We start from the raw sequence: 215,046 nt of genomic DNA, 5'->3' as shown, positions 1-215,046 counted from the left end.
GGGAGTGGTAGTTCAGTTGGTTAGAATACCGGCCTGTCACGCCGGGGGTCGCGGGTTCGAGTCCCGTCCACTCCGCCACTCTTTTCGAATATGCGCATGGCAGTTGCTGCAAGTGTTCTTGCACCACCATGACCGTACGCGGGACGCCCGTCAAACTTTTGGTTTGCGGGCGTTTTTGCGTTTTGGTTCGCCCTTCCGCGGTATTCGCACCGAGAATCGGCCTCGTCGCTTTAGTCCGTCCGCCGCCGATGTCTCCTGAAATTCTCCTGCTTGCGCTCGGCGCCGCCGTTGCCGGTTTTGTCCAGGGCATTTCCGGCTTCGCGTTTGGCATGGTGGCGATGTCTTTCTGGGTCTGGGGCATTGCGCCGAACGTTGCCGCGGTGATGACGGTGTTCGGTGGCCTGACCGGGCAGTTGCTCTCGGCAGCCACCGCCCGCCGCGGCTTGAACCTGCCGCTGCTTGGTCCTTTCCTGGTTGGCGGTGCCATCGGTGTGCCGATCGGCGTGCTCATCCTGCCGCACCTGAACGCTGCCCATTTCAAGCTGGTGCTGGGCAGCCTGCTGCTGGTGTTCTGCCCGGCCATGCTGTTTGCGCCGCGTCTTCCCGCACTGCGCTGGGGCGGCCGGGCGGGGGACGGCCTGGTGGGCGTGCTCGGCGGCGTGATGGGCGGCATTGGCGGCTTCACCGGCGTTGCGCCGGCGCTGTGGTGCACGCTGCGCGGCTACGACAAGGAAGTCAGCCGCACGGTGCTGCAGAACTTCAATCTTGCAGCGTTGGCTGCGGCCTTCGTCGCCATGATGGCCTCCGGTGCGGTGCATCTGGACATGCTGCCGAAGTTCGCGGTCATCGCGCCCTCGATGGTCATCCCCACGCTGCTGGGCTCGCGAATCTACGTGGGCCTCAGCCCGCTGGCGTTCCGGCGCGTCGTGCTCAGCTTGTTGTCGTTGTCAGGGCTGACGATGCTGCTGGCCTCGCTGGGCGCGCTGGTCCGGGGCTGATGTGCCGTCAGGCTGAGTTTGCAGACTGCGCCTGCAGCCCGGTGACCCGCAGCGCAAAAGCCGCCGAATCCGCCAGGCTGGCGCGTGCTTCGGGCAGTGTGATGAAGGTCGGCCAGACATGCGGCATGCCGGTCTTGATGTGCAGCTCGCTGGCCACGCCGTGGGCCAGCGCACGGGCGTGCAGCCGCTCGCTGTCGGACAACAGGACTTCACTGCTGCTGGCGTGCAGCATCATCGGTGGCAGGCCGCGCAGGTCGCCAAACAGCGGCGAGGCCAGCGGGTCTTCGGGCGAGCGGCCGGCCAGGTAGAAGGCCGCGGCCTGCGGCAGCGCCTCGGGCGCGAACATGGTGTCCGAGTGCGCATTCAGCCGCATGCTTTCTCCTGCGCAACTCAGGTCGGCCCAGGGTGAAAACAGCAGCGAACCAGCGGGCAGCGCGAGGCCTTGCTGGCGCGCCGCGAGCAGGCTGGCCACCACCAGTCCACCCCCAGCCGAGTCGCCGGCGAAGACGGTCTCACCCGGCAGCGTGCCGCCGGCGAGCAACTGTTGCCACCAGGCCAGCGTGTCGTCGACCGCGGCCGGGCAGGCGTGCTCCGGCGCCATGCGGTAGTCCAGCGACAGCACCCGCATGCCGGTGCGCTTGGCCAGTTGCGCCGCAGTCGGGCGGTGGGTTACCAGGTCGCAGAAGAAATACCCGCCACCGTGGCAATACAGCAGCGTGCCGCGAGGCGAGGGTGGCAGCAGCCACTCGGCTGCGCAGAGGCCGCGAGCCGGGTCCGCGGCAACCGGCTCGCGGCGCACGCCGCGCGGCAGCGGCAGGTCGCGTGTGGTGCGGTTCACGCGGTCCCGAATGGCCAGCGCGTCCAGCGGCCCTCGGCTGTGGCGCTTGAAGGTGAAGCGCAGCACCAGGTTCAGCAGGGAGGCTTGCAGGCTCATGGTCGCCCTCATTGTGGGGCAGAGTCCTGTTCCGCAAGGGCAGGCGCTCTGCGCCTCCCTGCTGTCTCTTCAGCGTGCGCGGTTGGCGGCAGCCTTCTGGCGCTGCCGGGCCTCCGCAGCAGCGCGCTTTTGCTGCGCCTTCAACTGTGCGGGTGAGCGCACAGCCACCGGCAGGCTCCTCAGCGTGGCCGGCTTGACGGCCGTGACGCCCGGCTCCACGCGGATGTAGGTCGAGCCTGCCGGGCTGCCATCTGCGCGTTGGTACTGCACCTGACCGAAATAGTGCTGGCTCGCAGACAGGCCGCTCCAGCTGGCGGTCGCGGTGTAGGCCTTGCCCACCTTGGCCTTGTCGCTCGGCAGGCCGCTGACCTTGAAGTCGCCCAGCGCCGGGTTCGAGGGGTTCAGCACCGCGCGATAGGCGGTGTAGTCGGCATACCCGGTGCCGCTGGCCAGCGGCCACATGCAGAGCTGGTAGGTGCCGGGTGCGGGGTTCTGCATGTCCAGCACCAGGTCGTTGCCTTCGAAGTGCGTGAAGCCGTAGAAGCCGCCGCTGGCGTCGGTGTACCAGGTGTAGAACAGGCTGGTGTCGAGGTTGATGTCGGCCGCGGCGTACGAGGTCCGCACGTAGCTGGTGTTGGCTGGCACGGTGAACTCGCTCACGGTGCAGTCCAGGTCGCCATAGGCTGTGTGGCCCTGGATCGTGTCGCTGGCGGTCAGGCCCAGCGTGGCGGTGGAGGTTGCGCCGCCAAAGCCGTAGACCACGTCGAAGGCCAGGGCGCCGGAGGTCTCCGGGCTCAGCAGGATGGCGGGTGCCAGCAGTTCCTGCGCCGTCACCTGGATGGGGCTGCGCACGATGTGAACACCATCGGTCCAGGTCAGCGTGCCGGCCACAGGCGTGTTGAAGGGCGCCGTGCTGCGGCTGAACTTGACCGTGAACTCGCCGACTTCGCCCTTGCCCAGGCTCAGGCTGCTTGGCGAGACGATCACGTCAAAGCCAGGCAGCACTGCCGAGGCTGTGTAGGTGGCACTCGCACCGCCCACGTTGCGCACCTTGCGGTGCACCGTGCGCGAACCGGCGAAGGTCGCGGCGATGGACGGCAGGTTCGGGTCCGGCAGGCTGGTGACGTTCAGGCCGCTGCACTCGGCGCCGGTGCTGTCGTACCAGCCTTCCGAGCACAGGAAGCGCATGTAGTCGCCATGGAAGGCGGGGTAGACCAGGCCGGGATCGACCGCGCCATTCGGGTTGGCGTGGCCGGCACCGAAGCCTGCCACGCTGGTGTCCGGGCTGCCATCGGCCAGCTTCACGCCGGTGGTGGTGGTCATCAGCGCAGACTTGATGGCCGAGGGCGACCAGCTCGGGCGCGCCTGGCGCAGCAGCGCAGCCATGCCGGCCACATGCGGCGTGGCCATGGAGGTGCCGTCATAGGCCGCAGCCACGGGTGGCGGCACCATGCTGCCGTCTCGGATCGCGTAGTTCTCAGCCTGCGTCTTCTGCGTGTAGGCGACCGACGCGATGATGCTCACGCCGGGTGCCGTGAGGTCCGGCTTCATGACGTTGGTGGACGCAGCGTTCGGCCCCAGCGACGAGAAATACGTCATCACCGGTGCGACCACGCCCGGGACCTGGTAACGCGCGCCAATGCCGCCGGTCGCGCCACTGTTGGCCGCATAGGCGCGCACCGCGTCGCGGTCGGCCACGGCCAGGTGCACCGTGGGCACGGTGTGCCAGTCGGCATCCAGCTCTTCGTCATCGGCATTCAGCAGCACCATGCCGATGCCGCCAGCGCGCTTGACCTCGGCGCTCTTGTCCAGCCGCGTGACGATGCCGCCGCGGTCGCAGACGACAAGCTTGCCGGCGGCCTTGCCCGGGTCCAGGCTCTTGGGCGCGCACCAGTTGGCCTGGTCGGACGAGACGCCGGCCGCGGCCATGCCCTGGGCCAGCCGCAGCGGTGCGGCCGGCAGCGCTGCGGCATTGAATGAGGCGCCGCTGTAGACCGCGCCATTGCCCAGCGTGAGTTGCGCATACGGGTTGCGGTCGTGCGTGGATGCGCCCACCGTGGTCAGCCAGGGCGCGGGGTGGCCAATGGTGCCCGGCATGCCCGAATTGCCTGCCGCCGCGGCCACGAAGACGTTGGCGCTGGAGGCTTCGAGGAAGGCCAGCTCCACCGGGTCCAGCATGTCGCCGGGGTTGCCGCTGACGGAGAAGTTGATGACGTCCGCACCGTCTGCGACGGCCGCCTCGATCGCGGCCACGATGTCGCTGGTCATGCCCACGGCCTGCAGGCCATTGGTGGTGGAAGCGGTGAACAAGGCCTTGTAAGAGGCCAGCCGCGCGCGCGGCGCCACGCCGCTGGTGCTGCCGAGGAACAGCCCGGCGTTGTCGTAAGCGGGTGCCAGTGCATTGCCGCCGGCGGTGGACAGCGTGTGCGAGCCGTGGCCGTTTTCGTCGCGCGGCGAGTCGGAATAGGTGCCGAACCAGGGCAGGTTGCCGCTGGCCAGCCAGCCCGTGTTGAAGACCCGGGCGCCGACCAGCTTGTGGTTGCAGGCCGAGGCCGGGAAGGCCGGGGCCACGGTGCAGCCGCCCAGCCAGTGCGCCGGCGGCGCGCCATAGGCCAAGGTGCCGCCGGTCGCGACGGGCACGCCGTTGGCATCCACATGGTCGTAGAAGGCCGGGTTCTCGGGCTGCACGCCGGAGTCGATGGTGGCGATGACGATGTCTTCGCCCTGCAGCTGCACGCCCTTGCGCTGGTGCGACCAGAAGCCCGCCGCGCCGTCCAAGCCGAGGAAGGCCGGGGTGGAGACGGTGTCGGCCACGCGCACGCTGTCCAGCGTGACCTGGCGCACCTTGCCGCTGGCCTTCAGGCGCTGCACCTGGGCGAGGGTGAGTCGTGCGGCAAAACCGTTGAAGCTGATGCTGTAGCGCTGGCTGGGTTTCACGCGCGAACCCAGCGAGGCCAGCAGCTTGTCCTGCTCACGTGCCAGGTGGGCCCGGTAGGCCTGCACGGCGCTGGCGCGTACGTCCAGGTACTGGCCTTCGCCGACCTGGGTGGCCTGAAGGCCGGCGACGTTGCCGGTGTAGCTGGCCACTGGCGCGTCGCGCAGTTGAACGATGTAGGTTCGCGCGGCCGGCGCCGCTTTCTTCGGGGTCTTCTCGGGCGTGGCGCCAAGGCTGGCGGCGGACAGGCCGGCCAGCAGCATGGCTGCGCACAGGCGTTGGAGGATAGGGGTCATGGGGACTCCGTGGGATGCGTTGAATCTGGTGAGGGGGCGGGCCCGCCGAGGCAGCACCCGCCGGGCTTGATCAGCGAGCCTTCTGGGCTTGCTGTTGCAGCCGCTTCGCCCTTGCCGCGCTGGACGTGTCGATGGCCGCCTTGGCCTGCGAGGCGTTGCCGGGGCGCTGCAGCAGCTGCGGCGCACTGCGGCGCTGCACCGAGGCCGCGCCGGCTTCCACCCGCACCATGGTCGTGCCGAGCAGGCTGCCGTCTTGCCGCAGGTAGTCGACCGAGCCCAGGTAACGCTGGCTGGCGTTCAGGCCGTTCCAGCTGAAGCCGGCCGGGTAGACCTTGCCGGCCTTGGCCTTGCCGCTGGGCAGGTTGGCCACCTGCAGGCTGCCCCCCATGTCGGACGTGCCCAGGATCCACTGGTAGGCGGTGTAGTCGGTGTAGCCCAGCGCGGTGGAGAAGGCGAACACGCACAGGTTGTAGTTGCCCGCGGCCGGCAGGTGCATCTCGGTGATCATGTCGCTGCCTTCGGTGTGCTCCACGCCGGTGTTGAACAAGCCGCTTTCGTCCAGGTAAGCCAGGTACAGGCTGTCCACGCCCTTGCCTGTGGTGTCCGCCGGGTTCAGCGAGGCCCGTGCATGCAGGGTGTTGGCCGGGATGACGACCGGGTTGCAGGTGTAGGTGAATTCCGGCACGTGGCCGGTGACCTGCGCCGCTGGCTTCAGGCCGGCCACGCGGGTGCTGGTCTTGCCGCTGAAGCCGTAGACCACGTCGCTCTCGACCGCATCGCTCAGGTTCGGGCTCTGCAGCAGCGTGGGCGCCTGGAACTCGACCGCCTTGAGCTGGATCGGGCTGCGCACCAGGTGCACGCCATCGGTCCAGGTCAGCGCGCCGGTGGCCAGCGTGCCGAAGGTGGCGGAAGTGCGGGTGAACTTGACCGTGAACTCGCCGACCTCGCCCTTGGCCAGCGTCAGGCTGCTGGGCGAAACCAGCACGTCGAAGCCGGGCACTGCGGCGGTGGCCGCATAGGTCGCGGTGCTGTTGCCCACGTTGCGTACCTTGCGGTGCATGGTGCGCACGCCGGCCACCGAGCCGGCGATGGCCGGCAGGTTGGGGTCGGGGTTGCCGTTGACCTTCACGTCCGCACAGTCGGCGCTGCTGGCGTCGTACCAGCCGGCGTTGCACAGGAAGCGCACGTAGTCGCCCTGGAAGGCCTGGTAGACCAGGCCCGGGTCCAGCGCGCCGCTGGGGTTGGCATGGCCGGCGCCGTAGCCGGCCACATCCGGGTCGGCGCTGCCGTCGGCCAGCTTCACGCCGGTGGCCGTCGTCATCAGCGCGGACTTGATGGCCGAGGGCGACCAGCTCGGGCGGGCCTGGCGCAGCAGCGCGGCCAGGCCAGCCACGTGCGGCGTGGCCATCGAGGTGCCGTCCAGCGAGGCCACCACCGGCGGCGGCACCAGCGTGCCGGCGCGCTCGGCGTAGTTCTCGGCCTGCGACTTCTGCTGGTACGCGAACGACGCAATGATGCTGACGCCAGGTGCGGTGAGGTCGGGCTTCATCACTTCTTCCGCAGCCAGGTTCGGGCCACGCGAGGAGAAGTCCGCCATCACCGGGGCGACCAGGCCGGGCACCTGGTAACGCGCGCCGATGCCGGCACTGGGCGAGGCCTTGGTTGCGTAGCTGCGCACGGCGTCACGGTCGCTCACGGCCAGGTGCACCGTGGGCACGGTGTGCCAGTCGGCGTCCAGCTCAGCGGCCTGGGTGTTGAGCAGCACCATGCCCTTGCCACCTGCTCGCTTGACCTCGGCGCTCTTGTCCAGGCGAGCGGTGGCATCCCCCCGGTCGCAGACGACGATCTTGCCTGCGGCCTTGCTGCTGTCCAGGCTGTTGGGTGAGCACCAGTTGGCCTGGCTGCCCGACACGCCCGCGGCCGGAATGTCCTGCGCCAGGACCAGCGGGGCCGCCGGCAGGGCGGTGGCGTTGAACGAGGCGCCGCTGTAGGACGCGCCGTTGCCCAGCGTGAGCAGCGCGTAGGGGTTGCGGTCGTGCGTAGAGGCGGCCACGGTGGTGACCCACGGCCCCGGGTTCTGCACCGTGTTGTACGGGCCGTTGTTGCCGGCCGAGGCGGCCACGAAGATGTTGGCGTTCGAGGCGGCCAGGAAGGCCATCTCCACCGGGTCCAGCATGTTGTACGGGTCGCTGGTGACCGAGAAGTTGATCACGTCCACGCCGTCGGCCACTGCCGCGTCGATGGCGGCAATGATGTCGCTGGTCATGCCCACGCCTTGCGGCACGCCGGCCACCACCGCGGTGAACAGTGCCTTGTACGAGGCCAGCCGCGCACGCGGTGCCATGCCGCTGGTGCTGCCGAGGTAGACGCCTTTTGCGTCATAGGCCGGTGCCAGCGCATTGCCGCCAGCGGTCGACAAGGTGTGCGAGCCGTGGCCGTTTTCGTCGCGCGGCGAATCGGAGAAGGTACCGAACCACGGCTCGGTACCGCTGCTCAGCCAGCCGGTGTTGAAGAGCTTGGCGCCGATCAGCTTGTGGTTGCAGGCTGTCGCCGGGAAGGCCGGTGCCGTGATGCAGCCGCCTTTCCAGTGCGAAGGCGCAGGCCCGTAGGCCACGGTGCCGCCGCTGGCAACGGGCACACCATTGGCATCCACCTGGTCATAGAAGGCCGGGTTCTCGGGCTGCACGCCAGTGTCGATGGTGGCGATGATCACGTCTTCGCCTTGCACCGCCAGGCCCTTGCGCTGCTGCGACCACACGCCCTTCGCGCCGTCCAGGCCCAGGAAGCTGGGCGTGGAGACGGTGTCGGCCAGGCGCGGTGTGTCCGGCGCGACCAGGCGCACCTTGCCGGTGGCCTTCAGGCGCTGCACCTGGTCCAGCGTGAGGCGGGCGGCAAAGCCGTTGAAGCTGACGCTGTAGCGATGCGTGGCTTTCACGCGCGAGCCGAGCGAGGCAAGCAACTGGTCCTGCTCGCGTGCCAGGTGGCTGCGGTAGGCCTGGACGTGCGAGGCGCGCACGTCCAGGTGCTGGCCTTCGCCGACCAGGGTGGCGGCCAGGCCGGGCAGGTCGCCGGTGTAGCTGGCGGCGGGCGGCGCGTTCAGCTGAACGATGTAGCGCTGCGCGGGTGGCGCTGTCTTCTTGGCGGGGGCGGCGCCGTGGCTGGCGGCCGAAAGGCCTGCCAGCAGCAGCGCGCCACACAGGCGGTGGAGAGAGTGGGTCATGCGGACTCCGGGGAACCTGAAGGAGGAGAGCGGAAAGGGGTAGCAATAGAGGGCGGCACTCACGCGGGACCGGGGGCTCAGCTTGTGGCTGGCGCCGGTGGCGGTGGTGGTGCAGTCCGGTGTCCGACGGTAGATGCAAGGCCGGGGCCGCGACATCAGGGCGAGGCCCCGTCGCGCGGGGTCGATGGGCGCTTGGTGGCAAGCGACCTGCGATTTTTAGAAACTATCGTGCGGCTGGCTCGGCGGCGGCGCCTTCCCAGGCCCTGTCCACCGCCGCTTGCGCACCGAGTCAGGCCGATCGAGGTGCCTTTTTCAAAGGGAGGCGGCCGCCGGCGAGACTGGCGTGGTCTGCAGGCTGCGCCATTGCGAGGGCAACATGCCCATCTGCTCGCGGAATTCGCTCGCAAACAGGGCGGCCGAGCGGTAGCCCATGGACGCGGCGATGTCGCGGATGGGGCGGTCGGTGTGCAGCACCAGGTTGGCAGCGAACTCCAGCTTCTTGCGCTTCAGGTAGGCCGAGAGCGTGGTGGCGCGAGCCGACTTGAAGGCGTCGTCCAGCGTGCGGCGGCTGACACCGCAGGCGGCGACCACCTCGGCCACGCTCGGGTTTTCGGCCACCCGCAGCTCGATCAGGCGCAGCGCTCGCTTCAGGCAGGTGGGCTCCAGCGCCCGCAAACGGTGCAGGGGCTCGGCCACCGCGTCGCCTGGCAGTTGCGGCTCCACATCGGCCGGCACGCGCTGGTCGGCGTGTTCGGCCGAGCCGGCCGCGTTCATGATCAGCGCGTAGTGGCGCTTGTAGGCGGCCAGCGCGGCGGGGAAGTCACCGGCAGCCTCGAAGCACAGCGACTGGTAGAACAGCACGTCGCGCACGGCCACCGTCAGCCGGGCCGACTCGGCCACGCGCAGGGCCTGCGGCAGCACGGCCAGCGCGCCGGCCACATCGCCGCCGTCGTGCAGCACCATCGCGGCGCAGAGGCAGGCCCAGGCGGCCAGTGGCGGGTCAGTGTCGGTGACTTCCCTGGCCAGCGCGCTCAGTGCCTGCCCGGCCGCAGCCACCGCCGCTGGCCTGCGCGTGAGTCCCAGCGCGTAGTGGTGCGTGATCTCGATCTCGGCCCAGCGCGTGCCTTCGGGCAGGGCCGCTCGGGCCTGGTCCAGCAGTTCCAGCACGTGCGAGAGCGTGGCCGGCTCGCGCCGGAGTTTGGGCAGGTGGGCGAAGGCGGGCAGTGGCACTTCGGGGTTGCCTGCGCTGTGCATCAGGCGGGCGATCAGCCATGCCTTCAGGCTGGTGGCGTGGGCCAGCAGGTAGCCGTCGCCGCAGGCCTGGGCAATCGGCATGGCCTGGTCGACCAGGCATTCGTAGGCGGCCTCGATCTGCCCCATGCGACCCAGCGCCAGGAAACGCAGCAGGTAGGCCTTGGCGCGCTGAGGCGCGGGCAGCATGGGGGCTTGCAGCGCGGCCTGCACCAGCACGTCGGCCTGGCGTTCCTGGCCCAGGTCGTACAGGGCACGGGCCATGGCCACCTGGCAAGCGGCGGCCTGCGCCGGCAGGCCGTTGGCGCGGAAGATGCGCTCGGCCCGCTGCAAGGCTGACCAGGCGCCCAGCGGGTCGATCAGTTGGCTGGGCCAGCTCGCGCCGGCCAGCACAGCCTCTGCTTCCAGCACCAGGTCACCGGCGTCGACGGCCCAGGCCTGTGCCTGTGCGGCGTCTGTTCGCCTTGCGACCTGATCCAGCGGCGGCCGCCGGGCCAGGTCCTCCAGCAGTGCGCGGGCGCGCTGGCGCAAGGTGGTGTGGCTGTGGTTGGAAGCGCGGGGTTGAGGGACTGTGGGAGCGGGCATGGGCCGGTGCAGGGGGCGGTAGCCCTGAGCCTACACGCAACGCGGCGCCATGCATTCAGCCGCGGGCGATATCGCCCGCGGCTGGCCGCTCATTTCCCCAGCACGGAGGACTTGGGAATCACGAAAGCCTGGGCCGTGCCCGAGGTCGCGTCGATGCCATAGCCCACGATGTCCCCATGCGACATGCCAAATGGCATCGTCATCGAGAACCCGTCCAGCTTGAAGGAAGTGACCTTGGCAGTGCTGCGCTTGTAGAAGCAACCCATGGTATTGAAGTCCTGGTCATAGCAGGGGCCGACAAAATCGCCATTCTTGTTGAGCCCGGCGACCCCCGCCATGTTGTTGAATTCGTTGACGGGATCCAGGATGGAGACGGTGCCATCCGCCTTCCAGATGAAATCATGGCTCGCACCACTGGTCTCAATATACGAGCCCGCCACGTCCCCGTTATCATTGATTGCGTAAATCTGGGTGAACTGGGCATCGGGAATTTTGTAGTATTTGAACGTCCCATTGGTCCATGTGAAGCCCACGCCGCGCCCGGTCGAATCCGTATAGAAATAGGCAGCACCCGCCACCACGTTCTGATTGTTCAAACCCCAGACATCTGTGGCCTGGGCGTGTGGCACCTCAATCGCAGTGAAGGCCTTGCTCGCTGCGTCGTAGAACCAGCCGTAAGCGCCATTCACACCCGCAATTTGCCCGTCGCCCGCAACATTGCCCGCGTTGTTGATGGCTTGCGCGAAGGTCGAGGTTGGTGTTTTGGGATAGACAATATCGGTATAACCGCCGTCTGCAGTGCGCAGGAAACCCAAGGCATTGTAGTTGGCGTTGTAGTAATACCCCACCACCGTGCCGTGCTTCTCCATGCCAAAGGCGAAAGTGGGGAATTTCGGGTTGTCATAGGCCTGGAATCTGAGCGGCTGCTCTACCGCTGCGCCCGGATTGGCAGCAACTGCAGAGGCGCAAGCAAATGACGATGCAAGCCCTGTGGCCGCAAGAATGGAGGCGAAGAGACGCGAGACACGAAGATTCATGATGATTTCACCTATTACTGAGATTTGAAGGGTTGGATATGGCATGCATGTCCCCAGGTTTCCCTGGACTTCACCGAGGCGTGGTGAACATTCATTGCCGGCCCAAAGAAAAACAATCTTGGTCAGACTTGAGGCCGCCATGCGTTGACTCCGATGGACCTGATGAGGGTGGGCGGCCGACATGCAGGCCGTGGTCCAACGGTAAACGCAAGCCCGGGGCCGCGGGCCTGTCGCGTGAGCCCTCACGGGGCCACGGATGAGCGCATTACCGCAAGCAACCCGCGAATTCTGGAAACTATCGCGTGCCGGCGGCTACGTTCAGGAGGGATCGGCGGCTGGCGCGACCGGTGCGGCCTGCAGGCTGCGCCATTGCGAGGGCAACATGCCCATCCTGTCGCGGAATTCGCTCGCAAACAGTGCGGCCGAGCGGTAGCCCATGGACGCGGCAATGTCGCGGATGGGGCGCTGGGTGTGCAGCAGCAGGTTGGCCGCGAACTCCAGCTTCTTGCGCTTCAGGTAGGCCAACAGTGTGGTGCCGCGAGCCGACTTGAATGCCTCGTCCAGCGTGCGGCGGCTCACGCCGCAGGCCGCGACAACCTCGGTCACGCTCAGGTTCTCCGCCACGCGCAGCTCGATCAGCCGCAGCGCGCGCTTCAGGCAGGCAGGCTCCAGCGCCCGCAGGCGGTGCAGCGGCTCGGCTGCCGCGTCGCTCGGCAATTGCGGTTCGAGGTCGGCCGGCACGCGCTGGTCGTGGGGGTCTGCCGATTCGCTTGGGTTCATGATCAGCGCGTAGTGCCGCTTGTAGGCGGCCAGTGCAGCCCCCAGGTCGCCGGCAGCTTCGAAGCACAGCGACTGGTAGAACAGCACGTCACGCTCCATCACCGTGAGGCGGGCCGACTCGGCCACGCGCAGCGCCTGCGGCAGCACGGCCAGCGCGCCTGCCACGTCGCCGCCCACGTGCAGCACCATTGCCGCGCAGAGGTAGGCCCAGGCGGCCAGGGGCGGGTCGGTGGCGGTGACTTCCTCGGCCAGCGCGCTCAGCGCCTGCCCGGCAGCGGCCACCGCCGCCGGCCGGCGCGAGAGCCCCAGCGCGTAGTGGTGCGTGATCTCGATCTCGGCCCAGCGCATGCCGGCCGGCAGAGCGGCGCGGGCCTCGTCGAGCAGGCTCAGCACGTGCGCCAGCGTGGCCGGTTCGCGTTTGAGCTTGGTCACGTGTGCGAAGGCCGGCAGCGGCAGCTCGGGGTTGCCTGCGCTGTGCATCACCCGGGCGATCAGCCAGGCTTTCCGGCCGATGGCGCGGGCCAGCTGGTAGCCGTCGCCGCAGGCCCGGGCCATCGGCATGGCCTGGTCGACCAGGCATTCGTAGGCGGCTTCGATCTGCCCCATGCGGCCCAGCGTCAGAAATCTCAGCATGTAGGCCCTGGCCCGTTGTGGCGCGGGCAGCGAAGGCTCCTGCAAGGCCGCCTGCACGACCACGTTGGCCTGGCGCTCCTGGCCGAGGTCGTAAAGCGCACGCGCCATGGCCACCTGGCAAGCGGCGACCCGGTCCGGAATGCCATTGGCCCGGAAGATGCGCTCTGCCTTTTGAAGCGCCGACCAGGCGCCCAGCGGGTCGATCAGCTGGCCTGGCCAGCTGGCCCCGGCCAGCAAGGCCTCGGCCTGCAGCACCAGATCGCCCACTTCGACCGCGAGCGCAAGGGCCTGCGCCGCGCCTTTGCGCTGCGCGACCTGGTCAAACGGCGGCTGCCTGGCGAGGTGGTCCAGCAGGGCCTGCGCGCGCTGGCGGTTCTGGGTGCCCGCAGACCTGCCGCTGCGCGTCGGGCCCCCCGAGGGGGCCGAGAAAACTTGCGGCGGCCCGGCGTTTTCTTGAGAGGACGGGGTGCTTTGCGGCGAAGCGGTTTTGGCGGGCATGGACCTGCGTCATCTCCCAGACATTGGCATCTTCAACTTCAACAGCCCGGTGACCAGCCCGGTGCCGACCAGGATCACCGCGCAGCCGGCCAGCATCGCGCCGGTGAGCTGTTCGGAGAGGAACAGCGCGCCCCAGAGCACCGCGAAGGCCGGAATCAGGAAGGTCACGGTCATCGCGTTGGATGCGCCCATGTTGGCGATCAGCCGGAAGTACAGCACATAGGCCAGGCCGGTGCAGACGACTGCAAGCAACAACGCGGCCATCCATTCGCGGGCACCGGGGTTGACCTGAGGCCAATGCGTGAGCATCAGCGGCACCAGCAGCAGGCTGGCGGCGATCTGGCTGCCGGCGGCCAGCGCCATGGACGGCACGCCGGTCAGGTAGCGGCGGGTGAAGTTGGCCGAGAAGCCGTACAGCAGCGTGGCGGCCATGCAGGCCAGCACCGCCAGTGCGGGGCTCACGCCGTGGTCGCCGGGGCGGAAGCTGGCCTTGTCCCAGGCCAGCCACAAGACGCCTGCAAAACCGATGGCCAGGCCCAGCGACTTGGCGCGAGTGGGCTTGTCGCCCAGCCACAGCCAGGCCAGCAGCGCACCCCACAGCGGCGTGGTGGCGTTGAAGATGGCCGAGAGGCCGCCGTTGATCGCCAGCGCGGCCACGCCGAAGCAGACAAACGGCAGGGCGGAGTTGGTGATGCCCACCAGCAGGATGGGCTTCCAGTGTTTCAGCAGCGCACCCTGCTCGCCACGCCAGACCAGCAGCGGCAGCAGGCACAGCGTGGCGCCCACGGTGCGCATGCCAGCCAGCGCCAGCGGGCCGAAGGCCGCGGCGCCCATGCGGATGAACAGGAAGGAAGCGCCCCAGATGGCGGCGAGCAGGAGCAATTCGGCGAGGTGGCGAGGTTTCATTCAGCGTGTTCAAAAAGCGGCAGCGGGCTGTCGGCTTCGCTGCAGCGGGTTGGCGCGAGGGCGGTCAGCGCACCTTCGCGTGCCAGCAAGGCCTGCTTGCGGTCCAGCCCGCCAGCGTAATCGGTCAGGCCCCCATCGGCGCCCACCACGCGGTGACAGGGCACGAGGATGGACAGCGGATTGCGGCCCACCGCGGCGCCCACCGCGCGCGAAGCGCTGGGCCGGCCCAGTTCACTGGCGATGCGGCCGTAGCTGCTGAGCGTGCCCGTGGGAATGGCCAGCAGCGCGCGCCAGACCTCGCGCTGGAACGGCGTGCCGTCGGCGTCCAGCGGCACCTGAAAGACACTGCGGCGCGCGTCGCGCCAGTAGAGCGCCAGTTCGTCGGTCGCCTGGCGCAGCCAGCGCTGGGACGGGTTGTCCGGTGCATTCAACGCGCCGGGATGGTGGCGCTGGCCTTCGAACCAGGCGCCGGCCAGGCCGGCTTCGGTGGCGGCCAGGCGCAGCGGACCCAGCGGCGTGTCCACGACAGTTTGTGCGACCCAGGGGCGATGAAGAGCGAGTGTCATGGCGACCTCCTACGAGAGATTGGGGGCGGATGGCGAGAGCGACTGCCAGAGCTGCAGCACCGCATAAGAACGCCACGGCCGCCAGGCTTCGGCCAGCAGCAGCGAGGCGGGGGCACGCGCGCCTTGCAGCGCCTTGACCACGCCGGCATCGGTGGCCGGAAATGCGTCCGGCCAGGCCAGCACGCGCAGCGCGACCAGCTCGCAGGTCCAGTCGCCCACGCCGGGTAGCGCACGCAATTTGGCCAGCGTGTCGGCCATCGGTGCGGCCGGGTGCAGCGCCAGCTCGCCGCTGGCGACCTCGCGGGCCAGCGCCTGCAGCGCAGCCACCCGGGTGCGCACGATGCCCAGCGTGCCGATGGCTTCGGGCGTGGCTTCGGCCAGGGCTTGCGCGGTGGGGAACAGGTGCGTGAGGCCGGGCACCGGCGTGGCCAGCGGCTGGCCGAAGCGCTGCACCAGCCGGCCAGCCAGCGTGCAGGCCGCGGCCACGGTGACCTGCTGGCCGAGGATGATGCGCACCGTGGTTTCGAAACCGTCGATGCAGCCGGGCACGCGCAGGCCCGGCCGGTAGGGCTGCGGCATGCCGGCCAGCACAGCGGCGAGCGCGCCGTCCACCGCACTCGGATCGGCGTCCAGGTCCAGCAGGTGGCGCACCCGGGCCACCACCGCGCCAAGCGCTGGCGCGAGGCCGGGTGACAGCGTGAGCCGCACCTGCGCCTTCTCGGGCTCGAAGGCCAGGGCCAGCCAGCCTTCGCAGTGCTGGCCGCGGTGGGTCAACGCGAGCGTGCGATGCCAGCGGCCCTCATGCAGGGCCTCCACGCCCGGCAGTGGCCGCGCGGCCAGGAAGCCCTGCATCGCGGCCACGTCATACGGCGGGCGCCAGGCCAGCTTGACGGTGGCCGGCTCGCTGGGCAGCGTGGCGGTGCCGTCGGCCGACTGCCGCCGCAGCGCGCTTGGCGCCAGCCGGTAGCGCTCGGCAAAGGCCGCGTTGAAGCGCCGCACGCTGCCAAAGCCGCTGGCGCCGGCAATTTCGGTGACGGGCAGCTGGGTGTCGGTCAGCAGTTGCTTGGCCAGCAGCAGCCGGCGCGTGGCCAGCCAGTCCACCGGGCTCACGCCGTGCATGGCCTGGAAGATGCGGCGGAAGTGGCGGTCCGTCACACCCAGGCGGCGCGCCACGTCCGGCAGCGCGAGGTCCTCGCCCTGCGCGACGGCGTGTTCGATCCACTTCGCGCCGGCACGCGCCAGCGCCTGCGAAGAGTCGGCATGCGAGAGCCCCGGCGCCAGCTCTGGCCGGCAGCGCAGGCAGGGCCGGAAACCCGCCTGTTCGGCGCCTGCGGCGTTGGCGAAGAAGCGGCAGTTCGCGGCCTTGGGCAGCTTCACGCGGCAGATGGGCCTGCAGTAGATGCGGGTGGACGTGACGCCGACGAAGAACCGGCCGTCGAAGCGTGCGTCGCGGGTTTGCAGCGCGAGGTAGGCGGCACTGTCGGACAGCGCAAGCGCCGGCGCGGCAGCAGCGGTTTCGGGCGCTGCATCGGCCGGCGCGGCCAGGGCGACCAGTGCGTCAGGCGAAGGGGTGTTTCTCAGCGACATGGCGGCATGATAGGCCGCTGGTTGGCGCCGACTGGCCGTTTTCGGACCTGTGCATCGGAGCGCCCGAACGCCCGGTCACATGGCCTTGAACAGGTGGACGTAGGCGCGGCTGACCGGCAGTTCGGCGGCATGGCCCTGGAGCTTCAGCCACAGCCGGCTGGCCTCGTCGCGCCGGGTGCTGGCCAGGTGGTTCAGGTTCACCAGCGTGGCGCGGTGCACCTGCCAGAACTGCTGCGGGTCCAGCCGCGCCGCCAGATCGGCGACGGCGGTGCGGATCAGGTGCTGCCGGCCGCTGGTGGTGTGCACGCAGGTGTACTTGTCGTCGGCCTGGAAGAACAGCACCTCGTCGACCGGGATCTGGTGCGTGGTGTCGCCGGCGCTGGCGCGGATCCAGCGCAGCGGCGGCTCGGCCACGGCGGCGGGCGCCTGCAGCTGCTGCAGCGTGCGCGCCAGCAGGCTGTCGTCCGATGGCAGCGGCTGCTGCAGGCGAGCCAGCGTGCGCTGCAGCCTGGCCTCGCTGACGGGCTTGAGCAGGTAGTCCACCGCGGCGGCCTCGAAGGCCTGCACCGCGAACTCGTCGAAGGCGGTGACGAAGACCACGCGCGTCGGGCCCTCGATGCCCTGCGCCACCTCCAGCCCGGTCAGGCCCGGCATGCGGATGTCCAGGAAGGCCACGTCGGGCTGCAGCGCATCGATCTGCTGCGCCGCTTCCACGCCGTTGCGCGCAACGGCGACGATTTCCAGCGCAGGCCACAAGGCTTTGAGTTGCTCGCCGAGAAAGCGGGCGAGGTGAGGTTCGTCGTCGGCGATCAGCGCAGTGGTCATGGGTGATTCGGGGCAGTGGCAGTGGACAAGGGCCGCGTCGCGGCGGCGGAGGCGACCGGCAGCACCAGCAGCGCCGACACGCCGCCTTCCGGGCGCTGCGTCAGCGTCAGCGAGGCGTCGTCGCCATGGGCGTGGGCCAGGCGCGCGCGGATGTTGGCCAGCGCGCTGCCGGTGCCTGCGCGAGGTGAACGCGCGGGCGGCGGCTCGCCGGGCTCGGGCCAGCCCAGGCCGTTGTCGCGCACTTCCAGCCGCAACTGGCGGCCGACGCGTTCGGCGCGCACCAGCACCTCGCCGCCTTCGATCTTTGGCTCCAGCCCGTGGTGGATGGCGTTTTCGACCAGCGGCTGCAGCAGCAGTGCCGGCAGCGGCAGCTCGCGCAAGTCGGCCGGCACCTCGATGCGCCAGCGCAAGCGGTCGGCCATGCGCACGCCCAGCACCTGCAGGTAGGCCTCGACGAGCGCCAGCTCCTGGCCCAGGCTGTGCTGCGCGTCGCGCAGGCCGGCGAACGACGCGCGCAGGTAGTCCACGAAGGCTTCCAGCATCCAGCGCGCGCGCTGCGGGTCGGCTTCCACCAGGCTGACCACGTTGGCCAGCGTGTTGAACAGGAAGTGCGGTTCGATCTGACCCTGCAGCAACCTCAGCCTGGCCTCGGCCTCGCGCTTCTCGGCCGCTTCGGCGCGGGCCTTGCCGTTGAAGTACAGCGAGACCAGCGCCGAGAACATCAGCACGAAGGCCAGCATGCCCAGCACCAGGTTGACCGAGTTTGGCCCGTCGGACTCGATGCGCGTGAACCGGCCGGCCAGCGAGGTGGCCAGCGGCCAGCCGATGGCCACGCCCACCAGCGGCGTCACATTGAACACCACCCGCCTGCGCCCGGGTGGCCAGGCGGCAATGCGGGCCCGGCCAAGCAGGCGCACCACCAGCTCACACAACAGGTGGATGAAAAATGCGATGAACAGGCTGATGAACAGGTTCACACCCAGCCAGTGGCGCCAGTTGGGCCAGCTCGTCCAGTCCTCGCCGCGGGCGTGGAAGATGAAGCCCAGCAAGGTGAAGAACACGCCGATGGCGGTGCCGAACAGTGCGGTCCACAGCCATTGCAGCCAGCCCGGCCCAGCCGGTCGTTCCTGGTGGACGCCGGCCGACCAGGTGCGCAGCGAACGCTTGAGCAGGGTGACGGAAGACTTCATGCGGCCGCAGTGTATGCAGGCACTGCCGGTGGCGGCAGCGGGCTGCGATGGATGGCGAGCCGACGCGACGGTTGGCCAGCGGCTGTCGGGAACGGTACAGACCTGGCAGGCGCATTCCTTGCACGCCCGCCGGCTTAGCAGACTGCGGCTTGCGCTGACAAGCGCGACACGGTGGCTGCCTACAATCGGCGCCAGTCTCACATTGACCCAGACCCCTCAGGGAAACAACACAGGATCCGCCCGCCATGCAAGTGAACGCATCGATCTTCAAGGCCTATGACATCCGCGGCATCGTCGGCAAGACGCTGGACGAAAGCGTCGCCGAGCACCTGGGCCGGGCCTTCGGCACCGAGGCGCTGAAGGCCGGCGAAAAAGCCGTGGTCGTCGGCCGCGACGGTCGCCTCTCGGGCCCCGGCCTGGTCGATGCGCTCAAGCGGGGCCTGGCCTCCACCGGGCTGGACGTGGTGGACATCGGCGCGGTCACCACGCCCATGGTCTATTACGTGGCCGCGACCCGCGCCAAGCAGGGCTGCACCAGCGGCATCCAGGTCACCGGCAGCCACAACCCCAAGGACTACAACGGCTTCAAGATGGTGCTGGCCGGCCGTGCGATCTACGGCGAGGAGATCCAGGGCCTGCGCAAGCGCATCGAGGCCGAGGACTACACGGTGGGCAAGGGTCGCATTGGTGCGATGGACATCGTGCCCGAGTACAGCCACCGCATTGTCAGCGACTGCAAGCTGTCGCGCCCGATGAAGATCGTCGTCGACTCCGGCAATGGCATTCCCGGTGCCACCGGCCCGGCCATCCTGAAGGCCCTGGGCTGCGAGGTGATCGACCTGTATTCCAAGGTCGACGGCGACTTCCCCAATCACCATCCGGACCCGTCCAAGCCCGAGAACCTGGCCGACCTGATCAAGGTCGTGCATGCCACCGGTGCCGAGCTGGGCCTGGCCTTCGACGGCGACGGCGACCGCCTGGGCGTGGTCACCAAGGGCGGCGACATCATCTACCCGGACCGCCAGCTGATCCTGTTCGCGCGCGACATCCTCAAGCGCGTCAAGGGCGGCACCATCATCTATGACGTGAAGTGCACGCAGCGCCTGGCGCCGGAAGTGGAAGCCGCTGGCGGCAAGCCGCTGATGTGGAAAACCGGCCACTCGCTGGTCAAGGCCAAGCTGAAGGAAACCGGCGCACCCATCGCCGGCGAAATGAGCGGCCACATCTTCTTCTCGGAACGTTGGTACGGCTTCGATGATGCGATGTACACGGCCGGCCGGCTGCTGGAAATCCTCTCGCGCAGCGACGACCCCAGCGCCGTGCTGAACGCACTGCCCACCGCCTTCAACACGCCTGAGCTGAACGTGCCTTGCGCCGAAGGCGAGCCGGCGCAGGTCATTGCCAAGCTGCTCGAAACCGCCAAGTTCCCGGGCGCCGAGATCATCACCATCGACGGCCTGCGCGCCGAGTACCCGGACGGCTTTGGCCTGGTACGGGCCTCCAACACCACGCCGGTGCTGGTGATGCGTTTCGAAGGCCACACGCCCGAAGCCATGCACCGCATCGAAACCGACTTCATGACTGCACTGCGCACCGTGAAGCCGGACGCTGAGTTTGCCGCTGCTGCGCATTGAGCTGGCACTGGTAGCGGAGCGCGCCGTCGTGTCCCAGGGGCTGGCGCGCGCCGCCTATTCCACGCTGTTCCGGCTGCTGATCCCGGCCTACCTGCTGCGGCTGTGGCTGCGCGGGCGGGCCGAGCCGGGCTACCGCGTGGCGCTGCCGCAGCGGCTGGGTTTTGGCGAGCCGGCCATCGCGCCCGGTGCGCTGTGGCTACACGCGGTGTCGCTCGGCGAGACCAAGGCTGCTGCGGCGCTGGTCGATGCGCTGCGTGTGCAGCGGCCGGGTCTGCGCTTGTTGTTGACCCACGGCACTGCGACGGGTCGCGAAGCCGGCCAGGCCTTGTTGCGCGAAGGCGATGTCCAGGCCTGGCTGCCGGTGGACACGCCGGGCGCCGTGCGGCGCTTCCTGCGCGCCACGCGGCCGGCGGCCGGCGTGCTGATGGAAACCGAGATCTGGCCCAACCTGCTGCACGAAGCCCGCCAGTTTGGCCTGCCGATGGTGCTGGCCAACGCACGCCTGAGCGAGCGCAGCGCACGCAAGGGCGAGCGGCTGCGCGCGCTGATGGCGCCTGCGGTGCAGGCGCTGTCGCTGGCGCTGGCGCAAAGCGAGGCCGATGCGCAGCGTTTGCGCAGCGCTGGCGTGCCAGACGTGCAGGTGGCCGGCAACCTGAAGTACGACCTGCAGCCGCCTCCAGCGCAGCAGGCTGTTGGCGAAGCCTGGCGCGCGGCGCTGGCGCGGCCTGTGGTCGCGCTGGCGAACTCGCGGGATGGCGAAGAGGCGCTGCTTTTGCGCGAATGGGGTCAGGCGTTTGCAGGGCGACGTGAGCGGCCCTTGCTGCTCATCGTGCCGCGGCACCCGCAGCGTTTCGACGAAGTGGCGCGGCTGGTGCAGCAGGCCGGCTTGTCGCTGGCCAGGCGCAGCCAATGGTCGGATGGTGAGCCGCCGGCAGATGCGGAGCTGGCCGACGTTTGGCTGGGCGATTCGCTGGGCGAGATGGCGCTGTACTACAGCCTGGCCGACGTGGCGCTGCTGGGCGGCAGCTTCCTGCCGCTGGGCGGGCACAACCTGATCGAAGCGGCGGCCAACGGTTGCCCCATCGTGCTGGGGCCCTCGACCTTCAATTTCGCGGAGGCTGCCGAACTGGCATTGGCGGCCGGTGCGGCCCAGCCAGCCGGGGACATGGCCGAGGCGCTGGTGCTCGCGAAGGACTGGCTGGCGGATTCACTCGCGCTCAGCGCAGCTGTGGCGAAAGCTCAGGCCTTTGCGGCCCGGCATCGCGGCGCCGCAGCGCGCATGGCAAGCGCCATCCTCGCGCGCTGCTGAGCTTCGGTCACTTGGCGAGCAGCGCGTTCGCCGCGGCGATGTCGCTCGGGTTCAGTTCACCCGAAGCCTGGCGCAGCTTGAGCTTGCCGAGGATCACGTCGTAGCGGGCCTTGGCCAGGTCGCGCTGCGTGGTGTAGAGCTTGGTCTGGGCGTTCAGCACGTCCAGGTTCACGCGCACGCCCACTTCGTAGCCCAGCTTGGTGGCATCCAGCGCCAGCTTGCTGGAGACCTCGGCGGCTTCCAGCGCCTTGATCTGCGCCATGCCGGACTGCACGCCGAAAAACGCGGTGCGCGTGCCCTGGGCCACGCCTCGGCGGGCGGCTTCCAGGTTGTTGACCGACTGATCTTCCAGCGACAGGGTTTCCTTGATGCGGTTCTGCGTCGCGAAGCCGGCGAACAGCGGCACCGTGACCGTCAGGCCGATGGCCGAGCTGCCGTTGTTACCCTTGAGCGAGCCAGACGAGGTGTCGGTGTCCAGATGGCCCTTGGTGTAGCTGCCGGTCAACGCCACTGTGGGCAGGTGGCCGGCGCGGGCCTTGGAGGTTTCCAGCTTGGCCACGTCCAGCCCCAGGCGGGCTTGCTCGATGGTCGGGTTGTTGGCGTCTGCCGTGATGACCCATGGGTCTACCGACGCTGGCGCCAGCAGCGGCAGCACCACCGGCACGGCCAGCGGTCGCGGCTGCAGGTTGTCGCGACCGACCAGTTGCTCCAGCGCCACGCGCTTGACGCGCAGGTCGTTGTCGGCGGCCAGTTCCTGGGCCAGCGCCAGGTCGTAGGCGGCCTGGGCTTCGCGGGTGTCGGTGATGGTGGCGGTGCCGACTTCGAAGTTGCGCTGCGCCGAGGCCAGCTGCTCCTTGATCGCGGCCTTATTGGCGCGCACCGTGTCGAGCGCATCGCTGGAGGCCAGCACGTCGAAGTAGGCCTGGGCCAGGCGCACGATCAGGTCCTGCTCGGCGGCACGCAGCTGCGACTGGGCGATGACCACGGCCTTGTCGGCCTGGTCGATGGTGATGTCGTTGGCCCGGTTGAAGACGTTCTGCGAAGCCGACAGCGTGGCCGAGTGGGCATTGGTCTCGCTGCTCTTGGGCGTGGTGTAGGGCGTGTCGCTGGTGCTGCGCGAAACGCCGGCCGTCAACTGCACGCCGGGCAGGCGCAGCGCCATCGTCTGGTCGGCGCGGTACTGGGCCGAATCGGTCGCTGCGCGCACTGCGAGGTAGGTCGCGTCGTACTGATGTGCTGCGTCGTACAGGTCCTGCAGGCTTTGCGCGTGGGCACTGCCGGCCAGGCACAGGGCGGCCAGGGCCAGCGGCGACAACGCGCCCAGGCGGGGGCTCAACAGACGAACGCTAGAAAACGGCATGGTGCTTTCCTCAGGATGCGCGAGAGACAAGAGACAAGGGTGCGGACAGGGCCGGTGGGGTGTTCGGGGCGGCACGGCGCGGGCGCTGCTCAGTAGCGCGCCACGCCGGGGTCGACCTGGGTGGACCAGGCCTCGGTACCGCCGGCGAGGTTGTACACGTGTTCGTGGCCTTGTCGCTGCAGGAATGCGACGACTTGCGCGCTGCGCATGCCGTGATGACAAAAACAGACGATGGGCTGCAGCCCGGCAAGTTCGGCCAGCCGTGTCGGCACCTGGTTCATCGGGATGTGCAGCGTGCGCGCGCCGGCCACGGCCAGCGGCGCCAGCGCCACCTCCCAGTCCTCCCGCACGTCCAGCAGCACAGGCTGCCCGGTGGCTTCGGCAGCCGCTTCGGCCACGAAGGCGGGCAGGTCCTGCGCGTTCAAGCTGTTCATTGGCGTGCGATGCGTCCGGGAAAGCGGGTTCAGAAGTGGAAGCGGCTCGGCTCGGCGAAGTCGTCCAGGCGAGGCACCACGGTGTCGAACAGGTCGACCTTGGTGATGGCCGAAGCGCTGGTGCGGGTGCGCAGCGTGGCGCGCATCACCGGCTCTTCGCCTTCGACCGCCACCAGCCGGCCGCCGACCTTCAGCTGGTCCAGCAGCACCTGCGGCACGGCGGCCACCGAGCCGGACAGCACGATCACGTCGAACGGGCCTTCGGCGGCCAGGCCCTGGCTGCCATCGCCCTCGCGCACCGTTACGTTGGACAGGCCGGCGCGACGCAGGTTGTCGGTTGCCATCTTGACCAGAGTGGGGCGGATCTCCATCGAGATCACGCGCTGCGCGCGGTGGCCCAGCAGCGCGGCCATGAAGCCCGAGCCGGCGCCGATTTCCAGCACCGTCTCGTGGCGCTGCACCTTGGCTTCCTGCAGCAGCCGGGCCTCGACGCGCGGCGCCAGCATCAGCTGGCCTTCAGGCAGCGGCACCTCGGTGTCGACAAAGGCCAGCGCGCGGTAGGCCGGCGGCACGAAGTCCTCGCGCTTGACGACGGCCAGCAGTTCCAGCACGGCGGTGTCCAGCACATCCCAGGGGCGGATCTGCTGTTCGATCATGTTGAAGCGGGCTTGTTCGATGTTCATGGCGTGTCCTGCAAAAGAGGCAAGGGCGAGCGAGCTGGACGCACTGCGCCGACTCGCTGGGTTGGCGGCACGGCCGCGCGGGTTAACCCTTCATTTTAGGCAGCTTCTCGGCCTGTATTTCAGCCGGCCGAGCCTCGGAAACCCGCGCTTGCGCAGCCGCTTGCAAATCGCCCTCCTGCGGCCTGCTCAGCCCCAGCAGCAGCAGTTCCAGGTGCTGGCGGATGAAGGCCCGCGGGTCCGACTGCGCCAGGTCCGCATAGCCGCAGGCGTCCAGCGTGTGCTTGTGCATGCACATCATGATCAAAGGCATGACGATGCTGTGAACCGCCACGTCGATGCTGACCGGCCGGAACTCGCCGCGCTCGATGCCCGACTGCACCAGCCGGGCGATCACCGCGCTGCCGGGCTGCACCACATGCTCGGCGTAGTACTGGGCCAGCTCCGGGAAGTTGCGCATCTCCGTCAGCACCAGCTTGAAGACGCCGGAAGCCGGGCTCTCGAAGATCCTGACCCACCATTCCGCCAGCACATCGACCAGCATCTCGGTACAACTGCCGGTGTGCGCCTGGCGCACGCGTTCGCCTTCGGCGATCTCGGCCGCCAGCGTCTGCTGGATCACGGCCTTCAGCAGGTCTTCCTTGCTCGGGAAGTAGAGGTAGAGCGTACCCTTGGACACGCCGGCCCGGTGCGCCACCTCGTCGGAGCGGGTGGCGGCAAAACCTTTTTCGACGAACAGCGACAGCGCCGCATCCAGCAATTCCTGGGGGCGGGCGTCTTTGCGGCGCTGGCGTTGGGACGGTTCGGACATGTTAATGACTGACTGGTCAGTAATCCTAGCAGGCTGGTTCCGCCCGTCAAGCAAAGGCTTGGCGCGAGCCGTGCTTAAGACGTGCGTCGACTCAGGGTTGTCCCGAGGCGGCGGGTATCATCCCGCCCGATTCGCGGGGTCCCCCCGCGCTAGCTCAAGGAGATGCACTTGGATTGGTTGCTGCTGCTGAAGGCCGCCGTGATGGGCGTGGTGGAAGGCCTGACGGAATTCCTGCCGGTGTCGTCCACGGGGCATCTGATCCTGGCCGGTTCGGTGCTGGGTTTTGAAGGCGGCAGCCTGACGTCAGAGAAGGTCAAGGCCTTCGAGATCTCGATCCAGACCGGTGCGATCCTGGCCATCGTGCTGGTGTATTGGCAACGCCTGAGCGCGGTGGTGCGTGGTTTGGGCACGGACCGCAATGCGCGCCGCTTCGCATTGAACGTGCTGATCGGCTTCCTGCCGGCGGTGGTGTTTGGCCTGCTGATCGGCAAGAAGGTGCAGGAACTGCTCTTCACGCCGCTGATCGTCGCGGCCACCTTCATCATCGGCGGCTTCATCATCCTGTGGGCCGAGCGGCGCAAGAACGTGGTCATCCGCGTGGCCGAGGTCGAAGACATGACGCCCTGGGACGCGCTGAAGATCGGCCTGGTGCAATGCCTGGCCTTTGTGCCGGGCACCAGCCGCTCGGGCTCGACCATCATCGGCGGCATGCTGTTTGGCCTGTCGCGCAAGGCGGCCACCGAGTTCACGTTTTTCCTCGCCATTCCCACGCTGATCGGCGCTGGCGCGTACAGCCTGCTGAAGGTGCGCCACAGCCTGGTTGCGGCGGATCTTCCGCTGTTTGCGGTCGGCTTCGTGTTCTCGTTCATCGCCGCATGGGCCTGCGTGCGCTGGCTGCTGCGCTACGTCTCGACGCACAACTTCAACGCCTTTGCGTGGTACCGCATTGGCTTCGGGCTGCTGATCCTGATTACGGCTTACACAGGCGTGGTCAGTTGGACGGACAGTTAAGGTTCAGCGTCTGGTGAAAACGAGGTCCCAAACCCCGTGGCCGAGTCTGAGGCCGCGGGCCTCGAACTTGGTCAGCGGGCGGTAGTCGGGCTTGGGTGCGTAACCCTGCGCGGTGTTCGTCAGCGCCGGTTCGGCTGACAGCACTTCCAGCATCTGTTCGGCATAGGGCTGCCAGTCAGTCGCGCAATGCAGCGTGCCGCCCAGCGCCAGGCGGCTGGCCAGCAGTTGCACCAGCGGCGGCTGGATCAGCCGGCGCTTGTTGTGCTTCTTCTTGTGCCACGGGTCCGGGAAGAAGATGTGCACGCCCGCCAGCGTGGCCGGGGCGATCATCTGCTCCAGCACCTGCACGGCATCGTGCTGCACGATGCGCAGGTTGCCCAGGCCCTGCTCGCCAATGCGCTTGAGCAGTGCGCCCACGCCAGGCGTGTGAACCTCAACCCCGATGAAGTCGGTGTCCGGCCGGCCAGCAGCGATCTCCGCCGTGGCCGCGCCCATGCCAAAGCCAATCTCCAGCACCAGCGGCGCCTGCCTGCCGAACACGGCCGCGGCGTCCAGTGGCTGGTCCTGGAACGGCAGCACGAAACGTGGCCCCAGCTCTTCCAGCGCACGCTGCTGGCCAGTGCCCATGCGGCCGGCGCGCAGCACGAAGCTGCGGATGCCGCGGCGCGGCGCGGCCGATTCGTCGGCGGGCGAGGTGTCGTCGTCCGAAGGCGTGTTGGCGGGGGATTCGGGCAGGTCGTTCATCAGGTGGGCGAAAGGCGGCGCGCGAGAGGCGCGTCGCGAGGAAGGGGAGCGCATTTTGCCAGGGCCTGCCTGCGGGCAAGGCTTGGGCGATGATGACTGCATGGCTGACGACCTGCACCAACTGAGCTTGAACGACCTGAAGCTGCTGAGCCTGCTGCTGCAGGAGCGCAGCGTGACCCGCGTGGCCAAGGCCAGCGGCCAGGCCCAGCCGGCAGTCAGCCGCAAGCTGCAGCGGCTGCGAGAGGTGCTGGCCGACCCATTGCTGGTGCGCAGCGGCGCGCGCCTGGTGTTGACCGAGCGGGCGCTGGGCCTGCGCGAGCCGCTGCGGGAAATCATGGCCCAGGCCGCGCGGCTGGAAGGTGCCACGGTGTTCGACCCGAGCCTGGCCGAGCGCAGCTTCCACATCGTCTGCTCCGACTGCCTGCCACCGGACTTCCTGCCCGGCGTGGTCAAGCGCCTGACTGCAGCCGGCCCGCGCATCGGCGCCCATGTGCGCCCAGCAGACCCTGCCTTCGACCTCGCGCAGGCGCTGGACGAAGGCGGCGTTGACCTGGTCATCAACAACGACCCCAAGCCGCGCGAGGACCTGCGCCTGGGCGCGCTGTTCACCGACGACGTGGTCTGCCTGATGCGCCGCGACCATCCGCTGGCGCAGGAGCGTCGGCTGCCGCTGGCGCGTTACCTGCGCATGCGCCACCTCGCGCCCTACACCGGCTCGCAGCCGCGCAGTGGACCGATTGACGGCGAACTGGCCAAGACAGGCTACCAGCGCCAGATCGTCGCCACCGTGCCCGAGTTCAATCTCGCGCCGTTTGCCTTGCTGGACAGCGAGCTGGTCTTCACCACCGCACGCCGCTTTGCCGAGCACTACGCGGCACAACTGCCGCTGGTGGTGGTGCCCGCACCCGCCGAGCTGCCGCCGATGCGCTTCTACCAGCTCTGGCACGAGCGCAACCATGCGAGTGCGGCCAGTCGATGGCTGCGCGAGCAGGTCAAAGCCCAAGTCAAAGGACAGGTGGGTCCATAACACTTGGGCCATGGCCTGTATGGCCTGGCTCGGCCTGTTGCCATGAGGGGTGGCTCCCTAGACTTTGATCCATCTCAAGGAGCCCGCCCATGCAACGCCGCCACTTCCTGCACCTGAGCACCGCCGCTGGCCTGGCCGGCTTGGCCGCGGTGCCCGCCGCCCGCGCCGAGCGCGAACTGACGCCGCTGAAGTTCACGCTGGACTTCCGCATCAGCGGCCAGGTCGCCCCGTTTTTCGTCGCGCTGGCCAAGGGTTACTACAAGGACGAAGGCCTGGCGCCCAGCTTCGACGTGGGCTCGGGCTCGGTGGCCGCCATCACCCGCGTGGCCAGCGGCGCCTACGACATGGGCTTTGGCGACCTGAGCGCGCTGATGGAGTTCCAGTCCACGCAGGGCGCCGCGGCCAGGGTGCAGGCGGTCTACCAGTATTACAACCGCGCGCCGTTCGCGATCATCGGCCGCAAGGACCGCGGCATTGGCCCGGACTTCAAGAGCCTGGCCGGCAAGCGCATTGCCGCAGCCGCCGTCGAGTCCACCCGTCGCGCCTGGCCCATGGTCGCGCAACACGCCGGCATGAAGGCAGATGCCTTCGAGTGGGTCACCACCGACTTCTCGCAGCGCGACAACGTCATCGTGCGCGGCGACGTGGACGGCGCGACCTACTTCCACGACTCGGCGCTGTCGCTGTTCCAGCGCATGGCCCCGGCACAGCTTTCGGTGCTGGTGTTTGCCGACGCGGGCCTGAGCCTCTACGGCAACGCCATCCTGGCGTCGACCGAACTCATCAGCAGGAAGCCTGAGCTGGTCAAGGCCTTCCTGCGCGCGACCAACCGCGGCCTGCAGGAGACGCTGGCCGACCCCGTTGCTGCGATGGCTCACGTGAAGCAACGCGAGCCGATGCTGGACAAGAAGGTCGAGGTGCAGCGCTTTGGGATCACCGCGAAATACGTGGTGACGGCCGACACCCGCCAACATGGCCTGGGCGCCGTGCGGCCCGAACTGCTGAAGGCCCAGCTCGACGAAGTGACCCGCACTTTCGCGCTGAAGAACCCGCCCAGGCCGGAAGCCGTGTTCAACCCCGCGTTCCTGCCGGCCGCTGCAGAGCGCATCGTCAAGGCCTGAGGTGAGCATGCAGCAAGACCTGCTCAGCGACGCCGACGGTACTTACCTGCGCCGCGCGATCGCCTTGTCCGCCGAGGCCGCCGCGCAGGGCAACCGGCCGTTTGGCGCGGTGATCGTCTCGGCCGATGGCCAGGTGCTGGCCGAGGCCATCAACAACAACGCTGCGACCGGCGACTGCACCGCGCATGCGGAAGTCAACGCACTGCGCCTGGCCTCGCCGCGCCACCCGCGTGCGCTGCTGGCGGGCGCCACCATGTACGCCTCCGGCGAGCCCTGCGTGATGTGCGCAGGCGCGATCTTCTGGGCCGGCATCCGGCGCGTGGTGTTCGGCATTGACGCCGTCAGCCTGCGGGGCTTTCGCGTGCTGCAGGCCGGCGCCGGCGACCTGGAAATGTCATGCCGCGAAGTGCTGGCGCGCAGCCCGGAGCCGTGTGTCGTCATCGGCCCGGCGCTGCAGCAGGAGGCCGCGCTGCCGCACGAGGCGTACTGGCGGGTGAGCGCTGCCGCCAAGACCGAAACACTGGAGAACACACGATGAACCCCATGCTCGACGAACTGAAGAGGGAAGCCCGCATGGGCGCAGTGGGCACCGAACGGCCACGCGAGGTGCGGGTGATCGACCTGGCCAACTTCGAACAGCGCCAGGCCGAGATTGCCGACCAGCTGTGGGACGCCGCGGTCGACGTGGGCTTTTTCCAGCTGGCCAACCACGGCATTGACCTCGCCGCCACGCGTGAGGCCTTCGAGATGACCGAGCGCTTCTTCGCGCTGCCGGCCGAGACCAAGGCCCGCCATCCGCTGAAGAAAGGCCTGAACGCCGGTTGGGAAAGCCGCGCCCAGGTGCGGCCGTCCACCGGCACGCCGGACCAGAAGGAGTCCTACCAGATCACCCGGCCGCACATGGCTGGCCTGTGGCCGAGCGAGGCCGAGCTGCCGCAGTTCCAGGCCACGATGCTGGCCTTCGAGGCCAAGGCCTGGACCGTGGCAATGCAGGTGCTGTCCTGTTTCGCGTTGAAGCTGGGCTTCGCGGCGGACTTCTTCAAGCGCGCCCATGACCCGGCCCGGCCCGGCTACCAGAGCACCTTGCGCATGCTGCACTACTTCGCGGTCGACCCGGCGCAGCGCGCGAACATGGGCCTGTGGCGCGCCGGTGCCCACACCGACTTCGACTGCCTGACGCTGCTGTTCCAGCGCGCAGGGCAGGGAGGGCTGCAACTGCTGCCCGGCAAGGACATGGACTCGCAGGCCTGGACCTCGATCACGCCGGCCGACGAGCTGATCACCTGCAACATCGGCGACATGCTGATGCGCTGGAGCGACGACCAGCTGCCGTCCAACTTCCACCGTGTGCGCAACCCCACGCCAGACGAATACCAGGGCCCGCGCTACAGCCTGGCCTTTTTCGCCCAGGCCAACCGCGACGTGATGATCGAAAGCCCCGCCGGCAAGTACGCACCCATTTCCGCCGAGGACTACCTGCAGCAGCGCGTCAACGCCAACTTTGCGAAGTACTGAGCCTGACGCACATCAAGCCCGAGGCGCCTGCGGGATCGCGTAAACTCACGGCCTTCGCGGGCGTAGTTCAATGGTAGAACTTCTGCTTCCCAAGCAGATAGCGTGGGTTCGATTCCCATCGCCCGCTCCAGACGACCCCACACAAAAGCCAAGGCCTCACCGCCTTGGCTTTTTTGTTGCCGCTGCCGTGTTGCGCCCAGGCCTCGCAGCCAGGCCTGAAACCCGACCCTGCAGGCCATTTGCTTGGCCGCTTGAGCCAAGGCAAGGTGAGCGGCCTGCCGCTAGTGGTTTGTCCGACTGGGGTCGACTTTGAGCGCGCGCGTACAGTCACAGGCAACAAAAACGAACGGTCGTTCGTTTTGATCTCGAGTGTTTTAGGAGCTCCCGGATGCGTTTCCAGCGCCCCCTGTTTTTGCTGCCCGTGGTCGCTGCCGTGTTGGCCGGCTGCGGTGGCAGTACCGACGCGCCCCCCCCGCGCGCCACGATTGTTCTGGCGCAGCTGGCCGGCCAGGCCACCACGGCCCAGATCGACGCAGGCACCACGGCCACCGGCCTGATCGGCCTGACGGGCGCCGCGGTCTGCAATGTGGACATCCGCTATGTGGTCTACCAGACCCGCGACCCGGCTGGCCAGCCTGCCACGGCCAGCACCGCGGCCTTTGTTCCTTCGGGCACCGATGCCAGCTGCACCGGCTCGCGTCCGGTGGTGTTGTACGCGCACGGTACGACGATCGAGAAGGCCTACAACATGGCCGACATCACCCACAACTCCGAAGGCAGCCTGGTCGCAGCGCTGCTGGCAGCGCATGGCTACATCGTGGTCGCGCCGAACTACCTGGGCTATGACGAGTCCGGCCTGGACTACCACCCCTACCTGAACGCCGAGAACAGCGCCATCGACATGGTCGACGGCCTGCGCGCCGCCAAGGCCTACCTGAACGAAGCCAGCGCGGTGAAGCCTTCGGCCCAGCTGTTCGTGACCGGCTACTCGCAAGGCGGCCACGTGGCGATGGCCACGCACAAGATCATCGAACGCGACTACGCAAGCGAGTTCACCGTCACAGCCTCGGCGCCGATGTCCGGCCCGCACAACCTGGCCAAGTTCATCGCCCAGATCAACAGCGGCCCGGACGTTTGCCCCACGCTGGGCTCGTCCGACCTGAACTGCACGGTGAACGCCGGTGCCACGCTGTTCACGCCGCTGCTGCTGACCAGCTGGCAACGCTCCTACGGTGACGTCTACAGCGACGCCGCCAGCGTCTACCAGTTGCCCTATGGCGCGGCCACGGCCACGCTGCTGCCGACCAACAGCACGGCGGAAGAATTGTTGACGACCGGCAAGCTGCCCGCCGACACGACCTTCCGCAAGCTGTTTGGCACCGGAGGCTTGATCCAGGAAAGCTACCGCTCGTCCTACTTTGCCTCCGGCAGCGGCTTCGCGAAGGCCGCCGCGGCCAACACGCTGCTGGGCTGGACACCCAAGGCGCCGATGGCCATGTGCTACAGCGCGGCCGATCCGACCGTCTATGCCTACAACACGACCGACATGCAGGCCGACCTCGCATCGCGCGGCGTGCTGGTGCCAGCACTTGATGTGCGTGGCGACCCGGCGACCATTGCTGGCACGCTTGGTAATTCTGCTGCACAGCTGGCCGGCGCTTTCCAGGTCAACAACCCTGCGGCAGGCACGGCAGTCGGCACGCCTGGCACGGAGAACGACCACGCAGCTGCGGCGCCTTATTGCGCCACTTTCGTGCGCGGCTTCTTCGCCAACTTCGTCCAGTGAATGCCGAGCGCCAAGGATTCAAACCGATGACTTCCCGATTCCAATTCCCTTCGCTTTCGACCAGCCTGCGCGCAGCCGCGCTGGCCGCGCTGGCAGTGGCTGGCCAGGCCCACGCAGCCGATGCCGGCACCGGTTCCGGCAGCATGCTGGACGGCTGGACCTTCTACCTGGGTGGCGCCTACATCGACGTGCACGCCAAGTCCAGCCCGCTGAGCGGCACCAGCACCACGTTCCCAGATGGCAGCACCCACGCCGCGCGCTTCCGCATTGACGATGCCAGCACCGTCGGCTTTGGTCTGGTCTACCGCTTCAACAAGACCTGGAGCGGCGAACTGGCCCTGGGCCTGCCGGCCGAGCACAGCATCCACGGCGAGGACTTGCTCGAGTCCTTCGACCAGATCACGCTGGTCAAGCAGGCGCCACCGGCTGCCTTCCTCAACTACCATTTCCCCGAGGTGGCAGAAGGCGTGTCCTTCTTCGTCGGCCCGGGTGTCAATTACACGCGCTTTCTGCGCGCCCGCAACACCGCTTCGGGCAATGCGGCGGCCGGTGGCGAGACCAAGGTCAAGCTGGATTCGTCCTGGGGCCTGGCGGGCCACGTCGGCGGCACCTGGCAGATCGACCGCAACTGGTCCTTCGTCGGCACGGTGGCCTACGCGCACGTCACCAGCACGCAGACCTCGACCACCCAGACCAACCTGGGCAACGGGCCGGTCACGGTCACGCACACCGCGAACATCAACTTTCGCCCGGTTGTTTATTCGCTGTCGCTGGGCTATACGTTCTGAGCTTTGCGCGCCGGCATGTCCGGCGCCTGCCCTGATGGTTCAACGCCGCGCATTGCCGCGGCGTTTTCCATGGGGGATCCGATGCGCTGAACAGCCGGGCCCACTCCGTGTTTTCCGTGTTCGCGGGGCCCTGGCTTCGGGCATCATGCACAGCGAACACAGGGATCTCTCATGTCCGCCACGCCTTTCCAGGTCTTTTGCCTCAGCCCCAAACTGCCCGATCTGATCACTTCGGGTTTCGGCCCCTTCGTGCTGCGCAGCTGCGCCACGCTGGACGCCTTGTCCGAACAGCTCAACACCCAGGTCACAGACGGCAGCGAGATCGGCCCGGCCTTGTTGATCCACCTGCCTACCGCGGGCGGGCTGGACAAGCTGCTGCAATGGCCCGGGCTGGCGCGCGCGGTGATGGCCGCGGCCGTGCTGGTGGTGGCGCCCGAGCCGGCGCCTGTCACCTGCCTGAAGCTGCTGCAGGCGGGTGTGCGCGAGATCCTGTCCGAGCGCGAGGTCAATGACGAGATGATGGGCCGCTCGCTGCGCATTGCGCTGGAGCGCAAGCGCCAGGACGATGCCGCCCGCCGCGCCTACAGCATCGACTTGACGACCGGCCTGCCCAACCACCACCAACTGCTGGAGCACATGACGCACCTGCTGGCGCTGCGCGAACGTGAGCCAGCTTCGATGGCGCTGATCGTGCTGCACCTGGACGGCTTCCGCGCGGCTGAGGCCAGCCTGGGCACCGAGTCGGCCAACGTGCTGCGCCGCAAGGCGGCGGTGCGGCTGCGCGCCTCGCTGCGCGCGAGCGACGTGGTGGCCTCGCTCGGCGGCGACATGTTCGCGGTGCTGCTGGCCTGGATCGATGCGGACGACGATGCCGAGCGCGTCGCCCGCAAGCTGCTGTCCTCGGTCACGCAGCCCTTCCAGGTGACGGGGCACAGCGTGCCGCTGGGCGCGCGGGTCGGCGTGGGCCAGTACCCCGCGCATGGCAAGGACGCGCAGGCGCTGCTGTCGCGCGCCGTGGCCCAGGCCTCGGGCGAGGCCATGAGCCGGCTGCGCAGCGTGGGCGCGGCGGCGGCGAACGACGACGAGTGAGCCTCGGATCGCTCAGGGAGCGGTCGAGCTTGTCTTGTTGCGTGACACAGCACACCGTTCAGGCTGAGCTTGTCGAAGCCCAGGGCCCCTCGACAAGCTCAGGGTGAACGGATCGAAGGTCACTGCAAGATGCGGAAGACCTCGACGGGCTTCACTTCAGGATGTCGCCCAGGCACAGGTACTTGGTCTCGACATAGTCCTCGATGCCCTGGCGGCCGCCTTCGCGGCCCAGGCCCGATTGCTTGACGCCGCCAAACGGCACCTCGGCGGTCGAGATCAGCCCGGTGTTGATGCCCACCATGCCGTACTCCAGCGCCTCGCCCACGCGGAAGACGCGGCCCACGTCGCGGCTGTAGAAGTAGCTGGCCAGGCCGAACTCGGTCGCGTTCGCCAGCTCGATGGCTTCGGCCTCGGTCTGGAAGCGGAACACCGGTGCCACCGGGCCGAAGGTCTCCTCGCGCGAGCAGCGCATCTCGGCGGTGGCGTCTGCCAGCACGGTCGGCTGGTAGAAGCGGCCTTCGATCAGCTCGCCGCCGGTCACCAGGCGTGCGCCCTTGGCCACGGCGTCCGCCACGTGTTCCTGTACCTTGGCAATCGCCGCGTCGTCGATCAGCGGGCCCAGCACCACGCCGGCCTCGAAGCCGTTGCCCACCTTCATTGCCGCGGCCTTCTCGGCCAGCTTTTCGACGAAGCGGTCGTAGATGCCGTCCTGCGCGTAGAAGCGGTTCGCGCAGACGCAGGTCTGGCCGGCATTGCGGTACTTGCTGGCCATCGCGCCTTCGACCGCGCTGTCCAGGTCCGCGTCGTCGAAGACGATGAATGGTGCGTTGCCGCCGAGTTCCAGCGACAGCGCCTTGACCGTCGGCGCGCACTGCGCGGCCAGGATGCGGCCGACCTCGGTCGAGCCGGTGAAGGACAGATGGCGCACCACGTCGCTGCTGCATAGCACCTTGCCCACTTCGATGGACTGCTCTGCATCCGCCGTCAGCACGTTCAGCACGCCCGCCGGCATGCCCGCGCGCTGCGCCAGTTCGGCCACTGCCAGGGCCGACAGCGGCGTGGCCTCGGCCGGCTTGATGACCACGGTGCAGCCAGCGGCCAGCGCAGGCGCGACCTTGCGGGTGATCATCGCGATCGGGAAGTTCCACGGCGTGATGGCCGCGCACACGCCTACCGGTTGCTTGATCACCAGGTAGCGCTTGTTGCCGTCGGTGGTCTGCACGGTTTCGCCGTAGACCCGCTTGGACTCCTCGGCAAACCACTCGATGAAGCTGGCACCGTAGGTGACCTCGCCCTTGGCCTCGGCCAGCGGTTTGCCCTGCTCGGCGGTCATGATGCGGGCCAGGTCGTCTGCGTTGGCATGCAACAGCTGGAACCACTTCATCATGATGGCCGCACGTTCCTTGGCCGTCTTGCCTTTCCAGGCCGGCCATGCGCGGTTGGCCGCGACGATGGCGTGGTGCGCCGATTCGGCGCCATGGTTGGCCACCTCGGCGAGCAAGGCGCCGGTGGCCGGATCGTTGACCGCAAAACGGCCAGGCGCGGGCGCCCATTCGCCATTGATCAGCGCGTCGCTCTTCAGCAGGCTGGGGTCGCGCAAGGTGTTCAGCGGGGAATTGCTCGTGGGGCTCATGTCCATGGAAATCTCCGGAATCGGCCGGGCGCTGCCGGCAGGGTAGGACGCGGACTCTACAGCGCGCGTGCCAGTGCTTTCGTGTCTGCGTGTTGCTTGAGGCTCGCGGCGCGGCTCACCGCCGTGGCACGCCCGGCAGCACGCACAGCATCTCGTAGAGCAGGTTGGCACCCAGCAGCGAGGTGTTGCCGCTGGTGTCATAAGGCGGTGAAACCTCCACCAGGTCGCAGCCCACCAGGTTCAGGCCGAAGCAGCCGCGGATGATCTCCAGCGCCTGCGGCACGTTGAGCCCGCCGATCTCGGGTGTGCCGGTGCCGCCGGCGTAGGCCGGGTCGATGCCGTCGATGTCGAAGCTGAGGTAGCAGGGCGCGTTGCCAATGGCTTCGCGAATGCGCGCCATCAGCGGCGTGAGCGACTGCCACCACACCTCGTGCGCCGGCACGATGGTGAAGCCCTGGCGGCGCGGCCAGTCGAAGTCGTCTGCCGCGTAGCCCGAGCCGCGCAGGCCGATCTGCCAGACCTTGTGGTTCTGCAGCAGGCCTTCATCGACCGCGCGGCGGAACGGCGTGCCGTGTGCAATGCGCTCGCCGAACATGTCGTCGTTGACGTCGGCGTGCGCGTCCACATGGATCAGCGCCACCGGGCCGTGTTTCTCCGCCACGGCGCGCAGGATGGGCAGCGCAATCGTGTGGTCGCCGCCCAGCGTCAGCGGAATGCAGCCGGCCGCCAGCACCGGCCGGTAGAACTCGGTGATGATGGGCACCGACTTCTCCAGCGAGTAGGTGTTGATCGCCACGTCGCCCAGGTCGGCCACCTGCAGTGCGTCGAACGGCGCAGCGCCGGTGGCCATGTTGTAGGGCCGGATCAGCGACGACTCCGCGCGGATCTGCCGCGGGCCGAAACGCGCGCCGGCGCGGTTCGAGGTGCCGATGTCCAGCGGCACGCCGATGAAGGCGGCGTCCAGGCCGACCGGCGAGGTGGCGACGGGCAGCCGCATCATGCTGGCCAGGCCGCCGAAGCGCGGCATGTCGTTGCCGCCCAGCGGCATGTTCAGTTCACGGCTCATGGTCCTGCTTTCAGGCTCGACGGCCACGCATCCATTCCAAGGCACCCATCAGCGCGGTGGTGAACAGGATCAGCAGCGTGGCGACGGCGGCAATCGTCGGGTTGATGTTCTCGCGGATGCCGGTGAACATCTGCCGCGGCAGCGTGACCTGGTCCGGCCCGGCGATGAACAGCGTGACCACCACTTCGTCGAACGAGGTGGCAAACGCGAACAGCGCGCCCGAGATCACGCCCGGCGCGATAACCGGCAGCGTCACGCGGAAGAAGGTCTGCAGCGGCCCGGCGCCCAGGCTCAGCGATGCGCGCACCAGGTTGTGGTTGAAGTTCTGCAGCGTGGCCAGCACGGTGGTGACGACAAACGGCGCGCCGAGTGCGGCGTGCACGATGATCAGCCCGGCATAGGTGTCCGACAGGCCGATGCGCGCGAAGAACAAGTAGCAGGCCACGCCGACGACGACGATGGGCACGACCATCGGCGCGATCAGCACGCTCATCAACAGGCCCTTGCCGGGGAAGTTGGCCCGCGCCAGGCCCACCGCGGTGAGCGTGCCCAGCGTGGTGGCAATGACCGTGGCGGCCGGCGCGACGATGAAGGAATTCTTCGCCGCCCGCGCCCATTCGTCGGACGTGAAGAGGTTGTGATACCACTGCAGCGACCAGCCCGGCATCGGGTAGGCCAGGAACGAAGACGCCGAGAACGACAGCGGCATGATGGCCAGGATGGGCAGCAGCAAATACAGCAGCACGCCCAGGCTGAACAGCCGCAGCGCCCACCAGCCTGCCTTGTCCAGCAGCGTGAAGTAGGCCGGGAATTGCGGTCGAAGAAATGAGAAAAAACTCATGCCGTTACCCCAGGCTCAGTTCAGACTTGACCACGCGGCGGTACAGCGCATAGAGCACCAGCGTGGCCGTCAGCAGGATGGCGCCCAGCGCGCAGGCCATGCCCCAGTTGATGTCGACGTTGGTGTACTGGGCGATGTAGTAGCTCAGCATCTGGTCGTCTGCGCCGCCCAGCAGCGCCGGCGTCACGTAGTAGCCAATGGCCAGGATGAAGACCAGCAGGCCGCCCGCGCCAACGCCCGGCAGCGTCTGCGGCACGTAGACGCGGAAGAAGGCCGCCAGCGGCGGGCTGCCCAGGGAGACTGCCGCGCGCAGGTAGGTCGGCGAGACCGACTTCATCACGCTGTACAGCGGCAGGATCATGAAGGGCAGCAGGATGTGCGTCATCGAGATGATCACGCCGGTGCGGTTGAAGAGCAGCGACAGAGGTTCCTGAATCACGCCAACACCCATCAGCGCGCTGTTGACCAGGCCCTCGCGCTGCAGCAGCACGATCCACGCGGCCACGCGCACGAGGATGCTGGTCCAGAACGGCACCAGCACCAGGATCATCAGCACATTGGCCTGGCGTGCGTTCAGCGTGGAGAGCCAGTAGGCCAGCGGGTAGCCCAGCAGCAGGCAGCACAGCATCACCACCGCGCTGATCTGGAAGGTGCGCAGTAGGATGGACGAGAACACGCGCTGGTCCGGCGCGACCCGCTCCAGCCCGCCCTCGGCCTTGCGCTTCAGGTCCACCGAGGTCAGCAGGTAGTCGGGCGTCCAGCGGCTGGCGTTCTTGGCAATCGCCTGCCAGTACGGCAGCTCGCCCCAGCGCGGGTCCAGCGCCAGCATTTGCTCGCGCAGCGCGTCGGGCGTGGATGTGGTGCCTGCGGGTTGCAGCTGCGGCAGCGCGCGGTAGGTGCTCATCACCAGCGAGCGCGAGCCGGGCTGCTCGGTGTTCAGGCGCCTTGCCAGCGCGCCGGCCTGCGCCGGCTCTGGCAGGGCCGCCAGGTCGGCCACCACGGCCGCGTAGGCGGCAGGAGCGGGGGCCTGGTGGCGGTCCCACTTCGAGAGCGCCTGCGCGGTGCGGGGCAGGGCGTTGGCCACTTCCGGGTTCTCCACGGCACGCACCAGCAGGGCGGCAATGGGCACCAGGAAGGTGGCCAGCAGGAACAAGAGCAGCGGCAGCGTGAGCGAGATCGCCGCCAGGTGCCGGCGGCGCTGGGCCCGGGCCAGCGAGCGGGCCAGCGCGTTGCCTTCGGGGGTAGGCGCCGGTGCGGCGGCGAGTGTCGTCACGGTGCTGCTGCTCATTGCGTCAGGCCATCACTGTGCGGCCCAGGAAGCAAAGCGCTTTTCCAGCGCCTCGCCCTGGTCGGCCCAGAAGCCGATGTTGAACTGCAGCGCATCCTTGCTGTTGGCCGGCGAGGTCGGCAGCAGGGCCAGCACCTTGGGGTCCAGCTTGGCCAGGGCCTTGTTGTTGGTCGGGCCGTAGGAAATGTTCTGCGCGTATTCGGCCTGGGCGGCCGGCGAGGCGGCGGCGGCGATGTACTTCATCGCCAGGTCCTTGTTCGGCGAGCCCTTGGGGATGACCCAGTAGTCCAGGTCGTAGATGCCGCCGGTCCAGCTGATCTTCAGGTTCTTGCCTTCGCGCTGCGCCGCGTCGATGCGGCCGTTGTAGGCCGTGGCCATCACCACGTCACCGGCCACCAGGAACTGCGGCGGCTGCGCGCCGGCTTCCCACCACTGGATGCTGGGCTTGAGTTCGCTGAGCTTCTTGAACGCGCGGTCCGCGCCGGCCGGCGTGGCCAGCACCTTGTAGACGTCCGCGCTCTTGACGCCATCGGCCATCAGCGCGAATTCCAGGTTGTAGCGCGCGCCCTTGCGCATGCCGCGCTTGCCGGCGAACTTCTTGGTGTCCCAGAAATCGGCCCAGGTCTTGGGGCCGTCCTTGAGCTTGTCGCCGTTGTAGGCCATCACGGTGGACCACACGAACGCGCCCACGCCGCATTCGGTCACGGCAGCCGGCTGGAAGTCGGCCTTGTTGCCGACCTTGCTCCAGTCCATCTTCTCGAACAGGCCTTCATCGCAGCCGCGCGCCACGTCCGGGCTTTCGACCTCCACCACGTCCCAGCTGATCTTGCCGGTCTCGACCATGGCCTTGATCTTGGCCTGCTCGCCGTTGTATTCCACGATCACCAGCTTGGCGCCGCTGCTCTTCTCGAACGGCTCCACATACGCCTTCTTCTGTGCCGCGCCATTGGCGCCGCCGAAGTTCACCACCGTCAACTGGCTCTGGGCCAGCGCTGGCAGCGCGGCCAGCATCGCCGCGGCCGCAAAGGCCATGGACGTCTTCTTCATCGCAATAACTCCTGAAAGGGCTTGAGGGAGGGACGTGTCGTGCAGCGAGAGAAGTCACGGGCCACCGTCAGCTTGCGCTGCAGGGCCTCTTGATGTGCGGGCCTCGGTCGGGCCTTTGGATCCGGGTTCAGTGATAGATGCGCAGGTAGGGCTGCGGAATGTGCAGCCACACCGCCTGGCCCACGACCGGCTGCAGTCCGCCTGCGAGCGGCAGCTTGACGGTGGCCGGCGCCTGGCCGTTGACGGCGCAGCGCAGGCGCAGGTGGTCGCCGAAATAGATGATGTCGGTCACGGCGGCCTGCACCGCGTTGCCCAGCGCCTCGGGTTTGACCAGGCAGGGCTCGATGCGCTCGGGCCGCACCGAGGCCAGCACCTGGGTGCCGGGCAGCGCGCGGTTGATGTTCAGGCCCGTGAGCCGCTCGCCGGTGGGCAGCACCAGCTCGCAGCTGTCGCCGTCGGCCTGGCCCACGGTGCCGGTCAGCAGCGTGCTGTCGCCCACGAAGCCGGCCACGAAGCGGTTCACCGGGGTTTCGTAGAGCTGCTCGACCGGGGCGATCTGCTGGATCAGCCCGTCGTTAAAAACGGCCACGCGGTCGCTCATGGTCAGCGCTTCGCCCTGGTCGTGCGTCACGTAGACGAAGGTCACGCCGAGCTTGCGGTGCAGTTCCTTCAGCTCGATCTGCATGTGCTCGCGCAGCTGCTTGTCCAGCGCGCCCAGCGGCTCGTCCATCAGCACCAGCTGCGGCTCGAAGACGAGGGCGCGGGCCAGCGCCACTCGCTGCTGCTGGCCGCCGGAGAGCTGGCCGGGCAGGCGCTCGCCCTTGCCGACCAGCTGCACCATGTCCAGCGCCTTGGCCACGCGGGTGGCGATGTCGCCCTTGGGCACTTTGCGCACCGTCAGCGGGTAGGCCACGTTGTCCGCCACCGAGAGGTGAGGGAACAGCGCGTAGTTCTGGAACACCATGCCGAAGTTGCGCTTGTGCGGCGGCGTGCGCGTGATCGGCGAGCCGTCCAGCAGGATCTCGCCTGCGGTGGGCGACTCGAAGCCCGCCAGCATCATCAGCGTGGTCGTCTTGCCGGAACCGGACGGGCCCAGCAGCGACAGGAACTCGCCGCGCTGGATGTCCAGGTCCAGCGAACGCACGACCAGGCTGAGCCCGTCGTAGGTCTTCTGCACGCCTGCAAACCGAACAAGTGGGCCCCCAGACCTGTCGCTGCGCGTCAGGCCCCCCGAGGGGGATGAGTCAACTTGGGAGCGGCCCTGCGTTGCCTCATGCGGCATGGTGTTCATCGGTCTCAGCCTTGCTGGACGGCAGCGCTGAACGCCTCGCCCAGGACGGCCAGGCCTTCATCCAGCAACGCATCGCTCGCGGTCAGCGGCACCAGCACGCGGATCACGTTGGCATACACGCCGCAGGACAGCAGCACCAGCCCGCGCTTGATGGCTTCGGCGCAGACGCGCTTGGTGAGATCCGCGTCAGGCTTTTCGATGTCGCCGTCCTTGAACAGCTCGACCGCCACCATCGCGCCCAGGCCGCGCACGTCCTGGATCTGCTTGTGCTTGGTGGCCAGCGCCTTCAGGCCGGCGGTGAGCTTTTCGCCCACGGCGACAGAGCGGGCCAGCAGCTGTTCTTCCTCGAACACGTCCAGCACCGCCAGTGCCGCGGCGCAGGCCAGCGGGTTGCCGGCGTAGGTGCCGCCCAGGCCACCGGGCAGCGGCTTGTCCATCAGGTCCGCGCGGCCGATCACGGCCGAGAGCGGGAAGCCGCCGGCCATGGACTTGGCCATGGTCACGATGTCGGCCGCCACGCCCCATTGCTCGCTGGCCAGCCAGGTGCCGGTGCGGCCGGCGCCGGTCTGCACCTCGTCGGCGATCAGCACGATGCCGTGCTGGTCGCACAGCTTGCGCAGCGCCTGCACGAAGTCCTTGGGCGCGACGTAGAAGCCGCCTTCGCCCTGCACCGGCTCGATGATGATGGCCGCGACGCGGGCCGCTTCCACGTCGTACTTGAAGATGTGCTCGACCGAGCGCAGCGCCTCGGCGGTGCTGATGCCGTGCAGCGGGTTCGGGTACTCGGCGTGGTAGATCTCGGCCGGGAAGGGGCCGAAGCCGGCCTTGTACGGCGCGACCTTGCCGGTGAGTGCCATGCCCAGCAGCGTGCGGCCGTGGAAGCCGCCGCCAAAGGCGATCACGGCCTGGCGGCCGGTCGCGGCGCGGGCGATCTTCACGGCGTTTTCGACCGCCTCGGCGCCGGTCGACAGGAAGTAGGCCTTCTTGGCGAAGTCGCCCGGGGTCTTCTCGATCAGGCGCTCGGCCAGCTCGACGTAGGGCTCGTAGGCCAGCACCTGGAAGCAGGTGTGGTGCACCTTGTCCAGCTGCGCCTTCACGGCGGCGACGATCTTCGGGTGGTTGTGGCCGGTGTTCAGCACCGCGATGCCACCGCCGAAGTCGATGTATCGCTTGCCTTCCACGTCCCAGACTTCGGCGTTCAGCGCGCGCTCGGCAAAGACCTCGTAGGTCTGGCCCAGCCCGGTTGGCAGCGCAGCGCGGCGGCGCGCCATCAGCATCGCATTGTTCGGAGCTTCGTGTTTCATGGTCTTTGCCTTCCTGTCCTGGTTTGCAGGTGAGGCGCCGACTTTAGGCCTCATGACACGGGCGTTACCATGTACAGCGCGAGGTCTTGTGCGGTGCACTGTGCAGGCCGCAAGACCTGTACAGCGCGCCGCGGCGGCCTTCCTCCATGCTCCAGCTTCAGCCCCAGTCCAGCATTTCTCTGGTGGCCCAGATCGTCGATGGCCTGCGCTCGCAGATCGAGCAGGGGCGCTTGCCTGCCGGCACCAAGGTGCCGTCCATCCGCCAGTTCGCGCATGCGCACCAAGTCAGCGTGTTCACCGTGGTCGAGGCCTACGACCGGCTGGTGGCGCAGGGCTGGCTGGTCTCGCGCCCGCACTCGGGCTTCTTCGTGCGGCGGCGGGCGCAGGCGGATGGCCGCGAAGGCGGCCCGGCCCAGGCCCAGGTGGCAGCGGGCCAGGGCTTCGATGCCATGTGGTACATGCGCAAGATCTTCGAGCACCGCCACCTGTCCATCAAGGCCGGCTGCGGCTGGCTGCCGGGCGACTGGCTGGCCGAAGACGGCCTGCGCCGCGCACTGCGCAGCCTGGCCAGCGAAGACGCGGACCTGGGTGGCTACGGCGACCCCAAAGGCTACCCGCCGCTGCGCCAGTTCATTGCCGAGGCCTTCGCCGAGCAGGAGGTGCAGGTGCACCCCAGCCAGGTGCTGCTCACGCAAGGCTCCAGCCAGGCGCTGGACCTGGCGGTGCGCCGCCTGGTGCGGGCGGGCGACACGGTGCTGGTTGACGACCCCGGCTATGCCAACCTGCTGTTCAGTTTGCGCTTCCAGGGCGCGACGCTGGTGGGCGTGCCGCGCACGCCGCAGGGCTACGACCTGCCTGCGCTGGAGCGCTTGATCGTGGCGCACCAGCCCAAGGTGTTCTTCACCCAGCCGCGGCTGCAGAGCCCCACCGGCTCGGTGGCCCAGCTGGCCCACCTGCACCGCGTGCTGCAGCTGGCCGAGAAGCACGACCTGACCATCGTCGAGAACGACATCTACGTCGACCTGGACCCGAACCCACGGCCATCGCTGGCCAGCCTCGATCAACTCAGCCGCGTCATCACGGTGGGCAGCTACTCCAAGACCATCTCGCCCAACATCCGCGTGGGCTACCTGGTGGCGCACCCGGACATGGTGGAAGACCTGGCGCAGCTGAAGATGATCGCCGGGCTGACCAGCGCCGAATTCGGCGAACGGCTGGCGCTGGGCGTGCTGATCGAAGGCCGCTGGCGCAAGCATCTCAAGGGCCTGCGCGAGCGGCTGGCCGATGCTCACCAGCAGGTCGGCCAGCGGCTCTCCGGCCTGGGCTTCGAGCTGTTTGCCGAGCCCAAGGCGGGCATGTTCCTGTGGGCTCGGCACCCTTTGGGCAGCGACCCGGTGGCGCTGTCCAACAAGGCGGCAGAGCACGACATCATGCTCGGCCCCGGCCACCTGTTCTCGGCCGACCTCGGCCCCACGCCGTGGATGCGCTTCAACGTGGCGTTTTCGCTGGACACCAGGCTGGCCGAGTTCTTCCAGGCGCAAGGCCTGGGCTGAGCGTCCTCAGCGCGCAAAGAATGGCCGGTCGTTGTCGCAGGCCGGGTCCGGGCCGTAGGCGGTGTCGATGACCTTGTCGTCAAAGCCCATGCCGACCATGAAGCGCTGGCAGAACGGGGAGTCGTAGCGGTAGGCCCAGACGATTTCCTTCGGGTAGTGCACGCCGAAGGTGGTGCCGGGCCGGCCGATCGCGAGGCGCACTTCGTCGGCCGTCATGCCGGCCCTGATGGCGTTGAAGTTGCGCTCGGTCAGCACCTGCTCGCCGCTCACGAGCTTGTCGTCGCCATCGAAGCGCACGAGGTAGGTGAAGCGGCCGAAGGGCCCGCTGGCGAATTCCAGCGTGTGGCCGCCGCCCGGTTGCGGGTAGTCGCCGGTGGGCTGGCCGAGCTGCTGCGTCACGGCGGCGGGGCTGGCGCCGGGTTCGAACTTCGGCGGAGAGAAGATCGCACAGGCACCGAGACTGGCCACCGCGGCGGCGGCAAGGCCACGCCAGGCCTTGGAAAAGAAGGGCGAGCTCATCATCCCGATGAGCTTACGCGCGATGCAAATCCCTGCCGGCGTTGGCGGGTTGCTTGCCGAAGACGTGCATCGGCGCACGCCAGCGTGAAGTTCAACGCAGCCGCGTGCCGATCTTCATCGCAGTGCGCTGGTAAGCGCGGAAGCGATGGCCCAGGCACAGGTGCAGCGGCATCGGCCACTCCTGCCGTGCCAGTGCCTGCACTGCCAGGCCGCCCTGGTTGCGCAGCCGCACCCACCAGCCCAGCTGCAGCACGATGACGTAGGCCTCGCAGGCCGGGTCGGCCGGGATCTCGCGGCGCAGCAGCCATGCCTGGCGCACGCCCTTGCCATGCTGGGCCACCAGCTTGCCCATCGCCACGCGCGTGTCCGCCGCCAGCTCGGCTGGCAGCAGCTTGCCCTTCGGGTCCAGCCGGTCCAGTTGCTGCTGGCGCAGCGCTTCCAGCTCGGCGCGGGCTTGCCAGCGTTCTGCCCAGGGCTTGGCGGCCGCCGGGTTCCGCTCGATCAGCCAGGCATGCGCTCGTTCGCAGGCGCCGCGCGTGGCCTCCACGTCCAGGCGCATGGCGGCCTCCAACTGTTCCAGCCCGCCGGCATCGTCCCGCGCCAGCCGGGCCGAGCCTTCGAGGAACAGGCCCAGCGCATGGTCCGGGTGCTCGCGGTTGAACTCGGCAAACGCCTCACGCAGGTCCAGCTCGGGCTGCAGGCCCATGCTCAGGCGCAGCAGCTCCAGGCGCTGGTCGCTGTCGCGCTCGGCCATGGCTTCGAGCTCGGCCAGGCGCTGGCGCCGGGCCTGCCACTGGGCGTGCTGTTCGCCCCAGCCTTCGGCGGCGTTTTCGGCCCAGCTGCGCTGGAACTCGCTGCGCAGCGTGTCGGCCACCGGGCCCAGCAGCACCTGGGCCGCCGAAGGGCCGGCCAACGGGGCGGGCGCGGCCTGCGCTTCGGCGCCGTCCGCGCCCAGCGCCTGCAGGCGCTGGCGCAGCGTCGGGTGGGTGTCCATTGCGCCGGGCGAGCGGTCCAGTGCGCGGTCCAGCCATGGGCCGGTGCGGGCGGCAGGCAACTGGGTGGCGACCGCCGCCCAGCGCAGCGCCAGGTCTGGCGGCGGCGTGGCCTGGTCGCGCGTGGTTTCCAGCAGTTGGTCGAAGAAGCCCGAGCGGTGGGCCGAGGCCAGGTTGGTGCGCTTGAGCGCTGCCACTGCGGCGGCGCTGCCCACGAGCTGGGCCGAAGTTGCGTCGGCCTGGTATTCCTGGGCCCGGGCCAGCACGAAGGTGTAGGCGTTGAAGTAGGGCGCGTAGGCACCCACGGCGCGCTGCATCAGCCGACCGGCCCAGCCGCGCCAGGTGGCGGCGTGGCCCTGGATCGTGGCCCAGCTGAAGCGCAGCCGGTAGATGAAGGCGCTGAAGCGGCCGTGTGCGCCGCACAGGTGGCCGTATTCATGGGCGACCACGGCCATCGCTTCGTCGGGCGACAGGCTTTCCAGCAGCGGCAGACCCAGCAGCAGGTGGTTGCGCGGAAAGCCGATCAGCCCGAACAGCGGCCGTTGCACGATGGCCGCGTTGATGCCGTCCACCACCAGCACCTGGTGCACCGCCGGGCCGCGCAGGCGGCGGCGCATGTCGTCCAGCGCGGCGAACAGCGCCGGTGCGTCGCTGCGCTGCAGCTTGCGGCCCTGCGGCGCTGGCAGGCGCACGAACAGTGCACGCATCGTATTGCGCAGCAGCAGCCAGACCGGAATGGCCACGAGCAGCAGCAGCTTGCCCAGCTTCAGCAACAGCAGCCAGGCCGCCGCCCCACCCACCCACAGGGCCGCAGCCACCGCACCGGCCAGCAGCACCAGCCCCAGGCCGAGGCCCAGGCCGATCAGCCCCAGCAGCCCGAAGCCGGCCAGTGCCAGCAGCGCCACCTTGAGCTGGTAGCGCCGGGGCGCGGCCGCGCTCTCGGCCTCCAGCCGCGCGACCATGCGCTCGAACCGTTCGATTTCCATCTTTCCTCCCTCATGCCAAGCTTCTTGGACCCTCGTTGAACTTGCGGTTTTCCGCTTTGGCTGCATTTTGTGACGAGGCCTGCCTGCCGCACAACCTGGGCAGCCCGCGCCCGAGGGCCACGGGCTTGCCCAGGCCGCAAGGCCGGCCCTCGCCACCTATAATCGAAAGCTTCGCCAGACTCGGCGTGACCCTCGAGAAAAGACCCGGATGAAAGCCGCAGAGATCCGCCAGACCTTCCTGAAGTTCTTCGAGTCCAAGGGCCACACCATCGTGGCCTCGTCGCCCGTGGTGCCCGGAGACGACCCGACGCTGTTGTTCACCAACGCGGGCATGAACCAGTTCAAGGACGTGTTCCTGGGCTTCGACAAGCGCGCCTACACCCGTGCCACGACCAGCCAGAAATGCATCCGCGCCGGCGGCAAGCACAACGACCTGGACAACGTCGGCTACACCGCGCGCCACCACACCTTCTTCGAGATGCTGGGCAACTTCAGCTTCGGGGACTACTTCAAGCATGACGCGATCAGCTACGCCTGGGAGCTGCTGACGACCAAGTTCATGCTGCCGGCCGAGAAGCTGTGGGTCACCGTCTACGCAGAAGACGACGAGGCCTACGACATCTGGCACAAGGTGGTGGGCGTGCCGGCCGAACGCATCATCCGCATCGGCGACAACAAGGGCGGCCGCTACGCCTCCGACAACTTCTGGATGATGGGCGACACGGGCCCCTGCGGCCCCTGCACCGAGATCTTCTACGACCACGGCCCGGAGATCGCCGGCGGCCCCCCGGGCAGCCCGGACGAAGACGGCGACCGCTACATCGAGATCTGGAACAACGTCTTCATGCAGTTCAACCGCACCGAAGACGGTGTGATGCACAAGCTGCCCAAGCCCTCGGTGGACACCGGCATGGGCCTGGAGCGCCTGGCTGCGGTGCTGCAGCACGTGCACTCGAACTACGAGATCGACACCTTCGTCGCGCTGCTGGCCGCCGCCAAGGCTGCCGTTGACGGCGCCGGTGCGGGCGACTGCGACAAGGACAGCGCCTCGCTGAAGGTCATTGCCGACCACATCCGCGCCTGCTCGTTCACCATCGTGGACGGCGTGATCCCCGGCAACGAAGGCCGCGGCTACGTGTTGCGCCGCATTGCCCGCCGCGCCATTCGCCACGGCTACAAGCTGGGCGCGCGCACCCCGTTCTTCCACAAGATCCTGCCCGAGCTGGTCAACCAGATGGGCGACGCCTACCCCGAGCTGCGCCAGGGCGAAGCCCGGGTCACGGCCGTGCTGAAGCAGGAAGAAGAGCGCTTCTTCCAGACCATCGAGCGCGGCATGGAGATCCTGGAGGCCGCTTTGGCCACGGGCACCAAGGTCATCGACGGCGAAACCGCCTTCAAGCTGCACGACACCTTCGGCTTCCCGGTCGACCTGACGGCCGACGTCTGCCGCGAGCGTGGCGTGACGGTGGACCAGGCCGGCTTCGACGCCGCGATGGCGCGCCAGCGCGAGCAGGCCCGCGCGGCCGGCAAGTTCAAGATGGCCGCCGGCCTGGCCTACACCGGCTCGCCCACCACCTTCCACGGCTACGACGAACTGCTGCGCGAAGCCTCGCGCGTGGTGCAGGTCTATGTGGACGGCAGCCCGGTGGACGTGGCCCGCGCCGGTGACGACGCGGTCATCGTGCTGGACCACACGCCGTTCTACGCCGAGTCCGGCGGCCAGGTGGGCGACACCGGCGAGCTGCGCAATGCCAGCACCCGCGTGGTGGTGGAAGACACCATGAAGATCCAGGCCGATGTGTTCGGCCACCACGGCCGCGTGCTCGAAGGCGAAGTCAAGGTGGGCGACACCTTCACCGCCCGCGTCAACGCCGAGCACCGCGCCCGCACCGTGCGCAATCACAGCGCCACTCACCTGATGCACAAGGCCTTGCGCGAAGTGCTGGGCCCGCACGTGCAGCAGAAGGGCTCGCTGGTCAATGCCGAACGCACCCGCTTCGACTTCGCCCACACCGCGCCGATGACCGAAGCGCAGATCAAGGAAGTCGAAGCCAAGGTCAACGCCGAAATCCTGGCCAACGCCGCGGCGCAAGCCGAAGTGATGGCGCTGGACGACGCGCAGAAGAGCGGCGCGATGATGCTGTTCGGCGAGAAGTACGGCGACACCGTGCGCGTGCTCAGCATCGGCAGCTCCAAGGAGCTGTGCGGCGGCACCCACGTGCAGCGCACCGGCGACATCGGCCTGTTCAAGATCGTCGGTGAAAGCGGCGTGGCAGCCGGCATCCGCCGCGTCGAAGCCGTCACCGGCGCCAACGCGCTGGCCTACCTGCAAAGCCTGGAGCACACGGTCAACGAAGTGGCCGCCTCGCTGAAGGCAGCACCGGCTGAGCTGAGCAGCCGCATCGGCAGCCTGCAGGACCATCTGCGCGCCCTGGAAAAGGAAGTCGCCTCCCTGAAGGGCAAGCTCGCCTCCAGCCAGGGCGACGAACTCGTCGCCCAAGCCGTGGACATCAAGGGCATCAAGGTCCTCGCCGCCACCCTGCGAGGCGCAGACGCCGCCACGCTGCGCGCCACCATGGACCAGCTCAAGAACAAGCTGAAAACCGCAGCCATCGTGCTGGCTGCAGTTGACGGCGGCAAGGTCCAGATCGCCGCAGGCGTCACCGCAGACACCATCTCCAAGCTCAAGGCCGGCGAACTGGTGAACTTTGTGGCCCAGCAAGTGGGCGGCAAGGGCGGCGGCAAGCCGGACATGGCGATGGCTGGCGGCACGGATGCTGCGGCCTTGCCGGCTGCGCTGGCGGGCGTTCAAGCGTGGGTGGCTGAGCGCCTCTGAACCTGTGCCGCAAACCTCATTCAAAAACCCGCTTCGGCGGGTTTTTGTTTGTGCGCCCAGCATGGGCGCACTCTTGCGGGTGCAAGTCCCGCCGTAAGTTGATCACGACGAACGAAGTGAAGCGCAACTGCACGAGGGTGACCGAGTGTGGGGAGGAAGCGTGGAGCGAAGCTGCGAGCCGATGGACAAGAACCGGATAGAAGGCGGAGCCGACCAGGGCGAGCGGGCAAGCAACCGCGAAGCTCTCGTGATCAAGGGTCAGGCGGCGTAAATCCGGCGGTTGTGCAGCGAAGGAGTGCGTTCTTACCTGGGGAGATCTCGCCTTGCGCCTGAAAGGGCGACGGCTGTGCCGGAGCGAGAAGTCAGCAGAGGCCGTAGTAGTCCGAGTCGGGGGCCGATGAGGCGGGACCAAAAGGGCGAAGGGCCGAACGAGAGTGAGTGACCGAGGACATGGGGATGTCAAAGGCTAAGCGTCAGATGCTGGGGAAACCCGGGCGGGTGGGCGTAGCGCGCGGTGAAGCTACGCGGGAACCTGCCAGCGACGAAGCCTGCGGCCCGCCCCGTGAACACCAGGGCACAGGGTTGGCAAAGGCGAAGGCAGGCCCGGGAGGCTTGCTGGAAGCGGCGCTGACGAGGGAGAACCTGCAGGCAGCGTGGAAGCGCGTGAAGGCCAATAAGGGAGCGGCCGGCGTGGACGGGCTCGACATCGAGCAGACGGCCGACCTGCTGCGAGCGAGTTGGCTGCAGACACGCCAGGCGCTGCTGGCAGGGACGTACCGGCCACTGCCGGTGCGCAAGGTGATGATCCCCAAACCCGACGGGAGCCAGCGCGAGCTGGGCATCCCCACGGTGCTGGACAGGCTGATCCAGCAGGCGCTGTTGCAGGTGCTCCAGCCGCTGATCGATCCGACCTTCAGCGACCACAGCCACGGGTTCAGGCCTGGGCGACGGGCGCACGACGCGGTCAAGGCCGCGCGGGCGTACGTGCAAACGGGCAAGAGCGTGGTGGTGGACGTGGACCTGGCCAAGTTCTTCGACCGGGTCAACCACGACATCCTGATGGACCGGCTACGCAGGCACGTCGACGATGCCGGAATCCTCCGGCTGGTGCGGGCGTACCTGGACGCCGGGATCATGGGGGGTGGGGTGGTGGTCGAACGCCACCTGGGCACGCCGCAAGGCGGGCCGCTGTCGCCGCTGCTGGCCAACGTGCTGTTGGACGAGGTAGACAAGGCGCTGGAGGCGCGGGGCTACAGCTTCGCGCGCTACGCGGATGACTGCAACGTCTACGTGGGCAGCCTGAAGGCCGGCCAACGGGTGATGGTCTACCTCAGGAAGCTGTACGCCGGGCTCAAGCTTCAGATCAACGAAGCCAAGAGCGCGGTGGGCAACGCCTTCGGGCGAAAGTTCCTGGGCTACGAGCTGTGGCTGGCCAAGGGGCACGAAGTCAAATGTGCTGTGGCCGGCAAGGCCATGGACAACTTCAAGGCCCGCATCAGGCAACTCACACGTCGTTCAGGCGGCAGCAGCATGGCGCAAGTGGTGCAGCGGCTGAGGCCGTACCTGCTGGGCTGGAAAGCCTACTTCGGGCTGGCGCAAACGCCCAAAGTCTGGCGCAGGCTGGACGAGTGGCTGCGTCACCGCCTGCGGGCGATCCAGCTCAAGCACTGGAAGCGGCCGACGACCATGTACCGTGAACTCAAGGCGCTGGGTGCGGGGGAAACGGTTGCAAGGCGGGTGGCGGCCAACAGCCGCCGCTGGTGGCGCAACAGCGACCGCCTGCTCAAGATCGTGTTGCCCATCGCCCACTTCGACCGACTGGGCGTCCCCAGACTCCCCTGACCTCAAACTCTCGAACCGCCCGGTGCGGACCCGCATGCCGGGTGGTGTGGCAGGGGTGCCTCCTTGAGTGGAGGCCCCCTATGCCGATTTTTGGGGTGCGGGGACTCTCCGAGCCAAATGGCGAGTCGACGCTAACTCGATTTTTCCTCGTAAGGCGCGGCGTAGCGAAGGTGCAGCATCCGTCCGGGAGAGGTTGACGAAATGGCGCCGCCTGCATCCAATGGGACCGCATGAGGACTGCTTCTTTCGCCGGGAATTTAGCAATGAATGACACGGGCCCAGCCACTGAAAAAATCAATGCCGATGCGAACTTGCGTCCACCTGACGATCCGATTTTATGGAGACGGTGGCAGATGTTATGTAGTAAAACTGTCGCCCGATAAGAAGTTAGGCTTCTCGGAATCCCACGATGAATCGCACAACAGCATTCGGAACTTGGCGCTTTGCCAGCGAGTATCTGCGGGCCGCTGAAGCAGTAGAGGCCATCGCCAAAAGCGATATGGATATTCCTGCACCTAGGTATTACTTGCTCGGGCATGGCATTGAGCTGGGCCTGAAAGCATTTCTTCTTGCCAAAGGTGTCCCGCTTGAGGAGCTTCGCTCTATGAAGCTCATGGGCCACGACCTTAAGAAGGCTCTGGCCCGAGCGGAAAGCCTGGGCTTCTCTAATTTCGTGATTTTTCCTGATGAAGAGCGCGCCGCGATAGAGCTTCTCAACAAGACATACCAACCAAAAGAGCATGAGTACATCACTACTGGCTACGTCGTATGGCCACAAACGACTTTGCTGTTTTCTGTACTGAACAGGGTCTTGCCTGCAATCAAAGCGCTATGTCTTGAAGCGACATTGCAAGAGGAAAGCATTAGATGAGTATTTGGCTTGCGGCTGCCGAGTGTTCAACCCTGGCCTCTACTGCTCGCCAGCCTAATTGTTTGGTCAAGCCGACACCCACAAGCTTCGCTGTGGGTTCCCTGCGCGCTTCGCGCTCCGGTGCGGCTTACTTTGGGCGTTAGGTTTCATAGGCAACTGTCCTCAATCATCTTCATGACAAAACGCAAACATATAACTGAGATCGCACTTGCCTTTTGCTCAGGTGGGGTGATGCTTGTGCATCCAAAGGACATCCGGAACATTGATCAACAATCACCGCAGCACACCCAACTTGCTGAAGATTGCCACATCTACCTCATCGTGAAGCGTCCACGAGTTTCATATGCCCCAGACTCTATCGTGATTGCGGATGGCAAGACAGTCGGCAAGATGAGGTACTCCGTCAACGGCGTGCCTCACGACTTCTCATTTCACCTTCAAGGCGAGCCCAATGCGGAGCGCGTGGAGATTAGCGAATATCCTCATACGAGGCTTTCGCTCATTCGCGATGGCAAAGTTGCGACATCGATACCGGCACACCTCATGTGCATGATCTGCGATCAGGTAGATGATCAGGCAGTGCGAGATCTGGAAGTCCAGTACGTGGGAATGTCTTATGCCGGGGGGCGACGCTCTGCGAAGGATCGACTACAAAGCCATTCCACACTTCAACAAGTCTTGGCAGATTTGAGCGGTGACTCGCCTGAGTCAGAAATTTTGCTGCTACTTGCGCAATACGAATCGCCGCAAGCGTTGATCACTTTTGACGGTCGAGACAAATCGCTGCGTCTTGAAGACGATAGGGATTTGATGGGGGCGTTGCGCAGGCAGAAAAATGAAATCACGGAGGATTTGCAAATTGCTCTTATAGAAGCGGCCCTCATTAAATATTTTCAACCGCTATACAACGAAAAATATAAAAATAGATTTCCTCATCCAGATCAGAAGATCCTCGATGAGGTTTACAGTATTGATTTCGGAGCACTAACTGTTGAGTTAAACACGGAAGACTTAAATGCTCGCCTACTTTCTACTGAGCGGAAGCCAGGCCACCACCATATTGCCAACTTTGACCTTCATGACCCGACTGAGCGTCGAAGTTTTTTCAACATAATGAACCTGTCTTCCGGCTCTGACGCCCCAGACCTTTCTGGCCCGGCGTTCTAGGCAAGTGTGCCAGTCAACAAGTACAAGGCAGTGAAAATTCATAGGCTAGCAATCCAATTCACGGCACGGGCAAGCGGTCTCATGGCGGAAAATGGGGTCACCCATTAGCCGCCTCCGTCAATAGGGACGCGCAGGCTTCTGCGGCCGTCCCCGCGTTTTTTCAGCCAAAGCCTGCATTCCCAGCCGTTGAGGTCACTGCACACTTGGTTCTCGAAGATTGGTTGCGCCGCATCAGGATCAAGGCTCAGGCGCTTTGCGGCACTGGCCCCTGGCTGCGTTCGCAGCCCCAGAAAACCCTCTGTTCCCCACCGCGTCCAATTCAAGCAGCCGGTCGAGCCGGCCGCACAGGTCTGTGGCTTCGCACGAGTGCGATCCAACCCCTTGTGGCTCACGGTACGGGCGCAACCACCTCGCAAATCAACCTTTGCCGGCTCAGGTACCGCCAGATCACGAAACCGCAGGGGGCTGGCCTCGTAGACCACATGCAGGCAGCCATCGACCCGCGCTGACCAGCCCGCGCAGCGCCTTGTCCAATGCGGTCAGGTCGGCACCAACGCGCCAGCTGGGCTGGAATGGCTCAAAATCCAGCCAAGCAACTCTTCTCAAATTGAAATGTCTTTCAACGAAGTCGATCTCAAGCGCATCGAAAAAGCCGCGGCGACATTCATGGCCGAACATCGCCCGCCAGCGCACGTTCGCTCACAACTTGACTACGAGTACCAGATTGAGGGGCAGTCGTTAGAGTTACTCGAAGTGCGTCCGCAATGGGATCGTCCATCTGAAATCACGAGGCGGCCTTTTGCAAAGGCCACATATGTCCGTAGTCGCAACTTGTGGAAGGTCTATTGGATGCGTGGAAATTTAACATGGCACCCATATGAAACCAGCGAGGCCAAGTCCATTGATCAGTTCTTTTCCATCGTCGGAGCAGACGAGTTCGGGTGCTTCTTTGGCTAAGCCAACGAGCCATGAAAAATGGGATCAGATCTCGCATTCCCACATCGCGATTTCTCTTCGCACGCGAGGGCGTGCGTTATGGGATGGTGACCAAATGCCTTCGACCTCCCCTTCGCGCTCGCGCCGTGCGGGCAATATTGGACTGCAAGACCTGATCCTCACACTGCAATAGACCTCATGATTTCAGTCGATCTCCAAGGTCAGCGATTCCAGGTTCGTGCCGCCGCGATCGTCCTTCATTCCGGGTACGTGCTGCTTCATCGAGCGCCAGGCGACGAATACTGGGCTCTCCCGGGTGGCCGAGTCGAAGTGGGCGAGGAGGCATCAGCTACGATCGTCAGAGAGATGAAGGAAGAGCTCGGAGAGGAAGTTGAATGCGGCCAACTTCTACACATAGCAGAGAACTTCTTTGATCTCGCGGGCCGCCGCAACCATGAGATTGGTTTTTACTTCCTCGTATCACTTGCCGAGACCTCAGTTCACCTCGACAAGGCTCGAAACTACTGCGGCTTGGAGAGCCACCTGAATCTGGAATTTCGCTGGTTCGCGCTTGAAGATCTGGCTGCGATCAATCTAAGACCAACCTTTCTCCAGGTCTCTCTCACAGCCAATCCGCTCGTCTTCTCACATGCCGTTCAGCGAGAGTATTGATGAGTTCCAAAAATTCCTTTAAGTTCAGGATGCCCAGGCTCACCTACGCCATGCACGGCAAAAACGTTCTTGGCAAGACCAATGCCCACGGTCAGAATCGGCGTGGACTTCCCCTGTGCCGGTCAAGTTGACGAAATGGTGCAGCCTGCATCTAATGGCACCGGTTGAGGATTGCTCCTTTCGCTTGGAGATCTGGCAATGGATGAAGCCATCATAGGAAAGGCTGTGTGTCACTTCCAAAGCTCCAAAGCGACGGGCCATCGCGCGGTGTCCTTGCTCGCGGGCGTGCTCGCGATGCTGGGCTCCGCCAGCGTCAAGTCAGATGATTCGTCATCGTGGCAGGTGGTCGGCGTGCAGGGCCTGGTTCAAGTCGTGATCGTTCCCAAAGAGCAGGCGAGAGATTTCTCGGCCTACAAGCTTCAGTTGGCCAGGTTGTGTCCGCCTGAGCGCACCTGCTTCGTCAACTTCTACGAAAACACATCGGGGGTCAAAGCTGAGTTGCCGCTCCCTGACGCCATCGCCAATCAGCCCGCAGCCAGGTTCCGCCGTTCCATGAAGAATGGCGCTGAGTTGTTCCAGTGGAGTTGCCGTGTGGCCGAGAACCCCAATGATGCTCAGTGCTTCTAGCTCGGCCACATCGGCTGATCACCCTCCGTCAAGGGAATTCGCCTTCGGCAGATCGGCCCCGACCATGCGCATCCGATCCTCATACTTCAAAGTCAAGGACATGCAAGCAGAAGTTGAATTCTGGCGAGTGCTCCTTGAACAGGAACCCACCAAGTCGAGTTCGCATTGGTCTGAGTTCCTGATCGCGGGCCAGAGGCTAGGGTTTCTGTTGAATGATTTTGGCGAAGAGCTTGTGGGCTGCAGCAGCGTTCCAGTTCTGGAAGTCGACGAAGGTGCCATGAAGGCCACCATTGATCGAGCAAAGGGCGCGGGTGCGGTCGTGATCCTCGACGGGCTGAGCAATCCCAAGATGAACAGCATTGTTCTGGCATCACCCGGTGGTCACGAATTCGAACTCTGCAATTGCAAGTCGCACGAGTGAGGCCGGTCAAATCTGGGCGTTGGGCGCTCGGTGTCAGCTCATGAACGACATCATCTTCCGCGTCGTAGACAGGTTCCCCGAGCCGGCGTTCGCCAAGCTGGCGGGAGATGCGTTCGCGGACTATGAGGCGTCTGAATTGCTCACTGAGGTCCTGAACGCGGAAGCGGCTGCACGGTCGGCAACGCCAGCATTCATTGAAGAAGGTGCCCTCCGAATTGGTGCTTTCCGTGGTGACTCCCTCGTCGGTTGGACATTTGCCCGTTCCGAAGGCGCGAATCACTTTCACATGATCAATTCAGGGGTTGCTCCCGTGGAGCGGCGCCACGGAATTTACTCAGAGCTCACGCGATTGGTCATTGAGCATGCAAGGTCGCATGGTCATGTCGCCATTCTGTCGCGGCATGCGGCGAACAACAACGCGGTGATCATCGCAAAACTCAAGCTGGGCTTCTTTGTGTCCGGCTTCGAATATTCGGAAGTCTATGGTCCATTGGTTCGTCTTACCTTCTTGCTCGGGGAGCTTCGACGTAGCTTGTACCGAAGCCGCTCAGCGCCGATTCGTCGTGCAATGGTGGAATGACGCGTAGCCGTTTGACCTCGAACGTCGAGGCGTCGCAGCATGCGTGGCCAACGCATCCGCGCCTTGTAAGGCATGGAGAACCCGCTCCAATGAACACCGAGCACAACAAAGCCGTGGCGCACGAGTTCCTTGCGCGGTCCACCGCCAGCCTAAGACGTGTGGATCGCGCCGCCGACCGAACAGGAGCTTCAAGGCGCGGGTTCGACGACCTCGCCAAAGCGCGGCGCCTGATCCTTGCGCTGGCATCAGCAGGCCCCGGGGCCGGCTTCGCATCGGCTGGCCCGCGTTGGGCCGTGGCGGTTCGCATCGCTGCCTGAATCGGCAACTGTCGCCGGATGCGCCTGAGGGAACGCTGCGCCGGTCGGCGCACCCCCGTCCTGAGACTTCCGGACGCCGGAAGCAAGTCGCGCGTGAGGGCATGGGCCGGCTTCGCCTACCATCGCGGGTTCCCATTCCTGTCTTCACGTCCTCCGCATGATCCAAAGCCGTACCCTGGCTGGCGCTGTTCGCCTGGCCTGGTCGCTGAGCCTGCCGCTGGCAGCCACCATTGTTCACGCTGCGCTGGACGAGGCGCCGCCCGCGCCCGTCGCGAAGGTGCGTGCGGTCACAGACACCTATTTCGGCGAAACGGTCCTGGACCGTTACCGCTGGATGGAAGACGACCAGGACCCCGACTGGCTGCCTTTCCTCAGGGGGCAGAACACGCACACCCGCGCGGTGCTGAGCGAGCTGCCCGGCCGCGCTGCGCTGCTGGCCCGCATCCAGCAGGTCTCGGGCGATTCGGTGGCCACCGGCCAGGTGCATCGCAACGGCGGCAAGCTGTTCTACCTGCAGCGCCCGGCAGGGGCCAACAACTTCTCGCTTTTCGTGCGCGACGGCAAGGGCCAGCCCCGCGTGCTGGTGGACCCGACCCAGCTGGACCGCGCCGGCCACCACACCTCGCTGGACTGGTGGGAAGCTTCGCCGGATGGCCGGCACGTGGCCTACGGCCTGTCGCAGGACGGCAGCGAGGACTCCACGCTGCATGTGCTGGACCTGGCCACCGGCCGTGACCTGCCCGAGCGCATCACCGACACCCAGAACGCCAGCCCCAGCTGGCTGCCGGACGGCAGCGGCTTCTTCTACAACCAGCTGACCGGCAAGGTGGACACGCCGGAGCGCTTCCTGGATTCACGCGCCCGCTTTCACCGCCTGGGCACCAACCCGGCAAACGACCCGGTGCTGGTGGCCCGCGGCCGCGCCGGCTCGCCGGCCTTCGAGCGCATCCAGTCGCCCACGCTGCTCAGCTCGGCGCACGGCCCTTATGTGCTGCTGATGCTCAGCGACGTGCGGCCCGAGGTGGCGCTGTTCATTGCAACGCGGCAGGAGCTGCTGGCCGGCAAGCCACGCTGGCAACCGGTGGCCGGCTTTGAAGACGAGGTCACCGGCTTCAACCTGCAGGGCGACAAGCTCTACCTGCTGGCCAACCACGGCCACCCGCGTGGCCGCGTGCTGCAGACCTCGGCGCGCGCGCCGGACCTGGCCACTGCCAGGGAAGTGGTGGCCGAGAGCAGCCTGGTGCTGCAGCAGATGGCCAGGGCCAAGGACGGCCTGTACCTCAAGGGCATGGACGGCGGCCTGGGCCGGCTGCAGCGCCTGGGCGCCGACGGCAAGCTCACACAGGTCGCGCTGCCTTTTGACGGCACACTGGGCGGCCTGTCGGCCAATGCCGATGAAGACGGCCTGCTGTGTGGCCTGTCCGGCTGGCTGCAGCCTGCCGGCGTGTGGGCGGTGAGCGCCCGCGGCCAGGTGACCGACACCGGGCTGACCCCGCGTCCGGCCATCGACACCAGCCCCTACACCTCGGAGCGCCGCTTCGCGACCGCGAAAGACGGCACCCGCATTCCCTACGACGTGGTCTACAAGAAGGGCCTGCCACGGGACGGCAGCGCGCCGACCTTCCTGCAGGCCTATGGCAGCTACGGCATTCCGGGCTACACGCCGTCCTTTGTCGGCCGCGCACTGGCGCTGCTGGACCAGGGCGCGGTGATGGGCTATGCGCATGTGCGTGGCGGCGGCGAATATGGGCGTGACTGGCACCGCGCCGGCCAGCTGGAGAACAAGCCCAACACCTGGCGCGACCTGATCGCCATCAGCGAAGACCTGGTCGCCCAGCGCTACACCTCGCCGCAGCACCTGGCCATTGGCGGCCGTTCCGCCGGCGGCATTGCCATGGGCATGGCGCTGACCGAACGGCCGGACCTGTTCGCAGCGGTGGTTTCGGGCGTGGGCTGGCACAACCCGCTGCGCTACGTGGCCGAGCAGAACGGCTACGGCGAAGAGCCCGAGTGGGGCAGCCTGGCCGACCCGGCCGGCTACCGCGCGCTCAAGGGCATCGACAGCTACCAGGCCGTGAAAGACGGCGTGCGCTACCCCGCGGTGCTGCTGACCACCGGCGTCACCGACCCGCGCGTCGCCCCGTTCCACCCGGCCAAGATGGCCGCGCGCCTGCAGGCCGCCAGCACCAGCGGCAAGCCGGTGCTGCTGCGGGTGGATTTCGACGCTGGCCACGGCATGGGCTCCACCCGCGCCCAGCAGGACGCCGAAGCGGCCGACACCGATGCCTTCATCCTCTGGCAGACGGGGGCTGCGGCGCACCAGCCGAAGCCCTGAAAACTTCGCTGCGGCTCAGCTGGCGCGCCAGGCGCGCAGCTGGTCCACCGTGGCGGTGGCGCCGCCGCAGACGATGACCATCACGTTTTGGAAGTCGGCCAGCGCCGGTGCATTGGCATAGGCCAGCGCCAGGCTGGCGCCGCAGGCGGGCTCAACCAGGATGCGGTGGTCGTCCAGGAAGCGTTCGCAGGCGGCCAGTGCGGCTTGGTCGGTCACGGTGACGCAGCGCACCGGGTGGCTTTGCAGCAGCGAGAAGGCTTGTTCGCAAACCTGCTTGGCGCCCAGCGAGGTGGCAATGCTGGTGATGGCGTCCAGCGCAATGCGCTCGCCGGCCTGCGCGGCCTGGTTCAAGGAGTCGGCGCCGATGGTTTCGACGGCGATCACCGGTACGTCGCCCCAGCCATTGCGGCGCAGGCCTTCGACCACGCCAGCCATCAGCCCGCCACCGCCCACCGACAGCAGCACCGCGTCGGGCCTGTCGCCTTGGCGTGCCGCCTCGTCGATCATCGTGGCGTGGCCGGTCCACAGCAGCGGGTCGTCGAAGGGGTGCAGGAAAGCGTCGTGCTCGGTCAGCAGGCTCATGGCCAGCGCATTGGCTTCGTGCCAGGCCTTGCCGTGCACGATCAGCTCGGCATCCTGCTGACGGATCAGTTCGCGGGCATGCGCGGTGCTCGTCTCCGGCACGACCACGGTGACCGCAATGCCCAGCTCGCGGCCGGCATAGGCCGCGGCGATGCCGGCATTGCCGCCAGACGACGAAATGAAGCGCCGCTTGCCGCGGCTGGCGTGCCACTCGCAAGCCGCGCCCATGCCGCGGATCTTGAACGAGCCCGGCGGCTGCAGGGCTTCGAGCTTCAGCCTGACCTGGCGGCCGGCGGCCAGGCTCAAGGGGCGGGAGGTGACCAGCGGGGTTTCGATGTGAAGGGGCATGGCCCGATTATCGAAGCGCCGGCGGTCGGCGTGGCTCAGGGCATCAATGCGTTGCCGGTCTTGAAGGCCTGCGTGAAGTCGTCCACGCCGTGGTGGCCGCCGTTGACCAGCCGGCGCGCCTCGGCATAGTCCTGCCGCAGCAAGGCCTGCTTGATCTGGCGCTCCTTGCTGCCGAGGAACAGCGTCAGCAGGTCGGCCGCGACCTGGGCTGCGTTGGCCAGCTCGGGGTGGGCTTCCAGATCCAGCGCGGGCTTGAGCTTGGGGCCGAATTCCTGGTAGTTGCTGCGGCCGGTCAGCTGGATGAAGCCGCGGCCCTTGAAGCGCTCGCCGTCGCCCTTGCCGTGGTTGCCCAGGTCGCTGCGGAAGTCGTAGAGGTCGAACGGCTGGCCGGAAGGCGAGGTGTTGAAGCGCGACTGGCCCTCGCTGATCGGCAGGAAGCCGGCGGTCTCGACCCGGATGGTGGCGATGGCCATCAGCACCATTGGCCTGTCGTGCAGTTGGCCGTCGGCCAGCGACTGCAGCACCACCGGCAGGTGGGTCTTGATGTTGGCCAGCGGTGCGCCCGGGCACATCTGCGCGGCGATCTGCACCGACATGCCGGTGGTCGCATCAGGCAGCGTGCTGTCCGCCGCCAGCTCCAGTGCTTCTTGCGTGCGCGGGCCGGCCACGCCATCGGCCAGCAGGTTGCGGCTTTTCTGGAAGCCGATGAGGGCCTGCTCGGTGGCCACGCCGAAGTCGCCGTCCGGCTCGCCAGGGTTGAAGCCTTTGCCTTTCAGTGCCAGCTGCAGCTGCTTCACGTCGGGGCCGCGGTCGCCCATGCGCAGGGTGGTGCTCATCTTGCTGTCTCCCAAGGCCGGTGTCGGATGAGCCTGCGCTGTCGCCGGCCATCGGCGACGCAGGCTGGAATGACCAGGCGGGTTCTCAGCGGAACATCTGTGCCGCGACGTTGAGCCCGGCAATCAGCAGCACGCCGGTCCAGCTGGGCTGCTTGCCGGCCGGCAGGCTGCCCAGCTTCACGAAGGTTGGCGGGTCCGGCAGCTGGCCGGGCGGCAGCACCTTGAAGCTCGCGTGGTTGGTGGCGATGCCGGCGTCCACGCTGACGCGGTTGTCGACAAATTCCGACGCGCCGGCCTCTTCGTTGGCCACGCGGTTGGTGTAGCCGGCCAGGTCATCGCGGATGATCTCGACCAGGTAGATGTCGTCGTTCATTGGCGTCTCCTGAAGATGGGCTCACGGCGTCAGGCCGGCGTTGCGGAAGATGGCGGCCAGGGCGTCGATCTGCACCTGGGTGCGGGCCTCGCGCACGTACTTTTGAAGCAGGGCGACGGCCGCATCCTTGGCGGCGGGCAGTTGATCGCTTGGCACGCTGAGCGCGGTCAGTGCGGCCGTCACCGCTTCCAGCGTGGCGGTGGGGGCGCCCAGCGCCAGCGTCAGGCTGCGCTTGCTGGCCAAGGTCGTGCTGCTGAGGTTCTCCATCGTGTTGGCCACCATCAGCGTCTGGCTCAGGTTCCTGCTGGCGGCCTCGTCGCGCTTGTTGGCTTCGGCCTGGATGGTCAGGAAGGCACCGTCCATGGTGCCGGCAAGGTAGTAGTCGTTCAGGTCGTTGCGCGCGGCCACCAAGGGGTAGGCCTCCGCGCTGCCGGGCAGGGCGACCAGGATGCGAGCCAGCACCTCCTTGCGCTTGGCCACCATGGTCGAGGCAATCGCGTCCAGCCCGCGGTTGTCGAAGAAGTTCTTGTCGACGACAGCCTTCAGGCCGGTGATGGTGGCGACCAGCGCGGCCAGGTTTTCCTTGGCCTGGGTCGCGTTCATCAAGGTGCCCAGCACGCTCAGGCCCAGCACGGTGCCTTCGCTGGCGGCGTCCAGCGTGTGCTTGTCGGTGGTCAGCGTGCGCAGGTAGTTCAGGAAGGCCACGTCCATCAGCACCAGGCGGTTGGCGATGTAGGCGTTGCGCAGCTCGCGGCGCTTGGTCGCATCGGCATTGGCGTCGCCCATGGCCTGGCTGACGTCGAAGTCGTCGGTGGCGGTGAGCAGCTTGTTGCGCTGCAGCTCGCTCAGGCCGATGGGCGCCGGGCCGCCGACCTGCTGCAGGCTGCTGCAGCCGGCCAGCGGTGTGAGCAGGACAAGACCTAGACCAAGACCCGAAAGGGCGCCGCGCGCTTGTCGCAGGGTTCGCATGTGTCTGCCTTCCTGGCCGGAGCCAGGGCTGAACTGCGTGGGGTGTCCCGCGTGGGCGGGTTGGCGGCGCTTGTGGGTGGTGTTCGTGCGCGCTGCCGCAGTTTGCAGCGATTGGCGTGGCCGCGCGTCCCCATTAAGTGGGGAGCGGGCCCTGTCCCGGTCGGCGTGCCGGCTCGTCAGTGCAGCTTCAGCCGCCCCGAAACGCGCCGTTGCAGCAGCCGCGCCAGCGCCAGCACCACGGTGTTGCCCAGGCCGACGATGGCGCGGTGGTGCATCAGGTGCAGCGAGATGTACATCCACTTGGCCAGCAGGCCTTCAACAAAGAAGTTGCGGCCCGACAGCCCGCCCATCAGGTTGCCCACGCCCTTGTTGTCGCCCAGCGAGACGAGGGAGCCGAAGTCCTTGTAGACAAAGCTGGCGGCCAGCGGACGCTCGCGCAGCAGACCGTGGAAGACCTTCAGCAGGTAGCTGGCCTGCTGGTGGGCGGCCTGGGCGCGGGCCGGCACCAGCTTGCCGTCCTGCCAGGGACAGGCGGCGCAGTCGCCCATCGCGTAGATGCCGGGCACCGAGGTTTCCAGGTGCTCGTTGACGATGAACTGGTTGGCCTTGTTCACCGCCAGGCCGAGTGTGGTGTTGGCGTCTGCGCCCTTGATGCCTGCGGCCCAGACGATCAGGTCGGCCGGCACTTCGCCCTGCGAGGTCTGCAGCGCACCGGGCTTGATCTCCAGCACGCGGGTGCCGGTCATGACCTTGATCTGCTTGCGCTCCAGCGCGGTGGTGGCCTGGCCCGAGATCTTTTCTGGCAGGCCGCCCAGCAGCCGTGGGCCGGCCTCGACGATGCTAATGTCCAGCCGGAAGCGCTGGCCCTTGCCCAGGCCGTCCAGCAGCTCGTTGTGGGCCTCGATCAACTCGGCCGACAGCTCCACGCCCGTGGCGCCGCCGCCAACGATGGCCACGCCCAGCGAGCGCTGCGGCGAAAACGAAGCCCGCGCAAAGGCAGCCAGCAGGTGGCGGCGGAAGCGCTCGGCGTCCTGCGCCTGTTCCAGCACGTAGGCATGCTCGGCGCCTGGCGTGCCGAAGAAGTTCGAGCCGCTGCCGACGGCCAGCACCGCCCAGCGAAAGCTGATCTGGCGCTCGGGGGCGATCGCGCGGCCCTCTTCGTCCAGCAGCGGCGCCAGCGTGATCTGGCGCTTCACGGGGTCCAGCGCGCGCATCTCGCCGAGTGCGAAACCGAAGTGGTTGCGCCGCGCGAGGATGGTGTAGGACAGGCCTTCCTGGTGCGCATCCAGCGTACCGGCGGCCACCTCGTGCAGCGTGGGCTTCCAGATGTGGAAGACCGAGCGGTCGACCAGCAGGACCTTGTCGCGGCCTTCGCGGCGGCCCAGCTGCCGCCCCAATTGCGCGGCCAGCTCCAGCCCGCCGGCGCCTCCGCCCAGGATGACGATGTCGTAGTGCATGGGCGCGTTGTAACAGAGGCGGGCGCCCATTGGAACGACAGATGCATGGCCGCATCGCCCAGTCGCTTCACTGTTGTTTGGCTGGTGCTTCGCGTTTGCCAGAGGCCGGCCAATGGCGTACGCAAACGCCGCGATGACCGGCCGCCACCACGGGTGATCGGCCAACGCCGGCAGCAGAAAGCGCGCATGCTTATGATCGCGGCCACTCAAGCGCAGGCCACTTCAGAAGCTGGCCCGGCCAGTCAACCCACACCAGGAGACTCCCATGTCCATTACCCTGTCTTCCGCCAGCCTGCCCGTCTTCAAGAGCGTGCTGCGCAACCTCGATCACTGCCTGGACAAGGCGATTGCCAATGCGCAAGCACGCAAGTTCGATGCGAATGTCTTCGTCGGCATGCGCCTGGCGCCCGACATGCTGCCGCTGTCCTCGCAGGTGCGCATTGCCTGCGATGCCAGCAAGCTGGGCATTGCCCGCGTCTCCGGCCTGGAAGCGCCGAAGTTCGACGACAACGAGACGACCATGCCCGAGCTGAAGCAGCGCATCCACCGCACGCTGGCCTGGCTGGACACGGTGCCCGGCAGTGCCATTGACGGCAAGGAAGAGACCGACGTGACCTTCCCGGTCGGCAAGGACCGCACCCGCACGATGAAGGCCGAGGCCTACCTGAAGCACTGGGCCATGCCGAACGCGTTTTTCCACGTCACCACCGCCTATGCCATCCTGCGCCACAACGGCGTGGACCTGGGCAAGCAGGACTACCTGGTTGGCGCCAGTGCTGCTGCCTGAGGATGCCGCCCAAGCCCGCAGAACTCGACGCAAGGGCCACCGCGATTGGCGCCGGCCCGCTGCTGCAGGTGTCGGGCCTGGGCAAGCGATACGGCGCACTGCCCGTCTTCAGTGGCGTGTCTTTGCAGATCGCCGCGGGCGAGTTCGTGGCGCTGCGCGGCGAGTCCGGCGTGGGCAAGTCCACGCTGCTCAACTGCATCGCCGGCCTGGACCGCGCCGATGAAGGCAGCGTCAGCCTGGCGGGTCGGCCGGTGCACCAGCTGCCGGAGCCCGAACAGGCCCGGCTGCGGCGCGAGCTGCTGGGCTTTGTGTTCCAGGCCTTCCACGTGCTGCCCCACCTCAGCGTGGCCGACAACATCGGCCTGCCCTTGATGCTGCTGGGCCGGCCCGACCCGGCGCGGGTGCAGCAGATGCTGGACGACGTGGGCATGGCCGCTTTGGGTGGGCGCATGCCTTCGCAACTGTCAGGCGGGCAACTGCAGCGCGTGGCGATTGCGCGCGCGCTGGTGCACCGGCCGCCGCTGATCCTGGCCGACGAGCCCACCGGCAACCTGGACCCGGACACGGCCGCCCGCATCCTGGACCTGCTGCAGCAGCAGGTGCAGCGCGAAGGTGCGGCCTGCCTGCTGGTGACGCACTCGCACAGCGCCGCGGCGCGGGCCGACCGGGTGCTGCAGTTGCACGCCACCGGCATGCGCGATGCCGCCTGAGCGCGCGGCCGGCGGCGCTCGCCTGTGGCGCCTGAGCCTGGCGGAGTGGCGCAGCCACCCGTGGCGGCAGCTCTCGGCCCTGCTCAGCGTGGCGCTGGGCGTGGCGCTGGCCTTGTCGGTGCACCTGATCAATGAATCGGCGCTGGCGGAGTTTTCGTCGGCCGTGCATTCGGCCAATGGCGAGCCGGACCTGAGCCTGGTCGCCGGCCCCGGCGGCATGGACGAGGCCTGGCTGGACCGGCTGGCCGATCAACCCGGCGTGCGCCTGGCGCACCCGCGCGTGGAGCTCAGCACCGAGGCGCTGGGGCTGAACGGCCAGGTGCACACGGTGCGGGTGGTGGGGCTGGATGCGCTGCAGGTCTACACCGTGGCGCCGGAGCTGATGCCGCGGCCGGACGACAGTGCCGGCCGGCTGGCCGTGCTGGACCCGGCGCTCGGCTTTGCCAACGCCGCGCTGGTGCAGGCGCTGGCCCCCGGCGCGCGCGAGATTGCCTTGCTCGCCCAAGGCAGGCCAATGCGCTGGCGTCTGGCCGGCCGGGTGGCGGCAGGCGGTGCGCCGCTGCTGGTCATGGACGTGGCTTCGGCGCAGCAGGCCTTTGGCTGGGGAGGGCGACTCTCGCGCATCGACCTGCGCCTGGCGCCGGGCACGGCGCCGCAGGCCCTGCGCAAGGCACTGGACGGCCAGTTGCCGCCCGGCAGCCACTGGGGCGAGGCGGACGACGACCGCCAGCGCGTGGCCAACCTGTCCCGCGCCTACCGGGTCAACCTGACGGTACTGGCCCTGGTGGCGCTGGTGGTGGGCGGTTTCCTGGTGTTTTCGGTGGTGTCCCTGGCCGTGGCGCAGCGCACGCCTGCGCTGGCGCTGCTGGGCGTGCTGGGCCTGGATGCCGCGGGCCGGCGCCGGCTGGTGCTGCAGGAATGCGCGGCGACGGGCTTGCTGGCCGGCCTGCTGGGCGTGGGCCTGGGCACCGGCATGGCGGCACTGGCGCTGCGCTGGCTGGCAGGGGACCTGGGCGGCGGCTATTTTTCCGGCGGGGCGCCGCAGCTGCAGTTTTCCTGGCCCGCCGCCGCGGTGTGTGCCGGCCTCGGCCTGGCGGCGGCGCTGGTGGGCGGCGCATGGCCGGCGACGCGCGCGGCCCGGCTGGCGCCTGCCCAGGCGCTCAAGGGCCTGGGCGGGCAGTACGGCGAGGCGCCGCCCGTCTGGCCCGGCTTGCTGCTGTTGCTGGCCGGGGCGGGCCTGGCGCTGCTGCCGCCGCTGGGCGACCTGCCGCTGGCCGCCTATGCCGCAGTGGCCGCCTGGCTGGTCGGCGGCATTGCGCTGGTGCCTGCGGTCGTGCGGGCGCTGCTGGGCGAGCGCAGCGCCCGGCCGGCACGCCATCCGCTGTTGCTGCTGGCCCTGCAGCGGGCACGCCACCAGCGGGCCACTGCCACTGCCGCCGTGGCCGGCGTGGTGGCCAGCCTGGCACTCAGCGTGGCGCTGACGGTGATGGTGGCCAGCTTCCGTGATGCCGTCACCGAATGGCTGGAGACGGTGCTGCCGGCCGATCTCTATGTGCGCGCCAGCAGTGGCGGCAGCACCGGCTCGGCCAGCTTCCCGGACGGCCTGGTGGCCCGGGTGCAGGCCCTGCCCGGTGTGCAGCGGGTGGCGGCCGGCCGTGGCCTGCCGCTGTCGCTCAGCGCGCAGCAGCCCGAGGTCTGGCTGCAGGCCCGCACGCTGGGCGAGGACCCTGCCCGCAGCCTGCCGCTGGTGGGCCTGGCGCTGCCCGCGCCGGCAGGCCAGGTGGGTGTGTTCGTCAGCGAAGCGGTGCCCACGCTGTACGGCGTGCAGCCTGGGCAATTGCTGGCGCTGCCGCTGCTGGATCGCGACGGCCGCACGGTGAAGGTCTTCGTGCGCGGCGTGTTGCGTGACTACGCCCGCCAGTTCGGCAGCCTGGTGATGGCGCTGGAGGACTACCAGCGGCTGACCGGCGACACCCGGCTCAATGACCTGGCCCTGTGGCTGGCGCCTGCCCAGGCGCAGCAAGCCGTGCGCGACCAGGTGTCGGCCTTGGTGGCCGAGTTGGGCGGCGCGCCGCAGGCCCTGGGCTTTGCGAGCACGGTGCAGCTCAAGGCGGTGTCGCTGCAGATCTTCGACCGCAGCTTCGCGGTGACGCGCTACCTGCAGGCGGTGGCCATCGCCATCGGCCTGGCGGGCGTGGCGGCCAGCCTGTCGGCCCAGGTGCTGGCGCGGCGGCGCGAGTTCGGCCTGCTGGCGCACCTGGGGCTGACGCGTTCGCAGGTGCTGCGCCTGGTCTTGATGGAGACGCTGGGCTGGCTGGGCGCGGGCCTGGTGGTAGGCGTGGCGCTGGGGCTGGCGATCAGCGCGGTGCTGGTGTTCGTGGTGAACCCGCAGAGCTTCCACTGGACCATGCCCCTTCGGGTGCCGCTGGCCCAGGTGGGCGGCCTGGCGGCAGCGGTGCTGGTGGCCGGCCTGGCCACCAGCGCCTGGGCGGCCCGGCATGCGCTCAGCGCCGATGCGGTGCGCGCGGTGAAGGAGGACTGGTGATGCAAGCCACTCGCTTGTGGAATCGGCGGCAAGGCTTGTTGGCGTTGCTGGCGCCGGCCTGGGCGGGCGCGGCCGCGGCTGCTTCGCCGGATGCCGCTGTTGACGAGGTGCGCCCTGACCGTGTGTTGCGCTTTCCGTCGGACCATGGCAGCCATCCGGGTGCGCGCACCGAGTGGTGGTACCTCACAGGCCATCTTGAAGCAGCAGGCACATTGCCCGCTCAGGGCAAGGCAGCGGCGCCGCGCTGGGGTTTCCAGATCACCTTCTTCCGCTCCCGCACCGGCCTGGCGGAACAGTTGCCCGGGCGACTCGCGCCGCGCCAGGTCCTGTTTGCCCACGCGGCACTGACTGATCTGGGGGACCTGGGCCAGCCAGGCCAGCCGGCGCGCCACCTGCACGACCAGCGCATGGTGCGCTGGAACGGCGAAGACGCCGGCTCGCGCGCCCGTGCGGATCGGGGCGAGGCCCGGCTGCGCACGGCCGACTGGCAGCTGCAGCGCGACCCGGCGAGCGAGCGCTGGCAGGCGCACCTGCCGGCCGAGGGCTTTGGCCTGGACCTGCAGCTGGCACCCACCCAGCCGGTGATGCTGCAGGGCGAGGCTGGCTACTCGCGCAAGGGCCCGCTGCCTGGCGAGGCCAGCCACTACTACAGCCTGCCGCAACTGGTGGTGCAGGGCAAGCTGCGCGTGGGGGCGGGGCTGCATCCGGTGCAGGGCAGGGCCTGGATGGACCATGAATGGAGCAACGCCTACCTCGCGCCCGAGGCGGTCGGCTGGGACTGGGTGGGCTTCAACCTGGACGACGGCAGTGCGCTGATGCTGTTTCGCATGCGGCAGCAAGACGAACAGGCGTCGCCGGTGTGGGCCGGCGGCAGTTGGCGCGACCCCCAAGGTCGCCAGCGCACTTTCCAGCCCGGCGAATTGCGCTTCGAGCCCGGCCGTCGCTGGCGCAGCCCGGACTCCGGGGCCAGCTACCCGGTGCAATGGACGCTGCACACGCCCGTCGGCCGTTTCCAGGTCGAGGCCTTGCTGGACGCCCAGGAACTGGACAGCCGTGCCAGCACCGGCACCGTCTACTGGGAGGGGCTGTCCGTGCTGCGCGACGAGCAAGGCCGCCGGCTGGGCCTGGGCTACCTTGAGATGACGGGCCGTGCCGGCCGGCTGGCACTGTGAGCGTCAAGCCTTGGCGGCAGGCAGGTCGCTGCGGCGTTCGATGATGCGCGAGACCAGGCCATAGGTCTGCGCCTCTTCGGCCGACATCCAGCGGTCGCGCTCGATGTCGAGCATCACCGTGTCCAGCGGCTGGCCGGTTTCGCGGGCGATCATGCGGGCGATGCGCTCGCGGGCCCGCACGATCTCCTTGGCCTGGATCGCGATGTCGGTCGCCTGGCCGCCGGCGCCGCCGCTGGGCTGGTGGATCAGGAAGCGCGTCTGCGGCAGGCAGAAGCGGCGCTCGCGCGGCACGGCCAGGTACAGGTGCGTGGCCGCGCTGCCCACCCAGCCGGTGCCGATCATGTTCACCGGCGCCGAGATGAAACGCACGATGTCGTGGATCGCATCACCCGACTCCAGGTGGCCGCCGGGCGACGAAACCAGCATGTCGATGGGCGCGTTGGATTCCGCGTCCAGCGCGATCAAACGCCGCACCGTGTCGGCCGCGCTGCTGTCGTTGATCTGGCCGAAGACCAGCACGGTGCGCGAGCGAAAGGCCTTTTCCTCCATGAAGGTGCTGCGTGGGTCGCCGGCCGCCGAGGCGGGCGTGGCGTTAGGATCGCTTTCCATGTGTTCCATCTGAACTCCTGTGTCGGACATGTCGGTGAAACGGATCAGCCGTCCGCCATGTGACACCCACGCCATGCAAAGCCTGTTGCCGCCCCATCCGTTGGCCTGCGATCCCGCGCTGCGCCGCCGCCTGACCTCGCTGGCCCGGCTCTGGCTGGGCAACCATGCGGATGCGGAGGACGTGGTGCAGGACGCCTACCTGCGCTCGCCGGTGCTGCCGCAGGGCGCGCAGGCCCAGCAGGCCTGGCTGTTGACGGTGGTGCGCAACCTGTGCACCGACCTGCAGCGCCATCACGGCATGGTGCGGCGCAAGCATGCAGAGGCGGGTCCCGCGTTGGCCGTGGCCGAGTCCGCTGAAGCCGAGGCATTGCTGGCAGACGAAGTGCGCGCTGCGCTGCGCCACGTGGCGCAGCACCTGGCCCCTGAAGACGCCGCCGCGGTGCTGCTGCACGAGGTGTTCGACTTCGAGCACGCAGAGATCGCCCGGCTGGCCGGCCGCGCCGAGGCGGCTTCGCGCCAGCGCCTGCACCGGGCGCTGCGCAAGCTGCGCGCTGCCGCGCCTGCCCACCCGCGTGACGATGCGGACTCGCCGCTGTTTGCGCTGTGCTGGCATGCGCTGCAGCAGCACAGCCCGGCCGCGTTGATCGCCTTGCTGCGTCCGCCGGCCTTGTCCTGCACCGCCGCCGGCGCCGCGCCGCAGGCGGGCGGTGGCAGCGGCATCCAGCCCTCTGTGCTGCAGCTGCATGGCCGGCTGATGCTGGCGGTGCGGCTGGGCGGCGCGGCCGGCGGCCCACTGCTGTGCCTGCTGCCGCTGGGGCCGTTGCAGGACTTGCACAACGAGCTGCGCGCCTGCGCTTGACCGTTTGGCGGCTCTGCCCGCAAACTGAGCCCATGCCCAACCCGGTTTCGACCTTCGTCGCCACGTTCGCCATCGCCCGCCTGCCGCGCGCGATGCAGTCGTTCGCGCAGGCGGTCGTCGTCGTGTTCATGGCGCAGCTGCATGCCGTCATGCACCTGCTGCTGCCACCACACCCCCGGGCCCTGCGAAACCACTGAACCCCGCTGAATTTCGCTCAACAGGCCCGCCACCCGCGGGCCTGTTGCTTTTTGGAAGCTCCCACCGGAGACCTGCATGAGCTTCGCTGCACCGACCTTGCCAGACGCCACGCCCACCGCCAACGCCACAGCGGCCTGCACGCTGCGCCGGGCCCACCCGGACGATGCGCCCGCCTTTGTTCGCATGATGGAAGCGCCCGAGGTCTTCGCGAATGTGCTGCAGGTGCCGTATCCGGACCAAGCTTTCTGGCGCAAGCGCCTGGAGGACCAGCAGCTCAAGCCAGGCAGCACCGACATCCATCTGGTCGCCCTGGTGGACGGTGAGATGGTGGGCAGTGCAGGCCTGCACGCCGCGTCCTGGGCGGTGCGGCGGCGGCATGCGATGAGCCTGGGCATCACCGTGGCGCGGCAGTGGCATGGACGGGGCATTGGCAGCGCGCTGATGGCCGCGCTGTGCCGGCACGCCGACGACTGGGCCGGCGTGCTGCGCCTGGAGCTGACAGTGTTTGCCGACAACGCGGCTGCGATCGGGCTCTACCGCAAGTTCGGTTTCGAGACCGAAGGCCTGCTGCGCGCCTATGCCTTGCGCGATGGCCAGTACGTGGACACCCTGAGCATGGCGCGGCTGCATCCCAGCCCGCCCCACTGGCCACGTCTGGCATGAGACACTGCCGGCCCCGATTCCGTTGACGAGAGAGGTCCCGCCTTGGCTGCGCCCCGCATGAGTACCGAACAAGAGATCGAAGCGCTGGATGCGCTGTGCCAGCGCATGGCGGGCTTCGAGGACAGCATCTCGCTGGAGTGGCTGGACGGCTACATGAGCGCGCTGGCGGCAGGCCCGCGGCGGCTGACGCTGCTGGACTGGCTGCCGGTGTTCGGCGAAGGCGTTTTCACCCGCACCTTTGCCGACCCGGCCGACGTGGAGGCCGCCCAGGAGGTCATCCAGGCCCGCTGGGACGTGCTGGCCAACCAGCTGGACCCGGAGCAGATCCTCGAAGACCCGGACGTGCTGCGCCTGGCGCCGCTGATGATCGAGCTCAGCGACGAGGACAAGGCCCAGCTGGTGGCCGACGGCCACGTCAAGGAAGACGAGCTGCACCTGCTGGAGCAGACCGGCGAGGTCTGGGCCATCGGCTTCATCGACGCGACACGCGACTTCCCGCAGGACTGGCCCGAGGCCGACCTGGAGACCGAGGAAGGCCAGCTGTTCGACGAATGCATGCTGCGCGTGGTTTCGCTGACGCTGGACCCGGAAGAGCTGAAGGAAGTCTTCGAGGAGCTCTACGAAGGCGAGGAGCTGACGCGCGACGAGCTGATCCACGAGGCGCTGTACGCCGCGCAGGACATGCGTCTGTACTGGCTGGACCACGCGCCCAAGCCGCCGCAGCGCCGCGTGGGCGAACTGCCGGGCCGCAACGACCCGTGCCCTTGCGGCAGCGGCAAGAAGTTCAAGAAGTGCCACGGCGCGCAGGTTCAATGAGCCCCCAAGACGCCTGCGGCGTCGCCCCCCCGAGGGGGAGCGCCCGGCTTGGGGCGGCCCGGCGCCGGGCCCTCGCTCCGCTGCGGAGGACGGTTGGATGAGCGAACGTTTCGATCTGGCCGGCAAGCACATCGTGCTCGGCCTTTCGGGCGGCGTGGCTTGCTACAAGGCTGCCGAGCTGACCCGTTCGCTGGTCAAGGCCGGTGCCACGGTGCAGGTGGTGATGACCGAGGCGGCTGAGGCCTTCATCACCGCAGTGACGATGCAGGCGCTGTCGAACCGGCCGGTCTACACCTCGCAGTGGGACGCGCGGCCAGGCAACAACATGGCGCACATCAATTTGACGCGAGAGGCCGATGCCGTGCTGATCGCGCCGGCCAGCGCGGACTTCATCGCCAAGCTGGTGCAGGGCAGGGCGGACGACCTCTTGTCGCTGCTGTGCCTGGCGCGGCCGGCCGAGCGCGTGCCGCTGCTGGTGGCGCCGGCGATGAACCGCGAGATGTGGGCCCATCCGGCCACGCAGCGCAACGTGGCCCAGCTGCGGGCCGATGGCGCGTTGGTGCTGGGCCCGGCCGCCGGCGACCAGGCGTGCGGCGAGATCGGCGACGGGCGCATGCTGGAAGCGGACGAACTGCGCGATGAACTGATCGCTTCGTTCCAGCCCAAGCTGCTGGCCGGCAAAAAGCTGCTGGTCACCGCGGGCCCGACCTTCGAGGCCATCGACCCGGTGCGCGGCATCACCAACCACTCCAGCGGCAAGATGGGCTTTGCGATCGCGCGAGCAGCACAGGAAGCTGGCGCGGAGGTCACCTTGATCGCCGGGCCGGTGCACCTGCCGACGCCGCCGCACGTGCGCCGCATCGACGTGCAAAGCGCGCAGCAGATGTTTGATGCGGTGCTGCCGCAGGCGTCGCTGCACGACGTGTTCGTCGCCACCGCGGCGGTGGCCGACTGGCGCCCGGCGGTGATGAACGAGCACAAGATCAAGAAGGACGGCAAGAAGCTCGCGCCCAGCTTCGAGCTGACCGAGAACCCCGACATCCTGGCCGCCGTCGCCAGCCTGCCGGACAAGCCCTGGTGCGTCGGTTTTGCAGCGGAAAGCCAGGACCTGCTGACGCATGCCCGCGAGAAGCTGCTGCGCAAGAACGTGCCGCTGATCGTCGGCAACCTCGGCCCGGCGACCTTTGGGCGCGACGACAACACGCTGGTGCTGGTGGACGCCGCGGGCCATCGCGAACTGCCCTCCGGCGACAAGCTGGCGCTGGCGCGCGAACTGGTGGCCGAGATCGCCCGCCGCACGGCCGGCGTGTGACCCAATTCAGTGATCTCTTTGCAGTGAACATGACCCCCATCGAACTGAAGGTGCTGGACCCGCGTGCCGGTGAACAGCTGCCCGCCTACGCGACGCCCGGCAGTGCCGGCCTGGACCTGCGCGCCTGCCTGGACGCAGCCGTGACGCTGGCGCCCGGCGAAACCACGCTGATCCCCACCGGCCTGGCGATCCACATTGCTGACGCGGGACTCGCCGCGCTGATCCTGCCGCGCTCGGGCCTGGGCCACAAGCACGGCATCGTGCTGGGCAATCTGGTCGGCCTGATCGACTCGGACTACCAGGGCCAGCTGATGGTCAGCTGCTGGAACCGCGGCCAGGCCGCGTTCACGATCCAGCCGATGGAGCGCATTGCGCAACTGGTCATCGTGCCGGTGGTGCAGGCGAGCTTTCGCGTCGTCGATTCATTCGACGCCAGCGACCGGGGCGCCGGCGGGTTCGGTTCGACCGGCGTGGCCTGAGAAGCCGATTCAGTGCAGTGAGGCGCCGGGCGGCGGGCCGCCCATGACGACCACCGGCGGCTCGACGCTGCCGGCTTCAGTTTCGGCGGCGGTCGCTTCGCGCACGTCGACCACCTTCAGTTCCAGGCGAAGCGCCATGCCGGCCAGCGGATGGTTGGCGTCCAGCACCACATGTTCCGGGTAGACCTCGGTCACGATGTAGGTCAGGTCCTGAGGCATGTCCGGCGTGGCAGCGCCTTCGGGTAGGCCGTCGAACTGCATGCCGGGTTCAACCCCCTCCGGGAAAAGCTGGCGTGCTTCGTAGCACAGCAGATCGGCGTTGTATTCGCCAAAGGCGTTTTCAGGTTCCAGGTGCAGGTGGGCTTCGAAGCCCGTTGTCTGGCCTTCCAGTGCTTCTTCCACCTTGGGCAGCAAATCATCGCCGCCATAGAAAAATTCGACCGGGTCGCTGAGCTCGTCGATGAGCTGACCTTGGGCATCCGACAGGATCCAGGTCAGCGTCACCACGCAAGGTGAAGTGATGTCCATCGCGGAATGATCGCACAAGGCGAAGGGTCAAGCAGCGGACAATGCCGCCCCATGACCGTGGACCCCAATCTCTCCTTGCCGCTGCTGGGCGGCCTCTCGCCGGCGCAATTCATGCGCCGCCATTGGCAGAAAAAGCCTTACCTGATCCGCCAGGCCGTGCCCGGTGTGCAGCCGCCGCTGGCGCGTGCCGAGCTGTTCGATCTGGCCGGGCGCGACGATGTCGAATCCCGCCTGATCCGCCAGACCACCGCGGCAAAAAAAGCCGGCCCTGGCTGGCGCCTGCAGCACGGCCCGCTGACGCGGCGCCAACTGCCGAGCCCCAAGCAGGCCGGCTGGACGCTGCTGGTCCAGGGCCTGGACCTGCATGTGCCAGCTGCGCGCGATCTGCTGAGCCAGTTCCGCTTCGTGCCCGAGGCGCGGCTGGACGATTTGATGATCAGCTATGCCAGCGATGGCGGCGGTGTCGGCCCGCATGTCGACTCCTACGACGTGTTCCTGCTGCAGGTCAGCGGCAGCCGGCGCTGGCGCATCGGGCCGGTCAAGGACGACAGCCTGGTGCCGGGTGTACCGGTCAAGCTGCTGGCGAATTTCGAGCCCCAGCAGGAATGGCTGCTGGAAGCTGGCGACATGCTGTACCTGCCGCCGCAATGGGCGCATGACGGCGTGGCCGAAGGCGCCGATTGCATGACCTGCTCGATCGGCTTTCGAACGCCCACGCCCACCGAGATGGCGCGCGACGTGCTGCAGCGCATGCTGGACGCGCTGGATGCGCCCGAGCGCGAACCGCGATACCGCGACCCCAAGCAGGAGGCCACCGCAACGCCTGGCCGCATTCCCGAGGCTTTGCAAAGCTTTGCGCAGCACGCGGTGATCGCCGCGCTGAACGATGCCTACAGCCTCAACAGCGCGCTGGGCGAGTCGCTCACCGAGCCGAAGGCGACCGTGTGGTTTGACGGTGGCGAGGCGCTGCAGCCGGGTGATGGTCTGGTGCTGGATGCACGTTCCCGCATGATGTACGACGATCGCCAGGTGTTCCTGAACGGCGAATCCTTTCGCGCGGGTGGGCGCGATGCCAAGCTGATGCACCAGCTTGCAGATCAGCGCGCGCTGTCACCGCGCGAGGTGGCCAGGCTCAGCGAAGAGGCACTGACGCTGGTGCAGGATTGGGCCGAAAGCGGCTGGGTGCGTGCGGCGCCACGCCAAATCGGTGTGCGTGCCCCGAAATGATGCGTGACGGCAACGTTTCGCGCCCGCGCGTCGGCAGCCCAAGGTTTTTCTTGATAGGGAAGGCCCCTAGTGGCGGGTGTTGCACCGGTATAATCAAGAGCTAGGTACAGGAACGTGTCCACAGGAGCAGGGCGTACGCATGTAGATGCATGACGTGTACTCTCCCAGCGTTTTTGGCCTTTCGCGAGGAGGAGGCGCGCGTGAACAAGCGGGCTTCCAGAATTACCGGTAATTTTGTTCGACCCCTTTTGTTTTCGAGGACATTCATGAACAAGTCGCTCCTGCTGGCTTCCCTGATCGCCGTTGCCGCCCTGGCTGCTTGCAGCAAGAAGGAAGAAGCTCCTGTTGCTCCGGCTCCCGCTGTCGAAGCTTCGGCTCCGGCTGCTGCCCCGGTGGCGCCCGCTTCGGAAGCTGCTTCGGACGCCATGGCGCCCGCATCGGCTGCTTCGAACTGAGCTGCCGAGTCGCCTTTCTGGCGATTCGAAAAAAGCCACCCTCGGGTGGCTTTTTTCATGCCTGAACCAGTTTAGTGCCACGCTGCTGAATCCCGTCCCGCGGCTGCTGGCGGTATCCTGTGAAACCGACATGAAACTCTTGAGCCGCCAGGCCAGCGCGGCCGAAGAATAGGCACGCGGTTTGCCCGCTGACTTTTCGGCACCTGTTGCCTAACTGTCGCTGCAGGCATGGAAAAGGGCCCCGCAGGGCCCTCGATATTCAACAGCCGTTACCCGGCGTGCGGCATCAATACTTCAGCTCTTCGACCAGCAAGGTGACGATGCGCTGCGCATTCGCACCGTTGTCCGGCTCGCCGGCAGGAGTCAGCACGTTGACGCGGGTGGCGTTGGCGCCATCGGCCTTGACCATGATGCGATAGCGGCCCAGCGCCTTTTCGGCCGGGTCTTTTGCACCGAACCAGCGCATCAGGAAGTTCGGGCCGTCCTTGGAGGCTTCGTTCGGGTCCACGTAACGCACGGCGTACGAGCCCAGCGTGCGGTCACGTTCCTCGACCGTGAAGCCGCTGCGGTCCAGCGCCAGGCCGACACGGCGCCAGGCGCGTTCCAGTCCATCGTCCAGTTGCATGGTGGCAGAGGGTTCGCCGCTGATCACCCGGGCCTTGGTGGGCCGGCTGCTGGCACTGCCGCCGGCGGCGGGCGTGGTGCCGGCCTTGCCGGCATCCGCGGTGGTGGTTGCGGCCTTGCCACCCATGGACAGCATCATGCGCGACAGCATCTCGGCCTCGAGGTCGTGGTCGGTGGGGCGGTTGGTCCAGATCGTGCCGCTGTCGCGGTCACGGCCGCTGTAGACCTCTTCCAGGCCGCGGTGGCTCAGGTAGACCTCACTGCCGCCGCTTGCGGTGCGCTCGATGCGGATGCGGAACTTGTCCCGCTCGCCGGTCGAGTAGAGGCTCTCGAAGACCTTGCCGAGGCTTTCCCGGATGATGTCCTGCGGCAGCTTGGCGCGGTTCTCGTTCCACTCGGTCTCCATCACGCCCGCTGCAGCGTCCTCCTTGGACAACTGCAGCCCGCTGTTGAGCAGGAACTCGCGCACCTGCGGCCAGACCTGTTCCGGGCTGCGGCTGGTGACCAGCCAACGCTGCTCGCCGGCACGCTCGATGCGCATGTCGCCGGCCTGGCTCAGCGCCACCGTGGGTGCGCCCGAAGCCGCAGCGGCAGCCGGCTTTGCGCCGCCTGCCAGCTCAGAGGCCGAGATGCTGCCGTTTTGCGGCGTGTAGCGGCCGTCGCGTGCCAGCGGCGTGAGGTCCGGCGGCACCTCCAGCGGCGTCGTTTTGCGAGCCTGGCTGCGGTAGTCGATCTTGTCGTCGGGCAACACGCTGCTGAGCATGCCGCAACCGGCCAGACTGGCGGCGATCAGGGCAAAAACGGCGCCACGGACGGCCGTGATCGCGAAGGCTTTATTCACTTGGGACATCTCCGGTCGGCGGTCAGAAACAAGACCGCCGCTTGGCTGGAACGAGGGCCGGCCGCCAAAAGCGGCTGCAGCCAGATCGGCCGCGATTCTGGCTCAAACTTGAAAGGTGCTCAGATCAGCCCGCATTCGCGCAGCGCGGCACCGACCTGGGCCTGGCCGGCAGCGGTCAATTCGACCAGCGGCAGGCGCAGGAAATTCTGGCAGCGGCCCATCTGTGACAGCGCCCACTTGGCCGGCGCGGGGCTGGCTTCGCAGAACAGCTGGCGGTGCAGCGACAGCAGGCTGAAATGGATTTCGCGGGCGGTGGCCGCGTCACCTGCCATCGCGGCTTTGCACAGCTGCTGCATGCGGCGCGGTGCAACATTGGCGGTGACGCTGACGTTGCCATGGCCGCCCAGCAGCATCAGCGCGACCGCGGTGCCGTCGTCGCCCGAATAGATCGAAAAACCCTTGGGCGCGTGCTTGATCAGCCAGGCCGCGCGCTCGATGTTGCCGGTGGCTTCCTTGATGCCGAAGATGCCGGGCACCTCGGCCAGCCGCAGCACGGTGTCGTGCTGCATGTCTGCCACGGTGCGGCCGGGCACGTTGTACAGCATCACCGGCAGGTCGACCGACTCGGCGATCGCCTTGAAGTGCCGGTAGATGCCTTCCTGCGAAGGCTTGTTGTAGTAGGGCACGACCTGCAGCGTGCAGTCGGCACCCACCTCTTTCGCATAGCGCGTGAGGTTGATGGCCTCGGCGGTGCTGTTGGCACCGGCACCGGCCATGATGGGCACGCGGCCTTTGGCGTGTTCGACCGCCACGCGGATGATCTCGCAGTGCTCGTCCACGGTCACGGTGGCGGATTCACCGGTGGTGCCGACGACGGCAATGCAGTCCGTGCCTTCGGCAATGTGCCAGTCGATCAGCGCGCGCAGCGCCGGGTAGTCGACGCTGCCATCTTCGTGCATCGGCGTCACCAGGGCGACGATGCTGCCAACAATCGGTGTCATCAGGATTCCTTGCAGAGCGGCTGATTTTAGCCTTGTGACAGCGGCCATTCCGGCAGCGAATTGCGCTGCGCGTCATGACGGTCCGCCGCCGCGGCGGGCCGGCGCGCCGCGATGCGCTGCACGAATCGCGCGGGCGCTGCCAACAGGCCTTGCTCGAAGCCCAGCACCTGCCAGCCGGCGCAGCGCTGCAGCAGTTCGCCGGGCTGCAGCAGGAATTCCGCGCGGGCAGGGCGACCGATGGTCTCCTGGCCGGCGGTAAAAGTTTCGTAAAGCAGCAGGCCGCCGGGCGCCACCGTGTCCAGCAACGCGTCAAAACGAGGCCGCCAAAGGTAGTTCGTGACGACGACCAGATCGAAGCAGCGACCTGCCAGCGGCCAGGTCTGTTCTTCCAGCTCGGCCTGCACCACTTCGATGCCGGCCACGCCCGCCAGCGAGTGCAGCGCCTGGGCATCCCGGTCCACCGCGGTGACCGCATGACCGCGCGCCGCCCACCAGCGCGCGTGCCGGCCGCGACCGCAGGCCAGGTCCAGCACGCTGGCACCTGCCGGCACGCAGGGCGCCCAGCGCGTGACCCAGCTCGAAGGCGCGCCTGCGCCATGCATCAACACCGGCTCAGACACAGTTCCAGACCTGGGTGGCCAGGTCGAGCATCAGGGCGGGGTTGCGGTATGCGGCAAACGTCAGCAGCAGGACCAGCAGCGCTGCGGTCCAGCCGAGCAGGCGCCGGGTGTTGCGGATCATGGCGCGACCGCTTGCGGCCTCTGCACCCGCAGGATGGGGCCCTCGCGCACCGGCAGGTTGGCCAGCGCCGCCATCACGCCCAGCGCCACGGCCAGCCACCACACGACGTCGTAGCTGCCGGTCTGGTCATACAGCCTGCCGCCCAGCCACACGCCCAGGAAGGAGCCGATCTGGTGGCTGAAGAACACCAGCCCGCCCAGCATCGACATGTACTGCACGCCGAAGATCTGGGCCACGACCGCGTTGGTCGGCGGCACGGTGGACAGCCACAGGAAGCCGATCACGCTGGCGAAGACATACACGCTCATCGGCGACACCGGCACCAGCAGGAAGATGACGATGGTGATCGAGCGCAGGAAATAGATGGCCGCCAGGATGTGGCGCTTGGCCAGGCGCTGGCCCAGCACGCCGGCGGTGTAGGTGCCAAAGACATTGAACAGGCCGATCAAGGCCAGCGCGGTGGTGGCGACCTGCGGGTCCAGGCCTTTGTCGCGCAGGTAGCTGGGCATGTGCACGCCGATGAACACGACCTGGAAGCCGCAGACGAAATACCCGGCCATCAACCACCGGAAGCTCGGATAGGCCATGGCCTCGCGCAGCGCGGCGCCGATGCTTTGCTGGTGGCCGGTGGGCGCGGCCGCCTTCGGTTCCTTCAGTCCCCACGCCAGCGGCGCGATGGCGAGCGCTGCGCAGCCCAGCATGAACAGCGCGTTCTGCCAGCCCCAGTGGCCAATCAGCCAGCTCTCGACCGGCACCATCAGGAACTGGCCGAACGAGCCGGCGGCCGCCGCCACGCCCATCGCCCACGAGCGCTTCTCGGGTGCGATGTTGCGGCCGATCACGCCGTAGACCACCGCGTAGGTGGTGCCGGACTGGGCCATGCCCAGCAGGAGCCCGGCGCTGCCGGTGAAGGCCAGTCCAGAGGTGGACAAAGCCATCAGCACCAGGCCCAGCGCGTACAGCCCGGCGCCGACGATCAGCACCCGGTACGCGCCGAAGCGGTCTGCCAGCATGCCGGCAAACGGGCCGGCCACGCCCCAGGCGATGTTCTGGATTGCCAGCGCAAAGGCGAAAGTCTCGCGGGTCCAGCCGCGCTCCATCGTGATCGGCGCCAGCCACAGGCCAAAGCCGTGGCGGATGCCCATCGACAGCGTGACGATGGCCGCGCCGCAAACCAGGACCTGGGTCATGGTCAAGGCAGGCGAGGGCGGGTTGGCAGTGGACGCGGCAGACATCCGGGCACTTTAGCGGAGGGTGGCCGTCCGCGCCTCGGGTATGGTGCCGGCATGTCTGCCGCTTCTCCCCCCGCAACGACCCCTACGGCCATCGCTGCCAGCCTCGCAATCCGGTTGCACCACGTCGCGCTGATCGCCTCCGACTACGCGCGTTCCAAGGACTTCTACACCCGTGTGCTGGGCTTGCGCGTGGTGCACGAGTTCTGGCGCGCCGAGCGACAGAGTTGGAAGCTGGACCTGGCGCTGCCGGACGGCAGCCAGCTGGAGCTGTTTTCCTTCCCCGGCTCGCCGCCGCGGCCCTCGCGGCCCGAGGCCTGCGGGCTGCGCCACCTGGCGCTGGTAGTAGACGACATCGACGCGGCGCGTGAACGCCTGCTGGCCGAGGGTGTCGATTCGCTGGAGCCGGTTCGCATCGACGAATTCACCGCCTCCCGTTTCTGCTTTTTTGCCGACCCGGACGGCCTGCCGATCGAACTGGTCGAGCCCGCGCCAGCACCGGCCGGCTGAGTCCGACCAGCCCTTCCTACAATCTCTCGCATGGCAACCCGTTCTTCTTCCACCCCGCCGACTGCAGAAGCCTACGGCGAGGCGTCCATCCGCGTGCTCAAGGGCCTGGAGCCCGTCAAGCAGCGGCCGGGCATGTACACCCGCACCGACAACCCGCTGCACATCGTGCAGGAGGTCATCGACAACGCTGCCGACGAGGCGCTGGCCGGCTTTGGCAAGCACATTGCCGTCACGCTGCATGCCGACGGTTCGATCAGCATTGACGACGATGGCCGCGGCATTCCCTATGGCCTGCACCCGGAGGAGCAGGTGCCGGTGATCGAGATCGTCTACACCCGGCTGCACGCCGGCGGCAAGTTCGACAAAGGCGCCGGCGGCGCCTACAGCTTCTCTGGCGGCCTGCACGGCGTGGGCGTCAGCGTCACCAATGCCCTGGCCAAGCGGCTACAGGTCAATGTCTGGCGCGAAGGCCATGCCGCCGGCCTGGTGTTTTCGGGCGGCGACGTGATCGAGCCGCTGCAGGTGCGCAAGACGACTGCGGGCGAGCGCAAGCACGGCACCTCGGTGCGCGTGTGGCCCGACGCCAAGTACTTCGAAAGCGCAGAACTGCCGCGCAACGAACTGATGCACCTGCTGCGCAGCAAGGCGGTGCTGATGCCCGGCGTCACCGTCACCCTGACGACCGAGAAGGCCAGCGGCCCGGAGGTCCAGACCTGGCTCTACAAGGGTGGCCTGCGCGACTACCTGGCGCAGGCCCTGCCGGCCGAGCCGATGGTGCCGCTGTTCGAGAGCGAGCACTATGCCAGCGCGGCCGAGACCGAGAACTTCGCTGAAGGCGAGGGCGCGGCCTGGTGCGTGGCCTTCACCGAGGAGGGTGGTCTGCTGCGCGAAAGCTATGTGAACCTGATCCCTACCGTGGCCGGCGGCACCCACGAAGCCGGGCTGAAGGACGGCCTGTTCGGCGCCATCAAGGGCTTCATCGAACTGCATTCGCTGCTGCCCAAGGGCGTGAAGCTGATGCCCGAAGACGTGTTCTCGCGCGCTTCCTTCGTGCTGTCGGCCAAGGTGCTGGACCCTCAGTTCCAGGGCCAGACCAAGGAGCGGCTGAACAGCCGCGACGCATTGAGACTGGTCGCCTCCTATGTGAAACCTGCGCTGGAGCTGTGGCTCTCGCAGCATGTGGACGTGGGCCGCAAGCTGGCCGAGCTGGTCATCAAGCAGGCGCAGACGCGCCAGCGTGCCAGCCAGAAGGTCGAGAAGCGCAAGGGCTCGGGCGTGGCGGTGCTGCCGGGCAAGCTGACCGACTGCGAGAGCCGCGACCTGGGCATGAACGAGCTGTTTCTGGTCGAGGGCGACTCGGCCGGTGGCTCGGCCAAGATGGGGCGCAACAAGGAAACCCAGGCGGTGCTGCCACTGCGCGGCAAGGTGCTGAATGCCTGGGAGGTCGAGCGCGACCTGCTGTTCAAGAACAACGAGATCCACGACATCTCGGTCGCCATCGGCGTGGACCCGCACGGCCCGAACGACTCGCCGGACCTTTCCGGCCTGCGCTACGGCAAGGTCTGCATCCTGTCGGACGCGGACGTGGACGGCTCGCACATCCAGGTGCTGCTGCTGACGCTGTTCTTCCGCCACTTCCCCAAGCTGATCGAGACCGGCCATGTGTACGTGGCCAAGCCGCCGCTGTTCCGGGTGGACGCCGCGGCGCGTGGCAAGAAGCCCGCGGCCAAGATTTATGCACTGGACGAAGGCGAGCTGGAGGCCACGCTGGACAAGCTGCGCAAGGAAGGCGCGCGCGACAGCAGCTGGTCCATCAGCCGCTTCAAGGGCCTGGGCGAAATGAGCGCCGAGCAGCTGTGGGACACCACGCTGAACCCGGACACCCGCCGCCTGCTGCGCGTGGACTACGGTGCGGTGGATTTCACCGGGACCGTCAGCGCCATGACCCGCCTGATGGGCAAGGGCGAGGCCCAGGGCCGGCGCGAGCTGATGGAACTGCACGGCGACGACGTGGAAGTGGACGTCTGAAGACGCTGACACAACGCGGCACTGGCCGCGACGACGCTTGATGCCACGCACCGCTTCGGCGCAGTGCCGGGCGTGTGGTCCTTGTGAGGCAGCGGTTTGACCAGGCTTGGCCGGCTTGTTCCGGCCCTTTGGGTCGCCGCAGCCTTCCTAGAATCCGTGTGCTTGCTTCTTGCAAGCAACAGCCACGGGTCGCTGCCGGTGTGACACTTTTTGTCACCGGGCTTGCGACCCCTGTGTCCCGCCTGCCGGTGCTTGAGCCGCAGACGAGTGTCGGGACGTTTCGCGCCTCAGGAGCCGTTTTGATCGTCCGTCCCGTTGCTCATCGTTGTCTCGCCCTTGTCCGAAACCTGCCTCGCGCTTCCCGCCCCTTGCTGGCTGCGGCGGCGCTGGGCTTGTGCGCCGTCAGCGGCACGGCGCGCGCCGAGCTGTGGGGTTATGTGGACGGTGCCGGCGTTGCCCACTTTGCCGACAAGCCCATGGATTCGCGCTACTCGCAGGTGCTGCGCCAGCGCGACAGCGACACCTTCCGTGTGCCCGGCAAGACGACGGCCAGTGCCAGCTTGCTGACCTGGCTGGAATTCGCCCCCGAAGTGAAGGCCATTCAGCCGGTGCTGCGCGAGGCTGAGCGAGTCACCGGCGTGGACGCCGAGCTGCTCAAGGCCATCATCACGGTCGAATCCGGCTATCGGGGCGACCTGGTGTCGCCGCGCGGTGCGGTCGGCCTGATGCAGGTCACGCCGGTCACGGGCGACCGCTATGCCACCAAGGCCGAGGCCCAGGCCAGGCCGGTGGAGCAGCGCCTGCGCGACCCCAAGCACAACATCATGATCGGCGCGCGCATGCTGGCCGACCTGAGCCGGCGCTTCGGCGGCGTGGACGTGGCGCTGGCCGCCTGGAATGCAGGCGAGGGCAATGTGCGGCGCGCCGGCGGCAAGATCCCGGATTTCGATGAAACCCGGGCCCATGTGCACATGGTGCTGGAGCTGTACTGGGCGTTGTTGCAGCAGCGCCAGCAAGGCCTGGCCAACCAGATGAAGATGGTGCGCACGGACGGCTGAGCCGTCAGGTGCTGCTGCGGGCATGGCAAGTTGCCATGGCCCGCGCTGCCAAGCCTCAGGGCTTGATGATGTAGACCTGACCGTTGGCCTTCTTGCCACCGTACTTGGTGGTGCCCAGCAACTCGCCTGCCTTGGTGGTCGTCAGGCCCGAATACGCGCCGCTGCCGCCGGTGATGCCCCACAGCACGCTGCTGGCATAGCTGCCATCGGCCTGTGGGGTCAAGGTCACGACGCTGCCGCCGCCGGTGCTGCCGCCGCCCGAGGTGGCGGCATACAGCACGCCGGTCTTCTTGTTGACCAGCACGCTGCAGTACGGGAAAAAGCCCTCGTCGTTGGTGAAGTCGTGCACCGCGGCCAGCTTGTAGCCGCTCTTGCCTGGCGTGGCCTTGAACACCGTGCCGTTGGCGAACGCGCCGCCCATCAGCCCGGTGCCGTACAGGTTGCCGTCCTTGGCCAGCGTCACGCCGCCGGTGGGCAGCGTGCCGACCGTGCTGCCGAAGCTGTCGTTGACCTTGAAGCTCCAGCCGTTCGTGCCTTCGGTCAGGCTCCACAAGGTGCCGCTGAAGTTCATGCCGCCCGCAGTGGTGATGCCGTAGACCACGCCGTTGGCGTCCATGGCCAGCTTGCCGCGCGGGCCGGCGCCATCAATCGTGGTCTCGTGGAAGTGGTGGATGACCTGGTAGGTCCAGCTGCCGTCGCTCGCCGGGGTGAGCGTGAAGGCCACGCCGTCGCCGAAGTTGCCGCCTTCGAAGGCGGTGCCGATCAGCCGGCCCTTGGCGTCCAGCAGCAGGTCGCCATAAGGGTGGTAGCCCTCGGCACCACCCGTGAAGTGGTGCAGCACGCTGGGCGTCCAGCTGCCGTCTGCATTCGGGCTGAGGCGCAACACCGTGCCCGCGCCGACATTGCCGCCGATGTAGGCGGTGCCATAGAGGTTGCCGGCAGCGTCGGCAATCAGGCCGGCCTGCGGCATGGCGCCGTTGTCCAGGCCGCCAAACGAGAACACCGTCTTGGCGCCCCAGCTGCCGTCGTCTTTCTGCTTGAGCTGGTAGATCGCGCCCAGGCTGGCGCTGCCGCCACTGGCCGTCACGCCGTAGAACTTGCCACCGTGGGCCAGCAGGTCGCTGGCGGGGCTGGCGCCGTTGGGTGTGCCGGCAAAGCTGTAGGCGGTCTTGCCTTTTGCGGCCCAGCTGGGAGTGGCGCTGGCCAGCAGCGCGGCGGCGAAGAAGGCCGCAGAGCCCAGGGCGCGCAAGCGTGCGCCGGCCTTGCGGGCCGTGGAGGATGAAGCGTACATGGGGACTGTCTCTCTTGGATGAAGAACGACGGGGAGGGCGGGGCCTGGCTCGTGACCAGGCCCCGCCAATGCAAGCCGCTTACTTCTTGCGGTTCACTTCGAAGACGCCACCGTTCCAGCTGTCGTTGGCGTAGCTCATCGTGCCGAACAGTTCGGACTTGATGCGGGCCAGGCCGGCGTAGCTGCCATTGCCGGCAATGCCCATGTCATAGATCACGCTGTACTTGTAGCTGCCGTCATCGCTGGGCGCGAGCTGGTAGACCACGCCGGCGTTGGCGCTGCCGCCAGCCGCGGTGGTGCCGTAGAAGATGCCGTTGTCGGTCGGCATCACGGCGCCGTAGGGCTGCCAGCCCTGGCCGCTGCCGGCAAAGGCATGCAGCAGCGAGTAGGTGAAGCTGCCGTCGCCAGCCGGGGCCAGCTTGAACAGCGTGCCGCCGCCGTTCGGGCCGGCGGCAGTGGAGGTGCCGTACAGCGCGCCGCTGGTGTCGGTGGCCAGGCCGCCGACCGGGTTGAAGCCGTTGTCGCCGCGGAAGGTCAGCACGATGCTTTCGGCGTAGACGTTCTTTTCGCCCGGGGTCAGCTTGTAGACCACGCCGAAGTTGTAGGTGCCGCCGGCCACCGTGGTGCCGTACACCGCACCGGCCGAATCCACCACCAACTGGCCCGAAGGCGACTTGCCGTCGCCGTCGGTGCCGGTGAAGCCGTGCAGCAGCGCAAACTTCCAGCCGTTCTTCTTGGCGATCAGCTTGAAGGCCGTGCCCTGGCCGTGTTCACCGTTGAGCGAGGCGGTGCCGTACAGGTTGCCTTCAGCGTCGAACACCAGTTCGCTGACCGGCTGGCTGCCATCGGTCGAGCCCTGGAAGCTGTACAGCACCGAGTGCGTGAAGCTGCCATCGGCGTTCAGTGCCAGCTTGTAGACCGTGCCCTTGCCCCAGGTGCCGCCCTGCGCGGTCACGCCGTACAGGTTGCCCTTCTTGTCCTTGATCAGGCCGGCGGACGGCTGCTTGCCGTCGGCAGTGGTCTCGAATGCATAGATCAGCTTGCGCGCCCAGTGCACGCCGTCCGGCTGGAACAGTTCGTAGACGGCGCCCAGGCCGTAAGGGCCATCGTCGCTGGCCACGCCGTACAGCGTGTTGGTCTTGCTGACCAGCAGGCGGCCCAGCGGGGCGGTGCCGAAGGTGGTGGCGGTGAAGTCGGAGATCACGCTGGCTTCATTGGCCCAGGCCGCAACGCCGGGCATCAGCAGCCCCAAGGCAACGGTCGAGGCCAGGGTCAGTGCGCGCAGATGAGTGCCCAGACGCGCGTTGTTGCGCGGGTTGACCGAGGGCGCCTTGGATGCTGTATGAAACATGAATGTCTCGTTAAAAAGTGGGTTGGAACCACCATCTTAGGAAAGCGCCACCTCGACAGGGGCTGTCTGCCGAGCTGTATGTAAGTAAATGAAACATGCTCAGAATTTACCTGAGCATGATGTTGCGCATCATTGAGGCGTTTCCGCACGGTTACGGCGAACGCTTGTCTGGACTCGGTGCAGGCTGGAGCGATCCCGGGCAGTCGACGCCCCATTCGGGAGGTTTTGGGTCCCAAAACGGGGCAGCTCATCCCCCTAGAATCGAAACGGCCCGAAATGGTCCGAATCGGCGGTTTGCAAGGTCGGTGTGTTGCGGTTCATGTGAATTCGCGGCGATCGAGACCTGCGCTGCCAGTTCGGGCGGCCGCATGGCCGGCGGGCACAATGTGCTGCCCGGCGCATGCAGGCCTGAGCAGGCACCTGCGCCGTTGGCAAGATCCCCGGACCTTTGATGAAACCCGTGCCCATGTGCGGGCTGGCAACACATGGAACAGACTCCCCTGACTTTTGCCGGTGACGGCGACGGTGGCAACCCTGACAGCCTGACGCTGGCGCATTACGCCGAGCGGGCTTACCTCGAATACGCGCTTTCAGTCGTCAAGGGCCGGGCGCTGCCGGATGTGTGCGACGGCGCCAAGCCGGTGCAGCGCCGCATCCTCTACGCCATGCACCGCATGGGCCTGTCGTTCACCAACGCCGCACCCGGCGGCCCGAAGCCGCGCAAGAGTGCGAAGGTGGTGGGCGACGTGCTGGGCAACTACCACCCGCACGGCGACACGGCCGCCTACGACGCGCTGGTGCGCATGGCGCAGGACTTTTCGCTGCGCTACCCACTGATCGATGGCCAGGGCAACTTCGGCAGCCGCGACGGCGACGGCGCTGCCGCCATGCGCTACACCGAAGCGCGCCTGAACCCGATCGCCCGCCTGCTGCTCGACGAGATCGACGAAGGCACGGTCGATTTCATGGCCAACTACGACGGCACGCTGGAAGAGCCGCGCCTGCTGCCGGCCCGGCTGCCCTTTGTGCTGCTGAACGGCGCCAGCGGCATTGCCGTCGGCCTGGCCACCGAGATCCCCAGCCACAACCTGCGCGAAGTGGCCGCCGCGGCGGTCGCGCTGATCCGCAACGACAAGCTGGGCGACGACGAGCTGGCGCAACTGCTGCCCGGCCCGGATTACCCGGGCGGTGGCCAGATCATCTCCAGCGCGGCCGACATCCGCGCCGCCTATGCCGGCGGCCGCGGCAGCCTGAAGGTGCGCGCGACCTGGAAGATCGAGGAACTGGCGCGTGGGCAGTGGAACCTGGTGGTCACCGAGCTGCCGCCGGGCACCAGTTCGCAGAAGATCCTGGAAGAGATCGAGGAGCTGACCAACCCCAAGGTCAAGGCCGGCAAGAAGGCGCTCGCGGCCGAGCAGGTGCAGCTGAAGACGACGGTGCTGTCGGTGCTGGACGCCGTGCGCGACGAGTCCAGCAAGGACGCCGCGGTGCGGCTGGTGTTCGAGCCCAAGAGCCGGGCCATCAGCCAGCAGGAGCTGATCAACGTGCTGCTGGCGCACACCAACCTCGAAACCAACGTCTCGATGAACCTGACCATGGTCGGGCGGGACGGCCGGCCAACGCAGAAGGGCCTGCGCCAGATCCTGGCCGAGTGGGTGGACTTCCGCCAGGCCACGGTGCAGCGCCGCACCCGGTTCCGGCTGGACAAGGTGCTGGACCGCATCCACATCCTCGAAGGCCGGCAGCTGGTGCTGCTGAACATCGACGAGGTCATCCACATCATCCGCAATTCGGATGAGCCCAAGCCCGCGCTGATCGAGCGCTTCAAGCTGAGTGATCGCCAGGCCGAGGACATTCTCGAACTGCGGCTGCGCCAGTTGGCCCGGCTGGAAGCCATCAAGATCGAGCAGGACCTTGAAAAGCTGCGCGAGGACCAGCAGAAGCTCGAAGACATCCTGGCCAACCCGGGCTCGCTCAAGCGCACGCTGATCCGCGAGATCGAGGCCGATGCCAAGCAGCATGGTGACGAGCGCCGCACGCTGATCCAGGAGGAAAAGCGCGCGGTCGCCGAGGTCAAGATCGTCGACGAACCGGTCACCGTGGTCCTCAGCCTGAAGGGCTGGGCGAGGGCGCTGAAGGGCCATGAGGTCGACCCGAACACGCTGGCCTTCAAGGCAGGCGATGCGCTGCACGGCGTGTTCCCTTGCCGCAGCGTGGACACGCTCTACGTCTTCGGCTCCAGCGGCCGGGTCTACAGCGTGGCCGTGGCCACGCTGCCGGGCGGCCGTGGCGATGGTGTGCCGATGACCAGCCTGATCGACCTCGAAGCCGGCAGCCAGATTGCGCACTATTTCGCCGGCGTGGCCGAGCAGATCGTGCTGCTGGCCAACACCGGCGGCTTTGGCCTGCTGGCCCGCCTGGCCGACCTGAACAGCCGCCAGAAAGCCGGCAAGAGCTTCCTGACGCTGGAGGCCAGCGACCGCTTGCTGCCGCCGACTGCCGTCGCGCCGGCCCAGGTCAACGTGGCCTGCCTGGCGATGAGCGGCCGGCTGCTGACCTTCCCCCTGGCTGAGCTGAAGCTGCAGTCCAATGGCGGCAAGGGCTTGACGCTGATGGACGTGGACGCGAAGGATCCGCTGGTTTCGGTGGCCGTGTTTGCCGATCAGCTGCGTGTGATCGGCGCCGGTCGCGGCGGCAAGCCCAAGGATGAAATCATCAAGGGCGCAGCGTTGGCCAGCCACCAGGGCAAGCGTGCGCGCAAGGGCAGCAAGGTCGAGGCGGTATTGAAGCCAACCCAGGTGCTGGCGGGCTGATCGGCTGCTGGCTCAGGCGGGTGTTGCGCCGGTGAGTTGGCGCGTCACGGCGCGTCTCACCGGCGGCAGCACCTGGGCCAGCCACAGCACGGCCTTGCGCGCCGCGCGGGCGGCGGGCCGGTCGTCTGTGAACAGCTGTGCCACGCCATTGGTGCCGTGATAGACCGGCCAGGTGGTGCGCTGGTGTTCGGCCGCGTAGCGCTGCAGGGCCCGGGCATCGCCGACATCGCCGCAGGCCCGGAACGCAGCCGCCACTTCGCGTGTCAAGGTCTGCACGCCGTAGAGCCCGAAGTTGAAGCCGTGCGCGGTGACCGGGTGCATGCCGACCGCCGCGTCCCCGATCAGTGCGATGCGCGGGCCCACCAGCCGCAAGGCCTGCACGGCCACCAGCGGGTAGGCATGCCGCTGCCCGGCCAGGTGCAAGCCGCCCAGCGACGGTCCGAACTGCTCGGTGAGTCGTGCGGCGAAGGATTGGTCGTCCATGTCCAGCCAGCCAGCGGCCTCTGCCTGGCGCACGGTCAGCACCGCGGAGCTTTGCAGACCTGCCATGGGCAACATGGCCAGGGTCAGGCCGTAGCGAAAACATTCGTGGGCAATGCCCTGGTGCGGCAAGGTGTGGGCAACCCGGCAGACGATGGCGGTGCGGCCGAAATCCAGCGAGCGGGCCGGCAATCCCGCCATCCGGCGCAGCGCGGAAAAGCGGCTGTCCGCGGCCACCACCAGCGGCGCCTGCCAGCGGCGGCCGTCGGCAGTGTCCAGCACGGCCACTGCCGGCTGTGCCTCAAATCGAACGACGCAGGCCTGCGTTTCGACCTGGACGCCGGGCGTGTGTTGCGCCACGGCCCAGGCGGCTTCCCGCAGGCGGTGGTTCGGCACCAGCCAGCCCAGGGCCTCGTGCCCGTCGCTGCGTGCATCGAATTGCAGCGGCCACGGCATGCCGCCGTCGTGCACATGGGCCTGGCGCAGCGGCGCAATCTCGGCGGCGGGAAGACGCTGCCAAATGCCCAACTCCTCCAGGATTCGCCGCGAGCGGTGGGTGAGCGCGATGTCCCGTCCGTCTTCCGCCGGCTTGGCCAATGCGGCCCAGAGCGCCTGTTCCAGCACGGTGATGCGCAGGCCTTGGCGGGCCAGGGCAATGGCCAGTGCAAGTCCTGCGGGACCGGCGCCGGCGATCAGCACGTCAACAGATGCGGCGGAGGCGTGGGGCATGGGCAAGGCTTTCGGCGCGAGAGCTGCGCGTGAGGAACCACCGCACCTTAGCGGCACCTTCCAGCGTGGCGTTTGATCTGCCTCACGACCCATTCACGCATTGCCGCGGCCGGTTCGAAGAGGGCTTGCCTCCGCACGGGTGTCTACTTCCGCCCGTCTTTTCCGGTGATTGCCCTCACAGCCGACGTGGCATGCTGCCCTCGTGCTGAAGACCATACCTTCCCCTCAGTTGCAACTGGGCATGTTCCTCCACCAGCTCACCGGCTCGTGGATGGATCATCCGTTCTGGCGTTCCAAATTCCTGCTGCGTGACCAGCGGGACATTGCGCGCATCCTCGAAGCCGGCATTGCCGAAGTCGTCATCGACACCGAACGCGGCCTGGACGTGCCTCTGGCAGACGAGGCCAAAGACGCGGTGGCGGTCGTCGGCGCGGAGGCCTTGGCAACGCCGGCCGAAGAAGAGGACTCGCCTCTGCCCATGCCGCATCCGGCGCTGGACCCGGTGGGGCCCCGCTACACCGATGCACTGCAGGTCAGCCGGCAGGCCATGGGCAGCGTGATGGGCCTTTTCGACGCAGCCCGCCTGGGCCAGGCGGTGGACGCCAAGACCTGCCTGCCGGTGGTCGAGGGCATCGTCGATGCGATGTCCCGCAAGCCCGGGGCGCTGGCCAGCGTGGCCCGGCTGAAGACGGTGGACGACTACACCTACATGCACGCGGTGGCGGTGTGCGCGCTGATGGTCGGCCTGGCCCGCCAGATGGGGCTGCCTCCAGCCATGGTGCGCGAAGCCGGCCTGGCCGGGCTGGTGCTGGACATTGGCAAGGCGGCGCTGCCGACCGAGCTGTTGAACAAGCCCGGCCGGCTCAGCCCTGAAGAGCTGGCGCTGATGAAGACCCATGTGCGCCACAGCCACGACATGCTCAAGTCCGAAGGCGGCTACAGCCCGGCCGTGCTCAACGCCTGCCTGCATCACCACGAACGGGTGGACGGCAGCGGCTATCCGGACGCGCAGGCGGGAGAGCGCATTGGCGTGCTGGCCCGCATGGCCGCGGTCTGCGATGTGTACGATGCGGTGACCTCGCGCCGGCCTTACCGCACGCCCTGGGACCCGGGCGACGCGATGCGGCAAATGGCCCAGGCCAAGGGGCAGTTCGACAACGCCGTGTTCCAGCATTTCGTCAAGGCCGTGGGCATCTACCCGGTGGGTTCGCTGGTGCGGCTGCAGTCAGAGCACCTGGCCGTGGTGCTGGCGCTCAACAGCAGCGCGCTGTTGACGCCGCGTGTGCGTGTCTTCTACGACATTGGCGAGCGGCACCGCATCACGCCTTATGTGCTGGACCTGGCCGATGGCTCGGCCAAGAACCGCATCCTCGGCCCCGAGGTGCCTGACGCCTGGCGCTTTGCCGACCTCGAGCAGCTCTGGCTGCTGGACTGACGAGGCGAGCGAGCCGGCGCCACGCACCGGCCCGTTGGCTCATGAGAAAACGCCGGGCCGCCCCAAGTTTTCTCATCCCCCTCGGGGGGCCTGACGCGAAGCGGCAGGTCTGGGGGCCCTCTCAGACCCGGCGCAGCGTCTGCACCCAGATCAAGCCGCACAGCGCAAACAGCGCCAGGCTCCAGAACGCAAACGGCACGCCCAGCAGGTTGACGGCTGCATCGGCGCAGGACGCCATCGGCGCGAAGACCGAAGGCGCCAGCTCGAACAGGCCCAGCTTGTCGAGGATCTTGTCGGCCAGCGTCAGGTTGCAAGAGGCGCTGGCCGCAGCATAGAAGTGCTGCCACAGCGCGCTGGCCACACCTGCCAGGCTCAGCAGCAGGCCCAGGCCGGCCAGCGGCTTGCGCAGCCCGCGCACGGCCGCGGCCAGCAAGGCCAGCACGCCAATCACCAGGAAGATCAGCCGCTGCAGCGTGCACCAAGGGCAGGGCAGCATGTCCAGCCTGTACTGGGCAAACAGCGCGAAGCCGACCGCGCCGAAGCACAGCAGCGCCACCAGCACCAGCCACTGGCTGGCGGCTTGTCTGCCGCGGGCCATCAGGCTTGGATCTCGGCGATCAGTTCGATCTCGACGCAGGCGCCGCGCGGAATCTGCGCCACGCCAAACGCGCTGCGCGCATGCGCGCCGACCTCGGGGCCGAAGACCTCACCGAGCAGTTCGGAGCAGCCGTTGGTCACCAGGTGCTGCTCGGTGAAGGTGGGCGCGGAATTGACCAGGCTCATGACCTTGACGATGCGCTTGACGCGAGACAGGTCGCCACCGACCGCGGCGCTCAGCGTGCCCATCAGCTCGATGGCGATGGAGCGCGCCGCGGCCTGGCCTTCTTCTGTGGCCATGTTCACGCCGAGCTGGCCGACCCAGGGCTGGCCATCGGGCTTCTTGGCAATGTGGCCGGAGATGAAGACCAGCGAGCCGGTCTGCACGAAGGGCACATAGGCGGCAGCCGGAATGGCCACGGGCGGCAGCGCAATGCCCAGTTGTTGCAGGCGTTCGGCGACGGACATGATGACTTCTCTTTCTTCAAAAAACAGACGGTGCGGGAATCCTACACTGGGGCATGAGAAGACGAGGGGGAGGGGCGGATGACAGGCTGGGGCCGTAGCGTCCTGCTGTTGGTGCTGGGCTGGACTGCGGGCCTGGCTTTGCAGCTTCAGCAAGCGGCGCTGTGGCCGTTGCCGGCCTATGGTGGCTTGCTGGCGGCGGGTGCGGTCTGCTTTCTGGCTGCTGCCTGGCTGCAGCGCCGGGCCGTGCTGCTGCTGGCCCTGGGGCTGGGCCTGGCGGCCTTCGGCAGCACGGGCCTGCGTGCCGCCGCGAGGCTGGCGCAGGTCTTGAGCCCGGCGCTGGAAGGTGCAGAGCTCAGTGTGCAGGGCCGTGTCGTCGGCCTGCCGCAGGTGGACGCAAACGGTCTGCGCTTTGTGCTGCAGGTGAGCGGCGTGCAGGCGGCCGGTGGCCAGCCCATGCCGCTGGACAGTTTCCCTGCGCAGCTGTGGCTCTCATGGCCAGTGCCTGGCAGCCCGGACGAACTGGCTGGCGGTACCGCGGGTGCGCCTGCTGCCTTGCGGGCCGGCGAAGCCTGGCGCCTGCCGGTGAAGCTGAGGCGCCCGCATGGCGCGATGAACCCCGGTGGTTTCGATGCCGAGCTGTGGATGTTCGAGCAGGGCTTGGGCGCGGTCGGCGCGGTGCGCGCGCCCAGGCCTGGCATGGCCCAGCGGCTGGACGGCCCGCGCTGGTGGCAGCCAGTCGAAGTGCTGGACACGCTGCGCCAGCGCTGGCGTGACCGCATCCTGCTCGGCACGGCCGACCCGGCGGCCACCGGCTTGCTGGCGGCGCTGGCGGTGGGCGACCAGTCGGCCATCGACGGCAAGGGCTGGGCGCTGTACCGGCAGACAGGCGTGAGCCATTTGATCTCGATCAGCGGGCTGCACATCACCTTGTTCGCCGCCATGGCAGGGCTGCTGGTGGGCACCGGCTGGCGGCGCAGCGTGCGGCTGCGGCACTGGCTGCCGGCGCCGGTCGCCGCGCGCTGGGGCGGCCTGGTGTTTGCCACGCTGTATGCGCTGATGGCGGGCTGGGGTGTGCCGGCGCAGCGCACCGTCTGCATGCTGGCGCTGGCGGTTGTGCTGCGCAGCTTCGGTCCGCCCTGGCCAGCCTTGCTGCTGTGCGCGCTGACGGGCGCGCTGGTCACGCTGCTGGATCCGTGGGCCATGCTGCAGCCGGGCTTTTGGCTGTCCTTCGCCGCGGTGGCGCTGCTGATGATGGCCGACTCGGCCGAGCCCGCGACCTCTGCCGGGCCGGTGGGCTGGCGGGCTTGGCTGCTGCTGGCCCTGCGCCGCGCGGCGCGTGCCCAATGGGTCATCACCGTGGGCCTGGCGCCGTTGACGCTGGTGCTGTTCCAGCAGATCTCGCTGGTCGGCTTGCCGGCGAACTGGGTGGCCGTGCCGCTGGTGACCTTCGTGATCACGCCGCTGGCCTTGCTGGGCACGCTGTGGCCAGGCTTCTGGACCTTGGCGGGCTGGCTGCTGCAGCCACTGCTGGCCTGGCTGCAGTGGCTCGCCAGCTGGCCGGCAGCGAGCTGGGGCGTGCCGGAGTCCACCGCGCTGGTGATGGCCTTCGGGCTGCTGGGCGGCCTGCTGCTGGCTTTGCCATTGCCGTGGCGCCTGCGGCTGCTGGGTGTGCCGCTGGCGTTGCCGCTGCTGTGGCCTGCAGTGCCGCGGCCGCCGGTGGGCGAGTTCGAGCTGGTCGCGGCGGACGTGGGGCAGGGCAGCGCAGTGGTGATCCGCACCGCGCATCACACGCTGGTGCACGACACCGGCCCGCGCTTTTCAGTCGATAGCGACGCCGGCCAGCGTGTGCTGCTGCCGCTGCTGCAGGCGCTGGGCGACACCCAACTGGACACGCTGGTGCTGAGCCACCGCGACCTGGACCACGTCGGCGGCGCGCCGGCCTTGCTCGCCCGCTGGCCGCAGGTGCGCCTGCTCAGCAGCCTGGAAGCTGGGCACCCCTTGCTGGCGCAGGCGGTGCACCACGAGACCTGCGCCGCCGGCCAGCAGTGGGATTGGGACGGCGTGCATTTCCAGATGTTGTTTCCCGCACCTGGCGCCCAGCTTGTCGGCGTCAAACCCAACACCGTCAGCTGCGTGCTGAAGGTCAGCGACGCGGCGGGCCGCAGCGCGCTGCTGACCGGCGACCTCGAAGCGGCGCAGGAACACATGCTGGTGGCGCAGTCACCCGAACTGCTTGCCAGCACCGTGCTGCTGGTGCCACACCATGGCAGCCACACCTCGTCCAGCGAAGAATTCTTGCGTGCGGTGGGGCCGAAGGTGGCCGTGGTGCAGGTAGGCTATCGAAGCCGCTTTGGCCATCCGCATCCGCAGGTGCTGGCGCGCTACCAGGCGCTGCGCGTGCCGGTGGTGCGCAGCGACCACTGCGGTGCGTGGCGTTGGTCGGCAAATGGTGCAACATGCACGCGCGACGTGCAAAAGCGCCATTGGCACTGGCAGGGGCCGGCCGCCAGCGGGTCTGTTCTGCCCGCGGCTGGTGCGGTTGTTGCTACGGATTCCCCTGCAGGAGAGCATGAATGAGACCCAGCTTCGACGAGATGCATGCGAACAGCGCGACAGTGCGCGAGCACTACCGCACTTACGACCGCTGGCTTGCCCAGCAGCCGGGCGACATGATGAAGGCGCGCCGCGAGGAGGCCGAGGTCATCTTTCGCCGTGTCGGCATCACCTTCGCCGTGTATGGCGACAAGGATTCCGGCGAAGGCACCGAACGCCTGATCCCGTTTGACCTGATTCCGCGGGTCATCCCGGCGCACGAGTGGCGCGAGATGGAAAAAGGCCTGGCGCAGCGCGTCACCGCGCTGAACCGCTTCATCCACGACGTCTACCACGGCCAGGAGATCCTGAAGGCCGGCATCGTGCCCGCCGAGCAGATTACCCACAACGCGCAGTTCCGCCCAGAGATGATGGGCGTGGACGTGCCGCACGGGCTGTACTCGCACATTGCCGGTATCGACATCGTGCGTGCCGCCAACCCCGATGGCTCCGGCAGCTACTACGTGCTGGAAGACAACCTGCGCGTGCCCAGCGGTGTCAGCTACATGCTGGAAAACCGCAAGATGATGATGCGGCTGTTCCCGGATCTGTTCTCCGACCACCGCGTCGCCCCGGTGGCCCACTACCCCGACCTGTTGCTGGAAACGCTGCGCAGCGTCGCCCCCAGCGGCGTCAACGATCCGACCGTGGTGGTGCTCACGCCGGGCATGTACAACTCGGCCTACTTCGAGCACGCCTTCCTGGCCCAGCAGATGGGTGTGGAGCTGGTCGAAGGCCAGGACTTGTTCGTCAAGGACAAGTTCGTCTTCATGCGCACCACGCAAGGCCCGAAGCGGGTCGACGTGATCTACCGCCGGCTGGACGACGACTTCCTGGATCCGGACGTCTTCCGCCCGAACTCCACGCTGGGCTGCGCCGGCCTGATCGAGGCCTACAAGGCGGGCAATGTCACGCTGTCGAACGCGGTGGGCACGGGTGTGGCGGACGACAAGTCCATCTACCCCTACGTGCCCAAGATGGTCGAGTTCTACCTGGGTGAAAAGCCCATCCTGAACAACGTGCCCACGCACCTGTGCCGCGAGCCGGACGACCTGAAGTACGTGCTGGACCACCTGCCGGACCTGGTGGTCAAGGAAGTGCACGGCGCAGGCGGCTACGGCATGCTGGTCGGCCCGGCGGCCACCAAGGCCGAGATCGAGGACTTCCGGGCTCACCTGATCGCCAACCCGAGCAACTACATCGCCCAGCCCACGCTGAGCCTGTCGACCTGCCCGACCTTCGTCGAGTCGGGCATCGCGCCGCGCCACATCGACCTGCGGCCGTTTGTGCTGTCTGGCGCCAAGGAAGTGCAGATGGTGCCGGGCGGCCTGACGCGCGTGGCGCTCAAGGAAGGCTCTCTGGTCGTCAACTCTTCACAAGGCGGTGGTACCAAGGACACCTGGGTGCTGGAGGACTGATCCCTCGACATTGACAACGCTTTTGAAGCGACTCCCGGAACAAGGCTACAAACGGATCACACATGCTTTCTCGAACTGCCGACCATTTGTTCTGGATGGCGCGCTACATGGAGCGCGCCGAGAACACCGCCCGCATGCTGGACGTCAACTACCAGAGCTCGCTGCTGCCGCAGTCGGCCGCGGTGGCCGAGCAAGGCTGGCGCGGGCTGCTCAGCATCTCCGAGCTGACGCACGACTACAACAACCGCTACGGGGCGATCCACCCGCGGCAGGTCAAGGACTTCATGGTGCGCGACGAGCGCAACCCCTCGTCCATCCTCAGCTGCCTGCGGGCGGCGCGTGAAAACGCCCGCGCGGTGCGCGGCTCCCTGACCACCGAGGCCTGGGAGACGACCAACCAGACCTGGCTGGAGTTCAACCGCATGCTGGCCGATGGCGTGATGGCGCGCGACCCGTCCTCGGTGTTCGAGTGGGTCAAGTTCCGCTCGCACCTGTCGCGTGGCGTGACGGTGGGCACCATGCTGCAGGACGAGGCTTTCTACTTCATCCGCATCGGCTCCTTCCTGGAGCGGGCCGACAACACCGCCCGCCTGCTGGACGTGAAGTTCCATGCGGTGGAGAGCGACTTCTACGGCGCGGCCGACGAACGCGACAGCGAGTACGACTTCTATCACTGGTCGGCCATCCTGCGCTCGGTCTCGGCCTTCGAGATCTACCGCAAGGTCTACCGCAACGTGATCCAGCCCGACAAGGTGGCCGAGCTGCTGATCCTGCGGCCGGACATGCCACGCTCGCTGGCCGCCTGCCTGAACGAGGTCGTCACCAACCTGAAGCTGGTGTCCAACGAACAATCGGGCGAGACGCTGCGCCGCGCCGGCCGGCTGCGCTGCGACCTTGAATTCGCCCGCATCGACGAGATCCTGTCCACCGGCCTGCATGCCTACCTGACCCAGTTCCTGGACCGCGTGGGCGACCTGGGCCTGGGCATCAGCCGCGACTTCCTGGTTTCGGCACATTGAACTTCGCGCGGGCCGGCTGGTGCCCACGGGGTGCCAGCCGGTTCGCGCGCGCCGCAGACATCGACAACCGTTCATCCTGTCGTTGACCGACGCAAAGGAAATCCCTTGTCCATCCACGTCGCGCTCAAGCACGTCACCCACTACCGGTATGACCGGCGGGTCAATCTTTCGCCGCAGGTCGTGCGCCTGCGACCGGCGCCGCATTGCCGCACGCCCATCCTGGCCTACTCGATGAAGGTCGAGCCGGCCAACCACTTCATCAACTGGCAGCAGGATCCGTTTGCCAACTACCTGGGCCGGCTGGTCTTCCCGGAGCCGACGACCGAGTTCAAGGTCACGGTGGACCTGGTGGCCGAGATGTCGGTCTACAACCCGTTCGACTTCTTCCTCGAACCCGACGCCCAGACCTTCCCGTTCACCTACTCGCTGGAGCTTGCGCGCGAGCTGGCGCCCTACCTGGTCGTGGAGCCGCCGACGCCGGCCTTCGCCAGGTTCCTCGCCAGCATCGACCGCACCGAAACCACCACCATCGACTTCCTGGTGGCGCTGAACCAGCGGCTGCAGCACGACATCTCCTACCTGATCCGCATGGAGCCCGGCGTGCAGACGCCGGAGGAAACGCTGGTCAACGGCTCCGGTTCCTGCCGCGACACCGGCTGGCTGCTGGTGCAGACCATGCGCCACCTGGGCCTGGCCGCGCGCTTCGTCTCCGGCTACCTGATCCAGCTGGCGCCGGACGTCAAGGCGCTGGACGGCCCCAGCGGCACCGAGGTCGACTTCACCGACCTGCACGCCTGGTGCGAGGTCTACCTGCCCGGCGCCGGCTGGATCGGCCTGGACCCGACCTCCGGCCTGCTGGCCGGCGAAGGCCACATTCCGCTGGCCTGCACACCGCAGCCCTCCAGCGCCGCGCCCATCAGCGGTGCGGTGGACGAGTGCGAGGTCGAGTTCGGCCACGAGATGGGCATCAGCCGCGTCTGGGAATCCCCGCGCGTCACCAAGCCCTACACCGAGGACCAGTGGGCCGAGGTGCTGCAGCTGGGCGAGCGCGTGGACCGCCAGCTCGAAGCCGGCGACGTGCGCCTGACCATGGGCGGCGAGCCGACCTTCGTCTCGGTCGACGATCGCGACGGCGCCGAATGGAACACCGACGCGCTGGGCCCGACCAAGCGCATGCTGGCGCAGGACCTGGTGCAGCGCCTGCGCGCCGAATACGGCAAGGGCGGCTTCCTGCACTTCGGCCAGGGCAAGTGGTACCCGGGCGAACAGTTGCCGCGCTGGGCGCTGTCCATCTACTGGCGTGCCGACGGCAAACCCTGCTGGCAAGACCCCTCGCTGTTTGCCGACGAGCGCGACGCGCACCGCTACACCAGCGCCGACGCGCGCCGCTTCATCGATGCGTTGACCACCCGCCTGGGCCTGGACACGCAGTTCGTGCAGACCGGCTACGAAGACACCTGGTACTACCTGTGGCGCGAGCGCCGCCTGCCGGTCAACGTGGATCCGTTCGAGTCCGAACTGGAAGACGAACTCGAGCGCCTGCGCCTGCGCCGCGTGTTCGACCAGGGCTTGGCCTACGAAGTGGGCTACGTGCTGCCGATCAAGCGAGCCGAAGGGCCGAGCCTGGACGGCATCCGCTGGCAGACGGGCCCTTGGTTCTTCCGCGACGAGCGCATGTACCTGTTCCCTGGCGACTCGCCGATGGGCTACCGGCTGCCGCTGGACTCGCTGCCCTGGGTCAGCGAATCTCAGTTCCCGTTCCAGTACCCGCAAGACCCGTTTGCCCCGCGCGACGCCTTGCCCGCCAGCGTGCCGTACCGCAGCCAGTCGGTGCTGGGCAACAAGGCCGAAGGCAGCGCCGCGGGTGCTCGAGGATGGCCGGTGATCGGTGGCGAGCCTGGTGGCCCGGCGCATTCGACAGGCCTGGGCATGGCGGACGGCGCTGCGCCCGAAGGTGACGAGCTGGCCGAGCGCGATGGCCTGATCGACAACCCCAAGGGCCCGCTGTCCGGCCGCGACGTGCCTGGCGGCGCCGATGCGTTGGCCGCACAGGCCTTGCCTGGCCGCCACGAGTCGGCCCACTGGCTGACGCGCACGGCGCTGTGCGTGGAAGTGCGCGACCCGCGCCGCGCCAACGGTCCGAAGGCCGAGAAGGTCGGCCAGGCCACTGGCGTGCTGTACGTGTTCATGCCGCCGCTGCAGCTGCTGGAGGACTACCTGGCGCTGGTGGCCGCGGTGGAAGCCACGGCGGCCGAGCTGGGCGTGAAGATCGTGATGGAAGGCTACCCGCCGCCGCGCGACCCGCGCCTGAAGCTGCTGCAGGTCACGCCGGACCCGGGCGTGATCGAGGTCAACATCCACCCGGCGCAGAGTTGGAAGGAACTGGTCGCGCACACCGAGTTCCTCTATGACGCGGCCTGGCAGTCGCGCCTGTCGTCCGAGAAGTTCATGGTCGACGGCCGGCACACCGGCACCGGCGGCGGCAACCACTTCGTGATGGGCGGCGCCACGCCGGCCGATTCGCCGTTCCTGCGCCGGCCCGAGCTGCTGGCTTCGCTGCTGGGCTACTGGCACAACCACCCCTCATTGAGCTACCTGTTCTCTGGCCTGTTCATCGGCCCGACCAGCCAGGCACCGCGCGTGGACGAAGCCCGCAACGACCAGCTGCGCGAGCTGGAGATTGCGCTCGGCGAAATCTTCCGCCTGACCGACGCGGCCCAGGCCGGCGGCCCGGCCGTGCCGCCCTGGACGGTGGACCGCGCGCTGCGCAACGTGCTGGTCGACGTGACCGGCAACACCCACCGCAGCGAGTTCTGCATCGACAAGCTCTATTCGCCCGATTCGGCCACCGGCCGGCTGGGCCTGCTGGAGCTGCGCGCCTTCGAAATGCCGCCGCATGCGCGCATGAGCGTGGTCCAGCAGCTGCTGCTGCGTGCGCTGGTGGCGCGATTCTGGCAGCAGCCCTACCGCGCGCCGCTGGTGCGCTGGGGCACCGAGCTGCACGACCGTTTCCTGCTGCCGACCTTCGTGCAGATGGACTTCGACGACGTGATGGAGGACATGCAGCAGGCCGGCTACGCCTTCGACGGCGGCTGGTTCGCACCGCACTTCGAGTTCCGCTTCCCCAAGGTCGGCGAGTTCGCTGCGCGTGGCCTGCACCTGACGCTGCGCAACGCGCTCGAGCCCTGGCATGTGATGGGCGAAGAGGGCAGCGCTGGCGGCACGGTGCGCTACGTCGACTCCTCGCTGGAGCGGCTGGAGCTGAAGGTCAGCGGCCTGATCGACACGCGCCACCGCATCACCGTCAATGGCGTGACGGTGCCGCTGCAGCCGACCGGCGTGGCCGGCGAGTTCGTGGCCGGCGTGCGCTACCGCGCCTGGCTGCCGCCTTCGGCGCTGCACCCCAGCATTGGCGTGCAGGCGCCGCTGACGGTGGACGTGGTCGACACCTGGATGAACCGTTCTCTTGGCGGCTGCCAGTATTTCGTCGCCCACCCGGGCGGCCGCAACTACGACACCTTCCCGGTGAACGCCTTCGAGGCCGAGAGCCGCCGCCTGGCGCGCTTCTCGCCGCTGGGTCACACCAGCGGCCCGGTGGAGGCGCCCGAAGCGCAACGCAGCCAGGAGTTCCCGTTCACCCTGGACTTGCGGCGTGCCTGGCGCTGAGCCGCGCAGCGAGGTGCGCGCGGCGCGGTGCCGTGAAATCCGCCCCGTGCGCGAGGGCCAGCACGTAGCTGGCCCCGGGCCGGGGCAGGGCATGATGTCGGGATGTCCGTGAGCTTGCTGTCTTCCTCTCCGCTCAACCCGGCCGGTTCGTCCGCGCAGCCGCAGCAATCGCTGCTGCCAGACGAACTGCCGGACGCGCTGGCCTTTGTGCAGGCCGCAGCGCAGCGCAGCGACGACGGCCATTTCGACGAGTTGCACGCGCAGCCTGCCGGCACGCCAGAAGCTGGCACGCCGCGGCCCGAGATCGCGCCGCTGTGGCAGCGTTTTTTCCGCGCCAACGGCTCGGCCGGATGGCTGGACCTGGCCAACCGCGCAGCGCGCGTGCAGCGCCGGGTGCGCGAGGACGGCGCGACCTACAACGTCTATGACGACGGCCCCAGCGTGCCACGCGCCTGGCCGCTGGAACTGCTGCCGATGCTGATCGGCCCGGAAGAGTGGGCCGGCATTGAGGCCGGTGTGCAGCAGCGCACCAAGCTGATGAACGCCGCGATGAGCGACGTCTACGGCGAGCGCCTGCTGCTGGAAGAAGGCCTGCTGCCGCCTTCGCTGGTGCTGGGCCACCCGCAATACCTGCGGCCGCTGCACGGCTGCGTGCCGCCGGGCGGCGTGCACCTGCACGTGGCCGCCTTCGACCTGGCGCGTGGGCCGGATGGCGGTTGGTGGGTGCTGGGCCAGCGCACGCAGGCGCCCTCCGGCCTGGGCTACCTGCTGGAAAACCGGCTCATCATTTCGCAGCAGTTCCCGGAAGCTTTCGGCGAGTTGAAGGTGCAGCGCCTGGCGGCCTCGTTCCAGGCCTTGCTGCATGGCGTGATGCGGCTCAGCAAGGCGGGCGAGCGTGCCCGCGTGGTGCTGCTGACACCCGGTCCGCACAACGAAACCTATTTCGAGCAGGTCTTCCTGGCGCGCTACCTGGGCATCACGCTGGTCGAAGGTGGTGACCTGACGGTGCGCGCCAACCGGCTGTACCTGAAGACGCTGCACGGTATGGAGCGGGTGCACGGCGTGCTGCGCCGGGTGGACGACGAATTCCTCGACCCGCTGGAGCTGCGCTCCGACTCGGCGCTGGGTGTGCCCGGCCTGCTGCAGGCACTGCGCGCCGGTGAAGTGGTGGTGGCCAACACGCCCGGTTCCGGCTGGCTGGAAAGCCCGGGCCTGGCAGCATTCTGGCCAGCGGTCTGCGAGCGCCTGTTGGGCGAAGACCTGCTGCTGCCGACGACGACCACCTGGTGGTGCGGCGAAGCCTCGGTCTGGCAGCGCCACCAGGCGCGTCTGGAAGAATTCGTCGTCGCACCCACCTTCCCGTCCAGCGAGACGACCACCGGATTCACACCGGTGCTGATGGCCACGCAGGCGCCCAGCGCGCGCGCCGCGCTGGCCGGCCGCATCGAAGCCGACCCGCCGGCGCACACGCTGCTGTCGCGCGCCCGGCCGTCGCAGCTACCGGTCTGGCGCGAGGGCGCGCTGGAGCCGCGCACCGCCGTGCTGCGGGTGTTCGCGATTGCGGACGGTGCTGGCGGTTGGCGCGTGATGCCCGGCGGGCTGACCCGCGTGGCCCACCGCCGCGATGGCATTCACGATCCGTGGCTGTCGATGCAGCGCGGCAGTGCCAGCGTCGACACCTGGGTGCTGACCGATGGCGCAGTCGACCCGACCACGCTGCTGCCGCCGCCGCTCAGCGTGGACGACCTGGCTGGCTGGCACCGCACGGTGACCAGCCGCTCGGCCGAGAACCTGTTCTGGCTGGGCCGCTACACCGAGCGTGCCGAGAACCTGCTGCGCCTGGCGCGGCTGACACTGGAGGCCTTGTCCGGCTCGATGCTGCACGGTGCTTCGCCAGCTGTGCTGCAGGTGCTGGACGTGCTGGCGCGCCGGCATGGCCTGGTCAGTGCCGGCGTGCCGTCGCCGGCCCAGTCGCTGCGGGTGTTCGAACGTTCGCTGGTGCATTCGCTGGGCGAGACCCGCGGCGTGACCAGCGTGGCCTTCAACCTGCAAGCCTTGCAGGGCTGCGCCCAGGCCTTGCGCGAGCGGCTTTCGCAGGAGCACTGGAAGTTGATCAACGAGGTTGGCGAAAACTTTCAGCAGCACCTGGCCTCGGTCTTTGAGTCCGGCTCGGCCGAGCCGCTGTCGGACGTGCTGGGCGTGCTGAACCGCGCCGCCACCCACCTGGCCGCGATCACCGGCGCGCAGACCGACCGCATGACGCGCGACGACGGCTGGCGCCTGCTCAGCGTGGGCCGGCAGATCGAGCGGCTGGACTTCCTGTCGCACGCGCTGGCCACCGGCTTCGAGCATGGCCTGCCCGAGCGCGACGACGGTTTTGCGCTGCTGCTGGGCCTGTTCGACTCCACCATCACTTACCGGGCCCAGTTCCAGGCCCGGCGCGAAGTGCCGCCGCTGCTGCACCTGCTGGTGCGCGACCTGGACAACCCGCGCTCGCTGGGCTGGGTGGCGCAGACGCTGCGTGGCCGCTTCCTGAAGCTGGCCCGGCACGAGGCTGCCTGGGCTGCAGAGGTGGCCGCGCCGCTGCCCACGCCCGAGGCCTGGCCGCTGGCCAAGCTGGCCGCACGCGACGAGGACGGCAGCCACACCGCGCTGATCACCGCCTTGCGCGACTGCAGCGAGCAGGCGCTGGCGCTGTCGGACGCGGTGGGCCGCAAGATGTTCTCGCACGTCGGTGCTGTGGATCACCTGGTCTGGCAATGAGCGGCGAGATGAGCGGCGAGACGGGGGAAGACATGCGCTGGCTGAGCGTGCAGCACGACACCGTGTACGCCTACGACGCGCCGGTGGAGCTGGCGCATCACGTGGCCTACCTGAGCCCGCGTGTCACCGACACCCAGCTGGTGCGCGACTGGTCGCTGTCCATCGACCCGGCGCCCGATGAGTGGGAAGAGCTGGCCAGCGACACCGGCCCGGCGCCAGCCACCCAGATGAGCTTCGATTGCTGGGGCAACGGCCGGCTGGCCTTCAGCCATTCGCGGGTGCATGAGCGCCTGTGCGTCAGCTCGCGCTTCGAGGTGGGGCTCACGCCTGCAGCTGCTCCTGACCCGGAAAACAGCCCCGCGTGGGAAGACGTGGCCGAAACGCTGCGCTACCACGCTGGTGTGGCGCATGCCGAGGCGGTCGAGTTCACCTTGCCCTCGCATTTCGCCCCGCGCTCACCGCAGCTGGCCGCTTTTGGCCGGCTGGCCTTCACGCCGGGCCGCTCGGTGATGGGCGGCGCGCTGGCCTTGATGCAGCTGGTCAACGAGCGCATGGCCTACCAGCCGCAAAGCACCTCGGTGAACACCCGTGCCACCGAGGCGCTGGCGCTGTCGCGCGGCGTTTGCCAGGACTTTGCCCACGTGATGATTGGTGCTTGCCGCTCGCTGGGCCTGGCGGCCCGTTACGTCAGCGGCTACCTGTTGACGAACCCGCCAGAAGGCCAGCCGCGGCTGATCGGCGCCGATGCCTCGCATGCCTGGATGGCCATCTGGTGCCCTGAGCAGGGCTGGGTGGCGCTGGACCCGACCAACGATGTGCCGGCTGGCATGGACCACGTGACGCTGGCCTGGGGCCGCGACTATGGCGATGTGGCGCCGCTGCGCGGCGTGATCCGCGGCGGTGGCCGCGCGTTGCCACGGGTGGCCGTGACGGTGCAACCGTTGGACAATGCGCTTCCGCCGGAAGAGGTTGGCTGTGGCGATGCCACGCCACCCGCACGGCCTGTTCCTGCCGATGCCCCATGATGCTGTTTCGCCGCCTGTTTCCCCTTTCCTCCTGCCTGTTGCCGCTGGCGATGGCGGTTTCCGCCTGTGGCGGCGGTGGTGGAGGCAGCGCTGGCAGCAGCTCGACGCCAGCCGGTTCCGGCGGCTCGGGAAGCTCCGGAAACAGCGGCGGCTTGACGGTCGCGCAGCAATGGGATTTCAGCAGCGCCGACGGCTGGCAGCTGACTGCCGAGCCGGCCAGCGCCGCCAGCACCACGCTGGGCAATGGCCTGCTGAAGATGGCCGCAGCGCTCTACATCACCGATCCGGTCACCGGCAGCGTGGCCTGCCCGAAAGCGGCGGCCGAGGTGGCGTTGACCGAGTCCCACCTCAGCGCCGGCAGTTACGAGCGCCTGGCGATTGACCTGAAAGTCAGCCGCTGGGACCTGGGCCTGGGCCAGTTCGACACCGACGTGCCGCGGCTGGAACTGGTCTACCGTGGCCAGCGCTACACCTGGAACGTGGTCGGCTTCAACGCGATGCCAGGCACCTTGCACCTGGAAGGCGGCCCCAGCCTGGCCTGGACGGCGAGCTACAACGGCGTGGCCGCGCTCTCCGGCGTGCCCACGGTCAGCGCAGATACCAGCGCACCGCTGCTGCGAGTGTGGCTGGACGGCTGCTCGCAAGGCATGTCGCAATCGGTCGAACTCACCAGCCTGGCCATCTCCGGCGCCTGAGCGACCTTCGGGCGCGCGGATTGCCTGAAAACCGTGAGCTTTGGCCCCGGGTTGAGCGGGGCTTTGTCACCAATGGATACGGCTGGTGCTGGGGTTGACCCGCAGTGGGTCAGCGCAGATGGCCGCCTGAACGTTAGTCCCCGCATGCAATCCTTTTTGTCTTCGAAGCGCCCGGCTGGCCGGGTGACGGGAACCCGGGGCAGCGCATGGCGCCGAGGTGCCGGTGCCGCCCTGGCGGTGTTGGCCCTCTGGGTGGCTGCGGCGCCGGCAGCGCAGGCGGAAGACGATCCGCCAGGCCGTGTCGGCCGCGTGGCCCAGGTGCGTGGCCAGGCCTGGATGCAGGAGCAAGGCCAGCGTGAATGGTTCGACCTGCAGCGCAATCGCCCCTTCACCACCGGTGACCGCCTGACCACCGACCGCGAATCTCGGCTGGAACTGCAGATCGGTTCGACCACCGTGCGGCTGGACGAACGTACCGACCTGGCGATCGAGCGCCTGGACGATGACCGCGTGGACCTGCGGCTCTACAGCGGCAGTGCCATTGTTCGGGTGCGCGAGCCGGAGTTGATCCGGGAGGTGTCGCTGAACACCCGTGAGGGCAGTTATCTGCCGCGCAGTACCGGCTTGTTCCGGGTGGATGTGTCCGACGATCAAGAACAGGCCAGCGTGCTGACTGGCGAGTTGCAGTTCAACAGCGACAGCCGCAGCGTGGCGCTGCGAACCGGCCAGCGCGCCATCCTGAGCAACGAAGGCCGCGGCCCGCTGGCGCTGAGTTGGGGGGCCCCGGCAGACGACGATTTCGAGCGTTGGGCGCTGTATGAAGACGGCCGCGAGCCGCCACGCGCCGATCAGCAGCGTTACCCGGTTTCGCCCGAGATGACCGGTGCAGAAGACCTGGCTGGCCAGGGCAACTGGGACACACACCCGGAGTACGGTGCGGTGTGGACGCCGACGGTGGTGCAGACAGACTGGGCGCCGTACCGCTACGGCCGCTGGATCTGGGTCAGCCCATGGGGCTGGACCTGGCAGGACGATGCCGCCTGGGGCTTCGCACCATTCCACTACGGCCGCTGGGTCAGCTGGCGTGGCCGCTGGTGCTGGGCACCAGGCCAGTACGTGCGCCGCCCGGTGTATGCGCCGGCCATGGTTGCCTGGGTGGGCGGTTCCGGCCCGGGCTGGAACGTGTCGGTCTCGGTTGGCAGCGGGCCTGTCGTCGGCTGGGTGCCGCTGGCGCCGCGCGAAGTGTTTGTGCCGTACTACCGCTACTCGCCGCGCTACGTGCAGAGCATCAACTACACCCATGTGCGCCTGCCGCCGAACTACCAGCCGCCGCGCCAGTCGCCCGGTGCGCCTGTGATGTACACCAACCGTGGCGTGCCCGGCGGCATCACGGCCGTGCCTTCGGCGGTGATGTTCAACCGTCAGCCCGTGGGCGGCAGCGCTCAGCGCGTGCCGGACGCCGTGGTCGGCCGCGTGGTGCGCGAGCCTGGTCACGCCGTTGCCCTTGCAGCACCGCCGCAGGCACCGGCCCAGGCCATGCAGCCGCCGCCTTCGGCCCGCCAGCCGAACCGGCCGGTCGTCACGCCGTTGCCTGGTGTGACACCGGGCCGGCCCGGGGGTCAGTTTGGTGGGCAGCCCGTGGCACAGCAACCGCAGCCTGGCGCGAGGCCGGACGGCGAGCGGCCGAACAATGGTCAACGCCCCAGCGTGCAGCCGCTGCCCGCCACGCCGCAAGGCGTGCAGGCTGCGCAGCAACCGGGCCGCCGTCCGCAGGCACAGGACGAGGACGACAACCGCGTTGGCCACCGTCCGGACGTGCCGCACAACCCGAACGCTGCCTTCAACGGCAACCCGCGCAACGGCCAGCTCAACAGTGGCCAGCCGCAGCAGCGGGATGATGGTGACGACAACAACGGCATGTGGCACCGCGGCGCGCAGGTGGTGAGGCCGCAGGCTCCGGCTGTGCAGCAGCCGGAGCGGGTGCAGCCGCAACAGGTGGAGAGGCCACAGGTCCAGCGCCTGCCCCAGGCAGTGGAAAGGCCGCAGCCTGTGGAACGCCCTCAGCCGGCGGAGCGGCCGCAGGCCCAGCAACCGCAACCGCAGGCTCGCCCGCAGGTCCAGCCCGTGCCGCAACCACAGCAGCAGCCACGTGCCGAACCCGCCGAACGGCAGGACAAGGGCCAGCAGCGTGGCCGCCCGGGGGATCCGCGCCGCGACCCGAACTGAACCGCTTCAGGCCCGATGAAAAACACCCGCTTCGGCGGGTGTTTTGTTGAGTGGTTTCAACGCAGCAGCGGCTTGAGCACCGGCCAGACGTTGTCCAGCATGCGCGGATGCGCTTCGGCCTTGGGATGGATGCGGTCGGGCTGGAAGAGCTGCTCTGCATCCGGCCGGTCGGCAATGCCGGCCAGCAGAAAGGGCACCAGCGCGGCTTTTTGTGCCTGGGCGGTGCTGCTGAACACGTCGGCGAAGTCGCGCGTGTATTGCGCGCCGTAGTTGGGCGGCACCTGCATGCCGATCAACAGCAGCTTCGCGCCAGCGGCCTTGCCCGCCAGTGCCATTGCGGCCAGGTTGTCCCGCGTGCTGGCCAGCGGCAGGCCGCGCAAGGCATCGTTGCCGCCCAGCTCGATCACCAGCACCTTGGGCTGGTACTGCTTGAGCAGGGCCGGCAGCCGGCTGCGGCCGCCAGCGGTGGTGTCGCCGCTGATGCTGGCATTCACCACTTCGAACGGCAGCTTCTCGGCCGCCATCCGCTGGCCCAGCAAGGCCACCCAGCCACTGCCACGTGCCAGGCCGTATTCGGCCGACAGGCTGTCGCCCACGACCAGCACCCTGGATTGAGTGGCAGCCGGCGCGGTAGATGCCGCAGGCGTGGCCGCGAGGGCCATGCCGCCACTGGCCGACAGCGCGGCCAGCAGCACGCTACAGTGCAAGATCCGGCGTCGCAGCCCCTGCAGGCGCGGTGCGGTTTCCATCTTCTTCGCCTTCATGTCAGAACCCATCATTGCCGTTGAACAGGTCACCAAACGGGTGAGCGATGCCACCGGCACGCTGACCATTCTCCACGACATCTCTTTTGTGCTGCAGGCCAGGGAATCGGTCGCCATCGTCGGCGCCTCGGGTTCTGGCAAGAGCACCTTGCTGGCGCTGCTGGCCGGGCTGGACACGCCCAGCGAAGGCCGGGTCATGCTGGACGGGCAGGACCTGTTCGCGCTGGACGAGGACGCACGCGCTGCGCTGCGCGCACAGAAGCTCGGCTTCGTGTTCCAGAGCTTCCAGTTGCTGGCCAACCGCACCGCGCTGGAAAACGTGATGCTGCCGCTGGAGCTGGCCGGACGGCGCGATGCGCGCAGCCAGGCGCAGGAGATGCTGCAACGCGTGGGCCTGGGCGAGCGCCTGGCGCACTACCCGCGGCTGATGTCAGGCGGTGAGCAGCAACGCGTGGCGCTGGCCCGGGCCTTTGTCGTGCAGCCCAAGGTGCTGCTGGCCGATGAGCCCACCGGCAGCCTGGATCACGCCACCGGCGAGCGGGTGATGCAGCTGATGTTCGACCTGAACCGCGAACTGGGCACGACGCTGGTGATGGTCACGCACGACCGCGCCATTGCCGCACGCTGCGCCCGCCAGCTGCGCATCGAAGCCGGCAGGCTGATGCCGGAAACTTTGGCCGACCTCCCCGCCTGAAACAGGGATGCTCAGGCCTTGCCGCGCAGTTTCTGCACCAGGCTGACCCCTGCCAGCACCAGCGCACCGGCCACCAGGCCCACGCCGAGGTCGGCCACCATGCCGCCAATGGCGTGCAGCCAGCCGGGCAGGGCGGCTGTGATGGTCTCGATGCCGTGGTGCAGTGGCGGCGCGCCGTGCACCAGGATGCTGCCACCGACCAGGAACATGGCCACCGTGCCGGCCAGTGCCAGGAACTTCATCAACCACGGCGCGGCGCCCAGCAACAGGCGGCCAAACGCGCGCAGCGCGGGCCGCAGGCCGCCGCCACCTTCGATGCGGCTCAGTGCCAGGCCGGCGTCGTCCATCTTGACGATGGCGGCCACCAGGCCGTAGACGCCGATGGTCAGCACCACGGCCACCGTCACCAGCACGCCCAGCTGCGTGACCAGCGGCTGGCCGGCCACGCTGCCCAGCGTGATCGCGATGATCTCGGCCGAGAGGATGAAGTCGGTGCGGATCGCACCGCGGATCTTGTCGCGCTCCATCGCCACCAGGTCGATCGCGGGATTCTCCACCGCGGCCAGCAGGCTGGCGTGGTGCGCTTCGTCTTCCGCCGCATGCGCACTGTGGGTGATGCGGTGCCACAGCTTCTCGAAGCCCTCGAAGCACAGGTAGGCGCCGCCCACCATCAGCAGCGGCGTGATCAGCGCCGGCACCCAGGCGCTGATGGCCATTGCCGCCGGCACCAAAATGGCCTTGTTCAGCAGCGAGCCCTTGGCGACGGCCCAGACCACCGGCAACTCGCGGTCGGCCTTCACGCCCGACACCTGCTCGGCGTTCAGCGCCAGGTCGTCGCCCAGCACGCCTGCGGTCTTCTTGGCCGCGACCTTGGTCATCAGCGCGACATCGTCGAGCAGGGTGGCAATGTCGTCGATCAGCGCGAGCAGGTTGGCAGCAGCCATGGATCGTGGGTTCCTTTGTGGTGGTGGTCAGGCGTGCCACCGCGCGCCATGGTAGCCGGCCGCTGCGGTGCGAATGCCGTCAGGGCTTGGCGCCCAGGACCTTCAATTGGGCCACCGCGTGTTCGTTTTTCGGGTTCAGCACCAGTGACTGGCGGTACGCTGCAATGGCCTGCGCCTTGGCGCCGTCGTTCGCATACGCCTCACCCAGGCTGTCGAAGGCGTTCCAGCTGTCCTTGTTCAGCTCGGCCGCGAGGCGGAGCAGGGCGACCGCAGCCTTGCGGTCGCCCATGCCCATCAGCTGGTAGCCCCAGGCATTGAGTTCGTCTTCGGGCAGCGAGAAGTCGGGCTCCTGTGCCTTGAAGGACTGGTAGATCTCGGACGCATGGTCCGCACCGCGGCGGGCCAGTTCGGCGGCAAAGCTGGCGCGGGTTGGCGGCGTACCTTGGCTGTGGGAGGCGTTGACCTTCAGCAGGTGCGCCGGCGCACCGCTGCTGGCGGCCGGCAGGTCCAGGAAGGCCCGGCTGGCGGTGTCGCCCTTCAGGTAGGCGTCCAGGAAGCGGCGCACATAGGTTTCCAGCCAGGCGTAGGCGGTCGACAGTTCGGCCTTGTCGTAGTCCTGGTATTGCTCGTCGGGCCGCAGGCGCTGGTCGAACATCACCGAGAAGTTGGGATGCGTCATCGGATAGAGCGTGACCCGGTAGACGTCGGCGTACTTCAATCGATTGAGGTAGCTGGTGGCCTTGTTGCGGCCTTCCGAGAGTTCTTCGATCTCCATCGGCCGCGCGGCAAGGTAGAGCAAGGGCGCGGTGTTGCGCGCCGGTGTCGCGTAGCCGGCCTGCTTGACCAGGTCGGGCCAGTAGCGCACCGAACCGTCCAGGCTGACCACGGCACCGATGCGGCTGTCCTTGGCGGCGGCCAGCACATTGGCCAGCCCGCCCCAGCTGTAGCCGATCACTGCGACGCGGCTGCTGTCCGCCTGCGGTAGGCCGTGGGCGAAACCGATCAGGAAACGGATGTCGGCCACCTGGGCTTCGACGCCCTCCAGGTCGCTGGTCATTTCGCGCGAGGCCTGGCCAATGCTGGGGCTGGCGATGACCAGGTAGCCCTGGCTGGCGAGGTATTCGCACAGGTCGGCGTTCTCGAACGACCATGCGCCGAAGCTGGGGGCGTAGATCACCACGGGCCATTGGCCGGCCGAGGTGGCGGCGTCCTTGACCGCGAGCATCGGCGCGGCCAGTTCGGCCTGGGCACGCGCCGGCGGCAGTGCGTCCACACGGCCTTGCACGAACCGGGCGGCCTGGGCGGCGCGTTCGGCGGGCGGGGGCGAGAAGTCGTCGTCACCGGCGCCCAGGCGCAGGTAGTCCACCACCTTCATCGCCGGGGCTGCGCCGGTCTTGGCCGGGTACCAGATCAGGGTCTGGACGGGCCGGGCGCGCTCGCCAGTCACCGGCTTGCCGGTGACCGTGTCGGTGGGCCCGCGGTAGCCACGCGAGAAGTCGTATTGCTCGACCACCCGCAGGCCCACGGCATGGGGGCCCGGCGGGTTGAGCCGGGTGAAGTTGGATTCGGCGCGGGCTGCGCAGGGCAGGCCCAGCAACAAGGCCAGTGACAGCAGGAGAGAGCGCATGGGACTCCGATTGAAGCTTGCCTTTCGGCGGACGAAAAAAAGGCGCCTGTTGGCGCCTTGGTTCGCTGGGTGATCAGCGCTCACTGGCTGAACTTGTAGTCGGTCTTCGCCGCGGCGCGCAGGTCTTCCTGGTATTTCTGCAGCTTGGCTTGCGACAGGCGCTGCATCAGCTGGGCCTTCACGTCGTCGAAGGCCGGGAACTGGGCTTCGCGGGAGTCTTCCAGCTTGATGATGTGGTAGCCGAACTGGGTCTTGACCGGCTCCTGCGTCATCTCGCCCTTCTTCAGCGCGGCCATGGCCTGGCCGAATTCCGGCACGTAGGCGTCAGGCTTGGCGAAGTCCAGGTCGCCGCCGTTTTCGGCCGAGCCCGGGTCCTTGGAGTTCTTCTTGGCCAGGTCTTCGAACTTGGCGCCGGCCTTGATCTCGGCGATCAGGCGCTTGGCGTCTTCTTCCTTCTCGACCAGGATGTGGCGGGCGCGGTATTCGGTGCCGCTGGAAGAAGCCTTCACCTTGTCGTATTCGGCCTTGGCTTCGGCGTCGGTGACAGGGTTCTTCTTTTGATAGTCGGCAAACAGCTCGCGGATCAGCACGGTCTGGCGCAGCAGTTCGAGCTGGGCCTTGTAGTCTGCCGTCGCGGGAATGCCTTTCTTCTCGGCTTCCTGGGCGAAGATCTCGCGCAGCACGACTTCGTCTTTCGCGCGGGCTTCCATTTCAGGGGCGACCGGCTGGCCGTTGCGGCTGGCTTGTTGCATCAGCATGCTCACACGCGCCTTCGGAACAGGCTTGCCATTCACGATGGCAATGTTCTGGGCGTATGCGCCCATCGGCAGGATCACGGCCATGGCCGCCAGCAAGACAGTGGACTTTAAGTTCATGCGTGTCGCCTTTCGGGGGACTCGATTTTGTCGATGAGATGAAAAAGGAAGGCGCGAGGCAGGTATACCCACGCAGCCGCGATCACAGGAGATATTGGATTCAGGCCAGATTCGGCGGTGAAGACAAGACCTTCATTTGAAGGACCTGATTTGACGCGGATGGGTGATGGGTGGATTCGCTGTTCGCGGTCAGACTTCGCCCGGAGCGCGTGCATCCAGTGCCAGGGCATGGATGCCCCGGCTCATCAAGGGGCCCAAAGCATCATACACGAGGCGATGCCGTGCAATTCGTGACAGTCCGGTGAAGCTTTCGCTGACCACACGGACCGAAAAATGGCTGCCTTCGCGGGCGCCGGCATGGCCGGCATGCGAGGCGCTGTCGTCCTGCACGACGAGCGCGCTGGGCTGCAGCGCGGCCTGCAACACCGCTTCGAGTGCCGCGGCTGTGGCATGGGTGGGCAGAGCGTTTGTCATGGGAGTTTCTCAGCCTTCAAAGGCCGCTGCCAGGGCCTGGTGCCGGCGCGGAAGCTTCACCTTCTTCGGGCATGTATTTGCTGACGTAAAGGCCTTGGCCCAGGATGAACAGCAGCATCAATCCGGTGCCGCCGAACAGTTTGAAACTGACCCAGGTTTCTGTCGTGAAGCTGTACGCGACCCATAGATTCAGCAAACCCATCATGCCGAAGAAGCCGACCCAGGCGAAATTCAGGCGCTGCCAGATGGCGTCCGGCAAAACCAGTTGATCGCCCATGGTGCTGCGCAGCAGGTTCTTGCGAAACAGCGCCTGGCTGATCCACAGCGTCAACCCGAAAGCCCAGTACAGGCCGCTGGGCTTCCACTTGATGAAGGTTTCGTTGTGCAGCCACACGGTCAGCCCACCCAGCACGGTGACCAGCGTCAGGCTGATCCACAGCATCAGGTCGACCTTGCGGCCGCGCAGCTTCAGGTAGATGACCTGGCACAGCGTGGCCACGATGGTGACCAAGGTGGCCAGCATCACCGGCCCTTCGCTGGCCGCGACCACGCCGCCCGAGACCAGTGCGCCGAAATGCTGGGTGGCGAATTCGCCGGCCCATTCCTTGTGCGATTCGGTGGCGCGGAAGGTCAGGAAAAAGAGGATGACGGGCAGCAGGTCGAACAGCAGTTTCATGTCGAGGCGTTTTACGGTTTCGGCGCGAAGTCTATCGCTGCCGAATTGATGCAGAAACGCTCGCCGGTCGGCTCGGGGCCATCTTCGAACACATGACCCAGGTGGGAGCCGCATTTGGCGCAGCGCACCTCGACCCGCGTCATGCCGTGCGTGGTGTCGACCACGCGCTCGATCTTGCCGTCGTCAATCGCCTGCCAGTAGCTGGGCCAGCCGCAGCCGGCGTCGAACTTGCTGTCCGAGCTGAACAGCGGCTCGCCGCAGCCAATGCAGCGGTAGGTGCCGCCTGCGAAGTGGTCCCAATATTTGCCGGTGAAGGCGCGTTCGGTGGCGGCGTGGCGGGCAATCGCGTACTCGGTCGGGTCCAGCTCTTCGCGCCATTGCGCATCGGTCTTGCGCACGGGGTAGCGCGGGTCGTCGTGATCGTGGCTCATGAGGAACAGGAAACTTCCAGGTGATGGGCCCAGTCGGGCGGGAAGCCGGCGTCGGCATCGTGTTCAGGCTGTTCGTCGAACGGGCGCGACAAAACTTTCAACAGGCGCTGCACTTCGCTGAAGTCGCCACCTTCGGCCTGCCGGATGGCCTGTTCGGCCAAATGGTTGCGCAGCACGTACTTGGGGTTGGCCTGGCGCATGCGCAAGGCCCGCGCAGTGTCGTCGCTCATTTCCTGGCGCAGGCGCTGGGTGTAGTCTGCCGCCCAGGCGTCGAAAGCCTCGCGGTCGACGAAAAGGTCGCGCACCGCGTCGTTGCGGGCCTCGAGTGCCGTGCTGAAGTCGCACAACCGGCGCCAGGCGATGGTGTGGTCGGCGCGCTGTGCGGCCATCAGGCGGAGTAGGCCGTCGGCCAGCGCGCCGTCACCAGCCTGGGTGTCCTGCAGGCCCAACTTGGCCAGCATCAGCGAGGTCATGGCCTCGCTGAACGCGGGGCCATAAGGTTCCAGTTCGGCGCGCAGCAGTTCAGCATCGGCCTCCTCGCCCTTGCCACTGCCCACCAGCGGCAGCAGCGCCTGGGCCAGCGCATGCAGGTTCCACCAGGCCACCTGCGGCTGGCGCGCGAAGGCGTAGCGGCCACTGTCGTCCGAGTGGTTGCAGATGTGGTTCGGGTCGAAGGCGTCGAGGAAGCCAAACGGGCCGTAGTCGATCGTCAGGCCCAGGATGGACATGTTGTCGGTGTTCATCACGCCATGCGCAAAGCCGACCGACTGCCACTGCGCGAGCAGACGCGCGGTGCGCCGCGTGACCTCGCCGAGCAAGGCCAGCACCGGCTGCGGCGCCTCGGCGCACGCGGGGTAGTGATGGGCGATGACGAAGTCCACCAGCTGGCGCAGCCGCTCGGGTTGGCCATGGTGCGCGAAGTGTTCGAAGTGGCCGAAGCGGATGAAGCTGGGTGCCACGCGCGTGACGACTGCCGCCGTCTCCACGCGCTCGCGCCGCACCGGCAGCGCCGAGCCGGTCAGGCACAGCGCGCGGGTGGTCGGAATGCCCAGGTGGTGCATGGCCTCGGAGCAGAGGAATTCGCGGATCGACGAGCGCAGCACCGCGCGGCCATCGCCCATGCGCGAGTAGGGCGTGAGTCCGGCGCCCTTGAGCTGCAACTCCATCGGACCGGCAGGCGTGTCCAGCTCGCCCAGCAGCAGCGCGCGGCCGTCGCCCAGCTGGCCGGCCCAGACGCCGAACTGATGCCCGCTGTAGACGCTGGCCAGCGGCGCCATGCCGGGCCAACTGCCATTGCCGCTGAGCACGGCCAGCGCGCCTTCACTTTGCTGCCAGTTTTCGGGCCAGCCCAGCAGTCGTGCGCAATCCTCGCTGGCGGCAATCCAGTGCGGGTCTGGCAGGCCCTGCGCGGGCAGGCGGGTGGCAAAGCCTGCACCCAGCGCCGCAAAGCGGTTGAGCCAGGCGGCGGGCGGTGGCGGCAGGGCGGCTTGCGGGGCAACTTGTACGGCAGACATGTCGGCAGTGTAGGCAGGCGCGACTGTCGCCTTGGCGACGAGGGGCATTCGGGTTTCATCTGAGGCCGCGCAAGGCCTCTGGCGCTGCTGCGTGCCTATCATCGAGCGAGCTTGTTTTGCCACCTTGCAGGAGACACCCGATGAGCGCCTTGATGGGCCAGATGATGACCACGCCGCTGATGATTGGTTCCGTGTTGCGCCATGCAGCGCGGCATGCGGGTGAAGTGGAGGTGGTGTCCAAGCGGGTCGAGGGCGATGTGCACCGCACCAACTGGGCCGGCATCGAACTTCGCGCGCGCAAGCTGGCGCAGGCCTTCGCGCGGCTGGGCTGCGAGCCGGGTGACCGCGTCGGCACGCTGGCCTGGAACGGCTACCGGCACCTGGAGATCTACTACGGCAGCTCCGGCTCGCAGCTGGTCTGCCACACCATCAACCCGCGCCTTTTCCCGGAGCAGATTGCCTGGATCGCCAATGACGCGGCCGACCGCGTGCTGTGTTTCGACCTGAACTTCCTGCCGCTGGTCGAGAAGCTGGCGCCGGAGATGAAGTCGGTGCAGCACTTCGTGTTGATGACGGACCGCGCGCACATGCCGGCTGCCAGCAGCATTGCCGGCTTGCTGTGCTACGAAGAGATCGTCGACGCAGAAGACGGCGCCTACAGCTGGCCCGACTTCGACGAGAACACCGCGTCCAGCATCTGCTACACCTCGGGCACCACCGGCCACCCGAAAGGCGCCGTCTACAGCCACCGCTCGACGCTGTTGCATGCCTACGCCGCGGCCATGCCGGACGCGATGAACTGCTCCACCCGCGACGTGATCCTGCCGGTGGTGCCGATGTTCCACGTCAACGCCTGGGGCATTCCCTATACCGCGGCCATGGTCGGCGCCAAGCTGGTGATGCCTGGCCCGCACCTGGACGGCAAGTCGCTCTACGAACTCTTCGAAAACGAAAGGGTCACTTTTTCCGCCGGCGTGCCCACCGTGTGGCTGGGCCTGCTGACCTACATGAAAGCCAATCAGCTGAAGTTCAGCAGCTTCAAGCGCACGGTGATCGGCGGCTCGGCCTGCCCGCCGGCGATGATGAAGACGCTGCAGGACGACTTTCATGTCGAGGTCATCCACGCCTGGGGCATGACCGAGATGTCGCCGCTGGGCACGCTGTCCAAGCTGATGTCCAAGCACGACGACTTGCCGGCCGAGGCCAAGCAGAAGCTGCTGGAGACGCAGGGGCGGGTGATCTATGGCGTGGACATGGCCATCATCGACGACGATGGCCGCAGCCTGCCGTGGGACGGCGTGGCCGCCGGCAACCTGGTGGTGCGCGGCAACTGGGTCATCGCCAGTTACTTCGGCCAGAAGGACGCGCCTTCGCCGCTGGTCAGCGTGGACGGCGAGCCCGGCTGGTTCCCGACCGGCGACGTGGCCGCGATCCACCCTGACGGCTACATGCAGATCACCGACCGCAGCAAGGACGTGATCAAGTCCGGCGGCGAGTGGATCAGCTCCATCGAACTGGAGAACATCGCAATGGCGCATCCCGCCGTGCACGAGGCCGCAGTCATCGCCTGCAAGCACCCGAAATGGGATGAGCGGCCGCTGCTGGTGGTCGTGCCCAAACCTGGCATGTCGCCCACGCGCGAGGACCTGCTGGGCTTCTTCGAAGGCCGCATCGCCAAGTGGCAGATCCCGGACGACGTGGCCATCGTTGCCGAGCTGCCGCACACGGCCACCGGCAAGCTGCAGAAGCTCAAGCTGCGCGAGCAGTTCAAGCAGCACCGGCTGCCTGGCGCCTAAAGCCTCAGGGGCGGCGCAGCAGCCGATCCGGCGAAGTCGCGTCGTCACCCAGCTCGGCCTTCACCCGGCGTTCGATCTCCAGCATCAGCTTGAGCAGGTCCGCGCGCGGGTTGAGCTGGAAGGCCTTGGCACCGGCCTGCTCGGGGAAGAGCTGGGCCAGCACGGGCTGCAGTTCGCGCGCGGTCGAGTCGATGCGCAACTGGAGCACAAAGGGTGCCGGGACCGGCGCGGCGCCATTTGCAGTGGCGGACACCGCGGCTTCGGCCGGGTCGGCCAGGGTGGGCATGGCGCCAGAGGTCGATGGCTCGGACGGCGGATGTTGCGCTCCATCGGCGGGGGCGTCGAACACCAGTTCGCGGCTGCTGAAGCTGCGTGGCGCGCTGCCGGCACAGGCGGCCAGGTCGGGCACCGTCCAGGGCTGGAGCGGCGAGCCATCCAGCCCGAGGGCCAGGTCCCGGCCCGTGATGAACTCGTTGTGCGGCCAGCCGCTGTCGCCGCGCCACCAACGGTTTCTCACGCGCGCAAAGGCCTGCCGCGTGACCGCGATCGGCTGGGCCCCGTAGCGCTCCGGCAGGGCCTTGAGTTCCTCGTCCACTGCGGTGGCGTAGGCCACGCCTGCCCGGGCCACCGCGCGCGCGCCGATCTCGATGCCGACAACGTGCGAAAGCGTGTCCTCATAGGTGAAGGCCGAGATCTTCTCGGGGGCCAGGAAGGTGCTGCGGTAGTCGAACCAGGTCAGCACTTCGTGCCAGGTCATCATCAGGAACGCCATGCGGCGTGCGAGCGTGTCCAGTTCGGGCCAGGGCGGGGGCGATCCCTGCGCCAGCGCAGGGCGCTGCAAGGTGACGCGCACTTGCATGCCGCGGTCCCCGGCAGGCACGGTGAACTTGAGCGTCTGGTCCTGGCGGGCCCAGGCCGCGCCCAGCCGGCCGTGCAGGTAGGCCACCCAATCGGCGGACTGGCGCAGGTGGTCCACGTCCAGGAAGCCGGCTGCGCAGGTGTAGACCAGCCCCCCTCTCTCGCCGCGATGGTCGCGATAGCCGTGCTGGCCGACGAAGTGGACGTCGAAGAACATGTTGTCCACGCCGCGCAGCGTATGCAGCGCCGGGATGGTGCCCAGGCGCACCCCGGGGGCGAAGCCGGCCTCCTGCGCATCGAGCGCCGCGGCCCTGCCATTGCCCGCGCACATGGCCAGGCCAAGAACTGCCGCGGCAAGCTTCGGTCGCGCTGCGCAACGGTGTCTGATGCGATGGGAATTCCACACGATGCCGCCTCCCTCTCCACATTGGGCCGAACCGGCCCGCATGCTAGGCCTGGCCCGCGATCCGCTTGTGGGCGACGGGCACAAGCAATCGTCGGAAGAGGGGTCTTGCATCGCTCGCTGCACGGCCGGCCCGCTTGCATGGCGTTTTCCCGCGGCTTTGTCCCGGGCGCGACAAGCTTTAGTGGTAGTCCCTGAAGCCCTGCACAGGGGCTTCCGTTACCGTTGACTGGCTTCAGTGCAGCGCATCAAACACAACAGGAGACGGCCCGATGAAGATCAGCTACAAATGGCTTGGCATGGTGGTCACGGCATCGCTGGCGATGACCACCGGCCTGGCCCACGCCCAGAAGGGCGAAACGGTCAAGGTCGCGTGGATCGACCCCTTGAGCGGGCTGATGGCCCCGGTCGGCCAGAACCAGGTCAAGAGCTTCCAGTTCATTGCCGAGCAGTTCAACAAGGGCAATGCGGCCGGCGTGAAGTTTGAAGTCGTCCCGATTGACAACAAGCTCAGTCCCGCCGAGTCGCTGAATGCGTTGAAGTCGGCCATTGACCAGGGTGTGCGCTATGTGACCCAGGGCAATGGCTCCAGCGTCGCACTGGCGCTGATCGATGCGATCAACAAGCACAACGAGCGCAACCCGGGCAAGGAAGTCGTCTACCTCAATCATTCTGCGGTAGACCCCGACCTGACCAACAGCAAGTGCAGCTACTGGCACTTCCGGCTGGACGCCGACACCTCGATGAAGATGGAGGCCTTGACCACCTTCATGAAGGATCAGAAAGACATCCAGAAGGTCTACCTGATCAACCAGAACTATTCGCATGGCCAGCAGGTGGCCAAATACTTCAAGGACGCGTTGGCGCGCAAGCGTCCGGACGTGCAGGTGGCGGGCGAAGATCTGCATCCCCTGGCCCAGGTGCGCGACTTCGCGCCGTATGTCGCGAAGATCAAGGCCTCCGGCGCCGACACCGTGGTGACCGGCAACTGGGGATCCGACCTCACCCTGCTGGTGAAGGCGGCCAACGACGCCGGCCTGAACGTCAAGTTCTACACCTACTACGCCGGCGTGACAGGCACGCCCACCGCCCTCGGCGCCGCGGCAGCCGGCCGGGTGTTCCAGGTGGCCTACGCAACCTCGAACATGGGTGGCATGACCGCCAAGCTGATGGCCGACTTCAAGGCCAAGTTCAACGACGACTGGTACACCGGTTCCAGCTACCACCTGTTCGCGCTGCTGAGCGACGCGATGGCCAAGGCCAAGTCCACCGACCCGGTGAAGGTCGCCGCGGCGATGGAAGGCCTGAAGTTCAAGAGCTTCAACGGCGAGGTCGAGATGCGCAAGACCGACCACCAACTGCAGCAGCCGCTGTTCATCTCGGTCTGGCAGAAGACCGACGCGAAGAACAACTACAGCGTCGAGAACACCGGCTACACCTTCGCCGAGGTCAAGGCCTACGACGCGTATGTTTCCAGCACGCCCACCTCGTGCCAGATGAAGCGGCCCTGAGCAGGGTGAGCGCGCCGCTGCGCGCTTGAACCGGGCCCGCCGGACGCCGCTCCGCCGGGCCCTTTTTGTCGACCTTTCTACGTCACTGGAATCACCTGCCGTGGACCAGATCCTGATCAACCTGCTGAACGGCTTCAGCTCCGGGCTGTTGCTGTTCATGCTCAGCTCCGGGCTGACGCTGATCTTCAGCATGATGGGCGTGCTGAACTTCGCCCATGCCAGCTTCTACATGCTGGGCGCCTACGTGGCCTATTCGCTGAGCAACTGGCTGGGCTTCACCGCTGCGCTGGTGCTGGCCCCGCTGATCGTCGGCGGCCTGGGCGCCTTGTTCGAGCGCACGGCACTGCGCCGCGCGCACAAGTTCGGCCATGTGCCCGAACTGCTGATCACCTTCGGCCTGTCCTACGTGGTGCTGGAAGTGGTGCAGCTGATCTGGGGCCGCACGCCGGTGCCGGCGGTGCCGCCGGCCTGGCTGCAAAGCGCTGCCTTCACGGTGGTGCAGTCGGCGCAGCACGGGCTGTCCATCGTCGCTGGCGTGGCGCCGCCGGAGATGTGCCAGCCCACAGGCGAGGCGGCGGCCAGCTGCTCGCGTTTCCCGATGACCCGCGCCTTCATGATGCTGGTCTCGCTGGGCATGCTGCTTGCGCTGTGGCTGCTGCTCACGCGCACCCGCATCGGCCTGGTCATCCAGGCGGCGCTGACCCACCCGGAAATGGCCGAGGCGCTGGGCCACAACGTGCCGCGTGTGCTGATGCTGGTTTTCGGCTCCGGCTGCGCGCTGGCCGCACTCGCGGGTGTGATTGGCGGCGTCACCTTCGTCACCGAACCGGCGATGGCCGCGGTGGTCGGCTCCATCATCTTCGTGGTGGTGGTGGTCGGCGGCATGGGCTCGCTGGCCGGGGCCTTTGTCGGCTCCATCGTCATCGGCCTTTTGCAGACGCTGCCGCTGACGGTGGACGCGTCGCTGGCCGACCTGTTCAACCGCTTCGGCGCTTCGGTGCACGAGGGCTCGCGGGGCTGGCCGCTGCTGCGCATCACGCTGGCACAGGCGGCACCCATCCTGCCGTACCTGCTGCTGGTGTTGATCCTGATCTTCCGGCCCAAGGGCTTGATGGGCACACGGGAGGAATGACGCAATGAGCATGGCTGCACAACCTGACATGGCGGCTTCGCCCGCCGCCCTCCGTCCTGTCGCGCCGGTGCTGGCCGCGGTGCCCGGCGGCCCGCCGCCAGTGGCCACCGCGCACCGGCAGCCCACGCCGCGCAGCTACCACTTCAAGCCGTGGAATGTGGGCCGCGCGCTGATCTGGAGCCTGTTCGCCGTGACCTTGCTGGTCGTGCCGCTGCTGTGGACCACCAGCTTCGCGCAGACCATGCTGTGCCAGATGGGCATCGGCATCATCGCCTGCCTTGCCTACAACATCCTGCTCGGCCAGGGCGGCATGCTGAGCTTTGGGCATGCGGTCTACAGCGGTCTCGGTGGCTTTGTTGCGATCCATGCGCTGAACGCCGTCAGCGCCGGCAGCCTGCACCTGCCGGTCAGCCTGGTGCCGATCGCGGGCGGGCTGGGCGGCCTGTTCTTCGCCGCGCTGCTGGGCTATGTGACGACCAAGAAGAGCGGCACCACCTTCGCGATGATCACGCTGGGCCTGGGCGAGCTGGTCTGGTCCATGTCGCTGATGCTGCCGGAGTTCTTCGGTGGCGAGGGCGGCGTCTCCGGCAACCGCGTGGTGGGCGAGAAGGTCTTCGGCATCAGCTTCGGGCCGCAGATCCAGCTGTACTACCTGATCGCCGTCTACTGCTTCGTCTGCACCGGCCTGATGTTCGCGCTGACGCGCACGCCGCTGGGCCGCATGCTGAACGCCGTGCGCGACAACCCCGAGCGCGTCGAGTTCATCGGCTACTCGACCCAGCGCGTGCGCTACCTGGCCTTCATGATCTCCGGTTTCTTCGCCGGCATTGCGGGCGGCTTGAGCGCGCTGAACACCGAGATCGTCAATGCCGAAGTGGTCGGCGCCGCGCGTTCGGGCTCGTACCTGCTGTTCGTGTTCCTGGGCGGCGCCACCTTCTTCTTCGGCCCCATCATCGGCGCGGTGCTGATGGTGGTGGCGCTGGTGCTGCTGTCGGAGCTCACGCAGGCTTGGCTGCTGTACCTGGGCCTGGTCTTCATGTTCATGGTGATGTTTGCGCCCGGTGGTGTGGCCGGACTGGTCATGATGAACCTGCGCGTTGCGGCACACGGCAAGCTGGGCCGGCTGTGGACCGGCTACCTGGCGCTGGCTGGCACGGCAGGCACGGTGCTGCTGGCCGCGGCGGTCTGCATCGAGATGGTCTACCACCTGCGGCTCAACGAGGCGCTGGGCCCGCAGATGAACTTCCTCGGCGTGACGCTGGATGCCAAAGGCCTGGATGCCTGGTGCGGCGCAGCGCTGCTGCTGCTGACCGGTGCCGGGTTGTTCGAAGTTTCGAGGCGGCACTTTGCCCAGCAATGGGGCGAGGCGCAGGAAGAGATCGAGCGCGAGATGAAGCGCAGGGAGGCTTTGTGATGAGCAGTTCGGTTGCCGTGTCTTCCAAAGGGTCCAGCCCGTACGCCTTGGAATTGTTGGGGGCGCACAAGCGGTTTGGGCTGACGGAAATCATCCGCGGCGCGCAGCTGCAGGTGAAGCCGGGCGAGCGCGTGGCCATCATCGGGCCCAACGGCGCGGGCAAGTCCACGCTGTTCAACCTGATCTCCGGCCGCTTCGGCCTCAGCAGCGGCGAGATCCGCCTGCACGGCGAGCGCATCGACGGGCTCAAGCCGTACGAAATCAACCGCCGCGGACTGTCGCGTAGCTTCCAGGTCAGCAACCTGTTCACCCGCCTCTCGGTGTTCGAGAACCTGCGCTGTGCGGTGCTGTGGTCCATGGGCCAGCGCTACGCGTTCTGGCGCTTCCTGTCCAACCAGCACGAGGCCAACGCGCGTGCCGAGGAGGTCATGCAGATGATCAAGCTCGACAAGCGGCGCGACCAGCTGGCAATGAACCTCACCTATGCCGAGCAGCGTGCGCTGGAGATCGGCATCACCATTGCCGGAGGCTCCAGCGTGATCCTGCTGGACGAGCCCACCGCCGGCATGAGCAAGAGCGAAACCAAGCGCTTCATCCAGTTGATCCGCGAGGTCACCGAAGGCAAGACACTGCTGACGGTGGAGCACGACATGGGCGTGGTCTTCGGCCTGGCCGACCGCATCGCCGTGCTGGTCTACGGCGAGGTGATCGCCTTCGACACACCCGACGCCGTGCGCGCCAACCCGCGCGTGCAGGAGGCCTACCTCGGCTCGGTGCTGGCTGATCACCAGGCGGCCGAAGCTGTGGCGCAGCCGATGGGGTGCGCTGCATGACAAAAGAACTGCTGCAGCTGTCCAATGTGCATGCCTACTATGGCAAGAGCCATGTGCTGCACGGCGTGTCGCTGAACATTGGCGAAGGCGAGATCGTCAGCCTGCTGGGTCGCAACGGCGCGGGCCGCTCCACCACCGTCAAGGCCATCATGGGCCTGGTGGACGCGCAGGGCTCGGTCAAGTGGCGGGGCCGCGAACTGGTCGGCCGCAAGGCCTTCGAGATTGCCCATGAAGGCGTGGGCTACGTGCCCGAGAACCGCGACATCTTCCCGCGCCTCACCGTGGGCCAGAACCTGCTGCTGGGCGTGAAGAGCGGCAAGAAAAAAGGCCGCTGGAGCCTGGACGACATGTTCAAGCTGTTCCCGCGCCTGAAGGAGCGTGAACACACCGCCGCCGGCGTGTTGTCCGGCGGCGAGCAGCAGATGCTCACGCTGTGCCGCACGCTGATGGGCGACCCGGACCTGATCATGATCGACGAGCCGACCGAAGGCCTGGCACCCAAGATCGTCGAACTCGTCGCCGACTACCTGCGCGAACTCAAGCGCCGCGGCATCTCGGTGCTGCTGGTCGAGCAGAAGCTCACCATCGCCCTAGAAGTCTCCGAACGCTGCCTGGTGATGGGCCACGGCCGCATCGTGTTCGAGGGCTCGCCGGCAGAACTGAAGGCCAACAGCAACGTCCGCAAGGAGTGGCTGGAGGTTTGAACGGGGCGACTTCGGCAGGCATGCGTGCCCGGAGGGGCCCGTACGGCGCGCGGCGTTGTCCTGCCCGCTGCCAAGGTCTTCTTGGTGTTTTCCCTGGTCCTTGCTGTCGCAGCAGGGACATCATCTGAAACGTCCCCGTTCTTAGAATCGAACGATCGTGCTAATTCCGGTTGAGGGCCTTGGCTCCACCGGTTGGCATGTCGCCTCCCGGCGTCTTTCCTCTCCTTTCCCAAAGGGATACAGACATGAGCGCAAGCTATGAAGTCCGCGGCAATGTGGCCGTCATCACGCTGAACAATCCTCCCGTCAACGGCTTGGGGGCAGCGACCCGCCTGGCGATTGCCGATGGGCTGGAGAAAGCGCAGGCCGATGCGGCCGTCAGCGCCATCGTGATCACCGGCGCCGGCAAGGCGTTTTCGGGGGGCGCGGACATCAAGGAATTCGGCACCCCGCGGGCACTGGCCGAGCCCAACCTGCTGTCGCTGATCAAGCTGGAAGAGGCCTGCAGCAAGCCCATCGTCGCGGCCATTCATTCGGTGTGCATGGGCGGCGGGCTGGAGCTGGCGCTGGGCGCGCATTACCGCGTCGCCGCGCCGGGCACCAACGTGGCCTTGCCGGAAGTGAAGCTGGGCCTGGTGCCGGGCGCTGGTGGCACGCAGCGCCTGCCGCGTGTGCTGGGGCTGGAAACCGCACTGAACATCATCGTCAGCGGCGAGCCGGTGAAGAGCGAGCTGCTGGCCATGCAGCCGGGCCAGAAGCTGTTCGACAGCATCATTGACGGCGACCTGATGGAAGGCGCGATCGCCTTTGCCAAGGAAGTGGCCGACGTGCGGCCGCTGCCGCTGGTGCGCGACCTGAAGGTCAAGCATCCGGAAGCGCAGGCCTTCCTGCAGTTCTCGCGCAACACCGTGGGCGCGATGTCCAAGAACTTCCCGGCGCCGCTGCAGTGCGTGGAAGCCGTGGCGGCCTCGCTGGGCAAGGACTTCGAGGCCGGCATGAAGAAGGAGCGCGAGGCTTTCACTGCGCTGATGTTCACGCCCGAAAGCAAGGCCCTGCGCCACGCCTTCTTCGCCGAACGCGCCGCCAGCAAGATCTCCGACGTGCCGGACGACACGCCGGTGCGCCCCGTCAACAAGCTGGCCGTGATCGGTGCCGGCACGATGGGCGGCGGCATCGCGATGAACTTCCTGAATGCCGGCATCCCCGTCGTGATGCTGGAGATGAAGCAGGAAGCGCTGGACCGTGGCGTGGCCACGATGCGCAAGAACTATGAAGGCCAGGTCAAGAAGGGCAAGCTGAAGCAGGAGAAGTACGACGAGCGCATGGCGCTGCTGTCGACCACGCTGAGCTACGACGCACTGGGCGACGCTGACATGGTGATTGAGGCCGTGTTCGAGGACATCGACGTGAAGAAGGCCGTGTTCCAGGAGCTGGACCGTGTGATGAAGCCCGGCGCCATCCTGGCCAGCAACACCTCCACGCTGGATGTCAACAGAATAGCCAACTTCACCAAGCGCCCGCAGGACGTCATTGGCACCCACTTCTTCAGCCCCGCCAATGTGATGAAGCTGCTGGAAGTGGTGCGCGGCGCGGCCACCGCCAAGGACGTGCTGGCCACCGTGATGCAGCTGGGCAAGAAGATCAAGAAGACCTGCGTGGTCTCGGGCGTGTGCGACGGCTTCATCGGCAACCGCATGATCGAGCAGTACAGCCGCCAGGCCGGCTTCCTGCTGGAAGAGGGTGCCACGCCGGCGCAGGTGGACAAGGCGGCCGAGAAGTTCGGCTTCGCGATGGGCCCGTTCCGCATGGGCGATCTGGCCGGCAACGACGTGGGCTGGTACATCCGCAAGCGCCGCTACCTGGAAAAGCCGGACCTGCGCTACTCCAAGACGGCCGACCTGCTGTGCGAGATGGGCCGCTTCGGCCAGAAGACCGGCGCCGGCTGGTACGACTATGTGCCGGGCAAGCGCGACGCAATCCGGTCGCCGCTGGTCGAGCAGATGATTGCCGACTACCGCAAGGAACTGGGCATCACGCCGCGCAACATCAGCGACGACGAAATCGTGCACCGCCTGGTCTTCGCACTGGTGAACGAGGCCGCGCGTCTGCTGGAGGAGGGCATTGCCCAGCGCGCGTCGGACGTGGACATGGTCTACCTGACTGGCTACGGCTTCCCGCTGCACCGCGGCGGCCCGATGTGCTATGCCGACACGGTCGGCCTCTACAACGTGGTGCAGGCGATGAAGCGCTTCGCGCAGAACCCGCATGACGACGCGACCTTCTGGCAGCCCGCGCCGCTGCTCGCGCAGCTCGCCGCCGAAGGCAAGTCCTTCAGCTGATCGCGCCCCACCACACATACAGAACACGCAGGAATTGCCATGACCGATGCCGTCATTGTTTCCACCGCACGCACGCCGCTCGCCAAGAGCTGGAAGGGCGCTTTCAACATGACCCATGGCGCGACGCTGGGCGGCCATGCCGTCAAGGCCGCCGTCGAGCGGGCCGGCATCGAGCCGGGCGCGATTGAAGACGTGCTGATGGGCTGCGCCAACCCCGAGGGCGCGACGGGCGCCAACATCGCGCGGCAGATCGCGCTGCGCGCCGGCCTGCCGATCACGGTCAGCGGCGTCACCGTGAACCGTTTCTGCTCCAGCGGCCTGCAAACCATTGCGATGGCCGCGCAGCGCATCATCGCCGGCGAGGGCGATGCCTATGTTGCCGGTGGCGTGGAAAGCATCTCCTGCGTGCAGCAGGAAATGAACCACCACATGCTGCAGGAAAGCTGGCTGATGAAAAACAAGCCGGAGATCTACTGGAGCATGCTGCAGACCGCCGAGAACGTGGCGCAGCGCTACAAGATTCCCAAGGAGCGCATGGACGAATACGGCGCGGCCAGCCAGCAGAAAGCTTGCGCCGCGCAGGAGGCCGGCCTGTTCAACGCGGAGATCGCGCCCATCACCGTGACGGCCGGCGTGGTCGACAAGACCCTGGGCCTGCGCAGCAAGGAAGTGACCTGCAGCGCCGACGAGGGCCTGCGCCCGGGCACCACGCTGGAAGCGGTGCGCAGCATCCGCACGGCGCTGCCGGGCGGCGTGATTACTGCCGGCAATGCCAGCCAGTTCAGCGACGGCGGCGGCGCCTGCGTGCTCGTCAGCGACAAGTACGCGCAGCAGAAGGGCCTGACCCCGCTGGGCCGTTTCCTTGGTTTCGCCGTGGCCGGTTGCGAGCCCGACGAGATGGGCATCGGCCCGGTTTTCGCAGTGCCCAAGGTCTTGAAACGCCTGGGCCTGACGGTGGCCGACATCGACCTGTGGGAGCTGAACGAAGCCTTCGCCGTGCAGGTGCTGTACTGCGCCGACACGCTGGGCATTCCGATGGACAAGCTGAACGTCAACGGCGGCGCGATCGCAGTCGGCCACCCGTACGGCGTCTCGGGCCAGCGGCTGACCGGCCACGCGCTGATCGAAGGCAAGCGCCGCGGCGCGAAGAAGGTCTGCGTGACCATGTGCATTGGCGGCGGCATGGGCGCCGCTGGTGTGTTCGAAGTCCTGTAAGCCCTGGCTTGCGGCCCGCGCACGCCAGTGCATGGGCCGCTGCTGTATGGGCGACCCAGACTGCCCGTCATTGCGAAGGAGGGGCCATGCGCGCCCTGGTCGATTTCCTGTTGAACGACTGGCTGCATGTCACGCAGCTGACCGAGCGGCCGCGCTTCGCGGACCACAGCGCCGAAACCTTCGCCCAGGTGCTGGACACCTGCGAGCGCATCGCGCGCGAAAAGTACGCGCCATTCAACCGGCTGGTGGACACCGAGGAGCCGAGGTTCGACGGCGAGAAGGTGATCCTGCCGCAGGCCACGCACGACGCCGTGAAGGCCTACGCGGCCTCCGGCATGCTCAGCGCCGCGCAAGACTACGAACACGGCGGCATGCAGCTGCCGTACACCGTCGAGGCTGCGGCCAACGCCTTCTTTGCCAAGGCTTCGGTCAGCATCGGCACTGGCATGCTGACCACCGGCAATGCCAACCTGCTGATGAAGCACGGCACCGAGTTGCAGAAGACGGTGTTCGCCCTCAACGAGTTCAGCGGCCGTTGGTCCGGCACCATGTGCCTGTCGGAGCCGCAGGCCGGCTCCAGCCTGTCTGACGTGGCGACCAAGGCTGTGCCCGATGGCGACGACTTCGAGGCCGAGCCCTTCGGCGCGCGCTACCGGCTGACCGGCAACAAGATGTGGATCTCTGCCGGCGAGCACGAACTGAACGAAAACATCATCCACCTGGTGCTGGCCAAGATTCCCGGGCCGGACGGCAGGCTGGTGCCCGGCACGCGCGGCATCTCGCTGTTCATCGTGCCGAAGAAGCTGGTGGACGCGCAAGGCCGGTTGACCGGCGAGCGCAACGACGTGGCGCTGGCCGGCCTGAACCACAAGTGCGGCTGGCGCGGCACCACCAACACGCTGCTGAACTTCGGCGAAGGCAGGTTCCCGGTGCGCGGTGGCCCAGGCGCCATCGGCTACCTGGTTGGCCGGGCCGGCGAAGGCCTGCGCTGCATGTTCCACATGATGAACGAGGCGCGCATTGGCGTGGGCATGGCGGCCACGATGCTGGGCATGGCGGGCTACGAGGCCTCGCTGGCCTATGCGCGGCAGCGGCCGCAAGGCCGGCCCATCACCGAAGGCGGGAAAGACGCTGCGAAGCCGCAGGTCCCCATCATCGAACACGCGGACGTGAAGCGCATGCTGCTGGCGCAAAAGGCGTATTGCGAAGGTGCGCTGGCGCTGGAGCTGTATTGCGCGCGGCTGGTGGACGAGTCGCACACCGGCACGCCGGAAGCGGCGGCTGAAGCCAGCCTGCTGCTGGAGGTGCTCACGCCGATTGCCAAGAGCTGGCCCAGCGAGTGGTGCCTGGAGGCCAACAGCCTGGCGATCCAGGTCCACGGCGGCTACGGCTACACGCGGGACTTCCCCGTCGAGCAGTACTGGCGCGACAACCGCCTGAACATGATTCACGAAGGCACGCACGGCATCCAGGCGCTGGACCTGCTGGGCCGCAAGGTGGTGATGCAGGGCGGTGCCGGCCTGAAGCTGCTGGCCACGCGCGTGGGCGAGACCATCCAGCGCGCAGGTCAGGTCCAAGGTCTGGCCGAACCGGCCAACGGCCTGGCAGCGGCGCTGCAGCAACTCGGCGCGGCCACCAAGTCCGCTTGGGCGACGGGCGTGCCGGAAGAGGCGCTGGCCAATGCTACGCCTTACCTGCAGGCTTTCGGCCATGTGGTGCTCGCGTGGATCTGGCTGGAGCTGGGACTGGCGGCAAAGCAGGCTGCACCTGCGACCGATGAGCAAGCCGCGCGCAACGCCGGCTTGCTGGCCGCGATGCGCTACTTCCACGCCTACGAGCTGCCCAAGATCGGCGCTTGGCTGGCGGTCGTCAGCCAACGCGAAGCGGTCTGCCGCGAGATGCAAGACGCCTGGTTCTGATCAAACGCACACACAAGGAGACACAGACATGAGCACCCCGATTGCCAAGTTGATGGACCTCAGCGGCCAGACGGCTCTGGTCACCGGCGGCTCGCGCGGCCTGGGCCTGCAGATCGCCGAGAGCCTGGGCGAAGCCGGCGCGAAGATCGTGCTGAGCTCGCGCAAGGCCGGCGACCTGGAAGAGGCCGCGGCCATCCTGAAGGCCAAGGGCATTGACGCCAGCTGGATCGCGGCCGATGCCAGCCAGCCCGAAGACGGCAAGCGCGTCGTGGCCGAGGCCATGCAGCGCCTGGGCCGGATCGACATCCTCGTCAACAACGCCGGCGCCACCTGGGGCGCACCGGCCGAGGACCATCCGCTGGAGGCCTGGGACAAGGTGATGAACCTGAACATCCGCAGCCTGTTTGTCTTCAGCCAGCTGGTGGCGCAGGCCAGCATGATCCCGCGCCGCCACGGCCGCATCATCAACGTGGCCAGCATCGCCGGCCTGGCCGGCAACACCCACGAGATGAAGACCATTGCCTACAACACCAGCAAGGGCGCGGTGGTGAACTTCACCCGCGCGCTGGCCGGCGAGTGGGGCGAATACGGCATCACCGTGAACGCCATTGCCCCGGGCTTCTTCCCCAGCCGCATGACCAAGGGCCTGCTGGCCGCGGTGGGGGAGGAGAACATGGCCGCCAAGGCGCCGCTGCGCCGCCTGGGCGACGACGACGACCTGAAGGGTGCCGCGCTGCTGTTCGCCTCCGCCGCGGGCAAGCACATCACCGGCCAGATCCTGGCGGTGGACGGCGGCGTCAGCGCCATCCATGGGGGATGATCAGGGCCATGCCGCCGGGCTGATTTCCGGCAGCCCAGCCTCCTGAGGATTCCATGTCGTCCACGCCCCAAGCCTTCCCGATCCCGATCCCGTTCGCCCACCACCTGGGCCTGCAGTTCTACGGCTGCACCGAAGACACCGCCGAAGTGCGGGTCTGGCTGCAGCCCCCGCACCTGAACGGCTGGGACGTGGCCCACGGCGGCCTGCTGATGACCATGCTGGACATTTCGATGGCGCTGGCCGCGCGCAGTGGCCAGATGGAAGGCCCCGGCGTGGCCACCATTGAGCTGAAGACCAGCTTCCTGCGGCCCGCCGAAGGTGAGTTGCGGGCCATCGGCCATGTGCTGCAGCGCACTGTGACCATGGCCTTCTGCGAGGGCCGCATCCTCAACAGCGCGGGCGACTTGTGCGCCCACGCCACGGCCACCTTCAAGTTCCTCCGCGCGATGCCGGTCAATCCGCACCGCGTGAACCCTGCGCAACGCACCACGCCCTCATCGGGCGACGCGTAAACGCGCTTCATCCCTACAAGGACCTTCAACATGTCGCTCATCAATCGCCAGATCCTGCTCGACAACCGCCCCACGGGCGAGCCCAGCGTGGCCAACTTCAAGCTGGTCGAGACGCCAGTCGCGGCGCTGGCCGACGGCGAGGTGCTGGTGCGCAACCATTACCTCAGCCTGGACCCCTACATGCGCGGCCGCATGAACGACAGCAAGAGCTACGCGCAGCCGCAGCCGCTGGGCGAGGTGATGATCGGCGGCACCGTGGGCGAGGTCGTCGAATCGCGCAACAGCCATTTCAAGGCGGGTGACAAGGTGGTCGGCATGGGCGGCTGGCAGGAGTACCAGCGCGTGGACGCCAACCAGCGTGGCGTGCTGCAGAAGGTCGACACGACGCACATCCCGCTGTCGGCCTACCTCGGCGCGGTCGGCATGCCGGGCGTGACCGGCTGGTATGGCCTGGTCAAGATCATCAACCCCAAGGCCGGCGAGACGGTGGTGGTGAGTGCGGCCAGCGGCGCGGTGGGGGGCGCAGTGGGCCAGCTGGCCAAGGCACGTGGCTGCCGCGTGGTGGGCATTGCCGGCGGGCCGGACAAGTGCGGCCAGGTGGTCAGCGAACTGGGCTTCGACGCCTGCATCGACTACAAGGCCCACCCGGACCTGAAGTCGCTTTCCAGGGCGCTGAAGGAAGCCTGCCCGGATGGCATCGACGGCTACTTCGAGAACGTCGGCGGCGTGATCCTGGACGCGGTGATGCTGCGCTGCAATGCCTTCAGCCGCATCGCGTTCTGCGGGATGATCTCGGGCTACAACGGCGACCCGATCCCGATGACCAATCCGTCGCTGATCCTGGTCAACCGCATGAAGCTGGAAGGCTTCATCGTCAGCGAGCACATGGGCGTGTGGCCCGAGGCGCTCAAGGAGCTGGGCGCGCTGGTGGCCACCGGCCAGCTGAAGTACCGCGAGACCGTGGCCGAAGGCATTGCCAGCGCGCCGGAGGCTTTCCTCGGCCTGCTCAAGGGCAAGAACTTCGGCAAGCAGTTGGTGAAGCTCGTCTGATGGCGGCGCTGGCGATCACCTGGCAATGGTCGCGCTTTGGCGACCTGTCGGCCCGCGACGTGTACGACGCGCTGCGGCTGCGCGCCGAGGTCTTCGTGCTGGAGCAGGCCTGCGCCTACCTGGACGTGGACGGCGTGGACCTGGACAGCTGGCACCTGCTGGGCCGGCTGGCGCAGCCCATTGGCGAGCTGCCTGCAGGCCAACTCGTGGCCTACCTGCGCATGGTGGACCCGGGCGTGAAATACCCCGAGCCTTCGATGGGCCGCGTGGTCAACGACCCGCGGTTGCGCGGGCAGGGCGTGGGCCGGCTGCTGGTGGGCGAGGCACTGCGCCGGGCCGACCAGGTGTGGCCCGGGCAGGGCAACCGCATCAGCGCGCAGGCCCACCTGGCGAAGCTGTACGGCGAGTTTGGCTACACGCTGGTGGGCGAGCCTTACCTGGAGGACAACATTCCCCACCACGAAATGTGGAGGCCGGCCCCATGAGCCAAGCCACCACGCCGGAGTGTCTCAGCCTGGTGCTGCACCACTACGAGGGCTCGCCGTTCTCGGAAAAGATCCGCCTGATCCTGGGCTACAAGGGCCTGGACTGGTACAGCGTGCACATCCCCGAGATCATGCCCAAGCCGGACGTGGTGGCGCTCACCGGCGGCTACCGCAAGACGCCGGTGCTGCAGGTCGGCGCCGACGTCTACTGCGACACGCGGCGCATCGTGGACCTGCTCGAGCAGCGCTGCCCCACGCCCAGCCTGTTCCCGGCGGGTGAAGCGGGCACGGCCAGCATGCTCTCGCAATGGGCCGACACCACGCTGTTCTGGGCGGCGATTCCGTACACGCTGCAGCCAGCCGGCATCGCCTACGCGCTGAAGGGCCTGCCGCCCGAGACCATGAAGGCCTTTGCGGTGGACCGGGCCAGCTTCACCGCCGGCATGCTGCGCCCGTCGCTGGGCGACCTGGCGGCGCAGCTGAAGAGCTACCTGAATTGGCTGGAAGCGCACCTGGCTGGCAGTGGCTACTTCATGGCCGGCGGCCAGCCCAGCGTGGCGGACTTCTCGGTCGCCCAGTCGATCTGGTTCATCCGCCGTGTGCCGCCGGTGGCGGGCGCGCTGGACGGCCACCCGAAGCTGCTGGCCTGGTACGAACGTGTGGCGGCCTTCGGCCATGGCCGCATGCAGCCGCTGGGCTCAGGCGCGGCGGTGGCACTGGCGCTGTCCAGCGGCGGCCGCTATGCCGAGACGTCGGTGGCACCCGGCCAGGGACTGGAAGCTGGCACGCAGGTCACCGTCACGCCGACCGACTACGGCCGCGACCCGGTGCCGGGCATGCTGGTCGGCCTGAACGACAGCGAGGTCGTGCTGGCCCGGGAGGACGCGCGTGCGGGCCGTGTGCACGTGCACTTCCCGCGCATCGGTTTTGCCCTCAAACCCGTGGCTTGAAGCACAAAAACACCGACAGGAGACAAGCATGAAGACATTCCAGGGCCGCACCGCGGTGATCACCGGCGCCGGTTCCGGCTTCGGGCTGGAGGCCTCGCGCATTGCCGCTCGCGAGGGCATGCGCATCGTGATGGCCGATGTGCAGCAGGACGCGCTGGACAAGGCCGTGGCCGAGATCCGCGGCCTGGGCGCCGAGGTGCTGCCGTTCCAGCTGGACGTGGCCAAGGCCGAGCGCGTGGAGGCGCTGGGTGCCGCCACGCTGGAGACCTTCGGCGCGCCGCACTTCGTGTTCAACAACGCCGGCGTGGGCGCGGGCGGCCTGATCTGGGAGCACACGCTGAAGGATTGGGAGTGGGTGGTCGGCGTGAACCTGATGGGCGTGGCCCACGGCGTGCGCGTCTTCACGCCGATGATGCTGGCAGCGGCGAAGGCCGACCCGTCCTACGAAGGCCACATCGTCAACACCGCCTCGATGGCCGGCATGCTGAACGCGCCCAACATGGGCGTCTACAACGTGACCAAGCATGCAGTGGTGGCGATGAGCGAAACGCTCTACCAGGACCTGGCGCTGGTGACCGACCAGATCGGCGCCAGTGTGCTGTGCCCGTACTTCGTGCCCACCGGCATCAGCCACAGCGAGCGCAACCGGCCGGCGGACTTCAACGACGGTGACCACAAGCCCACCAAGAGCCAGCTGATCGCCCAGGCCATGTCCGACAAGGCGGTGAGCAGCGGCAAGCTGACGGCCGAGCAGGTCATGCAGTGGGTGTTCGAGGCGGTGCGCAAGCGCCAGTTCTACGTCTTCAGCCACCCGCACGCGCTGGGCGGCGTGCAGATGCGCATGGAAGACATCCTGCAGCTGCGCAACCCGACCGACCCGTTCAAGGAGCGGCCGGAGGTGGGCGCGAACCTGCGGGCGCAACTCCGCAGCTGAGCTGCCATTCCCGTTCGGGCTGAGCCACCATCCCCGTTCGGGCTGAGCCGGATCCCCGTTCGGGCTGAGCCTGTCGAAGCCTTCCCCTTGCGGTTCAGCCGGCTCAGGCCTTGAAGGTCGGGATGCGCTTGCGGGCCACCTTGACCTGCACGGCAGGCGTCGCCTCGTTGGCATGCGGCCCCGGCCGCACCGAGTCACGCCACACGACCTCGGGCGGGAACTCGCGCTGCACCGGCAGCGTGAGGCCGTAGCAGAGGTTCAGCAGGAAGCGGCAGCCGTTGGCGGCCATGTCCACGCTGGGCACGCGCACGGTGCTCAGCGCGGGCGTGGTGTAGCGGGCCAGCACGCTGTCGTCGAAGCCCAGCACCGAGAGCTGGTCTGGCACTTTGACGCCCGCCTTGCCTAAGCAGGCAATGGCGGCCATGGCCATCGTGTCGTTCGCGCAGAAGAGGGCGCTGAAGTCCAGCCCCTGCGCCAGCAGCGCCTGCGCGGCGGCGTGCCCGCCGTCGAAGCTGAACTGGCCTTCACGCTGATGCGAGGGCGGAATGATCACGCCATGCTGGGCGAGTTCGGCATGGAAACCGGCCATGCGCAGCGCGTTGTCTGGCGCGGTGTGAAGGCCGCTGATGCAGGCCAGCTCGCGGTGGCCTTGCTGCAGCAGCGCATGCGCGGCCAGCCGGCCGGCGAGTTCGTGATCGGTCGAGAAGCAGTGCTCGGGCTTGGAAGGGCTGGTCTGGTTCAGCACCACCAGCGGCGCCTTCTCGCTCCACAGCATGTCCAGGTCTTCGGAGCTGAGGGCGTTGCTGACGACGAGCACGCCATCGCATTCCCTTTCGATCAGGAAGCGGATGCCGTCCAGCGCCCGCTGGCGGGCGTCACCATCGTCCGGCCCGGCACCCACGCCCAGGCCGCAGCCGTTGGCCGCGACCATGTGCCGGTTGGCACCGCGCAACTCGCCGTCCACCGCCTGCAGGATGGGACCGAAGAAGTCGCCGGCGAAGTCGTGCACGTAGATGCCCACCATGCCGGTGCGCTTGGTGGACAGCGCTCGCGCCGCGTTCGACGGGCGGAAGTTCAGCGCCGCCACCGCCTCCCGCACACGGGCCAGCGTCTCGGGCGAGACCGCGCCGTTGCCCGAGATGGCGCGCGAGGCCGTGCCCTTACCCACCCCTGCGAGGCGGGCGACGTCGGCGATGGTGGGCGTGCGGGTCATCAGGGCAGGATTGTCCTGGAAACGCTCACAGCCGGGCCTGCGTGCCGGGATCGAACAACGAAATGTGCGCGGCGTCCAGCGTGAAACCGACGTGGCCGTCGACCACCTGCGTCATTTCGGCCTGCAGGTCTGCTGCCAGTGACAGGCCTTGCGCGTCCAGCCAGATGATCTGGTGCGAACCCATCGGCTCCACCATCGAGACCTGCGCGCGGCCTGCCGTGCCGGTGGCTTCAGCCGAGGTCAGCGTCACGTGCTGGGGCCGCACGCCCAGCACCACCGGTTGGCCGACTGCGGGGGCCTGGGCAAACGGGTAGGCCGAGACGTCGACCTGCAGCGTGGGCGAGACAAAGCGCAGGGCTTCACCATTGCGCTGCAACTGGCCGGTGACGAAGTTCATGCTCGGCGCGCCGAGGAAACCGGCGACGAACATGTTGGCCGGCTTGGCGTAGATGGTGGCTGGCGTGTCGATCTGCTGGATCACGCCGGACTTCATCACCGCGATGCGGCTGGCCAGCGTCATGGCTTCAACCTGGTCGTGGGTGACGTAAATCATCGTCGCGCCCAGTTCCTGGTGCAGCGCTTTCAGCTCCCGGCGCAGCTCGCCGCGCAGCTTGGCGTCCAGATTGGACAGCGGTTCGTCGAACAGGAAAACCGAGGCCTCGCGGACCAGCGCGCGGCCGATGGCCACCCGCTGGCGCTGGCCGCCGGAAAGCTGGGCCGGCTTGCGGTGCAGCAGCTCGGTGAGTTGCAGCATGCTGGCCGCGCGCTTGACGCGCTTGGCGATCTCGGCTTTGGGCACGCCGGCAATGCGCGGGCCGAAGGACAGGTTCTTCTCGACCGACATCGTCGGGTACAGCGCATAGGACTGGAACACCATGCCGATGCCGCGGTCCTTGGGGTCGGCCCAGGTCACGTCGCGCCCGCCGATGGCCATGCGGCCGTCGTGCACGTCGATCAGGCCGGCAATGCTGTGCAGCAAGGTGGACTTGCCGCAGCCCGAAGGGCCGAGCAGCACGAGGAACTCGCCGGTGCCGACCTCCAGGTTCAGCTGGCGGATGATGTCGACGCCCGAGAGGCGGATGTCGAGGTCTTCGATGGTGACGGATGACATGTTCGGAAATCCTTTAGCCGATGCGGGACTGCCGCCGGGCCGCCCCAAGGCTGGCCCGCGCCCCCTCGGGGGGCTGTGAACGCAGTGAACTGGGGGTCAACCTTTGACCGCACCGGCAGCGATGCCGCGCACGAACCAGCGGCCGGAGACCAGGTAGACCACCAGCGGGACCAGCGAGGTCAGCAGCGTGGCGGCCATGTTGACGTTGTAGAGGCGCTCGCCGGTGGTGGTGTTGATCACGTTGTTCAGCTGCACCGTCATCGGCAGGTTCTCGCGGCCGGCGAAGACCAGGCCCAGCAGGAAGTCGTTCCAGATGTTGGTCAGCTGCATGATGACGGCCACCGCGATGATGGGCAGCGACATCGGCAGCATCAGCTGGAAGAAGATGCGCCAGAAGCCGCCGCCGTCGATGCGCGCGGCCTTGAACAGCTCGCCGGGCACGCTGGCGTAGTAGTTGCGGAACAGCAGCGTCATCACCGGCATGCCGAAGATGGTGTGGACCAGCACGATACAGGGCAGGGTGCCGAACATGCCGGCCGCCGAGAAGATGCGCACCAGCGGGTACAGCGTGACCTGGTAGGGCACGAAGGCACCGAACATCAGCACGCCGAAGATCACGCCGGCCCAGCGCACGCGCCAGAAGGACAGCGCGTAGCCATTGAGCGCGCCGAAGAACATCGACAGCACGGTGCTGGGCAGCACGATCTTCACCGAGTTCCAGAAGCCGACCTGGATGCCGTTGCAGTCCAGCCCGGTGCAGGCGCTGGACCAGGCATCGATCCAGGCGGCGGCGGTGGCATGCGTGGGCAGTGCGAACAGGTTGCCCAGCCGGATCTCGACCATCGGCTTCAGCGAGGTCGTGATCATCACGTACAGCGGCACCAGGAAGAAGGCCGCGGCGCTGATCAGCAGTGCATACAGGCCGATGCGCGCCGGGCTGAAGAACGCCCGCTTTGGCCGCGCGGTGTGGCGCGACCGAGGCGTGGCAGGCGGGGCGATGGTGGGCATGGGCGTGGTGGCGGTGTTCATGCGTGGCGTGCCTTTTTCGCTTGCACTGCACGGGCATACCACCAGGGCGTGAGCAGGGCCAGCACGGTCAGCAGCATCACGGTGGAAGCGGCGGAGGCCAGGCCCACGTTGGCGCGGCCGAACAGGTTGTCCATGATGAACTTGGCCGGCACTTCGCTGGCGTTGCCCGGGCCGCCCTGCGTCATGGCCACGACCACGTCGAAGACCTTGACCACGCCAACCGCCAGCAGCACGAATGAGGTGCCCAGTGCCGGGCCGAGCTGCGGCAGCACGATGCTGAGGTAGTAGCGCCAGCGCGGCACGCCGTCCACCCGCGCCGCATGCCACAGCGATTCGTCCACCCCGCGAAGGCCCGCCAGCAGCACCGCCATCACCACGCCGGAGGCCTGCCAGACGGCGGCAATGACGATGGTGTAGATGACCTGGTCCTGCTGCACGATCCAGTCGAACTTGAAGTCCGGAAAGCCCAGCGCCCGCACGGTGGACTGGATGCCAAGCTCGGGGTTCAGCATCCACTGCCAGACCAGGCCGGTGGCGACGAATGAAACCGCATAGGGGTACAGGAAGACGGTGCGCAGCACACCTTCGCCGCGCACATGCTGGTCCAGCAGCACCGCCAGCAGCAGCCCCAGCACCAGGCAGGCCGCGATGAACAGCACGCCGAAGACGGCGAGGTTCTGCACGGACACATGCCAGCGCTCGGTTTCGAAAAGCCGCTGGTATTGCGACAGGCCGACGAAGTCGTCCCGCGGGAAGATGCGCGAGCTGCTGACCGAGATGCGCATCGACCACAGCACGGTGCCGATGTAGACGCCCAGCGCGGTCAGCGCCATCGGCAGCAGCGCGATCTGCGCGGTGAGGGCCCGCCATGGCCGTGCCCGGCCCGGCCTGTGTCCGGAAGAAGAAATGGCCATGGCGGTTTCCTGTTTCAGCGCTTGACGGCGCTCAACCTTTGATGGCGCCTTGGAGCGCCTTGACCACGTCGTCGACCGACTGGTTGCTGTTCCAGAACTTGGTGATCACGTCCTGCACCGCGCCGACCATGTCAGGCGTCATCAGCATGTCGGGGTTGGCAATCTGCCGCGAGGCGTCCTTCATCGCCGCAACGCCCGCCTGGGCGCAGACGTCCATCTTGCCGGTGTCGACGTCGGTACGGATCGGGATCGAACCCTTCTTGTTGTTGAACGCCACCTGCGTGGCCGGCGAGGTGAAGACGGTGGCCAGCTTGTGCTGGGCTTCGATTTGCGCCTTGTTGGTCGTCTTCGGGAAGACGAAGACGTCGCCCGCCACCATGTAGGGTGCACTGGGCCCGAAGCCAGCGAAGCAGCCGAATTCCTTGCCTGCTGTCTGGCCTGCGGCGCCGAACTCGCCCTTGGCCCAGTCGCCCATGATCTGGAAGCCGGCCTTGCCGCTGATGACCATCGCGGTGGCGTCGTTCCAGTTGCGGCCCGGCGAGCCGGCGTCCACATAGCCGTGCAGCTTCCTCAGCGCCGTCATGGCCTTGCGGAAGGGCTCGGAGTTGACGCTGGCCACGTCATGGTCGCGGAAGAACTTCAGGTAGGCGTCCCGGCCGCCCACGTGCAGCACGAAGCTGTAGAAGGTGATCCATTCCTGCCAGCTCTGGCCACCCAGGGCCAGCGGCACCAGGCCAGCGGCCTTCAGCTTGTCCAGCGCGGCGAAGAACTCGTCCACCGTCTTGGGCTCACTCGCCACGCCGGCCTTGGCCAGCGCGGACTTGGAGTACCAGAACCAGGTCGGGTTGTGGATGTTGACCGGGACCGCGTAGTAGTGGCCCTTGATCTTGATGCTGTCGATGATGGGCTTGGGCAGGATCTTGTCCCAGCCTTCCTTGGCCGCCACCGGGTCGATGTCGTTCAGCAGGCCCTCGTCGATCACGTCGTGGTACTGCTTGGAGGTGTTGAACTGGGCGGCGGTCGGCGGGTTGCCGCCGGCGATGCGGTTGATGGCAGCGGCGCGGGCGTTGTCCGCACCGGCCACGGCCGCGTCGACCCATGTGCCGCCAGCCTGGTTGTAGGCGTCGGCCAGGGTCTTCACCGCGGCCGATTCACCGCCGGAAGTCCACCAGTGGATCACCTCGGCCTTCTGGGCGTGGGCGGCGTTGGCCGCGAGCGCGACGAAGGCGGCAGCGGCAAGGGTCTTGAACTTCATTGGGGCCATGGCTTTGTCTCCAGTATCTGTCTTTGAAATGACCGGGGGAAAGGGCCGCTTGGCGGCCTGTAGGGAAGCGAGCAGCGCGAAAAAGGGTTCAGCCCTGCTTGCGGGCGGCGAGGAAGGCCTGGAAGGCCAGCGCGCTGTCTTTCAGCGTGCGCTGCTGGGTCTGGTAGTCCACATGCACCAGGCCGAAACGGCGCTCGTAGCCGAAGGCCCATTCGAAGTTGTCCATCAGCGACCAGACGAAATAGCCGCGCACGTCCACGCCGGCTTCGATGGCCCGCGCCACCGCGGCGAAGTGGCGGTTCAGGAAGCTGATGCGCTGCGCGTCGTGCACCTGGCCGGCTTCGACCTGGTCGTCCGAGGCCATGCCGTTTTCGGTGATGAAGACCGGCGGCAGCTTGGGGTAGCGGGACTTGAAGTCCCGCAGCAGGTCTTCCAGGCCCTGCGGGTAGACCTCCCAGCCCATCTGCGTGCGCTCGACGTTGGGCACGTCGGTCTCGATGTAGCCGTGGCCGCCATCGCTCTTCAGCTGGGTGCGGAAGTAGTAGTTGGCGCCGAGGAAGTCCAGTGGCTGCGCGATGGTGGCCATGTCGCCTTCGAGCACCAGCGGCGCGCTGCCTGGCCACAGGCTGTCCAGGTCGGCAGGGTAGGCGCCCTTGAGCAAGGGGCCCAGCACCCAGTCGTTGTGCTGCAGCTCGAACAGCTGGGCGGCGCGCACGTCGGCCGGGCTGCTGGTCTCGGGCGTGCCGCGGCCGAAGTTGGCGACGATGCCGCGCTGCGCGCCTGAGTCGTTGGCCTTCAGCGCCTGCAGCGCCAGGCCGTGACCCAGCAACAGGTGGTGCATGGCCTGGCGGGCGTAGCGCACGCTGCTGCGGCCGGGTGCGTGGTGGCCGTTGCCGTAGCCCAGGAAGGCCGAGCACCAGGGTTCGTTCAGCGAGGCCCAGGAGGTCACGCGGCCTTGCAGCTCGCGGCTCATCAGGTCGGCGTATTCGGCGAAGCGGTAGGCGGTGTCCCGGTTCAGCCAGCCGCCGCGGTCTTCCAGGTGCTGCGGCAGGTCCCAGTGGTAGAGGGTGACGAAGCGCTGCAGGCCCTTGGCTTCGAGGCGATCCAGCAGGTGCTTGTAGAAGTCGATGCCTTTCTGGTTCGGGCGGCCCTTTTCGTCCATGACCCGAGGCCAGGCCAGCGAGAGGCGGTAGGCGTCCACACCCAGCGCCGCGATCATGTCCACGTCGGCTTCCCAGCGATTGAAATGGTCACAGGCATTCGCGCCGGTGTCGCCGTTCAGCACCTTGCCGGGCGTGTCGCAGAAGGTGTCCCAGATCGAGGCCAGGCGGCCGTTCGCGTGGGTGGCGCCTTCGATCTGGAACGAGGCGGTCGCCACGCCCCAAGTGAAGCCGGGCAGCGCCATGGGCGACTGCGGCGGCGGGGCGAGCGGCGGCAGGGGCGAAGGCGATGAGCTGGACATTGAGAGGTTCCTTGTTGGGAGCTGGCGGCCATGGGCGGGCCGGTTGTGGGCGCGTTGGGTGGAACGGATATGGAACCGGTTCCAATGGCTGGCATTGCACCAACGATGGCCGGCGTCGTCATTAGGGAGAACCCGAGCTTCTGCCGTTCCGAACCCGTGCCGGCTGTCACGGCGGCGGCGTCCGGGCTGCCAGGCTTCTGGCAAACTGCCGCGCTCTCCCGGTCACCGAAGACACGAGTTTTGGAAAAGATCCTGTTGCAAATTGCCGCCGAGCTGAAGGCTCGACCGGCCCAGGTCCAGGCGGCCGTCTCCTTGCTGGACGGCGGCGCCACGGTTCCCTTCATTGCCCGCTACCGTAAGGAAGCCACCGACGGGCTGGACGACATCCAGCTGCGCGAGCTGGAAGCCCGGCTGGGCTACCTGCGCGAGCTGGAAGACCGGCGCGAGGCGGTGCTGAAAAGCATTGCCGAGCAAGGCAAGCTGACGCCGCAGCTGCAGGCCGCCATCGAGGCTGCGCCGACCAAGCAGGAGCTGGAAGACCTCTACCTGCCCTACAAGCAGAAGCGCCGCACCAAGGGCATGATCGCCCGCGAGGCCGGGCTGGAGCCACTCGCGGACAAGCTGTTTGCCGACCCCACGCTGGACCCGATGACCGAGGCTGCGGCCTTCATCAATGCAGACGCCGGTTTTGCCGATGCGTTTGCCGTGGTGGACGGCGTGCGCGACCTGCTCAGCGAGCGCTGGGCCGAAGACGCCGCGCTGGTCGGCAAGCTGCGCGAGTGGCTGTGGGCCGAAGGGCTGCTGCGTTCCAAGCTGGTCGAAGGCAAGGACCCGAACAACGCGGACCATGCCAAGTTCCGCGACTATTTCGAGTACGACGAGCCGATCCGCACCGTGCCTTCGCACCGCGCGCTGGCCGTGTTCCGCGGCCGCACCCAGGAGATCCTGGACGCGAAGCTGGTGCTGGACGAGGAGGTGGTGCCGGGTCAACCCACCTTGGCTGAAGGCCGCATTGCCGGCCACCTGGGCTGGCGCCATGCCAAGCGCGTGGGCGACGAGCTGATCCGCAAGACGATTGCCTGGACCTGGAAGGTCAAGCTGTCGATGAGCCTGGAGCGCGACCTGTTCGGCCGGCTGCGGGAAGAGGCCGAGAAGGTGGCGATCAAGGTGTTTGCCGAGAACCTGCGCGACCTGCTGCTGGCCGCACCGGCCGGCAAGCGCGTGGTGATGGGCCTGGACCCAGGCATCCGCACCGGCGTGAAGGTGGCCGTGGTCAGCGACACCGGCAAGGTGCTGGACACCCACACCGTCTACCCGCACGAGCCGCGCAAGGACTGGGAAGGTTCGATCCACACGCTGGGCCGGCTGTGCGCCACGCACGGCGTGAACCTGATCGCGATTGGCAACGGCACCGCCAGCCGCGAGACGGACAAGCTGGCCGGTGACCTGATCAAGCGCATCCAGCAGTTGGCCCCGGGCACGCTGATCGAGAAGGTGGTGGTCAGCGAAGCCGGCGCGTCGGTGTACTCGGCTTCCGAGTTCGCTTCGAAAGAGTTGCCTGACCTGGACGTGAGCCTGCGCGGTGCGGTCTCCATTGCCCGCCGCCTGCAGGATCCGCTGGCCGAGCTGGTGAAGATTGATCCGAAAAGCATTGGCGTCGGCCAGTACCAGCACGACGTGAACCAGAGCGAGCTGGCGCGCACGCTGGACACGGTGATCGAGGACTGCGTGAACTCGGTCGGCGTGGACCTGAACACAGCCTCGGCGCCGCTGCTGGCGCAGGTCTCAGGCTTGTCGAACGCAGTTGCGGCCAGCATCGTGCGCTGGCGCGACGCCAACGGCGCGTTCCGCAACCGCCAGCAGCTGATGGAAGTGGCCGGGCTGGGTGCCAAGACCTTCGAGCTGGCGGCCGGCTTCCTGCGCATTCGCGGTGGAGACAACCCGCTGGACTTCTCCGGCGTGCACCCGGAAACCTACCCGCTGGTGCAGCGCATGGCCGAGAAGCTGGGCCGCCCCGCTGGCGAGCTGATGGGCAAGAGCGACGTGATCCGCACGCTCAAGCCCGAAGCCTTTGCCGACGAGAAGTTCGGCGCCATCACGGTCAAGGACATCCTGGCCGAGCTGGAAAAGCCCGGCCGTGATCCGCGCCCGGACTTCAAGGTGGCGCGCTTCAACGACGGCGTTGAAGACATCAAGGACCTGCAGCCCGGCATGACGCTGGAAGGCACGGTCAGCAATGTCGCGCAGTTCGGCGCGTTTGTGGACCTCGGCGTGCACCAGGACGGCCTGATCCACGTCAGCCAGCTGTCGAACAAGTTCGTCACCGACGCGCGCGAGGTCGTCAAGACCGGCGACATCGTCAAGGTCAAGGTGCTGGAGGTCGACCTGTCGCGCCAGCGCATTTCGCTGACGATGAAGCTGGACGCGCCCACCGGCGCGAAGGCCCAGGCCGCCCGCGGTGACAACAACTACCGCCCGGCCGCGCGCGGCGAACGCCCGCAAGGCGGCGGCCAGCGCCAGGCCGACACGCCCAGCGCGATGGCGGCTGCCTTTGCCAAACTGAAGCGTTGAGCCAGCCGGTGCGGGCGCTGCGCATCCTCGCCGGCCCGCGTGCGCGCCAGCAGTTGCGCGAGCGCGGGCTGGCGCCGGCGGATGTGCGGGTCATTCCCGCGGCGGCCGGCGGTCCGAAAGGCCTGGCGCTGAATCCGCTGGACCAGTTCCTGTTCGGCGACTGGCTGCCGCAGTCTTCGCAAACGGTGCACTTGCTGGGCGCCTCCATCGGCGCCTGGCGCATGGCCTCTGCGTGCATGAGCGATCCGAAGGCGGCGCTGGCCCGGCTGGCGGAGGACTACATCGTGCAGGACTATCCGCATGCGCCGGGCAAGGCGCCGAGTGCGAGGGTGGTCAGCCAGATCTTCGGCGAGCAACTGGGCCATCACTTCGGTGGGCGCGAGGCGGAGGTGCTGCAGCACCCGCGCTACCGCCTGCATGTGTTCACCAGCCGCGGCCGGCATGTGCTGGGCCGGGAAGGTCGGCTGCGCACGCCGCTGGGCTACGGCGGCGCGTTTTTCACCAACCTGGTGGCGCGCAAGGCGCTGGGCCACTGGCTGGAGCGAGTGGTGTTCTCGGACGCACGCGATGCGCTGCCCATGCCGCTGGACGACTACCGCAGCCGCCAGGTGCCACTGGATGCCGCGAATCTGGCGCCAGCCATCCTGGCCAGTTGTTCCATCCCTTTCTGGTTGCAGGCGGTGCATGACATTCCCGGCGGCCCGCGTGGTGCCTACTGGGACGGTGGCATCACCGACTACCACCTGCACCTGCGCTACGCCCGGATGAGCGACGGCCTGGTGCTGTATCCGCACTTCCAGCCCAGCGTGGTGCCGGGCTGGCTGGACAAGGCGCTGGCGCACCGCCACAAGCCCAGCGCCTCGCTGGACAACTTGGTGCTGCTGGCACCGCGAGAAGAATGGATTGCCACGCTGCCGAATGCCAAGCTGCCGGACCGCAATGACTTCAAGGCTTTTGGTGATGACCTGAAGGGGCGCATGTCCGCTTGGCGGCGGGCCGTGGCTGAGAGCCAGCGGCTGGCGGACGAGTTCGCTGAGCAGGTGGCAAGCGGCCGCGCTGTGGAAGCTGAGCCGCTGTAGCCCGGCTTTTCTGGCGACCAGTGCGCGCGCTACCGCTACAATTTGCAGATCCACCACAAGAACGGGAAAGGCAGCACGGGTTATGACACCGCGAACTACGACCTTCGTCACTGAGGATTAGTCGGCCGCGGCAGGTTTACACACGTCACTGTTTTTGTTCCTGCACCCAATTGCGCGGCCTTGATGCCGCGCTTTTGTTTTTCTGGGGCCCTGAAATGCGCCCCGCTCCTGGAGTCTCCTGATGATCACGATCACGCTGCCTGATGGCGCGAAACGCGAATATCCCGCCCCGCTGACGGTGGCCGAAGTGGCCGCGTCCATCGGCACCGGCCTGGCCAAGGCCGCGCTCGGCGGCCGCGTGGGCACTGGCGATGCCAGCAAGCTGGTGGACACCAGCTACCTGATCGAGGCCGACTCGCCGCTGGCCATCGTCACCGACAAGGATGCCGACGGCCTGGAGATGATCCGCCACTCCACGGCGCACTTGCTGGCCTATGCGGTGAAGGAACTGTTCCCCGAAGCCCAGGTCACGATCGGCCCGGTGATCGAAAACGGCTTCTTCTACGACTTCTCGTACAAGCGCCCGTTCACGCCCGAGGACCTGGTGGCCATCGAGGCCAAGATGACCGAGCTGGCGAAGAAGGACGAGAAGGTGCAGCGCCGCGTGTTGCCGCGCGACGAGGCGGTAGCCTACTTCAAGGGCCTGGGTGAAAACTACAAGGCCGAGATCATTGCCAGCATCCCGGAAGGCCAGGACGTTTCGCTGTATCGCGAAGGCGCTTTCGAGGACCTGTGCCGCGGCCCGCACGTGCCCAGCACCGGCAAGCTGAAGTTTTTCAAGCTGATGAAAGTGGCCGGTGCCTACTGGCGTGGCGACCACCGCAACGAGATGCTGCAGCGCATCTACGGCACGGCCTGGGCCAGCAAGGAAGCGTTGCAGCAGTACCTGACGATGCTGGAAGAAGCCGAGAAGCGCGACCATCGCCGCCTCGGCAAGGACCTGGACCTGTTCCACATCGACGAGCACTCGCCCGGCACGGTCTTCTGGCACCCCAAGGGCTGGACGATCTGGCAGGAGGTGGAGCAGTACATGCGCCGCGTCTACCGCGAGAACGGCTACCAGGAGGTCAAGGGCCCGCAGATCCTCGACCAGGGACTGTGGGAGAAGACGGGCCACTGGGACAAGTACCGCGAGAACATGTTCGTCACGGAATCGGAAAAGCGCGACTACGCGCTCAAGCCGATGAATTGCCCAGGCCACATCCTGATCTTCAAGCAAGGCATCAAGAGCTACCGCGACCTGCCGCTGCGCTATGGCGAGTTCGGCCAGTGCCACCGCAACGAGCCCACGGGTGGCCTGCACGGCATCATGCGCGTGCGCGGCTTCACGCAGGACGATGGTCACATCTTCTGCACCGAAGACCAGATCGAGGCCGAAGTGGTGGCCTTCACGAAGCTGCTGCAGAAGGTCTACGCCGATTTCGGCTTCAGCGACATCATCTACAAGCTCTCGACGCGGCCTGAAAAGCGCATTGGCACCGAGGAGAGCTGGGACCGTGCCGAAGCCGCACTGGCCAAGGGCCTGCAGGCTTCGAACTGCGATTTCGAGTACCTGCCGGGCGAAGGCGCTTTCTACGGCCCGAAGATTGAATACACGCTGAAGGACGCGCTGGGCCGGCCGTGGCAGTGCGGCACGATCCAGATCGACCCGAACCTGCCAGAGCGCCTGGACGCGGACTTTGTCGGCGAAGATGGCCAGCGCCACCGGCCGCTGATGCTGCACCGCGCCATCGTCGGCAGCCTGGAACGTTTCATCGGCATCCTGATCGAGCAGCACGCCGGCGCGATGCCGGTTTGGCTGGCGCCAACGCAGGTCGTGGTCGCCTCCATCACCGACGCACAGGCCGACTATGTGCACGAAGTGGTGAAAGCCTTGCAAAAACAAGGAGTTAGGGTGAGCGCGGATTTGCGCAACGAGAAAATCACGTATAAAATACGCGAGCATTCGTTGCAAAAGGTCCCGTTTATCCTGGTCGTAGGTGACAAGGAAAAGGCAAGCGGGGCCGTCGCGGTGCGCGCCCGAGGCCAGCAGGACCTGGGTGTGATGTCCCTCGCAGACTTTCAGTTGAAGCTCGCAGGTGACATCGCAGCCAGGACCTGAGCAGTCGCTTTGGTGCCGCGCGCCGATTTTATTTTTTTGGGCCCCTCTCTTGCCTGGGCGCCTGTTTGAGGGGTTTGCACCATCGCTACCTTTGCCGACCGTCGGATGCCTAACGTCGAGCGCAAGCATCGACTGAATCGCGAGATCACTGCCCTGAATGTGCGCCTGAACGGCATCGAGAACGAGCCTTTGGGCATCGTCAGCATTCAGGACGCCTTGCGCATGTCAGCCGAAGCCGACGTGGATCTGGTCGAAATTGCCGCCACCGCCGATCCGCCCGTTTGCCGGCTGATGGACTACGGCAAGTTCAAGTACCAGGAGCAGAAGCGCGCAGCTGAAGCCAAGTCCAAGCAGAAGGTCATCGAGGTCAAGGAAGTCAAGTTCCGTCCGGGCACGGACGAAGGCGACTACAACATCAAGATGCGCAACCTGCGCCGGTTCATCGCGGAAGATGGCGACAAGGGCAAGGTCACGCTGCGCTTCCGCGGCCGCGAGATCACCCACCAGGACATCGGCATGCGGTTGCTGGAACGCATTCGCGATGAGTTGTCTGACGTGGCCCTGGTCGAGCACATGCCCAAGCTCGAAGGCCGCCAGATGATCATGGTGCTGGCCCCGAAGAAGAAGTCCTGATCTGTTGGCGCGGTGTTTGCCACCGCGCCAGCAGTGAAGTTCAGACGAAGATCGAATCCAGAGATTCACGCCGCGGTTTCGCGACCGCGATGTTGAAGAGAAGCCACTGCAGGCCATCAAGTACGTTGCAAGCGCAACGTCGCCCAGCAGAGGTGTCAAAAAGGAGCATGCAATGCCCAAGATGAAGACCAAGAGCAGCGCCAAGAAGCGCTTTCGCGTTCGCCCGGGTGGCACCGTCAAGCGCGGTCAAGCCTTCAAGCGTCACATCCTGACCAAGAAGACCACCAAGAACAAGCGCCAGCTGCGCGGCGCAGTGAATGTGCATGAGACCAACATGGGTCACATGGCACAGATGCTGCCGTTCGCCGGCCTGTAATTCCACCAAGACTGAAGGAGAACTCACATGCCTCGCGTCAAACGTGGTGTTACCGCTCGTGCTCGTCACAAGAAGATCCTGGCCCTGGCCAAGGGCTATCGCGGCCGTCGCAAGAATGTCTTCCGCATCGCCAAACAGGCGGTGATGAAGGCTGGGCAATATGCCTACCGTGACCGCCGCGCCAAGAAGCGCGTCTTCCGTCAGCTGTGGATCGCGCGCATCAACGCCGGTGCCCGTAGCCTGGGCCTGACTTACAGCAAGTTCATGGCCGGCCTGAAGAAGGCCTCGATCGACATCGACCGCAAGGTCCTGTCGGACATGGCCATCCACGATCCGGCAGCTTTTGCCAGCATCGTCGACAAGGTGAAGGCCCAGCTCGCTTGATTCCCTAACAGGGCGCGGTCGTCTGTCTGCAGGCGGCCGGTTGCCCGATCAGGCTCTCGAAGGCCGTCACCTCGTGGTGCGGCCTTTTTTATTTTTCCGCAGACATTTCCCTCTTCATGAACGATCTCGATCAACTGGTGGAGAACGCGCGCGCCGAGTTCGCGGCGGCTGCCGCGCCTGCCGAGCTGGAGAATGCCAAGGCCCGTTACCTGGGCAAGTCCGGTCAGGTGACCGAACTGCTCAAGGGCATGGTGGCCTTGTCGCCCGAAGAAAAGAAGACCCGCGGCGCCGAGATCAACCAGACCAAGCAACGCATCGAAGCCCTGCTGACCGAGCGCCGCCAGGCCCTGGCCGACGCCGAGCTGGCCGTGCAGCTGAAGGCCGAGGCGCTGGACGTGACGCTGCCAGGCCGCCAGCGCGGCAGCAGCGGTGGCCTGCACCCGGTGACGCGCGCAATGGAGCGCATCGAGGCCATCTTCGGCTCGATGGGTTTTGACGTTGCCGACGGCCCTGAGATCGAGATCGACTGGTTCAACTTCACAGCGCTGAACACGCCGGCGGATCACCCCGCGCGTTCGATGCACGACACGTTTTATGTCGAGGATGGTCACGTCCTGCGCACTCACACCAGCCCGATGCAGATCCGATATGCGGTGCAGCACGTCAAGAAGCATCAGCACCTGATTGACGCTGGTCAGCCCATGCCCGAGATCCGCGTCATCGCGCCGGGCCGCACCTACCGCGTGGACAGCGACGCGACGCACTCGCCGATGTTCCACCAGGTCGAAGGCCTGTGGGTGGGCGAGAACATCAGCTTCAAGGACCTGAAGTCGGCCTACATCAACTTCATGCACGCGTTTTTCGAGACGACGGACATGGAGATCCGCTTCCGCCCCAGCTACTTCCCGTTCACCGAGCCCAGCGCCGAGATCGACATGATGTTCGGCTCCGGCCCCTTGAAGGGCCGCTGGCTGGAAGTGTCCGGCTCGGGCCAGGTGCATCCGCAAGTCATCCGCAACATGGGGCTGGACCCGGAGCGCTACATCGGTTTCGCCTTCGGCTCGGGCATCGACCGGCTGGCCATGCTGCGTTATGGCGTCAACGACCTGCGGCTGTTTTTCGACGGCGACCTGCGTTTCCTGACGCAGTTCAAGTGAGCCCCGCGCGGCTTTGAGCGCCGCGCCCGCTGCCTTCGAAAAACATTCATCCGGAACCTTTCATGCAATTCCCCGAATCCTGGTTGCGCGAGTTCTGCAACCCGCCTGTCAACACCGAAGAACTGGCCCGCCTGCTGACCATGGCCGGGCTGGAAGTGGAGGAGCTGCGGCCAGTGGCGCCGGCGTTCCACGGCATCGTCGTGGCTGAGATCGTCGAAGCCGAGCAGCACCCGAACGCCGACCGCCTGCGCGTCTGCCGCGTGGACGCCGGCCCGCACAGCAAGGACGGCCCGCTGCAGATCGTCTGCGGTGCGCCGAATGCGCGTGTCGGCATCAAGGTGCCGCTGGCCATCGTCGGCGCCGAGTTGCCGCCTGGCGAGCACGGCAAGCCCTTCAAGATCGGCACCGGCAAGCTGCGCGGCGTCCAGAGTTTCGGCATGCTGTGCTCGGCCCGCGAACTCAAGCTCAGCGAGGACCACGGCGGCCTGCTGGAGCTGGCGGCCGACGCGCCGCTGGGCCAGGACATCCGCGAGCACCTCAAGCTGGACGACACCCTGTTCACGCTCAAGCTCACGCCCAATCTGGCGCACTGCCTGTCGGTCTACGGCGTGGCCCGAGAGGTCTCGGCTCTGACAGGCTCGCCGCTGGTCGAGCCGGACCTGCAGGCCGTGGCACAGGCGCATGCCGACGTGTTGCCGGTCAGCGTGCAGGACAGCGACCTTTGCGGTCGTTTCTCCGGCCGCATCGTGCGCGGCGTGAACCCGAAGGCGCAAACGCCCGCGTGGATGGTCGAGCGCCTGGCGCGTTGCGGCCAGCGCAGCGTCTCGCCGCTGGTGGACATCTCGAACTACGTGATGTTCGAGCTGGGCCGCCCGTCGCACATCTTCGACCTGGACAAGATCCACGGCGGCCTCAGCGTGCGCTGGGCCAAGGAAGGCGAGAGCCTGAAGCTGCTGAACGGCAACACCGTGGCGCTGGACGGGCAGGTGGGGGTGATCGCCGACGATCAGGCCGTCGAGTCGCTGGCCGGCATCATGGGTGGCGACGCCACCGCCGTCTCCGACGACACGCGCAACATCTACATCGAAGCGGCGTTCTGGTGGCCCAAGGCGGTGATGGGCCGTTCGCGCCGCTACAACTTCTCGACCGACGCCGGCCACCGCTTCGAGCGCGGCGTGGACCCGCAGGGCACGGTGGAACACATCGAGCGCATCACGCGACTGGTGCAGGAAATCTGCGGCGGAGAAGCCGGTCCCATCGACGACCAGCAGCCGGCCATGCCGGTGCGCGAGCCGGTGACACTGCGCGTGGCGCGCGCCTGCAAGGTCATCGGCATGACAGTCACCCAGGCTGAATGTGCCAGCGTGTTCCAGCGCCTGGGTTTGCCCTTCGTTGAAGGCGACGGCACACTGACCGTCACGCCGCCGAGCTGGCGCTTCGACATCACGCTGGAAGAGGACCTGATCGAAGAGGTCGTGCGCATCCTCGGCTACGAGCGCCTGCCGGCCACGCCGCCGCTGGCGCCGGTGACCGCGCGCGTGCGCAGCGAGTCGCAGCGCGCGCCGTTTGCAGTGCGCCACGCGCTGGCCGGGCTGGATTACCAGGAAACCATCAACTTCAGCTTTGTCGAGGCACGCTGGGAGCTGGAACTGGCGGGCAATGCCGAACCGATCAAGGTGCTGAACCCCATCGCCGCGCCGCTGTCGGTGATGCGCACCAGCCTGCTCGGCAGCCTGATCCAGGCGCTGAAGTACAACCTGGCGCGCAAGGCGCCGCGCGTGCGCGTGTTCGAGCTGGGCCGCGTGTTCCTGCGCGACGCCAGCGTGCAGGACACCGACCACAGCGTGGCCGGCGTGCACCAGCCGCTGCGCGTGTCCGGCCTGGCCTACGGGCCGGCGGCAGCGCCGCAATGGGCGCAGGCCGACAAGGCGGTGGACTTCTTCGACGTCAAGGGCGACATCGAAGCCTTGCTGGCGCCGCGCAAGGCCACCTTCGTGGCGGCCGAGCATCCCGCCATGCACCCTGGCCGCTGCGCCGCGGTGCAGCTGGACGGCGCGACCATCGGCCACATCGGCGAGCTGCATCCGAAGTGGCGCCAGGGTTACGAGCTGCCGCAGGCACCGGTGTTGTTCGAGCTGGACCTGGCCGCGGTGCAGAAGCGCGAACTGCCGGCCGCCCAGGGCGTGCCGCGACAGCAGCTCATCCAGCGTGACCTGGCGCTGGTGGTGGCCGACAAGGTCACGCACGACGCGCTGATGGGCACGCTGCGCGACGATCCGCTGGTGCGCGCCGCCTGGCTGTTCGACGTCTACAAGCCGGCCCAGCCGACGGCCGACATTGCCGCGGGCGAACGCAGCCTGGCCGTGCGCTTGGAACTGCTGGACGACAGCAGCACGCTGACCGAAGAGCGCATCGACGCCGCAGTCGTCTCAGCAGTTGCCCGGGTGCAGGCCGCGCACGGCGCGCGCCTGCGGGCTTGAGGGAAGGGCGCCACACCATGACCAGCATGATGGGCAACGACGGCAACGATGATCCGTCCGAGGATGACCTGCAGCCGCCGGGACGGCTGCTGCTGACCTCGGTTGAAACACCGACCCTGACCAAGGCCGAACTGGCCGAGCTGCTTTTCGAGCGGCTGGGCCTGAACAAGCGCGAGTCCAAGGACATGGTCGAAGCGTTCTTCGACATCGTGAACCAGGCGCTGGTCAGCGGCGACGACGTGAAGCTGTCGGGTTTTGGCAACTTCGCGATCCGCCGCAAGGCGCCGCGCCCGGGCCGCAACCCACGCACCGGCGAGTCGATCCCGATCAAGGCCCGCAACGTCGTCACCTTCCACGCCAGCCACAAGCTCAAGGCTGTCGTGCAGGGGGATGTCCCGCCGGCCGAGGAGTTCGAGTAAAGTCACAGCGCCCTGCGAGAACCCGTTGATATCTCGGTGATTGGGGCCTCTTTCCGCCATGCACCATGAAGCCGCACCGCTGCTGCCGGCCATTCCGGCCAAACGCTACTTCACCATTGGCGAAGTGAGCGAGCTGTGCGGTGTCAAACCGTATGTGCTGCGCTATTGGGAGCAGGAATTCACCCAGCTGCGCCCGATGAAGCGCCGCGGCAACCGGCGCTACTACCAGCACCACGAAGTGCTGCTGATCCGCCGCATCCGCGAGTTGCTTTACGACCAGGGCTTCACCATCAGCGGTGCCCGCAACCGCCTGCAGGAAGCCGGTCACATCGAAGGTGGCGAGTTCTCCAGCAGCGACATCACGATCGATCCGCTGCACGATGAGCTCGACATCACGGCCCTCGTGGCGGCGTCGCGTGCCGACGCGGGCACGTCGTCCTCAGCCCCTTTCGCCATCGCCGCGCTGGACGCCAGTGGCCTGGCCGCAGAACTGCGCGTGCATCCCGTGCTGCCGCAAAACCCAAGTGCAGCGCAGGTGCGGGAAGAATTGCTGGCGATCCGCGACCTGCTTTCAATTCAGTGAATTTTCTGCCTATAATGGAAGTCTTGTCGGGGTGTAGCGCAGCCTGGTAGCGCACTTGCATGGGGTGCAAGGGGTCGCGAGTTCGAATCCCGCCACCCCGACCATAGAAAACAACGGGTTAGCTCTCAGAAGGAGCTAACCCGTTTTGTTTTGCCGAGCTGGTAAAACAGAATTGGCAACAGAATTTCTGCGGTGTTGAAAGCCCCGGATCTGTGGCACCGCTGGCCACTTCTAGGAATGCGATCGTTGCTATGTAGCGACACCAAGCTGGAGATCACCAGCAAATCCATCGGGAGATGTTGAGCCCGGACCTCGTGACGATCCGCCCAGCGGCCCCGCTACCTTGACATGGTGGGGTCGTTGGTTCGAATCCAATCGCGCCTACCAAATTCGGTAGGGAAATCAAGCACTTGGCGGCAACGCCAAGTGCTTTTTTTCTTGGGTGCGCCCGGCAGGGCGCACTTACTTGGAGGTGGAAGTCCTCTACTCGCCCGGCAAGGGGAAGAGTTAGCTGAACGGCAAGGGTGTCGCAGGTGACTGCGAATCTGAAGGAAGCCGAAGGCAAAGCGCTGGCCTGACGAACAGGAAGCGGATAGGAGGCGGCGTTGCGGGGTGAGGCGGCCCAGATCGTCGAAGCCCGGTACTTGCACGGGACGCAACGACGTAGATCCGACAGGCATAAGCGTGAAGGTGAGTGCGCAATACCCGGGGAGATCTTGAATCCTGCCCGAGAGGGCTAGCGGTGTCGAGAGGCGGCGCGATGGGGTGCAAGAAGTCAGCAGAGGCCATAGTAGGTGCGCCGCGCACCGAAGGGCCGAACATGAGTGAACGCGAGTAGGACCGTTGATCTCGATGAACGACGACGACGCACAAGCACGCGACGGGGCAAGGGTTTCGGGCGTGGCCGGTGCTGGGCGAGGCGGGCGGAACCCGACCGGGCCTGGTAACGGTGCCCAGGCGTGCACGGCGACAACGGGGCGAACGAAAGCGGAAGTGGCCACGCAGCTCATGGAGCAGGTGGTCGAGCGCGGCAACATGTGGAAGGCCTATGAGCGAGTGCTGCGCAACAAGGGGGCCCCGGGTGCCGACGGCACGCCTTCGCGCGCTATGCGGATGACTGCAACGTGTACCTTGGCAGTCGCAAGGCCGCCGAGCACGCGCCACTTCCTCGGGTACGGCCTGATCGGGCGGGAAACGGCGCGACTCAAGGTCGCTGCGGCCAGCGTTGTACGACTGCGCCAGAAGGTGAAAGCCTTGCTGCGCGACAGGCGTGGGGTTGGGTTGGCAGCGATCACCGAAGCGCTGAACCCACTGCTGCGCGGCTGGACGAGCTACTTCAGGCATGCCCAGGTCAAGGACGTGTGGCAGGAACTGGACGGGTGGATGAGGCGCAAGCTGCGGTGCCGACTCTGGCGCTACGGTAAGCGCCCCTACGCGCGCGCCAAATCACTGATGCAGCAGGGGCTGACAAGGGAGCGCGCGCGGCGTTCGGCGACCAACGGGCGCGGTGCCTGATGGAACTCCGGAGCCAGCCACATGAACGCGGCCTTCCCGAAGTCCTTCTTCGACCGCATGGGGCTCGTGTCGCTGGTGCATACCCACCGGCGCTTGCAGCTTCAACCATGAACCGCCGTATGCGGAACCGCACGTACGGTGGTGTGGGAGGACGGCGGGGGTGGCTCCGCCTCCTACCCGATTGGTGGGGAAAAAGTGGGGAAAAGGCGCTTCGGAATCAAGCACCTTAAGCTGGTTCAGACATCCGAGTGGCGGACGGCGCAAGCCTTCTGTGAGTAGTCGGTGTCGACAGTGATTGATTCGCCGCCACCTACCTGCGCGGGCGCTCAGTCAACCTTCTGCACCTGAACTTCGAGTGCGAAGCCAAGGGCCTGTCGTGCTTTCATATTTCGTCTGCGTCGTTCCAAAAACCCCACAGGAAACCCCGCAGGCAAACCAAGCCGGGTTTCGCTGAGCATTCTTGTAGGCAGAGCATGCAGCCATAACACTGTAGCTTGTGTCGGCAGGGGCAGTCGTCACGCGTGGCCCCGGTTGTCATGGAGCCTTGGCGCTCGCGGCACCAGCCTGTTTTCCAGTGCCGGGCTGCTACTCGCCGAGCAAGCCTTGCCTTCTCCCTGACTGGGCCCGGCTGTCTGGGTGGTCTGGCCTGCTCGACATTGCTTCTTATTCCACCGGCAAGTGGAAGTCGCCAACGCCGAACCGACGAGAGCCGCGGCTGCGAACCTCCGTATTCTCTTGCTGTCGATCAAGGCATTGATCTCCTCATGGCCTAGATTCAAAGACTAGGAAAGTAGTCCGTCCGTCAGGACTTCCTCACGCCGAACCAGCATGCCCTGATGGGCGTTGCGAGCAGTTCGTGGCCCACTGTTGGTGTGGCGTGTCATGTCTGCTGCTCCGCTAAGCCGGCATCCGAGCTTGCGAATGGATGCCAGAGCCGCGGCAACCCTCGATCAACCCTCGATGCGCTGCGCGCCAGGATCCATGCCCCCCGAACAACTCGCCCGAGCGCGCGGCGCGCCGCACGTGACCGGTGTTGCCGAGCGCTGGGAACTGGTTGCCGCCGTGGCCGCCGCGTTGTTGGCGGCGACTTATGGCCTCGGGGCGCCACTGCTCGGCGCCCGCTGGGCGCCCACTGTGCCCGCACCTGAACTGCGCGGCGCGCTGGCTTTCGCCCTTGTGCTCACGGCCATCTCCGGGCTTGCCTGGCGCTCAAACTGGATGGCGGCCATCGCTCGCGCAGCCACGATCCTGGCACTGGTGTTCGTCTCTGGGCTCATCCTCAGAGATGTCATGAGCGGCACGTCTGCGGCCGCCAGTGGGCGCTTCGGGCCGTTGACCGGAATCGGGCTGGCAGTCGGGCTTGTCTGCCTCGCGCTAACCCTCTTGCCCCTGCACATGCCTCTGCGCGGTATTGAAGCCGTCGCGATGCAGTGCACGTTGGCACCACTGTGGATCATTTCCGGCGCCGCGTTGTGTGCGCTCCTGCCGGCTCGTCTGCTTCTCGACTGGTTGCCTCTCGATCCAGGGCTGTCGTGGCCGACCACGCTGGTGATGTCCTTGCTCGCGCTAGCGGCCACGTTGCGCGTCTACCGGCAGCCGGCCATCCGTGCCTTCTATGACGCCCGTGAGGATCGCCAAATCTTCGCGTCGTATCTGGCGATGCTGTTCGGTGGCATCGGCTTGGCAGCGATGCTCATCGCGGGGTTGGTGACGGCAAGCGCGGTCGAATCTGCCAAGCCAATGCTGCATCGCAGCGCTCTGGGTCAGGCACTCGCCCTCAACGAACTGATCATGCGAGTCAGCGCCGCGGCTGACCGTGGCGCGGCAGCCTTCCCGTTCTCCGAGGGCGCCGGCGCAGACGCGGCGGCGCGGGTGGAGTGGCTGCGCGAACTGCGCCAACAGCTGGACCCACTGGGCCAGGTGGGCATCCGGCTGGTGGTGCCGGGGTCCCCGGCGTTGACCGAGGGGACATTCCATGATGTGGCCGGGCCGCAGCTGCACCTTGTCGGACAACCCGGCATGTCCATCCTCGACCCCAATGGTCTCGTTCTGCAGATCGAGCGCTCGACCGCAGGACGCGCGGATGAGAAGCTGGCGATCCAGATCCGGCCCTTTCACGCCGAGGCGCAGATGCCGTCAGAGGAACTCTTCGGGACGAGCGCCGACGCGATGTTGTGCGCCGACGCAGGCGCAGCCGGTGCGCAGTGTCTGTCGCGAGGGCGACCGTCGGGACACGTGATGCCGCTTCCGCGGCGGAGCGACGATCAACCCTGGCCCATCCAGCGTGCTTGGAACGGTGGGGACGGGGTGCTGTTGCTGCGGGATCCGGCGTTGGCCGCAGCCGTGGTCGGCTATGCACCCGTTGGTGTGACCGGGCTCGGTGTGGCGCAGAAGATGCTGCTCGCTCCGCTGATCGGACGCCTGATGGGCAGCTTGCCTTTGGTGCTGCTGATGTTGCTGGCGCTGGGCGCCACCGGCGCGGGTTTGCTCTACCGGCGCGCGTTTCCGCAACTGCAGTCCTTGCGCTACGCGAAGGCACACATCCAGGCGACGCTCGAACATCTGCCTCGTGGTGTTGTCACGCTCGACGCGCACGGCCGGATCCGCACCAGCAATGCCGGAGTTCAGGTGTTGTCCGGTTTCAGCGGTGCGCAGCTGGAAGGGCAATCCGTCAACGGGCTGGTTGGCGCCGCCCGCGGTGAGGTGCCGTGGCAAGCCCTTCCCGGCACGAGCGAGGCGATCTTGCTGACCGCGTCCGGCGACGGCATTCCAGTGGAAGTACTTGTCGAAAGCTTCGATTTCGAGGGCGTGCGGTGCGCGGTCCTCATCATCCGAGACCTGCGGCGTGAGCAGGCGCAGCGTGCCGAGCTCGCTCGCTGGGAGCGCATCTTCTTCCATGCCAATTGGGGAGTCGCGGCCGTTTCCGACGACGGCCTGCGGCTGGAGTTGATGAACCCGGCATTCGCGAGCATGCATGGATACACCGTCGACGAGCTGAAGCAGCGGCCGGTGCTCGACGTGGTTGCCCCACAGTCGCGCGCAAACCTGCCGGCACACGACGAGCGAGCGCACGCTCAAGGGCATCACCGTTTCGAGTCGTGGCACATGCGGCGCGACGGCAGCATCTTTCCCGTCCTGATTGATGCCACAGACGTTGGCAGTGCTGATGGCCAGCGCTTTCACGTGGTCAACGTGCAGGACATGAGCGAGCAACGGCGAGCACGTGAGGCATTGCAGCGCAATGAGGCCTTGCTGCAGTTGGTCCTGAAGTCCTTGCCGGTTGGGGTCTGGATCGCTGATGCCGACGGCCGAGTGGTTGCCATGAACCCGGCCGTCGAGCGGCTGTGGCACGGGCCCGTCCCTCTGTGCGACGGCCGGCCGGTCGGCCACAGAGCGCGCCGCGTCGTGACTGGCCAGCTGGTTGCGCCGGACGACTATCCGATGATGCGGGCGATCCGCACCGGCGAGGCCACGATTGGTGAACTGATCGAGATCGAGACAGCCGACGGTTCGCGGCGGACGCTGATGAACGCCGCGGTGCCCCTGGTGAACGACGACGGCGTTATCCAGGGCGCGATTGCGGTCAACGAAGACCTCACCACGATGCTCCGCGCCGAGGCCGCGATCATTGCGGCGAAAAACTTCTTCGAGAGCCTGTTCGATTCCGCAGCACTGGGCATGGCCGTGTGGGATGCAGCCGGCCGATTCGAGCGAGTCAATCAGGCACTCTGCGAGCTGCTTGGTCGTGAGGAAGCGGCGCTGCTGGGCATGACGCTGGTCGACGTCGGCGAGCCCGGTCCGGTGGCGGAAGATCTGGCTTCTCTCGGCCGCATGCGTGCCGGCGAGATCGACAAGCACCATGTCGAGCGTCGTTGGCGTCGCGGTGACGGCCGCTCGGTCTGGGTGCTGGTGGTCGTTTCACGGTTGCGCTTTCCAGGGAACGAACAGCACCAGTTCGTGGTTCAGGTGCTGGACATCGACCGCAGCCACCGCTTCCAGCAGGCATTGCAAGCCAGCGAGGCGCGCCTGGTGAATGCACATCGCATTGCGCAGCTTGCTGACTGGGAATGGGACCCGGCGCATGATGAAGTGCTTCTGTCAGAGCAGGGTCGGAAGATGCTGGGGCTGCCGGCGAGTCCTTCGGGCCCCGTCGTCGGCGCCGACTGGTTGGCTCGCGTGCATCCCGAGGACCGCGACAGGGTTCACTCGGCGCTGAGCACGGCGCTGCTGGGGAGGGGCGCGCTGGCCATCGATTACCGGCTGGTGCTTGATGACGGTGGTGAGCGCTTCGTGCACCAGCAAGGCGAGCGCCGCACCGGCGAGGCACCCCGCTTGGTGGGCGTGCTTCAGGACATTACCGAGCGTAAGCGAGTCGAGAACGAACTTGTGCTCTCGCGTCAGCGTCTGCGGGCCCTGTCCGCCAACGAGGAGGAGTTGATCGAACAGGAGCGGCGCCATATCGCACGGGAGGTCCACGACGAGCTTGGTCAGGCCCTGACTGCGTTGAAGATGGAATTGTCGCTGCTCCGACGACGCTTCGCCGCCAATCTCGAGCTCGCCGCACAGGCCGAACGGATGAGTGTCATGGTCGACGGGACGCTCGACGTGGTGCGCCACGTCGCGAGCAACCTGCGACCTTCCGCCCTCGACTTCGGGCTGGTCGCCGCGATCGAGTGGCTGGCCGAGGATTTCGGCCTGCGATGGGAGATGCCCTGCGAAGTGCAGCTCGACGGCCGGGAAGTCGTCATCAGCGATGCACGTTCGACCGCGCTCTTCAGGGTCGTCCAGGAGTCCCTCACCAACGTGGCCCGGCATGCACACGCGCGACGCGTCGACATCCGAATCGCCACCGATGGTGACTCGCTGCACCTGACCGTGCGCGATGACGGCGTGGGCTTCGATCCGGCCATGGCGCAGGAGAGACGCGGCAGCTTCGGTCTGCTCGGCATGCGCGAGCGGGCCCTGAAGATCGGTGCTCGGCTGAGTCTGCGAAGTCGCCTTGGGAGCGGGACCACCATCGATGTCGAATTGCCTTTGAGTGAACTGCAGGAGCCCTAGATGGAACCGCACAACATCGTCATCGCCGATGACCACGGCCTCGTGCGCAGCGGCCTGCGCCAGTTGATTGAGAGCGTCAGCACCCTGAGGGTCAGCGGTGAGGCGGCCACGGGCGAGGAGTTGCAGGCACTGCTGCGCCGCGTCCCCGCGGATCTGGTCCTGATGGACATGGCGATGCCGGGTCTGAGTGGCATCGAACTGATTCAGCGCTTGCGTGTCCAGCGCAGCGACTTGCCCATCCTGGTGCTGTCCATGCACAACGAGGGTCAGATCGTCGCGCGTGCGCTGAAGTCCGGCGCCGCGGGCTACATCACGAAAGACTGCCATCCGGACACGCTCCTCTGCGCGCTGCGCAAAGTGCTCGGGGGCGGGCGTTTCATCGATCCGGCGCTCGTCGATTCCGTGGTGTTCAACGCCAATGTCGACGAAAGTGATCGCCGCCAGCAGCTCTCGCCACGTGAGCTTCAGATTCTCCAGATGATCAGCAGTGGGCTTCCTCTGGGCGAGATCGCCGACCGCCTGCACCTGAGCCCGAAGACCGTCAGCACGCACAAGATGCGTCTGATGCAGAAGCTGGATCTCAACAACAACGCTGAGCTGTTGAAGTACGCGCTTCGGCACGGGCTGACAACCGACTGACGCGAGTGACACTCAGGATTCGCTGACACTGCGTACAGCGTTTCCCGAGCAGGGCGACGTGGCGGCCGACACGAGGTTCGCCGAGGTCCCGACAGACGAAAAATCACCGGCGGGTGATGATCGGCGCATGCCCGGCCGAGTCGCCATGACGTCGCCATCGTGCGGGCGCGAATGGAGCAGACGGATGACGGTGACGGACGTGTCCTGGAGTGCGCATGATCGGCTGCCGTACCGGGTTCTCGCGGTCGACGACGATCCCCTGCAATGCCTGATGGTGGGTGAGATCCTCGAAGCGCCACGTTATATCGTCACGGTGGCTGGCAGTGGCGCCGCTGCGTTGGCAAGATTGCGCGAGCAAGACTTCGACATCGTGCTGCTCGACAAAAGCATGCCTGACATTGGCGGCGATGAGGTCTGTCGCCGCATTCGCCGCGACCTCGGACTGACGCTGCTGCCCGTACTGATCGTCACGGGCAGCGGTGGATCGGATGACCTGATGGCCAGCCTGCAGGCCGGTGCCAACGATTTCGTTCGCAAGCCATACCTGCCCGCCGAACTCCAGGCACGCGTCGACTCGGCGGCGCAACGAAAGCGCGCAACCGATCAGCTCGACAGCGCCGAGTCGTTGCTGTTCGCACTCGCCCGGTTGGTCGAGGCCAAAGACGAGAACACCGGCGACCATTGTTCTCGTCTGTCGCGTAACAGCGTGTTGCTGGGCCAGGCGATGGGACTGACGGCGCCTGAGCTGCTGGCATTGCGGCGTGGCGGCGTATTGCACGACATCGGCAAGCTCGGCATCCCGGACGCGATCCTCATGAAGGCGGGCGCATTGGACGATGACGAATGGAAGGTGATGCGACAGCACACGGTCATCGGTGCCAGCCTCGTTGACGGGCTCAAGAGCATGCGGCTGACGGTGCCGATCGTGCGTCACCATCACGAGCGATGGGATGGCAGCGGCTATCCGGACGGCCTGGCAGGTGAAGCGATCCCGCTGCTAGCGCGCGTTTTCCAGGTTGTCGACATCTATGACGCGCTGCGCTTTGCGCGCCCGTACAAGGAGCCGTTCCCTCCCGAGCGGGCGCTAGAGATCCTGGAGTCCGAGGCGGCACGCGGTTGGCGCGATCCACGCATCGTGGCCGCCTTCGTGGCGCTTGTTCGACGGCATCCGGAACAGCTTAACGTCGATGCTGATGCGAACGATGACCTCGGAGAGAGCCTGTTCCGACGCGTTGTCGATGGGCTGTCCGGCGTGAAGACCGCGTGATGCAGCGATCCCAGGGAGATTGAGCATGAATCGACTTCCCCCTTCCGCCCAGCGCCGCGCGGCTGATCGGCTGATCCCCGCGCCGCGGCGAAGCGTCAGCTTGCGCGTCCTGTTCGGCATCGCGGATGGCGCTTTCGGGCCGTCGCCGATGAGGGTCGGCGTGCCGATCCGAATTGAATCGGGTCCGCCGACCCGTGTGTGGGTCGTGGACGACGACCCGATCGTCGCCTTGTATCTTGGCGAACTGCTGCACGAACATGGATTCGCGGTCACCACTTTCGCCGATCCGCAGGCGGCGCTGCATGCCTATGAAGCCGACCCCCGACGCGTCGATGTCGTCGTTACCGACCAGCGCATGCCCAAGCTCAGCGGTGACGTGCTGGCAAGTGCGATGCTGAGGCTCAGGCCGCAGGTGCGCGTGATCCTTTGCACGGGTTACTGCGACGTGATCGACGAGCGGGGTGCGCTCGCCATCGGCGTGCAGCACTTCTTTCGCAAACCTTTCGATGCGCAGGCCCTGCTGCGCGCGGTGCGCGGCTGCGACGGGCATTGACGCAGTGACGGCAGCTTCACCCCGAACGCGCCGACCGCTCTCGCCGCTGGCGATGGCGGGCCTCGGTACCGCGGCGGCCGTGCTGCCACTGATCGGGGTGCTCGCGCTCCCGCGCGCCTCCTGGCTCATTCCTGCATTGCTGCAGCCGTATGTGACGGGGGCGACTGCCCTCGTAGCCGCTCTTGCGTTTTCGATACTGTGGGGCCAGGACAAGGCTCGACGGCCCGCGGGTTTGCTCTGGATGACCGACTTCCTGCTGGGGGCGGCACTGCTGCGTTTGCTCGACGCATCGCGCGGGGCTGCTTCGCTGCTGGTCGCTCTTGGCATCATCGCTGCGCTGACGGTGCCGTCGTCGAAACATCCAGCTCGCTATCAGCGCCTGCTCACATTTTTGACCGTCCTCTGCGTCGGCGGTGGTCTCTCCTTGTTGCGGGCGTGGCCGGGAGCGGAGCTGGCGCTCTCAGCGCTCGCGGCCGCCACGATGCTGGCTTGGCACCGGGAGGGTCGGCAGCCGTCGATGACGCGAGCCTACCTGCGCACCGCCGCGGGGCTGGCGCTCGTCGGTCAGCTGGCCGTGGCGGTCCAGGCCACAGGAGATGGTGTCCTCGCCCTCTGCGGAAGCCTCTACGAATTCGCTGCGGTCATCGTGCTCTATCGACTGGTGCTGCAACAGACGCTTCGCCAGCCGCTGCTGAGGCTTGGCGAACTCGCGAACGCGCTGCAGGCCGTCGCGAGCCCTATCTTGGTGTCAGGTGTGGACGGCCGAATCCGCTGGGTGAATGCAGCGATGTGCCGTGTCACCGGTTACCCTGCCGAGGAACTTCTGGGCCAGCCGACGCGCGTCCTGGAGGCGGTGGGCGCAAGGCCGAGTTACGACGCACTTGACCGCGCGATGCAGTCAGCGCAGCCCTGGCGCGGGCAGTTGCCGGTGCGACGCAACGACGGCGGTTGCTACATCGACGACAGAAGGTCGACCCCGGTGCACGACGATCAGGGGGCGCTGAAGGGACACGTCTGGGTGGGAGATGATCTGACCGAGCGCGCTCGGGCGGAAGAGCGGGGGCGTCACAGCGAAGAGTCCCTGCGTCGACTCGTCGACAGCGCACCGGACGCGATCATCGTGACGGACGAGATCGGACGCATCCTGCGCGCAAATCCGCGTGTGAACGAGTTGCTGGGTTACTCGCCGGACGAGCTAGAGGGCATGACGCTCGGCCAACTGATGCCGCCGGCCATGGCAAGCCTTCACGGGGGCTACATGCAGGGGTACGGACACGGACGGCGGGGAATGACCGCTGCCGGTCGGGAGGTCCAGGCGCTGCGCAAGGACGGGAGCCTGGTGTCCGTCCATGTCCGCGTCGGTGAAATGCCGGATCTCGGAGGACGCCGCTTCGTCGGCTTCTTGCGCGACATGACCGAGCACAAGCGCTCGGAGGCTGCGTTGCGTCACGGCGAAGAGAAGCTGCGCAAGCTGTACGACATGTCCCCGCTGGGCATCGCCCTGACCGACATCAACGGCAACTTCCTGGACTTCAACAACTCCTTCATGGAGCTTACCGGTTATGACGCCCAATCGCTGCACGCTCTCAGCTACTGGGACCTGACGCCATCCGAACATGAGAGCGACGAGCGGAGAAATCTCGAGCTCCTGCAGTCTGTCGGCCGCTACGGGCCCTACGAGAAAGAGTACAAGTGCCGCGATGGTGGACTGCGGCCGGTACGTCTCAACGGCGTTCGCATCGAATTCAACGGCCAGCCCTGCATCTGGTCGATCGTCGAGGACCTGACCGACCGGCGCAATGCCGAGCATGAGCAGGCGCGGCTCCAGCGCCAACTGATGCAGGCTCAGAAGATGGAGGCCCTTGGCCAGCTGACAGGTGGCATCGCCCACGATTTCAACAACATGCTGGCCGGCATTCTTGGACTGTCGACGCTGGCACTGGAGCGCCGTATCGATGATCCGTCGGGCAAGGTGATGACCTACCTGCGTGAAATTGCCCGCGTCAGCGAACGAGGGCGCGACCTGATCGAGCGTCTGATGCGGTTCTCGCGGCCCGCGCCGGCCCAAGCGCCGCAGTCGCGAACCCTGCGCCCGGTGGTCGAGGAGGTGCTTCGCATGCTCGCGTCGACCCTGCCGCCGACGGCGAAGATTTCGTTGCACGTTGAACCGACGCTGCCTGACGCGTACTTCACCGAGGTTGACCTGCATCAGGCGCTGACGAATCTGGTCATCAATGCGCGCGACGCCGTGGGCGGCGTCGGCGAAATCGACATCGAGCTCGCTCGAGTTGCGCTGGCGGACTTCGAGTGCACAAGCTGTGGTCAGCGTGTGCACGGCCCACATGTGGCGCTGCGGGTACGCGACAACGGTGCCGGTATTCCTCCGGCGTTGATGGCACGCGTCTTCGATCCGTTCTTCACCACCAAGGAAGTGGGGAAGGGCACCGGCCTGGGCTTGGCGATGGTCCACAGCTTGGTGCATCAGGCCGGCGGTCATGTCGGCGTGTCCAGTACGCCCGGAATTGGAACCTGCTTTTCGATGCTGCTGCGGCCGGCTGAGTCAGCGTTGCGACGTGCGGTCTCCGAAGAGGAAGCCGCTACGCCACCCATCGAGCCCTTCCCATCCCGTGGCGCTTCGAAACCGGGCTTGGCGGACGCTGTGGGCGGGACTGCTCCGTCAGCGCCTGCGCGCATGGCTGGTGATCGGACCGATGATGCGCCGTGTCCTTGACGGTCATGGATTCGCGTCGATGTGTCGCGACGCTGAACGATACGGGAGCGGGCGCGAAGTACCGCTCGGGTGGACACCACGGCGCAGCCTGCGATCAGGGCGCGGGAGAGGTCCCGCTGTGTCGCCTCATGCACATGGGCGGACGCCCTCTCCAATCGGCGCTGTCTGCGCGCCCATCGATGTCCTCGAACAGTTTCCTTGATCCGGAAAACACCAAGCCGAATGAAGCCAACACATGAATCTACTGTGCTCTACATCTGCGAGCCCGCGCAGCCCTTGCTTGACGACGCAATCCTGCTCCAGACGGGCCTTGACTTGCAAGTCGCGCGACTGGGCGCTCACGACGAGTTGTTGCAGCGTGCGTCTGCCGTGGCCCTCGTGGTCCTCGACTTCACGCCACAGTCGATGGGATTCGTGAAGGCCTTCGTCGCCGCGCGCAAGCCAAACGGCATGTGGACGCCGCTGATCGCGTGCTGCCGCACGAGCGCCGATATCGAGACAGCGTTGGCACTGGGCGCAGATGACTTCCTGCTCGTGTCGGATCCCGTGACGGTGCGATCAAGATTGCGGGTGCTGATCCAGCAGAAGCTGCGCAGCGACAAGTTGAACGGCATCCTGAACTGCACTTTCGACGGCATTGTCAGCATTGACGAAACTGGCGTGATACTGAGTTTCAACAAGGCCGCGCAGGACATGTTCGGCTACACCCCGATGGATGTCGTTGGCCGCAACGTGTCGGTGCTGATGGAGGGCGCGGATGCGAGTCAGCACGACGGCCATCTGCGGCGCTATCTCACGACGGGCACGGAGCACATCATCGGCCAGGGCCGGGAGCTTGTGGGGCGGGCCAAGGACGGTCGGCGTTTTCCGCTGTTCCTGCAGGTGGCCAGTCTGCGGAGTGGGGCGGACCGGCTGTTTGTCGGCATCCTGAAGAACCTCTCAGTGGATGCCCTGGCGAGCGCCCTGCGCCACGAAGTCCTTCACGATCCGATGACCGGCATCGCGAACCGGCGTCGTGTGCTGAGCGTGATGCCGGAGTGGATCGCCCGCCACTCGCCGACGCTGCCGACCCCCTTCGCTGTCGTGTTCATCGACCTCGATGGCTTCAAGGCCATCAATGACACCTATGGTCACGCCGCTGGCGATGCCATCCTGAAGGCGGTGGGACAACGGCTGACTCACGGCGTTGGCAGTTCGGACATCGCAGCGCGATTGGCAGGGGATGAATTCGTGGTGCTGCTGGAAGGCGTCTCCAGCCAAGGGGTGGCACGAAATGTCGCGGCCCGCCTGGTTCAAAAGATCGCGGAACCGGTCAGCTTCGGTGGAGTGAGCATCGGTGTGCGAGCCTCGGCTGGGGTGGCGCAGTTCCCCGACGATGGCGCGACAGCGGATGATCTGCTGCGCCGCGCGGACGCATTGATGTACGCCCAGAAGCAACGTCGCAAGCAGAGCGACCTCGTGCAGCGATCTTGATCATTGCTGCGTTCCGATGCGAATGGTCAATCGTTTCCGCCCCCGCAAGCGGATCATGAAGCGCTGCGCACTGGCATCTCATCGCGACTGGCCGACGGGCAAGGTGCGCAGATTCCGTGGTCCGCACGAACTCCAGCAGCAGCAGGAGTTGGCAATTCTCACGCAAGCGACTTGCAGATGACCCTTCCAATCCTCGTTCGTGAGCAGGCCGATCTGAGACCTTGCGTCCATCCGGCATACGTTCGCATGCTTTGTGCTGCCCTGAGGGCGGAAGGCAAGGACGTGGACGCTTTGCTGTCTGCCGCGGGCATCAGTGGGCCAGTGCTCGCGCGTGCGGAGGAGATGCTGCCGCTGCGCATCGTTCGCAGCATCATCGTCGGCGCCCAACGTGCAGCGGGGCGGCCGACATTTGCCCTTGAGACCGGTGCGCAGGTGCAGATGGCGTCGCACGGCGCGATCGGGTATGCCCTCTCGACGAGCGCAAATTTGCGTCAGACCCTCGACGTGCTGGTTCGCTTCATGCCGTTTCGTTCCGGTGCTGTGCAACTTGTGCAGCAAGTCACAGCGGACGGGACGTGGCTGGTCTTCGAGCCCAGCATTTCACTCGGCGACGTGCGGGCGTTTGTGCTCGACCATGTGGCCGCGTCGTTCAGCTCTGTGATGGCCGCTGTGTCCGGGCAGAGGCAACGGGAGGCCGTTCTCGAGGTCCCATGGGCTGCGCCGGCATGGCGGCGTGCCTACGACGCACTTGCAGGGAAGGTACGCTTTGGCACAGGACGCATGGCCTATTGGTTGCCCAACGCCTTGCTGGACGCCCCCTGTCCGACCGCGGCGCCTGCTGCGTTTGCATCCGCATGGCGCGAATGCGAAAAGCAGGAGCGAATTGAGATAGCGCGATATACCGCCGTGGCCCGCGTCGAGAACCTGTTGCAACTGCTGGGCGCCGATGCGTGGTCGCTGGCTGAAGTGGCCGCCTCCCTCGGCGTTTCGCCTCGTACGCTGAATCGACGTCTCAAGGACGAGGGCACCAGCTTCCAGGCATTGCTCGACCGCGTGCGCAGATGCCAGGCCCTTTGGCATGTGCGACACACCGATGCCACGCTGGAACAGATTGCCAGAGAGCTCGGCTATCACGACGGCAACAACTTGAGTCGGGCCTTTCGACGCTGGTTCGGTGCAGTACCGGCGGCCATGCGCGAAGGACGGGCGCCCTGGCCGACCGACCTGTCCTCGGTAGCGGAGATCCACCGGCAGTCGACGCCGCCTCGCAGGCTGCGCGCCTAGTCTTTTCGCGCCAGCGCGCCGATCGGGCGCTCGGATGAGGCGGCTAGTCGCCGACGCGTCATTTCGCGCCAGCTCTGAAGCCAAACCGCTTTGTCTGCGGCTGTGCTCCCTCATGCCAATCGGATTCCTGGTCGATAGCGGGTGAGACCACCGCACTTCAATCGGCATGGCTGCAAATCGACTCCACCGTGTTCTCTAGAACGCAGAGAGCGATCCCGGCTCACGCACGGCCCCACACACGGTGACCTGAACCGATCAAGCTCGTCCAGCCATCCTCCCACGCTGTTGTCATCAAATTTGTTGGAATCTGAACATGTCGAAACTCACCATCTCCAAGCGGCTCGGATTGTTGATCGGCAGTGCGTTGCTCGGCATTGCGTTGCTCGTCGCGACATTCCTCTTCACCGAGCGCAGCCTGATCATGGAGGAACGCCAACTCGGCGTGAAGCAAGCCGTGGAGACCGCCTACGGGCTGCTCGCGCACTATCGGGACCAGGCGGCCAAAGGCGCGATGAGCGAGGCCGAGGCGAAGCGCCGAGTTGCCGAAGACATCAAGAGCCTGCGCTACAGCGGCAATCAGTACTTCTTCATCCAGGACACCCAGCTCCGGATGGTGATGCACCCCACCAATCCCTCGCTCGATGGAACCGATGTTTCGGGGCTCAAGGATCCGAACGGCAAGCTGCTCACGGTGGAGATGAACAAGATCGCGAAGGAGAAGGCCGAGGGCTTCGTCAGCTACATGTGGCCAAAGCCCGGCAGTGATGCCCCGATGCCCAAGGTCACTTACATCAAGGCCTTCACCCCATGGAACTGGGTGATCGGATCCGGCGTTTACGTCGACAGCGTGGACTCGGTGGTCCAGCGGCGCATCGTTGGCGCACTGATGGGCGCGGCGTTGTTGGCGGCCGTGCTGATGGCGGTCAGCCTGGTCATCACCCGCAGCTTGCTGCGGCAGATGGGTGGCGAGCCGGACGATGCCGCCGGCGTCGCGCGGCGCATTGCGCAAGGTGACCTGACCGTCGACGTCAGCCTCAAGGCGGGCGATGGCGCCAGCCTCATGCACGCAATCAAGTCGATGCAGGACAGCCTGCGCAGCCTGGTTGGCAAGGTCCACGCGGGCTCCGAGGGCGTGGCCACCGCCAGTGCGGAGATTGCGCAGGGCAACCAAGATCTCTCCGCTCGTACCGAGCAGCAGGCGGCCGCACTGGAGGAGACTGCGGCGTCAATGGAGCAGCTCAGCGCCGCAGTGCAGCAGAACTCCGACAACGCGCGCCAGGCCAATCTGCTCGCACTGAATGCTTCCGAGACGGCCGCGCGCGGCGGCAGCGTCGTCGCGCAAGTGGTGGAGACGATGAATGGCATCAATGGAGCGAGCAAGCGCATCGTCGACATCATTGGTGTGATTGACTCCATCGCGTTCCAGACCAATATCCTGGCGCTGAACGCAGCGGTGGAGGCCGCGAGGGCGGGTGAGCAAGGTCGCGGATTTGCCGTCGTGGCTGCGGAGGTGCGCAGCCTTGCGGGCCGATCTGCCGAGGCCGCCCGCGAGATCAAGAGCCTGATCGGTGAGAGCGTCGGTCGCGTCGAGGAGGGCAACAAGCTCGTCGGCCAGGCGGGCAGCACCATGGCCGAACTCGTCACGAGCGTCCGGCGGGTCACGGACATCATGAGCGAGATCAGTGCCGCCAGTACGGAGCAGAGTGCGGGGGTCTTGCAGGTCAATCAAGCTGTGGTGCAAATGGATCTTGGTACCCAGCAGAACGCTGCGCTCGTAGAGGAGATGGCGGCAGCCGCGTGCAGCCTCAAAAGCCAGGCGGGACAACTTGTCGAAACAGTGGCGCAGTTCAAGCTGGAAATGACCGATCCTGCGTGAGGAGAACGGTGCCAGTGCTGAATGGGAATGCCAGGTGGCTGTCTCAGAGACAACTTGCCCGCAAACGAGACATCCGGCGGTGAGGCGAGAGCGGAGGTCAGGCCAAAGCGGCACCGTCGATTCAGAATAGTCCTTTCCGCCGGAAGGGAGTGAGCATCGTGCATCATTGCTGCAATGCAACATAGGGGCACCGTGATGCGCATCCTGACCCGGGCCGAGGGCGACCGCTGGTCGTATGAAGTGCACATCAGTGAGGGGGATCCCTTGCGCAATTTCTTGCTGGCCTATCTGCAGCAAGAGGGAATGAGTTTCCAGGTCCTAGGGCCAGCTGGCGGGCCATTGCAGGTGGGCCCCCTGCATCCCGAACAGGCTGTCACCTTCGAAAGCCGCTGGCGGTCCTTCGTCGTCGCAGCCGTTTGATACGGCACCCGGTCTTGCTTTTCAGCCGATTTGACTTCCTCGCCGCAATGCACCCAGACGTGCGAGCAGTGCTTCGGGAAAGGTGACCTCAACCTGCGACTTGCCGGCATAGAAGGTTCCGTCGTTTCCATCGAGGGTGAGCAGGTCTCCCTCGTGCAGAATCTGGTCGCCGACCTTCGCCGTGCGCGCGGTCTCGTCGATCTGCAGTTCGCTGCAGCCGACCAGGCACACCTTGCCCAGTTGCCGGGCGACCACGGCCGCATGCGATGTGCGGGCGCCTCGTTGCGTGAGCAGGCCGGTGGCTGATTCGAGCGCCGCGATGTCGGCGGTGTCCGCGTCACGGCGCACCAGCACGACAGGGATGCCTGTTTCCTGACGGGCCAGGGCCCGCGCCGCATCCAGCGCGATCTCGCCGACCGCCACACCGCTGCTGGCGCTGGCGGCGTGCCCCAAAGGCCGCAAGGGGGCGCCGTCGCATGCCACCACGTGCGTTTGCGCCAGCGCCTGGCGATCCAGCCCTGCCGTGCGGGCGAGCGCCACATCGGGCTCGATCAGCCCCGCGTCGAGCAAGTCGAGTGCAATGCGCGCTGCGGCTTGTGGCGTTCGCTTGCCGGCGCGCGTCTGGAGCATGAAGAGGCGGTTGTCCTGCACGGTGAACTCGAAGTCCTGCATGTCGCCAAAGGCATGCTCAAGCTGTTGTGCCGCATCGTTGAGTGCCTGCCAGACCTCCGGCAGGACGGTTGCCAGCTCGTCGTGTCCGTGTGCGCTGCGGCGCCCTGACACCACGTCCTCCCCCTGCGCGTCGAACAGGAAGTCCACCCACAGGTTTGGTGCGCCACTGCCAGGGTCGCGCGTGAAGCCGACGCCTGCGCCCGACCGGCCACCGGCGTTGCCAAACACCATGCATTGAACCGTCACCGCGGTGCCGATGGCATCGTCGAGGTGATTCAGGCGCCGGTACGCCTGCGCTTTGGCGGACTGCCAGGAGCCAAACACCGCCTCGATGGCGCCAGCGAGTTGCGCCGTCGGCTGTTGAGGGAAGGGGTGTCCGGCATGCTCGGCATAGACCTGCAGAAAGCGCTGGGTCAGCCAGCGCAGATCTGCAAAGTCAAGCAAGCGTTCGTCCCGCCCTTGCAGCAGCGCCGCGGCGACTTCCTCGAAGCACAGTGCCGGCAGCCCCGCCACCACCTCGCCGTAGCTGGCGACGAGGCGGCGGTAGGCATCCCAAACCAGGCGGGGGTTGCCGGTCTGGCGCAACAGGCCTTCGACGGTATGGTCGCAAAGCCCGATGTTCAGCAGCGTTTCCATCATCCCTGGCATCGAGACCGGCGCGCCGGAGCGCACCGAAAGCAGCAGCGGCCGGCGGGCATCTCCCAGGGTCAGGCCGGTCGCCTGTTCGAGCGCCTGCAGCCCCGCTCGCCACACATCGGGGTGGGCGCTCATGGCGCGTGCTGCGGGGTCCACGCAGTAGTGGGTGCCGAGCACGAAGGCTGGGGGCACGGGCAGGGACAGGCCGGCCATGCGCAACAGGTTCCAGGCCTTGAAGCCCATGCGCTGTGCCGACCCCTGAGCCGTATGGGTGGTGTCGTGGCCGCATCCGATCAGGTAGACCTCGGGTGGTAGCGCTGGCGACTGCTCTGGCGCAACCGTCGGCCTGCTTGAGGGCGCAACTTCCGGGCCCTTTGGGAAGGGATGGTCCAAGGCTTGGCGGTGCTTGCCGAGATGGACGGCTTGCGACTTCATTCGCGCACCCCGGCGGTGCCGAACACCAGGTCGCGCAGCGCGTAAGCGGCAACCAGCAATCGGTCGGATGCCAGTTCCAGCGTGCATGCCAGGTCGTTGGCCAGCATCAGCGAGGGTGCGTCCTGGATGGCCGCAAGCATCTCGCGCCGCGCGTCGCGCAGCAGCGCGTCACATGCCTGCTCGGCCTGCACGACCCGCCATGTCGCCCTGAGGAACGCGTCGTTGTCGGCCGCCTCGCTGCCGGCACCCAGCGTGCGTGCGATCGCGAGTGCCTTGACCTGATCTTGTGTGGCCTGCCGCACGCTGGTGGCCAGGCGCCCGAGCACCTTGCGAACCTCGTCGTTCCAGCCCTTGAGGTGGCCGTCGGCGATCAGGCTGATGAGGAAGGCCGCTTCTTCGAGTGCATCGGCCACGTCGTCGGACTGCGCCACCAGCAAGGCCACGGGCCGCCAGCGGGGCTGGCGTTCAGCCTTCTCTCGTGCCTGCATCACCAGCTCGTCTGCCCTGCGCTCCCATGTCTTGGCGCGTGCCGAGAGTTCGGCTGCCGCCTTGGCCGAACGCTCTGCGCCGTGCGCCAGCGCGTCGCCGATCGCTTGAGCCAGCGTTTCGCAGTAGGCGGCATGTTCGGCCAGCAGGTCGAATTCGCTGCTGCGCTGGCGCACATGCCGCGCCAGCAGCATGCGCGTCTCGTCGGCCACCAGCGCGACCGGTTGCCCACGGTGCAGCGCGTCGCACGCCAGCCGCATTACCGCGACCAGGAAGCTGTGCGCATCGGCTGCCCCAATGACTTCATCGAGCCGGTCGCCGATGCGGAATGCACCTTCGCCCACGGCCTGCATCGCGGCGAAAATCAGCCCTTCGCCACCCACCTGCAGCCAGGCGCGGTGGCCGACGTCGAGCCTGGCGGCGTCGGCCAGCACCGTGATCGCGGCTTGCTTGTCGACGAAGGCGCGCAGGCGCTTGCGCGCACGGTTCCAGTCGATCAGGAAGACGATGCGCGAGCCGATGCCCTCCAGCGCGGCCTCGACTGCCGCATCATCAGCGCAATCAAAGCTGGCCGTGCCCACGGTATAGGCCAGGCCCTGGTTCAGTTCGGCGTCGGTGCGAGACACCCGCTCCGACCATGCCGCACCCAGCGGCGCCAGCATCGACTGGAAAAATTCGAAGCGCGCCGGGTGCAGGTCGGAATAGGTCAGGGTGATCACGCAGCCGGTCACCTGCAGTACCAGCACGTGCGCATCATTGGTGCCGATGTCGTTCTGGATCAGCAGGCGTTCGCCGTCTCGGGTGGCCACCGTGTCCAACCCCGGGTGGTCGAACTTCAATTCCGACGTGCGATTCAGGCCCCGCATGAAGGCAGCCACTCGCGGGCGATCTCCGGGCTGCAGCTCCCACGCGTTGGCACCGGCGATGACCTCGCTGGCCAGCTCGGCCGACAGTTTGTTGATCTGCTTGTGCAAATCCATCACCAGCAGGTGCAGGCTGTCCTGTTCACCCCGCAGGCCGCGGGTGAGAGCGTCGACCTGCGCGTCGGCGAGCCGGTCTGCGGGCAGGTCCCGGAGCCAGGCCAGCCAGTGCTCGACACGGACATGTGTCTGCTCGCCAGCGGGGACGCTCTCCAGCACCGGTCGGGCCATGGTCGTGAGGTCGTCTTCAAGGCCCTTGATCAGCCTTGGCAACTCCGGAAGTGCCAGCGAATCGTCAACCCGCGTCGCGACCGCAATGACTCCCATCAACCAACCGGCTTCCAACGTGGTCGCGGCGATTTCCTTTGTCAGGTCGGGCAGGTCGCGATTGGGGTGAGATGCATGTGCTGCAGCAGTCTGCAGCACCGTGAGGTAGACCTTGAGGCGGTCATTGGCGGCCAGCGCCGCCTTGACCCATGCCGGCAGCATCAGCCGTTGCTGTCCGAGAGCGGTCAGCGCTTGAGTCTTTTGCATGGGTTCGATTCATGAAGCCTGGGGTGGGGCCAGTCTTGGCTTGATGAATGACGCTTGCATGACAGGGCGGCGCAGCCTGCGCACCGGAGTTGACGCAGCGCAATCGCGCGGCCCGCACCGCCGCCTTTGACATGTCGATAGTCGATGGCGCATTGCGACCACTCCCGATCTTGATGCCGGGCAACTCGCCGAATTTGCTTGCGGACTACATTGGGTCCGTTCATTGAGATGCCTGATTGATCTGTCAAGATCTTTGTGCCGTGCCGCACGATTGCCGCAGGGCCTTGTGTGCCACTTTCATGAACCAATGTCGAGTCAAGGAGTCGCCGTGCCCAACATGAATCTGCTGCAACCTGATCAGTCTCGGATCGTCGAGTCCTTGGCCTTGGAATGTCACATTTCGGTCACGGAGATGGCCAATCTCTACGAAGGGGCGCGAGCCGAACTTGCGCTGGGTGCTCGCATCACGAAGTACCTCCACATCTTCGCGATTCGCAACGTGCTGGAAACCTTTGATCGACGTCACCTGTTCGGGCCTGTCGGAGATTCCGAAAGACGGGCGGGGCTTGCTACTTGAGACCAATTCGAGTGCCGGGTTCAATGTCTCTGCGTTCATCTCCCCGACATGTTGTGCCGCCGATGCGCAGACACTTCTTGCTGGGTGCGTTGAGTTGTGGCGCGCTCTCGCCAGCGTTGGTCGCATGTTCAGACAGCGCGGGCGAGCAGGCTTACGCCCGCAGCTTGCGGCGACCGCTTGCCAGCAGCCCGGCTGACCATGCCTTCCTGATGCGCGAACTGGTGCGCTTCGCGTCGCTCGCACCATCCAGCCACAACACGCAATGCTGGAAATTCCGCGTGAACGAACGTTCCATCGTGATCGCGCCCGATCTGTCGCGACGTTGCCCGGCCGTCGACCCCGACGACCATCATCTCCACGTGTCTCTGGGCTGCGCTGTTGAAAACCTGACGCATGCAGCACTTGCCGCCGGGCTGCAGGCTGAGGTCCGCAAGGACCTGGCGAGTCCGGACGACATCGCCGTGAGCCTTGAAGCCACGAAGCCCTCCATCACGCCGCTGTTCCGGGCCATCACCGAGCGGCAATGCACCCGTGGCGATTACGACGGCAAACCGATTTCAAACGACGATCTCCGGCGCTTGGAACGGGCAGGGACGGGCAACGGGGTGCGGGTGATGCTGTTGACAGAACGCCTCGCCATGGAAAATGTTCTGGCCTACGTGATCGAGGCGAACAGCGCGCAGATGGCCGACGCCGCCTTCGTTGCCGAACTGAAGTCCTGGATCCGCTTCAGTGCTTCCGAGGCGCAACGATCGGGCGATGGTCTTTTCTCCGGCACAACGGGCTCCCCGGTCTTGCCGCGCTGGCTGGCCAGTCCTCTGATGGGATTGTTTTTCACGCCGGAGTCCGAGAACGAGCGCTATGCGAGGCAGCTCCGGAATTCTGCAGGCCTGGCCGTGTTTGTTTCCGAGGCGAACGACAGGGTGCACTGGATCGAGGCAGGGCGCTGCTACGAGCGTTTCGCGCTTCAGGCCACCACGCTCGGCATCCGAAACGCTTTCGTGAATCAGCCAGTCGAGGTCAGCGCGCTCCGCCCTCAATTCGCTGCAGCGCTCGGCCTGGGCAGCCAGAGGCCGGATCTGGTGGTGCGCTTTGGCCGGGGCCCGGTGATGCCGCTTTCGATGCGCAGGCCGGTCGACGCCATTCTCGGGTGAATGCTGCCGCACGACGACTGCCAAACCTGACAAGGTGGAAAGCCACGCCGCGCAGAACGCCTTGCCGGCCGCGGTGTGGGTGTCATAGGCGGCAAGCACTGGGTCGTGGGTGCTCGAGGTGGTTTGCGCGCCCATGTCATGTTCCTTCGTGAACAAGGTGGCGGAGGCCATGCCTGCGAGGATGGCGGCGCCGATGGCGCAGACCGTTGCGTGCGATCAATGGCGCGTGCGTGAGCCGCGCGGACGCACTGATCTGCATCAACGCGACAGCATTGGCGGCGTCGGCGGTTCGTACAGGAGGTCGTGGCCACGCCGGGATCGGAATGCCGACAGCGCTGGCTGCCAGTTCGACGCGACCGTGGCGAGGTCGGTGCTGGCTGTCAGTTCCTGCAGCGTCGCACTGGCACCGATGGTTGCCAGGGTGCTGTCGATGGCGAACTCGCGGGGCCACAGGCGGTGCAGCGTTCTCACCAGCAGTGCGCCGAGAAGGGGAGCATCAAGCGTGTCGCGATCGACCACACGGACCTCGACGCCGTGGCAGCGCTGCCCATCATAGGGGCCGGCATCGGGCGTGAAGTCGACGGACGTGAAGCGCAGGCCCGGCGGTGCGGCCTCGTTCAACGCATCGGCCAGCGTGCTGCCGACCACCCAGGGCGCCCCCAGCCACTCGAAGGGATGGCTCGTGCCGCGCCCGACGCTCAAGTTCGCGCCCTCGACCCAGGCGACACCCGGATAGAGCGCAGCTTGCGTGGGCGTCCTCAGGTTGGGTGAGGGCGGTACCCAGTCGAGCCCGGTCTGATCGAACCACATCGAGCGCTGGTATCCCTGCATGGTGATGACCTGCAGGTCGAGATCGAGCCCGCGGCGAGCACGAAGGTCGTCCCGGAACCACAGCGCCAGTTCGCCGACGGTCATGCCATGCTGCACGGGCAGTCCTTCCGGCCCGGTGAAAGATCCCCGGCCCGGGTCGAGCACCGGCCCTGCGACGCGATCAGCACGGATCGGATCGGGCCGATCGAGCACGACGAACCGGATGCCCTGCTCGGCGGCGGCTTCCATCGCCTGCGCCATCGTCGAGGCATAGGTGAAGAAGCGCGCGCCGACGTCCTGCGCATCGAACACCAGGGTGTTGATGTCTTGCAGACTCGCGACACCGGGGCGGGTGGCCGCGCCGTAGAGGCTGATCAGCGGCAGTCCGCTGAAGGGTTCGGTGCCCGATGGGACCGCGCCCTCGACGTCACCGTAGAGGCCATGCTCCGGGCTGAAGAGCTTGACCAGCGTCACACCGGGCGCCCAGCGCAGCCGATCCAAGGTGCGCCAGCCGAGCGCATCGATCGCGGCGAGGTGGGTGATCAGGCCAATGCGGCGCCCTGTCAGCGCTGCATAGCGCTGCAAGCGCAAGACATCGATGCCGGTGGCAACGCGCAGGGTGGGCAGCGGGCTCGTCCGCGCCGCCGCTTCCAGCGGAGGCGCAAGGCTGGACACCAGGGCCAGTACCTGCCGTCGCAGCGGTTGGGCGTTGCCTTGACCGTCCGGGTGGACCCGGTTGCTCAGCAGGACCATGAAGCGGCCCTGGACGAGATCGATCCACAGGGCCGTGCCGGTGTAGCCGGTGTGCCCGAGCAGGCCCTTGGGTTCGAGGTCATCGCGATTGGCCACCAGCGGCGCCTGCAACTGCCAGCCGATGCCCCGCACGCTGTCCGGATCGTTCGGATCCCCCTCGGCCTGCTGAAGGGCTTTGATGGAGGACCGGTCGAGGAGGCGTTTGCCGCGCAGCAGGGCCTGTGCGAAGCGCGCGAGATCGTCGGCCGTGCCGAACAGACCGGCGTGCCCGGACACGCCGCCCATGCGCCTGGCAGTCGGGTCGTGCACCGTGCCGCGCAGGAGTTCGCCGCCCATGCGTTCCGTCGGCGCGATGCGTGCACGCAAGGCCCTGTCCGGCAGGAGCCCCGTGTCGCGCATTCCGGCCGGACCCAGTACGTGGCGCTCCGCATAGACCTGCAGAGGCAGACCGGAGACGCGACGGACCAATTCGCCGAGTGCAATGAAGTTGATGTCGCTGTACACCGTGCGCTTGCCGAGTGCAGCGCCTGGAGATTCGCCCTCCACGCGCCGCATGGCGGCGGCGTAACCGTGCCAGTCTTCGCGCAAGTCCAGGTCGGGACGCAGCCCCGAGCGGTGCGTCAGCAACTGGCGCACCGTGATGGCTTGCTTGCCGTGTGAGGCAAAGGCAGGCCAGTAGCGGGCAGCCGGGACGTCGAGTTGCACCAGCCCGCGTTCGACCAGTTGCATCACCGCTGTGGTCGTGACGATCACCTTGGTCAGCGACGCGAGGTCGAAGACGGTGTCCGCAGTCATCGGTTCTCGCTGCGGATCGAGCGCACGCCAGCCCCAGGCGCGTCGCAGCCAGATGTGCTCGGCATCGCCGAACACCAGCACGGCACCGGGCAACTGGCGGGCGGCGATCTGTGCGCGCACTGCAGCGTCAATCGGCGTCCAGTCCTGCCGGGACAGGTCGCCAGCGGCTGTCAAAACAGGCAGCGCGAGAAGCGCAATCACCGCCGCCCACCAGCGCAGCCGGCGATGCTTCATGGTGACGAGCCTTGCGTGTCGGCCTCCAACCCACCCTCGCCGTAGCGGTTGTTGGGGTTCCACAGCATCCAGCCGTCGGTGCCCACGTCGTCGGCGCCGTCGATCTGCGAGCGGATCTCGCGCTCGCCAAAAGCGCGCCGGTCGAAGGCGTAGTCGCGGAATGCCTGCAGCCACGGACGAAAACGCAGGCCGGGTAAGCCGGTCCGCACAATGGCGCGGCGCAGGCTGTTCTCCACGATTTCGTGGGGCGCCGCGACCGGGTCGCGGTACCCCGGGATGCCGAAGGAGAAGCCTGAGGGGTAGAGCATCGGCGAGAGATAGTCGACGTGCTTGACGATGGCCTCGAGTTGCTGGCCGATGTGGGTGTCGTTGCTGTTCCAGGCGACGTAGCCGAAGATGTCGGCCGCGACGAACACGTTGTAGCGTGCCAGGCGGTGCTGCGCCGCGTCGAGGAATCCATTGATCGCAGCGACGCGGCGGTCTTCGGTGTCGGGCTCGGAGAACACCAGCCCGGTGGCATCGGGAAAGCGCAGGTAGTCGAACTGGATCTCGTCGAAGCCGAGGGCCGCCGCTTCCTCGGCCAGCGCCAGATTGCGCTCCCAGGCCTCGCGGCAGAACGGGTCGATCCATGGCAGGCCTTCGCGGTCTTTCCACACGTTTCCGTGGGCATCGTGCACTGCCCACGCCGGATGGGCGGTCGCATAGGGCTCGTCTTTGAAGCTGACGATGCGGGCGATCAGGTAGAGGCCGCGCTGGTGCAATGTCCGCAGCAGCGTCGGCATGTCCGTCACGGTGACCAGCGTCTGCGTCAGCCCTGAAGCCGCCAGCGCCGCGCTGCGGTAGGGCACGAAGCCGCGGTCGCCCTTGACGTCGATCACCAAAGCGTTGAGCTCGGTTTCGTCGATCAGCTTGAGCGCGTCGCCGCGCAGCGTCGCGCTGCCGATGCCGTACACCGAGAGGTAGAGCGCCTTGGGTCGCAGCGGCGTCAGCGCAATGACGAGCGGCGCGGACGAAGCGACGATGCCCTGGAATCTGGCATAGCCGATGGCACGCGCGGTGACGGACGCGCCGTCGGTGGCGCCATCGACCTCGAACCTGCCCAGGCTGTCGCTGGCATGGACTTCGCCGGCCACGACAACCGTCGCGAGCGCGACAGGTCGACCCGACACTGCGTCCCGGACCTCGCCTCCGAGTGCGCAAGCCTGCGCAGCCGCGACGCACATCGCGAGCCCGATCCAAGCGGGCGCCAGGCGCCTCACGATGCCATCCCGTTCGCGAATGCAGCTTCGAGGCGGGCCGCGAGCTGGCTTGCATCCACGCTGTCGACGATCAGATGGCGCGGCACCGCGTACAGTGGATCGGCGGGCCCGGCCGAACGGTTGCCAAGCGAGAACGCTGACCGGTAGCCGGCCTCGGCGGCCTGGGCCGCCAGACCTTCGTCACTCAGGCCGAAGGGCCAGGCCAGCAAGGTGACGGGGTGTGCCAGCTTCTGCTCCAACGTGTCGCGCGAGCGGGTCAACTGGTCGGCTACAAACCTGCGGAAGGCTTGGGGCGCCATGCGACCGCGCTCGCGAACCAGGTTCGGATGCCACAAGGTGTGCGATTGAACGGAGACGAGCGGGTCGGCAGCCAGCTCGCGGAGCTGCGGCCAGGTCATTGCATAGCTGGCATTCGAGATCGCGGAAGGGTAGACGAACAGCGTGACGGGCCAGCTGCGTTCCCGCAGGGCCGGCGCCATCGCCTCGAATTGCGATCGGTGCCCGTCGTCGGCAGTCAGCACGACGGCGCGCGCCGGCAACGGGGCCGCATCGCCGCTGGCCAGCGCGAGCCGCCAGGCGACCCAATCAGACAGCGGGATGACGTGGCAATTCCGGCTCTCCAGCATGCGCAGCTGCGACTCGAAGTTTGCGATCCGCATCGTCATGCTGTCGGCCATGGTCTCTGCGAAGCGGTGAAACACGAGGATCGGAACCCGCTGTGTCTTTGCGGGTGCGGCGGCCGCCGCTCGACCGACCAGCGGTGAACCGACGAGCGTGCACGTGAGCGCGCGACGTGTGCGGTCGATGGCACGGCCAGCCTTCGATGTGGCTTGGTTCTCAGGCGCTCGTGCTGGAGTGATCATGGGCGCAGCTTGCAGCCACCCAGGCCGTGCGACCTTGATCGCCCGCAATGCAGATCGCGAAGCCACGCCGGCTGAGCGGCAGCCTCGGCTGCGCGCTTGTGGGAACAGGTGCCGATGTTGGCCTGCTGGCTGGCGAACCAGAACGCAGCCCCCGGCGATCAGCCGCAAGGGCTTTCGATCAGCAGCTTGGCCGCGCGACCTTTGTACGCGCATGCCCGCCCTCGGGGGGGCGCGACTATGCTTGCACCATGAATAGTCGAATCGCCGAGATATTGGCCCAGATGGCGGGCCTCGAGGAAGAACTGCGCACGGCCGTGCACGAGCAGGAAAGTCGCATGTTCTTCCGGATCAACGGCAAGCGGGTGGAGTTCGAGAGTTCGGTGAAGGTGGCACACCGCAAGCTCAAGACCGGCTTTTTTCGCTGGCTGGTGACCAACCGCCCGCAGAACCTGATCACCGGCCCGATCATCTACGGCATGGCGATACCGCTGCTGATGCTGGATCTGTTCGTGAGCTTCTATCAGTGGGCGTGCTTCCCGATCTACGGCATCGCCAAGGTGCGGCGCAGCGACTACCTCGTGTACGACAGGCGCCACCTCGGCTACCTGAACTTCATCGAGAAGTTTCACTGCACTTACTGCGAGTATGCAAACGGGCTGGTTGCCTACCTGCGCGAGATCGTCGCCCGCACCGAGCAGTACTTCTGCCCCATCAAGCATGCGCACAAGATCCTGGGAACTCACGCGCGCTACAACCGCTTCCTCGCTTATGGAGAAGCGGAGCATTACGAAGCCAAGCTCGAGGAGTTCCGAGTCGCCCTCGGCAAGGTCAAGTAGCCGCTCGTGAATCCTTTCAGCAACAGGCCGTCCACGGCCACACTGGCAAACACTCCTTTGATCTTCGAATACACGACCAGGTCGGTGCCGGCTGCCGCCGGCGTTCCACCTTTCGTACCAAGCGCGACGGTGGCATCCACTCCCAGCTTGGCGCTGGTCTTGTAGACCGAGTTCAAGGCCTTTTCAGACTGCAGAACCGTTCTCGGTTCGGGACGCTGCGTCGGCGGCCCCCACGGTGGCGGCCAGCGAAGACTCAGGGCAACAGGACGGCAGCGCCTTGCAGCCGGCCGGCGCGCAGATCGGCAAGAGCTTCGTTGGCCTGCGCCAGAGGGTAGACGGTGGTTTGGACCTGGGGTGGATGCGCCGTAGCAAAACGAAGGTACTCATGGGCATCGGCGCGGGTCAGGTTGGCCACCGACACCAGCTGGCGCTCCTCCCAAAGCAGCCGATAGCGGAATGACGGGATGTCGCTCATGTGGATCCCGCCGCAGACCACCCGGCCGCCTTTGCGCACGGCCGCCAGCGCCTGCGGCACCAACTCGCCTGCCGGCGCGAAGATCAGCGCCGCGTCCAGTGGCGCCGGCGGGGGCTGGTCGGCCGGGCCAGCCCAGCTTGCGCCCAGCGACAACGCGAATCGCTGCGTCGCGGCATCCCCCGGCCGCGTGAATGCGAGCACTTCCTTGCCCTGCGCCAGCGCGGCCTGCGTGACCAGATGCGCCGCGGCACCGAAGCCATAGATGCCGATGCGAGCTGCATCGTCACCGGCCTTGCGCAACGTGCGCCAACCGATCAGGCCAGCGCACAGCAAGGGGGCCATTTGCGCTGGCGCCATCGGCAGGCTCAAGGGCAGGCAGAACGCAGCCTCGGCGAGCACATGGGTGGCGAAGCCGCCATCGCGGCCGTGGCCGGTGAATAGCGGTGCATCGCAAAGGTTCTCGCTGCCGCGGGCGCAATAGGCACAGCAGCCGCAAGCGTGGCCCAGCCAGGGCACGCCCACGCGTTGCTCAAGCAGCGACTGCGCTACCCCGCTGCCAACGCGCTCGACGATGCCGACGATCTCGTGGCCGGGAACGACAGGCCAATGCGGCACCGGCAACTCGCCGTCGACGATGTGCAAGTCTGTTCGGCAGACCGCGCAGGCCTCGACCCGCAGGCGCAACTCACCAGGGCCCGGTTCGGGATCGACCCTTTGCACCAGCCGCAGCGGCTGGCCAGGCCCGTGGAGCAACATGGCTTGCATGTGTGGCCCTAGCGGGTCAGGATTGCACCGGCTGCTTCGCCAGACGGTTGCAATGGCCCCAGCGGGTTGACCCGCAGTTCCGAGCGAGCCACGCGAGGCTCGCCGCCGAAGTTGGAGAACAGGACCACACCGCTCCGAATGACCAGCAGCGCACGCAAATGCCAGCCGCTCACTTCTGTCAGGCGCCTGAAGTTCAGGAAATCGCGCCAGAAATCGCCCACGCGCTGGCGCTGCTGCACACCGATCTCGAACTCGTAGGCGCGGCACGCCATCTGTGCCTGGATGCAGGCGCGGATGCCGGGATCGAGTTCATCGAGCGCGATGTTCGGATGAGGGGCCAGCCGCGCCACCAACTCGGGATACGGGATCACGTTCACATTCGCACTGTCCGCGATGTCGAAGCCGAGTGCTTTCAAGTCATTCACCGTGGTCTTGAACGGCACCACGGCTTGCAGCGCCTGACCCGCCGCCTCGTAACTTTCGAACGAAGTGGCGGTGCGCTGCGTCTCGCTGGGCAGGAGGTGGCCGCAGGCAGCCAGAAGAAGCGGCAGCGCGGACGCCAGCATGGCCCGCGCGGCGCTGCGAATCCCGACCGTCCCGTCCATTCAGAAGACCTTTCCATTGCAAACTGGAGCCACACGGCTTTGGCTGGCTCCCAGCATGGCGCGCGACGCACCAGGCGGTGTTGAGATCGCTCAAATGACGCTTGATGCGAAGCCGCCTGGCTTCTTCCGCCGGCCATTGCGGCACATCAACCGCGCAGGCCAAGGCACATGCATGATGGTCTGCCTCTCTTTTACGCCGAGCCTGCCATGAGCATTCGCCACCTGGACTCGATGTTCGCGCCTCGCTCGGTTGCCGTGTTTGGCGCCAGTGACCGGCCTGCCAGCGTGGGCGCCACGGTCTGGCGCAACCTGCGCCAGGGCGGATTCGGCGGCGCCCGCTGGGCGGTCAACCCCAAGCACGGCCAGATCGCTGGCGAAGAAGCCTATGCGGATGTGGCCAGCCTGCCTGAGGCCCCGGAACTCGCGGTGATCTGCACGCCCGCCGCGACGGTGGCCAGGCTGATCGAGGACCTGGGTGCGCGCGGCACGCGTGCCGCTGTCGTGCTCAGCGCGGGAATGGACGAAGCCATGCGCCGGGCCATGCTGGAGGCCGCCGGTCGACACATGCTGCGCATCATCGGCCCGAATGGCCTGGGCCTGCTGTCGCCGCATGCACATCTGAATGCCAGCCTCGCGCAAACCTGCGCCCAGCCCGGCGCCTTGGCCTTCGTCTCGCAATCCGGGTCCCTGATGTCCGCGGTGCTGGACTGGGCGAATGGCCGTGGCATCGGGTTTTCGCATTGCATCTCGCTGGGCGAGCATGTGGACGTGGACCTTGGCGACCTGCTCGACTGGCTGGCCAGCGACGCCAGGACGCGTGCGATCCTGCTGTATGTCGAATCCATCACTTCGGCCCGCAAGTTCATGTCCGCAGCACGTGCCGCGGCGCGCAACAAGCCGGTGCTGGTGGTGAAGGCCGGCCGTTCGCATGACCAGGCGGCGGCGTTGTCGCACACTGGGGCGCTCGCTGGCTCGGACCTGGTGTACGACGCGGCCATCCGGCGAGCCGGCATGCTGCGTGTCGACACCCTGGAGGAGTTTTTCACTGCCGTTGAAACACTTGCCCATTTTCACGGCCAGCCCATCGATCAGGCGGCACCCTGGCCGGCGCAATTGACGCTGCTGAGCAATGGCGCTGGCGCCGGCGTGCTGGCGGCCGACGCAGCTGCGCTGGCCGGCGTCGCGCTGGCTCCGTTGAGCGAAGCCACGCTGCGGGCGCTGAACGTGGCATTGCCCGGCAACTGGCGCCACGGCAATCCGGTCGACATCATGGGCGATGCGCCTGTGGCGCGCTATGTTCTGGCGCTGAAGGCCTTGCTTGGCGACCCTGCCAACGGCAGCGTGCTGCTGATGCATGCCCCGACCGCGATCGTGCCCAGTGGCGAGATCGCCGCGGCGCTGGCGCCGCTCGGCAAGCTTGCCCCGGGCCGCCTGCTCGGCTGCTGGCTAGGTGACGCGGCGGTGCAGGGCGCGCGGAACACCTTTCGCGCGGCCGGCATCCCCTGTTACGACCAGCCCGAGGAAGCGGTGCGGGCGTTTTCAATGCTGCAAACCTACCGCTACAACCAGCAGGAACTGCTTCAGACACCGGCAGTGCAAGCTGCCCGCCCCGCGCATGACTGGACACTGTCACGGGCCTTGATCGACGCGGTGCTGTCCCAGGGGCGGGAGATGCTGAGCGAGCCGGAGGCCGGGCAACTGCTGGCCGGCGCGGGCGTGCCAGTCGTCGAAACAAGGGTCGTGGCGCCCCAGGCCGATGCCGCGGTGGAGGCGGCACGCCTGATCGGCTACCCGGTGGTGCTGAAAGTGCTCTCGCCGCAGGTCTCGCACAAGCGTGACGTGGGCGGCGTTGCACTCGGGCTGGCCAGCGATGAAGCGGTGCGCGAAGCTGCCGGCGGCATGCTGCGCCGCGTGGCCGAGCTGTTGCCCATGGCCGGGGTCACGGGCTTCACGGTGCAGCCCATGGTTCAGAGGCCGCACGCGCTGGCGCTGGTCCTGGGCACCCGCGTGGACCCGGTGTTCGGTCCCGTCGTCCTGTTCGGGCAAGGGGGCTCCGCGGTGGAAGTGTTGGCCGACCGGGCCATTGCACTGCCACCGCTGAACGGGCCGCTGGCCCTGGCGCTGATTGGCCGCACCCGGGTGGCTCGCCTGCTGGCGGGCTGGCGCGACGTGCCTGCCGCCAAGCTCGACGCCGTGGTGGCGGCGCTGGAAGCCATCTCGGACCTGCTGGCCGCAGAGCCTCGCATTGCCGAGATCGACATCAACCCGCTGCTGGCCGACGCGCAGGGCGTGCTGGCGCTGGACGCGCGGGTCCGGGTCAGCGCGGCGGCGCCAGGTGGCACAGCGCACTTCGCGATCCTGCCTTACCCCAGCGAGCTGGTCGAAACCTTTGAATGGCAAGGCCGGCAACTCACCCTGCGGCCGGTGCGGCCAGAAGACGAGGCCCAGCATCGCGCGTTCCTGGAGCGGCTGGACCCGGAAGACGTGCGGCTGCGCGTCTTCTACAGCCGCCGCAGCATCGAGCACAGCGAACTCGCCCGCCTGACGCAGATCGACTATGGGCGGGAAATGGCCTTCATCGCGACCGGCCCGGCCGCGGCTGGCGGTGACGAGACGCTGGGTGTCGTCCGCGCGGTGTGCGACCCCGACAACCTGCAGGCCGAGTTCGGCATCATCGTGCGTTCGGACCTTCAGGGCAGTGGACTGGGCAGGCGGCTGATGCACAAGCTGATCAGCTACTTGCGCGCTCGCAGTGTCCAGCGCCTGGTGGCCACGGTGCTGGTCGACAACCAGCGCATGTTGCAGCTGGCCCGGGAGTTGGGGTTTTCCGTAGAAGCACCTGATGCGGGCGTTCGGCGCATTTCGCTCGAACTGAACTGACGCCGACAAGGGAGGCGGAAGAGGTCGCGCCTCACAGCATCACGACGCGGCGCAACTTGCCGCTGCCACGCTGCCTGAGGGGCGGCTGTTCGCCGTGAACAATGCGCTGATGCCTGATGCCCTGGCTTGCGAGGAAGGCTTTCAGCACACGGCTGCAGCGGTCGAATGAATTGCTGGGATCGTTGTCGCCGTTTTCGGCGGTCAGCCGCAATTCCACCGCGCCCTCCTGGTGGTACAGCAACTGGAACTGCGTGACGCCGGCCTCCTCCTCCATCACCGTTTCCAGCACCAGCGGCAGCAGGGTGACGGTGCCGCCTTGCCTGGCGGGCAGCACCAGCACATCGTCGGAGCGGCCCTGCACCTCGATCACCGGGAAGGCGCAGCCGCAGGGACGGGGTTCGGGCACAAACCGGATGCGGTCGGTCAGTTCGCAGTGCAGCAGCGGCTGCACCTGGTTGGCCAGGTTGGTCAGCAGCGTGCTGTGCGAAAACTCGCCGACGGGCGTCGCTCGCCCCTGGGCGTCGATCCCCTCCAGGATCACCCAGTCGTCGTTCAGGTGCAGACGGCCTTGGGCGCACGCGAGCCGGAGCTGGTCCACACCATGCAGCGCGCCAGCCAGGGGTCGGCACAGCCGTCTGCCGATGCGACTGCCGCCTCAGCTCCGCCGAGCGTGATGCGCCGGTCGGTGGCCCAGTTGTCGAAGTGCTGCATCAGCAGCTGCTTGCTGATCGGATCGACATCGGCGAGCGCCTTTGCGCCATGCGCACGCGCGGCATACAGCGGGGACTCGCGTGTCGCGAAGGCCAGCAGGTGGCGCAGCCGCTGATCGCGCATCTGGCGGCCAGCGCCCAGCGGGTCCAGGGTTGCCAGCCACGTCTGCTGGCAAGCCTGAAACCAGAGCCAGGGATCGAACGGCGGCAAGAGGGGGGCGGTCATCGGGTGCTCGGCGTGAACCGATCCTGTTTTCGCGATGTTGGCCCTGGCGATGTTGCTGGCGTTGAGGGGGATCAACGCACGCCTCGCCGAGTGGGCGAGGATGGGCTTTTCCTGATGACGTCCAAGGAGAACGACATGGCAAGGAGTGCAACGATGAGCGCCAACCGAAAGACCGGCGCTGAAGAGGCACCAAGCAGCGGTGAGCCGCACGCTGGCATCAGCGCAGCCCGCGTGATCCTCGGCAGCTCGATGGCCCTCGCGCAGAATCTTGTCGACTGCGCAGCACAACTGCAGCAGCAGCAGGCAAAGTCCATTGACGCCTTTTCCGTCGCGCTGGACTCGGCGCTGCGCGATGCGGAACACGCGGGTGACCTGCCGGCACTGATGGCGATTGCGGCCAAGCTGGTCAACGGGCAGCTGGCCCTGCTGATGCAGCAGATGGGTGAAGGCGTATCGGGCTGGATGGAAGGCGAAATGCAACTCGCCCGCCGCCTGAACAGCAATGCCTTTGCATTGGCGCAGCAACTGCGTTCGGAGCGGGCGGAACCGCCCGTGGCCAATGGCCTGGACACCTCCTCGCTGGCCCAGCTCGGGCGATTCCAGGACCAATGGCTGGCGACCACCCAGCGTTGGGCGGATGCGGCGGGTGCCACGATGCCACATTGAGCTTGGGGCAGCGCCTCAGCGCGTGTACATCGCGTCGATTTCCGCTTTGTAGCGGGCCACCAGGTTGTGGCGTTTGACCTTGAGGGTCGGCGTCAGCAGGGTGTTCTCTACCGTCCAGGGCGCCAGCGTCAACAGCACCGCGCGGGGCTGTGCGTAACGCGGAAAGGCGGAGGTACGGGCGGTGATTTTTTCGAGCGCGGCCCGGCGTGCGCCCGCATCCCGCAGGCTGGCAGGAGCGGATGGGTCCAGCCGCAGGCTGCCGGCCAGGCGCACCCAGGCATCGCGGTTCAGCACCACGACGCACGCAATGAAGGGCCGCTCATCACCCAGGGCGCAGGCCTGTTCGAACAAGGGGTCGGCCGTGATCGCCAATTCGAGGTCGACAGGGGCGATCTTCTCGCCGGTGGAGGTGACGATGATCTCCTTGACCCGGCCGAGGATGCGCAGGCGCCCGTGTTCGATGACCGCCTGGTCGCCGGTCCGAAGCCAGCCGTCCAGGAATGCGTTGTGCGTGTCCGTCTCGCGCTTCCAGTAGCCCCGCATCACGCTCGGGCCCCGCACCAGCAGCTCGCTGCGCTCTGCGATGCGCAATTCCACGCCCGGCAACGCGCGGCCGACGGTTGCCGGGTCGTTGTCGTCGGGGGCGTTGACGGCAACCACCGGCGAGGTCTCGGTCATGCCATAGCCCTGCAGGACTGGCAGCCCCAGTCCCAGGAAGCAGCGTGAGATCACCGGCGGCAGTGGTGCGCCGCCACTCACTGCGACCCGCAACCGCCCGCCGAACGCAGCGCGCACCGGGCGCGCCACGCGGGGCTCGAGCAGTTGCCACGCCAGCGAGTCCCACAGCGGCCAGCCGTGGCGCTCCTCCGGCAGCGCTTGCTCGCGGCGAAAGCGCCGCCAGCCCACCTCGATGGCCCACATGAACAGCCACAAGCGCCATTCCGAGCCGGCCAGCGCTTGGCGCAGCTTGGCGTAGACCCGCTCGTAGATTCGCGGCACCGAGATCAGGATGGTAGGGCTCACGATGAGCAGATCGTCCGCCAGCAGCGCAATGGACCTGGCATAGGCCACGCAGCAGCCGGCAGCGATCGGCAGGTAGTAGCCAGCGGTGCGTTCGAAGGTGTGGGACAGCGGCAGGAAGGAAAGGAAAACGTCGTCTGTCCGGGGCGCGACGCGCACCAGCGCCGCCTTGACATTCGAGACCACATTGGCATGCGTCAGCATCACGCCCTTGGGCTTTCCGGTGGTGCCCGAGGTGTAGACCAGGGCCGCCAGTTCGTCCTCCTCTGGCGCCAGTGGCGGGAGAGGTGGCGCAGTCTCCGCGCGGGCGGCCAGCCAGGCGGTCACCGAACAGATGCGTGGGCCGCCGGCTGGCGCGTCCACGGCGCTGTCCATCTCTTCGAGCACCACCACATTGCGCAGCATCGGCAGCGCTCGCTGCAAGGCAGCGATGGCTTGCCATTGGCCCAGCGATGCGACGACCAGCAGCGCCGCATCGCTGTCCGCGAGGATGTAGGCGATGCTCTCCGGGTTGTCCAGCGCATGCAGCGGCACCGGCACGCAGGCCAGTGCCAGCGCCGCCTGGTCGATGCAGACGGCCGCCAGTCCGTTGGGCAGCAGGATCGCGACGCGGCTTCCGCGTTCCAGCCCGGTTCTGGCCAGTGCGGCGCGCCAGCTGGCAATGCGCAGTGCCGCTTCGCGCCAGGAGAAGCTCGCCCACTGCCCGGTGCCTGCGTTGAACTCCCGGTAGGCTTCCAGCTCGGGCGTGCTGCCAACCCGCCAGTCCAAAAGCTGAGGCAGGGTTCGCACCTGCGCTGGCACGGCGTCACTGCGCGCGGCTTTGTGCGCAGTTTCGAACGTGGCCCCCACGGCGCGGGCCGCCGCGCCACCTGTCATGTCGTCCATTGCATTCACATTGCCTCAGCTGCCCAACCTGGATCTCGTGCATTGCCGTTTTGTGATCCATGGGCGCATGACCCTTGAGATCCGGCCGATCAGTACACACCGACTGGCCGACGGTCATCTTGCGCGCAATCAAGGTCAGGGCGTAGTCTGTCGCTGTGAAAGGGAGGGGCGCCTTGAGCGATGAATTGGGCCTGACGCAGCAAGCCGCCATGGTGGCCGCACTGCGGCGCCGGCTCGCAGCCGAGACGGGCTGCACGGTTGCGCAGTTCGAGACACACATCTCCCATGTGCTGGTCTGCGGCGAGCATGCGTTCAAGTTCAAGAAGGCGCTGAAAAATGCCTTCCTGGACCAGTCCACTCTCGCGCAGAGGCGGTGGGCATGCGAGGAGGAACTGCGCCTGAACCGGCGCCTGGCGCCAGATCTGTACCTTGCCGTGGTGCCGATCTGCGGCACGCCGGTGGCACCGGAAATCGCAGGGCAGGGCGTTGCGTTCGACGTGGCTGTGAAGATGCGGTCCTTCGCTCAGGACGGCCTGTGGGACGCCCTGGCGGCTCGGGCTGAATTGGGTCCGCAACACATCGATGCGCTGGTGCAACTGCTGGTGCCGTTCCATGCCGCGGCTGCCGGGGCGCACGGAGCGCTGGGCAGCCCCGCCGGGTTGCGCGCGGCGATGCTCGACAACCTGGCCGAACTGGCGCAATGGGATGCGTCGACCGATGGCCGCGCCCGCCTGCAGCGCCTGCGGGATTGGGAGGCTGCCACATTCGAGCGGCTTGAACCGCTGATGGCGCAGCGCCTGGCGCAGGGCAGGGTGCGCGAATGCCACGGTGACCTGCACCTGGGCAATGTGGCGACGGTGGACGGCCGCACCCTCGTCTTCGACTGCATCGAGTTCAACGACAGCTTCCGCTGGATCGATGTCATGAGCGAACTCGCCTTCATGGCGATGGACCTTCACGCGCATGGCCTGCCGAAACTGGCGCATCGCCTGGTCAGCGGCTACCTGGAGGCTGGCGGCGACTACGGCGGCGTCGAGTTGCTTGACTACTACCTGGTCCATCGCGCACTGGTGCGTGCCAAGGTGGGTATGCTGCGCGCGCAACAGTCGGCTGCCGCGAGCGGCGGCGCTACCGCCGGCGGACCGTCAACCGTTGGCCGCTACATCGATCTCGCCCTTGCCTTCAGCCGACGAGGCGACACGCGCGCCGTGCTGATGTTGACGCATGGTTTCTCCGGCAGCGGCAAGTCCTCCCTCACGCTGGACCTGCTGGGCGCCATCGGCGCCATTCGCATCCGTGCCGATGTGGAGCGCAAGCGCCTGGCAGGTCTTCAGCCGCTCGATCACGCCGGTGCGCCTGCCTCCCCCGGGCTGTATGCCCCGGAGATGACCGCCGCCACCTATGCGCGGCTGCTGGCACTCGCCGCGCCTGTGCTGAGAAGCGGTCGCCACGCCATCCTGGACGCCACCTTCTTGCAGCGTGCCCGGCGCGATGCGGCACGTCAGTTCGCAGCCCTCCAGGCCGTGCGCTGCATCGTGCTGGACTTCGAGGTTGAGATCGAAGTGCTGCGCCAACGTTTGCGCGAGCGCACGCTGCGCGGCGCGGATCCGTCCGATGCGGATGGCAATGTGCTCGCCGCGCAGCTTCTCGCGGCCGAGCCGCTGCAAGCGGATGAACTGGCGCAGGTCTTTCGGTGCCGGTGCGCGTCGAAGGTCGAGGCCAGCTGTCCCCAGGCGGATTGGGCGCCGCTGCTGGCATGGTTGGCCGGTGGCGGAATCGCCGTCGGGAAGTGATCAGCCGGGCGCCGTCAGGCGCCCCGGGGACGTGCGTGAATGGTGCTCGCCCAGCGGCCGGCCGTCAGCTCGCCGGTGGATGGGCCAGCGGCTCCGGCAGCGCGTCTTCCATGCCGAGCCCGTTTGCCACGCCGTAGCGGATCAGCGCGGCCAGGTTGGGCAGTTGAAGCCGATCAAGGATGCGGCTCTTGTGGGTGCTGACGGTCTTGACCGAGAGGTGCAACGCGTTGGCAATGTCGGTCGGGCGATGGCCGGCGACCAGCCGGCGCAATACTTCGATCTCCCGGTCGGACAGGCACTCGTGGCGCAGGGGTTCGCGCGCGCCGTTGAGCTGGGTGATGACCCGCTCGGCGAGGCTGGCGGTGACGTAGGTGCCGCCTTCAGCCACCTTGCGGACCGCTGCCGCAAGTTCACGTGTGGCGCTGTCCTTGGTGACGTAGCCGTTGGCGCCAGCCTTGAAGGCCCGCATGGCGTATTGCTCCTCGGCATGCATGCTGAGCATCAGCACGCGCAGACGCGGAAATTCGGCCCGCACGCGACGCAGCAGTTCCAGTCCGTTCATGCCAGGCATCGAGAGGTCCATGATGGCGATGTCGAACGCACCGGTACGCAGCAGTTCCAATGCTTCGAAGCCGCTATCGGCCTCGGCGACGCCCCAGGCCGTGTGGGTGCTTTCGAGAATGCGCTTGAGTCCCTCGCGCACGATGGCGTGATCGTCGACGATCAGGATGCTCAGCGGCGAGCGCGGCTCGGCAATCATGGCCTGGCGCCGCCGGGGCCGCGTGCTTGGCCCGGCGTCCTGCGATTGGCCGCTTCTCCGGCGAGCGGCATGCGCACGACCACGCAGGCGCCGCCATTGCCGGCATTGTTGAGTTCGAGCTGTCCGCCTAGCGCGTCCGCGCGTTCCTGGATGCCCAGCAGGCCGAACTGGCTTTCGCGCTGGGAAGGCGGATCGGGCAGACCCACGCCATCGTCACGCACGCTCAGCACAAGCTCGCCCGCTTCGACATGGAGCGCGACCTGGACCTTGCTCGCCTGCGAATGGCGGGCCACGTTCACCAGCGCCTCTTGCACCATGCGATAGATGGCAATCGACACCTTGTCCGATGGCGGCGGTTCGATGGCGTCCACCTGCAGATGCACGGGGATGCCCAGCCGCTTCGAGAAATCGTTGGCGAGCCATTCGATGGCATCGCCCAGTCCCAGGTCGTCGAGCATCAGTGGCCGCAGGTCAGCGGCAATCCGGCGGACGGACTGAACGATCTGGTCCAGACGTGCCAGCAGCATGGCCACATGGCCATTGGCTTCCTGCAACTCGCCCGAACGCGCGCAGTCCGCAATGTCCATCTTCAAGGCGCTGAGGCTCTGCCCGAGCTCGTCGTGCAGCTCCCGCGCGATCCGGCGCCGCTCCTCTTCGCGGGCTTCCACCACGTTGGCGGACAGCCGCCTGGACAACTGCCTGGAGCCTTCAGACTCTCGCAGTTCGCGGTTGCGTTGGGAGACGTCGGAAATCACCATCTGGACGGTGGTGCGTTCGTGGTCGGGCAGTGCAGTCAGTGCGATCTCGACTTCACGTTCCCTCCCCTGGTGGGACAGGCGCGCTTGCAGCCTGCCGAATTCGCCTTCATGCTGCAGCGCGTGCATCAGCTGTTCGCGAAGCTGGGCATGGCTTTCGGCTTTCACCAGGGTGTAGATCGACTGCCCGACCAGATCGGCGCCTGAGGCGGTGCCCATCAGCTTGCCTGCGGCGCGATTGGCAAAGGTCACCTGGTCACCTTCGGCGACCCAGATGGCGATCGGCGCGAGTTCCACCAGCGTGCGAAGGCGCTGCTCCACGCTGTGCGGTTCGGCCCGGCGCGCCGCTTCCTGGCTCGGGTCGCGCACGAACGGCGACGTCGCGGTTGGTGGTGCTGATGCCAGCCAGTCGGACCCTTCTGGCGAGCGCTGACTGACAGCGGTACCACTGCTCGGGTCCTTCGGGGTGTGGCGTTCAGCTTGCATCCATTTGATGATGCAGACTTTCTCTGCGCGGCTTTTGCGCAAGATCAAGCGGGCGACCCATCCCTTGGGACGCCCGCAGCTTGCTCAGGCAATGGCCAGGCGCTTTTGAGACATGGGTGCGCGCTTGGGCAAGGTCAGCTTGAGCACGCCGTTCTCGAAGCTGGCTTCGGAGCGGGTGTCGTCCACGGCGTCCGATAGCGCGAAGGTGCGGCTGGCGAACCCGTAAAGCCGCTCGCTGCGCAAGACGCGGCTGCCGGACTTCTCCTCCTTGTCCTGCTTGACCTCGGCGCTGATGGTGACCTGGTTGCCATCGATGCGAACGTCGATGTCCTGCTTGCGCACGCCCGGAATGTCGGCCTTGACGAGATAGCTGCCTTCGGATTCGCTGACATCCAGGCGTATCTGCGGCAGCTGGTCCGCGGCCTCGAAGCGCCAGGGCCGCATCATGCGAAGCGCCGATTCCATGGGGTCGAGGTCGAAGAGATCGTTGATGCGTAGGTCGTTCATTTTGATGCTCCTGAGAGGCAACCTGCGGCGCGGTGATGTTGGCGCGTCCTGGGGTTGCGGTTGCTGGGAATCTGGGCAGGTCAGCTGTGTGTCCCAACCGTCAGCTCGTTGACAACCAAGCTGATGCCGGGCGCGGCCCAAGCCGCCCCTTGCGCGGCGGCGCGTTCGGCCCATGAGTCGACCCGGCCGCGAAGCGTGACCTTGGCGCCGCTCACCATGACCTCGATGTTCTTTGCTTCACGTTCGGCATGCCGCGCCAGCGCGTCGCGAATGCGGTTGGTGATGTTGCTGGGCGCCACGCTGGGCTTGATCGTGACGCCGTCGCTGACGCCAACCACGCCGATCAGCGCACGCACAGCCCGCTCGGCGGCGCTGCGCTGGTATTGCCAGTCGACTTCGCCCGTCAGCGAGACCCAGCCCTTTTCCACCTTCACGCGGATGCGATCAGCGGGGATCATGACGTTCCACTTGAACGCCGACTCGACCGCCTCTGCGATCTCGGAGTCGCTGCGCTTGTGGCCGGGCGCCAGCTTGACGTCGAGCTCGACGGCCACCGCCTTGACGCCAGCCACGCGCTGCACCGCGCGTTCAATGGCGTGCTTCTCGGCAAAGGTCTCGAGGTGGCCGGTCAGCGTGACCACGCCGTCCTTGGCCGCCACGCCCACGTGGGCGGCGTTGATCACCGGATCCCACTGCAATTCAGTGGTGATGTCGGCCTTGAGTTGTGCATCGGTTTTCATGATGGTCCTTTCACAGTGCGAGGCAGGATGCCGGCGGCCTGTGCGTTGTCGACGCGACCGCCTGTCCTGTGACCATGGTGGGATCGGCTCGGCAGTCGCCGATTGAGCCTGCTCAGCGATTTGCCACGGCTGCCCTTGCTCCGGCCCAGCCAACCGGTTGCGTCTGATCAACCCGGGCGGCCACGGGCGCGCCGAACATTCAGGCCTGTGCATGTCAACGAAGAGAGGTCGCCATGTTTCAACGGATGCTCGTGCCCGTCGATGGCGGTGAGCCGGCCCAGGCCGGGCTGCAGGAAGCACTGGCGCTGGCAACAGCCCATGATTCAGTGCTGTGCCTGCTGCACGTCGTGGATGACGCGCCACTGCTCGATGATCTTTCGGCCCCGGACCTTGCGCCGCTTCACCACAAGACTCTCGCATCCGGCGAGGCGATCCTGGCGCAGGCACGTGCCGTGTGCGAGGCCAAGGACCGGCAGGTGGAGACAAGGCTGTGCGAGTCGCGACATGGACGCGCTTCGGACGCCATCCTGCAACAGGCAAGAGAACTGGCCTGCGACCTGATCGTGATCGGATCCCATGGCCGGCGGGGCGCGCTTCGGGCGCTCCTTGGCAGCGATGCCGAGGCCGTGATCCGGGCAAGCCCGGTGCCGGTGCTGCTGGTCCGCTCGGTCACGGAGACGGCCTCGGCCATCGCCGTCAATGCGCGGGTGCCGTACCGCAGCATCCTGGTGCCGATCGATGGCAGCGAAACCTCGGACCGCGGCCTGCAACAGGCCATCCAGCTGGGGCTCATGAATCACGGCCGCCTGCGGCTGATCCACGTCGTGGACGAGTTGTCCATGGTCGATGCCTTCGAGCCTGCCTTGACGCTGGACTGGGTGGGTCGCCTGCGCGAAGGGGGCCGTTGGATTCTCGATCAGGCTGCCAAGCGCGTTCGCGAGGCAGGCTTGAGCGTGGAAACGCTGCTGGTGGACGACTTCGGACGACGGGTGTGGACCGTCGTGGCCGAGGACGCCACGAACTGGCTGGCGGATGTCGTCGTCCTCGGCTCGCACGGCCGCCGCGGCTTTGACCGCTTGCTGCTGGGCAGCGACGCCGAGCAGATCCTGCGCCATTCACCGGTGCCCGTCCTGCTGGTGCGGCCCGATCAAGCGGCGCAGGGTCGATCACTGCAGCGCACGCCAGTGCAGGGACTCAAAGAGGAAACCCCCGCCGCATCGCCTGGGCCGAACTGATCGGCATCACCGGGCAGGCGGCCGGCCCGCGGTCGCGGGCGGCCGCAAATCACAGGAGATCAAGATGAAAGTGCTCATTGTTTACTTCTCGCGTACCGGCTACACCCGGCGCGTTGCCGAGCAACTTGCCACACGTCTCGGTGGCACTTTGTGCCCGATCACCGAAGCCAGTTCCCGCCTGGGCGCTTGGGGCTACCTGCGCAGCGTGTGCGAGGCGGCCTTCGGCCTGCAATCCGAAATTGGCAAGGTCTCGGTGGATCCTGCCCAGTTCGACCTGATGCTGATCGGCACGCCGGTCTGGGGTTGGCACTTGTCGTCGCCTGTGCGGGCGTTCGCGCGGGCGCACGCCGTTTCGGTGAACCGCTGTGCGTTCTTTTGCACCATGGGGGGGGCTGGCGCAGAGAAGGCGTTCGGTGCGCTGGAAGGCGAACTGCGCCGTGCTCCGCTGGCCACGCTGGCACTCACCGATCGCGAGATCGACAGCCAGATGGCCGGCGCCAAGATCAACGCTTTCGTGTCCTTGCTTGGCGCGGCAGAGTCGGCCTCTGCGCCGGGGCTGGTGCCAGACGGATCGCATCTCGTGGCACAGTGATTCGCGAGCCACCGGCTCCGCGGGCTGCCTGGGGTTGCCGGCGGTGCAGCGGTGCGGACGTCAAAGGCCTGCTTCGCGCAGTCGGGTCAGCAGCTGTTCCGACATCGGGACGATGGCCGGGGGCGATTCGGACAGCGTCGCTGGCGAAAGGAGCACCTGCGGCAGATCCTTCGGTGCCGGCCATTGCAACTGCAAAGCGGCGGCATTGGGAGGGCAAAGCCTGCGCACGCCACCCGGCGAGGGCAGGGGCTTGATCCGGAACCTGGCTGTTGGCTTGGACATCGCATGCGCCTCCGAGCGGACGTGCCTGGTCATGGCCAGGCGGGGTGCCTTCGGTGCTCAGCGCCTGGCGATCAGCACGCCGATCAACAGGCCCACACCTGCCAACAGGCCTGCTGTCGTGTAAGGATGGTCCTGGACTGCGCGGTCGGTGGCGCGAACCGCGCGGCGTGCCTTGCGCAAGGCACTGTCCTCCAGGTCGGCAAGCTCCGACCGTGCGCGCCGCACGCGGGCTTCGAGCTGGTCGCGTGCGGCAGCGAATTGCTCGCTGCCGCCATGCTGAGCCGTCTTCAAAAGTGCCTCTGCCTCGCTGACGACGCCGTGCAGCGTGTCGGCGAGGCGCTCTTGAACAGCAGTTGCCGATGCGTTGATCGCGTCCATTGACATGTCCTTTGATGAATGACGGAAGACAGATGGCAACCCTCGCTTGTTCAGGAGTTGGCATCGATGGCATGAAGCGTAAAGCGGGCCAGCGGGCGGGTGATTGAGAAACCTCAAGCTGCGCTTCTTGGCCTGAGGACAACCGGCTTGAGACTGCGCAAACCGGCCACGGCCAGTGAGGAGAGCAAGGTATGTTTTGCGCCAAGGCGGTCGAGAGGTGCACGCCGGTGTTGGACCCCACACCCGAATGCGGGCCGGCGTCGCGGGAAGGTTCACGATCAACAGGCGCCGATGTGCTGGCGGCACCTGGCCAGGCCAAGGCGGGAGCTCCCCGCGTTCCGGGCCTCGGCTCAAGCGACGGCGGCCGGGCGTGCCGCAGTCCCGGGCAACCAGCTCATGGTTGGCGCAGATGCCAGGCTGGGTCTCACCATCGAGCCAAGCGAGGGACGAACGGCATCGTCGAGCTGCTTGCGTGTGCTGAGGGCCCGCTGCCGCAAGCCGGCCAGGTCCAGGATCTCGACTTCCCGGTTGTCGACCGTGACATGGCCTGCGTCAGCCAGGGTCGTGAACGAGCGGCTGACGGTTTCGTGCGCGACCCCCAGCAGGCTGGCAATGTCGCGCCGGCTCAGGCGCAGCACCATCCGCAACGGTGAGCGGCCCAGTTCGGCCATGCGCGTGGACATCCACAGCAGGAAGCGCGCCAGGCGCACATCGGAAGCGACCGCGGCGATCATCTCCGCCGTGCTGGCCGCGCGAACCAGTTGCCGGCTGAGGGTCAGCTGCATGGCGTGGTCCAGTGCCGGGCATTGCTGGCGCAAGGCCCGCAAGCCGTTCAAGGGCAGCGCGTAGACGGTGACATCTTCCAATGCGACGACGCCCACGGGCTGGCGCCCGCTGTGCAGGGCTTCGAAACCCAGCAGGTCGCCTGGCAGGGCCACGGACAGGACCTGCTCATAACCATCTTCCTGGGTGTGAATGCACTTCAGGCTGCCTGATCGCAGGATGTACAGGGTCTGGGCCGGCCCGCCCTCGTGCAGCAGCGTCGCGTGCTCGCGCAGCCGCCACAAGGCGACTGGCACGGTCTCGTCGGCTGTTCGAACCGTGCTCGCGTGGCCGACCAAGGTCCCGATCAGGTCTCCCAACCGGCCCTTCTCCGCGATGGGCGCCAGGTCGTTTCCCAGGCTTCGCCAAGCGCCTGCAACTGCCGCTTGGATGTGAATCGAGTGGTTGACTGTCATGTCTGGGCCTCCGTGGTCAGGCCCGCTGGAACTTGAAGGGCCCTGCCTTCAGGGTCTCGCGAAACCTGGTTCGCGGCAATCGGCCGGGGCTGCAAGCACCCATCGGCGCCACGGCCAACAAGGCCGGGAAGGATTCCGAACAATGCTTAGGAGTCGGCCGAACCGACTCGCAGGCCCGCGCTTCAGGCGGCCGGCGTGCCAGGGGCGGCGTCGGTGATCATCGCCATCAGGCTTGCGCCGTGCTGCTTGAGCAGGCTGAGCGAAAGGGCGCGCGGCGGATGCCGTGGCCCTGCAGGCACCTCGAAACGCAGCGACTCGCAGATGACCCCGGAGGGCAGGGGCTGCCGGGTGGCCATCGAGCGCAGGCCTGGTACCGCGAGGTGCAGCACCTCGAAGAGGTTTTCCAGGCCGGCTTGCGGGGCCAGCGGCAGCAGCATCTGCGCGGCCATCGGGTTCAGCATCTCGATGTGACCGTCCGTGCCGGCTTTCAGCAGGCCCACGGGTGCACGGTACAGGAAGCTCAGCAGGCTGTCATAGGCATCCTCTTGGCCCGGTATGGCCGGAACATGGCCGGCACGCGACCGGTGATTGACAATCGGAATGGACGCTTCGATGGTCGTGCCCCGTTTGGAGCGGCCGGAGATTTCCAGGCCACCGCCCAGTTGCATCAGGCGCTCGCGCATGTCCAGCAGGCCGGAAGCACCGCTCGGGCGTTGATCGGCGCTGCGCATGCCGATTCCGTCATCGTGAACGCGAAGCGCCAGGCGGCCCCTGCGCCTTGCCAGACGCACCTCGACCCGGCCGGCTCTCGCATGTTCCGCGATGTTGGCCAGCGCCTCCTGCGCCACGCGGTACAGGCAGAGGCTGGCGGCCTGTTCGGTCGCACTCTCTGCAACCCCGACGCTGGGCCCCAGCAGCCTGCAGCGAAGTTGGGTGCGTTGGGCGAAGCGCGCCAGCAATGCTTCCAGCGCAGCCGACAGGCCCAGTTCGTCGAGCATGGGCGGATGCAGGTCGTCGATGATGCCGCGCGTCGTGTCGATGGCCGCAAGCGCCAGTTCGCTCAACCGCGCCAGCATCGGCGCGGCACTTTGCGCACTGGCGTGCGGGTCGATCGCCCCGGCTTCCATGCGCATTGCGGCCAGCGGCTGCAGCAGTTCGTCATGAAGCAGCCGCCCGATGCGCTGGCGGTCGAATTCCTGCGCCGCTTCGCGTGCCGCGGCAACCTGCCGCAGTTCCGCCTGCGACTTCAGCAGTTCAGACTGCGCCCAGCGCAGGTCGGTGACGTCATGCATGAAGATCAGCTGGACGGGTTCGCCGGACTCGACCCCAAAGGCCACGCTGGTCTGCACGCAGCGGGTGCTGCCGTCGGCGCGCAGGATGCTTTCCTCCATCGCCGGCATGACCGCCGCGTCAGCTTTTGACTTCGCAGTCGCCAGGCGTGTCCTTGCCAGCTCGATCGAGCCGGGGTGGAACAGTTCCAGCGGCGACCTTCCCAGCAGCGCCGAGGCTTCGCTGCCGAGCAGGCACAGTGCAGGCTCATTGGCAAACGCGATGCGCTGCTCCCGGATGAGCAGCAGCGGCCCCGGCAGTTGCTGGAGGACCGGGCGCAGCCCGCCCAGGTCGCATGGGGGAAACGAGGTGGCTGGGTTTGCGAGGTGCATGGCAGGTTGGTCCTGCAGAGAGGCTTGATCGCAAGTTACGTGTTCGGCCATGACGCCGCATTGAGGGTCGTCAATGGCGCCCTCCTCGGTGTCGCTTAACTTGGCGCTTGACGAGGCAGCCAGTCCTGCTGCTGCGCCGTGGTTTCTTCATCTGCCAACGACACGCCTTCACGATGCAAACGCTTGACTCGCAATTGAACCTTGATTGTGCTGACGCGCTGAGGCGCGTCGAATGGCTGGGCGACGAGGCGCTGGATCGCCTGCGCTTTGGTGTCATCGGCTTCGACGCCACGGGCGTGATCCGTCGCTACAACGCGTGCGAATCGAGCTTCAGCGGGCTGCGGCCGAAGAACGTCATTGGCCGAGCGTTGTTCACCGATGTCGCGCAGTGCATGAACAACTACCTGATTGCCCAGCGCTTCCAGGATGCCTGGGCCGATTGCATGGCGCTCGATGCCACCATCGACTATGTGCTGACCTGGCGCATGAGACCCACCAAGGTGCAAATGCGGCTGCTTTGCTCGCCTGATCGAGCGATGTCCTATCTGCTGCTGCGCCACCATTGAGCGACAAGGGGGAGGGCGTGCCACCCGGATCGGGCGGGCCCGTCCCGCGCCGGGGACAAGCGGGAGGGCCTGGCTTTGCTGTATCGCCAACGAATCGTCGCCATGCACCAGCGCCCACTGGCAACGGCAAGCGCTTGCGGCTGATCCAGGTTGCACGAGCGCCGAGGCCGGAGGATGGCGGCTCGTGACCACAACGATGAAGATCCCCCACCCAACCATGCCGCCTGGCCTTTGCCTCGTCGCCGACGGTGCTGGCTTCCTCGGCATCAACCTGGTCAGGCGCCTGCTCGCCAGAGGGGTGCCCACCCGGGTGTTGGACATCGCGCCGTTCGACGCATTCCGAGCGTAACCGGGTCGATGTGGTGCTGGGTGACATCCGCGATGTCGATGCGGTCGCCTGCATGCGCGACGCCCACAACCGGGCCCATGGCGCCGACAAGCACTGGCGCCATTGGCCGCAGTACCGGCCCGGCGTGTGCGCCACCTGAGGCCAGAAGACGCCTGGCTGCATTCAGGCAAGCGGCTTCTCCGGTTCAGGTCACGAAGCGGAGGTCGTCCACAGCGTGCAGCAGGCGGATGGTGCCGCCGCTGCCTTCGCGATGGCAATCGCTTCTTGCAGGCCGCGCCGGCTGGTCGGGCTTCCGTCAACGGGGACCAGGATTCGGTGGTACATGTGCGGTGGCCTCGACCCAGTGCCAGAGGCATCACGAGTCTCACCTTTCTCCCTGGCCCTTGTTTGACATTCGTCAATCTCGCCAGCTTGTCCTGCCTGTCGCCGGCTTTCCCCGCGCGCCGTTGAAACCGGCGCCAGCGTCGGCCCTTGGGCGCTCTGAGCATTGAGTTGCCGCAACGCCGCGCCAGCGGCCCGGCAGTAGGCTGAAGCCATCGAGCCGGGGGCGGCTCTGGTGGTGGAGCAATCTTGACACCTGTCGACAATCTGGATGCAACGCTGGTGGCGAATTCGCTGCGGATGGCGAAGTCGTCTGGCGTCGCCGTGGCGGGCTTGGGTGCCGTGGTGTTGGCGGGCTGGGTGCTGACGGTGCCGTGGCTCACGCGCATCCAGCCCGACTTTGCTTCGATGAAGCCGAACACGGCGGTGTGCTTCCTGTTCGCCGGCATTGCGCTGGCCACCTCCAGCACCTCCGCCACCACGCGCGCAGTGCGTGTGTTTCGCGCTTCGATGTTGGGTTGTGTGGTGCTGATCTGTCTGCTGACGCTGGCCGAATACCTGCTGCCAGCAGATCTCGGCATTGACCAGCTGTTGATCCGTGTCGAGGTGGATCCGCATGCCCACGCGCCCGCGGGCCGCATGGCCGAGGCCACGGCCGCCGGGCTGTTGTGTGCTGCGCTGGCGCTGCTGCTGCTGGATGCCAGCCCCTGGCGACCGGTGGCGCAGGGGGCCGCCACAGTCGGGGCGCTGATCGGCCTGCTGGCCTGCGTGGGCTACGCCTATGGCGTGGAGGCCTTGTACGGCGTGGGGGCCTACTCAACGCTGGCGCTGCACGCGGCGATCGGGCTCGTGGTGTTGTGCCTCGGCGCGCTGCTGGCCAGGCCCTCGGAGGGCCTGATGCGCCTGTTGGTCGACAAGGGGGCCGGTGGCATGGCCGCGCGGCGGCTGTTGCCCTATGTGCTGTGCGGCCCCTTCATTCTGGGCTGGCTGCTGCTGTTTGCCGAGCGCCGGGGGCAGGTGCAAGGCACTTTCGGCATTGCGCTCATCACGGTGGCCTACACCCTGTTGTTCGCGCTGCTGATCTGGCGAACCGCGAACGCATTGCACTTGAGCGAAGTGGGCCGAACGGCGATGCAGCGGCACTTGCGCCACCACGAGCTGCGCTTCGACCAGATCATTGGATCCGTCATGGACGCGGTGGTGGTGTTGGACGGTGAACAGCGGATCGTGCTGTTCAATCCCGCCGCAGAGGAAATGTTCACGCGCAGCAGCAGCGACATGCTCGGGCGCACGCTGGAGACGCTGTTGCCTCAGTCGGCTTGGGCCGAACACAGCAGTTTCGTCCGGGAGTTCGGTGCCCGTGGCTCTGCCAAGCGGCGCATGGGCGCAGAGCGCGCCGTGTTTGCCGTGCGTGCAGACGGCCAGCACCTCCCGGTGGAAGTGTCGATCTCCAAGCTGGACGTCGATGGCCAGCGTTACTACACGGCCGTGCTGCGCGACGTTACGGAGCTGCGCGAAAGGACCGAGCAGGCGCGCCTCGCAGCAGAGGCCGCCAATCGCATGAAGTCGGCGTTCCTGGCCAACATGAGCCATGAGATCCGCACGCCGCTGAACGCGATCATCGGCCTGACCAAGCTGCTGCAGCGAACCGGATCCACGCCCGAACAGACCGATCGCCTGGGCAAGATCGACGTCGCGGCTCGCCACCTGCTGTCGGTGGTCAACGACATCATGGACTTGTCCAAGATCGAAGCCGGTGGTTTCCAGCTGGACCTGACCGATCTTCATTTGACGGCGCTGTTCGACAACGTGCAGTCCATCATCTGCGAACAGGCTCGCGGCAAGGGCATCGATGTGCGGGTGGACCTCGATGCGGTGCCGCTTTGGCTGCATGGTGATCTGACGCGACTGGGGCAGGCGCTGCTCAACTACGCAAGCAACGCCGTGAAGTTCACCGACAAGGGATGCATCACGCTGAGGGCCGTGCTGGTCGAGGAGACTGTGGCGGGCTTGCTGGTGCGCTTCGAGGTGCAGGACACCGGCGCTGGCGTTGCTGCCCAGGCGCTGCCTCGCCTGTTCAATGCGTTCGAGCAGGCGGACACCACGGTCACGCGCTTGCATGGTGGCTCGGGACTGGGGCTGGCCATCACCAAGCACCTGGCCCAGCTGATGGGTGGCGAGGTCGGTGTCACCAGCATGCCTGGTCGAGGCTCGACCTTCTGGTTCACGGCCCGGCTGAGCCGCGGCCTGGGGCCGGTGCCTGCCGTGCCCTCAACCGTGCAGCTCAGGCCCGAGGAACAGTTGAGACGCAGGCACACCGGCGCCCGCATCCTGCTGGTGGAAGACAACGAGGTGAATCGGGAGGTGGCCACCGAACTGCTGAAGGCCGTGGGGCTGGAGGTCGACAGCGCAGTGAACGGCCAGGTGGCAGTTGAAAAGGCGCAGCTCCTGGCATACGACCTGGTCCTGATGGACATGCAGATGCCGGTGCTGGACGGCCTCTCGGCCACCCGCAGCATCCGTGCGCTGCCGGGCTGGTCCGGGCGACCCATCATCGGGCTGTCGGCCAACGCATTCAGCGAAGACCGCGAGATGTGCCTGCAAGCTGGCATGGACGACTTCGTGGCCAAGCCGGTTGAGCCCGATGTGCTCTTCAACGCCTTGCTCAGGTGGCTGCCGAGTAAGCCCGTCGAGGCCGGACCGCGCGGGCCGCCGCAACGTCGGCCTGCCGAGGCGGCAGCGATCATGCGGGAACTGCCGATGTGGCGGTTGACCGGCCTGGACGCGGCCTATGGGCTTCAAATGGTGAACGGCAGCGAGACGGTTTTTGCGGGGGTGCTGCGCTCATTCGTCGAGTCCTCAGTCCCGGACATCGAACTGATCCAGTCGGCGCTTGCAGCCCACCAGGCGAGCGAGGCCTTGCCCAGGATTCAATCCCTCAAGCGCGCCGCTGGATCGATCGGGGCTGCGTCTTTGCACGCCATGCTGGTCGAGTTGGAACTGGCCATCCGTCGTTCACGCTCGTTTGCCCTGGTCCAATCCTTGGGCAACGAGGTGGCGGCGCGGCATGCGGCACTCGTCACGGAGATTCGTGCTTTGGATCACCGTTGAGGGTGCGCGGTCGGCGGTCTGGCGAGAAGTCTGCAGCGATCGGCGTCAAGACAGGGCGCTGGTCCTGAAATGCCAGGCCGCGGCCGTGCCGCTGAAACCAGGAAGCACCACTAGATTTCGACACCTGCCTGATTCATGGAGGGCAAGGCCGTTGCGGACAGTGGATTGAGCCGACGCATGCGGCTTGCATCGCAGGTCAATCGAGCGTCAGCACGATGACCACCAACCGAAAGACGCCGAGGAGCACACAGAGCATGCACAGCCCCACCAGGATCAGCCAGATCATGGTCGCCTCCAGGCTTGCGCCGTCTCCCGACGCACACCGGCTGCCCGCCGGGTCAAGGTGGATGCGGCTTGCATGCGAGCCCCCTGTTTCGTGAGGTGTCATTGAACTGCCATTGGCCGGACGCACATTGCGCCAGATCAGCGCAGCGAGGCGGCGTGGCAGGCGGCTTGTGGAGGCATGGCTGGCAGCCGAAGCGGCGAGGCTTGAGCTGGCGCAAGCGATTGCGAAGTTGGGCGCCTAGCATCGCCTGGTGCAGCCATTCGCTGCGGTCATCTCTCAGGGATGTTCAACAGGAAATTGCCATGACCGCGTTGCCCGTGCCAACTGACTCTTCCTCGACATCTGGGCCTGACGCTGTGTGGACAGTGCTGGATGCACTGCATGGCCCGCGTCTTCTGCATGAGTGGAGCGACGCCTGGTTCCACCCGCTGGGCGGCAACCAACTCGCCATGAAGTGGCTCGATGGTTGGCTGATGCTCACTCGCGTGGCAGCCGGCCCTCAGGCCCTTGAGCACGCCCTCAGCTCGATGCAGGAGATCGCCAGCTTCCATCTCAACGCCGTCCAGCAGGCATGGGCCGATGCGTGGTGGCGCGCTGCCACAGGGCATCTGCCCGTCTCCGACACTGTCCGGGACGGCGGGTCCGCCGCCCTCGCCAGGCGGCCTGGCGCTGCGGCGCCGACAAGCGTGCTGGCCGGCCACTGGATGCAGCCCTGGCTCTCCCTCCTGCTTGCGTCCATGCCGCCTGCTCGGACCGACTGAGGTCAGGGCGTGTCCAAGCAAACGGGGCCGGCACCGCGCGATTTCTGGAGAGTGCCGACAGCCGAGCTGCTGACTTCGCTGCTGGCCGAGCGACAAGGACTTTCCTCCGCAGAAGCATCACGCCGGCTTGCGGCGCAAGGCGCCAACACGCTGGACCAACAGCCTCGGCGGCGGATGGCGTCGGCCTTCCTGGCGCACTTCAACAGCCCGCTGGTGCTGATGCTGCTGCTGGCGTGTGGGGCTTCCGCGGTGATGGGCGACGCGACCAGCGCCGCCGTCATCGCCTTCATCGTGGTGGGCAGCGTTGCGCTGGAGTTCGTGCAGGAGCACCGGGCCGGCGACGCAGCCGAGCGTCTGAAGCGTTCAGTGGCGCTGAACGCGAACGTGCTTCGGGATGGCACGGTGACGCGGGTGCCCGCAGCGGCGCTCGTGCCGGGCGACGTGGTGCAGCTGGCGGCTGGCGACATGGTGCCCGCAGACGGTCGGGTCATCGAGGCGCGCGACTTCTTCGTGCGCCAGGCCATGCTGACCGGCGAGGCCTACCCGGTGGAGAAAAAGCCGCAGGAGCTCGATGCAGGCGAGGGCGACATCGGCGCGGCGGTGAATGCGGCGTTCATGGGCGCATCGGTGTTGACAGGCAGCGCGACGCTGCTGGTCTGCCGCACCGGGCGATCGACCTTCCTCGGCGAGATGTCGCATGCCTTGGGAAAGCACGCTGCGCCCACGGCATTCGAGCGCGGCACACGCGGCTTCGGGCAGCTGCTGGTCAAGATGACCGCGGCGCTAGTGCTGTTCGTGACCTTCGCGCAGTTGCTGGCCCACCGACTCTCGGCTGAGACCTTCCTGTTTGCCGTGGCGCTGGCCGTGGGGCTGACGCCCGAGCTGCTGCCCATGGTTGTTTCGGTGACGCTGGCGCGTGGCGCGCTGCGCATGGCCGGGCGCAAGGTGGTCGTCAAGCATCTGCCGGCCATCCAGAACATGGGCAGCATGGACGTGCTGTGCACCGACAAGACCGGCACGCTGACCGTGGCCAGCATCCGGCTCGAGCGGGCGGTCGACGCCGAAGGCCGTCCCAGCGCGCGGGTGCTGGAACTGGCCTGGCTCAACAGCCACTTCGAGTCGGGCCTGCGCAGCCCGCTCGACGACGCCATCCTGGCACAGCCGGGCGTGGACCCGGCTGGCTGGCAGAAGCTCGACGAAGTGCCGTTTGGCTTCGAGCGGCGGCGCGTGTCGGTGCTGGTCGAGCGGGCCGGCGAGCGGCTGCTCATCGTCAAGGGCGCGCCGGAGGACCTGGTCGCGCTGTGCACGCAGGCGCAGGCCGAGCCGGTGGCCGGTGTGCCGCAACGCCGGCCGCTCGACGACCAGGGCCGCGCAAGCGTGCTCGCCAGTTTCAATGCGTTGAGCCGGGATGGCCTGCGGGTGCTCGCCGTGGCCTCGCGCCGCGTGCCACCCGCGCATGACCATGCGCAGCTGGACGATGAACGCGAGCTGGTGTTCTGCGGCTTCGCGGTTTTCCTGGACCCGCCCAAGGCTGGCGTGTCCGAAGCCCTGAGCCGGCTGCGCGCGCTGCATGTGCATGTGAAGGTGCTCACCGGCGACAACGAGGGCGTGACGCGCCACGTCTGTGCACAGGTCGGCCTGCCGGTTCACAACCTGCTGACCGGCGCACAGATCGAACAGCTCGACGACGCTGCGCTGGCCGCGCAGGCGCAGAAGACTTCTGTGTTCTGCCGTGTCTCGCCGGCCCAGAAAAGCCGCGTGCTGAATGCGCTGAAGAGCCGCGGCCATGTCGTCGGCTACATCGGCGACGGTGTCAACGACGCCCCGGCGCTGCACGATGCGGACGTCGGCATCTCGGTGGACACCGCAGTGGACGTGGCCAAGGACGCGGCCGACATGATCCTGCTCGAGCGCGACCTGAACGTGCTGCACGACGGCGTGGTCGAGGGGCGGCGAACCTTTTCCAACGTGATGAAGTACATCATGATGGCCACGAGCTCGAATTTCGGCAACATGCTGAGCATGGCCGCGGCCTCGGTGTTCCTGCCATTCCTGCCGATGCTGCCGGTGCAGGTGCTGCTCAACAACCTGCTCTACGATGCCTCCGAAGCGACGATTCCGTTCGACGGGGTGGACGCAGAAGAGCTGCTGCGCCCGCACGACTGGGACCCCGCCTTCATTCGCCGCTTCACGCTGGTCTTCGGGCCACTTAGCTCGCTGTTCGACTTCGCGACCTTCGCCATGCTGCGGCTCGGTTTTGGCGCCGATGCGGCGCTGTTCCGCACCGGCTGGTTCATCGAATCCATGGCCACGCAGGTGCTGGTGATCTTCGTGCTGCGCACCCGCGGCCGCCCATGGCGCAGCCGCGCCCACCCTGCGCTGGCCACGGCAGCGCTGGCCACCGTGGCGGTGGCCGTGCTGCTGCCGTTCACGCCGCTGGCCGGGCTGCTGGGCTTCGTGGCCCCACCGGCCGGCATGCTGCTGGCCATCGCCGGCGTCGCGGCGCTCTACCTGGTGTGCGTGGAGTTCGCAAAGCGCGGCTTTCATCGCCTTCAACGGCCGGCTTGACGAAGGTCAATGCCCATGGTGCACAGCTGCCCATGATGGCGGCGCGCGCTCCTTCATTCCCGGCCAAACGGAGGCATTCACCATGAAGCAGATCCTCGTCCACCTCGACGCTTCGGCCCGCTCAGCCGTTCGGCTCACCGTCGCGCAGGCGCTGGCGCGCGATCATCAGGCGGCGCTGACTGCGCTGTACGCTGTGGTCCCCACCTTGCTGGCCATGCCCTTTGCCGGCGCCGAAGGCGCGGCCTCGGCCTACACATTGCTCGAACGGCTGGACCGCGAGCAGCGCGGACGTGCGCGTGCACTGTTCGAACGCCAGCTGCCTTCGGGCAACATGACCTGGGCCGAAACCGGCAGCGAGCTTTTTGAGTCTGCCGTGCTCGAACATGCGCTGCTGTCCGACCTGCTGGTGCTGGGTCAGCTGGATGCGAAGGATGAACTGGCTGGCGCGTTGCCGCCCGGCTTCGTCGCCACGCTGCTCACCGACAGCGGCAAACCGGCGCTGATCCTGCCCAGCAGTGGCAGCTTCACGCAGATCGGCCGAGAAGTGCTGCTGGCCTGGAAGCCCACGCGAGAAGCCGCGAGTGCGGCCACCGCGGCGCTGCCGTGGCTGCGCCAGGCGGAACTCATCCACATCGCCTGCGACGCCAGGACGCGCGACGCCGACCGCGTGGGCTGTGTCGCGCTTCAGCGCTGGCTCCGGCTCAACGACGTGACGGCCCCGATGGCCATGCACAGCCTGCCCGAGCAGGACGTCGGCGATGCCTTGCTCTCGCTGGCAGCCGACGCATCGGCCGACCTGCTGGTCATGGGCGCCTATGGCCACAACCGGCTGCGCGAATGGGTGCTGGGCGGGGCGACGCGCACGGTGCTGGACTCGATGAACTTGCCGGTGCTGATGGCCCACTGAGCCCTCGCGCGCAGTTGGCATGCAACCGCTTGCGTTGGCGCAAGGCTCCGGTTCTGCCGCCCGCACAGAATCAGTCCAACACACCGAGGAGAGGGCGATGGCCGACGACACATGCATCCTCGAATGCACTGCATGAGTTGCTGCCTGTCCGCCGCAGCGAACAGCGGGAGGCCGTGCCTTGCAGACCGCCCGTGGCGCGTGATCGCCGCGCCAGCCACAGGCGTGTCAGCCCAGACCTTGCCATCCAGTCCCATGGCCGACGATAGCCCGGCGCTGGCGGCGCAGATCGCCTCGCCTGCGCTGCCTCGAGGCTGGTGGGCTGCATTGCTGCGCCGTCGCTGGCAATTCGCGGGCCTTGCCGCGGTGGCCTTGCTGCTGGCGCTGGCCGGCCTGAGGATGATCGAAGGCCCACGCGTGCCGGTCGAGACCGTCGTGCAACGGGACTTCGTGCAGTCGGTGGTCACCAGCGGCCATGTCCAGGCACCGCACCGCGTGAGCCTGGGCAGCCAGGTGGTAGGCACCGTCAAGCGGGTGCCGGTGGACGAAGGGCAGGTGGTCATCGCTGGCCAGGTCCTGATCGTGCTGGAGCACACCGAAGCCCAGGCAGCGCTGCTGCAGGCCGAGGTGGCGGTGCAGCAGGCGCAGGCGCGGCTTCGCCAGTTGCGCGAAGTGCAGGCACCGGTGGCCCAGGCGACGCTGCAGCAGGCCGAGGTCACGCAGGCCAATGCGCGCTTGCAATGGCAGCGCAGCAGGGATCTGTTCCGCCAGGGCTTCATCGGCCAGGCGGCGCTGGACGAGGCCCGCAAGGCCGTGGACCTGGCCGAGGCCCAGGTGCGCGCGGCACGCTCGCAGTTCGAGGCCGCGCAGCCCGACGGCAGCGACGCAGCGATTGCCAGCGCGGCACTGGCCCAGGCCAGCGCTAGCGCCGACGCCGCGCGCTCGCGGCTGGGTTACACCCAGGTCGCCGCGCCGGTGGCCGGCACGCTGATCGCCCGCGACGTGGAACCGGGCGACGTGGTGCAGCCCGGCAAGGCGCTGATGGTGCTGTCGCCCGCCGGGGCCACCGAGCTGGTGGTGCAGATCGACGAGAAAAACCTGCACCTGCTGGCTGTGGGCCAGCCCGCGCAGGCTTCGGCAGACGCCTATCCCGAGCAGCGCTTTGCCGCCACGGTGAGCTACATCAACCCTGGCGTGGACGCCCAGCGCGGTTCGGTCGAGGTCAAGCTTTCGGTGGCGCGGCCGCCTGCTTTCCTGCGGCAGGACATGACGGTCTCGGTCGACATTCGCACCGCCGAGCGGCCACAGGCGCTGCTGTTGCCACTGGCCGCGGTGCACGAACCCGATAGCTCGCAGCCCTGGGTCCTGCGGGTGGACGGCGGCAGGGCGAAACGCCAGGCTGTGCGCCTGGGCCTGCGCAGCGGCGGCCAGGCCGAGCTGCTCGCCGGTTTGCGGGCTGGCGACCAGGTGGTGCCGGCCTCGGTGGCCACGCTGCGCGAGGGCGACCGGCTGCGGCCGCTGATGTCGCCGGTGCCGCGCGTGGCACCTTGATCGGCCGGCCATGCCACGCTGGTTGCCCTTTGAAGCCATTGTTGCCTTGCGCTTCCTGCGCGAGGGCCGCATGCAGACCCTGTTCATCAGCGGTGGCGTGGCCATCGGTGTCGCGGTCATCGTCTTCATGTCCTCGCTTCTGGCCGGCATGCAGGCCAACTTCGTTCGCCGCGTGCTGAGCGCCCAGGCCCACATCCAGCTGCTGCCGCCCAAGGAAGTGGCGCGCGTGCTGGGCCCGGGAGCGTTGAACCCGCGCGCGGTGGAAGCCGCCATCGTGCAGGCGCCGCTGCAACGGCTGAAATCGATCGACCAGTGGCAGGCGGTGATGGCGCAGATCCAGGCCATGCCGGGCGTGCTGGTGGTCTCGCCTTCAGCCGGCGGCTCGGCACTGGCGGTGCGAGGCGACGCCAGCCGTGCGATCTCGGTGGTGGGCATCGAGCCGGCGCTGTACTTTCGCATCGTCCCGCTGCCCGAAAAGCTGGTGCGTGGCAGCGAGCGCCTGACCAGCAGTGATGTCATTGTCGGCACCGAGCTGGCCAGCGACCTGGGCGTGGGCGTTGGCGACAAGCTGCGCCTGTCGGCCGCCACGGGCGGTGAGAACACGCTCACCGTGACCGGCATCGTCGACCTCGGCAACAAGGGCGCGAACCAGCGCACCACCTTTGTTGCGCTGCACACCGCGCAAAGCCTGCTGGGGCTGACAGGCGGTGTCTCCAGCATCGACGTGACGGTGCAGGACGTCTACCAGGCCGAGGTGCTGGCGCGGCGCATCACCGCGGCCACCGGCGTCCAGGCTGACAGCTGGATTGCCACCAATGCCCAGTTCTTCTCCGCGGTGCAGGCGCAGACCACGGCCAACACCGCGATCCGATTCTTCGTCGGCCTGTCGGTGGCCTTTGGCATCGCCAGCGTGCTGGTGGTCTCGGTGGTGCAGAAATCGCGCGAGATCGGCATCCTGCGGGCCATGGGCATCTCACGCGGCCAGATCCTGCGCAGCTTCCTGCTGCAAGGCGGGCTGCTGGGCTGTGCGGGCGCCATGGGTGGCTCGTTGCTGGGCCTTGGCGCGGTATGGCTCTGGCAGCACTATGCGGTCAACCCGGACGGCACGCCGCTGTTCGCGCTCGCCATCGAACCCGGGCTGTTCGGCTGGACGGTGCTGCTGGCGGCGATGACCGGGCTGCTCGCTGCCTTTGCGCCAGCCTTGCGCGCCGCGCGGCTGGACCCGGCGGTGGCCATCCGTGGCTGAGTTGGTCCACACTGTGGTGGAACTGCGCGGGGTGCGCAAGGTCTTCAATGCTGGACGGCCCAACGAGTCCGAGGTGCTGCATGGCATCGACCTGGCCGTGCCCCAGGGCGCGTTCTGCGCCGTGATGGGACCGTCCGGCTCGGGCAAGAGCACGCTGCTGAACATTGTTGGGCTGCTGGACCGGCCCAGCAGCGGCACGCTGCGAATCTGCGGCCAGGAAACCACCACGCTGGACGAAGACTCGCTCACGCGCCTGCGCGGCCACAGCATCGGCTTCGTCTTCCAGTACCACCACCTGCTCACCGCCTTCACCGCGCTGGAAAACGTGATGATGCCCATGCTGGGTGCCAGTGGTTTTCCGAACGGTGCGATGGCCGCACGCGCTGCTGAGCTGCTGGAAAACGTGGGGCTTTCGAAGTGGCGCGACAGCCTGGCCGGCAACATGAGCGGCGGCCAGCAGCAGCGGGTGGCCGTGGCCCGCGCACTGGCGATGAACCCGGCGCTGCTGCTGGCCGACGAACCGACTGGCAACCTTGACACCAAGAGCGCCGAAAGCGTGTTCGAACTACTGCGCCGATTCAATGTCGAACACGGCACGACGGTGCTGTTCGTGACCCACAACCCGTCGCTCGCGGCCTGCTGCGACAAGACGCTTCAGGTCGTCGACGGTCGCATCGTCGAGTGAGCCTTCAAGGGCGGTAGCGGCCAAGGGGCCGGGCAGGGCCTTGACAGCCAGGGCCCCGGCGGGCAGCAGCGTGACGATCAACGCGGCAAGCAAAGCGGCAGCGGTGCCCAGCCTGGTCAACACGGTCTGCCTTCTCCGCAGAGCGCAGGCCAGCCCTGCGCTGCACCGCCTGTGGTGGTCGCCTGCGCCAGATCGGCCAGCACGTCTCCGAGCAGCTCGAGTACGTGTCGGCGCACCTAAAGGGCATCCGCCATGTGCGGCCCAAGCTGTCCTGCTTGCAGGAGCAGGCTCCAAACCACCTCAAGCTGCTGCGGTAGAGAGCCGTGGTAGTGGGCGTTGAGGCGAAAGGCGGGGCAGTGACCGCGTCAGGTGCGAACGAGGGAGACGAACGCAAATGGACCGTCGTTGTTGTGTCGAAACGTATTCAGATGGCGTCGAAACCGAGCTGGAGTGGTTAGCCCGGGATGAAGGTCGAGGGGAGCCGATTCGCGCCGCCGACATTGACATACTCCCTGGCGTCAAGTCCGACGAGGGGTCCTGAGACGCATGGCCGGCGGTTCGCAGCAAGATCATGTCGGCCGACATCGTCGTCATCGGCACCCGGATCAGGCTGGGCCAGCCCGCCAGCGTTGCAAGCGCGAGTTCGAGCGCATGGACGCCTCCATCAGCGAGGTGGACGAAATCAGGGGCCACATGCCGGCCTATGGCAAGGTGGCGGCCGTGGCTGTGGTGGGCAACGAAGACGGCGCACAACACGTCTGCGCCGAAGTCTTCCAGGCACTCGCCAGCGTCAGGTTCACGGTGCAGCCTGCTCAAGGCGTCACCCTAGCCTGCGATCAAGGGTGAAGAAGAAGGCTGATCGCTCTGCCTGGGCATGCCAGTTGCGCGGAAGCGCACCTCGCACGGCGCGGGCAATCGGCTGCAGTCGCCTGGCGGGTCGAGGGTCTTCGTCGCGAGGCGGCTCCCATCAAAGATCCAGCACCAGCATCTCCGAGCGAGACCTCGAACAACACGGCAGGAACTGGTCGTTCGCCGCCTGCTCGGCGGGCGAAAGGTAGAGATCCTTGTGGTCCGGCTCGCCGGCGAGCACTCGGGTCAGGCAGGTTCCGCACACACCCTGCTCACAGGAGGTGGGTATCTCCACACCCACCTGCGCGAGCGCGGCCACCACGCTGATCTCCTTCGGCACCCAGACGACTTGCCCGGAACTGGCGAGCTTGACCTGGAAGCCTGCATCGTCCGCCGATGGGGCGAGAGCGGCGCCGAAGAACTCGTGGTGCAACGCGGCCTCCGGCCAGCCGGCGGAACGGGCGGTCGTCAACACCGCGTCCATGAACCCTTTCGGGCCGCACACGTACAAGTGGGTGTTGCCGACGGGCGCCGCGAGCAGGTCGGTGAGCACAAGGCGAGACTCCGAGTCGCCGAAGTAGTGGTGCACACGGCCCGCAAACGACGACGCCGCGAGGTGTCGGATGAACGAGGTGCGTTCGCGAGAACGCGTGGCGTAGTGCAATTCGAATTCGGCGCCGATGCGGGCCAGGCGCTCCGCCATGCACAGCACTGGCGTGATGCCGATGCCGCCTGCCAGCAGCAGATGCCGCTGCGCGTCGTGAGCGAGAGCAAAGTGATTTTTCGGCAAGCTGATCGTCAGGCTGTCGCCCACCCGCACCTCGTCGTGCAACGCCTTCGAGCCTCCTCGCGACTGGGCGTCACGCAGCACGGCGATCCGGTAGCGGTGGCTCTCGGCGGGATCGTTGCAAAGCGAATATTGGCGTGTCAGGCCGTCGCGGATCAATACGTCCACATGCGAGCCGGCCGAGAATGGCGGCAGCGCTCCGCCGCCAGCGTCCACCAACTCGAAGCTGCAGATGTCGACCGCCTCCACGTTGCGTGCCGCCACCATCACGCGCAGCATGTCGGTGGTGTGGCCCATGCTAGGTCCTCCTCGGCTGGCGAGCGCCACAGGGCCGGGGGTGCCCGGCAGTTGGCAAGCGTTGTTCAGGAACATGACGGTGCCTCGCCGTTCAGGCCTTGTCCAGAGGCCGGAAGAAGTGCCCCGCCGGCACGCTGATCACCGGCTGTCCGGGATCGAAGCTCGTGCCGAGAGGATCACCGCCCTCGGCCACCACGGCGATCTGCTCCTTCAGCATGCGACGCATCATCACAATGCCTCGGTCGCTGGTGCCGAGATGTTCTTCGGAGTGCAAGCTCAGTACGCCGGCGCTCGCCTGCGCCTCGTAGTCGTTGGGCGAGTCCTGCAACTCCTCGCGTGTCATCTCGCCCCAGGCCTTGCCCTTCCACCGCATCGTGCCGAACACCCCCGCCGTTGCGGTGCGTGCCACCAGTA

At 67.2% G+C, this 215,046-nt stretch carries 181 protein-coding genes and 3 tRNA genes (1 of these 184 cut by a window edge); 106 read left to right on the top strand and 78 right to left on the bottom strand.

The features are described 5' to 3' along the window. The first annotated feature begins 1 nt into the window (after position 1). Both AC3WR5_RS01905 and AC3WR5_RS01900 read left to right on the top strand, forming a co-directional pair. Positions 2–78: transfer RNA gene (locus AC3WR5_RS01905), tRNA-Asp, on the top strand. Between the two features lie 170 nt (positions 79–248). Next, entirely contained in the window at positions 249–998 is a 750-nt protein-coding gene (locus AC3WR5_RS01900; RefSeq protein ID WP_492481430.1) for a sulfite exporter TauE/SafE family protein, read from the top strand. Positions 999–1,005: 7 nt separating this feature from the next. Here AC3WR5_RS01900 and AC3WR5_RS01895 read toward each other — a convergent pair whose 3' ends face one another. From AC3WR5_RS01895 to AC3WR5_RS01845, 11 genes are all read right to left on the bottom strand, one after another. Further along, positions 1,006–1,932 (bottom strand): alpha/beta hydrolase, encoded by a 927-nt coding sequence (locus AC3WR5_RS01895; protein ID WP_492481428.1) that lies wholly within the window; start codon positions 1,930–1,932, stop codon positions 1,006–1,008. 69 nt (positions 1,933–2,001) lie between these two features. Next, positions 2,002–5,163: a S8 family serine peptidase gene (locus AC3WR5_RS01890; protein ID WP_492481426.1), complete on the bottom strand. Its 3,162-nt coding sequence runs from the start codon at positions 5,161–5,163 to the stop codon at positions 2,002–2,004. 70 nt (positions 5,164–5,233) lie between these two features. After that, positions 5,234–8,383 (bottom strand): S8 family serine peptidase, encoded by a 3,150-nt coding sequence (locus AC3WR5_RS01885; RefSeq protein WP_492481424.1) that lies wholly within the window; start codon positions 8,381–8,383, stop codon positions 5,234–5,236. A 312-nt stretch (positions 8,384–8,695) separates the two neighbouring features. Further along, entirely contained in the window at positions 8,696–10,219 is a 1,524-nt protein-coding gene (locus AC3WR5_RS01880; protein WP_492481422.1) for a helix-turn-helix transcriptional regulator, read from the bottom strand. 89 nt (positions 10,220–10,308) lie between these two features. After that, the gene (locus AC3WR5_RS01875; protein WP_492481420.1) at positions 10,309–11,256 is read right to left on the bottom strand and encodes a hypothetical protein; all 948 of its coding nucleotides are present in this window, start codon (positions 11,254–11,256) and stop codon (positions 10,309–10,311) included. A 318-nt stretch (positions 11,257–11,574) separates the two neighbouring features. Continuing rightward, complete coding sequence (locus AC3WR5_RS01870) at positions 11,575–13,167, bottom strand: helix-turn-helix transcriptional regulator (RefSeq protein ID WP_492481418.1); 1,593 nt, start codon at positions 13,165–13,167, stop codon at positions 11,575–11,577. Between the two features lie 9 nt (positions 13,168–13,176). Beyond that, positions 13,177–14,073: a DMT family transporter gene (locus AC3WR5_RS01865; RefSeq protein WP_492481415.1), complete on the bottom strand. Its 897-nt coding sequence runs from the start codon at positions 14,071–14,073 to the stop codon at positions 13,177–13,179. Then, positions 14,070–14,639: a methylated-DNA--[protein]-cysteine S-methyltransferase gene (locus AC3WR5_RS01860; RefSeq protein WP_141291202.1), complete on the bottom strand. Its 570-nt coding sequence runs from the start codon at positions 14,637–14,639 to the stop codon at positions 14,070–14,072. The genes AC3WR5_RS01865 and AC3WR5_RS01860 overlap by 4 nt, the downstream gene beginning before the upstream one ends. 9 nt (positions 14,640–14,648) lie before the next feature. Further along, positions 14,649–16,226, bottom strand: coding sequence for an AlkA N-terminal domain-containing protein (locus AC3WR5_RS01855; RefSeq protein WP_492481413.1), 1,578 nt, complete (start codon positions 16,224–16,226; stop codon positions 14,649–14,651). Positions 16,227–16,301: 75 nt separating this feature from the next. Next, positions 16,302–17,051: a LytR/AlgR family response regulator transcription factor gene (locus tag AC3WR5_RS01850; RefSeq protein WP_492481411.1), complete on the bottom strand. Its 750-nt coding sequence runs from the start codon at positions 17,049–17,051 to the stop codon at positions 16,302–16,304. Further along, positions 17,048–18,241 carry a sensor histidine kinase gene (locus AC3WR5_RS01845; RefSeq protein ID WP_492481409.1) on the bottom strand — a complete coding sequence of 398 codons (1,194 nt, stop codon included), beginning with the start codon at positions 18,239–18,241 and terminating at the stop codon, positions 17,048–17,050. Before AC3WR5_RS01845 ends, AC3WR5_RS01850 begins: the two co-directional genes overlap by 4 nt. Positions 18,242–18,486: 245 nt before the next feature. Here AC3WR5_RS01845 and AC3WR5_RS01840 point away from each other — a divergent pair, with 245 nt between their 5' ends. Together AC3WR5_RS01840 and AC3WR5_RS01835 are read left to right on the top strand one after the other, a co-directional pair. Continuing rightward, positions 18,487–19,875: a phosphomannomutase/phosphoglucomutase gene (locus AC3WR5_RS01840; RefSeq protein WP_141290924.1), complete on the top strand. Its 1,389-nt coding sequence runs from the start codon at positions 18,487–18,489 to the stop codon at positions 19,873–19,875. Beyond that, on the top strand, positions 19,856–21,184 hold the full coding sequence (locus AC3WR5_RS01835; RefSeq protein WP_492481406.1) for a 3-deoxy-D-manno-octulosonic acid transferase: 1,329 nt from the start codon (positions 19,856–19,858) through the stop codon (positions 21,182–21,184). Before AC3WR5_RS01840 ends, AC3WR5_RS01835 begins: the two co-directional genes overlap by 20 nt. A gap of 7 nt (positions 21,185–21,191) precedes the next feature. Here AC3WR5_RS01835 and AC3WR5_RS01830 read toward each other — a convergent pair whose 3' ends face one another. The 4 genes from AC3WR5_RS01830 to AC3WR5_RS01815 form a co-directional block, all read right to left on the bottom strand. Further along, a complete protein-coding gene (locus AC3WR5_RS01830) occupies positions 21,192–22,544 on the bottom strand; it encodes a TolC family outer membrane protein (protein ID WP_492481404.1) in 1,353 nt (450 codons plus the stop codon). Between the two features lie 89 nt (positions 22,545–22,633). Further along, positions 22,634–22,978: a rhodanese-like domain-containing protein gene (locus tag AC3WR5_RS01825; protein WP_492481402.1), complete on the bottom strand. Its 345-nt coding sequence runs from the start codon at positions 22,976–22,978 to the stop codon at positions 22,634–22,636. 29 nt (positions 22,979–23,007) lie between these two features. Then, positions 23,008–23,661, bottom strand: coding sequence for a protein-L-isoaspartate O-methyltransferase family protein (locus tag AC3WR5_RS01820; RefSeq protein WP_492481400.1), 654 nt, complete (start codon positions 23,659–23,661; stop codon positions 23,008–23,010). 82 nt (positions 23,662–23,743) lie between these two features. Then, the gene (locus tag AC3WR5_RS01815) at positions 23,744–24,469 is read right to left on the bottom strand and encodes a TetR/AcrR family transcriptional regulator (RefSeq protein ID WP_141286958.1); all 726 of its coding nucleotides are present in this window, start codon (positions 24,467–24,469) and stop codon (positions 23,744–23,746) included. Between the two features lie 168 nt (positions 24,470–24,637). Here AC3WR5_RS01815 and AC3WR5_RS01810 point away from each other — a divergent pair, with 168 nt between their 5' ends. Next, positions 24,638–25,480 carry an undecaprenyl-diphosphate phosphatase gene (locus tag AC3WR5_RS01810; protein WP_492481398.1) on the top strand — a complete coding sequence of 281 codons (843 nt, stop codon included), beginning with the start codon at positions 24,638–24,640 and terminating at the stop codon, positions 25,478–25,480. Positions 25,481–25,483: 3 nt separating this feature from the next. On the opposite strand, the gene trmB is transcribed toward AC3WR5_RS01810, so the two are convergent. Beyond that, positions 25,484–26,227, bottom strand: a complete 744-nt coding sequence (gene trmB, locus AC3WR5_RS01805) for a tRNA (guanosine(46)-N7)-methyltransferase TrmB (protein WP_492482594.1) — start codon at positions 26,225–26,227, stop codon at positions 25,484–25,486. A gap of 97 nt (positions 26,228–26,324) precedes the next feature. On the opposite strand from trmB, the gene AC3WR5_RS01800 reads away from it, so the two are divergent. The 8 genes from AC3WR5_RS01800 (at position 26,325) to AC3WR5_RS01765 (ending at position 33,550) form a co-directional block, all read left to right on the top strand. Further along, positions 26,325–27,251, top strand: a complete 927-nt coding sequence (locus tag AC3WR5_RS01800) for a LysR family transcriptional regulator (RefSeq protein WP_492481396.1) — start codon at positions 26,325–26,327, stop codon at positions 27,249–27,251. Between the two features lie 89 nt (positions 27,252–27,340). Next, positions 27,341–28,372 (top strand): ABC transporter substrate-binding protein, encoded by a 1,032-nt coding sequence (locus tag AC3WR5_RS01795; RefSeq protein WP_492481394.1) that lies wholly within the window; start codon positions 27,341–27,343, stop codon positions 28,370–28,372. Positions 28,373–28,379: 7 nt separating this feature from the next. Beyond that, positions 28,380–28,910, top strand: coding sequence for a nucleoside deaminase (locus AC3WR5_RS01790; RefSeq protein WP_492481392.1), 531 nt, complete (start codon positions 28,380–28,382; stop codon positions 28,908–28,910). Beyond that, a complete protein-coding gene (locus AC3WR5_RS01785) occupies positions 28,907–29,887 on the top strand; it encodes an isopenicillin N synthase family dioxygenase (protein WP_492481390.1) in 981 nt (326 codons plus the stop codon). The genes AC3WR5_RS01790 and AC3WR5_RS01785 overlap by 4 nt, the downstream gene beginning before the upstream one ends. A 56-nt stretch (positions 29,888–29,943) precedes the next feature. Then, positions 29,944–30,017: transfer RNA gene (locus AC3WR5_RS01780), tRNA-Gly, on the top strand. Between the two features lie 258 nt (positions 30,018–30,275). Next, positions 30,276–31,673, top strand: a complete 1,398-nt coding sequence (locus tag AC3WR5_RS01775; RefSeq protein WP_492481388.1) for an alpha/beta hydrolase family protein — start codon at positions 30,276–30,278, stop codon at positions 31,671–31,673. 26 nt (positions 31,674–31,699) lie between these two features. Further along, on the top strand, positions 31,700–32,461 hold the full coding sequence (locus AC3WR5_RS01770; RefSeq protein WP_492481386.1) for an OmpW/AlkL family protein: 762 nt from the start codon (positions 31,700–31,702) through the stop codon (positions 32,459–32,461). Positions 32,462–32,632: 171 nt separating this feature from the next. After that, positions 32,633–33,550, top strand: a complete 918-nt coding sequence (locus AC3WR5_RS01765) for a GGDEF domain-containing protein (RefSeq protein ID WP_231012788.1) — start codon at positions 32,633–32,635, stop codon at positions 33,548–33,550. 151 nt (positions 33,551–33,701) lie between these two features. Here AC3WR5_RS01765 and AC3WR5_RS01760 read toward each other — a convergent pair whose 3' ends face one another. The 7 genes from AC3WR5_RS01760 to gabT form a co-directional block, all read right to left on the bottom strand. Further along, entirely contained in the window at positions 33,702–35,189 is a 1,488-nt protein-coding gene (locus AC3WR5_RS01760; RefSeq protein WP_492481383.1) for an NAD-dependent succinate-semialdehyde dehydrogenase, read from the bottom strand. Positions 35,190–35,298: 109 nt separating this feature from the next. Continuing rightward, positions 35,299–36,249 carry an agmatinase gene (speB, locus tag AC3WR5_RS01755; RefSeq protein ID WP_492481381.1) on the bottom strand — a complete coding sequence of 317 codons (951 nt, stop codon included), beginning with the start codon at positions 36,247–36,249 and terminating at the stop codon, positions 35,299–35,301. Positions 36,250–36,259: 10 nt separating this feature from the next. Beyond that, positions 36,260–37,090 (bottom strand): ABC transporter permease, encoded by an 831-nt coding sequence (locus tag AC3WR5_RS01750; RefSeq protein WP_141289939.1) that lies wholly within the window; start codon positions 37,088–37,090, stop codon positions 36,260–36,262. Positions 37,091–37,094: 4 nt separating this feature from the next. Continuing rightward, complete coding sequence (locus tag AC3WR5_RS01745) at positions 37,095–38,378, bottom strand: ABC transporter permease (protein WP_492481379.1); 1,284 nt, start codon at positions 38,376–38,378, stop codon at positions 37,095–37,097. Positions 38,379–38,390: 12 nt separating this feature from the next. Beyond that, entirely contained in the window at positions 38,391–39,425 is a 1,035-nt protein-coding gene (locus tag AC3WR5_RS01740; RefSeq protein WP_141289093.1) for an ABC transporter substrate-binding protein, read from the bottom strand. A gap of 127 nt (positions 39,426–39,552) precedes the next feature. Beyond that, the gene (locus AC3WR5_RS01735; RefSeq protein ID WP_231012790.1) at positions 39,553–40,602 is read right to left on the bottom strand and encodes an ABC transporter ATP-binding protein; all 1,050 of its coding nucleotides are present in this window, start codon (positions 40,600–40,602) and stop codon (positions 39,553–39,555) included. 119 nt (positions 40,603–40,721) lie between these two features. Then, entirely contained in the window at positions 40,722–42,020 is a 1,299-nt protein-coding gene (gene gabT / locus AC3WR5_RS01730) for a 4-aminobutyrate--2-oxoglutarate transaminase (RefSeq protein ID WP_492481376.1), read from the bottom strand. A 146-nt stretch (positions 42,021–42,166) separates the two neighbouring features. Here gabT and AC3WR5_RS01725 point away from each other — a divergent pair, with 146 nt between their 5' ends. Beyond that, on the top strand, positions 42,167–43,573 hold the full coding sequence (locus AC3WR5_RS01725) for an aminotransferase-like domain-containing protein (RefSeq protein ID WP_492481373.1): 1,407 nt from the start codon (positions 42,167–42,169) through the stop codon (positions 43,571–43,573). A gap of 6 nt (positions 43,574–43,579) precedes the next feature. Here the strand turns inward: AC3WR5_RS01725 and AC3WR5_RS01720 are convergent, their stop codons facing one another. Further along, the gene (locus AC3WR5_RS01720; RefSeq protein ID WP_492481371.1) at positions 43,580–44,092 is read right to left on the bottom strand and encodes a hypothetical protein; all 513 of its coding nucleotides are present in this window, start codon (positions 44,090–44,092) and stop codon (positions 43,580–43,582) included. Positions 44,093–44,183: 91 nt separating this feature from the next. Beyond that, positions 44,184–46,070 (bottom strand): M48 family metallopeptidase, encoded by a 1,887-nt coding sequence (locus AC3WR5_RS01715; RefSeq protein WP_492481369.1) that lies wholly within the window; start codon positions 46,068–46,070, stop codon positions 44,184–44,186. A gap of 208 nt (positions 46,071–46,278) precedes the next feature. Here AC3WR5_RS01715 and alaS point away from each other — a divergent pair, with 208 nt between their 5' ends. From alaS to AC3WR5_RS01665, 10 genes are all read left to right on the top strand, one after another. Beyond that, on the top strand, positions 46,279–48,906 hold the full coding sequence (alaS, locus tag AC3WR5_RS01710) for an alanine--tRNA ligase (protein ID WP_492481367.1): 2,628 nt from the start codon (positions 46,279–46,281) through the stop codon (positions 48,904–48,906). 450 nt (positions 48,907–49,356) lie between these two features. Then, positions 49,357–50,748, top strand: coding sequence for a group II intron reverse transcriptase/maturase (gene ltrA / locus AC3WR5_RS01705; protein ID WP_492481365.1), 1,392 nt, complete (start codon positions 49,357–49,359; stop codon positions 50,746–50,748). Positions 50,749–51,157: 409 nt separating this feature from the next. After that, positions 51,158–51,619, top strand: a complete 462-nt coding sequence (locus tag AC3WR5_RS01700) for a hypothetical protein (protein WP_492481363.1) — start codon at positions 51,158–51,160, stop codon at positions 51,617–51,619. Positions 51,620–51,793: 174 nt separating this feature from the next. Beyond that, positions 51,794–52,786 carry a hypothetical protein gene (locus AC3WR5_RS01695; RefSeq protein ID WP_492481361.1) on the top strand — a complete coding sequence of 331 codons (993 nt, stop codon included), beginning with the start codon at positions 51,794–51,796 and terminating at the stop codon, positions 52,784–52,786. Positions 52,787–53,398: 612 nt separating this feature from the next. Continuing rightward, positions 53,399–53,743: a DUF3024 domain-containing protein gene (locus tag AC3WR5_RS01690; protein WP_492481359.1), complete on the top strand. Its 345-nt coding sequence runs from the start codon at positions 53,399–53,401 to the stop codon at positions 53,741–53,743. Between the two features lie 177 nt (positions 53,744–53,920). Next, positions 53,921–54,394 carry an NUDIX hydrolase gene (locus tag AC3WR5_RS01685; RefSeq protein WP_492481357.1) on the top strand — a complete coding sequence of 158 codons (474 nt, stop codon included), beginning with the start codon at positions 53,921–53,923 and terminating at the stop codon, positions 54,392–54,394. A 198-nt stretch (positions 54,395–54,592) separates the two neighbouring features. Further along, positions 54,593–55,021, top strand: coding sequence for a hypothetical protein (locus AC3WR5_RS01680; protein ID WP_492481355.1), 429 nt, complete (start codon positions 54,593–54,595; stop codon positions 55,019–55,021). Next, a complete protein-coding gene (locus tag AC3WR5_RS01675; protein ID WP_492481353.1) occupies positions 54,954–55,442 on the top strand; it encodes a VOC family protein in 489 nt (162 codons plus the stop codon). Before AC3WR5_RS01680 ends, AC3WR5_RS01675 begins: the two co-directional genes overlap by 68 nt. 40 nt (positions 55,443–55,482) lie before the next feature. Beyond that, positions 55,483–56,022, top strand: a complete 540-nt coding sequence (locus AC3WR5_RS01670; protein WP_492481351.1) for a GNAT family N-acetyltransferase — start codon at positions 55,483–55,485, stop codon at positions 56,020–56,022. 474 nt (positions 56,023–56,496) lie between these two features. After that, entirely contained in the window at positions 56,497–58,674 is a 2,178-nt protein-coding gene (locus tag AC3WR5_RS01665) for a prolyl oligopeptidase family serine peptidase (RefSeq protein WP_492481349.1), read from the top strand. 15 nt (positions 58,675–58,689) lie between these two features. Here the strand turns inward: AC3WR5_RS01665 and AC3WR5_RS01660 are convergent, their stop codons facing one another. The 5 genes from AC3WR5_RS01660 to AC3WR5_RS01640 form a co-directional block, all read right to left on the bottom strand. Continuing rightward, positions 58,690–59,604, bottom strand: coding sequence for a pyridoxal-phosphate dependent enzyme (locus tag AC3WR5_RS01660; RefSeq protein WP_492481347.1), 915 nt, complete (start codon positions 59,602–59,604; stop codon positions 58,690–58,692). Between the two features lie 35 nt (positions 59,605–59,639). Next, a complete protein-coding gene (locus tag AC3WR5_RS01655; protein WP_492481345.1) occupies positions 59,640–60,440 on the bottom strand; it encodes a peptidoglycan-binding protein in 801 nt (266 codons plus the stop codon). 85 nt (positions 60,441–60,525) lie between these two features. Further along, positions 60,526–60,813: a hypothetical protein gene (locus AC3WR5_RS01650; RefSeq protein WP_492481343.1), complete on the bottom strand. Its 288-nt coding sequence runs from the start codon at positions 60,811–60,813 to the stop codon at positions 60,526–60,528. A gap of 21 nt (positions 60,814–60,834) precedes the next feature. After that, on the bottom strand, positions 60,835–61,782 hold the full coding sequence (locus tag AC3WR5_RS01645) for a hypothetical protein (RefSeq protein WP_492481341.1): 948 nt from the start codon (positions 61,780–61,782) through the stop codon (positions 60,835–60,837). A gap of 176 nt (positions 61,783–61,958) precedes the next feature. Then, positions 61,959–63,239, bottom strand: coding sequence for an NAD(P)/FAD-dependent oxidoreductase (locus AC3WR5_RS01640; protein ID WP_141287358.1), 1,281 nt, complete (start codon positions 63,237–63,239; stop codon positions 61,959–61,961). A gap of 265 nt (positions 63,240–63,504) precedes the next feature. Here AC3WR5_RS01640 and AC3WR5_RS01635 point away from each other — a divergent pair, with 265 nt between their 5' ends. The 4 genes from AC3WR5_RS01635 to AC3WR5_RS01620 are packed head-to-tail and all read left to right on the top strand — an operon-like array spanning position 63,505 to position 68,453. Further along, positions 63,505–64,026, top strand: coding sequence for a DUF1993 domain-containing protein (locus AC3WR5_RS01635; RefSeq protein ID WP_141287359.1), 522 nt, complete (start codon positions 63,505–63,507; stop codon positions 64,024–64,026). 2 nt (positions 64,027–64,028) lie between these two features. Continuing rightward, positions 64,029–64,736, top strand: a complete 708-nt coding sequence (locus AC3WR5_RS01630) for an ABC transporter ATP-binding protein (RefSeq protein WP_492481338.1) — start codon at positions 64,029–64,031, stop codon at positions 64,734–64,736. Further along, the gene (locus AC3WR5_RS01625) at positions 64,726–67,281 is read left to right on the top strand and encodes an FtsX-like permease family protein (RefSeq protein WP_492481336.1); all 2,556 of its coding nucleotides are present in this window, start codon (positions 64,726–64,728) and stop codon (positions 67,279–67,281) included. Before AC3WR5_RS01630 ends, AC3WR5_RS01625 begins: the two co-directional genes overlap by 11 nt. Further along, positions 67,281–68,453 (top strand): lipocalin-like domain-containing protein, encoded by a 1,173-nt coding sequence (locus tag AC3WR5_RS01620; protein ID WP_492481334.1) that lies wholly within the window; start codon positions 67,281–67,283, stop codon positions 68,451–68,453. Before AC3WR5_RS01625 ends, AC3WR5_RS01620 begins: the two co-directional genes overlap by 1 nt. A 3-nt stretch (positions 68,454–68,456) precedes the next feature. On the opposite strand, the gene AC3WR5_RS01615 is transcribed toward AC3WR5_RS01620, so the two are convergent. Continuing rightward, on the bottom strand, positions 68,457–69,062 hold the full coding sequence (locus tag AC3WR5_RS01615; RefSeq protein ID WP_492482592.1) for an ATP-dependent Clp protease proteolytic subunit: 606 nt from the start codon (positions 69,060–69,062) through the stop codon (positions 68,457–68,459). A gap of 73 nt (positions 69,063–69,135) precedes the next feature. Here AC3WR5_RS01615 and AC3WR5_RS01610 point away from each other — a divergent pair, with 73 nt between their 5' ends. The 6 genes from AC3WR5_RS01610 to dut all read left to right on the top strand — a co-directional run bounded on the left by AC3WR5_RS01610 (position 69,136) and on the right by dut (position 73,389). Further along, entirely contained in the window at positions 69,136–69,921 is a 786-nt protein-coding gene (locus AC3WR5_RS01610) for an RNA polymerase sigma factor (protein WP_492481332.1), read from the top strand. Positions 69,922–69,953: 32 nt separating this feature from the next. Beyond that, positions 69,954–70,118: a hypothetical protein gene (locus tag AC3WR5_RS01605; RefSeq protein ID WP_492481330.1), complete on the top strand. Its 165-nt coding sequence runs from the start codon at positions 69,954–69,956 to the stop codon at positions 70,116–70,118. A 76-nt stretch (positions 70,119–70,194) separates the two neighbouring features. Beyond that, the gene (locus tag AC3WR5_RS01600; RefSeq protein WP_492481328.1) at positions 70,195–70,782 is read left to right on the top strand and encodes a GNAT family N-acetyltransferase; all 588 of its coding nucleotides are present in this window, start codon (positions 70,195–70,197) and stop codon (positions 70,780–70,782) included. 57 nt (positions 70,783–70,839) lie between these two features. Next, complete coding sequence (locus AC3WR5_RS01595; RefSeq protein ID WP_141291336.1) at positions 70,840–71,598, top strand: UPF0149 family protein; 759 nt, start codon at positions 70,840–70,842, stop codon at positions 71,596–71,598. A 97-nt stretch (positions 71,599–71,695) separates the two neighbouring features. Beyond that, positions 71,696–72,910, top strand: coding sequence for a bifunctional phosphopantothenoylcysteine decarboxylase/phosphopantothenate--cysteine ligase CoaBC (coaBC, locus tag AC3WR5_RS01590; RefSeq protein WP_492481325.1), 1,215 nt, complete (start codon positions 71,696–71,698; stop codon positions 72,908–72,910). A 29-nt stretch (positions 72,911–72,939) separates the two neighbouring features. Then, positions 72,940–73,389 carry a dUTP diphosphatase gene (dut, locus tag AC3WR5_RS01585; protein ID WP_492481323.1) on the top strand — a complete coding sequence of 150 codons (450 nt, stop codon included), beginning with the start codon at positions 72,940–72,942 and terminating at the stop codon, positions 73,387–73,389. Positions 73,390–73,398: 9 nt separating this feature from the next. Here dut and AC3WR5_RS01580 read toward each other — a convergent pair whose 3' ends face one another. Further along, a complete protein-coding gene (locus tag AC3WR5_RS01580; protein WP_141288855.1) occupies positions 73,399–73,917 on the bottom strand; it encodes an FKBP-type peptidyl-prolyl cis-trans isomerase in 519 nt (172 codons plus the stop codon). A gap of 57 nt (positions 73,918–73,974) precedes the next feature. Here AC3WR5_RS01580 and AC3WR5_RS01575 point away from each other — a divergent pair, with 57 nt between their 5' ends. Next, on the top strand, positions 73,975–75,144 hold the full coding sequence (locus AC3WR5_RS01575) for a JmjC domain-containing protein (RefSeq protein WP_492482590.1): 1,170 nt from the start codon (positions 73,975–73,977) through the stop codon (positions 75,142–75,144). Between the two features lie 200 nt (positions 75,145–75,344). Continuing rightward, a complete protein-coding gene (locus tag AC3WR5_RS01570) occupies positions 75,345–75,599 on the top strand; it encodes a hypothetical protein (RefSeq protein WP_231012799.1) in 255 nt (84 codons plus the stop codon). Positions 75,600–75,885: 286 nt separating this feature from the next. On the opposite strand, the gene bamC is transcribed toward AC3WR5_RS01570, so the two are convergent. The 5 genes from bamC to AC3WR5_RS01545 form a co-directional block, all read right to left on the bottom strand. Next, positions 75,886–77,073, bottom strand: a complete 1,188-nt coding sequence (bamC, locus tag AC3WR5_RS01565; RefSeq protein WP_492481320.1) for an NlpB/DapX family lipoprotein — start codon at positions 77,071–77,073, stop codon at positions 75,886–75,888. Positions 77,074–77,183: 110 nt separating this feature from the next. After that, positions 77,184–78,065 carry a 4-hydroxy-tetrahydrodipicolinate synthase gene (gene dapA, locus AC3WR5_RS01560; protein ID WP_492481318.1) on the bottom strand — a complete coding sequence of 294 codons (882 nt, stop codon included), beginning with the start codon at positions 78,063–78,065 and terminating at the stop codon, positions 77,184–77,186. A 26-nt stretch (positions 78,066–78,091) separates the two neighbouring features. Further along, entirely contained in the window at positions 78,092–78,685 is a 594-nt protein-coding gene (locus AC3WR5_RS01555; protein WP_492481316.1) for a class I SAM-dependent methyltransferase, read from the bottom strand. Further along, on the bottom strand, positions 78,678–78,806 hold the full coding sequence (locus AC3WR5_RS01550) for a hypothetical protein (protein ID WP_492481314.1): 129 nt from the start codon (positions 78,804–78,806) through the stop codon (positions 78,678–78,680). Before AC3WR5_RS01550 ends, AC3WR5_RS01555 begins: the two co-directional genes overlap by 8 nt. After that, positions 78,803–79,996, bottom strand: coding sequence for an MFS transporter (locus AC3WR5_RS01545; protein ID WP_492481312.1), 1,194 nt, complete (start codon positions 79,994–79,996; stop codon positions 78,803–78,805). Before AC3WR5_RS01545 ends, AC3WR5_RS01550 begins: the two co-directional genes overlap by 4 nt. A 96-nt stretch (positions 79,997–80,092) precedes the next feature. Here AC3WR5_RS01545 and gloA2 point away from each other — a divergent pair, with 96 nt between their 5' ends. From gloA2 to AC3WR5_RS01530, 3 genes are all read left to right on the top strand, one after another. Then, on the top strand, positions 80,093–80,548 hold the full coding sequence (gene gloA2 / locus AC3WR5_RS01540; protein ID WP_492481310.1) for an SMU1112c/YaeR family gloxylase I-like metalloprotein: 456 nt from the start codon (positions 80,093–80,095) through the stop codon (positions 80,546–80,548). A gap of 30 nt (positions 80,549–80,578) precedes the next feature. Continuing rightward, the gene (locus tag AC3WR5_RS01535; RefSeq protein WP_492481308.1) at positions 80,579–82,576 is read left to right on the top strand and encodes a DNA topoisomerase IV subunit B; all 1,998 of its coding nucleotides are present in this window, start codon (positions 80,579–80,581) and stop codon (positions 82,574–82,576) included. Positions 82,577–82,944: 368 nt separating this feature from the next. Further along, entirely contained in the window at positions 82,945–83,634 is a 690-nt protein-coding gene (locus AC3WR5_RS01530; protein WP_231012801.1) for a lytic transglycosylase domain-containing protein, read from the top strand. A gap of 55 nt (positions 83,635–83,689) precedes the next feature. Here the strand turns inward: AC3WR5_RS01530 and AC3WR5_RS01525 are convergent, their stop codons facing one another. Together AC3WR5_RS01525 and AC3WR5_RS01520 are read right to left on the bottom strand one after the other, a co-directional pair. Beyond that, positions 83,690–84,925 carry a choice-of-anchor tandem repeat GloVer-containing protein gene (locus AC3WR5_RS01525; RefSeq protein ID WP_492481306.1) on the bottom strand — a complete coding sequence of 412 codons (1,236 nt, stop codon included), beginning with the start codon at positions 84,923–84,925 and terminating at the stop codon, positions 83,690–83,692. A gap of 79 nt (positions 84,926–85,004) precedes the next feature. Further along, positions 85,005–86,276, bottom strand: a complete 1,272-nt coding sequence (locus AC3WR5_RS01520) for a choice-of-anchor tandem repeat GloVer-containing protein (protein ID WP_492481304.1) — start codon at positions 86,274–86,276, stop codon at positions 85,005–85,007. Between the two features lie 485 nt (positions 86,277–86,761). Here AC3WR5_RS01520 and parC point away from each other — a divergent pair, with 485 nt between their 5' ends. After that, the gene (gene parC, locus AC3WR5_RS01515) at positions 86,762–89,089 is read left to right on the top strand and encodes a DNA topoisomerase IV subunit A (protein WP_492481302.1); all 2,328 of its coding nucleotides are present in this window, start codon (positions 86,762–86,764) and stop codon (positions 89,087–89,089) included. A gap of 12 nt (positions 89,090–89,101) precedes the next feature. On the opposite strand, the gene ubiM is transcribed toward parC, so the two are convergent. Beyond that, a complete protein-coding gene (gene ubiM / locus AC3WR5_RS01510; protein WP_492481300.1) occupies positions 89,102–90,298 on the bottom strand; it encodes a 5-demethoxyubiquinol-8 5-hydroxylase UbiM in 1,197 nt (398 codons plus the stop codon). A 202-nt stretch (positions 90,299–90,500) separates the two neighbouring features. On the opposite strand from ubiM, the gene AC3WR5_RS01505 reads away from it, so the two are divergent. Then, entirely contained in the window at positions 90,501–91,733 is a 1,233-nt protein-coding gene (locus tag AC3WR5_RS01505; protein WP_492481298.1) for an HD-GYP domain-containing protein, read from the top strand. Positions 91,734–91,854: 121 nt separating this feature from the next. On the opposite strand, the gene AC3WR5_RS01500 is transcribed toward AC3WR5_RS01505, so the two are convergent. Both AC3WR5_RS01500 and AC3WR5_RS01495 read right to left on the bottom strand, forming a co-directional pair. Next, positions 91,855–92,331 carry a disulfide bond formation protein B gene (locus AC3WR5_RS01500; RefSeq protein ID WP_141286213.1) on the bottom strand — a complete coding sequence of 159 codons (477 nt, stop codon included), beginning with the start codon at positions 92,329–92,331 and terminating at the stop codon, positions 91,855–91,857. Beyond that, a complete protein-coding gene (locus AC3WR5_RS01495; RefSeq protein ID WP_141286211.1) occupies positions 92,331–92,798 on the bottom strand; it encodes a RidA family protein in 468 nt (155 codons plus the stop codon). Before AC3WR5_RS01495 ends, AC3WR5_RS01500 begins: the two co-directional genes overlap by 1 nt. Positions 92,799–92,876: 78 nt before the next feature. Between AC3WR5_RS01495 and AC3WR5_RS01490 the strand changes: the two genes are divergently transcribed. From AC3WR5_RS01490 to AC3WR5_RS01455, 8 genes are all read left to right on the top strand, one after another. Beyond that, positions 92,877–95,375: a DNA internalization-related competence protein ComEC/Rec2 gene (locus AC3WR5_RS01490; protein WP_492481295.1), complete on the top strand. Its 2,499-nt coding sequence runs from the start codon at positions 92,877–92,879 to the stop codon at positions 95,373–95,375. Next, entirely contained in the window at positions 95,372–96,808 is a 1,437-nt protein-coding gene (locus tag AC3WR5_RS01485) for a circularly permuted type 2 ATP-grasp protein (protein WP_141289586.1), read from the top strand. Before AC3WR5_RS01490 ends, AC3WR5_RS01485 begins: the two co-directional genes overlap by 4 nt. Positions 96,809–96,870: 62 nt before the next feature. After that, positions 96,871–97,827 (top strand): alpha-E domain-containing protein, encoded by a 957-nt coding sequence (locus AC3WR5_RS01480; RefSeq protein WP_141289587.1) that lies wholly within the window; start codon positions 96,871–96,873, stop codon positions 97,825–97,827. Between the two features lie 105 nt (positions 97,828–97,932). Further along, positions 97,933–101,493, top strand: coding sequence for a transglutaminase family protein (locus AC3WR5_RS01475; RefSeq protein ID WP_492481292.1), 3,561 nt, complete (start codon positions 97,933–97,935; stop codon positions 101,491–101,493). A 102-nt stretch (positions 101,494–101,595) separates the two neighbouring features. After that, positions 101,596–104,256, top strand: coding sequence for a circularly permuted type 2 ATP-grasp protein (locus AC3WR5_RS01470; RefSeq protein ID WP_492481290.1), 2,661 nt, complete (start codon positions 101,596–101,598; stop codon positions 104,254–104,256). Next, complete coding sequence (locus AC3WR5_RS01465) at positions 104,253–105,281, top strand: transglutaminase family protein (protein WP_492481288.1); 1,029 nt, start codon at positions 104,253–104,255, stop codon at positions 105,279–105,281. Before AC3WR5_RS01470 ends, AC3WR5_RS01465 begins: the two co-directional genes overlap by 4 nt. Then, entirely contained in the window at positions 105,278–105,976 is a 699-nt protein-coding gene (locus tag AC3WR5_RS01460) for a hypothetical protein (RefSeq protein WP_492481286.1), read from the top strand. Before AC3WR5_RS01465 ends, AC3WR5_RS01460 begins: the two co-directional genes overlap by 4 nt. Before the next feature lie 237 nt (positions 105,977–106,213). Beyond that, positions 106,214–108,202 carry a DUF6600 domain-containing protein gene (locus AC3WR5_RS01455; RefSeq protein WP_492481284.1) on the top strand — a complete coding sequence of 663 codons (1,989 nt, stop codon included), beginning with the start codon at positions 106,214–106,216 and terminating at the stop codon, positions 108,200–108,202. A gap of 56 nt (positions 108,203–108,258) precedes the next feature. Here AC3WR5_RS01455 and AC3WR5_RS01450 read toward each other — a convergent pair whose 3' ends face one another. Further along, positions 108,259–108,966, bottom strand: coding sequence for an arylesterase (locus tag AC3WR5_RS01450; protein ID WP_492481282.1), 708 nt, complete (start codon positions 108,964–108,966; stop codon positions 108,259–108,261). Between AC3WR5_RS01450 and AC3WR5_RS01445 the strand changes: the two genes are divergently transcribed. Further along, on the top strand, positions 108,965–109,660 hold the full coding sequence (locus AC3WR5_RS01445; protein ID WP_141284266.1) for an ABC transporter ATP-binding protein: 696 nt from the start codon (positions 108,965–108,967) through the stop codon (positions 109,658–109,660). The genes AC3WR5_RS01450 and AC3WR5_RS01445 overlap by 2 nt on opposite strands. Positions 109,661–109,671: 11 nt before the next feature. Here AC3WR5_RS01445 and AC3WR5_RS01440 read toward each other — a convergent pair whose 3' ends face one another. The 7 genes from AC3WR5_RS01440 to AC3WR5_RS01410 form a co-directional block, all read right to left on the bottom strand. After that, positions 109,672–110,604: a DUF808 domain-containing protein gene (locus AC3WR5_RS01440; protein ID WP_492481280.1), complete on the bottom strand. Its 933-nt coding sequence runs from the start codon at positions 110,602–110,604 to the stop codon at positions 109,672–109,674. Between the two features lie 79 nt (positions 110,605–110,683). Further along, a complete protein-coding gene (locus tag AC3WR5_RS01435; protein WP_492481279.1) occupies positions 110,684–112,231 on the bottom strand; it encodes a dienelactone hydrolase family protein in 1,548 nt (515 codons plus the stop codon). Positions 112,232–112,311: 80 nt separating this feature from the next. Further along, positions 112,312–113,106 carry a peptidylprolyl isomerase gene (locus AC3WR5_RS01430; protein WP_141284274.1) on the bottom strand — a complete coding sequence of 265 codons (795 nt, stop codon included), beginning with the start codon at positions 113,104–113,106 and terminating at the stop codon, positions 112,312–112,314. A gap of 189 nt (positions 113,107–113,295) precedes the next feature. Next, positions 113,296–113,580 carry a BolA family protein gene (locus AC3WR5_RS01425; protein ID WP_141284276.1) on the bottom strand — a complete coding sequence of 95 codons (285 nt, stop codon included), beginning with the start codon at positions 113,578–113,580 and terminating at the stop codon, positions 113,296–113,298. A 16-nt stretch (positions 113,581–113,596) separates the two neighbouring features. Next, on the bottom strand, positions 113,597–114,256 hold the full coding sequence (locus tag AC3WR5_RS01420) for a septation protein A (RefSeq protein WP_141284278.1): 660 nt from the start codon (positions 114,254–114,256) through the stop codon (positions 113,597–113,599). Between the two features lie 11 nt (positions 114,257–114,267). Next, the gene (msrB, locus tag AC3WR5_RS01415) at positions 114,268–114,687 is read right to left on the bottom strand and encodes a peptide-methionine (R)-S-oxide reductase MsrB (protein ID WP_141284280.1); all 420 of its coding nucleotides are present in this window, start codon (positions 114,685–114,687) and stop codon (positions 114,268–114,270) included. Beyond that, positions 114,684–116,201, bottom strand: a complete 1,518-nt coding sequence (locus tag AC3WR5_RS01410; RefSeq protein ID WP_141284282.1) for a protein adenylyltransferase SelO — start codon at positions 116,199–116,201, stop codon at positions 114,684–114,686. The genes msrB and AC3WR5_RS01410 overlap by 4 nt, the downstream gene beginning before the upstream one ends. 140 nt (positions 116,202–116,341) lie before the next feature. Between AC3WR5_RS01410 and AC3WR5_RS01405 the strand changes: the two genes are divergently transcribed. Then, positions 116,342–117,997, top strand: coding sequence for a 3-(methylthio)propionyl-CoA ligase (locus AC3WR5_RS01405; protein ID WP_492481278.1), 1,656 nt, complete (start codon positions 116,342–116,344; stop codon positions 117,995–117,997). A gap of 4 nt (positions 117,998–118,001) precedes the next feature. Here the strand turns inward: AC3WR5_RS01405 and AC3WR5_RS01400 are convergent, their stop codons facing one another. After that, positions 118,002–119,186 (bottom strand): DUF4056 domain-containing protein, encoded by a 1,185-nt coding sequence (locus AC3WR5_RS01400; RefSeq protein ID WP_492481277.1) that lies wholly within the window; start codon positions 119,184–119,186, stop codon positions 118,002–118,004. Between the two features lie 344 nt (positions 119,187–119,530). Between AC3WR5_RS01400 and AC3WR5_RS01395 the strand changes: the two genes are divergently transcribed. The 14 genes from AC3WR5_RS01395 to AC3WR5_RS01330 all read left to right on the top strand — a co-directional run bounded on the left by AC3WR5_RS01395 (position 119,531) and on the right by AC3WR5_RS01330 (position 135,076). Then, the gene (locus tag AC3WR5_RS01395; protein WP_492481275.1) at positions 119,531–120,769 is read left to right on the top strand and encodes a branched-chain amino acid ABC transporter substrate-binding protein; all 1,239 of its coding nucleotides are present in this window, start codon (positions 119,531–119,533) and stop codon (positions 120,767–120,769) included. Positions 120,770–120,926: 157 nt separating this feature from the next. Next, positions 120,927–121,901 (top strand): branched-chain amino acid ABC transporter permease, encoded by a 975-nt coding sequence (locus AC3WR5_RS01390; RefSeq protein WP_492482589.1) that lies wholly within the window; start codon positions 120,927–120,929, stop codon positions 121,899–121,901. Positions 121,902–121,911: 10 nt separating this feature from the next. Then, complete coding sequence (locus tag AC3WR5_RS01385; RefSeq protein ID WP_492482587.1) at positions 121,912–123,315, top strand: branched-chain amino acid ABC transporter permease; 1,404 nt, start codon at positions 121,912–121,914, stop codon at positions 123,313–123,315. Beyond that, complete coding sequence (locus tag AC3WR5_RS01380) at positions 123,315–124,148, top strand: ABC transporter ATP-binding protein (protein WP_492481274.1); 834 nt, start codon at positions 123,315–123,317, stop codon at positions 124,146–124,148. Before AC3WR5_RS01385 ends, AC3WR5_RS01380 begins: the two co-directional genes overlap by 1 nt. Further along, entirely contained in the window at positions 124,145–124,852 is a 708-nt protein-coding gene (locus AC3WR5_RS01375) for an ABC transporter ATP-binding protein (RefSeq protein WP_492481273.1), read from the top strand. The genes AC3WR5_RS01380 and AC3WR5_RS01375 overlap by 4 nt, the downstream gene beginning before the upstream one ends. 245 nt (positions 124,853–125,097) lie before the next feature. Continuing rightward, a complete protein-coding gene (locus AC3WR5_RS01370; RefSeq protein ID WP_492481272.1) occupies positions 125,098–127,191 on the top strand; it encodes a 3-hydroxyacyl-CoA dehydrogenase NAD-binding domain-containing protein in 2,094 nt (697 codons plus the stop codon). Positions 127,192–127,230: 39 nt separating this feature from the next. Next, on the top strand, positions 127,231–128,406 hold the full coding sequence (locus AC3WR5_RS01365) for an acetyl-CoA C-acyltransferase (protein WP_492481271.1): 1,176 nt from the start codon (positions 127,231–127,233) through the stop codon (positions 128,404–128,406). Between the two features lie 86 nt (positions 128,407–128,492). After that, positions 128,493–130,325 carry an acyl-CoA dehydrogenase gene (locus AC3WR5_RS01360; protein WP_492481270.1) on the top strand — a complete coding sequence of 611 codons (1,833 nt, stop codon included), beginning with the start codon at positions 128,493–128,495 and terminating at the stop codon, positions 130,323–130,325. A gap of 28 nt (positions 130,326–130,353) precedes the next feature. Next, positions 130,354–131,145 (top strand): SDR family oxidoreductase, encoded by a 792-nt coding sequence (locus AC3WR5_RS01355; RefSeq protein WP_492481269.1) that lies wholly within the window; start codon positions 130,354–130,356, stop codon positions 131,143–131,145. A 53-nt stretch (positions 131,146–131,198) separates the two neighbouring features. After that, positions 131,199–131,657, top strand: a complete 459-nt coding sequence (locus tag AC3WR5_RS01350) for a PaaI family thioesterase (protein ID WP_492481268.1) — start codon at positions 131,199–131,201, stop codon at positions 131,655–131,657. A gap of 30 nt (positions 131,658–131,687) precedes the next feature. Next, positions 131,688–132,707 (top strand): NADP-dependent oxidoreductase, encoded by a 1,020-nt coding sequence (locus AC3WR5_RS01345; protein WP_492481266.1) that lies wholly within the window; start codon positions 131,688–131,690, stop codon positions 132,705–132,707. Beyond that, positions 132,707–133,192, top strand: a complete 486-nt coding sequence (locus AC3WR5_RS01340) for a GNAT family N-acetyltransferase (RefSeq protein ID WP_492481265.1) — start codon at positions 132,707–132,709, stop codon at positions 133,190–133,192. Before AC3WR5_RS01345 ends, AC3WR5_RS01340 begins: the two co-directional genes overlap by 1 nt. Beyond that, positions 133,189–134,142 carry a glutathione S-transferase family protein gene (locus tag AC3WR5_RS01335; RefSeq protein ID WP_492481263.1) on the top strand — a complete coding sequence of 318 codons (954 nt, stop codon included), beginning with the start codon at positions 133,189–133,191 and terminating at the stop codon, positions 134,140–134,142. Before AC3WR5_RS01340 ends, AC3WR5_RS01335 begins: the two co-directional genes overlap by 4 nt. 28 nt (positions 134,143–134,170) lie before the next feature. Continuing rightward, positions 134,171–135,076 (top strand): SDR family oxidoreductase, encoded by a 906-nt coding sequence (locus tag AC3WR5_RS01330; protein WP_492481262.1) that lies wholly within the window; start codon positions 134,171–134,173, stop codon positions 135,074–135,076. Positions 135,077–135,179: 103 nt separating this feature from the next. On the opposite strand, the gene AC3WR5_RS01325 is transcribed toward AC3WR5_RS01330, so the two are convergent. From AC3WR5_RS01325 to AC3WR5_RS01300, 6 genes are all read right to left on the bottom strand, one after another. After that, the gene (locus AC3WR5_RS01325) at positions 135,180–136,289 is read right to left on the bottom strand and encodes a LacI family DNA-binding transcriptional regulator (protein ID WP_492481261.1); all 1,110 of its coding nucleotides are present in this window, start codon (positions 136,287–136,289) and stop codon (positions 135,180–135,182) included. 25 nt (positions 136,290–136,314) lie between these two features. Next, positions 136,315–137,400, bottom strand: a complete 1,086-nt coding sequence (locus tag AC3WR5_RS01320) for an ABC transporter ATP-binding protein (protein WP_492481260.1) — start codon at positions 137,398–137,400, stop codon at positions 136,315–136,317. A gap of 96 nt (positions 137,401–137,496) precedes the next feature. Further along, positions 137,497–138,429 (bottom strand): carbohydrate ABC transporter permease, encoded by a 933-nt coding sequence (locus AC3WR5_RS01315; RefSeq protein WP_492481259.1) that lies wholly within the window; start codon positions 138,427–138,429, stop codon positions 137,497–137,499. Continuing rightward, complete coding sequence (locus AC3WR5_RS01310; RefSeq protein ID WP_492481258.1) at positions 138,426–139,343, bottom strand: carbohydrate ABC transporter permease; 918 nt, start codon at positions 139,341–139,343, stop codon at positions 138,426–138,428. Before AC3WR5_RS01310 ends, AC3WR5_RS01315 begins: the two co-directional genes overlap by 4 nt. A gap of 31 nt (positions 139,344–139,374) precedes the next feature. Further along, the gene (locus AC3WR5_RS01305) at positions 139,375–140,607 is read right to left on the bottom strand and encodes an ABC transporter substrate-binding protein (RefSeq protein WP_492481257.1); all 1,233 of its coding nucleotides are present in this window, start codon (positions 140,605–140,607) and stop codon (positions 139,375–139,377) included. Positions 140,608–140,695: 88 nt separating this feature from the next. Continuing rightward, a complete protein-coding gene (locus tag AC3WR5_RS01300; protein ID WP_492481256.1) occupies positions 140,696–142,069 on the bottom strand; it encodes a GH1 family beta-glucosidase in 1,374 nt (457 codons plus the stop codon). 240 nt (positions 142,070–142,309) lie between these two features. On the opposite strand from AC3WR5_RS01300, the gene AC3WR5_RS01295 reads away from it, so the two are divergent. The 21 genes from AC3WR5_RS01295 to AC3WR5_RS01195 all read left to right on the top strand — a co-directional run bounded on the left by AC3WR5_RS01295 (position 142,310) and on the right by AC3WR5_RS01195 (position 170,728). Then, entirely contained in the window at positions 142,310–144,640 is a 2,331-nt protein-coding gene (locus AC3WR5_RS01295; protein ID WP_492481255.1) for a Tex family protein, read from the top strand. A gap of 8 nt (positions 144,641–144,648) precedes the next feature. Further along, on the top strand, positions 144,649–145,719 hold the full coding sequence (locus AC3WR5_RS01290; RefSeq protein ID WP_492482585.1) for a patatin-like phospholipase family protein: 1,071 nt from the start codon (positions 144,649–144,651) through the stop codon (positions 145,717–145,719). A gap of 241 nt (positions 145,720–145,960) precedes the next feature. Next, the gene (gene thrS, locus AC3WR5_RS01285) at positions 145,961–147,880 is read left to right on the top strand and encodes a threonine--tRNA ligase (protein WP_492481253.1); all 1,920 of its coding nucleotides are present in this window, start codon (positions 145,961–145,963) and stop codon (positions 147,878–147,880) included. 105 nt (positions 147,881–147,985) lie between these two features. After that, complete coding sequence (gene infC / locus AC3WR5_RS01280; protein WP_141288450.1) at positions 147,986–148,513, top strand: translation initiation factor IF-3; 528 nt, start codon at positions 147,986–147,988, stop codon at positions 148,511–148,513. Between the two features lie 172 nt (positions 148,514–148,685). Next, a complete protein-coding gene (rpmI, locus tag AC3WR5_RS01275; protein WP_028601240.1) occupies positions 148,686–148,889 on the top strand; it encodes a 50S ribosomal protein L35 in 204 nt (67 codons plus the stop codon). Positions 148,890–148,916: 27 nt separating this feature from the next. Beyond that, positions 148,917–149,273, top strand: a complete 357-nt coding sequence (rplT, locus tag AC3WR5_RS01270; protein WP_141288451.1) for a 50S ribosomal protein L20 — start codon at positions 148,917–148,919, stop codon at positions 149,271–149,273. 116 nt (positions 149,274–149,389) lie between these two features. Then, complete coding sequence (pheS, locus tag AC3WR5_RS01265; protein WP_492481249.1) at positions 149,390–150,430, top strand: phenylalanine--tRNA ligase subunit alpha; 1,041 nt, start codon at positions 149,390–149,392, stop codon at positions 150,428–150,430. Between the two features lie 62 nt (positions 150,431–150,492). Next, positions 150,493–152,910: a phenylalanine--tRNA ligase subunit beta gene (gene pheT / locus AC3WR5_RS01260; protein ID WP_492481247.1), complete on the top strand. Its 2,418-nt coding sequence runs from the start codon at positions 150,493–150,495 to the stop codon at positions 152,908–152,910. A 29-nt stretch (positions 152,911–152,939) separates the two neighbouring features. Further along, the gene (locus AC3WR5_RS01255; protein ID WP_141290316.1) at positions 152,940–153,329 is read left to right on the top strand and encodes an integration host factor subunit alpha; all 390 of its coding nucleotides are present in this window, start codon (positions 152,940–152,942) and stop codon (positions 153,327–153,329) included. Between the two features lie 58 nt (positions 153,330–153,387). After that, a complete protein-coding gene (locus tag AC3WR5_RS01250) occupies positions 153,388–153,912 on the top strand; it encodes a MerR family transcriptional regulator (protein ID WP_492481245.1) in 525 nt (174 codons plus the stop codon). A gap of 27 nt (positions 153,913–153,939) precedes the next feature. Beyond that, positions 153,940–154,016 (top strand) — tRNA-Pro (locus tag AC3WR5_RS01245). Between the two features lie 889 nt (positions 154,017–154,905). Then, on the top strand, positions 154,906–155,427 hold the full coding sequence (locus tag AC3WR5_RS01240; RefSeq protein WP_492481243.1) for a group II intron maturase-specific domain-containing protein: 522 nt from the start codon (positions 154,906–154,908) through the stop codon (positions 155,425–155,427). Positions 155,428–156,408: 981 nt separating this feature from the next. Then, positions 156,409–160,485 (top strand): PAS domain S-box protein, encoded by a 4,077-nt coding sequence (locus AC3WR5_RS01235; RefSeq protein ID WP_492481241.1) that lies wholly within the window; start codon positions 156,409–156,411, stop codon positions 160,483–160,485. Then, positions 160,486–161,124, top strand: a complete 639-nt coding sequence (locus AC3WR5_RS01230) for a response regulator (protein WP_141284628.1) — start codon at positions 160,486–160,488, stop codon at positions 161,122–161,124. Between the two features lie 184 nt (positions 161,125–161,308). Further along, positions 161,309–162,391 carry an HD-GYP domain-containing protein gene (locus AC3WR5_RS01225; RefSeq protein WP_170200703.1) on the top strand — a complete coding sequence of 361 codons (1,083 nt, stop codon included), beginning with the start codon at positions 161,309–161,311 and terminating at the stop codon, positions 162,389–162,391. A 25-nt stretch (positions 162,392–162,416) separates the two neighbouring features. Beyond that, on the top strand, positions 162,417–162,944 hold the full coding sequence (locus tag AC3WR5_RS01220; protein ID WP_231012961.1) for a response regulator: 528 nt from the start codon (positions 162,417–162,419) through the stop codon (positions 162,942–162,944). A gap of 241 nt (positions 162,945–163,185) precedes the next feature. Continuing rightward, positions 163,186–165,675, top strand: coding sequence for a PAS domain-containing sensor histidine kinase (locus tag AC3WR5_RS01215; RefSeq protein WP_231012962.1), 2,490 nt, complete (start codon positions 163,186–163,188; stop codon positions 165,673–165,675). A gap of 246 nt (positions 165,676–165,921) precedes the next feature. Next, positions 165,922–167,148 carry a diguanylate cyclase domain-containing protein gene (locus AC3WR5_RS01210; RefSeq protein ID WP_492481238.1) on the top strand — a complete coding sequence of 409 codons (1,227 nt, stop codon included), beginning with the start codon at positions 165,922–165,924 and terminating at the stop codon, positions 167,146–167,148. Between the two features lie 282 nt (positions 167,149–167,430). Further along, the gene (locus tag AC3WR5_RS01205) at positions 167,431–168,432 is read left to right on the top strand and encodes an AraC family transcriptional regulator (RefSeq protein WP_492481236.1); all 1,002 of its coding nucleotides are present in this window, start codon (positions 167,431–167,433) and stop codon (positions 168,430–168,432) included. Between the two features lie 313 nt (positions 168,433–168,745). Beyond that, positions 168,746–170,308 (top strand): methyl-accepting chemotaxis protein, encoded by a 1,563-nt coding sequence (locus AC3WR5_RS01200; protein WP_492481234.1) that lies wholly within the window; start codon positions 168,746–168,748, stop codon positions 170,306–170,308. Between the two features lie 195 nt (positions 170,309–170,503). Beyond that, a complete protein-coding gene (locus tag AC3WR5_RS01195; RefSeq protein ID WP_492481232.1) occupies positions 170,504–170,728 on the top strand; it encodes a hypothetical protein in 225 nt (74 codons plus the stop codon). Between the two features lie 21 nt (positions 170,729–170,749). Here the strand turns inward: AC3WR5_RS01195 and AC3WR5_RS01190 are convergent, their stop codons facing one another. Continuing rightward, positions 170,750–172,471 (bottom strand): PEP/pyruvate-binding domain-containing protein, encoded by a 1,722-nt coding sequence (locus AC3WR5_RS01190; protein WP_492481230.1) that lies wholly within the window; start codon positions 172,469–172,471, stop codon positions 170,750–170,752. Beyond that, positions 172,468–174,411 carry a phosphate transport regulator gene (locus AC3WR5_RS01185; RefSeq protein WP_141284646.1) on the bottom strand — a complete coding sequence of 648 codons (1,944 nt, stop codon included), beginning with the start codon at positions 174,409–174,411 and terminating at the stop codon, positions 172,468–172,470. The genes AC3WR5_RS01190 and AC3WR5_RS01185 overlap by 4 nt, the downstream gene beginning before the upstream one ends. Positions 174,412–174,748: 337 nt before the next feature. Here AC3WR5_RS01185 and AC3WR5_RS01180 point away from each other — a divergent pair, with 337 nt between their 5' ends. Together AC3WR5_RS01180 and AC3WR5_RS01175 are read left to right on the top strand one after the other, a co-directional pair. After that, the gene (locus tag AC3WR5_RS01180; protein ID WP_492481227.1) at positions 174,749–174,988 is read left to right on the top strand and encodes a DUF3562 domain-containing protein; all 240 of its coding nucleotides are present in this window, start codon (positions 174,749–174,751) and stop codon (positions 174,986–174,988) included. A gap of 209 nt (positions 174,989–175,197) precedes the next feature. After that, on the top strand, positions 175,198–176,142 hold the full coding sequence (locus AC3WR5_RS01175; RefSeq protein ID WP_492481225.1) for an Acg family FMN-binding oxidoreductase: 945 nt from the start codon (positions 175,198–175,200) through the stop codon (positions 176,140–176,142). A 258-nt stretch (positions 176,143–176,400) separates the two neighbouring features. Here AC3WR5_RS01175 and AC3WR5_RS01170 read toward each other — a convergent pair whose 3' ends face one another. The 3 genes from AC3WR5_RS01170 to AC3WR5_RS01160 form a co-directional block, all read right to left on the bottom strand. Further along, positions 176,401–178,734 carry a serine hydrolase gene (locus tag AC3WR5_RS01170; RefSeq protein ID WP_492481223.1) on the bottom strand — a complete coding sequence of 778 codons (2,334 nt, stop codon included), beginning with the start codon at positions 178,732–178,734 and terminating at the stop codon, positions 176,401–176,403. Next, on the bottom strand, positions 178,731–179,867 hold the full coding sequence (locus AC3WR5_RS01165) for a putative glycoside hydrolase (protein ID WP_231012964.1): 1,137 nt from the start codon (positions 179,865–179,867) through the stop codon (positions 178,731–178,733). Before AC3WR5_RS01165 ends, AC3WR5_RS01170 begins: the two co-directional genes overlap by 4 nt. Before the next feature lie 122 nt (positions 179,868–179,989). Continuing rightward, a complete protein-coding gene (locus AC3WR5_RS01160; RefSeq protein ID WP_492481221.1) occupies positions 179,990–180,670 on the bottom strand; it encodes a polysaccharide deacetylase family protein in 681 nt (226 codons plus the stop codon). 233 nt (positions 180,671–180,903) lie between these two features. On the opposite strand from AC3WR5_RS01160, the gene AC3WR5_RS01155 reads away from it, so the two are divergent. Next, complete coding sequence (locus AC3WR5_RS01155) at positions 180,904–181,692, top strand: hypothetical protein (protein ID WP_231012965.1); 789 nt, start codon at positions 180,904–180,906, stop codon at positions 181,690–181,692. Here AC3WR5_RS01155 and AC3WR5_RS01150 read toward each other — a convergent pair. Genes AC3WR5_RS01150 through AC3WR5_RS01140 form a run of 3 tightly spaced genes read right to left on the bottom strand, consistent with a single transcriptional unit; the run spans position 181,641 to position 183,537 of the window. Next, a complete protein-coding gene (locus AC3WR5_RS01150) occupies positions 181,641–181,886 on the bottom strand; it encodes a YSC84-related protein (RefSeq protein ID WP_492482583.1) in 246 nt (81 codons plus the stop codon). The two genes, AC3WR5_RS01155 and AC3WR5_RS01150, sit on opposite strands and share 52 nt — an antisense overlap. A 59-nt stretch (positions 181,887–181,945) precedes the next feature. Next, positions 181,946–182,932 carry a zinc-dependent alcohol dehydrogenase family protein gene (locus AC3WR5_RS01145; RefSeq protein ID WP_492481218.1) on the bottom strand — a complete coding sequence of 329 codons (987 nt, stop codon included), beginning with the start codon at positions 182,930–182,932 and terminating at the stop codon, positions 181,946–181,948. Between the two features lie 8 nt (positions 182,933–182,940). Beyond that, the gene (locus AC3WR5_RS01140) at positions 182,941–183,537 is read right to left on the bottom strand and encodes a hypothetical protein (protein WP_141291035.1); all 597 of its coding nucleotides are present in this window, start codon (positions 183,535–183,537) and stop codon (positions 182,941–182,943) included. Positions 183,538–183,744: 207 nt separating this feature from the next. On the opposite strand from AC3WR5_RS01140, the gene AC3WR5_RS01135 reads away from it, so the two are divergent. Beyond that, positions 183,745–186,417, top strand: a complete 2,673-nt coding sequence (locus AC3WR5_RS01135; protein WP_492481216.1) for a bifunctional acetate--CoA ligase family protein/GNAT family N-acetyltransferase — start codon at positions 183,745–183,747, stop codon at positions 186,415–186,417. A gap of 31 nt (positions 186,418–186,448) precedes the next feature. Here the strand turns inward: AC3WR5_RS01135 and AC3WR5_RS01130 are convergent, their stop codons facing one another. Then, complete coding sequence (locus AC3WR5_RS01130) at positions 186,449–187,015, bottom strand: phenylacetate--CoA ligase family protein (RefSeq protein WP_492481214.1); 567 nt, start codon at positions 187,013–187,015, stop codon at positions 186,449–186,451. Further along, a complete protein-coding gene (locus AC3WR5_RS01125) occupies positions 186,970–187,353 on the bottom strand; it encodes a hypothetical protein (protein ID WP_492481212.1) in 384 nt (127 codons plus the stop codon). The genes AC3WR5_RS01130 and AC3WR5_RS01125 overlap by 46 nt, the downstream gene beginning before the upstream one ends. Positions 187,354–187,506: 153 nt before the next feature. Between AC3WR5_RS01125 and AC3WR5_RS01120 the strand changes: the two genes are divergently transcribed. Beyond that, positions 187,507–188,019 carry a hypothetical protein gene (locus AC3WR5_RS01120; protein WP_492481210.1) on the top strand — a complete coding sequence of 171 codons (513 nt, stop codon included), beginning with the start codon at positions 187,507–187,509 and terminating at the stop codon, positions 188,017–188,019. 15 nt (positions 188,020–188,034) lie between these two features. Here the strand turns inward: AC3WR5_RS01120 and AC3WR5_RS01115 are convergent, their stop codons facing one another. Beyond that, positions 188,035–189,924, bottom strand: coding sequence for an AMP-dependent synthetase/ligase (locus AC3WR5_RS01115; protein ID WP_492481208.1), 1,890 nt, complete (start codon positions 189,922–189,924; stop codon positions 188,035–188,037). A 209-nt stretch (positions 189,925–190,133) separates the two neighbouring features. Here AC3WR5_RS01115 and AC3WR5_RS01110 point away from each other — a divergent pair, with 209 nt between their 5' ends. Next, a complete protein-coding gene (locus tag AC3WR5_RS01110) occupies positions 190,134–191,717 on the top strand; it encodes a bifunctional aminoglycoside phosphotransferase/ATP-binding protein (protein ID WP_141285548.1) in 1,584 nt (527 codons plus the stop codon). 64 nt (positions 191,718–191,781) lie between these two features. Here AC3WR5_RS01110 and AC3WR5_RS01105 read toward each other — a convergent pair whose 3' ends face one another. The 4 genes from AC3WR5_RS01105 to AC3WR5_RS01090 form a co-directional block, all read right to left on the bottom strand. Next, entirely contained in the window at positions 191,782–192,477 is a 696-nt protein-coding gene (locus tag AC3WR5_RS01105) for a response regulator transcription factor (RefSeq protein ID WP_141285550.1), read from the bottom strand. Beyond that, positions 192,474–193,766, bottom strand: a complete 1,293-nt coding sequence (locus AC3WR5_RS01100; RefSeq protein ID WP_141285552.1) for a PAS domain-containing sensor histidine kinase — start codon at positions 193,764–193,766, stop codon at positions 192,474–192,476. The genes AC3WR5_RS01105 and AC3WR5_RS01100 overlap by 4 nt, the downstream gene beginning before the upstream one ends. A 36-nt stretch (positions 193,767–193,802) precedes the next feature. Then, positions 193,803–194,225, bottom strand: coding sequence for an Hsp20/alpha crystallin family protein (locus AC3WR5_RS01095; protein ID WP_141285554.1), 423 nt, complete (start codon positions 194,223–194,225; stop codon positions 193,803–193,805). 80 nt (positions 194,226–194,305) lie between these two features. Then, on the bottom strand, positions 194,306–194,965 hold the full coding sequence (locus tag AC3WR5_RS01090) for a BON domain-containing protein (protein WP_141285556.1): 660 nt from the start codon (positions 194,963–194,965) through the stop codon (positions 194,306–194,308). A gap of 245 nt (positions 194,966–195,210) precedes the next feature. Here AC3WR5_RS01090 and AC3WR5_RS01085 point away from each other — a divergent pair, with 245 nt between their 5' ends. Both AC3WR5_RS01085 and AC3WR5_RS01080 read left to right on the top strand, forming a co-directional pair. After that, positions 195,211–196,200 carry a universal stress protein gene (locus AC3WR5_RS01085; protein WP_492481204.1) on the top strand — a complete coding sequence of 330 codons (990 nt, stop codon included), beginning with the start codon at positions 195,211–195,213 and terminating at the stop codon, positions 196,198–196,200. 64 nt (positions 196,201–196,264) lie between these two features. Further along, positions 196,265–196,792, top strand: a complete 528-nt coding sequence (locus tag AC3WR5_RS01080; protein ID WP_492481202.1) for a flavodoxin family protein — start codon at positions 196,265–196,267, stop codon at positions 196,790–196,792. Between the two features lie 339 nt (positions 196,793–197,131). Here the strand turns inward: AC3WR5_RS01080 and AC3WR5_RS01075 are convergent, their stop codons facing one another. The 3 genes from AC3WR5_RS01075 to AC3WR5_RS01065 form a co-directional block, all read right to left on the bottom strand. Beyond that, positions 197,132–197,452, bottom strand: a complete 321-nt coding sequence (locus tag AC3WR5_RS01075; protein ID WP_492481200.1) for an ElaB/YgaM/YqjD family protein — start codon at positions 197,450–197,452, stop codon at positions 197,132–197,134. Positions 197,453–197,802: 350 nt separating this feature from the next. Further along, the gene (locus AC3WR5_RS01070; RefSeq protein WP_141285566.1) at positions 197,803–198,690 is read right to left on the bottom strand and encodes a Crp/Fnr family transcriptional regulator; all 888 of its coding nucleotides are present in this window, start codon (positions 198,688–198,690) and stop codon (positions 197,803–197,805) included. Positions 198,691–198,872: 182 nt separating this feature from the next. After that, complete coding sequence (locus AC3WR5_RS01065) at positions 198,873–200,351, bottom strand: PAS domain-containing sensor histidine kinase (protein WP_492481198.1); 1,479 nt, start codon at positions 200,349–200,351, stop codon at positions 198,873–198,875. 173 nt (positions 200,352–200,524) lie between these two features. Here AC3WR5_RS01065 and AC3WR5_RS01060 point away from each other — a divergent pair, with 173 nt between their 5' ends. From AC3WR5_RS01060 to AC3WR5_RS01050, 3 genes are all read left to right on the top strand, one after another. Then, positions 200,525–200,917, top strand: a complete 393-nt coding sequence (locus tag AC3WR5_RS01060) for a PAS domain-containing protein (protein WP_141285570.1) — start codon at positions 200,525–200,527, stop codon at positions 200,915–200,917. Between the two features lie 196 nt (positions 200,918–201,113). Then, positions 201,114–201,266, top strand: coding sequence for a hypothetical protein (locus AC3WR5_RS01055; protein ID WP_492481195.1), 153 nt, complete (start codon positions 201,114–201,116; stop codon positions 201,264–201,266). 13 nt (positions 201,267–201,279) lie between these two features. Further along, positions 201,280–201,405 carry a hypothetical protein gene (locus AC3WR5_RS01050; RefSeq protein WP_492481193.1) on the top strand — a complete coding sequence of 42 codons (126 nt, stop codon included), beginning with the start codon at positions 201,280–201,282 and terminating at the stop codon, positions 201,403–201,405. A 50-nt stretch (positions 201,406–201,455) separates the two neighbouring features. Here AC3WR5_RS01050 and AC3WR5_RS01045 read toward each other — a convergent pair whose 3' ends face one another. Beyond that, entirely contained in the window at positions 201,456–201,590 is a 135-nt protein-coding gene (locus AC3WR5_RS01045) for a universal stress protein (protein ID WP_231012974.1), read from the bottom strand. 246 nt (positions 201,591–201,836) lie between these two features. Here AC3WR5_RS01045 and AC3WR5_RS01040 point away from each other — a divergent pair, with 246 nt between their 5' ends. The 9 genes from AC3WR5_RS01040 to AC3WR5_RS01000 all read left to right on the top strand — a co-directional run bounded on the left by AC3WR5_RS01040 (position 201,837) and on the right by AC3WR5_RS01000 (position 213,545). Beyond that, a complete protein-coding gene (locus AC3WR5_RS01040) occupies positions 201,837–204,698 on the top strand; it encodes a hybrid sensor histidine kinase/response regulator (RefSeq protein ID WP_492481191.1) in 2,862 nt (953 codons plus the stop codon). 588 nt (positions 204,699–205,286) lie between these two features. Next, positions 205,287–205,745 (top strand): hypothetical protein, encoded by a 459-nt coding sequence (locus AC3WR5_RS01035; RefSeq protein ID WP_492481189.1) that lies wholly within the window; start codon positions 205,287–205,289, stop codon positions 205,743–205,745. Positions 205,746–205,754: 9 nt separating this feature from the next. Further along, complete coding sequence (mgtA, locus tag AC3WR5_RS01030; RefSeq protein WP_492481187.1) at positions 205,755–208,313, top strand: magnesium-translocating P-type ATPase; 2,559 nt, start codon at positions 205,755–205,757, stop codon at positions 208,311–208,313. An 82-nt stretch (positions 208,314–208,395) separates the two neighbouring features. Then, positions 208,396–209,220, top strand: a complete 825-nt coding sequence (locus AC3WR5_RS01025; protein WP_492481185.1) for a universal stress protein — start codon at positions 208,396–208,398, stop codon at positions 209,218–209,220. 252 nt (positions 209,221–209,472) lie between these two features. Continuing rightward, positions 209,473–210,768 (top strand): efflux RND transporter periplasmic adaptor subunit, encoded by a 1,296-nt coding sequence (locus AC3WR5_RS01020; protein ID WP_492481183.1) that lies wholly within the window; start codon positions 209,473–209,475, stop codon positions 210,766–210,768. Positions 210,769–210,778: 10 nt separating this feature from the next. Next, positions 210,779–212,014, top strand: coding sequence for an ABC transporter permease (locus AC3WR5_RS01015; protein WP_492481181.1), 1,236 nt, complete (start codon positions 210,779–210,781; stop codon positions 212,012–212,014). Then, positions 212,007–212,699, top strand: coding sequence for an ABC transporter ATP-binding protein (locus AC3WR5_RS01010; protein ID WP_492481179.1), 693 nt, complete (start codon positions 212,007–212,009; stop codon positions 212,697–212,699). Before AC3WR5_RS01015 ends, AC3WR5_RS01010 begins: the two co-directional genes overlap by 8 nt. Before the next feature lie 155 nt (positions 212,700–212,854). Continuing rightward, a complete protein-coding gene (locus AC3WR5_RS01005) occupies positions 212,855–213,016 on the top strand; it encodes an IS66 family transposase zinc-finger binding domain-containing protein (protein WP_492482581.1) in 162 nt (53 codons plus the stop codon). A 334-nt stretch (positions 213,017–213,350) separates the two neighbouring features. After that, entirely contained in the window at positions 213,351–213,545 is a 195-nt protein-coding gene (locus AC3WR5_RS01000) for a hypothetical protein (RefSeq protein ID WP_492481177.1), read from the top strand. A gap of 121 nt (positions 213,546–213,666) precedes the next feature. Here the strand turns inward: AC3WR5_RS01000 and AC3WR5_RS00995 are convergent, their stop codons facing one another. Beyond that, a complete protein-coding gene (locus AC3WR5_RS00995; RefSeq protein WP_492481175.1) occupies positions 213,667–214,632 on the bottom strand; it encodes a PDR/VanB family oxidoreductase in 966 nt (321 codons plus the stop codon). 91 nt (positions 214,633–214,723) lie between these two features. Further along, a protein-coding gene (locus tag AC3WR5_RS00990) for a Rieske 2Fe-2S domain-containing protein (protein WP_492481173.1) crosses the window boundary here: on the bottom strand, positions 214,724–215,046 show its end. The gene runs 922 nt beyond the window's last position; 323 of the gene's 1,245 nt are visible here — the last part of the coding sequence; its start codon lies beyond the right edge, outside the window; the stop codon is at positions 214,724–214,726.

This window comes from Ideonella sp. FW305-24, assembly GCF_058788035.1.
This window is presented reverse-complemented; position numbering and strand designations above follow the sequence as displayed.

What these genes read in the sequence shown, in the direction of transcription:
- alaS (WP_492481367.1), top strand. Translation starts at nt 46,279, where the DNA reads ATGAAAGCCGCAGAGATCCGCCAGACCTTCCTGAAGTTCTTCGAGTCC.
- AC3WR5_RS01250 (WP_492481245.1), top strand. Translation starts at nt 153,388, where the DNA reads ATGCACCATGAAGCCGCACCGCTGCTGCCGGCCATTCCGGCCAAACGC.
- AC3WR5_RS01595 (WP_141291336.1), top strand. Translation starts at nt 70,840, where the DNA reads ATGAGTACCGAACAAGAGATCGAAGCGCTGGATGCGCTGTGCCAGCGC.
- AC3WR5_RS01215 (WP_231012962.1), top strand. Translation starts at nt 163,186, where the DNA reads ATGACCGACTTCCTGCTGGGGGCGGCACTGCTGCGTTTGCTCGACGCA.
- AC3WR5_RS01355 (WP_492481269.1), top strand. Translation starts at nt 130,354, where the DNA reads ATGAGCACCCCGATTGCCAAGTTGATGGACCTCAGCGGCCAGACGGCT.
- AC3WR5_RS01190 (WP_492481230.1), bottom strand. Translation starts at nt 172,471, where the DNA reads ATGAAGTCGCAAGCCGTCCATCTCGGCAAGCACCGCCAAGCCTTGGAC.
- AC3WR5_RS01630 (WP_492481338.1), top strand. Translation starts at nt 64,029, where the DNA reads ATGCCGCCCAAGCCCGCAGAACTCGACGCAAGGGCCACCGCGATTGGC.
- AC3WR5_RS01725 (WP_492481373.1), top strand. Translation starts at nt 42,167, where the DNA reads ATGCTCCAGCTTCAGCCCCAGTCCAGCATTTCTCTGGTGGCCCAGATC.
- AC3WR5_RS01400 (WP_492481277.1), bottom strand. Translation starts at nt 119,186, where the DNA reads ATGTGCGCGGGCAATGGCAGGGCCGCGGCGCTCGATGCGCAGGAGGCC.
- AC3WR5_RS01675 (WP_492481353.1), top strand. Translation starts at nt 54,954, where the DNA reads ATGGCGCTGAGTTGTTCCAGTGGAGTTGCCGTGTGGCCGAGAACCCCA.
- AC3WR5_RS01895 (WP_492481428.1), bottom strand. Translation starts at nt 1,932, where the DNA reads ATGAGCCTGCAAGCCTCCCTGCTGAACCTGGTGCTGCGCTTCACCTTC.
- AC3WR5_RS01420 (WP_141284278.1), bottom strand. Translation starts at nt 114,256, where the DNA reads ATGAAACTGCTGTTCGACCTGCTGCCCGTCATCCTCTTTTTCCTGACC.
- AC3WR5_RS01000 (WP_492481177.1), top strand. Translation starts at nt 213,351, where the DNA reads ATGGACGCCTCCATCAGCGAGGTGGACGAAATCAGGGGCCACATGCCG.
- AC3WR5_RS01700 (WP_492481363.1), top strand. Translation starts at nt 51,158, where the DNA reads ATGAATCGCACAACAGCATTCGGAACTTGGCGCTTTGCCAGCGAGTAT.
- pheT (WP_492481247.1), top strand. Translation starts at nt 150,493, where the DNA reads ATGCAATTCCCCGAATCCTGGTTGCGCGAGTTCTGCAACCCGCCTGTC.
- AC3WR5_RS01045 (WP_231012974.1), bottom strand. Translation starts at nt 201,590, where the DNA reads ATGTACCACCGAATCCTGGTCCCCGTTGACGGAAGCCCGACCAGCCGG.
- AC3WR5_RS01075 (WP_492481200.1), bottom strand. Translation starts at nt 197,452, where the DNA reads ATGGACGCGATCAACGCATCGGCAACTGCTGTTCAAGAGCGCCTCGCC.
- AC3WR5_RS01425 (WP_141284276.1), bottom strand. Translation starts at nt 113,580, where the DNA reads ATGACAAACGCTCTGCCCACCCATGCCACAGCCGCGGCACTCGAAGCG.
- AC3WR5_RS01525 (WP_492481306.1), bottom strand. Translation starts at nt 84,925, where the DNA reads ATGTACGCTTCATCCTCCACGGCCCGCAAGGCCGGCGCACGCTTGCGC.
- AC3WR5_RS01655 (WP_492481345.1), bottom strand. Translation starts at nt 60,440, where the DNA reads ATGAGCACCACCCTGCGCATGGGCGACCGCGGCCCCGACGTGAAGCAG.
- AC3WR5_RS01545 (WP_492481312.1), bottom strand. Translation starts at nt 79,996, where the DNA reads ATGACCCAGGTCCTGGTTTGCGGCGCGGCCATCGTCACGCTGTCGATG.
- AC3WR5_RS01815 (WP_141286958.1), bottom strand. Translation starts at nt 24,469, where the DNA reads ATGTCCGAACCGTCCCAACGCCAGCGCCGCAAAGACGCCCGCCCCCAG.
- AC3WR5_RS01360 (WP_492481270.1), top strand. Translation starts at nt 128,493, where the DNA reads ATGCGCGCCCTGGTCGATTTCCTGTTGAACGACTGGCTGCATGTCACG.
- AC3WR5_RS01220 (WP_231012961.1), top strand. Translation starts at nt 162,417, where the DNA reads ATGAATCGACTTCCCCCTTCCGCCCAGCGCCGCGCGGCTGATCGGCTG.
- AC3WR5_RS01060 (WP_141285570.1), top strand. Translation starts at nt 200,525, where the DNA reads ATGCAAACGCTTGACTCGCAATTGAACCTTGATTGTGCTGACGCGCTG.
- AC3WR5_RS01025 (WP_492481185.1), top strand. Translation starts at nt 208,396, where the DNA reads ATGAAGCAGATCCTCGTCCACCTCGACGCTTCGGCCCGCTCAGCCGTT.
- AC3WR5_RS01125 (WP_492481212.1), bottom strand. Translation starts at nt 187,353, where the DNA reads ATGACCGCCCCCCTCTTGCCGCCGTTCGATCCCTGGCTCTGGTTTCAG.
- AC3WR5_RS01825 (WP_492481402.1), bottom strand. Translation starts at nt 22,978, where the DNA reads ATGAACAGCTTGAACGCGCAGGACCTGCCCGCCTTCGTGGCCGAAGCG.
- AC3WR5_RS01350 (WP_492481268.1), top strand. Translation starts at nt 131,199, where the DNA reads ATGTCGTCCACGCCCCAAGCCTTCCCGATCCCGATCCCGTTCGCCCAC.
- AC3WR5_RS01850 (WP_492481411.1), bottom strand. Translation starts at nt 17,051, where the DNA reads ATGACCACTGCGCTGATCGCCGACGACGAACCTCACCTCGCCCGCTTT.
- AC3WR5_RS01315 (WP_492481259.1), bottom strand. Translation starts at nt 138,429, where the DNA reads ATGAACACCGCCACCACGCCCATGCCCACCATCGCCCCGCCTGCCACG.
- AC3WR5_RS01715 (WP_492481369.1), bottom strand. Translation starts at nt 46,070, where the DNA reads ATGGAAATCGAACGGTTCGAGCGCATGGTCGCGCGGCTGGAGGCCGAG.
- AC3WR5_RS01800 (WP_492481396.1), top strand. Translation starts at nt 26,325, where the DNA reads ATGGCTGACGACCTGCACCAACTGAGCTTGAACGACCTGAAGCTGCTG.
- AC3WR5_RS01740 (WP_141289093.1), bottom strand. Translation starts at nt 39,425, where the DNA reads ATGAAGAAGACGTCCATGGCCTTTGCGGCCGCGGCGATGCTGGCCGCG.
- AC3WR5_RS01200 (WP_492481234.1), top strand. Translation starts at nt 168,746, where the DNA reads ATGTCGAAACTCACCATCTCCAAGCGGCTCGGATTGTTGATCGGCAGT.
- AC3WR5_RS01840 (WP_141290924.1), top strand. Translation starts at nt 18,487, where the DNA reads ATGCAAGTGAACGCATCGATCTTCAAGGCCTATGACATCCGCGGCATC.
- AC3WR5_RS01460 (WP_492481286.1), top strand. Translation starts at nt 105,278, where the DNA reads ATGATGCTGTTTCGCCGCCTGTTTCCCCTTTCCTCCTGCCTGTTGCCG.
- AC3WR5_RS01235 (WP_492481241.1), top strand. Translation starts at nt 156,409, where the DNA reads ATGCCCCCCGAACAACTCGCCCGAGCGCGCGGCGCGCCGCACGTGACC.
- AC3WR5_RS01195 (WP_492481232.1), top strand. Translation starts at nt 170,504, where the DNA reads ATGCGCATCCTGACCCGGGCCGAGGGCGACCGCTGGTCGTATGAAGTG.
- AC3WR5_RS01535 (WP_492481308.1), top strand. Translation starts at nt 80,579, where the DNA reads ATGGCAACCCGTTCTTCTTCCACCCCGCCGACTGCAGAAGCCTACGGC.
- ltrA (WP_492481365.1), top strand. Translation starts at nt 49,357, where the DNA reads ATGGGGATGTCAAAGGCTAAGCGTCAGATGCTGGGGAAACCCGGGCGG.
- AC3WR5_RS01450 (WP_492481282.1), bottom strand. Translation starts at nt 108,966, where the DNA reads ATGAAGGCGAAGAAGATGGAAACCGCACCGCGCCTGCAGGGGCTGCGA.
- AC3WR5_RS01170 (WP_492481223.1), bottom strand. Translation starts at nt 178,734, where the DNA reads ATGAAGCATCGCCGGCTGCGCTGGTGGGCGGCGGTGATTGCGCTTCTC.
- ubiM (WP_492481300.1), bottom strand. Translation starts at nt 90,298, where the DNA reads ATGCCCCACGCCTCCGCCGCATCTGTTGACGTGCTGATCGCCGGCGCC.
- thrS (WP_492481253.1), top strand. Translation starts at nt 145,961, where the DNA reads ATGATCACGATCACGCTGCCTGATGGCGCGAAACGCGAATATCCCGCC.
- infC (WP_141288450.1), top strand. Translation starts at nt 147,986, where the DNA reads ATGCCTAACGTCGAGCGCAAGCATCGACTGAATCGCGAGATCACTGCC.
- AC3WR5_RS01875 (WP_492481420.1), bottom strand. Translation starts at nt 11,256, where the DNA reads ATGAATCTTCGTGTCTCGCGTCTCTTCGCCTCCATTCTTGCGGCCACA.
- AC3WR5_RS01255 (WP_141290316.1), top strand. Translation starts at nt 152,940, where the DNA reads ATGGGCAACGACGGCAACGATGATCCGTCCGAGGATGACCTGCAGCCG.
- AC3WR5_RS01375 (WP_492481273.1), top strand. Translation starts at nt 124,145, where the DNA reads ATGACAAAAGAACTGCTGCAGCTGTCCAATGTGCATGCCTACTATGGC.
- AC3WR5_RS01225 (WP_170200703.1), top strand. Translation starts at nt 161,309, where the DNA reads ATGACGGTGACGGACGTGTCCTGGAGTGCGCATGATCGGCTGCCGTAC.
- AC3WR5_RS00995 (WP_492481175.1), bottom strand. Translation starts at nt 214,632, where the DNA reads ATGGGCCACACCACCGACATGCTGCGCGTGATGGTGGCGGCACGCAAC.
- AC3WR5_RS01785 (WP_492481390.1), top strand. Translation starts at nt 28,907, where the DNA reads ATGAACCCCATGCTCGACGAACTGAAGAGGGAAGCCCGCATGGGCGCA.
- AC3WR5_RS01665 (WP_492481349.1), top strand. Translation starts at nt 56,497, where the DNA reads ATGATCCAAAGCCGTACCCTGGCTGGCGCTGTTCGCCTGGCCTGGTCG.
- AC3WR5_RS01330 (WP_492481262.1), top strand. Translation starts at nt 134,171, where the DNA reads ATGAAGACATTCCAGGGCCGCACCGCGGTGATCACCGGCGCCGGTTCC.
- AC3WR5_RS01645 (WP_492481341.1), bottom strand. Translation starts at nt 61,782, where the DNA reads ATGCGAACCCTGCGACAAGCGCGCGGCGCCCTTTCGGGTCTTGGTCTA.
- AC3WR5_RS01335 (WP_492481263.1), top strand. Translation starts at nt 133,189, where the DNA reads ATGAGCCAAGCCACCACGCCGGAGTGTCTCAGCCTGGTGCTGCACCAC.
- AC3WR5_RS01175 (WP_492481225.1), top strand. Translation starts at nt 175,198, where the DNA reads ATGCGCGAACTGGTGCGCTTCGCGTCGCTCGCACCATCCAGCCACAAC.
- parC (WP_492481302.1), top strand. Translation starts at nt 86,762, where the DNA reads ATGGAACAGACTCCCCTGACTTTTGCCGGTGACGGCGACGGTGGCAAC.
- AC3WR5_RS01110 (WP_141285548.1), top strand. Translation starts at nt 190,134, where the DNA reads ATGGTGGCCGCACTGCGGCGCCGGCTCGCAGCCGAGACGGGCTGCACG.
- AC3WR5_RS01380 (WP_492481274.1), top strand. Translation starts at nt 123,315, where the DNA reads ATGAGCAGTTCGGTTGCCGTGTCTTCCAAAGGGTCCAGCCCGTACGCC.
- AC3WR5_RS01395 (WP_492481275.1), top strand. Translation starts at nt 119,531, where the DNA reads ATGAAGATCAGCTACAAATGGCTTGGCATGGTGGTCACGGCATCGCTG.
- AC3WR5_RS01640 (WP_141287358.1), bottom strand. Translation starts at nt 63,239, where the DNA reads ATGCACTACGACATCGTCATCCTGGGCGGAGGCGCCGGCGGGCTGGAG.
- bamC (WP_492481320.1), bottom strand. Translation starts at nt 77,073, where the DNA reads ATGTCCCAAGTGAATAAAGCCTTCGCGATCACGGCCGTCCGTGGCGCC.
- AC3WR5_RS01845 (WP_492481409.1), bottom strand. Translation starts at nt 18,241, where the DNA reads ATGAAGTCTTCCGTCACCCTGCTCAAGCGTTCGCTGCGCACCTGGTCG.
- msrB (WP_141284280.1), bottom strand. Translation starts at nt 114,687, where the DNA reads ATGAGCCACGATCACGACGACCCGCGCTACCCCGTGCGCAAGACCGAT.
- AC3WR5_RS01690 (WP_492481359.1), top strand. Translation starts at nt 53,399, where the DNA reads ATGTCTTTCAACGAAGTCGATCTCAAGCGCATCGAAAAAGCCGCGGCG.
- AC3WR5_RS01390 (WP_492482589.1), top strand. Translation starts at nt 120,927, where the DNA reads ATGCTCAGCTCCGGGCTGACGCTGATCTTCAGCATGATGGGCGTGCTG.
- AC3WR5_RS01580 (WP_141288855.1), bottom strand. Translation starts at nt 73,917, where the DNA reads ATGGACATCACTTCACCTTGCGTGGTGACGCTGACCTGGATCCTGTCG.
- AC3WR5_RS01500 (WP_141286213.1), bottom strand. Translation starts at nt 92,331, where the DNA reads ATGGCCCGCGGCAGACAAGCCGCCAGCCAGTGGCTGGTGCTGGTGGCG.
- AC3WR5_RS01480 (WP_141289587.1), top strand. Translation starts at nt 96,871, where the DNA reads ATGCTTTCTCGAACTGCCGACCATTTGTTCTGGATGGCGCGCTACATG.
- AC3WR5_RS01095 (WP_141285554.1), bottom strand. Translation starts at nt 194,225, where the DNA reads ATGAACGACCTACGCATCAACGATCTCTTCGACCTCGACCCCATGGAA.
- AC3WR5_RS01860 (WP_141291202.1), bottom strand. Translation starts at nt 14,639, where the DNA reads ATGACACTCGCTCTTCATCGCCCCTGGGTCGCACAAACTGTCGTGGAC.
- AC3WR5_RS01035 (WP_492481189.1), top strand. Translation starts at nt 205,287, where the DNA reads ATGACCGCGTTGCCCGTGCCAACTGACTCTTCCTCGACATCTGGGCCT.
- coaBC (WP_492481325.1), top strand. Translation starts at nt 71,696, where the DNA reads ATGAGCGAACGTTTCGATCTGGCCGGCAAGCACATCGTGCTCGGCCTT.
- AC3WR5_RS01615 (WP_492482592.1), bottom strand. Translation starts at nt 69,062, where the DNA reads ATGGAAAGCGATCCTAACGCCACGCCCGCCTCGGCGGCCGGCGACCCA.
- AC3WR5_RS01310 (WP_492481258.1), bottom strand. Translation starts at nt 139,343, where the DNA reads ATGGCCATTTCTTCTTCCGGACACAGGCCGGGCCGGGCACGGCCATGG.
- AC3WR5_RS01610 (WP_492481332.1), top strand. Translation starts at nt 69,136, where the DNA reads ATGCAAAGCCTGTTGCCGCCCCATCCGTTGGCCTGCGATCCCGCGCTG.
- AC3WR5_RS01020 (WP_492481183.1), top strand. Translation starts at nt 209,473, where the DNA reads ATGGCCGACGATAGCCCGGCGCTGGCGGCGCAGATCGCCTCGCCTGCG.
- gloA2 (WP_492481310.1), top strand. Translation starts at nt 80,093, where the DNA reads ATGTCTGCCGCTTCTCCCCCCGCAACGACCCCTACGGCCATCGCTGCC.
- AC3WR5_RS01770 (WP_492481386.1), top strand. Translation starts at nt 31,700, where the DNA reads ATGACTTCCCGATTCCAATTCCCTTCGCTTTCGACCAGCCTGCGCGCA.
- AC3WR5_RS01320 (WP_492481260.1), bottom strand. Translation starts at nt 137,400, where the DNA reads ATGTCATCCGTCACCATCGAAGACCTCGACATCCGCCTCTCGGGCGTC.
- AC3WR5_RS01410 (WP_141284282.1), bottom strand. Translation starts at nt 116,201, where the DNA reads ATGTCTGCCGTACAAGTTGCCCCGCAAGCCGCCCTGCCGCCACCGCCC.
- AC3WR5_RS01370 (WP_492481272.1), top strand. Translation starts at nt 125,098, where the DNA reads ATGAGCGCAAGCTATGAAGTCCGCGGCAATGTGGCCGTCATCACGCTG.
- AC3WR5_RS01660 (WP_492481347.1), bottom strand. Translation starts at nt 59,604, where the DNA reads ATGCCCCTTCACATCGAAACCCCGCTGGTCACCTCCCGCCCCTTGAGC.
- AC3WR5_RS01880 (WP_492481422.1), bottom strand. Translation starts at nt 10,219, where the DNA reads ATGCCCGCTCCCACAGTCCCTCAACCCCGCGCTTCCAACCACAGCCAC.
- AC3WR5_RS01635 (WP_141287359.1), top strand. Translation starts at nt 63,505, where the DNA reads ATGTCCATTACCCTGTCTTCCGCCAGCCTGCCCGTCTTCAAGAGCGTG.
- AC3WR5_RS01790 (WP_492481392.1), top strand. Translation starts at nt 28,380, where the DNA reads ATGCAGCAAGACCTGCTCAGCGACGCCGACGGTACTTACCTGCGCCGC.
- AC3WR5_RS01465 (WP_492481288.1), top strand. Translation starts at nt 104,253, where the DNA reads ATGAGCGGCGAGATGAGCGGCGAGACGGGGGAAGACATGCGCTGGCTG.
- AC3WR5_RS01485 (WP_141289586.1), top strand. Translation starts at nt 95,372, where the DNA reads ATGAGACCCAGCTTCGACGAGATGCATGCGAACAGCGCGACAGTGCGC.
- AC3WR5_RS01065 (WP_492481198.1), bottom strand. Translation starts at nt 200,351, where the DNA reads ATGCACCTCGCAAACCCAGCCACCTCGTTTCCCCCATGCGACCTGGGC.
- AC3WR5_RS01680 (WP_492481355.1), top strand. Translation starts at nt 54,593, where the DNA reads ATGGATGAAGCCATCATAGGAAAGGCTGTGTGTCACTTCCAAAGCTCC.
- AC3WR5_RS01820 (WP_492481400.1), bottom strand. Translation starts at nt 23,661, where the DNA reads ATGAACATCGAACAAGCCCGCTTCAACATGATCGAACAGCAGATCCGC.
- gabT (WP_492481376.1), bottom strand. Translation starts at nt 42,020, where the DNA reads ATGAAACACGAAGCTCCGAACAATGCGATGCTGATGGCGCGCCGCCGC.
- AC3WR5_RS01305 (WP_492481257.1), bottom strand. Translation starts at nt 140,607, where the DNA reads ATGGCCCCAATGAAGTTCAAGACCCTTGCCGCTGCCGCCTTCGTCGCG.
- AC3WR5_RS01600 (WP_492481328.1), top strand. Translation starts at nt 70,195, where the DNA reads ATGAGCTTCGCTGCACCGACCTTGCCAGACGCCACGCCCACCGCCAAC.
- rpmI (WP_028601240.1), top strand. Translation starts at nt 148,686, where the DNA reads ATGCCCAAGATGAAGACCAAGAGCAGCGCCAAGAAGCGCTTTCGCGTT.
- AC3WR5_RS01685 (WP_492481357.1), top strand. Translation starts at nt 53,921, where the DNA reads ATGATTTCAGTCGATCTCCAAGGTCAGCGATTCCAGGTTCGTGCCGCC.
- AC3WR5_RS01900 (WP_492481430.1), top strand. Translation starts at nt 249, where the DNA reads ATGTCTCCTGAAATTCTCCTGCTTGCGCTCGGCGCCGCCGTTGCCGGT.
- AC3WR5_RS01670 (WP_492481351.1), top strand. Translation starts at nt 55,483, where the DNA reads ATGAACGACATCATCTTCCGCGTCGTAGACAGGTTCCCCGAGCCGGCG.
- AC3WR5_RS01230 (WP_141284628.1), top strand. Translation starts at nt 160,486, where the DNA reads ATGGAACCGCACAACATCGTCATCGCCGATGACCACGGCCTCGTGCGC.
- AC3WR5_RS01080 (WP_492481202.1), top strand. Translation starts at nt 196,265, where the DNA reads ATGAAAGTGCTCATTGTTTACTTCTCGCGTACCGGCTACACCCGGCGC.
- AC3WR5_RS01490 (WP_492481295.1), top strand. Translation starts at nt 92,877, where the DNA reads ATGACAGGCTGGGGCCGTAGCGTCCTGCTGTTGGTGCTGGGCTGGACT.
- AC3WR5_RS01070 (WP_141285566.1), bottom strand. Translation starts at nt 198,690, where the DNA reads ATGACAGTCAACCACTCGATTCACATCCAAGCGGCAGTTGCAGGCGCT.
- AC3WR5_RS01085 (WP_492481204.1), top strand. Translation starts at nt 195,211, where the DNA reads ATGCTCGTGCCCGTCGATGGCGGTGAGCCGGCCCAGGCCGGGCTGCAG.
- AC3WR5_RS01625 (WP_492481336.1), top strand. Translation starts at nt 64,726, where the DNA reads ATGCCGCCTGAGCGCGCGGCCGGCGGCGCTCGCCTGTGGCGCCTGAGC.
- AC3WR5_RS01435 (WP_492481279.1), bottom strand. Translation starts at nt 112,231, where the DNA reads ATGCGCTCTCTCCTGCTGTCACTGGCCTTGTTGCTGGGCCTGCCCTGC.
- AC3WR5_RS01870 (WP_492481418.1), bottom strand. Translation starts at nt 13,167, where the DNA reads ATGCCCGCCAAAACCGCTTCGCCGCAAAGCACCCCGTCCTCTCAAGAA.
- AC3WR5_RS01300 (WP_492481256.1), bottom strand. Translation starts at nt 142,069, where the DNA reads ATGTCCAGCTCATCGCCTTCGCCCCTGCCGCCGCTCGCCCCGCCGCCG.
- AC3WR5_RS01520 (WP_492481304.1), bottom strand. Translation starts at nt 86,276, where the DNA reads ATGTTTCATACAGCATCCAAGGCGCCCTCGGTCAACCCGCGCAACAAC.
- AC3WR5_RS01090 (WP_141285556.1), bottom strand. Translation starts at nt 194,965, where the DNA reads ATGAAAACCGATGCACAACTCAAGGCCGACATCACCACTGAATTGCAG.
- AC3WR5_RS01765 (WP_231012788.1), top strand. Translation starts at nt 32,633, where the DNA reads ATGTCCGCCACGCCTTTCCAGGTCTTTTGCCTCAGCCCCAAACTGCCC.
- dapA (WP_492481318.1), bottom strand. Translation starts at nt 78,065, where the DNA reads ATGACACCGATTGTTGGCAGCATCGTCGCCCTGGTGACGCCGATGCAC.
- AC3WR5_RS01120 (WP_492481210.1), top strand. Translation starts at nt 187,507, where the DNA reads ATGAGCGCCAACCGAAAGACCGGCGCTGAAGAGGCACCAAGCAGCGGT.
- AC3WR5_RS01470 (WP_492481290.1), top strand. Translation starts at nt 101,596, where the DNA reads ATGTCCGTGAGCTTGCTGTCTTCCTCTCCGCTCAACCCGGCCGGTTCG.
- speB (WP_492481381.1), bottom strand. Translation starts at nt 36,249, where the DNA reads ATGAGCCGTGAACTGAACATGCCGCTGGGCGGCAACGACATGCCGCGC.
- AC3WR5_RS01340 (WP_492481265.1), top strand. Translation starts at nt 132,707, where the DNA reads ATGGCGGCGCTGGCGATCACCTGGCAATGGTCGCGCTTTGGCGACCTG.
- AC3WR5_RS01365 (WP_492481271.1), top strand. Translation starts at nt 127,231, where the DNA reads ATGACCGATGCCGTCATTGTTTCCACCGCACGCACGCCGCTCGCCAAG.
- AC3WR5_RS01115 (WP_492481208.1), bottom strand. Translation starts at nt 189,924, where the DNA reads ATGGACGACATGACAGGTGGCGCGGCGGCCCGCGCCGTGGGGGCCACG.
- AC3WR5_RS01745 (WP_492481379.1), bottom strand. Translation starts at nt 38,378, where the DNA reads ATGAGCAGCAGCACCGTGACGACACTCGCCGCCGCACCGGCGCCTACC.
- AC3WR5_RS01145 (WP_492481218.1), bottom strand. Translation starts at nt 182,932, where the DNA reads ATGCAAGCCATGTTGCTCCACGGGCCTGGCCAGCCGCTGCGGCTGGTG.
- AC3WR5_RS01750 (WP_141289939.1), bottom strand. Translation starts at nt 37,090, where the DNA reads ATGAGTTTTTTCTCATTTCTTCGACCGCAATTCCCGGCCTACTTCACG.
- AC3WR5_RS01495 (WP_141286211.1), bottom strand. Translation starts at nt 92,798, where the DNA reads ATGTCCGTCGCCGAACGCCTGCAACAACTGGGCATTGCGCTGCCGCCC.
- AC3WR5_RS01760 (WP_492481383.1), bottom strand. Translation starts at nt 35,189, where the DNA reads ATGGACATGAGCCCCACGAGCAATTCCCCGCTGAACACCTTGCGCGAC.
- AC3WR5_RS01180 (WP_492481227.1), top strand. Translation starts at nt 174,749, where the DNA reads ATGAATCTGCTGCAACCTGATCAGTCTCGGATCGTCGAGTCCTTGGCC.
- AC3WR5_RS01440 (WP_492481280.1), bottom strand. Translation starts at nt 110,604, where the DNA reads ATGGCTGCTGCCAACCTGCTCGCGCTGATCGACGACATTGCCACCCTG.
- AC3WR5_RS01155 (WP_231012965.1), top strand. Translation starts at nt 180,904, where the DNA reads ATGCAGATCGCGAAGCCACGCCGGCTGAGCGGCAGCCTCGGCTGCGCG.
- rplT (WP_141288451.1), top strand. Translation starts at nt 148,917, where the DNA reads ATGCCTCGCGTCAAACGTGGTGTTACCGCTCGTGCTCGTCACAAGAAG.
- AC3WR5_RS01385 (WP_492482587.1), top strand. Translation starts at nt 121,912, where the DNA reads ATGGCTGCACAACCTGACATGGCGGCTTCGCCCGCCGCCCTCCGTCCT.
- AC3WR5_RS01445 (WP_141284266.1), top strand. Translation starts at nt 108,965, where the DNA reads ATGTCAGAACCCATCATTGCCGTTGAACAGGTCACCAAACGGGTGAGC.
- AC3WR5_RS01885 (WP_492481424.1), bottom strand. Translation starts at nt 8,383, where the DNA reads ATGACCCACTCTCTCCACCGCCTGTGTGGCGCGCTGCTGCTGGCAGGC.
- AC3WR5_RS01185 (WP_141284646.1), bottom strand. Translation starts at nt 174,411, where the DNA reads ATGCAAAAGACTCAAGCGCTGACCGCTCTCGGACAGCAACGGCTGATG.
- AC3WR5_RS01550 (WP_492481314.1), bottom strand. Translation starts at nt 78,806, where the DNA reads ATGATCCGCAACACCCGGCGCCTGCTCGGCTGGACCGCAGCGCTGCTG.
- AC3WR5_RS01695 (WP_492481361.1), top strand. Translation starts at nt 51,794, where the DNA reads ATGACAAAACGCAAACATATAACTGAGATCGCACTTGCCTTTTGCTCA.
- AC3WR5_RS01865 (WP_492481415.1), bottom strand. Translation starts at nt 14,073, where the DNA reads ATGAAACCTCGCCACCTCGCCGAATTGCTCCTGCTCGCCGCCATCTGG.
- dut (WP_492481323.1), top strand. Translation starts at nt 72,940, where the DNA reads ATGACCCCCATCGAACTGAAGGTGCTGGACCCGCGTGCCGGTGAACAG.
- AC3WR5_RS01405 (WP_492481278.1), top strand. Translation starts at nt 116,342, where the DNA reads ATGAGCGCCTTGATGGGCCAGATGATGACCACGCCGCTGATGATTGGT.
- AC3WR5_RS01055 (WP_492481195.1), top strand. Translation starts at nt 201,114, where the DNA reads ATGAAGATCCCCCACCCAACCATGCCGCCTGGCCTTTGCCTCGTCGCC.
- AC3WR5_RS01720 (WP_492481371.1), bottom strand. Translation starts at nt 44,092, where the DNA reads ATGAGCTCGCCCTTCTTTTCCAAGGCCTGGCGTGGCCTTGCCGCCGCC.
- AC3WR5_RS01890 (WP_492481426.1), bottom strand. Translation starts at nt 5,163, where the DNA reads ATGACCCCTATCCTCCAACGCCTGTGCGCAGCCATGCTGCTGGCCGGC.
- AC3WR5_RS01775 (WP_492481388.1), top strand. Translation starts at nt 30,276, where the DNA reads ATGCGTTTCCAGCGCCCCCTGTTTTTGCTGCCCGTGGTCGCTGCCGTG.
- AC3WR5_RS01325 (WP_492481261.1), bottom strand. Translation starts at nt 136,289, where the DNA reads ATGACCCGCACGCCCACCATCGCCGACGTCGCCCGCCTCGCAGGGGTG.
- AC3WR5_RS01605 (WP_492481330.1), top strand. Translation starts at nt 69,954, where the DNA reads ATGCCCAACCCGGTTTCGACCTTCGTCGCCACGTTCGCCATCGCCCGC.
- pheS (WP_492481249.1), top strand. Translation starts at nt 149,390, where the DNA reads ATGAACGATCTCGATCAACTGGTGGAGAACGCGCGCGCCGAGTTCGCG.
- AC3WR5_RS01345 (WP_492481266.1), top strand. Translation starts at nt 131,688, where the DNA reads ATGTCGCTCATCAATCGCCAGATCCTGCTCGACAACCGCCCCACGGGC.
- AC3WR5_RS01135 (WP_492481216.1), top strand. Translation starts at nt 183,745, where the DNA reads ATGAGCATTCGCCACCTGGACTCGATGTTCGCGCCTCGCTCGGTTGCC.
- AC3WR5_RS01105 (WP_141285550.1), bottom strand. Translation starts at nt 192,477, where the DNA reads ATGATTGCCGAGCCGCGCTCGCCGCTGAGCATCCTGATCGTCGACGAT.
- AC3WR5_RS01830 (WP_492481404.1), bottom strand. Translation starts at nt 22,544, where the DNA reads ATGCCGTTTTCTAGCGTTCGTCTGTTGAGCCCCCGCCTGGGCGCGTTG.
- AC3WR5_RS01620 (WP_492481334.1), top strand. Translation starts at nt 67,281, where the DNA reads ATGCAAGCCACTCGCTTGTGGAATCGGCGGCAAGGCTTGTTGGCGTTG.
- AC3WR5_RS01430 (WP_141284274.1), bottom strand. Translation starts at nt 113,106, where the DNA reads ATGAACTTAAAGTCCACTGTCTTGCTGGCGGCCATGGCCGTGATCCTG.
- AC3WR5_RS01650 (WP_492481343.1), bottom strand. Translation starts at nt 60,813, where the DNA reads ATGAACGACGACATCTACCTGGTCGAGATCATCCGCGATGACCTGGCC.
- AC3WR5_RS01015 (WP_492481181.1), top strand. Translation starts at nt 210,779, where the DNA reads ATGCCACGCTGGTTGCCCTTTGAAGCCATTGTTGCCTTGCGCTTCCTG.
- AC3WR5_RS01160 (WP_492481221.1), bottom strand. Translation starts at nt 180,670, where the DNA reads ATGGCCGACAGCATGACGATGCGGATCGCAAACTTCGAGTCGCAGCTG.
- AC3WR5_RS01140 (WP_141291035.1), bottom strand. Translation starts at nt 183,537, where the DNA reads ATGGACGGGACGGTCGGGATTCGCAGCGCCGCGCGGGCCATGCTGGCG.
- AC3WR5_RS01795 (WP_492481394.1), top strand. Translation starts at nt 27,341, where the DNA reads ATGCAACGCCGCCACTTCCTGCACCTGAGCACCGCCGCTGGCCTGGCC.
- AC3WR5_RS01855 (WP_492481413.1), bottom strand. Translation starts at nt 16,226, where the DNA reads ATGTCGCTGAGAAACACCCCTTCGCCTGACGCACTGGTCGCCCTGGCC.